210 protein-coding genes, 1 pseudogene and 1 riboswitch (2 of these 212 only partly in view) are annotated in these 224890 nt (G+C 73.6%); of the genes and pseudogenes, 111 read left to right on the top strand and 100 right to left on the bottom strand.

What is annotated here, in order from left to right; translation table 11 throughout:
- The 4 genes in view from EIZ62_RS31360 to EIZ62_RS31345 are tightly spaced (at most 1 nt apart) and all read left to right on the top strand, a layout consistent with a single transcriptional unit that may run on beyond the window.
- Nucleotides 1-996 carry the end of a non-ribosomal peptide synthetase gene (locus tag EIZ62_RS31360; RefSeq protein WP_156696038.1) on the top strand. 2289 nt of this gene lie to the left of the window's left edge, so 996 of the gene's 3285 nt are visible here — the last part of the coding sequence; its start codon lies beyond the left edge, outside the window; it ends in the stop codon at nt 994-996.
- A complete protein-coding gene (locus EIZ62_RS31355; RefSeq protein ID WP_156696037.1) occupies nt 996-3014 on the top strand; it encodes a non-ribosomal peptide synthetase in 2019 nt (672 codons plus the stop codon). The genes EIZ62_RS31360 and EIZ62_RS31355 overlap by 1 nt, the downstream gene beginning before the upstream one ends.
- A 1-nt stretch (nt 3015) precedes the next feature.
- Entirely contained in the window at nt 3016-4878 is a 1863-nt protein-coding gene (locus EIZ62_RS31350) for a non-ribosomal peptide synthetase (RefSeq protein ID WP_156696036.1), read from the top strand.
- The gene (locus EIZ62_RS31345; protein ID WP_156696035.1) at nt 4868-7948 is read left to right on the top strand and encodes a condensation domain-containing protein; all 3081 of its coding nucleotides are present in this window, start codon (nt 4868-4870) and stop codon (nt 7946-7948) included. The genes EIZ62_RS31350 and EIZ62_RS31345 overlap by 11 nt, the downstream gene beginning before the upstream one ends.
- 226 nt (nt 7949-8174) lie before the next feature.
- On the opposite strand, the gene EIZ62_RS31340 is transcribed toward EIZ62_RS31345, so the two are convergent.
- Together EIZ62_RS31340 and EIZ62_RS31335 are read right to left on the bottom strand one after the other, a co-directional pair.
- Nucleotides 8175-8873: a DUF5701 family protein gene (locus EIZ62_RS31340; protein WP_156696034.1), complete on the bottom strand. Its 699-nt coding sequence runs from the start codon at nt 8871-8873 to the stop codon at nt 8175-8177.
- Between the two features lie 138 nt (nt 8874-9011).
- A complete protein-coding gene (locus EIZ62_RS31335) occupies nt 9012-9164 on the bottom strand; it encodes a hypothetical protein (RefSeq protein WP_156696033.1) in 153 nt (50 codons plus the stop codon).
- On the opposite strand from EIZ62_RS31335, the gene EIZ62_RS31330 reads away from it, so the two are divergent.
- Nucleotides 9163-9990 carry a DUF817 domain-containing protein gene (locus EIZ62_RS31330; protein ID WP_156696032.1) on the top strand — a complete coding sequence of 276 codons (828 nt, stop codon included), beginning with the start codon at nt 9163-9165 and terminating at the stop codon, nt 9988-9990. The two genes, EIZ62_RS31335 and EIZ62_RS31330, sit on opposite strands and share 2 nt — an antisense overlap.
- Here the strand turns inward: EIZ62_RS31330 and EIZ62_RS31325 are convergent.
- Nucleotides 9878-10510, bottom strand: coding sequence for a hypothetical protein (locus EIZ62_RS31325; RefSeq protein WP_156696031.1), 633 nt, complete (start codon nt 10508-10510; stop codon nt 9878-9880). The two genes, EIZ62_RS31330 and EIZ62_RS31325, sit on opposite strands and share 113 nt — an antisense overlap.
- Nucleotides 10511-10701: 191 nt before the next feature.
- On the opposite strand from EIZ62_RS31325, the gene EIZ62_RS31320 reads away from it, so the two are divergent.
- Nucleotides 10702-11199, top strand: a complete 498-nt coding sequence (locus EIZ62_RS31320; protein WP_156696030.1) for a DUF2975 domain-containing protein — start codon at nt 10702-10704, stop codon at nt 11197-11199.
- Between the two features lie 96 nt (nt 11200-11295).
- Here EIZ62_RS31320 and EIZ62_RS31315 read toward each other — a convergent pair whose 3' ends face one another.
- From EIZ62_RS31315 to EIZ62_RS31300, 4 genes are all read right to left on the bottom strand, one after another.
- Nucleotides 11296-11499: a hypothetical protein gene (locus EIZ62_RS31315; protein ID WP_156696029.1), complete on the bottom strand. Its 204-nt coding sequence runs from the start codon at nt 11497-11499 to the stop codon at nt 11296-11298.
- Between the two features lie 227 nt (nt 11500-11726).
- Complete coding sequence (locus EIZ62_RS31310; RefSeq protein WP_167536452.1) at nt 11727-13097, bottom strand: MFS transporter; 1371 nt, start codon at nt 13095-13097, stop codon at nt 11727-11729.
- Between the two features lie 145 nt (nt 13098-13242).
- The gene (locus EIZ62_RS31305; RefSeq protein WP_156696027.1) at nt 13243-13560 is read right to left on the bottom strand and encodes a hypothetical protein; all 318 of its coding nucleotides are present in this window, start codon (nt 13558-13560) and stop codon (nt 13243-13245) included.
- A 124-nt stretch (nt 13561-13684) separates the two neighbouring features.
- On the bottom strand, nt 13685-14629 hold the full coding sequence (locus EIZ62_RS31300) for a TauD/TfdA family dioxygenase (RefSeq protein ID WP_156696026.1): 945 nt from the start codon (nt 14627-14629) through the stop codon (nt 13685-13687).
- Nucleotides 14630-14825: 196 nt separating this feature from the next.
- Here EIZ62_RS31300 and EIZ62_RS31295 point away from each other — a divergent pair, with 196 nt between their 5' ends.
- From EIZ62_RS31295 to EIZ62_RS31285, 3 genes are all read left to right on the top strand, one after another.
- Nucleotides 14826-15356 carry an SRPBCC family protein gene (locus EIZ62_RS31295; protein ID WP_156696025.1) on the top strand — a complete coding sequence of 177 codons (531 nt, stop codon included), beginning with the start codon at nt 14826-14828 and terminating at the stop codon, nt 15354-15356.
- A gap of 303 nt (nt 15357-15659) precedes the next feature.
- Nucleotides 15660-16661, top strand: a complete 1002-nt coding sequence (locus EIZ62_RS31290) for a ScbA/BarX family gamma-butyrolactone biosynthesis protein (protein WP_156696024.1) — start codon at nt 15660-15662, stop codon at nt 16659-16661.
- 270 nt (nt 16662-16931) lie between these two features.
- Nucleotides 16932-17639, top strand: a complete 708-nt coding sequence (locus EIZ62_RS31285; RefSeq protein WP_156696023.1) for a ScbR family autoregulator-binding transcription factor — start codon at nt 16932-16934, stop codon at nt 17637-17639.
- A gap of 37 nt (nt 17640-17676) precedes the next feature.
- Here the strand turns inward: EIZ62_RS31285 and EIZ62_RS31280 are convergent, their stop codons facing one another.
- Entirely contained in the window at nt 17677-19305 is a 1629-nt protein-coding gene (locus EIZ62_RS31280) for an FAD-dependent monooxygenase (RefSeq protein ID WP_156696022.1), read from the bottom strand.
- Between the two features lie 225 nt (nt 19306-19530).
- Between EIZ62_RS31280 and EIZ62_RS31275 the strand changes: the two genes are divergently transcribed.
- Nucleotides 19531-19674, top strand: a complete 144-nt coding sequence (locus tag EIZ62_RS31275; protein WP_156696021.1) for a hypothetical protein — start codon at nt 19531-19533, stop codon at nt 19672-19674.
- A gap of 99 nt (nt 19675-19773) precedes the next feature.
- Entirely contained in the window at nt 19774-20646 is an 873-nt protein-coding gene (locus tag EIZ62_RS31270; protein WP_156696020.1) for an ATP-grasp domain-containing protein, read from the top strand.
- On the opposite strand, the gene EIZ62_RS31265 is transcribed toward EIZ62_RS31270, so the two are convergent.
- Entirely contained in the window at nt 20624-21628 is a 1005-nt protein-coding gene (locus EIZ62_RS31265) for a saccharopine dehydrogenase family protein (RefSeq protein ID WP_156696698.1), read from the bottom strand. The genes EIZ62_RS31270 and EIZ62_RS31265 overlap by 23 nt on opposite strands.
- 241 nt (nt 21629-21869) lie before the next feature.
- On the opposite strand from EIZ62_RS31265, the gene EIZ62_RS31260 reads away from it, so the two are divergent.
- Entirely contained in the window at nt 21870-22829 is a 960-nt protein-coding gene (locus EIZ62_RS31260) for a helix-turn-helix domain-containing protein (RefSeq protein WP_156696019.1), read from the top strand.
- A 46-nt stretch (nt 22830-22875) separates the two neighbouring features.
- Here the strand turns inward: EIZ62_RS31260 and EIZ62_RS31255 are convergent, their stop codons facing one another.
- Together EIZ62_RS31255 and tpg are read right to left on the bottom strand one after the other, a co-directional pair.
- Nucleotides 22876-24276, bottom strand: a complete 1401-nt coding sequence (locus EIZ62_RS31255; RefSeq protein ID WP_167536451.1) for a Fic family protein — start codon at nt 24274-24276, stop codon at nt 22876-22878.
- Between the two features lie 89 nt (nt 24277-24365).
- Nucleotides 24366-24920, bottom strand: coding sequence for a telomere-protecting terminal protein Tpg (tpg, locus tag EIZ62_RS31250; protein WP_156696018.1), 555 nt, complete (start codon nt 24918-24920; stop codon nt 24366-24368).
- A 186-nt stretch (nt 24921-25106) separates the two neighbouring features.
- Between tpg and EIZ62_RS31245 the strand changes: the two genes are divergently transcribed.
- The 3 genes from EIZ62_RS31245 to EIZ62_RS31235 all read left to right on the top strand — a co-directional run bounded on the left by EIZ62_RS31245 (nt 25107) and on the right by EIZ62_RS31235 (nt 27061).
- Complete coding sequence (locus EIZ62_RS31245) at nt 25107-25628, top strand: hypothetical protein (RefSeq protein WP_156696017.1); 522 nt, start codon at nt 25107-25109, stop codon at nt 25626-25628.
- Between the two features lie 187 nt (nt 25629-25815).
- On the top strand, nt 25816-26157 hold the full coding sequence (locus tag EIZ62_RS31240) for a peptidase inhibitor family I36 protein (protein WP_244376062.1): 342 nt from the start codon (nt 25816-25818) through the stop codon (nt 26155-26157).
- Between the two features lie 4 nt (nt 26158-26161).
- Nucleotides 26162-27061 (top strand): hypothetical protein, encoded by a 900-nt coding sequence (locus EIZ62_RS31235; RefSeq protein WP_156696015.1) that lies wholly within the window; start codon nt 26162-26164, stop codon nt 27059-27061.
- 43 nt (nt 27062-27104) lie between these two features.
- On the opposite strand, the gene EIZ62_RS31230 is transcribed toward EIZ62_RS31235, so the two are convergent.
- Entirely contained in the window at nt 27105-27935 is an 831-nt protein-coding gene (locus tag EIZ62_RS31230; protein WP_156696014.1) for an SDR family NAD(P)-dependent oxidoreductase, read from the bottom strand.
- A 221-nt stretch (nt 27936-28156) separates the two neighbouring features.
- Between EIZ62_RS31230 and EIZ62_RS31225 the strand changes: the two genes are divergently transcribed.
- From EIZ62_RS31225 to EIZ62_RS31200, 6 genes are all read left to right on the top strand, one after another.
- Nucleotides 28157-28639 carry a GNAT family N-acetyltransferase gene (locus EIZ62_RS31225; RefSeq protein ID WP_156696013.1) on the top strand — a complete coding sequence of 161 codons (483 nt, stop codon included), beginning with the start codon at nt 28157-28159 and terminating at the stop codon, nt 28637-28639.
- Between the two features lie 125 nt (nt 28640-28764).
- On the top strand, nt 28765-29751 hold the full coding sequence (locus EIZ62_RS31220) for an NAD-dependent epimerase/dehydratase family protein (RefSeq protein ID WP_156696012.1): 987 nt from the start codon (nt 28765-28767) through the stop codon (nt 29749-29751).
- 114 nt (nt 29752-29865) lie between these two features.
- Nucleotides 29866-31134 (top strand): LmeA family phospholipid-binding protein, encoded by a 1269-nt coding sequence (locus EIZ62_RS31215; protein WP_156696011.1) that lies wholly within the window; start codon nt 29866-29868, stop codon nt 31132-31134.
- A 261-nt stretch (nt 31135-31395) separates the two neighbouring features.
- Complete coding sequence (locus EIZ62_RS31210) at nt 31396-33450, top strand: transglycosylase domain-containing protein (protein WP_156696010.1); 2055 nt, start codon at nt 31396-31398, stop codon at nt 33448-33450.
- On the top strand, nt 33447-34757 hold the full coding sequence (locus EIZ62_RS31205) for a polysaccharide deacetylase family protein (RefSeq protein WP_156696009.1): 1311 nt from the start codon (nt 33447-33449) through the stop codon (nt 34755-34757). The genes EIZ62_RS31210 and EIZ62_RS31205 overlap by 4 nt, the downstream gene beginning before the upstream one ends.
- A 78-nt stretch (nt 34758-34835) precedes the next feature.
- Nucleotides 34836-36224 (top strand): diacylglycerol/lipid kinase family protein, encoded by a 1389-nt coding sequence (locus tag EIZ62_RS31200; protein WP_156696008.1) that lies wholly within the window; start codon nt 34836-34838, stop codon nt 36222-36224.
- On the opposite strand, the gene EIZ62_RS31195 is transcribed toward EIZ62_RS31200, so the two are convergent.
- Complete coding sequence (locus EIZ62_RS31195) at nt 36215-37243, bottom strand: GlxA family transcriptional regulator (protein WP_167536450.1); 1029 nt, start codon at nt 37241-37243, stop codon at nt 36215-36217. The two genes, EIZ62_RS31200 and EIZ62_RS31195, sit on opposite strands and share 10 nt — an antisense overlap.
- Nucleotides 37244-37391: 148 nt before the next feature.
- Between EIZ62_RS31195 and EIZ62_RS31190 the strand changes: the two genes are divergently transcribed.
- From EIZ62_RS31190 to EIZ62_RS31180, 3 genes are all read left to right on the top strand, one after another.
- Nucleotides 37392-37982 (top strand): cysteine hydrolase family protein, encoded by a 591-nt coding sequence (locus tag EIZ62_RS31190; protein ID WP_156696006.1) that lies wholly within the window; start codon nt 37392-37394, stop codon nt 37980-37982.
- 82 nt (nt 37983-38064) lie between these two features.
- Entirely contained in the window at nt 38065-39471 is a 1407-nt protein-coding gene (locus EIZ62_RS31185; RefSeq protein ID WP_156696005.1) for an amidohydrolase family protein, read from the top strand.
- A 202-nt stretch (nt 39472-39673) separates the two neighbouring features.
- Nucleotides 39674-40501, top strand: a complete 828-nt coding sequence (locus EIZ62_RS31180; protein ID WP_244376060.1) for a hypothetical protein — start codon at nt 39674-39676, stop codon at nt 40499-40501.
- Between the two features lie 104 nt (nt 40502-40605).
- Here the strand turns inward: EIZ62_RS31180 and EIZ62_RS31175 are convergent, their stop codons facing one another.
- Complete coding sequence (locus EIZ62_RS31175; RefSeq protein WP_156696004.1) at nt 40606-41070, bottom strand: nuclear transport factor 2 family protein; 465 nt, start codon at nt 41068-41070, stop codon at nt 40606-40608.
- Nucleotides 41071-41180: 110 nt separating this feature from the next.
- On the opposite strand from EIZ62_RS31175, the gene EIZ62_RS31170 reads away from it, so the two are divergent.
- From EIZ62_RS31170 to EIZ62_RS31160, 3 genes are all read left to right on the top strand, one after another.
- A complete protein-coding gene (locus tag EIZ62_RS31170; protein WP_156696003.1) occupies nt 41181-41753 on the top strand; it encodes a PadR family transcriptional regulator in 573 nt (190 codons plus the stop codon).
- Nucleotides 41740-42528 carry an SGNH/GDSL hydrolase family protein gene (locus EIZ62_RS31165; RefSeq protein WP_156696002.1) on the top strand — a complete coding sequence of 263 codons (789 nt, stop codon included), beginning with the start codon at nt 41740-41742 and terminating at the stop codon, nt 42526-42528. Before EIZ62_RS31170 ends, EIZ62_RS31165 begins: the two co-directional genes overlap by 14 nt.
- Nucleotides 42529-42619: 91 nt before the next feature.
- On the top strand, nt 42620-43240 hold the full coding sequence (locus EIZ62_RS31160; RefSeq protein ID WP_156696001.1) for an L-threonylcarbamoyladenylate synthase: 621 nt from the start codon (nt 42620-42622) through the stop codon (nt 43238-43240).
- Nucleotides 43241-43288: 48 nt separating this feature from the next.
- Here EIZ62_RS31160 and EIZ62_RS31155 read toward each other — a convergent pair whose 3' ends face one another.
- Together EIZ62_RS31155 and EIZ62_RS31150 are read right to left on the bottom strand one after the other, a co-directional pair.
- A complete protein-coding gene (locus EIZ62_RS31155; protein ID WP_156696000.1) occupies nt 43289-43579 on the bottom strand; it encodes a hypothetical protein in 291 nt (96 codons plus the stop codon).
- A gap of 100 nt (nt 43580-43679) precedes the next feature.
- On the bottom strand, nt 43680-45785 hold the full coding sequence (locus EIZ62_RS31150) for a SpoIIE family protein phosphatase (protein WP_156695999.1): 2106 nt from the start codon (nt 45783-45785) through the stop codon (nt 43680-43682).
- A gap of 311 nt (nt 45786-46096) precedes the next feature.
- Between EIZ62_RS31150 and EIZ62_RS31145 the strand changes: the two genes are divergently transcribed.
- The 5 genes from EIZ62_RS31145 to EIZ62_RS31125 all read left to right on the top strand — a co-directional run bounded on the left by EIZ62_RS31145 (nt 46097) and on the right by EIZ62_RS31125 (nt 50932).
- Nucleotides 46097-46969, top strand: a complete 873-nt coding sequence (locus EIZ62_RS31145) for an MBL fold metallo-hydrolase (protein WP_156695998.1) — start codon at nt 46097-46099, stop codon at nt 46967-46969.
- A 120-nt stretch (nt 46970-47089) separates the two neighbouring features.
- Nucleotides 47090-48490 carry a phytase gene (locus EIZ62_RS31140; protein WP_156695997.1) on the top strand — a complete coding sequence of 467 codons (1401 nt, stop codon included), beginning with the start codon at nt 47090-47092 and terminating at the stop codon, nt 48488-48490.
- 122 nt (nt 48491-48612) lie between these two features.
- Nucleotides 48613-48828, top strand: a complete 216-nt coding sequence (locus EIZ62_RS31135) for a hypothetical protein (RefSeq protein WP_156695996.1) — start codon at nt 48613-48615, stop codon at nt 48826-48828.
- Between the two features lie 327 nt (nt 48829-49155).
- Nucleotides 49156-49545 (top strand): hypothetical protein, encoded by a 390-nt coding sequence (locus EIZ62_RS31130; RefSeq protein WP_156695995.1) that lies wholly within the window; start codon nt 49156-49158, stop codon nt 49543-49545.
- 172 nt (nt 49546-49717) lie between these two features.
- Entirely contained in the window at nt 49718-50932 is a 1215-nt protein-coding gene (locus EIZ62_RS31125; protein WP_156696695.1) for a PP2C family protein-serine/threonine phosphatase, read from the top strand.
- 44 nt (nt 50933-50976) lie between these two features.
- Here the strand turns inward: EIZ62_RS31125 and EIZ62_RS31120 are convergent, their stop codons facing one another.
- From EIZ62_RS31120 to EIZ62_RS31110, 3 genes are all read right to left on the bottom strand, one after another.
- Nucleotides 50977-51513: a hypothetical protein gene (locus EIZ62_RS31120; protein WP_156695994.1), complete on the bottom strand. Its 537-nt coding sequence runs from the start codon at nt 51511-51513 to the stop codon at nt 50977-50979.
- A 140-nt stretch (nt 51514-51653) separates the two neighbouring features.
- Nucleotides 51654-53306 carry an amidohydrolase gene (locus EIZ62_RS31115; protein WP_156695993.1) on the bottom strand — a complete coding sequence of 551 codons (1653 nt, stop codon included), beginning with the start codon at nt 53304-53306 and terminating at the stop codon, nt 51654-51656.
- A gap of 35 nt (nt 53307-53341) precedes the next feature.
- The gene (locus tag EIZ62_RS31110) at nt 53342-54754 is read right to left on the bottom strand and encodes a purine-cytosine permease family protein (protein WP_156695992.1); all 1413 of its coding nucleotides are present in this window, start codon (nt 54752-54754) and stop codon (nt 53342-53344) included.
- Between the two features lie 361 nt (nt 54755-55115).
- On the opposite strand from EIZ62_RS31110, the gene EIZ62_RS31105 reads away from it, so the two are divergent.
- The 3 genes from EIZ62_RS31105 to EIZ62_RS31095 all read left to right on the top strand — a co-directional run bounded on the left by EIZ62_RS31105 (nt 55116) and on the right by EIZ62_RS31095 (nt 58429).
- Complete coding sequence (locus EIZ62_RS31105; RefSeq protein ID WP_280117775.1) at nt 55116-55673, top strand: TetR/AcrR family transcriptional regulator; 558 nt, start codon at nt 55116-55118, stop codon at nt 55671-55673.
- Nucleotides 55674-56031: 358 nt separating this feature from the next.
- Nucleotides 56032-57477, top strand: coding sequence for a glutamate decarboxylase (gene gad / locus EIZ62_RS31100; protein ID WP_156695990.1), 1446 nt, complete (start codon nt 56032-56034; stop codon nt 57475-57477).
- Between the two features lie 82 nt (nt 57478-57559).
- Nucleotides 57560-58429: a class II glutamine amidotransferase gene (locus EIZ62_RS31095; protein ID WP_156695989.1), complete on the top strand. Its 870-nt coding sequence runs from the start codon at nt 57560-57562 to the stop codon at nt 58427-58429.
- A 93-nt stretch (nt 58430-58522) separates the two neighbouring features.
- On the opposite strand, the gene EIZ62_RS31090 is transcribed toward EIZ62_RS31095, so the two are convergent.
- Nucleotides 58523-58711 (bottom strand): hypothetical protein, encoded by a 189-nt coding sequence (locus EIZ62_RS31090; protein ID WP_156695988.1) that lies wholly within the window; start codon nt 58709-58711, stop codon nt 58523-58525.
- Between the two features lie 987 nt (nt 58712-59698).
- Here EIZ62_RS31090 and EIZ62_RS31085 point away from each other — a divergent pair.
- From EIZ62_RS31085 to EIZ62_RS31065, 5 genes are all read left to right on the top strand, one after another.
- A complete protein-coding gene (locus tag EIZ62_RS31085) occupies nt 59699-60139 on the top strand; it encodes an ALF repeat-containing protein (RefSeq protein ID WP_156695987.1) in 441 nt (146 codons plus the stop codon).
- 226 nt (nt 60140-60365) lie between these two features.
- Nucleotides 60366-61142 carry a hypothetical protein gene (locus EIZ62_RS31080; protein WP_156695986.1) on the top strand — a complete coding sequence of 259 codons (777 nt, stop codon included), beginning with the start codon at nt 60366-60368 and terminating at the stop codon, nt 61140-61142.
- Between the two features lie 346 nt (nt 61143-61488).
- Nucleotides 61489-61935: a VOC family protein gene (locus tag EIZ62_RS31075; RefSeq protein WP_156695985.1), complete on the top strand. Its 447-nt coding sequence runs from the start codon at nt 61489-61491 to the stop codon at nt 61933-61935.
- A 754-nt stretch (nt 61936-62689) separates the two neighbouring features.
- Nucleotides 62690-63607 (top strand): S1 family peptidase, encoded by a 918-nt coding sequence (locus EIZ62_RS31070; protein WP_156696694.1) that lies wholly within the window; start codon nt 62690-62692, stop codon nt 63605-63607.
- A 142-nt stretch (nt 63608-63749) separates the two neighbouring features.
- Nucleotides 63750-64100: a hypothetical protein gene (locus tag EIZ62_RS31065; RefSeq protein WP_208828112.1), complete on the top strand. Its 351-nt coding sequence runs from the start codon at nt 63750-63752 to the stop codon at nt 64098-64100.
- A 39-nt stretch (nt 64101-64139) separates the two neighbouring features.
- Here EIZ62_RS31065 and EIZ62_RS31060 read toward each other — a convergent pair whose 3' ends face one another.
- Nucleotides 64140-64331, bottom strand: coding sequence for a hypothetical protein (locus EIZ62_RS31060; protein WP_156695984.1), 192 nt, complete (start codon nt 64329-64331; stop codon nt 64140-64142).
- A 629-nt stretch (nt 64332-64960) separates the two neighbouring features.
- Between EIZ62_RS31060 and EIZ62_RS32645 the strand changes: the two are divergent.
- Nucleotides 64961-66310 (top strand): annotated as a pseudogene (locus EIZ62_RS32645) (extracellular catalytic domain type 1 short-chain-length polyhydroxyalkanoate depolymerase); the annotation flags it as partial.
- Between the two features lie 3 nt (nt 66311-66313).
- Nucleotides 66314-67618: a 3-hydroxybutyrate oligomer hydrolase family protein gene (locus EIZ62_RS32640; RefSeq protein WP_244376346.1), complete on the top strand. Its 1305-nt coding sequence runs from the start codon at nt 66314-66316 to the stop codon at nt 67616-67618.
- Nucleotides 67619-67691: 73 nt separating this feature from the next.
- Here the strand turns inward: EIZ62_RS32640 and EIZ62_RS31050 are convergent, their stop codons facing one another.
- Nucleotides 67692-68639, bottom strand: coding sequence for a GNAT family N-acetyltransferase (locus EIZ62_RS31050; RefSeq protein ID WP_156695982.1), 948 nt, complete (start codon nt 68637-68639; stop codon nt 67692-67694).
- 162 nt (nt 68640-68801) lie between these two features.
- On the opposite strand from EIZ62_RS31050, the gene EIZ62_RS31045 reads away from it, so the two are divergent.
- The 4 genes from EIZ62_RS31045 (at nt 68802) to EIZ62_RS31030 (ending at nt 72668) form a co-directional block, all read left to right on the top strand.
- Entirely contained in the window at nt 68802-69476 is a 675-nt protein-coding gene (locus EIZ62_RS31045) for an HAD family acid phosphatase (RefSeq protein WP_156695981.1), read from the top strand.
- A 108-nt stretch (nt 69477-69584) separates the two neighbouring features.
- The gene (locus EIZ62_RS31040) at nt 69585-70466 is read left to right on the top strand and encodes a YihY/virulence factor BrkB family protein (RefSeq protein ID WP_156695980.1); all 882 of its coding nucleotides are present in this window, start codon (nt 69585-69587) and stop codon (nt 70464-70466) included.
- Between the two features lie 130 nt (nt 70467-70596).
- Nucleotides 70597-71400, top strand: a complete 804-nt coding sequence (locus tag EIZ62_RS31035; RefSeq protein ID WP_156695979.1) for a VOC family protein — start codon at nt 70597-70599, stop codon at nt 71398-71400.
- Nucleotides 71397-72668, top strand: a complete 1272-nt coding sequence (locus EIZ62_RS31030) for a cation:proton antiporter (protein WP_156695978.1) — start codon at nt 71397-71399, stop codon at nt 72666-72668. Before EIZ62_RS31035 ends, EIZ62_RS31030 begins: the two co-directional genes overlap by 4 nt.
- A 37-nt stretch (nt 72669-72705) precedes the next feature.
- On the opposite strand, the gene EIZ62_RS31025 is transcribed toward EIZ62_RS31030, so the two are convergent.
- Both EIZ62_RS31025 and EIZ62_RS31020 read right to left on the bottom strand, forming a co-directional pair.
- Nucleotides 72706-73584 (bottom strand): hypothetical protein, encoded by an 879-nt coding sequence (locus EIZ62_RS31025; protein ID WP_156695977.1) that lies wholly within the window; start codon nt 73582-73584, stop codon nt 72706-72708.
- Nucleotides 73585-73709: 125 nt separating this feature from the next.
- Nucleotides 73710-74729 (bottom strand): SDR family oxidoreductase, encoded by a 1020-nt coding sequence (locus EIZ62_RS31020; RefSeq protein ID WP_425281864.1) that lies wholly within the window; start codon nt 74727-74729, stop codon nt 73710-73712.
- Between the two features lie 189 nt (nt 74730-74918).
- On the opposite strand from EIZ62_RS31020, the gene EIZ62_RS31015 reads away from it, so the two are divergent.
- Together EIZ62_RS31015 and EIZ62_RS31010 are read left to right on the top strand one after the other, a co-directional pair.
- Nucleotides 74919-75713 carry an SDR family NAD(P)-dependent oxidoreductase gene (locus tag EIZ62_RS31015; protein WP_156695975.1) on the top strand — a complete coding sequence of 265 codons (795 nt, stop codon included), beginning with the start codon at nt 74919-74921 and terminating at the stop codon, nt 75711-75713.
- A 215-nt stretch (nt 75714-75928) separates the two neighbouring features.
- On the top strand, nt 75929-77365 hold the full coding sequence (locus tag EIZ62_RS31010; protein ID WP_156695974.1) for a PP2C family protein-serine/threonine phosphatase: 1437 nt from the start codon (nt 75929-75931) through the stop codon (nt 77363-77365).
- 128 nt (nt 77366-77493) lie between these two features.
- On the opposite strand, the gene EIZ62_RS31005 is transcribed toward EIZ62_RS31010, so the two are convergent.
- Nucleotides 77494-78987: a DNA-binding protein NsdB gene (locus EIZ62_RS31005; protein ID WP_156695973.1), complete on the bottom strand. Its 1494-nt coding sequence runs from the start codon at nt 78985-78987 to the stop codon at nt 77494-77496.
- A gap of 234 nt (nt 78988-79221) precedes the next feature.
- Here EIZ62_RS31005 and EIZ62_RS31000 point away from each other — a divergent pair, with 234 nt between their 5' ends.
- The 3 genes from EIZ62_RS31000 (at nt 79222) to EIZ62_RS30990 (ending at nt 81619) form a co-directional block, all read left to right on the top strand.
- On the top strand, nt 79222-80340 hold the full coding sequence (locus EIZ62_RS31000) for an aminoglycoside phosphotransferase family protein (RefSeq protein WP_156695972.1): 1119 nt from the start codon (nt 79222-79224) through the stop codon (nt 80338-80340).
- A 161-nt stretch (nt 80341-80501) separates the two neighbouring features.
- Nucleotides 80502-81206: a DNA alkylation repair protein gene (locus EIZ62_RS30995; protein ID WP_167536449.1), complete on the top strand. Its 705-nt coding sequence runs from the start codon at nt 80502-80504 to the stop codon at nt 81204-81206.
- A 230-nt stretch (nt 81207-81436) separates the two neighbouring features.
- Nucleotides 81437-81619, top strand: coding sequence for a hypothetical protein (locus tag EIZ62_RS30990; protein WP_156695970.1), 183 nt, complete (start codon nt 81437-81439; stop codon nt 81617-81619).
- On the opposite strand, the gene EIZ62_RS30985 is transcribed toward EIZ62_RS30990, so the two are convergent.
- Nucleotides 81591-81980: an ANTAR domain-containing protein gene (locus EIZ62_RS30985; RefSeq protein WP_156696692.1), complete on the bottom strand. Its 390-nt coding sequence runs from the start codon at nt 81978-81980 to the stop codon at nt 81591-81593. The two genes, EIZ62_RS30990 and EIZ62_RS30985, sit on opposite strands and share 29 nt — an antisense overlap.
- Before the next feature lie 40 nt (nt 81981-82020).
- On the bottom strand, nt 82021-82410 hold the full coding sequence (locus tag EIZ62_RS30980; RefSeq protein ID WP_156695969.1) for a hypothetical protein: 390 nt from the start codon (nt 82408-82410) through the stop codon (nt 82021-82023).
- 290 nt (nt 82411-82700) lie between these two features.
- On the opposite strand from EIZ62_RS30980, the gene EIZ62_RS30975 reads away from it, so the two are divergent.
- From EIZ62_RS30975 to EIZ62_RS30955, 5 genes are all read left to right on the top strand, one after another.
- A complete protein-coding gene (locus tag EIZ62_RS30975) occupies nt 82701-82985 on the top strand; it encodes a GlsB/YeaQ/YmgE family stress response membrane protein (RefSeq protein WP_156695968.1) in 285 nt (94 codons plus the stop codon).
- A gap of 141 nt (nt 82986-83126) precedes the next feature.
- The gene (locus EIZ62_RS30970; RefSeq protein WP_156695967.1) at nt 83127-84884 is read left to right on the top strand and encodes a PP2C family protein-serine/threonine phosphatase; all 1758 of its coding nucleotides are present in this window, start codon (nt 83127-83129) and stop codon (nt 84882-84884) included.
- A gap of 249 nt (nt 84885-85133) precedes the next feature.
- A complete protein-coding gene (locus EIZ62_RS30965; RefSeq protein WP_156696691.1) occupies nt 85134-86981 on the top strand; it encodes an N-acetylmuramoyl-L-alanine amidase in 1848 nt (615 codons plus the stop codon).
- Nucleotides 86982-87208: 227 nt separating this feature from the next.
- Nucleotides 87209-87604: a hypothetical protein gene (locus tag EIZ62_RS30960; protein WP_156695966.1), complete on the top strand. Its 396-nt coding sequence runs from the start codon at nt 87209-87211 to the stop codon at nt 87602-87604.
- A 116-nt stretch (nt 87605-87720) separates the two neighbouring features.
- On the top strand, nt 87721-89970 hold the full coding sequence (locus EIZ62_RS30955; RefSeq protein ID WP_156695965.1) for a terpene synthase family protein: 2250 nt from the start codon (nt 87721-87723) through the stop codon (nt 89968-89970).
- A gap of 20 nt (nt 89971-89990) precedes the next feature.
- Here EIZ62_RS30955 and EIZ62_RS30950 read toward each other — a convergent pair whose 3' ends face one another.
- The 3 genes from EIZ62_RS30950 to EIZ62_RS30940 all read right to left on the bottom strand — a co-directional run bounded on the left by EIZ62_RS30950 (nt 89991) and on the right by EIZ62_RS30940 (nt 91521).
- Nucleotides 89991-90380: an RNA-binding S4 domain-containing protein gene (locus tag EIZ62_RS30950; protein ID WP_156695964.1), complete on the bottom strand. Its 390-nt coding sequence runs from the start codon at nt 90378-90380 to the stop codon at nt 89991-89993.
- Nucleotides 90381-90424: 44 nt separating this feature from the next.
- On the bottom strand, nt 90425-90925 hold the full coding sequence (locus EIZ62_RS30945; RefSeq protein ID WP_156695963.1) for a hypothetical protein: 501 nt from the start codon (nt 90923-90925) through the stop codon (nt 90425-90427).
- 194 nt (nt 90926-91119) lie between these two features.
- Entirely contained in the window at nt 91120-91521 is a 402-nt protein-coding gene (locus EIZ62_RS30940; RefSeq protein ID WP_156695962.1) for an ACT domain-containing protein, read from the bottom strand.
- Between the two features lie 116 nt (nt 91522-91637).
- On the opposite strand from EIZ62_RS30940, the gene EIZ62_RS30935 reads away from it, so the two are divergent.
- On the top strand, nt 91638-92027 hold the full coding sequence (locus tag EIZ62_RS30935; RefSeq protein WP_244376058.1) for a PadR family transcriptional regulator: 390 nt from the start codon (nt 91638-91640) through the stop codon (nt 92025-92027).
- On the top strand, nt 92014-92589 hold the full coding sequence (locus EIZ62_RS30930; RefSeq protein WP_156695960.1) for a hypothetical protein: 576 nt from the start codon (nt 92014-92016) through the stop codon (nt 92587-92589). Before EIZ62_RS30935 ends, EIZ62_RS30930 begins: the two co-directional genes overlap by 14 nt.
- Here EIZ62_RS30930 and EIZ62_RS30925 read toward each other — a convergent pair.
- The 5 genes from EIZ62_RS30925 to EIZ62_RS30905 all read right to left on the bottom strand — a co-directional run bounded on the left by EIZ62_RS30925 (nt 92582) and on the right by EIZ62_RS30905 (nt 97096).
- Nucleotides 92582-92824, bottom strand: coding sequence for a DUF397 domain-containing protein (locus EIZ62_RS30925; RefSeq protein WP_156695959.1), 243 nt, complete (start codon nt 92822-92824; stop codon nt 92582-92584). The genes EIZ62_RS30930 and EIZ62_RS30925 overlap by 8 nt on opposite strands.
- Nucleotides 92825-92925: 101 nt before the next feature.
- The gene (locus EIZ62_RS30920; protein ID WP_156695958.1) at nt 92926-94095 is read right to left on the bottom strand and encodes a thiolase domain-containing protein; all 1170 of its coding nucleotides are present in this window, start codon (nt 94093-94095) and stop codon (nt 92926-92928) included.
- Entirely contained in the window at nt 94085-95152 is a 1068-nt protein-coding gene (locus tag EIZ62_RS30915) for a thiolase domain-containing protein (RefSeq protein ID WP_156695957.1), read from the bottom strand. Before EIZ62_RS30915 ends, EIZ62_RS30920 begins: the two co-directional genes overlap by 11 nt.
- Nucleotides 95149-96111, bottom strand: a complete 963-nt coding sequence (locus tag EIZ62_RS30910) for a Zn-ribbon domain-containing OB-fold protein (protein ID WP_156695956.1) — start codon at nt 96109-96111, stop codon at nt 95149-95151. The genes EIZ62_RS30915 and EIZ62_RS30910 overlap by 4 nt, the downstream gene beginning before the upstream one ends.
- Before the next feature lie 184 nt (nt 96112-96295).
- Entirely contained in the window at nt 96296-97096 is an 801-nt protein-coding gene (locus EIZ62_RS30905; protein ID WP_156695955.1) for a crotonase/enoyl-CoA hydratase family protein, read from the bottom strand.
- A gap of 164 nt (nt 97097-97260) precedes the next feature.
- Here EIZ62_RS30905 and EIZ62_RS30900 point away from each other — a divergent pair, with 164 nt between their 5' ends.
- The 3 genes from EIZ62_RS30900 to paaK all read left to right on the top strand — a co-directional run bounded on the left by EIZ62_RS30900 (nt 97261) and on the right by paaK (nt 101002).
- The gene (locus EIZ62_RS30900; protein ID WP_156695954.1) at nt 97261-98931 is read left to right on the top strand and encodes an acyl-CoA synthetase; all 1671 of its coding nucleotides are present in this window, start codon (nt 97261-97263) and stop codon (nt 98929-98931) included.
- 84 nt (nt 98932-99015) lie between these two features.
- The gene (locus EIZ62_RS30895; protein ID WP_156695953.1) at nt 99016-99522 is read left to right on the top strand and encodes a GNAT family N-acetyltransferase; all 507 of its coding nucleotides are present in this window, start codon (nt 99016-99018) and stop codon (nt 99520-99522) included.
- A gap of 187 nt (nt 99523-99709) precedes the next feature.
- On the top strand, nt 99710-101002 hold the full coding sequence (gene paaK / locus EIZ62_RS30890; protein ID WP_156695952.1) for a phenylacetate--CoA ligase PaaK: 1293 nt from the start codon (nt 99710-99712) through the stop codon (nt 101000-101002).
- Nucleotides 101003-101123: 121 nt separating this feature from the next.
- Here paaK and EIZ62_RS30885 read toward each other — a convergent pair whose 3' ends face one another.
- Nucleotides 101124-101825, bottom strand: a complete 702-nt coding sequence (locus EIZ62_RS30885) for a restriction endonuclease (RefSeq protein ID WP_156695951.1) — start codon at nt 101823-101825, stop codon at nt 101124-101126.
- Nucleotides 101826-101984: 159 nt separating this feature from the next.
- Between EIZ62_RS30885 and EIZ62_RS30880 the strand changes: the two genes are divergently transcribed.
- The gene (locus EIZ62_RS30880) at nt 101985-103079 is read left to right on the top strand and encodes a glutamate--cysteine ligase 2 (protein ID WP_167536448.1); all 1095 of its coding nucleotides are present in this window, start codon (nt 101985-101987) and stop codon (nt 103077-103079) included.
- A gap of 96 nt (nt 103080-103175) precedes the next feature.
- Here the strand turns inward: EIZ62_RS30880 and EIZ62_RS30875 are convergent, their stop codons facing one another.
- From EIZ62_RS30875 to EIZ62_RS30845, 7 genes are all read right to left on the bottom strand, one after another.
- On the bottom strand, nt 103176-103793 hold the full coding sequence (locus tag EIZ62_RS30875; protein ID WP_156695950.1) for a LysE family translocator: 618 nt from the start codon (nt 103791-103793) through the stop codon (nt 103176-103178).
- A complete protein-coding gene (locus EIZ62_RS30870) occupies nt 103787-104572 on the bottom strand; it encodes a thioesterase II family protein (protein ID WP_208828110.1) in 786 nt (261 codons plus the stop codon). Before EIZ62_RS30870 ends, EIZ62_RS30875 begins: the two co-directional genes overlap by 7 nt.
- Nucleotides 104573-104579: 7 nt before the next feature.
- On the bottom strand, nt 104580-104909 hold the full coding sequence (locus EIZ62_RS30865; RefSeq protein ID WP_156695949.1) for an acyl carrier protein: 330 nt from the start codon (nt 104907-104909) through the stop codon (nt 104580-104582).
- Nucleotides 104909-109324, bottom strand: a complete 4416-nt coding sequence (locus tag EIZ62_RS30860; protein ID WP_156695948.1) for a non-ribosomal peptide synthetase — start codon at nt 109322-109324, stop codon at nt 104909-104911. Before EIZ62_RS30860 ends, EIZ62_RS30865 begins: the two co-directional genes overlap by 1 nt.
- A gap of 455 nt (nt 109325-109779) precedes the next feature.
- A complete protein-coding gene (locus EIZ62_RS30855; protein WP_156696688.1) occupies nt 109780-110865 on the bottom strand; it encodes a calcium:cation antiporter in 1086 nt (361 codons plus the stop codon).
- A 326-nt stretch (nt 110866-111191) separates the two neighbouring features.
- Complete coding sequence (locus EIZ62_RS30850; protein WP_156695947.1) at nt 111192-112817, bottom strand: acyl-CoA synthetase; 1626 nt, start codon at nt 112815-112817, stop codon at nt 111192-111194.
- Complete coding sequence (locus EIZ62_RS30845; protein WP_156695946.1) at nt 112814-113923, bottom strand: NAD(P)H-dependent flavin oxidoreductase; 1110 nt, start codon at nt 113921-113923, stop codon at nt 112814-112816. Before EIZ62_RS30845 ends, EIZ62_RS30850 begins: the two co-directional genes overlap by 4 nt.
- A gap of 188 nt (nt 113924-114111) precedes the next feature.
- On the opposite strand from EIZ62_RS30845, the gene EIZ62_RS30840 reads away from it, so the two are divergent.
- From EIZ62_RS30840 to EIZ62_RS30830, 3 genes are all read left to right on the top strand, one after another.
- Entirely contained in the window at nt 114112-115899 is a 1788-nt protein-coding gene (locus tag EIZ62_RS30840; RefSeq protein WP_244376056.1) for a serine hydrolase domain-containing protein, read from the top strand.
- A 106-nt stretch (nt 115900-116005) separates the two neighbouring features.
- Complete coding sequence (locus tag EIZ62_RS30835) at nt 116006-116203, top strand: antitoxin (protein ID WP_156695945.1); 198 nt, start codon at nt 116006-116008, stop codon at nt 116201-116203.
- A gap of 217 nt (nt 116204-116420) precedes the next feature.
- Entirely contained in the window at nt 116421-116597 is a 177-nt protein-coding gene (locus EIZ62_RS30830; RefSeq protein ID WP_156695944.1) for a hypothetical protein, read from the top strand.
- 98 nt (nt 116598-116695) lie between these two features.
- Here EIZ62_RS30830 and EIZ62_RS30825 read toward each other — a convergent pair whose 3' ends face one another.
- From EIZ62_RS30825 to EIZ62_RS30790, 8 genes are all read right to left on the bottom strand, one after another.
- Complete coding sequence (locus EIZ62_RS30825; RefSeq protein WP_156695943.1) at nt 116696-118258, bottom strand: phytoene desaturase family protein; 1563 nt, start codon at nt 118256-118258, stop codon at nt 116696-116698.
- Complete coding sequence (locus EIZ62_RS30820; RefSeq protein ID WP_156695942.1) at nt 118255-120513, bottom strand: serine/threonine-protein kinase; 2259 nt, start codon at nt 120511-120513, stop codon at nt 118255-118257. Before EIZ62_RS30820 ends, EIZ62_RS30825 begins: the two co-directional genes overlap by 4 nt.
- Before the next feature lie 50 nt (nt 120514-120563).
- Nucleotides 120564-121430 carry an oxygenase MpaB family protein gene (locus EIZ62_RS30815; RefSeq protein ID WP_156695941.1) on the bottom strand — a complete coding sequence of 289 codons (867 nt, stop codon included), beginning with the start codon at nt 121428-121430 and terminating at the stop codon, nt 120564-120566.
- Between the two features lie 9 nt (nt 121431-121439).
- Nucleotides 121440-122618, bottom strand: a complete 1179-nt coding sequence (locus EIZ62_RS30810) for an acyl-CoA dehydrogenase family protein (protein WP_156695940.1) — start codon at nt 122616-122618, stop codon at nt 121440-121442.
- Nucleotides 122619-122786: 168 nt separating this feature from the next.
- Nucleotides 122787-123203 carry a CBS domain-containing protein gene (locus EIZ62_RS30805; protein WP_156695939.1) on the bottom strand — a complete coding sequence of 139 codons (417 nt, stop codon included), beginning with the start codon at nt 123201-123203 and terminating at the stop codon, nt 122787-122789.
- Between the two features lie 14 nt (nt 123204-123217).
- Nucleotides 123218-123469, bottom strand: a complete 252-nt coding sequence (locus EIZ62_RS30800; protein ID WP_156695938.1) for a DUF6480 family protein — start codon at nt 123467-123469, stop codon at nt 123218-123220.
- Nucleotides 123470-123497: 28 nt separating this feature from the next.
- Complete coding sequence (locus EIZ62_RS30795) at nt 123498-123740, bottom strand: CDGSH iron-sulfur domain-containing protein (RefSeq protein WP_425281863.1); 243 nt, start codon at nt 123738-123740, stop codon at nt 123498-123500.
- Complete coding sequence (locus EIZ62_RS30790) at nt 123724-124383, bottom strand: HemK2/MTQ2 family protein methyltransferase (protein WP_156695937.1); 660 nt, start codon at nt 124381-124383, stop codon at nt 123724-123726. The genes EIZ62_RS30795 and EIZ62_RS30790 overlap by 17 nt, the downstream gene beginning before the upstream one ends.
- Before the next feature lie 63 nt (nt 124384-124446).
- Here EIZ62_RS30790 and EIZ62_RS30785 point away from each other — a divergent pair, with 63 nt between their 5' ends.
- Together EIZ62_RS30785 and EIZ62_RS30780 are read left to right on the top strand one after the other, a co-directional pair.
- A complete protein-coding gene (locus tag EIZ62_RS30785; protein WP_156695936.1) occupies nt 124447-126000 on the top strand; it encodes an FAD-dependent oxidoreductase in 1554 nt (517 codons plus the stop codon).
- Nucleotides 125997-126989 carry an iron-containing redox enzyme family protein gene (locus EIZ62_RS30780; RefSeq protein WP_156695935.1) on the top strand — a complete coding sequence of 331 codons (993 nt, stop codon included), beginning with the start codon at nt 125997-125999 and terminating at the stop codon, nt 126987-126989. The genes EIZ62_RS30785 and EIZ62_RS30780 overlap by 4 nt, the downstream gene beginning before the upstream one ends.
- A gap of 52 nt (nt 126990-127041) precedes the next feature.
- Here the strand turns inward: EIZ62_RS30780 and EIZ62_RS30775 are convergent, their stop codons facing one another.
- Nucleotides 127042-127785 (bottom strand): AraC family transcriptional regulator, encoded by a 744-nt coding sequence (locus tag EIZ62_RS30775; RefSeq protein ID WP_167536491.1) that lies wholly within the window; start codon nt 127783-127785, stop codon nt 127042-127044.
- A 53-nt stretch (nt 127786-127838) separates the two neighbouring features.
- On the opposite strand from EIZ62_RS30775, the gene EIZ62_RS30770 reads away from it, so the two are divergent.
- Nucleotides 127839-129026 (top strand): MFS transporter, encoded by a 1188-nt coding sequence (locus tag EIZ62_RS30770; RefSeq protein WP_156695933.1) that lies wholly within the window; start codon nt 127839-127841, stop codon nt 129024-129026.
- A 116-nt stretch (nt 129027-129142) separates the two neighbouring features.
- Here the strand turns inward: EIZ62_RS30770 and EIZ62_RS30765 are convergent, their stop codons facing one another.
- The 6 genes from EIZ62_RS30765 to EIZ62_RS30740 all read right to left on the bottom strand — a co-directional run bounded on the left by EIZ62_RS30765 (nt 129143) and on the right by EIZ62_RS30740 (nt 134665).
- Nucleotides 129143-129343 carry a hypothetical protein gene (locus EIZ62_RS30765; RefSeq protein WP_156695932.1) on the bottom strand — a complete coding sequence of 67 codons (201 nt, stop codon included), beginning with the start codon at nt 129341-129343 and terminating at the stop codon, nt 129143-129145.
- Nucleotides 129344-129401: 58 nt separating this feature from the next.
- A complete protein-coding gene (locus tag EIZ62_RS30760; RefSeq protein ID WP_156695931.1) occupies nt 129402-130700 on the bottom strand; it encodes an AfsR/SARP family transcriptional regulator in 1299 nt (432 codons plus the stop codon).
- Between the two features lie 36 nt (nt 130701-130736).
- Nucleotides 130737-131651: an arginase family protein gene (locus EIZ62_RS30755; protein ID WP_167536447.1), complete on the bottom strand. Its 915-nt coding sequence runs from the start codon at nt 131649-131651 to the stop codon at nt 130737-130739.
- Between the two features lie 89 nt (nt 131652-131740).
- The gene (locus EIZ62_RS30750) at nt 131741-132088 is read right to left on the bottom strand and encodes a DUF6233 domain-containing protein (protein WP_156695930.1); all 348 of its coding nucleotides are present in this window, start codon (nt 132086-132088) and stop codon (nt 131741-131743) included.
- Nucleotides 132089-132130: 42 nt separating this feature from the next.
- On the bottom strand, nt 132131-132496 hold the full coding sequence (locus tag EIZ62_RS30745; protein WP_156695929.1) for a hypothetical protein: 366 nt from the start codon (nt 132494-132496) through the stop codon (nt 132131-132133).
- A gap of 99 nt (nt 132497-132595) precedes the next feature.
- Entirely contained in the window at nt 132596-134665 is a 2070-nt protein-coding gene (locus tag EIZ62_RS30740; protein ID WP_156696684.1) for a SpoIIE family protein phosphatase, read from the bottom strand.
- 190 nt (nt 134666-134855) lie between these two features.
- Between EIZ62_RS30740 and EIZ62_RS30735 the strand changes: the two genes are divergently transcribed.
- On the top strand, nt 134856-136913 hold the full coding sequence (locus EIZ62_RS30735) for a SpoIIE family protein phosphatase (RefSeq protein ID WP_156695928.1): 2058 nt from the start codon (nt 134856-134858) through the stop codon (nt 136911-136913).
- A 14-nt stretch (nt 136914-136927) separates the two neighbouring features.
- Nucleotides 136928-137950: a PHP domain-containing protein gene (locus EIZ62_RS30730; RefSeq protein WP_156695927.1), complete on the top strand. Its 1023-nt coding sequence runs from the start codon at nt 136928-136930 to the stop codon at nt 137948-137950.
- Nucleotides 137951-138311: 361 nt separating this feature from the next.
- Here EIZ62_RS30730 and EIZ62_RS30725 read toward each other — a convergent pair whose 3' ends face one another.
- A complete protein-coding gene (locus EIZ62_RS30725) occupies nt 138312-139436 on the bottom strand; it encodes a phospholipase D-like domain-containing protein (protein WP_156695926.1) in 1125 nt (374 codons plus the stop codon).
- 191 nt (nt 139437-139627) lie between these two features.
- Here EIZ62_RS30725 and EIZ62_RS30720 point away from each other — a divergent pair, with 191 nt between their 5' ends.
- Nucleotides 139628-140458 carry an MmyB family transcriptional regulator gene (locus EIZ62_RS30720; protein ID WP_156695925.1) on the top strand — a complete coding sequence of 277 codons (831 nt, stop codon included), beginning with the start codon at nt 139628-139630 and terminating at the stop codon, nt 140456-140458.
- Between the two features lie 90 nt (nt 140459-140548).
- Complete coding sequence (locus EIZ62_RS30715) at nt 140549-141532, top strand: glutathione S-transferase family protein (RefSeq protein ID WP_244376052.1); 984 nt, start codon at nt 140549-140551, stop codon at nt 141530-141532.
- Nucleotides 141533-141549: 17 nt separating this feature from the next.
- On the opposite strand, the gene EIZ62_RS30710 is transcribed toward EIZ62_RS30715, so the two are convergent.
- Entirely contained in the window at nt 141550-142953 is a 1404-nt protein-coding gene (locus EIZ62_RS30710) for an NADP-dependent succinic semialdehyde dehydrogenase (RefSeq protein WP_156695923.1), read from the bottom strand.
- 122 nt (nt 142954-143075) lie between these two features.
- Here EIZ62_RS30710 and EIZ62_RS30705 point away from each other — a divergent pair, with 122 nt between their 5' ends.
- Entirely contained in the window at nt 143076-144125 is a 1050-nt protein-coding gene (locus EIZ62_RS30705; protein ID WP_156695922.1) for a YihY/virulence factor BrkB family protein, read from the top strand.
- Nucleotides 144126-144128: 3 nt separating this feature from the next.
- On the opposite strand, the gene EIZ62_RS30700 is transcribed toward EIZ62_RS30705, so the two are convergent.
- From EIZ62_RS30700 to EIZ62_RS30690, 3 genes are all read right to left on the bottom strand, one after another.
- Nucleotides 144129-145328, bottom strand: coding sequence for an FUSC family protein (locus tag EIZ62_RS30700; protein ID WP_156695921.1), 1200 nt, complete (start codon nt 145326-145328; stop codon nt 144129-144131).
- Nucleotides 145325-146212: an SDR family oxidoreductase gene (locus EIZ62_RS30695; protein ID WP_156695920.1), complete on the bottom strand. Its 888-nt coding sequence runs from the start codon at nt 146210-146212 to the stop codon at nt 145325-145327. Before EIZ62_RS30695 ends, EIZ62_RS30700 begins: the two co-directional genes overlap by 4 nt.
- A 94-nt stretch (nt 146213-146306) precedes the next feature.
- Nucleotides 146307-146717 (bottom strand): nuclear transport factor 2 family protein, encoded by a 411-nt coding sequence (locus EIZ62_RS30690; protein ID WP_156695919.1) that lies wholly within the window; start codon nt 146715-146717, stop codon nt 146307-146309.
- Between the two features lie 90 nt (nt 146718-146807).
- Between EIZ62_RS30690 and EIZ62_RS30685 the strand changes: the two genes are divergently transcribed.
- Both EIZ62_RS30685 and EIZ62_RS30680 read left to right on the top strand, forming a co-directional pair.
- Nucleotides 146808-147371: a TetR/AcrR family transcriptional regulator gene (locus EIZ62_RS30685; RefSeq protein ID WP_156695918.1), complete on the top strand. Its 564-nt coding sequence runs from the start codon at nt 146808-146810 to the stop codon at nt 147369-147371.
- Between the two features lie 164 nt (nt 147372-147535).
- Nucleotides 147536-148471, top strand: coding sequence for a zinc-dependent metalloprotease family protein (locus tag EIZ62_RS30680; RefSeq protein ID WP_156695917.1), 936 nt, complete (start codon nt 147536-147538; stop codon nt 148469-148471).
- A 194-nt stretch (nt 148472-148665) separates the two neighbouring features.
- On the opposite strand, the gene EIZ62_RS30675 is transcribed toward EIZ62_RS30680, so the two are convergent.
- From EIZ62_RS30675 to EIZ62_RS30665, 3 genes are read right to left on the bottom strand one after another with little or no spacing between them, the layout of a single operon-like run.
- Nucleotides 148666-149979, bottom strand: coding sequence for a streptophobe family protein (locus tag EIZ62_RS30675; RefSeq protein ID WP_341873991.1), 1314 nt, complete (start codon nt 149977-149979; stop codon nt 148666-148668).
- 49 nt (nt 149980-150028) lie between these two features.
- Complete coding sequence (locus EIZ62_RS30670) at nt 150029-150967, bottom strand: sensor histidine kinase (RefSeq protein WP_156695916.1); 939 nt, start codon at nt 150965-150967, stop codon at nt 150029-150031.
- On the bottom strand, nt 150964-151221 hold the full coding sequence (locus EIZ62_RS30665; protein WP_244376050.1) for an STAS domain-containing protein: 258 nt from the start codon (nt 151219-151221) through the stop codon (nt 150964-150966). The genes EIZ62_RS30670 and EIZ62_RS30665 overlap by 4 nt, the downstream gene beginning before the upstream one ends.
- 228 nt (nt 151222-151449) lie before the next feature.
- On the opposite strand from EIZ62_RS30665, the gene EIZ62_RS30660 reads away from it, so the two are divergent.
- The gene (locus tag EIZ62_RS30660) at nt 151450-152538 is read left to right on the top strand and encodes an ABC-2 transporter permease (RefSeq protein ID WP_156695914.1); all 1089 of its coding nucleotides are present in this window, start codon (nt 151450-151452) and stop codon (nt 152536-152538) included.
- 491 nt (nt 152539-153029) lie between these two features.
- Here EIZ62_RS30660 and EIZ62_RS30655 read toward each other — a convergent pair whose 3' ends face one another.
- The 4 genes from EIZ62_RS30655 to EIZ62_RS30640 form a co-directional block, all read right to left on the bottom strand.
- Nucleotides 153030-153707 carry a DUF305 domain-containing protein gene (locus EIZ62_RS30655; RefSeq protein WP_156695913.1) on the bottom strand — a complete coding sequence of 226 codons (678 nt, stop codon included), beginning with the start codon at nt 153705-153707 and terminating at the stop codon, nt 153030-153032.
- A gap of 117 nt (nt 153708-153824) precedes the next feature.
- Nucleotides 153825-154223, bottom strand: coding sequence for a DUF6153 family protein (locus tag EIZ62_RS30650; RefSeq protein ID WP_156695912.1), 399 nt, complete (start codon nt 154221-154223; stop codon nt 153825-153827).
- 248 nt (nt 154224-154471) lie between these two features.
- Nucleotides 154472-154921, bottom strand: a complete 450-nt coding sequence (locus EIZ62_RS30645; protein WP_156695911.1) for an SRPBCC family protein — start codon at nt 154919-154921, stop codon at nt 154472-154474.
- A gap of 176 nt (nt 154922-155097) precedes the next feature.
- The gene (locus tag EIZ62_RS30640) at nt 155098-155373 is read right to left on the bottom strand and encodes a DUF1876 domain-containing protein (RefSeq protein ID WP_156695910.1); all 276 of its coding nucleotides are present in this window, start codon (nt 155371-155373) and stop codon (nt 155098-155100) included.
- Between the two features lie 217 nt (nt 155374-155590).
- On the opposite strand from EIZ62_RS30640, the gene EIZ62_RS30635 reads away from it, so the two are divergent.
- Entirely contained in the window at nt 155591-155950 is a 360-nt protein-coding gene (locus EIZ62_RS30635; RefSeq protein ID WP_156695909.1) for a hypothetical protein, read from the top strand.
- Between the two features lie 53 nt (nt 155951-156003).
- On the opposite strand, the gene EIZ62_RS30630 is transcribed toward EIZ62_RS30635, so the two are convergent.
- The 7 genes from EIZ62_RS30630 to EIZ62_RS30605 all read right to left on the bottom strand — a co-directional run bounded on the left by EIZ62_RS30630 (nt 156004) and on the right by EIZ62_RS30605 (nt 163422).
- Complete coding sequence (locus EIZ62_RS30630; RefSeq protein ID WP_156695908.1) at nt 156004-157281, bottom strand: sugar ABC transporter permease; 1278 nt, start codon at nt 157279-157281, stop codon at nt 156004-156006.
- On the bottom strand, nt 157281-158057 hold the full coding sequence (locus EIZ62_RS30625; protein WP_156695907.1) for an ATP-binding cassette domain-containing protein: 777 nt from the start codon (nt 158055-158057) through the stop codon (nt 157281-157283). Before EIZ62_RS30625 ends, EIZ62_RS30630 begins: the two co-directional genes overlap by 1 nt.
- A 49-nt stretch (nt 158058-158106) precedes the next feature.
- The gene (locus tag EIZ62_RS30620) at nt 158107-159291 is read right to left on the bottom strand and encodes a sugar ABC transporter substrate-binding protein (protein WP_156695906.1); all 1185 of its coding nucleotides are present in this window, start codon (nt 159289-159291) and stop codon (nt 158107-158109) included.
- Nucleotides 159288-161726 (bottom strand): SpoIIE family protein phosphatase, encoded by a 2439-nt coding sequence (locus EIZ62_RS30615; protein WP_156695905.1) that lies wholly within the window; start codon nt 161724-161726, stop codon nt 159288-159290. Before EIZ62_RS30615 ends, EIZ62_RS30620 begins: the two co-directional genes overlap by 4 nt.
- A gap of 104 nt (nt 161727-161830) precedes the next feature.
- On the bottom strand, nt 161831-162238 hold the full coding sequence (locus EIZ62_RS30610) for a DUF3662 domain-containing protein (protein WP_156695904.1): 408 nt from the start codon (nt 162236-162238) through the stop codon (nt 161831-161833).
- A gap of 131 nt (nt 162239-162369) precedes the next feature.
- On the bottom strand, nt 162370-162516 hold the full coding sequence (locus EIZ62_RS32075) for a hypothetical protein (protein ID WP_167536446.1): 147 nt from the start codon (nt 162514-162516) through the stop codon (nt 162370-162372).
- Between the two features lie 30 nt (nt 162517-162546).
- The gene (locus tag EIZ62_RS30605) at nt 162547-163422 is read right to left on the bottom strand and encodes a DUF72 domain-containing protein (protein WP_156695903.1); all 876 of its coding nucleotides are present in this window, start codon (nt 163420-163422) and stop codon (nt 162547-162549) included.
- Nucleotides 163423-163476: 54 nt separating this feature from the next.
- Here EIZ62_RS30605 and EIZ62_RS30600 point away from each other — a divergent pair, with 54 nt between their 5' ends.
- The 14 genes from EIZ62_RS30600 to EIZ62_RS30535 all read left to right on the top strand — a co-directional run bounded on the left by EIZ62_RS30600 (nt 163477) and on the right by EIZ62_RS30535 (nt 181352).
- A complete protein-coding gene (locus EIZ62_RS30600) occupies nt 163477-164286 on the top strand; it encodes an N-formylglutamate amidohydrolase (protein WP_156695902.1) in 810 nt (269 codons plus the stop codon).
- Between the two features lie 218 nt (nt 164287-164504).
- Nucleotides 164505-164789 (top strand): antibiotic biosynthesis monooxygenase family protein, encoded by a 285-nt coding sequence (locus EIZ62_RS30595; protein ID WP_156695901.1) that lies wholly within the window; start codon nt 164505-164507, stop codon nt 164787-164789.
- An 854-nt stretch (nt 164790-165643) separates the two neighbouring features.
- The gene (gene dhaK / locus EIZ62_RS30590; protein ID WP_156695900.1) at nt 165644-166636 is read left to right on the top strand and encodes a dihydroxyacetone kinase subunit DhaK; all 993 of its coding nucleotides are present in this window, start codon (nt 165644-165646) and stop codon (nt 166634-166636) included.
- An 8-nt stretch (nt 166637-166644) separates the two neighbouring features.
- Nucleotides 166645-167259, top strand: a complete 615-nt coding sequence (dhaL, locus tag EIZ62_RS30585; RefSeq protein WP_156696682.1) for a dihydroxyacetone kinase subunit DhaL — start codon at nt 166645-166647, stop codon at nt 167257-167259.
- Nucleotides 167256-167660: a dihydroxyacetone kinase phosphoryl donor subunit DhaM gene (gene dhaM / locus EIZ62_RS30580; protein WP_156695899.1), complete on the top strand. Its 405-nt coding sequence runs from the start codon at nt 167256-167258 to the stop codon at nt 167658-167660. Before dhaL ends, dhaM begins: the two co-directional genes overlap by 4 nt.
- Before the next feature lie 158 nt (nt 167661-167818).
- Nucleotides 167819-168019, top strand: a riboswitch (cobalamin riboswitch).
- 30 nt (nt 168020-168049) lie between these two features.
- On the top strand, nt 168050-168748 hold the full coding sequence (locus tag EIZ62_RS30575) for an energy-coupling factor ABC transporter permease (protein ID WP_156695898.1): 699 nt from the start codon (nt 168050-168052) through the stop codon (nt 168746-168748).
- A complete protein-coding gene (locus EIZ62_RS30570; protein WP_156695897.1) occupies nt 168745-169122 on the top strand; it encodes an energy-coupling factor ABC transporter substrate-binding protein in 378 nt (125 codons plus the stop codon). Before EIZ62_RS30575 ends, EIZ62_RS30570 begins: the two co-directional genes overlap by 4 nt.
- A gap of 7 nt (nt 169123-169129) precedes the next feature.
- Entirely contained in the window at nt 169130-169879 is a 750-nt protein-coding gene (cbiQ, locus tag EIZ62_RS30565; RefSeq protein ID WP_156695896.1) for a cobalt ECF transporter T component CbiQ, read from the top strand.
- Entirely contained in the window at nt 169876-170721 is an 846-nt protein-coding gene (locus EIZ62_RS30560; RefSeq protein ID WP_156695895.1) for an energy-coupling factor ABC transporter ATP-binding protein, read from the top strand. Before cbiQ ends, EIZ62_RS30560 begins: the two co-directional genes overlap by 4 nt.
- Nucleotides 170722-170854: 133 nt before the next feature.
- Complete coding sequence (locus EIZ62_RS30555) at nt 170855-172894, top strand: NADPH-dependent 2,4-dienoyl-CoA reductase (RefSeq protein ID WP_156695894.1); 2040 nt, start codon at nt 170855-170857, stop codon at nt 172892-172894.
- A 56-nt stretch (nt 172895-172950) separates the two neighbouring features.
- Entirely contained in the window at nt 172951-173490 is a 540-nt protein-coding gene (locus EIZ62_RS30550; protein ID WP_156695893.1) for a PadR family transcriptional regulator, read from the top strand.
- Nucleotides 173491-174176: 686 nt separating this feature from the next.
- A complete protein-coding gene (locus EIZ62_RS30545; RefSeq protein WP_156695892.1) occupies nt 174177-174509 on the top strand; it encodes a hypothetical protein in 333 nt (110 codons plus the stop codon).
- Between the two features lie 82 nt (nt 174510-174591).
- Nucleotides 174592-179421: a hypothetical protein gene (locus tag EIZ62_RS30540; protein WP_156695891.1), complete on the top strand. Its 4830-nt coding sequence runs from the start codon at nt 174592-174594 to the stop codon at nt 179419-179421.
- A gap of 479 nt (nt 179422-179900) precedes the next feature.
- Entirely contained in the window at nt 179901-181352 is a 1452-nt protein-coding gene (locus EIZ62_RS30535; protein WP_156695890.1) for an NAD(P)/FAD-dependent oxidoreductase, read from the top strand.
- Here the strand turns inward: EIZ62_RS30535 and EIZ62_RS30530 are convergent.
- Nucleotides 181330-182520, bottom strand: a complete 1191-nt coding sequence (locus EIZ62_RS30530; RefSeq protein ID WP_156695889.1) for a zinc-dependent alcohol dehydrogenase — start codon at nt 182518-182520, stop codon at nt 181330-181332. The genes EIZ62_RS30535 and EIZ62_RS30530 overlap by 23 nt on opposite strands.
- A 192-nt stretch (nt 182521-182712) precedes the next feature.
- Here EIZ62_RS30530 and EIZ62_RS30525 point away from each other — a divergent pair, with 192 nt between their 5' ends.
- Nucleotides 182713-183444: a GntR family transcriptional regulator gene (locus tag EIZ62_RS30525; RefSeq protein WP_156695888.1), complete on the top strand. Its 732-nt coding sequence runs from the start codon at nt 182713-182715 to the stop codon at nt 183442-183444.
- 36 nt (nt 183445-183480) lie between these two features.
- Here EIZ62_RS30525 and EIZ62_RS30520 read toward each other — a convergent pair whose 3' ends face one another.
- Together EIZ62_RS30520 and EIZ62_RS30515 are read right to left on the bottom strand one after the other, a co-directional pair.
- A complete protein-coding gene (locus EIZ62_RS30520; RefSeq protein WP_156695887.1) occupies nt 183481-185007 on the bottom strand; it encodes an amino acid permease in 1527 nt (508 codons plus the stop codon).
- A 132-nt stretch (nt 185008-185139) separates the two neighbouring features.
- Nucleotides 185140-186135 (bottom strand): hypothetical protein, encoded by a 996-nt coding sequence (locus tag EIZ62_RS30515; protein ID WP_156695886.1) that lies wholly within the window; start codon nt 186133-186135, stop codon nt 185140-185142.
- Between the two features lie 381 nt (nt 186136-186516).
- Here EIZ62_RS30515 and EIZ62_RS30510 point away from each other — a divergent pair, with 381 nt between their 5' ends.
- The 3 genes from EIZ62_RS30510 to EIZ62_RS30500 all read left to right on the top strand — a co-directional run bounded on the left by EIZ62_RS30510 (nt 186517) and on the right by EIZ62_RS30500 (nt 190744).
- The gene (locus EIZ62_RS30510; protein ID WP_156695885.1) at nt 186517-187953 is read left to right on the top strand and encodes an FGGY family carbohydrate kinase; all 1437 of its coding nucleotides are present in this window, start codon (nt 186517-186519) and stop codon (nt 187951-187953) included.
- 128 nt (nt 187954-188081) lie between these two features.
- On the top strand, nt 188082-189473 hold the full coding sequence (locus EIZ62_RS30505) for an NAD(P)/FAD-dependent oxidoreductase (protein WP_156696681.1): 1392 nt from the start codon (nt 188082-188084) through the stop codon (nt 189471-189473).
- A complete protein-coding gene (locus EIZ62_RS30500) occupies nt 189470-190744 on the top strand; it encodes an NAD(P)/FAD-dependent oxidoreductase (RefSeq protein ID WP_156695884.1) in 1275 nt (424 codons plus the stop codon). The genes EIZ62_RS30505 and EIZ62_RS30500 overlap by 4 nt, the downstream gene beginning before the upstream one ends.
- On the opposite strand, the gene EIZ62_RS30495 is transcribed toward EIZ62_RS30500, so the two are convergent.
- Complete coding sequence (locus tag EIZ62_RS30495) at nt 190731-191510, bottom strand: uracil-DNA glycosylase (protein ID WP_156695883.1); 780 nt, start codon at nt 191508-191510, stop codon at nt 190731-190733. The two genes, EIZ62_RS30500 and EIZ62_RS30495, sit on opposite strands and share 14 nt — an antisense overlap.
- An 80-nt stretch (nt 191511-191590) precedes the next feature.
- On the opposite strand from EIZ62_RS30495, the gene EIZ62_RS30490 reads away from it, so the two are divergent.
- On the top strand, nt 191591-192070 hold the full coding sequence (locus tag EIZ62_RS30490) for an NUDIX hydrolase (RefSeq protein WP_156695882.1): 480 nt from the start codon (nt 191591-191593) through the stop codon (nt 192068-192070).
- Between the two features lie 65 nt (nt 192071-192135).
- A complete protein-coding gene (locus EIZ62_RS30485; protein WP_156695881.1) occupies nt 192136-192375 on the top strand; it encodes a hypothetical protein in 240 nt (79 codons plus the stop codon).
- On the opposite strand, the gene EIZ62_RS30480 is transcribed toward EIZ62_RS30485, so the two are convergent.
- The 3 genes from EIZ62_RS30480 to EIZ62_RS30470 all read right to left on the bottom strand — a co-directional run bounded on the left by EIZ62_RS30480 (nt 192349) and on the right by EIZ62_RS30470 (nt 194846).
- The gene (locus EIZ62_RS30480; protein ID WP_156696680.1) at nt 192349-193581 is read right to left on the bottom strand and encodes a cytochrome P450 family protein; all 1233 of its coding nucleotides are present in this window, start codon (nt 193579-193581) and stop codon (nt 192349-192351) included. The genes EIZ62_RS30485 and EIZ62_RS30480 overlap by 27 nt on opposite strands.
- 332 nt (nt 193582-193913) lie before the next feature.
- The gene (locus tag EIZ62_RS30475; RefSeq protein WP_156695880.1) at nt 193914-194348 is read right to left on the bottom strand and encodes a cold shock domain-containing protein; all 435 of its coding nucleotides are present in this window, start codon (nt 194346-194348) and stop codon (nt 193914-193916) included.
- An 81-nt stretch (nt 194349-194429) separates the two neighbouring features.
- Nucleotides 194430-194846 (bottom strand): DUF4345 domain-containing protein, encoded by a 417-nt coding sequence (locus EIZ62_RS30470; RefSeq protein ID WP_156695879.1) that lies wholly within the window; start codon nt 194844-194846, stop codon nt 194430-194432.
- Between the two features lie 119 nt (nt 194847-194965).
- Between EIZ62_RS30470 and EIZ62_RS30465 the strand changes: the two genes are divergently transcribed.
- Complete coding sequence (locus EIZ62_RS30465; RefSeq protein WP_244376048.1) at nt 194966-195940, top strand: LysR family transcriptional regulator; 975 nt, start codon at nt 194966-194968, stop codon at nt 195938-195940.
- Between the two features lies 1 nt (nt 195941).
- Nucleotides 195942-196451, top strand: a complete 510-nt coding sequence (locus tag EIZ62_RS30460) for a GNAT family N-acetyltransferase (RefSeq protein WP_156695878.1) — start codon at nt 195942-195944, stop codon at nt 196449-196451.
- Between the two features lie 249 nt (nt 196452-196700).
- On the opposite strand, the gene EIZ62_RS30455 is transcribed toward EIZ62_RS30460, so the two are convergent.
- From EIZ62_RS30455 to EIZ62_RS30410, 10 genes are all read right to left on the bottom strand, one after another.
- Nucleotides 196701-196859 (bottom strand): hypothetical protein, encoded by a 159-nt coding sequence (locus EIZ62_RS30455; RefSeq protein WP_156695877.1) that lies wholly within the window; start codon nt 196857-196859, stop codon nt 196701-196703.
- Nucleotides 196860-196916: 57 nt separating this feature from the next.
- Complete coding sequence (locus tag EIZ62_RS30450; RefSeq protein ID WP_156695876.1) at nt 196917-199043, bottom strand: sensor histidine kinase; 2127 nt, start codon at nt 199041-199043, stop codon at nt 196917-196919.
- A gap of 159 nt (nt 199044-199202) precedes the next feature.
- Complete coding sequence (locus tag EIZ62_RS30445; RefSeq protein ID WP_156696678.1) at nt 199203-199862, bottom strand: response regulator transcription factor; 660 nt, start codon at nt 199860-199862, stop codon at nt 199203-199205.
- A 106-nt stretch (nt 199863-199968) separates the two neighbouring features.
- Nucleotides 199969-201126: an NAD(P)-dependent alcohol dehydrogenase gene (locus EIZ62_RS30440; protein WP_156695875.1), complete on the bottom strand. Its 1158-nt coding sequence runs from the start codon at nt 201124-201126 to the stop codon at nt 199969-199971.
- A 19-nt stretch (nt 201127-201145) separates the two neighbouring features.
- Nucleotides 201146-202681 (bottom strand): GMC family oxidoreductase N-terminal domain-containing protein, encoded by a 1536-nt coding sequence (locus EIZ62_RS30435; protein WP_156695874.1) that lies wholly within the window; start codon nt 202679-202681, stop codon nt 201146-201148.
- On the bottom strand, nt 202678-203259 hold the full coding sequence (locus EIZ62_RS30430; RefSeq protein ID WP_156695873.1) for a VOC family protein: 582 nt from the start codon (nt 203257-203259) through the stop codon (nt 202678-202680). The genes EIZ62_RS30435 and EIZ62_RS30430 overlap by 4 nt, the downstream gene beginning before the upstream one ends.
- Entirely contained in the window at nt 203256-203645 is a 390-nt protein-coding gene (locus EIZ62_RS30425) for a pirin family protein (protein ID WP_156695872.1), read from the bottom strand. Before EIZ62_RS30425 ends, EIZ62_RS30430 begins: the two co-directional genes overlap by 4 nt.
- Entirely contained in the window at nt 203642-204346 is a 705-nt protein-coding gene (locus tag EIZ62_RS30420; protein WP_156695871.1) for a cupin domain-containing protein, read from the bottom strand. The genes EIZ62_RS30425 and EIZ62_RS30420 overlap by 4 nt, the downstream gene beginning before the upstream one ends.
- Nucleotides 204339-205535: a sedoheptulose 7-phosphate cyclase gene (locus EIZ62_RS30415; RefSeq protein WP_156695870.1), complete on the bottom strand. Its 1197-nt coding sequence runs from the start codon at nt 205533-205535 to the stop codon at nt 204339-204341. The genes EIZ62_RS30420 and EIZ62_RS30415 overlap by 8 nt, the downstream gene beginning before the upstream one ends.
- Nucleotides 205536-205550: 15 nt before the next feature.
- Nucleotides 205551-206696 carry a 3-dehydroquinate synthase family protein gene (locus EIZ62_RS30410; RefSeq protein WP_156695869.1) on the bottom strand — a complete coding sequence of 382 codons (1146 nt, stop codon included), beginning with the start codon at nt 206694-206696 and terminating at the stop codon, nt 205551-205553.
- 429 nt (nt 206697-207125) lie between these two features.
- Here EIZ62_RS30410 and EIZ62_RS30405 point away from each other — a divergent pair, with 429 nt between their 5' ends.
- From EIZ62_RS30405 to EIZ62_RS30395, 3 genes are read left to right on the top strand one after another with little or no spacing between them, the layout of a single operon-like run.
- Nucleotides 207126-207974: an ABC transporter substrate-binding protein gene (locus tag EIZ62_RS30405; RefSeq protein ID WP_156695868.1), complete on the top strand. Its 849-nt coding sequence runs from the start codon at nt 207126-207128 to the stop codon at nt 207972-207974.
- Complete coding sequence (locus EIZ62_RS30400; protein ID WP_156695867.1) at nt 207971-208771, top strand: amino acid ABC transporter permease; 801 nt, start codon at nt 207971-207973, stop codon at nt 208769-208771. The genes EIZ62_RS30405 and EIZ62_RS30400 overlap by 4 nt, the downstream gene beginning before the upstream one ends.
- Nucleotides 208772-208779: 8 nt before the next feature.
- Entirely contained in the window at nt 208780-209589 is an 810-nt protein-coding gene (locus tag EIZ62_RS30395) for an amino acid ABC transporter ATP-binding protein (RefSeq protein WP_156695866.1), read from the top strand.
- A 185-nt stretch (nt 209590-209774) separates the two neighbouring features.
- Here EIZ62_RS30395 and EIZ62_RS30390 read toward each other — a convergent pair whose 3' ends face one another.
- Nucleotides 209775-210146: a winged helix-turn-helix transcriptional regulator gene (locus EIZ62_RS30390; protein ID WP_156695865.1), complete on the bottom strand. Its 372-nt coding sequence runs from the start codon at nt 210144-210146 to the stop codon at nt 209775-209777.
- Nucleotides 210147-210269: 123 nt separating this feature from the next.
- On the opposite strand from EIZ62_RS30390, the gene EIZ62_RS30385 reads away from it, so the two are divergent.
- Nucleotides 210270-211148 carry an NAD(P)-dependent oxidoreductase gene (locus tag EIZ62_RS30385; RefSeq protein ID WP_156695864.1) on the top strand — a complete coding sequence of 293 codons (879 nt, stop codon included), beginning with the start codon at nt 210270-210272 and terminating at the stop codon, nt 211146-211148.
- 49 nt (nt 211149-211197) lie between these two features.
- Here EIZ62_RS30385 and EIZ62_RS30380 read toward each other — a convergent pair whose 3' ends face one another.
- Nucleotides 211198-211806 carry a DUF6629 family protein gene (locus EIZ62_RS30380; protein ID WP_156695863.1) on the bottom strand — a complete coding sequence of 203 codons (609 nt, stop codon included), beginning with the start codon at nt 211804-211806 and terminating at the stop codon, nt 211198-211200.
- Between the two features lie 49 nt (nt 211807-211855).
- Here EIZ62_RS30380 and EIZ62_RS32070 point away from each other — a divergent pair, with 49 nt between their 5' ends.
- Nucleotides 211856-212707 (top strand): GNAT family N-acetyltransferase, encoded by an 852-nt coding sequence (locus tag EIZ62_RS32070; protein ID WP_244376045.1) that lies wholly within the window; start codon nt 211856-211858, stop codon nt 212705-212707.
- 1 nt (nt 212708) lies between these two features.
- On the opposite strand, the gene EIZ62_RS30375 is transcribed toward EIZ62_RS32070, so the two are convergent.
- Nucleotides 212709-214649, bottom strand: a complete 1941-nt coding sequence (locus EIZ62_RS30375; RefSeq protein ID WP_244376043.1) for an ABC transporter ATP-binding protein — start codon at nt 214647-214649, stop codon at nt 212709-212711.
- A gap of 134 nt (nt 214650-214783) precedes the next feature.
- Here EIZ62_RS30375 and EIZ62_RS32795 point away from each other — a divergent pair, with 134 nt between their 5' ends.
- From EIZ62_RS32795 to EIZ62_RS30350, 5 genes are all read left to right on the top strand, one after another.
- Complete coding sequence (locus tag EIZ62_RS32795) at nt 214784-216382, top strand: collagen-binding domain-containing protein (RefSeq protein ID WP_156695862.1); 1599 nt, start codon at nt 214784-214786, stop codon at nt 216380-216382.
- A gap of 143 nt (nt 216383-216525) precedes the next feature.
- Complete coding sequence (locus EIZ62_RS30365; RefSeq protein WP_244376041.1) at nt 216526-217371, top strand: nucleotidyltransferase family protein; 846 nt, start codon at nt 216526-216528, stop codon at nt 217369-217371.
- A complete protein-coding gene (locus EIZ62_RS30360; RefSeq protein WP_156695861.1) occupies nt 217368-217622 on the top strand; it encodes a hypothetical protein in 255 nt (84 codons plus the stop codon). The genes EIZ62_RS30365 and EIZ62_RS30360 overlap by 4 nt, the downstream gene beginning before the upstream one ends.
- Nucleotides 217619-218404, top strand: coding sequence for a metallophosphoesterase family protein (locus EIZ62_RS30355; protein WP_156695860.1), 786 nt, complete (start codon nt 217619-217621; stop codon nt 218402-218404). Before EIZ62_RS30360 ends, EIZ62_RS30355 begins: the two co-directional genes overlap by 4 nt.
- A gap of 78 nt (nt 218405-218482) precedes the next feature.
- Nucleotides 218483-220141, top strand: a complete 1659-nt coding sequence (locus tag EIZ62_RS30350; protein WP_156695859.1) for a catalase — start codon at nt 218483-218485, stop codon at nt 220139-220141.
- A 56-nt stretch (nt 220142-220197) separates the two neighbouring features.
- Here the strand turns inward: EIZ62_RS30350 and EIZ62_RS30345 are convergent, their stop codons facing one another.
- A complete protein-coding gene (locus tag EIZ62_RS30345) occupies nt 220198-220731 on the bottom strand; it encodes a 2'-5' RNA ligase family protein (protein ID WP_156695858.1) in 534 nt (177 codons plus the stop codon).
- Nucleotides 220732-220787: 56 nt separating this feature from the next.
- Entirely contained in the window at nt 220788-221597 is an 810-nt protein-coding gene (locus EIZ62_RS30340; RefSeq protein ID WP_156695857.1) for an SDR family oxidoreductase, read from the bottom strand.
- Nucleotides 221598-221743: 146 nt separating this feature from the next.
- Here EIZ62_RS30340 and EIZ62_RS30335 point away from each other — a divergent pair, with 146 nt between their 5' ends.
- Together EIZ62_RS30335 and EIZ62_RS30330 are read left to right on the top strand one after the other, a co-directional pair.
- Nucleotides 221744-222982, top strand: a complete 1239-nt coding sequence (locus EIZ62_RS30335; protein ID WP_156696676.1) for an FUSC family protein — start codon at nt 221744-221746, stop codon at nt 222980-222982.
- Between the two features lie 69 nt (nt 222983-223051).
- Entirely contained in the window at nt 223052-224275 is a 1224-nt protein-coding gene (locus EIZ62_RS30330) for an amidohydrolase (RefSeq protein ID WP_425281862.1), read from the top strand.
- A gap of 116 nt (nt 224276-224391) precedes the next feature.
- On the opposite strand, the gene EIZ62_RS30325 is transcribed toward EIZ62_RS30330, so the two are convergent.
- Nucleotides 224392-224890, bottom strand: the final stretch of a protein-coding gene (locus EIZ62_RS30325) for an aminotransferase class I/II-fold pyridoxal phosphate-dependent enzyme (RefSeq protein WP_156695856.1). The gene runs 968 nt beyond the window's last position; only the last 499 of its 1467 coding nucleotides appear in the window; its start codon lies off the right edge, out of view; it ends in the stop codon at nt 224392-224394.

Raw genomic sequence — 224890 nt, 5'->3', positions numbered from 1 at the left:
GCGGCCATCAGCTCGACCGTCCACCGCATCGTGCCGGAGGCCCTGGCCGACGGGGCTGAGGTGCCGCTCGGGAGCGAGCTGCCCGGCGAGCGGGTCCACGTCCTGGACGAGCACCACCGGCCGCTGCCGGCCGGTGCCGTGGGTGAACTGGCGATCGCCGGTGCCGGGCTCGCCGAGGGGTACGTCGGCAACCCGGAGACCACGGCCGCCCGGTTCGTACGCCTCGACGCCCTCGGCGGCGAACGGGTCTACCTCACCGGTGACCTGGGCTACCGGGGCCTGGACGGACTGCTGTACTTCCTCGGCCGCCGCGACAACCAGGTCAAGCTGCGCGGCTACCGGATCGAGCTGGAGGAGATCGAGGCGACCGCCTCCGCGGTGCTCGGCGGACGGTCCTGTGCCGTGGTCCTGGACCGCGAGGCCGCCGGCGGGCCCCGGCTGGTCGGCTTCCTGGAAGGCCCGGACGAGCCCGGGGCGTGGGACGAGCGTGCGTTCCACACGGAGCTCGGGCGGCGCCTGCCGGCCGCCCTCGTCCCGGGTCGCTGGGTACGCCTCGACTCGGTGCCCGTGCTCGCCGGCGGCAAGCCGGACCGTACCGCCCTGCTGCGGAAGGCGACGGAACTCGGCGCGGCCCCGGCCGGGACGGCCGTCGGCGCGGAGAGCGCCCCCGGCGCCGCGGACACGGGCGAGGTGACGGCGGGACCGTCGGGCGACGCGGGCGGCCTGCCGGACGACCCGATGAGCGTGCTGCTGGCCGAGGGCTGGCGCACGGTGCTGGAGCACGACCGCTTCGGTGGAACGACCGACTTCTTCCAGGCCGGCGGACACTCGCTGCTCGCCGCGCAGTTGGCGGCATGGCTGGAGCCGCGGCTCGGGCACCGCCCGCCGATGCGGCTCTTCTTCCGCAACCCGGTGCTCGCCGACCAGGCCGGCGCGCTCGCCGCCACCGCCACCCCTGCCACTGCCACTGCCACCGCCACTTCGACGGAGTCGTGATGACCCAGCCGACAACCCTCTCTCCCGCCCGGCCGACGGACCCGCTGGAGACGCCCGGGCAGCCCGAGCGGACCGAGCTGCTGAGCATCGCTCACGGCGCCGAGCCCTCCGGTGGCGCAACGGCCGGCGTGCTCGCGCTGTTCGAGGAGCGGGTACGACTCGCCCCGCACGCTCCTGCCGTGATCGACGGTGCCCACACCTGGACGTACGGGCAGATCGACGCGGCCGCCGACGACGTCGCGACCGCCCTGCGCGACCGGGTCGGCACGGGTGACCTGGTCGGAGTGTGCCTGGACCGCTCCGCCGCGCTCGTCGTGGCGGCCGTGGCGATCGCCAGGCTCGGCGCGGTGTACCTGCCCCTGGGCCCGCGCCCCGGTGAACGACGCCTGGCCGCCGTCACCGAGGACCTGGACGTCGCCTGCCTGGTCGGTGACCCCGCTCTCCTCCCCGCCCGGCACCGGGAGGCCGAGCACATCGAGTTGGGTCTGCCGCGGGAAGGCGTCAACGCGACCGGCGCCGTGGTGGCGGCCCTCACCCCGGCGCGTACCGACAGCGGTCTGCGCGCACCCGGCGGGGCGTTCTACGCCGTGCTGACGTCCGGTTCCACGGGCAGGCCCAAGGCGCTCGCCGTGGCCGAGCCGGCCCTCGCCACGCTGCTCGACTGGTACCGCGCCGAGACCGGCCTCGCGCCGGGCGACCGGCAGTCCCTGCTCATCGGCGTCGCGTTCGACCCGCACCTGATGGAGTTGTGGGCCGGGCTGACGTCGGGGGCGGCCCTCGTCCCCGCGCCCGACGACGTCCGCTGGGACACCGCCCTGCTCACCGGCTGGTGGCGCGACAGCGCGATATCCGTGGCGGTCGCCGCCACCCCGATGGTCGAACCGCTCCTGGAGCAGCCCTGGCCGCGGAGCCTGACCGGCCTGCGCCACCTGATCGTCGGTGGCGACCGGATGCGCCGCCGTCCGGGCGCCGATGTGACCACGACGGTGCACAACGCCTACGGGCCCGCCGAGGCCACCGTCGTCACCACCGTTCACACCATGCGCGCCGCCGGCGCCGAGGCGGAAGGGTCCGGCGCCCCGCCGATCGGCACCCCCGTGCCGGGCGTGACCGTCGTGGTCACCGACGCCGAGGGCCGGCCCGTGGCACGCGGCGAGGAGGGCGAACTGCGCATCGGCGGCGATGGTCTCGCGATCGGGTACCTGGATCCCGCGCTGACCGCCCGGCGCTTCACCACCCGCGCGGACGCGACCACGAGCACGAGCACGGGCGCGACCACAGACACGGACGCGAGCACGGGCACGAACGCGGCCGCGCACGTGACCGGGTTCGAACTGGCGGGTACGGACCGGCTGTACCGCACCGGCGACCGCGTCCGGATGCGGGCGGACGGCGTGCTGGAGTTCCTCGGCCGCCTCGACGAGCAGGTCAAGGTCAGCGGGGTGCGGATCGAGCCCGCCGAGGTCGAGGCCGCGCTGGAGCAGGACCCGGCGGTACTGCACGCCGTCGTCACCGCTCCGCGCACCCCCGACGGCCGCACGCGCCTGGTGGCGTACGTACGGCTCGCCGCGGACCACGCCGCCACCTCCGGCGACGCGCTTCTGACGGCGGTACGGGCCTGGCTCCCCGAGCAGGCGGTGCCCTCGGCCGTACGGGTCGTCGACACGTTCCCGCTCGACGCCAACGGCAAGGTGGACCGGGCGGAGCTGACCCGGCAGGCGGCCGGCCCCGACCCGGAGGGCGCCCCGGCCTCCGGCGCGCCCGCCCCCTCCACCCCGGGCGAGCGCATCGTCCTCGACGCCGTACGCGACCTCCTCGGGCGGCCCGGGACGACGCTCGCCGACAACTTCACCGAGGCGGGCGGCACGTCGATCGTCGCCGCCCGGCTGCTGACCATCATCGAGCGGGAGAGCGGGGTGCGCCTGCGCGCGCCGCAGCTCCTGCGCCAGCCGGACCTGCGGGCCGTCGCCGCGCTCGTCGACAGCCGCAGGGAAGCCGCGCGAGAGGCCGGAGCCTGACATGACCACCCTGACCGCTGAGCACGTCCCGTCCTCCGCCTCCACCGGTCCGCGGCCCGACGCCGGGGCCGGACTGCCCGCCCTCGTGGCCTGGCACGCGGAGCGGACCCCCGAGGCCCTGGCCGTGGCCGACGGCGACACCACGCTCACCTACGGGCGGCTCGTCACCTGGGCCCGGGCCCTCGCGGCCCACCTGCACGAGCACGGTGTCCGCCCGGGTGACCGGGTGGCGCTGCTGATGCCGCGCTCGGCGCGCACCGTCGTCGCCCAGCTCGCCCTGTGGTGGGCCGGCGCCACCTGCGTACCGCTCGATCCGGCGCATCCGCGCCCCCGTTCCGAGTCGATGGCCGCCGACGCGGGCGTCACCCTGACCGTCGGTGACGGCAAGCTCCTCGAGACGGCGGCGTTCACGGGCCGGGTCCTCGCGCTCCCGGCGGAGGAGCCGATGTCGGCCCCGTCCCCGTCCGCGTCCCCGTGCGCGAGCGGCCCCGACGCGGCGGCGTTCATCATGTTCACCTCCGGTTCGACCGGGCGTCCCAAGGGCGTCCTCATACCGCACCGGGCGGTGGCGGAGCTGTTGTCCGCGCCGGACTACGTCACCCTCACACCCCGCGACCGGGTGCTCTTCCACTCCCCCATGACCTTCGACGCGTCGACGTTCGAGGTGTGGGGGGCCCTCGCCAACGGTGCCGCCGTGGTGGTGTGCACCGTCGAACGGCCTTCGCTGGAGGACCTGGCGCAGCACGTGGAGCGGCACGGCGCGACCGTCGCCTTCTTCACCACCGCCCTGTTCCACCAGCTCGCCGCCCGGCGCTCCCGGGTGTTCTCCGTGCTGCGGACGGTCGTGGTGGGCGGGGAGGCGCTGTCCGCCCAGCACGCCCGGCGGGTCCTGCGGGCGTTCCCGTGGCTGGAACTGGTCAACGGGTACGGGCCCACCGAGACGACCACGTTCGCCACCGCGCAGCGGGTCACCGACGCGGACTGCGACGGCCAGGTGCCGATCGGCCGGCCGGTCGCGGGCGCGACCGCGCACGTCCTGGACGACACCGGGGCGCCCGTCCCGGTGGGCGCGCGGGGCGAGTTGTGGATCGGCGGCAGCCGGGTGGCGTCCGGGTACACCGGCCGTCCCGCGCTGACCGCGGAGCGGTTCGTGGACCGCCCGGGGACGGGCCGGCTGTACCGCACCGGCGACCTCGTCTCCGTACGGCCCGACGGTGTCCTGGACTTCCACGGCAGGACCGACGACCAGGTGAAGGTGCGTGGTTTCCGCATCGAGCCCGGCGAGGTCGAGCACGTGCTGCGCGACCAGCCGGACGTGGACGACGCGGCGGTGGGCGTGCACCGGCCGACGCCGGACGAGGCCCGCCTCGTCGCCTTCGTGGTGGCGGCGCCCGGCCCCGTGCCCCGGCCCGGGGTGCTGCGCGACCGCCTCGCCGCGACGCTGCCCGCCCACCTCGTTCCCGACGAGGTGACGATCGTCGACCGGCTGCCGCTCACCTCGTCGGGGAAGGTCGACCGCCGCGGTCTCGCGGACCTCGCCGCCGGGAACGGGGCCGGTTCGCCGGTCGCCGTGCCGCAGACGCCCCTGACGCCGCTCCAGCAGGCGGTCGCCGAGGTGTGGAGCCGGGCGCTGGGCCGTGAGGTCACCCGGCCCGACGCCGACTTCCTGTCCCTGGGCGGGCACTCCCTGCTCGCCCTCGTCGTCACGGACGACCTGCGCGAGGAACTCGGTGTCGAGCTGGCGCTCGCCGACTTCTTCGCCGAGCCCACGGTGGCCGGCCAGGCCGCCCTGGTCGAGCGGGCCCTGCTCGCCGACCACGCCGATCTGCGCCCGAGCGCCGAGGAGGACCACGATGTCCGCTGACACCCCGACGGCCTCCGCCCTGGCGCTCCAGGAGGAACTGCTGCGGCGGGCGCGCCGCCGGGCAGGTGGCCGTTCCGCCGGGACACCCACCGAGGCGCCCGCCGCTACGCCGGCCGACGAGACGGAGGCCGACGAGACGGAGGCCGACGGGACGGACGCAGCGGGCGGGCGGGGCCCCGCGCCGCTGTCCCGGGCCCAGCGCCGGATGTGGCTGATGGACCGGCTCGGTCAGGGCGCGGCGTCCTACAACGTGCCCTTCGCCACCCGGCTGCGGGGCCCGCTGGACGTCGGCGCGCTGGGCACCGCGCTGACCGCGCTCGTACGGCGCCACGAGATCCTGCGCACCCGGTACGTGCAGCGCGACGGCGAGCCCTGCCAGGAAGTGCTGCCGGCGCCGGACGCGATCGGCGCACGTGTCGTCGAGGTGGCTCCCGACCGCGCCGCCGGCCTGCTGGCCGAGGAGGCACGCCGGCCGTTCGACCTGTCCGCCGGGCCCCTGCCGCGGCTGCTGGTGCTGCGGCACGGCGAGGAGGACCACACGGTTCTGCTGACCTTCCATCACATCGCGGTCGACGGCGCCTCCTTGGAGGTCATCGCCTCAGAACTCACACGGTTGTACGCGTCCGCGCGCGACGGTGGGGCCGCCGAGCCGCTCACACCACCGTTGCGTTACGCGGACTTCGCCCGCCGTGAGCACGAGGCCGCCGACCGGTTCGAGGAGGGGCTGCGCCACTGGGCCCGTCGCCTCGAAGGCGCGGTGCCGCCGCCGCTCCCCGGCCCCGCGCTCCCGCCCGCCGACGCGCACGCCCAACCCGCGCAGGCGGTGTCGGTGCCGCTCGCCACGGGCGTGCCGGACGCCCTGCGGGCACTCGGCGCGGCGCACCGGGCGACCCTGTTCGCGGTGGCGCTGGCCGCGGCGTTCGCCACCCTGCACCGCATGACCGGCGAGGACGACCTGCTCATCGGTGTGGCGGGAACGCACCGCAGGGGCACGGACATGCGCGAGCTGGTCGGCCTGTGCGTCAACACGCTGCCCGTACGCGTCGACACGTCCGGCGACCCGGCGTTCACCGTCCTCGTGGAACGGGTACGGGACGCGCTCCTGGAGGCCCAGCACCACCGCGATGTGCCGTTCGACCTCGTGGTGGAGCGCCTCGGCGCGGCCGCGCGGGACGCCGGCGGTACGGCGCTGGTGCGGGTGACGGCGGACGTCCTGGGGGAGCCGACGGCGCTGCGGCTGCCCGGCGCGGAGGGCACGTACGTGGACGTCGGTGTCGGCGAGGCCAAGTTCGACCTGTCGTTCGGCCTGCTCGACACGGCCGGTCCCGCCGCCCTCGTCCAGTTCAGCCGTACGGCGGTGGACGAGGCGGCTGGGCGCGCGCTCGCCGAGGGCTTCGCCGCGCTCCTCACCGCGGTGGCCGCCGACCCGGGATCGGTGTTGTCCCGGCTGCCGGCGGTGGCGGTGACGGCGGCGAGCCCCGAACCGGCGTCGGCCGGCACCGGTGGCGGTGTTGCCGACCGTGGCTCCAACGGCGGGAAACCGCACCCGGCGGAGGAACTGCTGCGGGCGCATCCGGGGGTCTCCGAGGCGGTCGCCGTCACCGCCCCGCACGCCTCGGGCGGCGGGCAGTTGCTGGCCTACGCGGTCCTGGCGGACGTCACCGGGCCCTCGCGCGCCGAACTGCGGTCGGCTCTGCGAAGGGCCCTGGCGCCGGAGTTGGTGCCCGTCACGGTGACCCTGCTGGACGCCGTGCCCCGTACCGCCCAGGGCGCGCCGGATCTGTCCCGGCTGCCGGGTCTGCCGTCCGCGACCGCGACCGCGGGGCCGGTCGCCGAGGCCGTGACCGAGGCGTTCGCCCGGGAGCTGGGGTGCCCGGCGCCGGGTCCGGACGACGACTTCTTCGTCCTCGGCGGGCACTCGCTGAGCGCGGTACGGCTCGCCGAGGCGCTGCGCGGGACCGTTAAGCTCCCGCTGACCGGCCTGGACATCCTCCAGGCCCGCACCCCGCGGGCGGTGGTCGCCCTGCTGGCGGGCCGGGAGGCGGAGCGCGCCGCCACGGCGACGTCCCGGGACACTGCCTGTACCGGGGGCGCGGCCCGGTCCAGGGGCGCGGCACGCCCGCGGGGCGCGCGCGAGGGGACGGTCCTGGTCACCGGCGGTACCGGAGGCGTGGGAGCGTTCGTCCTGCGGGAACTGGCCGCCCGCGGCCGCCCGGTGCTCGCGCTGGCCCGGCCGGAGTCCGCGCACCTGGTCGCCGGGGAGGGGGTGGACGTCGTCGAGGGTGACCTCGCCGACCTGGACGGGCTGCGCGCCGCCGTCGCGGAGGCCGACGCCGTCATTCACGCGGCGTGCACGTTCACCCGTCCCGAGGTGGACGTGGCGGCCATGGAGGCGATGGTCGACGCCTGGCGGCGTGGTCCGTTCGTCTTCGTCAGCAGCGTGGACGCCTACGGGCATCCCGCGGACGACGACGTGGCGGAGGAGTCGCCGTCACGGCGGCCGCTGAGCCCGTACGGCCAGGCCAAGCTGGACTGCGAGCGGTTGCTGCTGGGCGCGGCCGGTACGGCGGGCCGGGGCGGGGCCAGCGCCGTACGCTCGCCGCTGGTCTGGGGCGCGCACGACCGGCTGCGCGACCAGCTGCGCTGGGGGGCGACCGGGCTGCTGTACCAGGCCGTGCGGGAGGGCAGGCCCCTCCGCCTGCCGCGGCCGGGCGCGCACGGTCACGCCTGGTACGGGGCGCCGTGGGTGCACGCGGCGGCGCTGGCGCGTGCCGTGACCTCGTGCCTGGACGCGCCCGTGCACGGGGTGGCGAACGCGGTCGGCGGTCATGTGTCGTGGCACGACCTCACGGCACGCCTGGCCGAACTGCTGCACGCCGACGGCCGCGAGGGCTTGCCCGCGGGCGGGGAGGGCGCGGTCCCAGACATCCATGAGACGGACGAGGTCCACCCGGATCTCGACCATCACTGGCGGTACCGGGCCGACCGTCTGGCCCCGTCCCTGAGGGAGCGGCCGGGCGAGGACTGGCGCACCGTGCTGGCGGAGATGACCGGCCCCGCCGGCACCTGAGGGCGACGGAGGGGGCCTGCGCGGCAACGCCACCGGATACGCGGACCACTCCGCGCGTCCGGTGGCGTTCGGCTTGCCGGAGGATCACCCGGCCGGCGCAGTGTGCCGCCCGCCGGGCCGGGCAGGCGCACGGCGTCGGGCCGGTCCACTCCTCCGTGCCCGGTGTGTGGGGAGTGCCGCAGCTGAACTCCCGGTCAGCTGCGGCACCGCCGTCCCGGGCGGTCGGTCAGGGCCGGCGGCCCGTGGCGGAGCCGAAGCCCAGCCAGGTGTGCCGGTTGCCCGCCCAGCACCAGCCGACCTTGGGGGCGTTGCGCCGCTCGCGGCCGTCGCGCCCGGTGCCGTTGCTGATCCAGATGGCGGGCGTACGGGCGTCCAGGGTGCCGTTGGCCTTGCGCAGGCGGGACCCGATGGTCATGAAGCAGTGGTTCCGCTCCAGCACCTCGGGCTGCTGGAGCACCCAGTGGATCCCCTCGGTGAGCAGCAGCGGGGTGCGCCCCTCCTCGGTGAGGGCGGGCAGGGCCTCGTCCGGGCTCCAGTTCGCCATGTGGTCGCCGCGGTCGAGGCCGGTGACGAGGTAGAACGGGGCATCGGGCAGCTCCAGCCCGTCGAGCGGCGCGAAGTCGTCGGCGTCGGGCATGTCGACGACCACGAACCCGGGCTTGTCGTCGCGGCGGAGCAGGGGCGCCAGGGCGCTGGCGGGCACCCGGTCCGGGTGCAGGGCGAGCAGCGTTCGGCCGCCGCTCCCGGCCTCCGTGGCGGCCCCGGCCTCGGCGGCGTCGGCGGTCTCGGCGGTCTCGGCGAAGGCGCGCAGGTCGGCGGCGGCGATCCCCGCCACCTCGTGCACCCCTCGTTCGATCAGGCGCTCGGCCTGGACGGTGAGCGACGGAAGGGCGGTCACGCCGGTGATGGGCGCGGTTTCGGGCACGGAACTCCCTCGGTTCTGGGCTACAGGCGTTCGGTGAACGCGGGGGCGGGCCGGATTGTTCCCGAGCGCCGCAGTGTGTTGGTCCCGGCCGGATGGGGGGCGGCATGTGCGGCCAACGCGCCTGTCACACCGAGCCGTTCAGTTCCGTGCCCCACCGGCAAGGAGCAGCTCCGCGAGGGGTGTGCGCGCGTGGTGGACCGAGTGGCCCGTGCGGGTGGTGGTGAGGAGGCCGGCGGCACGCAGCGCAGCAGCGGCGAACCATCGCGTGACCTGCGGCGTCCTTCCCGGCATGCACACATTCCTCAGCGGCGCGGGTCAGCTGGCCAGGTTCGCGGTCCTCCAGGCGCGGTGCTGCGCGTACGCGGTGGCGCTCCTCGGCGGTATCGCGGTGTCACGGGCGCTGCCGGAGCTCCCCATCGCGCGGTACGACCTGGTACTCGTCTACGGCCTGCTGCTGACGTGGGCCGCCCGCCGGCTGGGGTGGGAGAGCCGGCGGGACACGCTGGTGATCGCGGCGTGCCATGTCGTGGGGCTGCTGTTCGAGCTGGTCAAGGTGCGCCTGGGATCGTGGAGCTATCCCGAGGACGCGGTGACCAAGATCGCCGGTGTGCCCTTGTACGGCGGGTTCATGTACGCCGCGGTGGCCGGTTACGTCTGCCGGGCGTGGCACCTGTTCGAGTTGCGCTTCACCGGATACCGCGTGGCGGCGACCGCCGTCGTCGCCGCCGCGGTGTACGTCAACTTCTTCACCCATCACTGGCTGCCCGACCTGCGCTGGCCGCTGGCCGCCGCGATGGTCGCGGTGACCGCCGGGGCGTGGGTCGGGTTCACGGTGGGCCGGCGCCGCTACCGCATGCCGCTGGCCGTGTCGTTCGTCCTGATCGGCTTCTTCCTGTGGGTCGCCGAGAACGCGGCCACCTATGTGGGTGCCTGGAGCTACCCCCACCAGCTCGACGGGTGGGAGCCGGTGGCGCTCACCAAGTTCGGTGCCTGGGCGCTGCTCATCAGCGTGACGTTCGTCCTGGCCGAGCGGATGAGGGCGGCCCGGGGCGGGCAGCCGGACCGGCGAACTCCCGCAGAACCGATTCGTAGCGGCCACCGAAGTCGATCCGGGTGATGTCCTTGAAGCGGAACGTGGTCACGTCGTCCTGCCAACGCGCGTCGGGGTCCACCTCACGCACCCGCAGCGACGCGCGACGCACCGCCGTCAGGGCGCCGATCCAGCAGGCGTCCGGCCGGCGCCGCTCGGCGTGCACCGTGATCAGGCCGAACCCGTCGGCGGCGCTCTCCGCCAGTGCGGCCGGCCCGTCCAGCGGGACGGCGCGCCCGGGCATCCGGACCGGCCACTGGCCGCGGCGGCGGAGCGCCCGGACGGTGAGGCACGTGTCGTCGCCCCGTCGGCGCACCTTGACGATGTCGGGGGTACGGACGGCCGCCCATCCGTCGATCTGTACGTCCGAGCAGGGCGCGATCAGCGTCCAGGCGGGGCTCACACCGACGACGAAGCCCTCGATCCGGTCGGCGTGCGCGATCGAGCGGCGTATGCGCACGAGTTCTCCCGTGCGTACCGCCCGGTCGAGTTTCCGCAGGATGCCGGGGGCGATCTCTTCCTCCGACGCCTCAGCGTGCTTCACCATGTGCCCTCTCCCCACGGCTCCCGTTCTCGACGGCTCGGCGAGACCCCGCGATGGTGCCCGTCACCGGGCGTCGCGGTCACCTGGTTTTCCGTCCCGGCCTTGGACCGGGTGCCTCAGCGGAAAGACGTCAAAGCGTATGCAAATCGGCCAAGTTGGGTTGACTTGAGATCACACGTCTCGATAATCGACCCATGCAGCCACTCTTGATCGCGGTACTCCGGGCAGGCATCGCCGTAGCGATACTGGGCGGCCTGTTCGGCCAGTTCGTCGTCATTCCGACGGCGGCGGCCGACGAGGCCGACCGCTTCCCCGCCTACGCCCCCTTCACCGCGCCCTACGTGGCGGTGGCGATCGTCGGCGTCGTCTGTGTCCAGGTGGCGCTCGTCGCGCTCTGGAGGCTGCTCACGATGGTCCAGCGCGGCTCGATCTTCACGCCCGGGGCCTTCCGGTGGGTCGACACCATCATCGGGTCCTCCCTCGCCGCGACGCTGCTGGCGCTCGGGGTCTCCGGTCACCTGGCCCTGGCCGACATCCCCTCCCCCGACGACGGCATGGACGTGCTGGGCGCCCTGGCCGCCGCACTCGTGGCCGTCGGTGTCGGCGCCTCGTTCGCGATGCTGATGGTCATCGCGAGGGGACTCCTGCGCAAGGCGACCGCCCTGCAGACACGGGTCTCCCCGGCGGCCTGAGCCCGCCGGACCGTAACAACGGCACCCCGTCCACGGCCCGTTCGTACGCACCACCCCACCGCCCCGCTGTCGGGGCCGGTGGGGTCCGGCATGCGCTCAGGCCGTGCCCGCGCCCGTGGCCGGATCCGGGTAGTCGGGGTCCTGCGCCGCGGTGGGCAGCGCGCTGTGGCCCTCGGACCAGGCGTTGACCCACCCGCACACGCCGCAGGCGTACCTCCCGTTCAGACCGGACACCTGCGCGCCGCACGCCCGGCACTCGGTCGTCGTGATCTCAGGTGTCTCCGTCGTGTGCACGGTCATGGCCGGCTCCTCTTCCGGCGGCCATCCCTCAGCCACCGCACGAGCCCGTCCGCGCCCGTCCCGAGTGTCGCCGTAACACGGCCCGGCCGCCCCTCCGACACCGCATGCCGCTCTCCCCTCGCCCTTGGCACCTCGCCCCTCTCGCCTGCCGGCATTGCTACCCAGCGCGAGGCGGAGATAGCCGGAGGGCGCGCGGCGAACCGTTCGAAGCACCCCGCCCCCTGGGGTCACCCCCCAAAGTGGCTTCCCGCGGCCTCCTGACCGCCGGGCGGTAGGACGCCGCGGGCGGCGAGCCACCGGCGGACGAGCAGCACCAGGACGGAGGCGACCAGGATGACGACGCCGCCGACCCTCAGGATGGTGTCGTAGGCGGCTTCCGGACCCGTACGGGGGACGAGTTCGGTGATGGCGGCGGCAGCGGCGGCGAGGGCGATGGCCCCCAGGGTCACCAGGCTCGTCAGGACGACGCCCGAGGCCTCGCCCGCGCGGGCCGGTGTCACGACCTGCTGGGTGGCCACGCTGGAGAAGGTCCAGCCGAGGCCGAGGCCGAGGGCGCACCAGGTGAAGACCGGCAGGTAGAGCCACCAGGCCCAGACGAGACTCAGGCCGATCATGCCGGTGCCCGCGACCGCCCCGGCGAGGGCCATCACGGTGGTGGGCGGCAGGCGGAGGGACAGCCATGCGCCGAGCGGTCCGGAGAGGGCGACCATGAGGGCGGGCGCCAGGAACACGGTGCCGGCCAGCAGCGCGGACAGCCCCCGTACCTGCTGCAGCTGGAGGGTGGCGAGGAAGACCGTCACCGCGTACCCCATGTTGCACACCGACCCCATGACGGTGACCAGGTCGAAGCGGACGTTGCGGAAGAGCCGGAAGTCGACGAGCGGGTGCCGGCAGGTGCGCTCCCGCCACGCGAAGAGGCAGCCGGCGGCGACGGCGACACCGAGCAGCAGGAGGGTGCGCGCGTGGTCCCAGCCCCAGGCGCTGCCGCGCTCGACGGCGAGCGTCAGGGCGGCCAGGCTGATCACGACGGCCAGGCAGCCGGGCAGGTCGACCTGGCGGGGGGCGGACTCGTCGCGCGAGTCGGGGACATAACGGAGGGCGATCAGGAGGGCGAGGGCGCTCAGCGGAGCCAGCAGCCAGAAGATCCACCGCCAGCCGGGGCCGTCGGTGAACCCGCCGCCGACGAACGGCCCGAGCGCCGTACCGACGTTGGCGAGCGCGAACATCGCGCCGAGCGCCCGGGCGCGCCGCTCCTCGGGGAAGGTGTTGGTGATGACGGAGACGGACACGGGGAACACCAGCGCCGCGCCCGCGCCCTGGACCACGCGGGCGATCACGAGCAGTTCCAGGGTGGGCGCGAGGGCGCAGCCCACGGAGGCGGCGGCGAACAGGGCGGTGCCGCTCAGAAGCACCGGGCGGCGGCCGAGGAGGTCGCCCAGTCGGCCGCCCACGATGAAGAGGCAGCCGACGGCCAGCATGTAGGCGGACAGGGCCCACTGGGCGGCCGAGACCGTCACGTCCAGCTCTTCGGCGATCCCGGGGATGGCGAGGTTCAGCGCGAAGAAGTCGAGCTGGATGGCGAACAGGGCGATCGACACCGCGACGAACGCCCCGGCCCGCCTTCCTAAGAAAGCCGCTGGTGCCCGAGAAGCCGTCGATCCCATGCCATCAGCACAACCCGCCCATGGTCGGTGCGCCAGTGGAAGGCAGTCCGTCCGGTGGCGCGCCGCGGGTCGGCGGTGATCAGGCCTGGTTGTCGATGCCGGTGACCACCGCCGGCCCGAGGGGCGCCTGCTCGGGGGTGTAGCCGGCCTCCCGCAGTGCGCCCGCGGCGGTTTCCCGTGCGCGCCGTTCGGCCGTGCGGCTGTCGTCCGCCTCCACCTCGACGTGGATGCTGAACGTGCCGTTGTCGTTGACGGTGAGCACGTCCAGGTCCTCCTGCTTCCCCAGAGCCGTCCGGTGCGGATCCGCCGAGCGCAGCCGCTGTTCGACGGCGACTCGTGCGCTGTCCGTCAGATCGCTGAGGAAGGTGCCCGGAACAGTGATGACGTACGTGGACATGCGTTCTCCTCGTCAGGGGTGAGCAGGGCTCAGGTCCTTCCGAACCAGTACCAGATGCGTTGCCTCCTACGCTGTAACCGGCTTCCCTCGTGTTGGTCCGGTACTCCCCCGGCGGCGCGGCCACTCAGTCCACCCACACCCGGACCAGGCACCGTCGGCGCTGTGGGTCCAAAGCGTCCACGAAGGCGGTTCTGCCGTGCAGGACGGCCGTGTTGTCCAGCAGCAGGAAGTCCCCGGGACGGAGACGGATCCGGACGGCGGTACCCGGATCGGCCAGGACGTCGTCGAAGGCGTCGAGCGCGGCCAGGTCCGCGGGCGACAGGGGCGCGGCGGCCTCCCGGTGGCCGCGCCCGATCCAGTGCCGGTTGTACCGCACCCGGAGACGGTGGTGGTCCCGGCGGAAGACGGGATAGACGCGGTCGAAGCCGTCGCCGCGGCCGAAGTGGAAGTCCTGGTGGAGGCGCGGCAGCGCGGTGGGGTTGCGGACGAGCAGCCGGTCGTGGACGGTGTGTCCGCTGGCGAGCAGGGACTCGCCGCCGTGCGCCGCCTGACGCACGCACAGCAGCCCGAGGAGCCGTGGTGGGCCGGGTGGGCCGGCGCGATCGGTGTGGAACGCCAGCTCGCGGTCGTCCGCCGGCCCGTGGGCCGCGTCGGGGTGGCCGGCCGGCAGGCGGGCGGTGACGATGACGTGCCCCTGGGCCGTGTCCGACGGTCGCGGAGTGCCCAGGTGGCCGCAGAACCATCTGGCCAGGGCGGAGCACTCCGCCTCGCTCCGGCCGTCCAGCGGCCATCCGCGCAGCACCACGACCCCGGGGCCGTCGCGCAGCCGGCTCGCCACTCGGGCCGGCAGAGCGCTCGGCAGGGGTGGCGGAACGGCTCCGGGTGCGGTTCCGGCTCCGGATGCGGGTGCGGCCCCGGTGCCGGTGCCGGGTGCGGTTCCGGCCGGCGTCAAGGCCCGGAGGGACTCCGCCCACTCAACGGGCAGGCGGATCAGCCAGTCGTCTCCACGCGCCGTGTCCCGGCTCCAGGCCTTGGGGCCACCGAAGGCGACGGGTTCGGCTGTGACCATGCCCACCTCCACGACGCGCCCCGCGGCCGGGCACCGCGAGCGCCACGAGCCTTCCCCCTGCCCGGTGCCGACAACCGCCGGGCCGGCCGGGGGCGAGCCGCGTCGTCTCCGTACCGCCCCTGCCGCACCTCCTTACTGATGAGTAGGGTGTGGGGTCCGCGCTGTACGGGACAGCCGGCGACGAGGAGGCACAGCCATGCCCCGCACCATGTCCGTGTCGGACAGCATCGTGATCAACGCCGACCCCATGACCGTGTACGAGAAGGTCGGCGACCCGACGGCCATGGGCCGCTGGAGCCCCGAGAACCGTGGTGCCACGGTCCGCGGGCCGATTCCCGGGGAACGCGGCGGCACGTACGTGGGCATGGTCTTCGAAGGGCACAACAAGCGCGGCGCCTTCAGCTGGACGACGCGGTGCACGGTGACGGCGGCCGACGCCGGTGAGCGCTTCGCGTTCCGGGTGCACGCCATCGGGGTACGGCGGCCCCGGCTGCCGGGAGCGATCGCCACCTGGGAGTACCGCTTCGAGCCCGTGGAGGGCGGTACGCGGGTGACCGAGACCTGGACCGACGACCGGCGGGCGTGGCCCGACGCGCTCGCCCACGCCTTCGACCGGATCGCGACCCGGGGACACACGTTCGCGGACTTCCAGCGGCGCAACATCCGCACCACGCTGGAGCGCCTGAAAGCGGCGCTGGAGTCGGACGCCGAACACGTCGGCCATTGAACCTGTTGGGCGAGGCCGCACGGCGTCCGGCACCCGGCGTCCCGGGTTTCGGACCGCCCCCGACGCCCTTGACGCCGACTGACGGTGACGGAGCCGCCCCCCGTACCGTCGACTGACGCCACCTCAGGCGTGCGCACAGCACCGGGAAATGCCCGATAACGGACCAGCGCCGCTTACACACCGTACTCACGTCATATGCCCATTGCGAAGGACCGGGTAGCAACTAAACCGGTTGGTATGTATCTTCGGGGCCGGAGCGACAGGCGCGTCGCCCGTCGTACACCGTGCGTCCTGGGGGGATACATGACTACGAGCGCATTTCGGACGGAGGGCCCTCTGAGTTCCGTACCGGCCGACGACAGCGGGACCGGTACGACCCCTTGCCCGCCCGCCCACCGCTTCCCCACCCTCACCACCACGGTGCCCATGGAGTTCGTCCACCGGGCCGCCGTCGCCGAGGTGATGCTCACGGACTGGCGGCGAAGAGGCGACACCCACTTCGAGGTCACGGCGCAGTGGCCCCGCGGTCACAGCTTCTACAGCCCGATAGGCGCCCACCACGACCCGCTGCTCGCGGCGGAAACGATCCGCCAGGCCGGTAGCCTCCTCGCCCACACGGAGTTCGGCGTCCCCCTCGGCCACCAGTTCCTGATGTGGGACCTGCAGTACGCCGTCGAGCCGGAGCACCTGCTGATCGGCGGCACGCCCGCGTCGCTCGACATCGACGTCGTCTGCAGCGACGTCAAGCGGCGCGGGGGCAGCCTGACCGGTCTGCGCTACTCGGCGGTGATCCGGCGGGAAGGGCATGTCGCCGCCACCGGAACCGCCTCGTACACCTGCGTCCCCCCGGCCGTCTACCGGCGGCTGCGCACGGGACGCGGACTCCAGGACGGCCGGCCGCGCATACCCCTGGGCCCGCCCGTGCCGCCGCGGAGCGTCGGGCGCGTCTCGCCCCGGGACGTGGTCCTCTCCCCCACCGGTGAGCCGGGGCGCTGGCAACTGCGCACCGACGACCGCCATCACGTGCTCTTCGACCACCCGGTCGACCACGTCCCGGGCATGGCCCTGATCGAGTCCGCCCGCCAGGCGGCGGCCGTGGTCCTGGGTGACTCCGCCCTGCTGCCCATGGCCATTACCAGCCACTTCACCCGCTACGCGGAGCTGAACGCGCCGTGCCTGGTGGAGGCCACGGTCCTCTCCGCGACGGAGGCCGGGGCCGGCCGGCGCGGAGTCCGCGTGACCGGCCACCAGGAGGGCGAGCCCGTTTTCACCTCCACGGTGACGTCTCCTCCCCGGTCGCTCTGAGCGGGGCCGGCCGAACCCGTACCGCCCGGCGGCACCCTCGTACCCGTCCGTGGCCATGGTCCGCCGACGAGCGGGCAGGTGGCCGGTAGCTGCGAGGATGGTCGACGGCGCCCCCTTTGCGCCGGGCGACGACTTCAAGCCACCCTGGCTGCCGGAGGGGTGCGCAGCCAGAAGCAGAAACCATCGAGGACTGTAAGATACAGACCCAGCGGTTTGTTATTGGGGCGGTGGTGATCCGCCCCCGTTCGAGAGCTCGTGGAGGAGGCGAGAGTGGCGAAGCAGGACCGAGCCATCCGTACGCGTCAGACGATCCTGTCCGCGGCGGCCAAGGTGTTCGAGCAGCGGGGGTACCAGGCGGCCACCATCTCCGAGATCCTCAGCGAGGCCGGAGTCACCAAGGGCGCCCTGTACTTCCACTTCGAGTCCAAGGACGACCTGGCTCAGGGCGTGCTCGCCGAACAGGACCAGCGGCTGGTCGTCCCTCGCCGGCCCTGCCGGACGCAGGAGCTGGTGGACGTCGTCATGCTGCACGCCCACCGCCTCCAGACCGACCCCATGGTGCGCGCCGGGGTCCGGCTGTCCCTGGACCAGCAGGCGCACGAGCTCGACCGTTCGGGGCCGTTCCTGCGCTGGGTGCAGGTGGTGGACCAGCTGCTGCACGACGCGCAGCAGCAGGGGGAGCTGCTCCCCCACGTCCTCCCGGCCGAGACCGCCGAGGTGCTGGTGGGCAGCTTCGCCGGGGTCCAGGCCATGTCGCAGGCCGTCAGCGACTACCAGGACCTGCCGGACCGGGTGTGCGCGCTGCTGCGTCACGTCCTCCCCACCGTGGTGCTCTCGTCCGTCCTCGCCTCGATCGACCTCTCCCGGACGAGAGGAGCCGCCGTCCTGGCGTCGCTGGACGCCGCCTCCGCCCAGCAGCCGCCCGTGCCCGAGCAGCCGCCCTCCTCCGAGCCGTTGGAGCGTCAGCCCGTCGGCTGACCGCTCCTCCCGCCCCGGCCGGGGCGCCCCTTTGGCGTCAAGCGTCCCGTCCCGCCGCCCGGCCGAAGGTGCGGGCGAGCACCGTGTCGAGCCCGTCGCCGTCCGGGGCCCACATGACGTACCCGTCGGGGCGCACGAGGAGCGCCGCGTACCCGATCTCTTGCGCGGGGGCGCACCGGACCACCCGCAGGTGCTTCCCCCAGGGCCGTGCCGCGCCGAGGTGGCGTTCGCCCTCCTCCCGGAAGAGCAGCAGCAGCGGCTTTCCCTCCCGCAGCAGGCCGATGACGTCGATGGGGCCGTCGGTCGTGCTCAGGACGGTGTTGGGGAGGAAGGTGCCTTCCCGGGAGGACGGTGACCGCGCCGGGAGCACGGTGTCCTGGGCGCTGATCATCGGGCCGAAGGTGTCACCGCCGCCGCCCGAGGCGAACATGCCGGCGAGGAGGTCGCGCAGCGGGTCCAGGGCGGGATCGGGGCGCATCAGGGCCACTTGGGCGCGGGTGTTGTCGATGACGCGCCGGGCGACGGGCCGGCGTTCCGCGTCGTACGAGTCGAGCAGGGCGTCCAGCTCTGCGCCGGCCCCGCCCGGGGCGGCCGCGTCCTCCGGGGCGCCGGCGTCCCCCCTGGCGCCGGCGATCCCGGTGGTCCGGGCCACCGCGAGGGAGAGCGTCCAGCCGAGGGCGACCGCGTCGAGCAGCCCGGTGGACAGCCCCTGGCCGCCCACGGGGAAGTGCACGTGCGCCGCGTCACCCGCGAGGAAGACCGCGCCGCGGCGGTAGCTGCGGACGAGCCGGGTGAAGTCGCTGAACCTGCTGAGCCATTGGCCCTCGGTCATGGCGATGTCGCGACCGGCGACGTAGGAGGCCTCCTCGCTGAGTTCCTCCAGGGTCAGGGGCGTTCCGCGGTCGGTGGGAGGCAGGCGGGGGCTGAGTGTGCGCAGGTGCGTGGTGCCGCCGGGGGCGCCCTTGACCACGAGCCAGCCGCGCGGGGTGCGGTGCCAGCCCGGGGGAAGCGCGTCCGCTTCGCGCAGTCGCACCTGGCCCATGAGCGCGGTGACGGTCGCCGGCCAGGTGTCGGCCTCGAAGCCCGCCAGGCGCCGGACCGTGCTGCGCGCGCCGTCGGCGCCGACCGCGTACCGCGCGTGAAGGACCACGGGACCGTCCGGTCCCTCGGCCTCTATCCGCACGCCGGCCGGCCCCTGCGGTGAACCGTCCGCCGCGCTCGGCTCCTGCACCAGGTCCACCACCTCGTGGCCGCGGAGGACGCGGGCTCCGGCCGCCCGCGCCCGCGCCTCGAAGAGCCGCTCGATGTCGGCCTGGGGCACCTTGAGGATGGGGGCGGGTTCGGTGGGCGGGGCGGTGATGTCCAGGCCGGATATGCCGGCGAAGTGGAAGGGCATGGTGTTGTCGTCGCCGTCCGTCCGGCGGGCCGGGTGCGGCAGGTAGCCCCGGCGGGTCAGGCACTGGACGGTCCGGGCGTGGAGCGTGGTCGCCTTCGGCCGCTCGGACGTCGTGGTGCGGTGTTCGAGGAGGACCACGTCGGTGCCGCGAACGGCGAGTTCGGCGGCGAGCAGCATGCCGACCGGCCCGCCCCCGACGACGACCACGTCCGCCCGCGCTCGCGCCTCCGCCCCCGCCCGCACCCCCGCCGGACGAACCGTCCTCGCCATCGCGGTACTCCCCCTTCGTCCACCACGCACACGTTCGATCAGATGATATGTACGTACCGACGGCCCAACCGGCGAAACAGGTCCCCGGTTCGACCATGGGCTGCGTCATGGGTTGCGTCATGGCGGCCCGCAGGAAAGGAAATCGATCGTGGCAAGCACCCGTGCGTTCCCGGAGCGCCTCGAAACACTGGCTTTGATGGCGACGCCCCGTCCGGGAGCCGGCCGGTGAGCCGATCCTGCTGCGGCGCGGCCGCCGCCGTACTCGCCGTATGGGTGCTCCTCGGGCTCCTCGTGTCCGAGAAGTTCTTCTTTCTTCCGCTCGTGGCCGTCGCGCTGGTCCGGATCCTGATCGAGGGCAAACACGGCTGAGGGGACGGGGAGCGGCTGGGGAGGCAGGTGGGGAGGGGACGAGGGCGCGCGCCCACCAGCTGGCACGATGGACGAACGCAACGATCGAGGAGTCGGCCCATGCCCGCCCGCCCCGCCCTGCTCTACGTGACCGACCTGGCCTATCCGGCGCGGGGGCGGCGCTATGGCGACGAGGACGTCTTCCTGTCCTCCCGGCTGCGTGCCGACTTCGACATCGCGCTGTGCCATCCGCGGGACGCCAGGGCCCTGATGGACCGGTTCGACGCCGTCGTCGTACGCAACAGCGGCCCCGTGCTGCACTACCAGGAGGAGTACGACGCCTTCCGTGATGCCGCCGCAGCGCGCGGCACCCGGGTGTACAACCCGCTGACCGGGCGGGCCGACATGGCCGGGAAGCAGTACCTGCTGGACCTGAGCGCGGCCGGACACCCGGTCATCCCCACCGTCGACCGACCGGAGGACCTGGGCCGTCTGCCCGAGGCCGACGCCTACGTCGTCAAGCCGAAGGCCGGAGCGGACAGCATCGGCCTGCGCCTCGTGTCACCGGGCAGGCTGCCGGACCTGGCGTACGACGGCATCCTGGTCCAGCCGCGCGTCGACTTCCGCTACGAGGTGTCCTTCGTCTTCGTCGACGACGCGTTCCAGTACGCCCTGCACGCCCCCGACCCCACCCGGCGCTGGGAACTGCGGCCCTACGAACCGACGCGGGCCGACCTCGCCTTCGCCCGGCGCTTCATCGACTGGAACACCCTGGACCACGGCGTCCAGCGCGTGGACGCCTGCCGCGCCCCGGACGGCAACCTGCTCCTGGTCGAGCTGGAGGACCTCAACCCCTACCTGTCGCTCGACCTGGTGGCCGAACCGGTGCGCGACACCTTCGTGGCCGCCCTGACGGCCTCGCTCCACCGGTTCCTCGGCGCCCCGGCCGTGCGGACGGACGCCGGAGGAGCTACGGGAGCGGTTCCAGGGTGATGTGCGGGGACAGGGCGCGCAGGAAGTCGGGGGCGTCGAAGATCGCGCCCGCGGCGGCGACACCGACCGTACGGGTGCGGCCCGTGAGGACGCGGTCGAGGGCCTCCACGACGAGCGGGGCCGTGACGGCGTAGATGTCCTGGCCGTGGGCCACGGCGCGGCGTTCGGCGCCGCCCGACCGCACGATCGCGTCGATGACGAAGGTCTGGTCGGACCGTCCGCTGCCGTCGGCCGCGGACGGGGCCGGCGTGTCCGGCGCCGCGATGTCCCGGACGGCCTCGGCCGTCATATAGGTGGTCACGTCCGGGATGGAGAGGTGGCTGGGCACGGTCACCACGTCGGCCATCGTGAACTCCCCGATGACGGACCGGAGTCCCGTCGGTTCGGGGAAGCGCCACTCGAGGACCGGCGGGGCGTCGGTACGGTACTCCCACCGCCCGTCCGTGAAGCGCATGCGCCGCTCGCCGCGCCGCTCCCGCGAGACGGTGCCCGAGAGCCGGGTCCCCGCGGTGGGGTGCCAGCTGCTCAGGCCGTAGGCGATGTGCGCCTCGTCGGCGCGGGTCCAGTCGCCCATGGCCGCGGTGGCCAGCAGGTCGCCCAGTCCCCCGAAGAAGGCCATCGCCGGGACGACCACCGCGCCCGCCTCCCGTGCCCGGTCGGTGAAGTGCGCGAAGGTGTCGAGGTTGGCCTCGAGCTCGGCCGCCACGTCCAGGTACGGGATCCCGGACCGCAGGGCCGCCTCGATCACGGGGGTGGTCGTCGAGGCGAACGGGCCCGCGCAGTTGATCACGGCCGCGGTGCCGGCCAGCGCCCGGTCGAGCGATCCGGGTGCGTCGACCGACGCCACGCGCGCCTCCAGCCCGGTCTCGCGGGCCAGCGCCTCCAGCTTTCCGGCAGCACGGCCGGACAGCACCGGGACGAATCCGCGCCGCACCAGCTCCGCCACCACGAACCGCCCGGTGTGCCCGTACGCGCCGAACACCGCCACCGTCCGGCCCGCCACCGTCCGGCCCGCCACTGTCTGACCCGCCACTGTCTTGTTCGCCGCCATCTGACCCGCCACCGTCTGACCCGATCCCATCGGCCAACTCCCCGCTCTCGTCCGCACGTGGGCGACCCTTGACCGGTCCCTGTCGACCTGCCGCGCCCGGCACGGAGATCCTGTCGCGGAGTGGCATCCCCGCACGAGTGTCCGCAACGACACGGCCCATACAATTCCGGACATGCCCACTGTCGCGTTGGCCATCACCGATGGCATGCTGCACTTCGAACTCTCGCTGGCGGTCGAGGTCTTCGGCGCCGACCTGACCCACATCGTGGACCCCTGGTACCACTTCTCGCTGTGCGGTCCGGACGCGGTACGGGTCGACCGCTTCACGCTCGAACCCGACCACGGGCTCGACCACCTCGCACGCGCCGACACCGTGATCGTCCCGGGGTGGGCCGACACCGACCAGGACCCTCCGGCCGAACTCGTCGACGCCGTACGCGCGGCCCATGACGCGGGCGCGCGGGTCGCCTCGCTGTGCACGGGCGCCTTCGTCCTGGCCGCCGCGGGCCTCCTCGACGGCAGACGCGCCACCACGCACTGGGCGCACACCCGGGAACTGGCCCGGCGCCACCCGGAGGTCACGGTGGATCCGGACGTCCTGTACGTCGACAACGGCCGTGTGCTCACCTCCGCCGGCAAGGCCGCCGCCATGGACCTGTGCCTGCACCTGGTCCGCCTGGACCACGGCTCGTCGATCGCCAACAAGATCGCCCGGCGCCTGGTCGTCCCGCCCCACCGGGACGGCGGCCAGGCCCAGTTCATCGCCACGCCCGTTCCCGAGCCGGGCAACCATCCGCTCGCCGACCTCTTCCCCTGGGTGCTAGGGCGGCTGGGCGAGCCGCTCACCGTGGAGGACCTGGCCCGTCAGGCACGGATGAGCTCGCGCCACCTGGGCCGCCACTTCAGGCAGGTGACCGGCACCACCCCGTTGCAATGGCTGCACACCCAGCGCATCCGCCATGCCCAGGAACTGCTGGAGACCACCGACGACACCGTCGACACCATCGCGACGGCCACCGGCATGGGCACCGCCACCACCCTGCGCCGCCACTTCGCCCGGACCGTGGGCGTCGCCCCGGACACCTACCGCCGCACGTTCCGCTCCCGGCCCCGCCCCGGCCCGGGCGCATGACCGACGGGGGCGCGCCGTGCACGAGCGGCCGGGCGGGCGCTCTGGATCACCGGGGGGAGGCGTTCTTGCGCCGGGTCTCCGCGAGGTGGACGTCGACGTACCGCGTGAGGATCAGCGCGTCCTGCGGCTCGTCGGCCTGGAAGGTGACGCGCCGCAGCAGGCTCACCCCGTCGAGCGCGACGCCCTCGCGGGCGAGGACGAAGACGAGCGTAAGGAAGGCGGACCGGGCGTTGCCGTCGTCGAAGGGGTGGAAGAAGCACACGTCGAGATAGGCGCGTGCGGCCCGGGCGGTGAGGGGAAGGGGCCGCTCACTGGGCCGATCCATGTGGAGCGCGTTCTCGGCGGGGCGCGCGCTCTCGGCGAGGCAGGCGTCGAGGCGGGCCCGTGTGTCCGGGCCGATGCCGTAGCGTTCCCGCCCGCCCTTGGCGAAGGCCGGCGCGTCGCGGAACGGCGGTGGCTGCGGTGTGCCCAGCACGTGCCGCTGCCAGCGCTGGATCAGCGCGAAGTCGAGCGGGGCGCCGCGCGCCGCGTCGGCTCGCAGCAACTCCAGTGCGGAGAGCAGGCCTTGGGCGCGGGCGGGGTCCAAGGCGCCGTCGAAGGCGCGTATGTCCTCCGCCGCGCCATCGCGCGCCGGGACCACCGGTTCGTCCCCGCCGCCGTCCGGGGCCTCGCACCAGGGCACGGTCGCGCGCACCGCGAGCCAGCGCTCGAGGTGGTCCCGCGTCGCGGGCCCGGCGGGGCGTGCGCGGTCGTCCGGCCGCAGCGACAGGGCGAGCCGCTCCGCGACGTCGTCGACCAGCCGCGGGCCGGGGCCGGTCCAGCTGGCGAACCTCCCGCCGATCGCCTCGTCGACCAGCTCCTGGGCGAGGCCGGGTTCGACGCCCCAGTGGCTGAGGAACCAGGTGAGCACCTGACGGCAGTGTCCGTACCAGCCGCTGCCGCATCCGGTGCGGTCGGTCACCTGCAGGATCAGGTTCCGCGCGGCGCGCTCCCAGAGGATCCGCTGGTCCTCGACGTCGGTGAGGTCCAACGGGTACGCGTCGAACCACCCGGCGAGGCTCTCCAGCCACTCGCGCCACTCGCACAGCGCCGCGACGACTCGGTCGAGCGTCTCCTCCGGGGTGGTGATGGAGTCGCGCGGGCAGCACCAGCTCCCGACGGGTCCTCCGTCGTAGTCGCCCTCGTCGTGCGCCCAGCGCCAGCCCACGGTCCAGCGGCCGTAGTACTCGGCGAGGGCGTGCGACATGGCGTCGGCCCACGGCCTCCCCTCGTCCCAGCTCCAGGCGCACATCGCCGTGTCACCCAAGGGGATGTCGGGGCGGCTGGGCACGTTCCGGGCGGGCCCGAGCGACCGGACCACCCGCGGCACCGACGCGCTGTCGAAGGGATACCGCGCGGGGTTCACATCGGCCCAGGCCAGGGTGGGCGGGGCCAGCTCGACGATCACCGCGCAAGCCTGCCCGTCCACCCGACCGGAGTTCAACCCGATTGCCGCTGGACGGGATTTTCGTAAGGGCAGTTCGTAGGGGCAGGGCGTCAGAGCTCGAAGTCGACGTAGTCGATGTCGGTGAACTCCACCAGCAGGCCGGACGCGCGGCGGCCACGGTCCCTGAAGTACATCTCCTGGAGGCCCTCCGCCGCGATGTCACGCAGCTGCCGCTCGGAGGCGCCCCGGTCCCTGGCCTCGAAGAGCCGGGCGGCGTACTGCGGCGGAAGGGCCTGCGTGAGGTGGCGGAGCCGGGCGTCGTCCGTGGAGCCCGGGGCGGCGGTGAAACCGAAACGGGCCCTGGTGTCGATGACGATGCCGTCGGTGGTGGCGGCCTGCTTCTTCGCCTTCGCCCGGATCTGGGGCTGCCAGCGCCGCCTCACCTCGCGCTCCAGGCGGTCGGCGAGGTCCTTGCGCGGGTGCTTGATCTGGTTCCTGACGTACCGCTCCACGGTGCGCTGGGAGATCCCCAGGAGGTCGGCGACCGGCCTGGTGCCCTTGAGCTGCTTGACCAGGTAGCGCATCCGCGCCGGGGCCGACTTCGGGACGGGGCGGGTGAACACGCCTTCCACCGCCTTGTCGAGGCTCTCCCCGAGCTTGCCCATCGCGCTTTCCGCTCCCCGTCGTTCTCGGTGGTGACCCGGACCAGCAGCATAAGGGCCGCTCGCCGGTGCGCGGCCCGTGCGGCCCGGCAGGTCGTGGGGTCGGACGTCGGGGTCGGACGTCACTCGTGACGGTGGTCGGCGCGCGCGTACCGGTGCGGAGCCGTGCGCACGAGGCACCGTGGGGGGATGCGCCTTCGCCGGATCGCCCCGCCCGTCCTCGCCGCCCTCCTGGCCCTCTCCGCGTGCACCACCGTGAGGGGCGGGCCGCCCGCCCCGCCGCGTCCCGGTCTCGCGCCGGCGGGCGAACTGTCCTCCCCCGTATCCCCCGTACCGCCGGCTCGCGTCCCGAGCCCGGCGCCCGCCCGCGAGGAGCTCGCCGAAACCGGACCCGGGACCGAAACCGGAACCGGTCTCGGCACCGCTCCCCCGCCGGCCGCGAAGAAGCCGGCGGGCCGGGCGGCGGCAGGGGCGCCGTACCGCCGGTCGCCGGCCCGTGAACGCACGGCGGGCCGGGTACGGGACACCGCCAGGGAACACACGTCCGAGCGGGACCGGCGGCCCGCCGGGACACCGCGGAAGAAGCGGACCGGGCCGGCGGTCACCAGGCCCCTGCCCCGCCAGTCCGTCAGCATGCGGGACCTGTGCCGCGCTTCCCACGGCGTGGCCGACCCCGCCATCGTCAGCCTCTGCCACCGTGCGTACGGCTGACGCGGCGGCCCGGGCGTGAACCGGGCTGCGTCAAGGGGCCCGTTCCGGTCGGCCGTGGGTGCGAAACCGGGCAGAGGGCACCGAAACGCCTGCGGCCGGGCGGCTGGAGGAGCAGGCTGAGTCCCGGCCCGTGCCGCCCGGCACGGGAGGAAATGGGAGGGGAACGACAATGCTGCGAAGGCTGTTAGTGAGCGGTGCCGCTCTCACCGCGGTCGGTCTGGGCCTGACCATGGCCTCGGCCACGACGGCGAGTGCGGCGCCCTGCCCGTCGGGGGCCCTGTGCGCCTACCTGAGCACCAACTACTCGGGCGACCCGGGGACGGTGTACGGCAACAACGACAACCTGCTCCAGTACAACAAGTTCAACAACGCCGTGTCGGTGTCCAACTCCGGCACGCAGTGCAGCGTCCGCATCTACAGCGGCAGGGGCGCCACCGGCAGCTCCATGAACATTCCGCGCGGCTACGGCGTGGGCAACCTGGCCGGCTCCGCGTTCTACAAGAACATCGCGTCGAACCGCTGGTGCTGATCCGTTGCGGCGACGACGACCGGCGGTGGTGATCGCCCTGATCCTGCTGGCCCTGGGCGGGTGCGCCGACGCACCTGCCCGCGGCGGTGGCGACGGCGGTCCGTTGCCCGTGCCGTTGCGGGGTGCCGGCACCGTCTCCCCGGAGCAAACCCGGGCGCTCCACGAGGCGGAGGAGCGGGCCGTGACGTCGTGCATGCTGCGGCGCGGCCTCCCCTACCGGCCCGTTCCCGCCCGCCGGCCCACCGGGGGCACGGACAACCCGTACGGGCTGCTGACCGGGCGAGACGCCGCCGCGCACGGCTACGGCATCTCCGCCACCGCCCTGGCGGGCGCCGCCGAGGACCCCAACGAGCCGCTGCCCGCCACGTGGGACGCGGAGCGCCGCGCCGCCTGGCACCGTGCGCTCACCGGCAGCGGCCGGCACCACAGGACGCTCACCGCGCCGGGAGCCGCTTCGCTGCGCATCAACACCGACGGCTGTGTGTACGCCGCGCGCACAGCGCTCTACGGGAGCGCGTGGGAGCAGGCCGAACTCACCGTCGCGGGGCTCGCCGCCCAGGTGGTCGCCCGGGTCACCGCCGACCGTGCGTTCCTCGCCGCGCAGCAGGACTGGGCGGCCTGCATGCGCGACGCGGGCGAGCGGGTCTCCACGCTCCAGCAGGCGCGAGGTGTGATCCAGGACGCCGTGGAGCGTGCCGCGCCCCGCGCCCCGCTGCGGGCGGTCGGCCGTCGTGAGGTGGAGATCGCCCGCCGGGATGCCAGGTGCCAGAGCGAGAGCGGCCTCGCGGGCGCCACCCGCACGGCCCAGGAGCGCGTCGAGGCCGCGCTCCCGGACTCGGCCCGGCAGGCCACCGCCACATTGCTGTCCCTCCGCGCCGCCGCCCTGGACCGCGCGAGCCGCTGATTGCCGCCGTGCCGCCGGACCCCTGCCGGGTCGGTCACTGTTGTTACCCACGTGGCGGGCGCAGGCCCAGGAGACGGTGTGTCAGCTCCATCAGACGTGTGCGGGCCTCGGGGTCGTACGCCTGCTCGTGGGCGCGCGCGTCGGTGAACTGGTCGAAGTAGCGCCCGGTGGTGCCCGCGAGGTCCGGGTCCAGAACCAGCCGCACGGTGGGGCGTACGCCCTCCTCGACGCCGGTGACCGGTGTCAGGCCGTAGTCCCGCACTCCCGCGGTGTCCATCAGGTGCGCCGGGTGCAGGGTGTTGACCGTGACGCCGGTCCCTTCCAGCTCGGCGGCCAGCTCGAACGTCGCCGTGATCATCGCGAGCTTGCTGCGGCAGTAGGCGCGCAGGCCCTCGTAGTCCCGCTCCAGCATCACGTTGTCGAAGTCGACGGCTTCCTGCCCTATCGAGGCGACGTTGACGACGCGGGCGGGCGCGGAGGCGGTGAGCAGGGGCAGCAGGTCGCGGGTGAGGGCGTACGGGGCGAGGTGGTTGACGGCGAACCGCAGTTCGTGTCCCTGCCGGCTGAGCTCCCGGCGGAGGGGCTCCGCGCCACCGCCCGCGACGGCGTTGTTGACGAGTGCGTCGAGGCGGGGCTCGGCGGCGCGGATCCGGGCGGCCATGTCGTGCACCTGGTCGAGGTCGGCCAGGTCGGCGAGGTAGGTGCGTACGGAGGCGTCGGCGACGGTGTCCCTCACCTCGGCGGTCACCGCCTCGATACGGGTGCGGTCGCGGCCGTGCAGCAGGACGGTGTGGCCCCGCTCGGCGAGTTCGAAGGCGATGCCACGGCCCAGGCCCTGGCTCGCGCCGGTGATCAGAATGGTGCGTCGGCTCATGTGGATCATCCTGGCCGGGGGGCCGGTGGTACGGGGAGAGCGTGACGAGCCTGGTGTCAGCACCACCAGGCACGCCAAACGCAACGGCAACGGCAACGGCAACGGCAACGGCAACGGCAAGCCGATCATGGACAGCGGGTGCGCCGGCGGACCTCGCCCGTGTCGCCGGGTGCCGGCGAATCCCATTGCGCCGACCGGGTGCGGTCGGCGAAGGTGTCCCGGTGAACGAGCAGACCTATGACCGGAGCGGGCGCGCCATCCGCCTCGTACCGGTGGACGACGACAACTGGCGGGCCGTGGCGGACGTGGCCCCTCGTGACGACCAGCGCGGCTTCGTCGCCGCGCTCGCCGCCCGGTATCTGCTGCTCTCGATGCGCGGTGGGGTGTGGACGTCGCTGGGCATCACGGCGGACGACCGGGTGGTCGGCCACATCATGTGGGCGTACGACGACGAGGGCGACGCGTACTGGATCGGCGGCATGGTCGTCGACGCGGCCGAGCAGGGCCGGGGCGTGGGCGGTCCGGCGGTCCGGGCGCTGGTCCGGCTGCTGGAGGACCGCCCCGACTGCCGGCGGATATGCCTGTCGTACCACCCGGACAACACGGCCGCCGCGCGGCTGTACGAGCGGCTCGGCTTCGAGTTGACGGGGGAACGCGAGGATGACGAGGTGGTCGCCGCGTTGCCCGGCTCGGGGGCGGCGTGAGGCGGAGGCCTGCGGCGTGACGCGGAGGTCTGCGGCGTGAGGCGGAGGCCTGCGGCGTGACGCGGTGGTCTGCTGTCGGCGAATAGTCCTGGGCGGGTGCCAGGGGCGCGTGATGGGGTGCCCGCATGGAGACACTGGTTCTGGGCGGTACGGCGTGGCTGGGGCGGGAGTTGTCGCGGCAGGCGGTGGAGCGCGGTCACCGGGTGACGTGCCTGGCGCGCGGCGAGAGCGGCGAGGTGGCGGCCGGGGCGCGGCTGGTGGCCGCCGACCGGCGCGATCCCAGCGCGTACGCGTCGCTGCTCGACCGCGACTGGGACGTGGTCGTCGAGGTGTCGTGGCAGCCCGGGTTCGTCCGGGAGGCGCTTCGGGCGCTCGGCGGGAGGGCCGGGCACTGGACGTACGTGTCCTCGATCAGCGCCTACGCCTCCCACGCCGTGCTGGGCGCGGACGAGTCGGCGGCCCTGCTCACCCCCACCGCTCGCGCCGAGGTGGACCGCGCCCTCTACGGGGAGGCGAAGGTCGCCTGTGAGGAGGCGTCGGCGCGGGCGGTGGGCGACCGTCTGCTGGTCGCGCGCGCCGGTCTCATCGGTGGGCCGGGCGATCACAGCGGGCGTTCCGGCTACTGGGTGGCCCGTGCCGCACGCGACCCGCGCGGGCCGATGCTGGTTCCCGACACGCCCGGCCTGCCGACGCAGGCGGTCGACGTGCGGGACCTCGCCTCCTGGTTGCTGGACGCGGCGGAAGCGGGGACGACCGGGACGTACGACGCCGTCGGTCCGGCCGTCGCGTTCTCGCAGTGGCTGGAGTTGTCCCGCACCGTCGGCGGGCACACCGGTCCGGTGGTGGCCGCCGGTTCCGCGTGGCTGCTCGCGAACGGCGTGGCCGAGTACATGGGGGCCGAGTCGCTGCCGATGTGGCTGGTGCGGCCGGGGTCGGAGGGGTGGTCGGCGCGGAGCGGGGCGGCGGCGTACACCGCGGGGCTCCGGCACCGGTCGCGGGCCGCGATGCTGGCCGACACCCTGGCCTGGGAGCGCGAGCAGGGTCTGGACCGGGAGCGTCGTGCCGGCCTCGGCGCCCGGCGTGAGCGGGAGTTGCTGGACGCGCTGGGCTGACGGCGAGGAAAAGTGTCCCCGCCGGTTGAACGCGCCCGTGACGTGTCGTATGTCTCGTCGCACGCGGCCCGGCGGACTTGCGTGGACCGGTGGGGGCCGTGATGGGATGAGTTGATGCGCCCCCCCACACGCATAGCGTCGCATCCCCATAATCCGTACGAGGAGTTGGCCGAACTCGCCGACCCCGAGCCCGACTTCACCCAGCCGGCGGCTTCCGCGCGGCGGGGCTCGAAGGGCCTCGGCATCCGTTCGGACGACGACGAGGAGGAGTGGTCGCCGCCCAACCACCGCGGCAGGAGCCGCTTCGCGGCCGTCTCGGTGGTGTTCAAGCTCGGTGTCACCGCCGTCGTCGGTGCCGTCCTCCTGGTCACCGGTGACCGGCTGGCCGTGGCGTACGCCGAGGAGAAGGCGGAGGACAAGATCCAGCAGTCCCTGCACCTCGCCGCCAGGCCCCAGGTCGACATCGCCGGGTTCCCCTTCCTCACCCAGGTGCTGGACAAGCGGATCCGTTCGGTGGACGTGACCGTGCCCGACGTCGCCGCGGACAAGGTGTCCCTGGCCGAGGTGCACGCGACGGCCGACGACATACGCATCGTCGGCGACCTGCCCTCCTCCGTCGAGGGAGCCGTCGTCGACCGGATGAACGGCGACGTGCTGCTCTCCTTCGACGACCTGAACCGTGAACTGGGCGCGTCCCACGTCCGGTTCAGCAGCGCGGGCGGCGACGGCATCCGCATCCTCGGGAGCCTGCCGGTGGCCGGCCGGGAGGTGAGCGTGCGCGCCGAGGCGCACGTCCGGCGGGACGGTGACCGGGCGGTGTCGACGACCGTCGAGAACATGAGCCTGGACGTTCCCGGCCTCTTCACCTACCGGCCGGGCGACGATCCCGCGCGGTCGGGCCTGCGCCTGCACCCGGAGGCCGCGCGGCGCATCAGTCGCGAGGCGGCCGACCTCAAGGCGCTGCTCGGCGTGCCGGCCATCGCCGAGCGCCTGGGGCTGCCCCGGTCCGAGATCGACCGTGCGCTGCGCGGCGAGAAGGAGCTGAGCCGGCTGACCGGTTCGCCGGTGTTCCTCCAGCGGCTGGCGAAGGTGAACCTGGTCGACCTGGTGATCGACCACCCGTGGCTGCTGGAGAAGGCGGGGATCGATCCCGCGCTGGTCGGCGCGCTGCTCAAGCTGCGCCCGCCGCAGCTGGCCGACCGCTTCTCGCTCTCCTTCGAGCTGCCCAGGTCGGCCGGGGACCTGCGGCTGCGGGACGTGACCGTGGACGGGGCGGGCATCCGCGTCGGCCTGACCGGCTCGGGGCTGGCCTTCGGCAACGCGAAGGGCTCGGCGGACGCTTCCGCGGAAGGCTCCGGGAAGACTCGGCGGGCGGCTTCGTGAAGGGATCGCCGTTCCGGTCCACGCCCTGACGCCCTCCGCCCGCCCGACTGCCTGTCCGTCTGTCCGCCGCCCGCCGGCGGACCGTCTCCGTAGGATTGTCCTACCGGCCTGTTATCTTTACGTGACCTCGCGAGCGCCACTCTCAGTCAGGACCTGGGGGGCGCTCGCGTGTTGCTTCATCGCGCCGGTAATCGGATGCCGGGCCGGACAGCCGCGGACGTCAGTCCGCGGGGCCGGGCCAAGAGTCATGGCTGGACGGGGATGACCAAGCACGTCAACTACAGAACCATCGCGGAAGCCCTGCGCGCCGCGGCGGCCGGGCCCGTGGCCAGGGCCCGCGGCAGGCGGACGAGGTCCGGCTCCTCCCGCGGCCTGCGCCGCCCCGACTATCCGAGATCCGGCAGGAGCGGCTGGCGCCGGTGGGTCCCGTCCTGGCGGCAGTCACTCGCCGCGTTCGTGATGGCCGTGGCGGCCCTCACGGGAGTCGTGACCGTCGCCTACGTCCGCACCGAGATACCCGACGACCTGAACGGCTTCGCCACCCAGCAGGACAACGTCTACTACTGGTCCGACGGTTCGCCGATGGCCCGCACGGGCTGGGTCAGGCGCCAGGAGATGCCCCTGGAGAAGATCCCCGAGCACGTCCGGTGGGCGGTGCTCGCCGCGGAGAACGCCAACTTCTACTCCGACCCCGGCGTCTCCGCGAGCGGTGTCACCCGCGCCCTGTGGCGGACGATCGGCGACGGGGACACCCAGGGCGGGTCGACCATCACCCAGCAGTATGTCAAGAACGTGTACCTGAGCCAGGACCAGTCGTTCTCCCGCAAGTTCACCGAGGTGCTCCTCGCCGTCAAACTGGACCGGCACCACAGCAAGGACCGGATCCTGGAGGACTACCTCAACACCAGCTGGTTCGGACGCGGTACGTACGGCCTCCAGCGCGCCTCCCAGGCGTACTACGGCAAGGACGTCACCCAGCTCAACGCCAGTGAGGGCGCCTTCCTCGCGGCCCTCCTCAAGGGCGCGTCGCTCTACGACCCCGCCCTCTCGGCCGCCAACCGCGAACGGGCCGTCGAGCGCTGGTCCTGGACGCTGGACCGCATGGTCGAGGTGGGCCGGCTGTCCCGCGAGGAGCGCGCCCGCTACACCGTGTTCCCCGAACCCAGGCTTCCCACCACGCCCAGTACCGTCGGCGGCCAGAACGGCTACCTCGTCGAGCTGGCCGAGACGTACGCCAAGCGGGCGGGACGCATCTCCGACGCCCGATTCGACCTCGGGGGCTACCAGGTCTACACGACCTTCGACAGACGCCGTACGAACGCCCTCACCAAGGCCGTCGGCGACGCGCGGGCGACCCTCGACCCCGAGAAGCGCCCCGCGGACCGGTACGCCCGGTTCGGAGCCGCCTCCCTCGCCCCGGACGGACGGATCCTGGCCGTCCACGGCGGACCGGACTACCAGAAGCAGGCGTTCAACGAGTCCAACGCCGCCACCGTCCCGGCCGGCACCGTCTTCACGCCGCTCGTCTACGCCGCCGCCCTGGAACACGGCGTCCGGCGCGAACGCGGCGGCCCCCGCGCCCCCGTGACCCCCGCCACGGTGTACGACGCGAACGACGGCGTACCGCTGAGGACGCCCGAGGGGCCCTACTGGGACCGCGCCGGCAGGATGCTCAAGGGCACCAACCTCGACGGCCGCTCACACGGCAGCATCAGCCTGCGCCGGGCGATGGCCGAGTCGGCCGACGCGCCGTTCCTCCAGCTCGGCATGGACGTCGGGCTCGACCGGGTCCGCGGCACCGCCCAGGCGGCCGGGCTGCTCAGCTCCAGCCTCGGCCCCCCGGTGCCCGACTTCGCCCTCGGCAACTCCACGCCGAGCGCCATCCGCGTGGCCGGCGCCTACAGCATGTTCGCGGCCGGGGGCACGCACACCGAGCCGTACTCGGTGCGGCGCGTCACCCACGAGGGAGACCCGGTCCCGCTGGCCGCACCGCGCAAGAAGCGCGCCGTGGGCCCCGGGGTGGCCGCCCAGGTCACCGACGCCCTCACGGTGGACGCGAGCCGCAAGGCGGGGAAGCCGGGCGGCACCCGGGACGACACGGCACGGTGGTACGCCGGTTACACCGCGACCGAGGCCACGGCCGTCGTCGTGTACCGCATGGACCTCACCAAGAGTCTGGCGCCCCTGCCCCTCAAGGGCCTGGGCGGCGACCCGACGGCCGGGGCCGACCGCCCCGCCCGCATCTGGAACCAGTACACGGACGCGGTGGAGGGCGCACCGCGCCGGGCCGCGAGCGAGGGGGAGAAGATCCGATGATCCGCAACAACCCGGCCGTGCGCCGGCTGCGGGAACGCGCGACCACCCGCGGTGTCGCCCTGGGCGCGGCCGCGGTCCTCCTGGCGACCGGTGCGAGCCTGGTGCCCCTGCTGACGGACGGCGGCGACGACACGGGCCCCACCGCGTCGGCCGACCGTACGTCCGCCCCCGCGCCGCGGCCCGCGGCCGGCCAGAAGAACGGCGGCGGCGACAAGGACGCGGAGGACGAGGAGTGGGACGGCCGGGTGAAGGTCCTGGGCGACGGCTCCACCTCGTACACCGGACCGCAGCCGGGGCAGTTGAAGGCCGAGAAGCTCAAACCGGGGCAGCGCCCTCCCCAGTTCGTCGTCTTCTCCTGGGACGGCGCCCTGGAGGGCGACGACCGTCTCTTCTCCCGCTTCCGCCAGGTGGCCAAGGACAGCAACGCGCACATGACGTTCTTCCTCACCGGCATCTACCTGCTGCCGAAGGACAAGCAGAACCTGTACCGGCCGCCCCAGCACGGCCAGGGAGCGGCCGCGATCGCGTACCCCACGCGCGAGCACATCCGCACCACGCTCGACCAGCTCGGCAAGGCGTGGAAGGAGGGCCACGAGATCGGTTCCCACTTCAACGGCCACTTCTGCGGCGCCAAGGGCGGCGGGGACTGGAGCGAGGCGGAGTGGACCAGCGAGATCGACCAGTTCTACTCCTTCGTACAGAACTGGAAGACGAACACCGGCTTCACCGACCTCGACCCGCTGCCCTTCGACCCGACCCGTGAGGTCGTCGGCGGGCGGGCGCCGTGCCTGGAGGGGCAGAAGACGCTCATACCGGCGTCCAAGCCGTTCGGCTGGCGCTACGACGCCAGCTCGTCCGGCGACTTCCAGATCTGGCCGTCGAAGAAGAACGGCGTCTGGGACCTGCCGCTGCAGATGCTGCCGTTCCCCGGCAAGGACTTCCAGGTGCTGTCCATGGACTTCAACTACCTGTACAACCAGTCCAAGGGGCTCACCGACGGCGATCCGGCGATGTACGACACCTGGCGCGAGCAGACCCGCGACTCCTACCTCGCCGGCTTCGAGCGCGTCTACCACGGCAGCCGTGCGCCCATGTTCGTCGGCAACCACTTCGAGCAGTGGAACGGCGGCATCTACATGGACGCGGTGGAGGACGTGATGAAGAACGTCTGCCGGCGCAAGGAAGTGCGCTGCGTCTCGTTCCGCGAGCTGACCGACTGGCTCGACGCCCAGGACCCGAAGGTCCTGGCGCAGTGGCGCACGCTCGACCCCGCGCAGCCCGCGGGCTGGTCGGCGCTGAAGGAGTGAACCGGCTGGTTCGCCCCGGCTCCGGTGGGCCGGGCCCGCCCCGGGCTCCTACGATGTCCGCGGACGAGGGGAGGACCCATGGGGGTCGAGTGGTACGCCGGCGAGCGGGCCCACCGCAAGCAGCGGTGGTCGGCCAGGGCGTCCCTGGCGGCGGTGACGCTGGCCGTGCTGCTGCCCCTGCTGTACGGGGGCCTCGGGGGCGTGCTGCTGCTCCTGACCGGTGCGGCGGGCCTGGCCGTGACGGTGGCGGGCCTGTGGTGGACGCTGACCCGGCGCGGTGCGCCCCGGGCGGCGGCCGTGCTGCTCGCCGTGACGGCGCCCCTGGCCGTCATCGCGATGTTCGACGCCGCGAACCTGCTGTGGGTGGTCCTGCTCTCCCTCACGCTGTGGGTGCTGGCCGTCTGGAGCGGGCGTTACGCGCTGCGCAGCACCGGTCTGCGGCCGGTACGGGTCAAGGAGCACCGCACCCCGCCCCCGCTGCGGCCGTTCCTCGTGATGAACCCCCGCTCGGGCGGTGCCAAGGTGGAGCGGTTCGGGCTCCGGGAGAAGGCGGAGCGGCTCGGGGCGCGGGTGGTGCTGCTCGACGCGGACGAGCGGCGTGACGTCACGCAGCTGGCCCGGGAGGCGGTCGCGGACGGCGCGGACCTGCTGGGGGTCGCGGGTGGTGACGGTACGCAGGCGCTGGTGGCCGCGGTCGCCGCCGAGCACGGGCTGCCGTTCCTGGTCGTCTCCGCGGGCACCCGCAACCACTTCGCCATGGACCTGGGCCTGGACCGCGAGGACCCGGCCGCCTGCCTGGACGCGCTCACCGACGGGGTCGAACTGCATGTGGACCTCGGTTTCGCCGGCGGTCACCCGTTCGTCAACAACGTCTCGTTCGGTGTGTACGGGACGGTCGTGCAGGACCCGGCGTACCGGGACGACAAGGTGGGCACGGCGCTGGGTCTGCTGCCCGAGCTGCTCACCGGCCAGAGCGGGCCGCGGCTGACCGCCCGCGCGGCGGGCCGGACGCTCACCGACCCGCAGGCGGTGCTGGTGAGCAACAACCCCTACCGCAGGGACGACCCGGCCGGGCTGGGCCGCCGTGAGCGTCTGGACTCCGGTGTGCTCGGTGTCCTGGGCATCCGGGTGGACAACGCGGCGGAGGCGGCCGGGCTCCTGCTGGACCCGGAGGCGAGCGGGCTGACGGTGCTGACGGCCCACGAGGTGGTCGTCGAGGCGGACCGTCCGGCCATCGACGTGGGCATCGACGGCGAGGCGTTCGTCCTGCCCGCTCCCGTCCACTGCCGCATCGCGCCCCGGGCGCTACGGGTCCGGGTGCCGCGCCTACGGCCCGGGGTCCCGCAGGCGCAGCCGCCGCTCGACTGGCGCCGGCTGCGCAAGCTCGCCGCGGCGGTGGGCCGCACGGCGGTCACCGGCCATGCGGTGGGCGGCTCCGGTCGGCGCGGCTGGACGCCTCACCGCTGACCGCGGCCGCCGGGCGGGTCCTGGCCCGCGTACCGGAAGCGTTTGCGGTACGCCGTCGGGGTCGTGTCGAGTTGCCGGCGGAACGCGCGGATGAGGGTGTCGGTGGTGGGGAACCCGGCGGCGGAGGCGACGCGGTCGAGTGTGTCGTCCGTGGATTCGAGGCGGTTGCGGGCCACTTCGACGCGGGCCGCCTCTATGTAGGCGGCCGGGGTCGTGCCGAGTTCGGACGTGAAGATCCGGGTGAGCTGTCGCTCGCTGATGTGGGCGTGCCGGGCGAGGTCGGGGACGGTGAGGGGTCCGGTGATGTTGCGGGTGATGTGGTGGCGGATGTCGTCCATGCGCCGGGTGGTGGAGACCGGCTCGATGGGCACGCTGAACTGGCTCTGCCCGCCGGGTCGTTTGAGGTACATCACGAGCTGGCGGGCGACCCGCAGGGCGATGTTCTCGCCGAAGTCCTCGGCGACGAGGGCGAGGGAGAGGTCGAGGCAGGCGGTGATGCCCGCGCCGGTCCACACGTCGTGGTCGCGGATGAAGATGGGGTCGGCGTCGACCTCGACGGCCGGGTGGTCGGCGGCGAGCTGCTGTGCCGTCGACCAGTGGGTGGTGGCGCGTTTGCCGTCCAGCAGGCCGGCGGCGGCGAGGAGGTGCGCCCCGACGCAGACGGACGCGACGCGCCGTGACCGGGCGGCGAGTGTCTTCACCCAGTGGACCACGGTGGGGTCGGCGAGGGCGCGGACCCGGCCCCGCTCGTCGACCTCCACCGAGCCGGGGACCATCAGCGTGTCGATGCTCCTGCCGGCCGCTTCGCCGAAGGTGAGATCGGGCAGGACACGGACCCCGGCGGCGGTGGTGACCGGGCCGGGCGTCTCGGCGGCGAGGACGACCCGGTAGCCGGCGGAGCCGTCCGCCCCGTCCGTCTCACGGCGCAGCAGTGAGAAGACCTCCGGCGGGCCGGTGACGTCCAGCAGATCGACGCCGTCGAAGAGGAGGACGACGATGAGCCGTTCCGTGTCGCTCACAGGAGTTCCGTCCGGTCGGTCGGGTCGGCGATGTCCGTATCTGCAAGTTACCCGACATTGCCGCCACGGTGAGCGGGTCGTAGCGTCGAACACGTCATCGCGCGATGGCACGACCGGCCATTCGACCCGACCACGCAAAGGTGCGGCCATGCCTGTGACAACTCTGCGGGACCTCAACGGCTTTGATCAGACTCCGGCGTCGCTCCCCGGTGCGACGCTGATCCTGGTCGACTACCAGAACACCTACACCCGCGGCGTGATGGAGCTCGCGGGATGGCGGTCCGCTCTCGCCTCGGCCGCCGGGCTGCTGGCGCACGCCAGGAGCGCGGGCGCGAACGTCGTCCACGTCGTCAACGACGGCGGCGAAGGCACCCCGTACGACATCCGGACGGAAATCGGCCAGGTTCACGACCGGGTGACGCCCGCCGAGGGCGAGCCGGTCGTCGTCAAGACGGTGCCCGACGCGTTCGCCGGCACGGACCTCGCCGCGCACCTGGACGCGGCCGGTCACCAGGACGTCGTCATCGCCGGGTTCATGACCCACATGTGCGTGGCCGCGACGGCCGCCAGCGCGTTCCTGCGCGGATACCGGCCCACGGTCGTCGCCGACGCCTGCGCGACCCGGCCGCTGCGGACGCCGGTCGCGGACGTACCGGCCGAACAACTGCACCACGGTGCGCTCGCGACGATCGCCGACCTGTACGGCGTCGTCGTCCCGTCGGCGGCGGCCCTGCGCTGAGCGGTAAATGAAAGTGGAATTCCATTACCGTTGGCCGGAATTCACGCTTGCCGCGAGGTGAGGCGCGCGGGATACCACTTGCATGACGGAGTCACGTGAACCGAGCCGCCGCAGCGTGCTGGCCGGCCTGGGCAGCGTCCCCCTCGCGGTGGGCGCTGCCCCGGCCGCGGGGCGCGGCCCACGGCCCGCCGACGGACCGGAACGGCCGGCCCCCACCCTGCTCCGCGGGGCCGAACTGCTCCTGACCATGGACCCGGAGGTGGGTGAGGGGCCCCTGGGCATCCTGCGGCACGCCGACCTCCTGCTGCGGCACGGGAGGATCGCCGCCGTGGGGCGGCGGCTGCCCGCCCGCCCCGGGGACCGCGTGCTGGACGTCGGCGGGCGGATCGTCCTGCCGGGCTTCGTGGACATCCACAACCACCTGTGGCAGTCCAGCATCCGCGGCGGCTGCGGCGACCGGGACCTGTACGGCTGGCTCGCCTCGTGCAACGGCCCGACCCTCGCCCGGATCGACGCCCCGGACATGTACCACTTCGTCCGCCTCGCCGCACTCGACGCCCTCCAGGCCGGGGTCACCACCGTCGTGGACTGGGTGCACCCGATTCCGTACGACACCAGCGAGCGGTACGTCAGGGCCCTGGACGCCTCCGGGCTGCGCTTCGTGTACGCGATGATGGAGACCGACGGTGGCGCGGGCCTCGTCACGCGGGTGAAGAAGGAACTGCTCGACCCGCTGCCGCTCGCCTCGGCGCAGGTGGCGACCCACGCCGGCATGGCCACCGTGAGCCGGCTGCGCCGCTGCGGCGAACTGGCCCGGGACCTCGGGGTGATGCTGAACTCCCACGTCCTGGAGCACCACAGCGACCGCGGGGACGACCCGGTCCGGGCGCTGCGCCTGGCGGGGGCGTTCGGCCCCGGCCTGCTGATGAACCACGCCATCCACCTGACGGACGACGAGATCGCGATGGCCGCCGAGCACGACGTCCGCGTGGCCCACTGTCCACTGAGCAACATGCGCCTGGCCTCGGGCATCATCCGGCTTCCGGCGTTGCACGAGCGCGGGGTGAAGGTGGGGCTCGGCCATGACGGGGGAACCAACGACACCTCCGACATGTTCGGCGTGATGAAGGCGGCCGTCGGGCTGCAACGGGCGCTGCACCGGGATGCCGGAGTGCATCCCACGATCCCCGCGGTGCTGCGCATGGCGACGCTCGGTGGTGCCGAGTGCGTCGGCATGGCCGACCGCATCGGTTCGCTCACCCCCGGGAAACGCGCGGATGTGGTCGTACTCGACCCGAGCACATTGAATTTCGCACCGCGTTTCGACTGGGTCGGTCAGATCGTGCTCAATGGACAGCCGCCCAACGTCAGTCATGTGTTCGTGGACGGCCGGATGCTCAAGTCCCGGGGTGAACTCCTGGGGGTCGACACCGACTCCGTCATCCGCGAAGCGGAACGGGCGGCGGCTCGCGTACGGAACACCACCTGATCCCGTCGCGGTTCGTCGTTCCTCCCCAACGCCCGTACATGGCACAACAGTTGGCCTGGCCGGGCGTAAGGGCAGGTGCCGGCGCTCGCGTTGGCCCGCAAGGCAACGGTCACCGCTTGTTTGCTTGACACAACGCCGCGGCCGTACTCTTCGGCACAGTTCCCGTCCTGCACGAACGCCGTGCACCCCCGTAGGAGGACACGTGCCCATTCCGGCCAGCGCAGCAGGCAACATCGAGGCAACCACCGCCCTGCTGAAGGAAGAACTCCCCCAACTCGAACAACACCAGCAGGCGCTGGAGAAGGACCTCGCCGCCGTCACCGAGCGGCTCGAGTCCATTCGCAGCGCGCTGACCGCGCTCCAGGCCCTGTCCACCTCCGCCGTCCCGGCCCCGCGGGCCGAAGCGCCGGCCGCCACCGAGGACGTGCCGGCCACCACCGTGGCCGACGACGCACCGGCCGACGCCCCCGAGCAGGAGCAGACCCCCCCGGACGAGGTCCCGGCGGCCGACGAGGAGCCGGCGAAGGCACCGGAGGCGGAGGCCGAGGCCCAGGTCACCGCGGCGGACGTGCCGGCACAGCGCACGTCCCGCTCCGCGGCCACGGGCCGCCGGACCACCGCCAGGAAGTCCGCCAAGCCGGCGTCCAAGTCGGCCGCGAAGCCCGCCGGCAAGTCCGCCGCCAAGGCCCGCCCGGCCAAGAAGGCCGCTCCCGCCAAACCCGCGCAGGCGGCGAAGGCCAAGCAGGCCGCCACGGCCGCGAAGGTTGCGAAGACCGCGAAGGCCAAGAAGCCGGTGGTCAAGGAGACCACCCCGGCGGCCGACAGCACCGGCGGCCTCACCGAGCAGGTCGCCGCCATCCTCGCCCGCAGCGGTGACACTCCCGTGCGCGCCCGGGACGTCGCGAAGGAACTCGGCCGCGACGACACCTCCGGCGCCATCAACACCGTGCGCAGCACCCTCGACCGGCTCGTCGCCACCTCCCGCGCACGCCGTGCCGGCCGTGGCCTCTACCAGGCGCCGGCCAAGTGAACCACGACGCCTGAACCACCACGCCTCACCGTGCGGCCCGTCCCGGCAGCCTCCCGCCGCCGGGACGCCCGCCGCCCCCACTCCCCCGCGTCCCGGACCGCTGGTCAGGGTGACGCCGGGGCGAGGCCGTCGGCGACCAGGCCGGCGAGGACCGCCTCTCCCAGCGCGTGCACCGCTGACTGCGGACGGACCATCACGGTGAACTCCTTGACCCGGCCCGCCCCGTCGAAGTGCAGCAGGTCGATGCCGTGGATCCGCTTGCCACCGACGGTGGCACGGAAGAGCAACACCATCGCCGGCGCCTCCCCGTCGTCACCGCTGGTCTCGGCGGCCCCCGCGAAGTGCCCGACGTAACGGAAGTCCTCGAAGGTGCGCAGCAGGACGCCGAACAGCCCCGTCACCATGGCCTTGCCCTCGAAGGGCGTGAACTTGACCGGGCTGTAGAGGCGGATGTCCTCGGTGAACAGCTCGTCCAGTACGGCGAGGTCACGCTCCTCCACCGCGTCGCGGAAGCGCTCGACCGTCTTCTCCGTGGCCTCCGTGGCCTCCGTGGCTGCTGTGACGTCCATGACCGCTTCCCCTCGTCCTCGCACCGACTCTCGACTACTCAACAATGTGACTAGTCACTTTTTTGAGTATGATGCAGTGGCGGGCAACGAAAGGGAAGGGGGCCGTCCCGATGGCTTTGCGGCATGCCGTGCTGGCGGCGCTGCTCGACGGCGAGTACAGCGGTTACCAACTGGCGAAGGTGTTCGACATCGGCGTGGCGAACTTCTGGCACGCCCTGCCGCAGCAGCTGTACACCGAGCTGGCCAGGCTGGAGAAGGAAGGCCTGGTCGCCGGGCGTCAGGTGGTGCAGGAAACGCGGCCCAACAAGCGCCTGTTCCGGGTCACCGACGCGGGTCGGGCGGAGCTGGAGGCGTTCGCGGCCGCCACCGCGAAGCCCTCGTTCATCCGCGACGACCTGCTCGTCAAGGTCCAGAGCGCGGACCGCATCGGCACCGGGGTCGTGATCGAACAGCTCCGGGAGCGGGCGGCGATGGCCGAGGCGAAGATCGACGTCCTGGGCGCGTTGTTGCGGCAGTTGCGCGGGAATGCGGACGAGGAGGAGTTCCTGCTGCACGGGGAGCGGATCGGGCCGTACCTGACGTGTCTGCGCGGTCTGGCCTTCGAGCGGGAGCACCGCGACTGGTGCGTGCGGATCGCGGACGTACTGCGGGAGAGGCAGCGGACCGCGCATGCCGAACGGTGAGTACCTGCGCTACGTCGCCCTCGGCGACAGCATGACCGAGGGGGTGGGTGACGGGGACGACGCGCTGGGCCTGCGGGGCTGGGCGGACCGGTTCGCCGAGCGCCTCTCGGCCGTCAACCCCGGTCTGCAGTACGCCAATCTGGCGATACGGGGCCGCCTCGCGGGCCAGGTCCGGGCCGCACAGCTGGAGCCGGCCCTGGCGCTGCGCCCCGACATCGTCACCGTGGTCGCCGGGGTCAACGACATCCTCCGGCCGCGCTTCGACGCCGGTGAGGTGGCCGGGCACCTGGAGGAGATGTTCGCCGCGCTGTCGGCCTCCGGGGCGCACGTGGTGACGTTGACCTTTCCCGACATGGGGCGGATCGCGCCTCTCGCCCGGCCGCTCAGGCCCCGTGTGCTCGACCTGAACGACCGCATCCGCGCCGCGGCCGCCCGGCACGGTGTCACGGTCGCCGACACCGCCCGGCAGCCCGTCGCCACCGACCCGCGGTTGTGGACCCCGGACCGTCTCCACGCCTGTCCCCTCGGCCACGACCGGATCGCCGCGGCGGTCGCCCACGCGGTCCGGCTGCCCGGCGCCGACGACGCCTGGGCGCTCCCGCTGCCCCCGCGGGCGTCGTCGACGGCCCTGGGCGCCGCGGGTGCCGAACTGCGCTGGGTGGCCTCGTTCCTCGGCCCCTGGCTCGGGCGGCGCCTGCGCGGCCGGTCCTCCGGCGACGGCCGCACCGCGAAACGGCCCGAGTTGCTGCCGGTGGGCGAGGTGTTCCTCGGGTGAGCCCCGTACGCGGCGCGCTCATCCGGTGACCCGGCGGCGGGGCGGTCCCGGGTGGGCCGGTGCGGGTGGCCGGATCGCGTAGGCTCGGTGGATGGCGAAGTACTTCGACGTGCACCCCGAGAACCCCCAGCGGCGCACGATCAGCAACGTGGTCGACATCATCCGCTCAGGCGCGCTCGTGGCCTACCCGACGGATTCCTGTTTCGCCCTGGGCTGCCAGCTCGGCAACCGTGACGGCATCGGCCGGATCAAGTCGATCCGCGACCTCGACGACCGTCACCACTTCACCCTCGTGTGCGAGAACTTCGCGCAGCTGGGCCAGTTCGTGCACGTCGACAACGATGTGTTCCGCGCGGTCAAGGCGGCGACGCCCGGCAGCTACACCTTCATCCTCCCGGCGACGAAGGAGGTGCCGCGTCAGCTGATGCATCCCAAGAAGAAGACCGTGGGCGTCCGGATCCCGGACCACGTGGTGACGCAGGCGCTGCTCGCCGAACTCGGTGAGCCGTTGCTGTCGAGCACGCTGCTCCTGCCGGACGAGGACGAGCCGCTGACGCAGGGCTGGGAGATCAAGGAGCGTCTCGACCACGTGGTGGACGCGGTGGTCGACTCGGGCGACTGCGGCACCGAGCCGACCACGGTCATCGACTTCTCCGGCGGCGAGGCCGAGATCGTACGCCGGGGCGCGGGCGACACGGCCCGGTTCGAGTAACCGGACCGAGTCACCCGGCTCCCCGCGGCGGGTGGGGAGCGCCGGTGGTCAGCTCACCGGGAGGAATCCCATGACCGGCGCGACCGGCTCGATCAGCTGACGTGCCTCACCGAGGCGCTGGAGCCCGTCGAGCCCGCCGAACTGCTCCGTCACGGTCGGAACCTTCGAGCGGTGCTCGGGAGCGACGGCGATCGACGCGAGGTCGTCGACCCGGTCGAGGACGGACGGCCCCTGGGGCCCCGGAGCGGGCACGATGGCCGCCCCCGCGGTGGGCGCCGACAGGACGGAAGCACCGGCGGCCACGGCAAGGGCGGCGAGAATACGCTGAGACTTGGTCATAGCCAGACCAACGCCGCGAACCGCCATCAGTAACGGCCCGTCCCACCGACCCGTCCCACGGGCCCCCGCGAGGTTCCCCTCATGGGTTCCTCGCAACGGTTCACGCCGGGCCGGAGGTGGAGAGTCGGTCGTTGGGGGAGCGGACGCGGGCGACGAGGAGGGCGACGTCGTCCTGGTTGCCGCCGTTGCGCAGTTCGCGCAGGAGGCGGTCGCAGGTGTCCTCCAGCGTCGGGTCCGGGGTGCGGAGGAGGTCGAGGAGCCGGTACAGGCGGGTGTCGATGTCCTGGTCGCGGGTCTCGACCAGTCCGTCCGTGTAGAACACCAGCCGGTCGCCCGGGGCGAGTTCGGTGGTGACGTCGCGGAAGGGGACGCCGCCGACGCCGAGGGGCGCGCCGGTGGGGAGGTCGAGCAGCCGGGGGCCCTCGCCGGCGCGGATCAGGACGGGCGGCGGGTGGCCGGCGGTGCACAGGCAGCACTGGGCGCGGTGCGGGTCGTAGACGGCGTACACACAGGTGGCCAGGGAGGGTTCGAGGCCGGCGGTGATCTCGTCGAGGTGGCGGAGCACCTCCGCGGGGTCGAGGGTGAGGCGGGAGAGCGTCTGGGTGGCGGTGCGCAGGCGGCCCATGGTGGTGGCGGAGTTGATGCCGCTGCCCATCACGTCCCCCACGACGAGGGCGGTGCGTCCGTCGTCCATGGGGATGATGTCGAACCAGTCGCCGCCCACTTCGCTGCCCGCGCCGGCCGGCTGGTAGCGCGACGCCACCTCCAGCCCGACGAGGTGGCCGGGGGTTTCGGGGAGGAGGCTGCGCTGGAGGGTCAGCGCGGTCTCCCGCTGTCTGCGGAACAGGCGGGCGTTGTCGATGCACACGGCCGCCCGGGCGGCGAGTTCGCTCGCGAGCAGGGCGTCGTCCTCGGTGAAGGGGTACGGGTTGCGGGCGCGTTTGAGGTCGAGGGCGCCCAGCACCTCGCCCCGGGCGATCAGGGGCACCGCGAGGTACGAGTGGAGACCCGACTCGGCCAGCAGTTCGGCTGAGTGCCGGTCCCTGGCGATGCACGACAGGGCGGCGTCGTCGACCTCGGCCACCATGACCGGGCGGGCGGTCCGCACGCAGCGGGTGACGAGCCGGTCGGCGCTGTAGTGGGCCGGTTCGCCGGGCGGGTCGGCGGCCCGGACCGCGACCGTCGGGTACGCGGCGGCCACCGCCAGCGCCCGGATGACGGCCGGCCCGTCGGCGGCGATGCGGGCCGGGCGTCCTTCGAGCACCGTGTCCAGGAGGTCCACCGCGGCGACGTCCGCGAGCTCGGGCACGGCGACGTCGGCCAGCTCGCGGGCGGTCTGCTCCAGGTCGAGCGTCGTTCCGATGCGTACCGACGCGTCGGCGACCAGCGCCAGGCGGTCGCGGGCCCGTTCGGCCTCGGTGGCCGCGCGGTGCCGGTCGGTCACGTCGATCACGGAGATGGCGAGCCCCAGGACCCGGCCGCCCACGTCCTCCAGCCGGTGCAACGACACCGACCAGGCGTGATCGGTGTCCGGATCCGCCGGGGTCCGCCCCACGAGCTGGCGGTCGAGCAGGGGTACGCCGCTGTCCAGGACGGTCCGCATCGCCTCCTCGACCGCTTCCGCGTCGGCGAACGAGAGGACCTCGGCGACCCGCCGCCCCTTGTGCTGGCCGGCGCTCAGCCCGTCGAGCCGCTCCAGGGCCGCGTTGACGCCCACGTACCGCAGATCCGTGCCCACGACGGCCAGGCCGATCGGCGACTGGTCCACGAGCCGTACCGACAGCGCCAGGTCCCGCTCCACCCTGCGCAGCGTGGCCTGGTCGGTGGCGAGGCCCAGGGCGTAGTAGTCACCGCGGTCGTCCAGGAGCCGCATGTTGCGGAACTCCAGGACGCGCCGGCTGCCGTCCTTGTGCCGTACGGGGAACTCGCCCGACCAGGCGCCGGTGCTCATCACCCGTTCGAAGAGGTCGACGACCCAGCCGAAGTTCTCCTCCGCGACGAGGAGGTGCGCGGCGTACTGGCCGAGGGCCTCCTCGGCGGTGTAGCCGAGCAGCTTCTCGGCCTGCGGGCTCCACAGCACGATGCGCCCGTCCGCGTCCAGGACGACGGCCGCCACGCCCAGGACGTCGAGCAGCCCCTCCGCCGACGACGGCTGCGGCCCGCCCGCCGCGCCACCGCGGGCCGGGGTCCCCTCTGCGCCGCCCATCACCGCTCCTCTCCGTCCTGCCACCGTGCCTCCTTACCGGCCGGGGCGCACGCCGGTGGGCGAAACGGCTGATCGCCCGCGTACCTGCTCGGGTCTCGCGGGGGTACGCTCGCGGCCCCGGAGGCCCGGACCCGGGGCCGCGACGCCGGTGCGTGACGCCGGTGAGCCACCGGTTGTGACCCCGGTGCGCGACCCGGGTGCGGGTGGGGTCCGGCGGGCACACCATGGAAGGTGGGGAGCCCGGAGGGGGTTCGCGCCTCCCCGTCGCCGGCCGCGAGCCTGTTCACCGCTGGGGGCACGGGAGATCCACCATGACCATGCACAGAGTCGGCCGTGACATCACCGTCCTCGCGGACTCCCTGGAGGTACCCGGCATCGGATTCCTCTGCGTCAACGCGTTCGTCCTGCACGCCACGGAACCGGTGGTCGTCGACACGGGGCTGAGTCTGCCCGACCGGAACTTCCTGGACGCGGTCGGCTCGGCGATCGACCCGGCCGACGTGCGGTGGATCTGGCTGACCCACCCCGACCGCGACCACACGGGAGGGATCTTCGCCCTGCTGGACGCGGCTCCGCAGGCGCGGGTCGTCACCACGTTCCTCGGTGCGGGGATCATGTCCACCGAGCGGCCGCTGCCCCAGGAGCGGGTGTTCCTGCTGAACCCGGGCCAGTCGCTGGACGTGGGTGACCGCACGCTCAGGGCGTTCCGGCCGCCGCTCTTCGACAACCCGGCGACCGTCGGCTTCTACGACGACCGGGCGCGCGCCTGCTTCAGTTCGGACTGCTTCGGCGCTCCCGTGCCGAGCGCGGAGCTTGCCGAGGGCGACGACGCGGGCGCGCTCGTCCCGGAACAGCTGCGGGCCGCGCAGCTGCTGTGGGCCAGCGTCGACAGCCCGTGGGTGCACACCGTCGACGTCGGCAAGTACCTCGCCACCGTGCAGCCGCTGCGGGAGATGGACCCGGAGGTGGTCCTGAGCACGCACCTGCCGGTGGCCGGCGGCCTCACGTCCCGGATGCTCGACACGATCAGTTCCGCGCCGGGGACGGATCCCTTCGTGGGCCCGGACCAGCGGGAGCTGGAGCGGATGCTGGCCGGGTTCGAGCCCGGCGGGCCGGCGCCCGGGCCCGTGCGGGTGCCGGAGGAGGCACCCGCCGAGACGCCCGCGCGGGGCGTCCCCACCTGAGCGGCGGCGGGCCGCGACGCGAGGAGTTCACGGGAGCCACACCCGGCGTAGGCCGACCGGTCACCGGGTGACCCCAGGATCGGCACCGCATTGCCATGCTCCCGACAACAAGGGGTCCTCGTGTTCAGGTACCGTCCCGTCCGGTCGGCCACCCTCGTGCTCGGTACCGCCCTCGCGGCGCTCACCGCCACCGTCCCCGCGCACCCCGCCGCCGCGCACCGGGCCGGCGCCCTCCCGGCCGGCGCCCAAGCCGCTGGTACCGGCGCCGAAGCGGGTCACCCCGGGGGCGCCCACTCCACCCGTTCCGGCAGGCCGCTGCCCGGCGTCGAGCCGCGCGCCGAGACCGCCCCGCTGTACGACGACGCCGAGGGCGGCAACGCCGACGCCGACGACCCGGCGATCTGGCGCGACGCCGCCCACCCCGGCCGCAGCCTGGTCATCGCCACCGCCAAGGAGGGCGGCCTGCGGGTCTACGACCTGGACGCGCGGCTGGTCCAGTCGCTGCCCGCTCCCCCGCCCGCCGGGCCCGGCGACGCCCCCGGCCGCTTCAACAACGTCGACCTCGTCCACCGCCTGCGGCTGCCCTCCGGCCGGGCGGACGTGGCCGTCACGACCGACCGCGGCCACGACCGGCTGCGCTTCCACCGCATCACACCCGGCCGCGCCACCGGCCCGCTCACCGACATCACCGACCCGGCCGCCCCGCCGGTCTTCTCCGCGGACCAGGACGACATCAACGACCAGCACACCGCGTACGGGCTCGCCACCTGGACCGACACCGCGACCGGCCGTTCGTACGCCCTGGTGAGCCGCCGCGGCCGCACCACCGTCGCGCTGCTGGAGCTCCTGCCGACCCCGGCCGGCACGGTCACCTACCGGAAGGTGCGCAGCCTGGACCTCCCCTCCTCCTTCCGGCTGCCCGACGGCACGTCCTGGACGCCGTGCGGCGAACCGGACGAACTCCCCCAGGTCGAGGGCATGGTCGTCGACCCGGCCGACGGCACGCTGTACGCGGGGCAGGAGGACGTCGGCATCTGGCGCGTGCGCGCCGACCTGACGGGCGCCGCTCCCGTACTCGTCGACCGGGTCCGCGAGTACGGCGTACCGGGCGTGTACGACGAGGAGAGCGACGAGTGCGCCCCGGGCGCCGACCCGGGCTTCGGCGGCTCCCGCCTGTCCGCCGACGTCGAGGGCCTCGCGCTGCTCACCGAGGCGGACGGCGACGGGCTGCTCCTGGCCTCCAGCCAGGGTGACGACACCTTCGCCCTCTACGACCGCGAGCCGTCGGACGACAACGCGTACGAGGGCGGCTTCCGGGTCACCGCGGCAGCCGGTGGTGGCGTCGACGGCTCGGAGGAGTGCGACGGCGCCGCCGTCCTCAACGCCCCGCTCGGCCGGAAGTACCCGCACGGGCTGCTGGTGGTGCAGGACGGCCACAACGCGCCGGTCACCGGCGGACGGGAGGGCACCGACTTCACGTTCGTCGACCTCGGCGAGGTCCTGAAGCGCGTCGACGACTGAGGCGCCCGGCCCGCCGACGGCGCGACCGGCCCGCCCGGCAAACGGGTGAATGCGGCATACGTCCGCCGCCGCCCGGCCGTTACCAGGCCGGACCCCGGTCGCTTCGACGTAAGGAACGAACCATGATCAAGAAGGTGCTGGCCACCGCCGGTCTCGCCGCCGCCGTCCTCGGTGCCGCCGCCCCCCTGGCCGGTGCGACCGGCGACCGCGCGGTGAGCACGCAGAACGGCAACTTCTCGACGCAGTCGTACGGCAACACCGGCAGCCCGGAGCCCCAGGGCGAGGGGCGCGCCCTCGGCGACGACGACCTGCGTCCGCTGGATGGACTGCGGCGCTAGGGCTCTCCCCCGCCCCGGCTCCCCCGGCCGGCGGCGCGCCTCGCACACCCCTTGTGCGGGCGCGTGCCGCCGGCCGTCCGGCTTCGCGGCCGGTGTTCGGCGCCGCGCGGCCGGTGTTCGTCGCGCAGCCGGTGTTCGGCGCCGCGCGGTCTCCGGCACCCGCGCGGTCGGCGCCCGCGGTCGGTGCCCCGGAGTCGGCACCCCGCCGTCGGCGCCCGGCAGCCGGTGTGCGGATTCTCCCGCGCCACGTGCTTCGCGCCGGGCGTGGGCGCGTCGTTACGCTGGAGAGACGGACCCACGGCCTCTCTCGCGGCCCGGGAGGCGCACATGGCCCTCGGCCCCCGTTTCCACGTCGACCAGGACGGTCACTCCGTCACGGTCCAGTTCCTGGGCGCGTCCGGCGGGTTCGAGGTGCTGGTGGACGGCAAGGCCGTGGCGTACGGGCCGGACCGGTCGGGGGCCGGAACGGTGACCGCGGAGTTCCCCGGCGACCCGCCGCGCCCGCTGCGCGTCATCGTGAGCCGGCCACGCGAGATGGGCGGCGAACCGTTCTGCGTGCTGGAGACCGGCCGGATGCGGTACTTGCTGCCGCGGGTGCCGCTGGGCGGTGCCGGGAAGCGGGCGCTGCCCGCCGGGAGGCCGGTGCGCCGGGGTGTGCGCCGGTCCTTGCGTCGCTTCGCACGCGGGTTCCTCACGCGGCGCGCGGGGCGCCGGTAGGCGTGGGCGGACGGCGTGCGCCGGGACGGTGGGCACCGGGGCGCCGTCCGGCGGGTTTGCCGCCACACTGGAGGGACCGGCTCCTGTCGTCGAGGTGGTGCCGTTGAGCAGGGGCAGTGAGCCCGCGATCCCGCCGGGCGGCCCGGACTTCCCGGTCGCGGCCCGGCTCGGGATGTGGGAACAGGCCGTCGAGACCATCGGCAGCAGCCTCGACGAGCGGACCACGTGCGCGGAACTGGCCGCCTTCGTGTGCGGCCGGTTGTGCGAGGCCGCGGCGGTGGACCTGCTGGCGGAGGACGTTCCCGTGCTCCGGCCCGGCACGAGACCCGCATGGGTCCGCGCGGCGACGGCCGGCCGGGCGGATCTGCTCGCGCCGGACGGTGCCCCGCGCGGCGACGGACGGGCCCGGGCGCTCCGCGCGCTCCAGGAGGAGCGGCCCGTCGCGGACACCGCCCCGGCGTACGACCCGTACGGCCCACGCGGCCCACGCGGAACGGTGGCCGTCCCGGTGACGGCCTGGGGTCACCCGTACGGCGTGCTGCTCGCCGTGCGCGCCAGTGGCGCGTTCACCGACGACGAGACGGCGGCCCTGCAGGGCGCGGCCCGTCTCGCGGCCGTACACCTCGGGCACGCGCGGCGGCACGCGGCGACGTACGGCACCGCGCTCAACCTCCAGCGCGCCCTGCTGGCGGAGCCCGGCCGGCCGCACCCGAACCTGGACCTCGCCACCCGGTACCTGCCCGCCGGCGGCGGCGCCCTGGTGGGCGGCGACTGGTTCGAGACGGTGCGCCTGCACTACGGGCGCACCCTGCTGGTCATGGGCGACGTCATGGGGCACGGGCTGGACGCCGCCGTCGACATGAACGCCTACCGGTCGATGCTGCGGTACGTCGCCTCGACGGACCTTCCCCCGCACCGGGTGCTGCGCCAGCTGGACGCCGCGGTCACCGGGGACGGCAACCGCCGGCCCGCGACCTGCCTGCTCGTCCGGGTGGACCCGGCGCGCGGCAGGGCGGCGTTCGCCGGCGCGGGCCACCTCCCGCCGGCGCTGTTCGGCGCGGACGGCACCGGGGAGCTGGTGGACCTGCCGGTCGGGCCGCCGCTGGGTACGGGCGTGGGGGGGTACGAGCTGGTCACCCGCGACCTCGCACCGTCCCAGACGCTGCTGCTGTTCACGGACGGTCTGGTGGAGCGGCGCGGCGAGGACATCGACGTGTCGCTGGACCGGCTGGCGGGACTGCGCCTGCCGGCCGGGGCCGGGGTGGAGGAGCTGCTCGACGAGGTCGTCGCCCGGCTGGAGGCCGAGGGGGCGGAGGACGACGTGGCGGCCCTGGCCGCCCGCATCCGCCACCGCCCCGGGCGCCACCTCGCCGGCCCCGCGGTCTAGGGAGTGTCCTTCCGGTCGGGGGGCGCGTCGTGTCGAAGAAGTCGCTATGACGCGCCCGCCCGGGCGGTGATCCTGGAGAGCAGTTGTTTGTCCAGCAGGAGCAGGGCGGTCAGCGCGTGCCGGGACGCGACCGCGAGGAGGTCGGGGTCCTGGCCGTCGCCGGTGCCGGGGGCGCCGCGCAGTGCTTCCTCCAGCTCCGACAGCGCGCGGTCGAAGCCGGCGCACATGACGGCGGCCGAGCGCAGTGCCTGGACCAGGTCGGTGTCGAGGTCCTGGTCGGCGCTGGTCTCCAGCAGCGCGGGTATGAGATGACTGATGTGGAGCAGGCTGTGCAGTCTGCCCACGAGCTGCGGCCAGTTGCCGTCGGTGGTCTCGGGCGCGTTCCAGGCGACGCGGGCCGCCTGGATGTCCTGGTGCAGTTCGCGGGCGATCCGGACCTCGGCGCGGCGGGGCGCCTGGGCCTTGAGGGCCCAGGAGATGCCGGCGTCCGCGGCCGCGTCGTAGGCGGCGAGCCTGAGTCGTACGAACTGGTCGGGTCGCGCGCATGCGTCGATGCCCTTGGTCAACTCGAAGTCGTCCATGGGCGGACCGTACCGGCACGACGGGGGCGGCGCACCGGTCCGCGCGAAACCCGTTGCCCGCGGTGGCTCATTGCGGCCGCCGCCGTCGCGTTGGGTGCCCGGGCGGGTACGGAGACGCACGACCGGCGCCCCGGCCCGCCTCACGCGGTGTGCACGACCTCCCCTCCGACGACCACCGTCTCGGCCACGGTGCCGGGGATGTCGTGGGGCGGGGCGTCGAGGATGTCGCGGGAGAGGACGACGAAGTCGGCCAGCTTCCCGACGGTCAGTGATCCGAGGTCGTGTTCGAGGAAGTTGGCGTACGCGGAACCCATCGTGTAGCCGTACACGGCGGTGGCGATGTCGACGGTCTCCTCCGGGCGCCACGGCTCGCCCCCGGCGAGGGGGCGCCGGGTGACGGCGGTGTAGAGCCCCACCATGGGGTCCATCTCGGCGACGTTCCAGTCGCTGGAGAACGCCAGGGCCGCGTCCGCGCGGTGGAGGCTGCGCATGGGCCACGCCTTGTGCCAGCGGGACGCCCCGACGTTCTCCGCCCAGTCCTGGCCGGGGCCGGCGATCTCGGGCGCGCAGTGGCGCGGCTGCATGCAGGCCACGACGCCCAGTTCGGCGAAGCGCGGCACGTCGTCGGGGTCGAGGCACTCGACGTGGACGATCTGGTGGCGTGCGTCGCGCGGGCCGTTGACCTCGCGGGCGTGGGCGACGGCGTCGAGGACGGTGCGGATGCCGCGGTCGCCGGTGGCGTGCACGAAGCACTGGAAGCCCCGGGCGTCGAGGCGGGCCAGGAGGTCCGCGAACTCCTCGGGCGGGTAGTAGGTGTCGCCGCGGTGGTGGCGGCAGCCGGCGTACGGTTCGAGGAGGGCGGCGGTGCGCGGTTCGACGACGTCGTCGATGTACAGCTTGAGCGGCCCGACGCGCATGCGGTCGTCGTCGAAGCGCCGTGCGGCGGCCTCGAAGGCGTCGAGGTCGGCGTCGGTGGTGCCGCGCGGGTGGAAGAGGGCGGCGACGAGGCGGGAGGCGAGGCGCCCCTCGGCGCGGGCGCGGGTGAACAGGGCGAGGTCGTCGAGGGAGTTCTGGGGTTCGACGACGGTGGTGATGCCGAAGCGGATGGCGTCGTCGAGGCTGCTGAGGAGCCGCCCGTACTGCCGGTTCGGGGACGCCCAGGGCACACCGAGGTCCCGGAGCGCGCGGTGGCCGTCGCGGGAGAGGCCCTTGACGGCGAAGTTGCGGACGAATCCGGTGGGTTCGCCGGTGACGGGATCGGTGTCGGCGTCGCCGAAGGGCAGGTTCGTACGGTGGCGGTCGATGCCGAGCCGGCGGAGGGCGGCGGTGTTGAGCCATGCGGTGTGGACGTCGTAGCTGAGGACGATCGCCGGGCGGTCGCCGGTGACGGGGTCGAGGTCGTGCGCGTGCGGCATGCGGCCGCCGGGGATGGCGGAGTAGTCGAAGGCCTCGGCCTCGATCCAGTCGGCCCCGGGGTGGTCGGCGAGCCAGGCGGTGACCCGCCGGTGGATCTCGGTGAGGCCGGTCGCGCCAGCGAGCTGGACGCAGGCGTCGTCGGAGCCGAGGCGCACATGGTTGTGGGCGTCGATGAAACCGGGCACGACCAGCCGTCCGCGGGCCTCGATCACCCGCGTTCCGGGGCCGGTCCACGCGGCGGTGTCCGCGTCCGTACCCACGTGGACGATGCGGCCGTTCCGTACCGCCAGGGCTTCGGCCTCGGGGAGGCGGGGGTCGACGGTGTGGACGCGGGCGCCGAGCACGACCAGGTCGGCGGGGGTGGTGGGGGTGGGCATGGGGCGGGGTGCTCCTGTCGGGGTGGGTGGTGTGGTCAGTACGGGAGGGGGGCCGGTTGGGGCCGGTGCGGGGTGCGGCGGGTGAGGGCCCAGTACGCGAGTCCGGCGACCACGGCGCCGAGCGGGGTCAGGTCGGCGCCGCCGAGGGGTTCGACGAGCGGCCCGGTCCACAGCTCCGAGTCGCAGGTGAGAGCGGCGAAGACGAGGCCGGTGAGGAGGGCGGCCATTCCGGCGGGGTGGTAGCCGGAGCGGTATCCGTACGCGCCGGACCGGCCGGCGCACAGGGCCTCGGTGTCGTACGTGCAGCGGCGCAGCAGCATGTCGGTGAGGAAGACGCCGCTCCAGGGGGCGAACACGATGATCAGGAGGGACAGGAAGCCGAGGAGGGACTCGGTGAAGTCGGCGAGGAACAGGGCGCCCAGCGAACCGGCGGCGGTGACGGCCGCGCTGATGAGCAGCGCCTTCGCGCGGTGCCACGGGATGCCGAGGACCTGGAGGTTGAGGCCGGAGGAGTACAGCGTGATGATCGAGTTGGTGACGGATCCGCCGAGGACGAGGATCAGGAACAGCGGCTGGAACCAGCCCGGCAGCAGACCCGCGGCGCCCGCCACCGCGTCGGTCATGTCGGTGCCGGTCGCGGCGGCCACACCGCCGACGCCGAGCGCCACGGAGGAGACGAACCCGCCGAGCGCACCGGTCCAGGTGAGGGCGCGCAGCGAGGTGTCCCGGGGCAGGTAGCGGGTGTAGTCGGCGGGCATCGGGAGGTACGAGAAGGGACCGGCGAGCGCGACGACGAGCGCCCAGCTCCAGGCGGACGCGCCGGCGCCGGCGGCCGCGGGGGCGGCGAGGTCGGCGGCGGGGAGGGTGAAGAGGAGGAAGACGGCGAAGCCGGCGGCCAGGACGTAGGCCAGCCAGCGCTCGGCGAGCTGGACCGTGGCGTGGCCCCACATGGCCACCGCGAAGGTCAGGGTCAGGGTGATGAGCAGGGCCAGGGCGCGGCCCGTGTCGCCCGGGGCCGTCCACCCGAGCGCGGTGAAGAACGACTCCAGTGCGAGGGTGCCCACCACCGTGTTGACGATGGTGTAGCCGATGCTGACGACCCAGTTGAGGAAGCCGGCGGGGATGTTGCCGGTGTGGCCGAAGGCGGCACGTGAGATGACCAGGGTCGCGGTCCCGGTGCGTACACCGCTGAGTCCGGCGGCGCTGACGACGAAGAAGGCGAGGCCGCCGATGACGACGACGGCGGTGGCCTGCCAGAAGGACAGGCCGAACGCGACGGCGAGAGCGCCGTTGATGACGTAGGTGAAGGTCAGGTTCGACCCGAACCACAGCCAGAACAGGTCCTTGGGGCTGCCGTGCCGGTCGCTGTCGGGGATCGGGTCGATCCCGTGCGTCTCGACGTGGAAGACCTCGTCGTTCGCGACTCCTGTGCCGAGTCCGGTCACCATACGCCCCCTCCTCAAAGTTTGAATGCCGTTCTAGAAGTTAGAATGGCATTCAAGATGAGGCATGGCGGCAGACCCGTCAAGACCCCGCCACGATCCGGGCGCGAAGCGCATCCGCCTCCGGACGCGGCGGCACCCGTCGCCGAGCGGGATAGGGTCCTGCCGAGCGGGGGCACACTGGCAGGGCGGGCAGGACGGGCAGGACGGTGGAGGCCGGACAGTGGCAGGGACGGGGTCGGGCACGGGGTCGGGAACGGGAGCGGGGTCGGCGACCGGGCCGGGAAGGGGCGCCGGGACGGGGCCGGGCACGGGCCCGGGCAAGGGGACGGCTCGCCGGCGGGACGGCCGCGTCACCGAGGAACGGATCCTCGAAGGGGCGATGGCGGCCATCGCCGAGGACGGCCTGGCCGCCCTGACCATGGCGGCGCTCGCCGAACGCCTCGGCACCAGCGGCGGCCACATCCTGTACTACTTCGGCAGCAAGGACCGGCTGCTGCTGGAGGCGCTGCGCTGGAGCGAGGCGGCGCTCACCGAGGAGCGGCGCTCCCTGCTGGCCCGCCGCACGACCGCGGACCGGAAGCTCGACCAGTTCCTGGAGCTGTACCTGCCGCGCGGCCCGCGCGACCCGCGCTGGACCGTGTGGATCGAGCTGTGGGCGCGTACGACCGGGGAGGGACCCCTGCGGGCGGCCCAGGAGGAGCTGGACCGCGGGTGGCAGGCCGACCTGGTGACCCTGCTGGCCAGGGGCGCCGCCCAGGGGCGTTTCGCCGTGCCCGAGGCGGAGATCCCGGACCGCGCGGACATGCTGCTGGCGCTGCTGGACGGGTTGAGCACCCGGGTCGTGCTCAACCAGCACGGCACCGACCGCGCGGCGGCGTTGCGCACCGCCCGCACGGCCGCCCACCGGCTCGTCGGGGCGTAGCGCGTACCACCGTGTGGGGCCGGGTCAACTACGCGCGGGGGCAGCGGTGTTGCGCCGGGTGCAGGGCGGGCGCCGCGCGTCGGGCGAGACCGGCGTTGCGCCGGTACGGGGCGGGGACCTGACGCGCCACCGCCACGGCCACGGCCTCCCGCGGGGGCCGCGCGTCCGGTGACACCGGCCGATGGCGGCCGAGGCGGCTGTTCCCCGTCCAGGGTGGCGGCCTCCGCGCCGCGCCGCACCGGCGGCCGTCGGGGTTGGTCCATTCCGGGGGGAATGGCACCGGCCGGCGGGCCTGGTGCCGAACGGAGGGAATGCCGCATGAAGGCACGGGCCGATCCGTGTGGAAGGACGCCGAGCGATGCCCCTCAATCCTGTGAACCGTTCCCGGCACAACGTGCGGCGCAGCCGCGACCTCCAGCTCAACCCGCTCTTCAGCCGCGAGCCCGTCTCGGTGCCCCGCCACGCCCTGCCGGACGGGCCGATGGAGCCCGACACCGCCTACCAGCTGGTGCACGACGAGCTGATGCTGGACGGCAACGCCCGGCTGAACCTGGCGACCTTCGTCAGTACGTGGTCGGACCCGCAGGCCCAGCGCCTGATGGCCGAGTGCGCCGACAAGAACATGATCGACAAGGACGAGTACCCGCAGACGGCGGAGCTCGAGACGCGGTGCGTGCACATGCTGGCCCGCCTCTGGCACGCCGAGGAACCGGACCGGGCGGTCGGCTGCTCGACGACCGGTTCGAGCGAGGCGGCGATGCTGGCCGGGCTGGCGCTCAAACGGCGCTGGCAGCACGCGCGCCGCGCCGCCGGCAAACCCGCCGACCGGCCCAACCTGGTCATGGGCGTCAACGTGCAGATCTGCTGGGAGAAGTTCGCCGACTACTTCGAGGTGGAGCCGCGCTACGTGCCCATGGAGGGCGACCGGTACCACCTGACGCCGGAGGCGGCGGTCGAGCTGTGCGACGAGAACACCATCGGCGTCGTCGCCGTGCTGGGCTCGACGTTCGACGGCAGCTACGAGCCGGTCGCCGCCATCGCGGCCGCGCTGGACGATCTGGAGGCACGCACCGGAGTCGACGTGCCGGTGCACGTGGACGGTGCGTCCGGAGCCATGATCGCCCCGTTCATCGATCCTGGCCTGGAGTGGGACTTCCGGGTGCGGCGGGTGGCGTCCATCAACACCTCGGGCCACAAGTACGGGCTGGTGATGCCCGGCGTCGGCTGGGCGCTGTGGCGGGACGCCGACGCCCTGCCGGAGGACCTGGTCTTCCACGTCAACTACCTGGGCGGCGACATGCCGACCTTCGCGCTGAACTTCTCCCGGCCCGGCGCCCAGGTGGTCGCGCAGTACTACACCTTCCTCCGGCTGGGCTTCGACGGCTACCGCCGGGTGCAGCAGACGTCCCGCGACGTCGCGATGCGGCTGGCGGGGCGGATCGCCGAGCTGGGGCCGTTCGAACTCGTCACCGACGGCAGTCAGGCGCCGGTGTTCGCCTTCAGGGTCCGGGAGGGCGTCGACGCGTACAGCGTCTACGACGTGTCCGCGGCGCTGCGCGAGCGTGGGTGGCTGGTGCCGGCGTACACCTTCCCCGAGAACCGCTCGGACCTCGCGGTGCTGCGGATCGTCGTACGCAACGGCTTCGGGCACGACCTGGCCGACCTGCTCCTGGAGGACCTGCGCCGGGTGCTGGCCCGGCTCGAGCGCCAGCCCTGTCCGCAGCGGGACGCCGGCGACGCCGGCGGGTTCGCCCACGGCACCGAGACCAAGGAGCCCCGGCGGCCGGGCCCCACTGAGCCGTAGGCGGGCCTTCAACCAGTCCGTCAGACCATCCGTCAGTACGTGTGTCCGTCCGTCAGCCCGTCCGTCCGAATGGAGTCCCGCCATGTGCCGGTTGTTCGGGATGAGCAGCGCCCCTCGGCGTACCCGTGCCACGTTCTGGCTGCTCGACGCGCCGGACAGCCTCCGGGACCAGAGCCGGCGCGACCCGGACGGCACGGGCCTCGGCCATTACGACGACGACGGCACCCCACGGGTCGACAAGGCGCCGATCGCCGCTTACCAGGACCGGGCCTTCGCCGAGGAGGCCCGGGCGGTGCGTTCCGCCACGTTCCTCGCCCATGTGCGCTTCGCGTCCACCGGCGACCTGTCGGCCAGGAACACGCACCCGTTCCTCCAGGAGGGGCGGCTGTTCGCCCACAACGGAGTCGTCGAGGACCTGGAGGCGCTCGACGCGCAGCTCGGCGAGGACCGGGCCCTGGTGACCGGTGACACCGACTCGGAGCGCTTCTTCGCGCTGGTCACCCGGAGCATCCGGGCCCACGGCGGCGACGTCGGCGCCGGGATCGGGCACGCCGCCCGCTGGATCGCCCGCCATCTGCCGCTGTACGCCCTCAACCTGGTCCTGGTCACCCGGGACGAGCTGTGGGCCCTGCGCTATCCCGACACCCACCGCCTGTACGTCCTGAACCGCCCGCCCGGCGGCCACCACGGCGACCGGCACCTCGACCACAGCGGCGCCGAGGGGAGGATGCGCGTCCACTCCACCGACCTGACCGGCTGCCCGGCGGTCGTCGTCGCCAGCGAGCGCATGGACGACAACCCGCACTGGAGGCTGATGGCCCCCGGCGAGCTGCTCCACGTGGGCGCCGACCTGCGCGTCACCAGCCGCATCGCGGTACCGGACCCGCCGGAACACCTCCTCGGCCTGTCGGACCTGCGCCCCGAGGCGGCCGCGTCGCAGTCGGCCGGCTAGCCGCTCCAGAGGCGCGGCGGACGGACACCACCGGGCGGCGCGCCGAGGAACGCCGACCCCGGCGGGACGAGTGCCCGCCCGTGGGCCTGCGTCTCAGCGCCCGCGACGGTCGTCCTTCCGCACCGACTCCTGGGCCGTCTCGCTCGGTGTCAGGGTGTCCGCCGCTTCCTTGTCGTGCTCGTCGGGGCCGCCGTCGTCGAGCCGCAGCTCGGCCTCCTCGAACTCGTCCAGGACCTCGTCGGCGGCGGTCTCGGGCTGGTGGTCGCGGTCGCGGTCCTTCATGTCTCTCCTTCTCCCGGTTTCACTCGTCTCTCCCGACTTCCTCGCAGCCCGCCGCTTTACACCCCCCGGTGGGCGCCCCTGGCCACATCGCCGGGCGTGGAGGGTGCTGTGCGGCGGCACGCCGGCACCGGGGCCTTCGCGAAGGCGGAGGACCTCATCTCGGCTGTGCTGTCCACCCCCCGGGGCGCAAGTGGCGCGGGAGGCGCGGGACCGGGTGGAGGCGGTGGAGACGGAGCTCGGCACGGAGCTGTGCGCCCTTCTCCGGCCGTTCCAGGACCGCTACGACCAGGTTGCGGCGGACGGCAATGCGGCCCGGCCCACCGGGGCCTCGTCGGGCAGGCACCGCCGCTGGGGCGGCTCCCGTCCTGCCCGACGGGCACGAGACCTCGATGGCGGAACCGCACTGGGGCCGCACCAGCGGGGGCCGGCCGATCGCGTGAGGTGGGCAGCGCACCTGACAACCTGGTGACAGCAGTGAGACCGGCGACACGGCCCCGCGGGTGGGTGCGGCGAGGCGGTCCAGCCGCTCGTAGAAGGCTCGTACGAGGCGGGCGGGGTTCTGCCCGCAGCATGCGGTGGCTGCTTGTCCGGTATCGGGTCGCCGATCCAGGCCCGCGAAGCCACCACCTCCCGCTCAGCCGCATGACCGGCCAAGCCGTGCAGCGGCACGACCGGCTCCCGCAGGCCCGCCCCGGTTCCGGCAGACAAGCCGAGCCCCGTCGCGCACCACCACACCCTGGGACCGCACCACGATCGCCCCCGGGAATCGTCTCGCCCCGATCATGGCCCGGCAGCCACCAGCCGTGCTCGCGGCCGCCCTTCTCGACGGCGCGTCGCCATGAAGCAGCGGCCACGTCCGCGGCGACGGTGCCCCGCGACCGCAGCGGGGAGACTGCCACTGTCAGACCCAGGTGGCAGCATCACCGAAGTGAACGCCCTGAGGCGTCCTCAACTCATGTCCGTAGCGTACGAAGAGGAGCATTCCCCTTGCGACTGCATCGCGTAGCGCCCGGCATCGCCGCGGGCGTCCTTGCCCCGGGCCTCCTGCTCGCCACCCCGTCCTTCGCGGCCACGGTGGCACCGACCGCGGTGTCGGTGCCCGCGGTGTCCTCGTCCGCGGACGAGCCGGACGTCGACGACCTGAGGGTGGCCATAGTCCGGATCCTCGCCGACCCGGACAGCGGCCGACGTGTGACGCGAGAAGCCAACGCCCTCCTGGACGCCGACGACCCCGTGGCGATGCGCGCCTGGCTGGAGACCGGCTACCGCATGGCCCAGGCCGAGGACGACCGCGTCGCCATCGTCCGTATCCTCGCCGATTCGTCCATCAGCCCGGCCCTGCGCGCGGCAGCCAACGCCGCCCTGGACGACAACACCCCCGAAGTACCACGCCACTTCCTGGAAGTCGGCAGGTACCAGGTCGCCTGACCGGCACGGCGCCGCACCACAGCGCGTCGCCCGGTGGCACCCCCTGCCGCATGCCCGGTGTCGCCGGAACGCCAAGAATCCGGGCGGGGCGCCTGCACCTCTGTGTGCCGGCGTCCCCGCCCGGCAGGCCCTGTGTCGGCTCGGCGCCCTCCGCAGAGCTCTGTGGTACGCCGCCCGGTGACGCAGGGGCCACCAACACCTCCGACAACAGAAGGCACGTTCTTCGATGACCGCACAACCCCGACGCACCGAGCGCAGCGGCCCGCAGATCGCTTCCGTCGTGACCGAGCTGCCGTTCACGCCGCAGCTCGTCAGAGCAGTGTTCAGGGACGTGACCTCGTTGCACGTCTCCCGGTCGGCCGCATGGGCCGCCGCGTCGGTGACGCGGACCGTGCTGACGGAGATCATCGAGGGCGCGAGAAGCGCGGCGGCCGAGGAGGTCAGGAAGAGACTGACTCCCCAGGACCTCATCTCGGCGATCGACCGGAACATCGAGGTGGAGGTGGGATCGGCGTGGTACCTGCACAGTCCGACCTTCCACGGCCTGATGGGCGAACTGCGCAACGCCGATGGTGTGCTCGTGTCTCTTCGCGAGCGTCGCGGGACGCGTACGCCGAGTGGTGTGGCTGGCGCCCACCGGTTCGAGACCGGGGTGAGAAGGCTGCTGAAGAGCCGGGGGGTGAGGGCGGTCCCGGCGATGGTCCGCGACCTGGACGGCATCGCGAGCGTGTTCCTGACGGCCCTGGCCCGGGACGCGGCCATGGTCGTCCGCGAGGGCGGGGTCAAGCGGTTCGGGACGGTCCATCTGACGGTGCCGGGCGAGCCAGCCCCCGCTCCGCCGCTCAAGGACCCCGTCTTCGCCCTGTCCACCCGCCGTGGGGATGGGCGGACTGTTGGCGGGGACGACATCCTGGCCGCGGTCACGATGCAACTGTTCGGCGACATCAGACAGCGCGCCATCACCGAGGCAGCCGATATGACACGGAACACGTCGGCCAACTGATCTGGCCCGCTTTTGGCGCGCTGCGCACCATGCACGGTTCCCACGTGCACGGTTCCCACGTGCGGGCGGCCCCCGGGATCTGCCGGCCGCATGCGGCTCCCGGCCCGCCGAGTCGGCACGTTCTCGGCGCGGTGCAAGAAGGCCACCGGACTCTCCCCCAGCGAGTACCGCGCCCGGCACGTCGGCCGGGGGGCCCGCCCTGGTACCCGGGTGTGACGCGATGCTGGGGCCGGCGGGTTTCCGAACGCGCTCCCCGCGCCGGGTGAACACCGCAATTCCGGAGAAGCGGGCTGAGGCGGCCGCCGCCTACGGTGACAGGGCAAGCCCGACCGCGGAGGAGCACGACATGATCAAGGGTCTCGCCATTTCGACCGTCTGGGTTCTGGACCAGGACCGGGCGAAGGAGTTCTACACCGAGAAGCTGGGGTTCGAGGTGCGTACGGACATGACGATGGGTGAGGGCGGCATGCGCTGGCTGACCGTCGGGGCGAAGGACCAGCCCGACGTGCAGCTGACGCTGATGGTTCCCGGCGCCCCCGCGATGGACCCCGAGTCCGCCGAGGCGATGAGGCGGCTGGTGTCGAAGGGCGTCCTCGGGGCGGGGGTGCTGGCCACCGACGACATCCACGGGGACTACGAGAAGCTGAAGGCACGCGGCGTGGAGTTCCTCCAGGAGCCGCAGGAGCGTCCGTACGGAACGGAGGCGATCTTCCGGGACGACTCGGGGAACTGGTTCTCCTTCACCCAGGCGCGGGAGGGGGGCCTCGACCCGGACAAGGACTGGGCCTGCTGAGGACGAGGACCGGGCCCCTGGGGCGGGCCCCGCGCGCCGCAAGGGCGGGATTCGGACACGGCCGTGCGCCGGGCGAACGGGCGTGATCGAGGCATAACGCGTGACGGGCGGGCCCGGCGTGTCCGTGCCGGCCGGCCGGGCGGTGACTCGGTGGGGGGCAGTGGTGCGCGCCCGTCCCGCCGAGGCGCGTGCGCGCTCCCAGGGTGCCAGTGGGAATCCCGCGTTGCGGAAGCCACTGCAACGGCGGCTCGCGCCGGCCGAAGCCGACGACCCTGAAGCGGACGTTCCGGGTCCGGTCCCCGGGCACCCCTCCCCGCCCTTTCCGTTGAACGCTGAACCGCCTGGACCAGCGCGTTCCGCTACCGGGCCGGGCGCCCGGCGGCCCGGCGGCCCGCACCGCGCCCTCCCGGGCCACTGGGTGACCTGACGGACAATCAGCAAACGGGTGACCATCTTTGCTCGACACCCCTCGCCACCCGACCGCGCCACCGCCGTACCGCACCACCTCCACCCGCCGGCCGGGCGCACGGGAGGCCGCGCCCCGGGCCCGCCACCGGGGGCGCGGGGGGCGGCCGTGACCCCGGCCGGGCACGCGGCCAAAAGGCGATCTTGTCCAGGCGTCCGACCGGAGCCCAGGATTCCTACCGCGCCACTTGTCAGGCACATGGCGGCACCCAACCGTCGTGCACCGGCTCGTCCGGCGCTGTCGAGCCCGCCCACCCAGCGGGCCATGGATCCCCCACCGGAGGACGCAGTGAAACTCAAGCGCTTCACCCCCCTCAGCGGCATCGCGAGAGGCGCGCGGCTGACCGCCGTCGCCGCAGCTCTCCTGGCCGCGTCCGCGCTTGCCGCCCCGAGCGCCGGCGCCGCGCCGCTCGACGGCGCACCGGCCACCACCGCCCAGCTGGCCCGGGCGAGCGAAGCCGTCCTGAGCGCCGACGTCCCGGGCACCGCCTGGTACACGGACGCCAGGACCGGCCGGCTCGTCGTCACGGCCGACGCCACGGTCTCCGCCGCCGAGATCGCCGAGATCAAGCAGGCCGCCGGCAGCCGCGCGGGCGCCCTGGAGATCAAGCGCACCCCGGGCACGTTCAACAAGCTCATCGCGGGCGGCCAGGCCATCTACGCGGGCGGCGGGCGCTGCTCGCTCGGTTTCAACGTCCGCAGCGGCAGCACGTACTACGCCCTGACGGCCGGTCACTGCACCAACATCGGCAGCACCTGGTACACCAACTCGGCCAACACCACGCTGCTCGGCACCCGCACGGGCTCCAGCTTCCCCGGCAACGACTACGGCATCATCCGCCACTCCAACGCCTCCGCGGCGGACGGCCGGGTGTACCTGTACAACGGCGGCTACCGTGACATCACGGGCGCGGGCAACGCGTACGTCGGCCAGTCGGTCCAGCGCAGCGGCAGCACGACCGGCCTGCGGGGCGGCACGGTCACCGGGCTCAACGCGACGGTCAACTACGGCAACGGTGACATCGTCTCCGGCCTCATCCAGACCAACGTGTGCGCCGAGCCCGGCGACAGCGGCGGCGCGCTCTTCTCCGGGAGCACCGCGCTCGGCCTGACGTCCGGCGGCAGCGGCAACTGCTCCAGCGGGGGCACCACGTTCTTCCAGCCCGTCACCGAGGCCCTCAGCGCCTACGGCGTGAGCGTCTTCTAGCGGCTCCGCACACCCGCGCAGGCAGGCGGCCCGCTTCTCCCGGCGGGCCGCCTGCCCTGTGTCCGAAATGGACCCTGGCGTAGCAATTTCGCATTTCGGGGCATCGCATCGGCCGCCGGCGGTGAGACGTACAGGTATGGCAGTGGATTCTGAACGAAACCAGGACGTACTGGTCGGCATCAGGCAGCGGGCCCAGGTCGAGGCGGCGTACCAGCGGCTGGAGCACAAGGCCGCGGCGCCCGGTCTGGGCACGCCGTTCTCGCTGGGCGCCGTGACGGCCTACCAATGGGCGCTCGGCCGGTCGGCGGCCGCCCCGGTGACGGGGGCCGCGGGCACCGGGCGCGTACCGTCCAGCCATGCGCTGACGGCGGAGCTGGACGCGGCGGTGGTGCAGCTGGGTGACCCGACGGAGACCGCCGAGCAGGCGGCCCACGTCCGTGGTGTGCACGATGTGCTCGCGTGGGTCTGCGGTCTCATCGACGAACAGCCGTGAGGCCGGGGGCGGGAATCCCCCTCCGCTCACCCGCACGCCTCATATGGATGCGGGGGGCGGGAAGCCCATGCCCGGATACCCGGACGACCGGCCCACCGCGCCGAAGTCCAGCGCCCGGGTCAGCTGCCTGACGGTCTCCTCCGCCACGCGGCGGACGTCGGCGGGGACGTCGCCGCGCTCCTCGATGAGGCGGTCGTAGATCGGCGCGTCGCCTCGCACGGCGGAATCCATGTCGAAATACCTTTCCGAAGAAGTCTGTTGGTCGCTCACCGCCGCTGCGGGCAGCGGTGGACGAGTGTACGGGGCACAGGCGGGCGCGATGCGCGCGGCCCGCGACCCCCGCCCGGACGCCTGCCGGGGCCGCCCGGGGCCCGGGGCGTGGGTTTCGCAACGCCCGCCCCAGGGCGTGTGCGAAAGTCCCACCTGGCCGGGAACGCGTGGCACGCACCCTCGCTGCGTCGCCGGCCGCCGGCCCAGCCCGCTGCGCTCTGCCTTGCGCCCGGCGGAGCAGCGCACCGGACGCCCCCGGACCCGCCGAGACACGCCTTAGCAGGCGGGCGGGAAGGGCGCAATCCTCCTGGCTCCGCCCGGGGGTCGGGCGACTGTGGTGCGCTTCGCCATACCGGCCGGTATCCGGCCGCCCTACGGTGCGGGAATCCGTCACCGGAAGGCCATGAGGAGCCGCCATGCCCCCCTCGTTCCCGCCCCGCACCCCACCGGCCCGGGGCACAGCCGTGCGCCGCGCTCCGGTCGGGGGTGCCGCCCCGCGTCCCGGACGGCTGGTCGCCGCCCTGCTGGTGCTCCTCCTGGCGTTCGGCGCCGTGCTCACCGCGCCCGCGCCCGCCGCCCGGGCCGCCGCCATGGGCCTCACCCGAGTGACCGCCTTCGGGGCGAACCCCGGCGCGCTGGCCATGTACGTGTACCGGCCCGCGTCCTTGCCGGCCGGGGCGCCGGTGGTGGTGGCACTGCACGGCTGCACGCAGAGCGCCCAGGCCTACGCGGACCACTCGGGGCTGGCGGAGTTCGCGGACCGGCATGGGTTCCTGCTGGTCCTGGCCGAGCAGCCGGCGGCGAACAACGCCAACCGCTGTTTCAACTGGTTCCAGCCGTCGGACAGCCGTCGCGGTCAGGGCGAGGCGGCGTCGATCCGCCAGATGGCCGCGCACGCCGTGTCCGCCTACGGCGCGGACGCGCGGCGGGTCCATGTGACCGGCCTGTCCGCAGGGGGCGCGATGACGTCGGTGATGCTCGCAGCCTACCCGGACGTCTTCGCCTCGGGAGCGGTGGTCGCCGGGCTGCCGTACGACTGCGCCAGGGACGTCGCCGCCGCGTACACGTGCATGAACCCCGGGGTGGACCTGACGCCCGCCCAGTGGGCGCAGCGGGTGCGTGACGCGTACCCGTCGTGGGCGGGGCCGTGGCCGAGGGTGGCGATCTGGCACGGCGACCGGGACACCACGGTCGTGCCGCGCAACGCCGACGAGTTGCGCGACCAGTGGACCGCGCTGCACCGTCTGCCGCAGACCCCGTCCCGTACCGCCCTCATCGGTGCCAACGCGACACGGCAGGAGCAGTACGTGGCCCCGGACGGGTCCGTCGCCGTGGAGGTGGACCGGGTGCCGGGCATGGGCCACGGCACTCCCGTGGACCCCGGGACCGGGCCCGGGCAGTGCGGTGCGACCGCCGCGTACTTCCTCGACTCGATCTGCTCCAGCCGCTGGATCGTGGGGTTCTTCGGCCTGGACGGCGGCGAGGACCCGGAGCCCGGCACGCTGCCCGCGCCGACGGGCCTGGTCGCCACCGGCGTGACCGGGTCGACGGTCACCCTGGACTGGGCGGCGGTCGGCGGCGCCGCCGGCTACACGGTGCACCGCGACGGTACGGCGGTCGCGACGCCCGCCGCTCCCCCGTTCACCGACACGGGGCTCGCGCCCGGGTCCACGTACACCTACGCGGTGGCGGCACGCGACGGGGACGGCCGGCCGGGCGCGCTGTCGGCCGCGGTCACCGCACGGACGCCGAGCGACGTCCCGGTCGCCTGCTGGACCGGCAGCAACTACGCGCACGTGCGGGCGGGACGGGCGACGACGAGCGGCGGCCTCACCTACGCCAAGGGCTCGAACCAGGCGATGGGCCTGTACAACGCGTTCGTCACGCACACGCTGAGGGAGTCGCCGGCGGGCCACTTCACGCTCGCCGGCGACGGCTGCACGGTGTCCGCGGCCGCCACACCCGCCACGGCCGCCACGGCCGCCGCCTCCGTACCGCGGCCGGGGGACGACTGCCGCCGGCCGCCGCGGGTTCCCGGCGCCGCGCACCAGGAGGTGACGTGCCTGGAGGAGCTGACCACCGCCGGGACCGTGGCCTCCGGCCACACCGACCCGGCCGACTGGGCGGGCCTCACCCCCAAGGACCTGCCCACGCCCCGCGGCGTGCCGGGTGTCCAGATCGACGGGTACTTTCCCGACACGTCCACCACCAACACCAACCACGGCTGGCGGCACGACGCCCAGTTCGTCATCCGCCTGCCCGACCGGTGGAACGGCGGCCTGGTCGTCTCCGGGACGCCGGGCAACCGTGAGCAGTACGCCAACGACCGGGCCATCGGCGACTGGGTGCTGTCGCGGGGATACGCGTTCGCCGCCACCGACAAGGGCAACACGGGCACGTCCTTCCAGAGCGACGGACGCGTCCCCGGTGACGCCGTCGCCGAGTGGAACAGCCGTCTCACGCAGCTCACCCGTGCCGCCCGCGCGGTCGTGGCCCAGCACTACCACCGGCCACCGGCGCGCACCCTCGCCACCGGGATGTCCAACGGTGGTTACCTGGTGCGCTGGCAGCTGGAGAACCATCCGGAGCTGTACGACGGCGGTGTGGACTGGGAGGGCACGCTGTGGCGCGGCGAGGGCCCCCACCTGCTCACGTTCCTGCCCCCGGCCCTGCGTCACTACCCGGTGTACGAGGCGGGCGGCCCGGGCGCCGGCGCGGCGCGCGCCGCGATGCACGCCGCCGGCTACCCGGCCGGGTCGGAGTTCCTGTGGCCCTACCACCACACGTACTACTGGGGCCTGACGCAGCGCGTCTACCGCGAGGAGCTGGACCCGGGCTACGCCGGGGCGGACGCGGACTACGACTACGCCGCCCGCCCGGCCCCGGTGCGCGCGGCCGTCGACCGCATCGCCCTGACGGGCCGTATCGGCAAGCCGCTGATCACCGTGCACGGCACGCTGGACGTGCTGCTGCCCGCCGCCCGCAGCTCGGACGTGTACGCGCGCATGGTGCGGGAAGCGGGGCGCGGCGGGCTGCACCGCTACTTCCGCATCGAGGGCGGCACGCACACCGACGCGCTGGTGGACGCCTTCCCGGGCCGGCTGCGGCCACTGGTGCCGTGTCACCGCTCGGCGTTCACCGCGCTGGAGCGCTGGGTGGAGCGGGGGCAGCGCCCTCCGGCGGGCCGTACCGTGCCCGTGCCGCCCGGGGCCGACGCGGCGGCGCTGCTCTCCGGCTGCCGGCTCTGACGCCGCGTCGGGGCGCGAGGTGCCGCCGCCCCGGCCGCTCACCACGGGCGGCCGGTGCGGGGCGTCCGGCGTGTCAGCCGGTCACGGGCAGGGTGACCTCCCAGGTGTCCACGGCGTAGTGGAGCCGCATGCCGTGGGCCTCGTAGAGCCGCAGGGCGCCGCTCTCGTTGAGCACGTCGACGCCCAGGCCCAGCGTGTCGCGGCCCAGCGCGGCGTACACCCCGAAGGCGTGGCGCAGCAGGTGGCCGCCGATGCCCTGCCCGCGGGCGGCCTTGCGGACGCCGAGGTTGCGCACCCAGCCCATGCCGGTGCGGTCGTTGCGGGTGACGAGGACGGCGGCGTCACCGAGGCCGTCGACGGTGGCGATCCAGACGAGCGACCAGTCGGCGCGGGCGGCGTCGATGTCGTCGAGCCACTGCTCGTAGGTGCGGGCCTGGTGGTCGAAGTGTTCGGCGAAGGTCTCCTCGAGCAGGGCGTGGGCGCGCCGCCGGTCGGCCTCGTCGGTGCAGGCGCGCAGGGTCACCCCGGCCGGGGGCTCCGGCACGGGGTCCGCTTCCGGAGAGAGGTCGCGGACCAGGACCTGGTAGCGGCGGACGGTGTGCCAGCCGCGCCGGGTGAGGATCGCGGTGTCGGTGGTGGGCCGCTGGTTGAGGTGGAGGTGGACGACGGCCTGCGCCGCCCCGTTCTGGCGCGCCTTGTCGCGGGCCCGTTCCTCGGCGAGCTCCAGGAGGCGTTCGCCGGCCGCCTGGTGGTCGGGCAGGACGTAGTGGTCGATGTCGATGCGCTCGGCGCCCGAGTCGTCCCACAGCAGCGCGTACGCGACGAGCCGGTCGTGGTCGAAGGCGAGCCACGAGTTGTGCGGGAGGTCCGCCTCCGGGTGGACCAGGTCGGCCTCGACGGTGTGCAGGTCCGTTTCGGGTGCTCCGATCTCGATGGTGTCGATGGTGTTGAGCAGCTCGCAGATCTGCGGTGCGTCCTCGGTCCGGGCGGCCCGGACGGTCTCTGTGGGTCCCGTCTGCATGCCGTCACTGTCGGTGCGGGGCCGCGGTGCGCGCAAACAATTTTCACGAGCGCACCAAATGACTACCGACCGGTAGATGGAACGCCTCATTCCGTCCATCATTGAGCGCGAGCATGCCAAAGCAATTCCACCACTCCCTACCCTCACAGGAGTTGACCCCCCATGCGTGCAGCTCTGTGGAGACACCGCGCGGCCCTCACCCTGGCCGCCCTCGCCGTCACCACCGCCACCGCCGTCCCGGCCGCGGCCGCCCCAGCCGCCGCCCCCGTCCCCGCTCCCGCTGCCCGTGCCGCCGGAGCGACGGCCGCCGCCTCCGGCCTGACCGCCGCCGACCTCGCCGGGGTCGACTACGCCACCTGGAAGCGCGACGTCGACACCGCGCTCAGCCAGGCCCGGCCCTACATAGAGCAGCGCACCGCGAACGCCTCCGGCCAAAAGCTCGCGATCGTCCTCGACGTCGACAACACCTCGCTGGAGACGGACTTCCACTACTTCTGGGAGTTCCCGACGCCCGCCGTCCGGCCCGCCCTCGACGTGGCCCGCTACGCGGACTCCCGCGGCGTCGACGTCTTCTTCGTCACCGCCCGGCCCGGCATCATCCACGCGCCCACCGCGTACAACCTCAAGGCGGTCGGCTTCCCCGTCGACGGCGTGTACGTGCGCGACCTGCCCGACCTGTTCGACGAGGTGAGCAGGTACAAGACGGCCAAGCGCACCGAGATCGAGGCGAAGGGTTACACGATCATCGCCAACATCGGCAACCGGCCCACCGACCTCGCCGGCGGCCACGCGGAGAGGACGTTCAAGCTGCCCGACTACGACGGCAAGCTGTCGTAACGGCGACCCGTCCGGGGGCGCGGGCGGGGGTGCGGGCGGAGGCGTCCATTCGGGGCCTCCCCCGCACCGACCCGCGCCCCGCGCGCCCCAGCCGGGTATGCGAGGTGCATGTCCGAGAAGTCTCCCGGCGCCGAGGGCGGTGCCCGCGCCCGGTGGTTCGGGCGGATGCACGGCGCCTTCCACGGCTCGGCCGCCGGGCGCGGCTGGCGGACCGGCACCGACCTGGAGCTGATGCACCGGTCGATGGGGTTCGCCGCCCTCGGCCTGCTCACCCTGGTCCCGCTGCTGATCGTGGTCGCGGCGGCCGACCCGGCGGGCGGCTCGGGCTTCGCGCAGTGGCTCTCGGACGGCCTCGGGGTCGCCGCGGCCTCCACCGACGAGGTGGAGCGGCTGTTCGCCCCGCCGGGCGCGGCCCTGGAGTCGACCACCGGCTTCGGTATCGCCGCGCTGGCCGTGTTCGGCCTGACATTCGGCGGCGTGGTCCAGACGGGCTACGAGAAGGTGTGGGAGCTGCCCGCCGCCCGCTGGCACACCATGTGGCGCCACGCCGTGTGGCTCGCCATGCTCATCGGCTACCTGCTGCTGTCGGCGGACGTGGCCTCCCACCCGGCGGCCGGGGCGGACCTCGCCTGGCGCGTGGTGCTCGCCGTCGGCAGTGCCGTGCTGTTCTTCTGGTGGTCGCAGCGCCTGCTGCTCGGCGGGCGGCTGCCGTGGCGCGCCCTGCTGCCGGGCGCGGTGTGCACCGTCATCGGGCTGGCCGGGCTGAGGGTCTTCTCCCGTCTGGTCTTCTCGCCCCTGATCGCCTCCAACGCGGTGACCTACGGGCCGGTCGGCACCATGCTGGTCGTCCAGTCCTGGCTGGTCGGCGTGGGTTTCGTCGTCTTCGGGGGCGCGCTGGTGGGGCGGCTGCTCTACGAGGAGCGCTGGCACCTGTCGCGCGGGCTCCAGCGCCTGGGCGACCGGCTGCGCCGTTCGCGGCGGCGCGGCTGAGCCGTAGCCGCACGAGAAAAGCCATCCCCCACAAAGAGTGCAAGTATGGACACCGGGCAGAGGCAGAAGTGAGAGCAGGGACACCTGCGGCACATCCGCACCACTGGTGACACCGGGACGGTTTTTGCACATGAACACGAAGCCGACAGCGACCGCCTCAGGGGTGACTTCCAGCAGCTCCGTGTTCGGCGCCCCCTGCTGGGTCAGCCTCATGACCCGCGACCTGCGCGCCGCCCAGGACTTCTACGGCGCGGCGATGGGCTGGGAATTCCGTCGCGCGCGGCTGGGTGAGCAGTTCAGCGTCGCCCTGGAGGACGGCAGGCCCGTCGCCGGAATCGGTGCCCTGGCCTCCGCGCTCCAGGTCGCGGTCGCCTGGACGCCGTACTTCGCCGTCCAGGACGCCGACCGGACGACCGCCCGGATCAGGGAGCGCAGCGGCACCGTGGCGGTCGGGCCGGTGGGGTTCGTCGTCGGGCGCGGGGCGCTCGCGGCCGACCGGGACGGCGCCGTGTTCGGCATCTGGGAGGGCCAGCTGCTGTCCGGCTGGGAGATGTGGCGCGCCGCCGCGCCCGCCTGGCTGCGGCTGCGGACCCGTGACGCCTTCGAGGCGGCGATCTTCTACGGCGAGGTGTTCGACTGGGCCACGGACCGGCCCGGCAGCTGCGACGTCGAGTACGAGGCCGACGAGGTCGTCCTGCGCAGCGAGGGCCATGTCGTCGCCCGCCTGAGCTCCGGCGCCCTCGAAGCCGCGCCCGATCCGGCGATCCGGCCCCGGTGGGAGGTCCACTTCCCGGTGCGGGACGTCGACGGCCGCGCGGCCGCCGCCCAGCGGCACGGCGGCACCCTGGTGCACCACGAGCCGGGCGCCCAGGCCACGCTGCGGGACCCCGACGGGGGTTTGTTCACGATCACCGCGCGCACAGTGACTGAATGACCCTTTCCGATCTGGTGTACGCCGGTCTCGGCGTCGGCGCGCTGGCGGCCGCGGTCCTGCCGCGCGTGGTGTTCTCCCGCCCGTTCTCGATGCCCATGGTGTTCCTGGCCGTGGGCGCCGCCGTGCAGCTGCTGCCCCTGCCGGTGCCGGTGGTCGACCCGGTGGCCGACCGGGCGTGGGTGGAGCACCTCACCGAGCTGTGCGTGATCGTCTCGCTGATGGGCGCGGGCCTCGCCATCAACCGGCCGGTCGGGCTCCGCGCCTGGGCGGGCACCTGGCGGCTGCTGGGCATCACGATGCCGCTGACGGTGGCGGTGACCGCCCTGTGCGCGTGGGCCCTGCTGGACTGGCCGCCCGCGGTCGCCCTACTGCTGGGGGCCGTGCTGGCGCCCACCGATCCGGTGCTGGCGGCGGAGGTGCGGGTGGGCGAGCCGACCGACGCGGAGCAGGACGAGGACGAGGTGCGGTTCATCCTCACCAGCGAGGCGGGCCTGAACGACGGGCTCGCCTTCCCCTTCGTCTACGCGGCGGTCGCGCTGGCCGTGGCGGCGGGCACCGGCTGGTCGGCCGGGTGGATCGGCGGCTGGGCGCTCACCGACGTGCTGGGCAAGATCGCGATCGGGGTCGCCGCGGGCGTGGTGGTGGGCCGCGTGCTCGGCTGGATGTTCTTCCGCGCCAGGGCCTCGGCGCTGCGGCTGTCGGAGCACATGGAGGGGTTCGTCGCCCTGGGAGCGACCTTCCTGACGTACGGGCTGACGGAGCTGGCGCAGGGCTACGGCTTCCTGGCGGTGTTCGTCGCGGCCTGCACACTGCGCGCCGCGGAGCGCAGCCACGGCTACCACAAGGTGCTCCACGAGTTCACCGAGCAGATCGAGCGCCTGCTCACCGCCGTCCTGCTGTTCCTGCTCGGCGGGTACGTCGCCGGGGGCGGGCTCGCCGCGCTGACCTGGCAGGCGGCCCTGGTCGCGGGGCTGCTGGTGCTGGTCGTCCGGCCGGTCACCGGGTGGGTGGCGCAGCTCGGCTCGGACGCGGGGCCGCGCGAGCGGATCGTCGCGGCGGTGTTCGGGCTGCGCGGCATCGGCTCGCTGTACTACCTGGCCTACGCCCTCGGCCAGAACGACTTCGGTGGTCTGGCGCAGCAGCTGTGGGCGGCGGTGGCCTTCACGGTGCTCGCCTCGGTCGTCCTGCACGGCGTCACGGCGACGCCGGCGATCAGCCGGCTCGACCGCCTGCGCGGCACCACGGCACCGGGCGGCCCCCTGCCGTGAGCGGGCCGCCACGAGGAGCCGTCACCCCAGGAGGCCGTCACCACGGGAAGCCGTCCAGCAGGGCGCGGCGCTGGATCTCCTCGCGTTCCAGGACGTCGGCCAGCACCTCGGTGTCGCGGCTCCCGCTGATCGCCTCCCGTACCAGCGCCGCCAGCGCGTCGGGCGGCAGCGCCTCGGCCTGGGTGGTGGACGTGCCGGGGAAGGACCGCCGTTCGCCGGCCTTCACGGGGGCCGTGGGCAGGCGGAACTCGGCGATCTGGCTCTCGGTGACGGCGAGCCGGTCGAAGCGCACGGTCACGTCCGGGGCGTCGATCGCGGCGAAGGCGGTGACGTCCTCGGCGAGTGCCGCGAACAGGTGCACCCCGGTGGGGTCCCAGTCGCCGACGACCATGATCCGTAAGGTGGCGTGGCCGCCGGCGGCCGCCCGCTGGGCGGCGGCGCGCTTGCCGGACAGCCCGGTCGCGGACACGTAGACGGGGACGCCCCAGGGGTCGGTGACCGTGGCCAGCTGGGGCACCAGGCCCGCGGTGTCGCACCAGACCTCCAGCCTGGCCTCCTGGCCGGCCTGGCGGTCGAGCCGGAAGCCCCGGGCGGCCGCCAGGCGCGCCGCGCGGAACCCGTCGGGGCCGTCGTAGGCGACGGGCTCCACCGCGGTGTCCGTGTTGTCGCCGATGGCCAGCCAGGAGATGCGGCCGGAGCGGCGGGCCATCCCGAGGACGTCGACCAGGCGCTTGTAGGTACGTTCCTGCCGGACGAGGACACCGTTGGAGACGGCCGCGTACCAGATCTGACGGATGGTCAGCGGCAGTTGTGCGGCGTACCTTCCGAGGATCAACTCGACGGCGGCGAGCAACTCCTGGGTGGCAGGGCGCGGTTGCCAGTCGGGCTGGTATCCGCGAGGACGTCTGTCCGGCATCGCTGCCCCCCTTGGCCGGCCGAGTGGATGAGCGCGCGGGGACGCCGGGGCGTCCTGCTCCTCTTAGTCGGTCTGCCCGCTGCGGGCGCCGGATCCACCTGCGGCCGGGGACGGTCCGGGGGCGGTCAGCTCGCCTTGCGGCCGGCGAGGGGCGCGGTGTCCATGCCGGCGCCGTTGCGCATCCCCTCCAGCATCTCCTCGACGGCTTCCAGGGAGGTGCGCCGGGGGCGCCAGCCCAGCTCCTGGTGGGCGCGCGTGCAGTCCAGCAGCGGCAGGTGCAGCACGGCGTCGAAGAGCTGCGGGGAGGCCGGGATCAGCCGCAGTCCCCACCCGGCCGCCAGCGCGGCCCGGATCGCCGGGCGCGGCAGGCGGACCACCCGCGCGTCGAGCAGCTCGGCGAGCCGGCGGGCGTCGAGAGCGGGCTCGGCGGCCAGGTTGAAGGCGCCGCTCACGTCCTTGGCGATCGCGAGCCGGTAGGCCTCGGCGGCGTCGTCGGTGTGCAGGGCCTGGAAGCGCAGTCCGGGGATGTCCGGCACGACGGGGATGGTCCGGGGCCCGGCGAGCTGCCCGGGGACGAAGCGGCCCGCGAAGATCCGCCGCTGTTCGCTGCCCGACTCCTCCTTGAACAGGAAGGCCGGCCGCATCCGTACCACCCGCACCCCCGGGTTGCGGCCCTCGAAGGCGTCCAGTACGCGTTCGAGGTAGGCCTTCTCCCGGGTGTACGCGGCCTCCGGCCAGCCGTGCGTGGGCCAGGACTCGTCGACCGTGCCGTCCTTCGGCCCGGGCGAGTACGCGCCGACCGACGAGGCGTGGACGAGCGCCGGCACGCCCGCGGCGGCGACGTCCCGGAACACCTGGAGGCTGCCGAGCACGTTGGTGCGCCAGGTGGCGCGCGGATCGTGCGTGGGCTGGAAGGCCCAGGCGAGGTGGATCACGGCGTCCGCGCCCTCGAAGTGCCGGACCAGGTCGGTCTCCTCGCGGAGGTCCACCCGGGCCCACTCGGTCTTCGGCGGCGACCAGCCGGGCACCCGGCGGGCGAGGCCCAGTACGGACGAGATCTGCGGGTCCTCCGCGAGGGCCGCCACCACACTGGTGCCGACATTTCCGGTGGCACCAGTGACGACGACCCGCTTGCCGGCGTTCATGTTCACGGCTCCTGCCCTCCGACGGCTACGGCTCGATCCGGTCCCGGCCCTGACCGGGGGCGGGGGCCGGGAGAGGTCCGGGTACCCGCTGAGCGGCGGTCCACGTCATCCTCGCGCCGGGCATGCGGAGGGGGACGGAAGGGCACCATGGGACGCGGGGGACCGCACACGAGAAGGGAAACCGGGCGGATGCAGGTGAACCTCACGGGCAGGACGGCGCTGGTCACCGGTTCGACGCAGGGCATCGGCGCGGCGATCGCCACGGCCCTGGCCCGCGCGGGGGCGACGGTCGCCGTCAACGGCCGCACGTCGGACAGCGTCACGGCGGCCGTGAAGCGGCTGCGGGCGGAGGTCCCCGACGCGGAGGTGGTCCCGGTCGCCGCGGACATCGCGACGGAGGAGGGCGCCGGGCTGGCGGTCGAGCTGCTGCCCGAGGTGGACGTCCTCGTCAACAACCTGGGCATCTTCGAGTCGCGGCCCGCCCTGGAGATCACCGACGACGAGTGGCGGCGCTACTTCGAGGTGAACGTGCTCGCGGCGGTACGGCTGACCCGGGCGTACCTGCCGGGCATGACGAGCCGCGGCTGGGGACGGGTGCAGTACATCGCGAGCGACTCGGCCGTCGTGACCCCCGCCGAGATGATCCACTACGGCATGTCGAAGACGGCGCTGCTGGCGGTGAGCCGCGGGTTCGCCAAGGAGGCCGCCGGGACGGGCGTCACCGTCAACTCGGTGATTGCCGGACCCACCCACACGGGTGGCGTCGAGGAGTTCGTGTACGAACTCGTGGACCGGGACCTGCCCTGGGAGGAGGCCCAGCGGGCCTTCATGCGCGAGCACCGGCCCCAGTCCCTGCTGCAACGGCTGATCGAGCCGGAGGAGATCGCGCACATGGTGGTCTACCTGAGTTCCCCGCAGGCCTCGGCCACGACCGGTGGGGCGCTGCGGGTGGACGGCGGTTACGTCGACGCGATCCTGCCGTGATGCGTCGGCCGGCCCTACTCCCGGGTAGACCATCTGGCGCGCCCCGGCGCACGCCCGGCGCACGTGACCGGCTCCCGTCAGGCCTTTGACATATGCCAGAAGCACCACCGTATCGAGTGTTGCCAAACCTCTTACAGGCCCTCTCCGCCTGTGCAACAGTCGTAACCGGTCCTCAGTTTCAGACCCTGGCCGCCGCGCCCGTATCGGAGTACGACATGCCGTCCCATCTGTTCGCGGACCGTCCCGCCCCCCAGCCGCCCGAGCGCGGCACGCTGGACGCCCTCATCTCGCAGACCCGCCGGTTGCGCGGAGACGTCGATGCCGTGCGCCGGGACGCCGTGGTGGACGAGGACGACCCGCAAGGACGCTGGCAGCGCGCGCTGTGCGACCTCGCCGTCCACCAACTGGACGACCTGGGCGCCCAGTTGGGCCAGCTGAAGGAGGGCGTGCCCGACGGCCCCGCGGAACCGGCGGAGGTGGACGGCGGTTCGGACCCCGACGGGGCGCCGGCCGGCCCGCCGCCCACCGGCTCCCTGCTCAGCCGGGTCGGCAGCGCGGAGTGGAACCTCCTGACCGACGAGGTGAGTTGGTCCGACGAGCTCTACGACATCTTCGGCCGCCCGCCCGAGACCGGTCCCCTGACCCTCGACGAGCTGCCCTCCATGGTGTTCGCCGAGGACCAGGCACTGCTGACCGCGATGGTGACCGGCTGCCTCATCGACGGCAAGCCCATCGACGGTGAGTTCCGGATCGTCCGGACGGACGGCCGGGTGCGCACCCTGCACATGATGGGCGAGCCGGTCCTCGACGTCGACGGGTGCACCGCGTCGATGTGGGCGGTCCTGCGGGACGTGAGCGAGCTGCGCCGCAGCGAGCGGGCCGTTCGGGAGACCCGGGACTCGCTCCAGCGCCGCCAGCACGTCGAACGGACCGAGCACCGGATCGCCGTGGAACTGCAGGAGGCCGTGCTGCCCCCGTGGCGCGGCACCTCCGGCTTCCCGCACGGCGGACCGGCCGGCCTCGACCTGGCGGGCCAGTACCTGCCGTCCGTGTCCAGCGCGACGATCGGCGGCGACTGGTACGACGCGCTCGAACTGCCCGACGGCGACGCCCTGCTGACCGTCGGCGACCTGACCGGCCACGGCGTCTCCGCGACGTCCACGATGGCGATGCTGCTGGGCGCGCTGCGCGGCATGGCGGTCGCCGGCATCCGCCCCGGCGCCCTGATGGGCCACCTCAACCAGGTGCTCGACTCGTCCTCGCAGCCCGCCCTGGGCTCCGCCGTGAGCTGCCGCTACGACCCCCGGACGCGGACGCTCGCCTGGGCGCAGGCCGGCCACCCCGCCCCGCTGCTGTTCCGCGGCGGGACGGGGCGCGCGCTGGCCCGCCCGGAGGGCGCCCTCCTCGGGGCGACGTCCGGGGCGACGTACGAGCAGGTCGAAGTCCGGCTGCTGCCGGGGGACGTGCTGGTGCTCCACACCGACGGGCTGACCCGTGGCACGGGGCTGGACAGGCTGCTCGAGCTGGCGCCGCTGTTCGCCGGAGCGCGCGACGCGCAGGAGTGTGTACGGGCGGTGGTGGAGGAGTTCGGCCGCTCGCCCCGCGAGGACGACGCGTGCGTGATGGTCGCCCGGGTCGACGCCCGGTCGTGAGTTCCGGCCCAGTGGTCTCGTGACCCAGTGACCCTGTGACGGGGCGGTGGTCGTGGGCCGGTGCGTCCGGCCCTTGCGTGGTTCCCGTGGACTCGTGGTGACGTGGGTGGCGGGAGTGCCGGCGCCCGTCAGGCCTGACCGCGTCTCGGCCTCTTCGTCGCGCCCTTCGGCATCGCCAGCTGGATCTCCTCGCGGAGGTCCTCGATCTTCGAGTAGCCCGCGTACTGCCCGGTGAGCCGGTACATCTCGCGCAGCCGGTCCCAGGTGCGCTGGGACGAGGTCTCACCCATCGACATCAGCGCCAGGCGGGCGTAACGGTCGGCCTGTTCGGGGTCGTCGGCGATGAAGCAGGCCGACGCCATCGACAGGTAGTCGAAGATCTTCGAGCGCTGCCGCCCGTCGTTGCGCAGCGCCAGGGCCTTCTGCGCGAAGTACTGCGCCTGCCGGGCCGCGGCGGGCTCGTGCTCGGCCAGCGTCCGGTAGGCGAGCGCCTGCATGCCGTACAGGTCCTCGCTCCTGAAGGTCTGCATCCAGCTCGGCAGGGGCACGTCGGCCTTGTCCGAGACGAACAGCTCCTCGGCCTCGCCCAGGGTGCGGCGCATCGCCTGGCCGCGACCCATCGACGCCTGCGCCCACGCCTCGATGGTGTGCAGCATGGCCTGCGTACGGGGCAGGATCTCCTCGCCCGAGCCGGACCGGGCGAGCTTCATCAGGTCCAGCGCCTCGTCGGGGCGCCCCAGGTGGACCATCTGGCGGGCGGCGCGGGACAGGGCCTCCCCGGCGCGAGGACGGTCGCCGCCCTCGCGCGCCGCGTGGGCCGCGATGACGAAGTACTTCTGGGCGGTGGGCTCCAGGCCCACGTCGTGGGACATCCAGCCGGCGAGGACCGCCAGGTTGGCGGCGACGCCCCACAGCCGGCGCTGGAGGTGGTCGGGGTGGCGGTAGGCGAGCATGCCGCCCACCTCGTTGAGCTGGCCGACGACGGCCTTGCGCTGGAGCCCTCCGCCGCGCGCGGCGTCCCAGGCCCGGAACACCTCCACGGAGCGTTCCAGCGCCTCGATCTCCTGCGACCCGATGGGGGCCGCCTCGTAGCGGTCGAACCCGGCCGGATCGGCGTGCAGGGGATCGCCCATGCGGGGGGCGTCGGCGGACAGGGCGGGGTCGGTGTGGAGCCAGTCGTGCATGGCGCTGGTGAGTGCGGAGCCTGCGGCGAGCGCGGCGCCCGCGCCCACCAAGCCGCGTCGGTTGAGCATGAGGTCCATTCCCGTGAATTCGGTGAGGACCGCAGCCGTACGCTCGGGCGCCCAGGGCAGCCCGTCAGGGTTGTCTGTGTTCCTGACGTCCCGCCGTTTCCCGGCGCGCCCGTGTCGTACGAACCCGAGGTCCTCGATGGTCACGACACGGCCGAGTCGCTCGGTGAACAGGGCTGCCAGCACCCGGGGGACGGGATCGCGCGGGGTCTCCCCCATGTCGATCCAGCGCCGGACCCGCGAGGTGTCGGTCGCCAGCTGGGGGTGGCCCATGGCCGCCGCCTGCCGGTTCACGAGTCTTGCGAGTTCCCCTTTCGACCAGCCGGCCAGGCCGAACAGGTCCGCCAGTCGGGTGTTGGGTTCTCCGGTCACGTCAAGCCCCCAGGTTCTCGGCTGAGTTGACACTAACCCGCTGTCATAGGGCTGGCGACTATTCGCCAGGGTTCGCCAGGGTGCGCCAGATGGTGTGCCACCCGCGCCCGGGTGTCAGGTAGGATAGCGCCACCCCGCTCCGGCAACCGGCCCTCATTCCCCAGGGTGTCGGCCGGTTGCCGGGACGGGGCAGCGTACGCAAATCGTCGGCGCACGAAGGGATCTGTCTCGCCCATGTACACAGCATCGTCCTCCGTGTCCGCCCCGCCCCGGCCGCAGCGCACCGTCCCGGCCGGCAGCGGACCGTATCTGGACCCCGCCCAGGCGGGCCGGGCGCGGCGCTGGCCGGGGACGGTGGCCGGGCCGCTCAGCGGACGACTCGACCTGTCGGGCACCCAGGGCGCGCAGCTGCGGAAGGTGATCGCGTCGGTGCACCGGATCTGCCCGGAGTTCAACCCGGTGCAGGTGCTGCGGCGCAGCGGCCGCTCGGTCCTGCTCGTCGGGACCACCGGACGCGCCACCGCGGTTGCCAAGTGTTTACTGGACCACTCCCCCGCGTGGGTCGAGCGGTTCCGTCACGAGATCGCCGCCTACCGGGCCTTCGTCCGCCACCGTCCCCCGGTGCGGGCGCCGCGGCTCATCGCGGCCGACCCCGACAACTGCGCCCTGGTGATCGAGCGGATGCCCGGCCGGGCCGCGGCCCTCACGCGGCACCCGCTGGAGGCACCGCCCCGGAGCGACCTGCGGACCGCGCTCGGCGCGATCACCCGCCTCAACGAATGGCGGCCGCCCGCCGGGACGTTCGACGCCCCGCTCGACTACGGTTCCCGGATCTCCCGCTACCACGAGCTGGGTCTGTTCACCGACCGGGACCGGGACGACCTCCAGAAGCTGCTGCACGGCCTGGCGCACGCCGGGGGGCGGCAGGGCATGGGGCAGTTCTGCCACGGGGACGCGCTGCTCTCCAACATCCTGCTGTCGCCCGCCGGCCCCGTGCTGGTCGACTGGGAGCACGCGGGCTGGTACCTGCCGGGGTACGACCTGGCCACACTGTGGGCGGTCCTGGGCGACGCCCCCGCGGCCCGGCGTCACATCAGCCAGCTCGCCCAGCGCGAGGGGCCGGCGTCGCGGGACGCGTTCCTGGTGAACCTGATGCTGGTGCTGACGCGGGAGATCCGCACGTACGAGACGGCCGTGCAGCGCACGATACGGGAGGCTCCGCCCGCCGGTTCGGTGCCGGCGGCACCCGGCGCGGTGTCGTTCGGGGAGGAACAGCGGCTGCTGCTGCGGCGGCTGCACGATGACTGCGCACTGGCACGGCGGGCCGTGCGCGCGGCGGTCGGCACGCGCTGACCGCCGGTGAGGGGGAAGCGCGAGGGGTGGCCGGTGCCGACACACCGGCCACCCCTCGCGCTGTGCACCGCCGGGGCGGTGGCCCTCGCGGCGGCGGGGCGGTGGTGGCCCGGGACGGCGGGCCGGGGGGGATGATGGTCCCCCTCGAGGAAGGGAAGGTCATGCCCCGAGCCGACGACGCCGCGGCCGTCATCAGGGAAGGACTCGGCCGGCTGGGCACCGCCGAGCGGGCGGAGCGGGACCGCGCGTACCTGCGCAGCGACCTCACGCACCTGGGCGTGCCGGTGCCCGACGTACGCCGGACGGTGACGGGCGCGCGGCGGGACCTGGGGCCGTTCACGCGCGAGGACACGCTGCGCCTGGCGGAGCTGCTGTGGCCCGGCGACGTGTACGAGCACCGGATGGCGGCGGTCGAGACGCTGACCGCGCGGGCGGCCGTCCTGCTCCTGCCCGAGGACCTCGCCGTCGTGGAACGGTACGTGCGCGCGTCGCGCACCTGGGCGCTGGTCGACGCCCTCGCCGTCCACGCGGTCGGCGCGGTGGTGGCCCGCGAGCCGGTGTCCTGCGGTGACACCCTGGACCGCTGGGCGCGGGACGAGGACTTCTGGCTCCGGCGGACGGCGCTGCTGGCCCTGATCCCCGGCATCCGCGCCGGCAGCCCGGACCTGCGGCGGCTGAGCCGCTACGCCGACGCCATGCTGGACGAGCGGGAGTTCTTCATCCGCAAGGCCATCGGCTGGGTGCTGCGCGAGCTGTCGGTCCGCGATCCCGGGTTCGTGGCCGGGTGGGTCCGGGAACGGCGTCCGCGTATGTCCGGCCTCACCTACCGCGAGGCCGTCCGCCGGCTCCCGGCCGACGCCGGGTGACCGGAGGCGTCCCGGCCGGGCGAGGCGGCCCGCGGCCATTCCTTCACGTTTGATTTCGGCCATACCCCTACCCCTGGTGGCCGGTTCGGGTGCATGCTGTGGCGGCGCCGCCCGCACCCCCGGCGGGTGGCCGTCACGGCTCGGCCCGGCGTCGTCGCACGGGCGGGGTCGCGCCACCTCCCGGCTCCCCACGGGAGGCCCGGCGCATGCTCCGAGTCACTGGAGGCCTGATGCCGCACGATCACCACGTCCGGGCCCTGCCCCTCTCCGACGGGCCCGCCCCCGCCTCCCGCCGGACGAAGGCGACGGAGTTGTCCCTGGCGGACGAGGAGCTGCTGGAGCGGTACCCGGCCGTCCGGGGGGTCGCCGAGCGCTGGATGGCGCTCAGGCAGGAGTCGGTGAACCCCGGCTGACCCCCGGCGCCCCGCGGCCGGTTCCGGGGTCCGTGTCCCCGGTCCGGCCCGGGCGCCGCGCCCGCTCCAGGGTCCGGGCGGGCTCCGGAGCCCGCGCGTGCTCCAGGGCCCGGGTGAACGGACCGCGCAGCGGGGGCGGCAGGTCGTCGCCGCGGGCGGTGGCCACCAGGGCGGTGGCGACGTCCCGCACCTTGGTGTTGCCGTGCTGGGAGGTGGTCACGAGGGCGTGCCAGGCCTCTTCGGCCGGGCACGCCGCGAGCGCCATGATCATGCCCTGGGCCTGGTCGATGACCGCCCGGCTGTCGAGCGCCCGGCGCAGCTGGGTCACCTCGGTGGTGAGGCGGGCGAGTTCGTTCTGCATCGACGTCACGCGGTCCTTCGGTGGAGGGGCGGGGGCGGGGTCAGTGGTGGCGGATCACCAGCGGCGGGCTGCACGCCGCGGCGGGCAGCTCCGGCGAGGTGATCCGGACGCGGTAGGGCCCCGTGGGCAGCTCGGGCACGACGACGGAGGTGCCGAGCGCGCGGGGGTCGACGTGGGCGGCGAGGAGCGCCGCGGTGGTCCAGCCCTGGTCGGTGCGCCGTTCGAGGAGCACGTCGCAGGGGTGCCAGAGTTCGCCGGTGTACTGCCAGTCGATCCGGTGCCGTTCGACACAGGTCCAGCAGGTCCCGGCGGTGGGGCTGCGGACGTGCAGCGATTCCGGTGTCGTCGGCGGCAGGGCGCGCCAGGGGTGGAAGAGGCCGGTCGCCTGCGCGAGCCGGTTCTTGGTGCGGTCCATCCACGTCATGTCCATGGGCGGTGTCTCGTCTCCTCGGCTGTACCGGTGGCCGGTGCCGGGCGCGGGGTGGCGCGGGGCTGCCGTCGGTATTGCCGGTGGAGGGACCGGGGAAGCTCGCCGTCCGACCTGTCCGATACGGGACTTTCGACCCTTTTTACCCGGGACCTACGACCCGCCCAGGACGGGTCGCCCGGCCCCGCGTGAGGCCGGTGGGGGCGGCGGGCGTTTACCGGCGGAGGCCGGGGCAAAGCGCTGTGATGTCCCGCCGCGTGGCGGAACGTGCGGAAGGCTACCGGAGGTCGAAAATGGGAATCATCGCGTGGATCTTCATCGGGCTGCTCGCCGGTGCGATCGCCAAGGCGCTGATGCCGGGACGTGACCCGGGCGGCATCCTGGTGACCATGCTGCTCGGCATCGTCGGCGGCCTGCTGGGCGGCTGGCTGGGCAAGGTCATCTTCGGTGTGGACTCGATCGACGGTTTCTTCGACCTGTCGACCTGGATAGCGGCGATCGTCGGTTCGGTGATCGTCCTCGCCCTCTACCGGCTCATCACCGGGCGAGGCCACCGTGGGCACGGCGTCCACGCCTGACCCCGCGCGACGGAACGACACGCCGATACGGACACGGACACGAGAAGTACGGACGAGGAAGGGCGCCGACATGAACGTTCCCGGCAGAAGACACGCGCCGTCCGACGGGACGGCCGGCGGCGCCGGGAGCGCGGCGTCCTCATGACCCGGTCGCTCACCTCCGACGTGGCGTCGCTGAAGGCGTACATCGAACGCGAGATCGCGACGCTGCGGGCGGAGGTGCGCCACCGGACGGAGACGGCCGGGGTGGCCGAACCGTCACCCGGCCGGTCCGCCGGCGGGGCCGGAGCACCCTCGCCCGAGAGGGGCGGGAGCGCCCGGACGGCCCAGTGCCCGTGCGGCCAGGGGTTCGGCGCTCCGCACTCGTGCGTGGACGCGGCCGAGGGCCACGACGCGTCGAGGTGCCTGTGTGCGGCGCTGCCCGCGGTGCCGGTGTCGGCGGCCCTGCTCAGCCCGGTGCGGGACGACTCCGGGGAGATCACGGACTTCGTCATCCGCGCGGGCAACCACATCCGTTCCGCCGAATGGCTGGTGTCACCCGACCAGCAGGCGGGACAGCTCTTCTTCGCCGAGGCCCGCCCGGGAGCGGCGGCCGGCGGGCTGCTGGCCGCGCTCAAAGACGTACTGGCCACCGGGCACGCCCTGAACGGTCTGGTCGTGGACTACACCGAGGAGCGGTACGGCAGGCTCAGGCGGGTCCAGCTGGTCCACTACGCCGCGTCGTGCGGCGATCAGGTGCTCACGACCTGGCGCCCGGTGCGCAGCCAGGCGGAGCTCCTCACCATCGACGCCCAGCACCTGGCGTCCATGGGATGGGGGCGCTGGGACCTGCTGTCGGGTTCGGTGTCGTGGTCCGAGGGCCTGCAGCGGATCTTCCGTACGGACCCGGCGCTGCCCTGGTCCCTGCTGGAGCTGTGCGACGCCCTGGTGGACGACGACGTGGGGGCGTTCGGCGAGTTCATCGCGTCGGTGCTGGCCGGTGAGGAGCCCGCGTGGACGCGCATCCGGTTCGTGGTGCTGGGCGAGGTCCGCACGGTCGATTTGCTGGGCCGGCCGGTGGCGGGCACGGACGGCCGGCCCTGGGCGCTGCAGATCGTGGCGCGTGATCTCACTCCGCAGATGCGCAGCCGCCGCCGGCTGGCGGAGAAGCAGGTGGAGACGGAGCAGCTGCGGCAGCAGGCCACCGCGGAGCGGCACGTGGCGTCGGCGCTGCGCGAGGCGTTGCTGCCGACGTACTCGGAGGGGCTGGCGGAGCTGGGGCTGACCGTCGCGGCGGCCTATCTGCCGGCGGAACCGGACGCCGCGGTGGGCGGCGACTGGTACAAGTGCCGGCCGCTGCCGGACGGCCGGGCGCTGATCGCGATCGGCGACGCGAGCGGGCACGGCCTGGCGGCGGTCGCCCGGATGGCCCAGCAGCGCCACGCGATGGCGGGCCTCGCGCAGACGGGCGCGTGTGCGGGTGACGTCACCACCTGGCTGAACGAACTGGTGTGCAGCGACCCCTCGTCGGCCACCGCCACGGTGGCGGTCGGGCACGTCGACGCGGAACGCGTCCTGCGGTGGACGTGCGCCGGGCACCCCGCCCCCCTGCTGCTGCGGGAGGGGCGCGCGTACGCGCTGCCGACGGAGCACCGCGGGCCGCTGCTGGGCGTCCTGCCGGGGCACCAGTACGACACGGCGGAGTTCCAGCTGGAACAGGGTGACGTACTGCTGCTGTACACCGACGGGGTGGTCGAGCGGCGCGGCCAGGACATCGCCGAGGGCATCCACGCGCTGACCGGGCTGCTCGCGGCGGGCGACGGACTGTCGCCGCAAGGGATGGTCGACCGGATCACCGACGTGTACGAGCGTGGCGTCCACGACGACGACGCGTGTCTGCTCGCGGTGCGGGTCGACTGATCCGGTCACGACCCGTCCGGGTTTCGGGTGAACTTCTGGCCGCGCAGGGCGCATTGACGGGTGGTGCGGCAGCCGCTACGCCTGTACGGGTCCGGCGCACATCACCCGTCCCAGGAGGCCGCCTTGTCCGCTCCGGCTCGACGACACGTACGGCAGGCGCGGCACGCGCGCGTGGCGGGCGCCGCGGTGGCGTCCGTGGCGCTGCTGTGGCCCCTGGTGTCGGCCGCCCCGCCGGCGACCGCGGAGCGAATGCCCTCCGCCGGGGCGCTGCAGCGTGACTTCGCGGCGGCCGCCGCCGCGTACGGGGTTCCGCAGAGCGTGCTCCTCGCCGTGTCGTATCTACAGTCCCGCTGGGACGGCCACGGTGGCGCGCCGAGCGTCACCGGCGGCTACGGGCCCATGCACCTCACCGACGCGCGGACCGCGCTCGCCTCGGCGCCGCACCACTCGCACGGCGCGGAGGACGCGCGGGGTGACACCTCCCGGACCGTGAAGCGGGTGGCGGACGCCGGGCTGCCCGAGCCGTCGGCGCTGCCGCCCCGGCTGCGGACGCTGGAGCGGGCGGCCGAGCTGTCCGGGCTCTCCCCCGAACGGCTGCGCACCGACCGGGCCGCGAACATCCGTGGCGGCGCGGCCATCCTGGCGGAGGCGCAGCGGGAGCTGGGCCACCCGGCGAGCGGCGACCCGGGCGACTGGTACGGGGCGGTGGCGCGCTATTCGGGCGCCGACGACACGGCGACCGCCACGACGTACGCGGACGACGTGTACCACATCATCCGTTCGGGTGAGCACAGGACGACGGACGACGGGCAGTCGGTGACGCTGGCGCCCGATCCGGACGTGACCCCGGAGACGGCACAGGCCGCCGGGCTCGGCCTGCGGACGGCCGCGACGGGCGGGACCGAGTGTCCGAGGACGGTGGCGTGCGAGTGGATCCCGGCGCCGTACGAGGAGCTCGGCGAGGGCGACTACGGGAACCACGACAAGGCGGACCGGCCCGCCTCCGCGTCCGTGGACTACATCGTCGTCCACGACACCGAGGCCACCTGGGACGTGACGCTGAAGCTGGTGCAGGACCCGGCGTACGTGTCCTGGCACTACTCGCTGCGCTCGTCCGACGGGCACATCGCCCAGCACGTCCCGCTCAAGGACGTCGGCTGGCACGCGGGCAACTGGTACGTGAACGCCAAGTCGGTGGGCCTGGAGCACGAGGGGTTCCTGGTGTCGCCGGACGCCTGGTACACGGAGGCGATGTACCGCACGTCGGCGCGGCTGGTGCGGTACCTGGCGAAGCGGTACGACGTGCCGCTGGACCGGCAGCACATCCTGGGCCACGACAACGTGCCGGGGCCCACCGGGGCGGCGGTGCGCGGCATGCACACGGACCCGGGCCCGTACTGGGACTGGGCGCACTACTTCGAACTGCTCGGGCGGCCTCTCACGCCGACCGCCGGTCCGTGGGCCGACGTGGTGACGATCCGCCCCCGGTACACCGCGCACCGGCCGCTCTACACGGGCTGTGCGAAGCCCGGTGAGGCGTGCGCGCCGCACGGCAGCGGCGCGGTCCGGCTCCACACGGAGCCCAGCGAGAACGCTCCCCTGGTGAAGGACGCCGGGCTGCGGCCGGGCGGCGAGGACTCGACCGTGGACGTCAACGACACGGGCGCACGGGCCTCGACGGGCCAGAGCTACGCCGTGGCCGGGCGGCGGGGGGCGTGGACCGCGATCTGGTACCTGGGGCAGACGGCCTGGTTCCACAATCCCGTGGCACGGCCGACGGCGGTGGGCGCGCGGGGCTGGGTCCTGACGCCGAAGCCGGGGCGGGCGGACGTCCCCGTGTACGGGCGGGCGTACCCGGAGGCGTCCGCGTACCCGGCGGACGTGCCGGTCCAGGCGCTGTCGCCGCTGCCGTACCGGCTCGGGGCGGGCCAGCGGTACGTGGTGGGCGACCGGGTGCCGGGCGAGTACTACTTCGCGCCGGCCTTCGACACCTCCGGGCACCGGGTGGTGCGCGGCGAGGAGGCGTACTACCAGATCCAGTTCGGCCACCGGGTGGCCTTCGTGAAGGCGTCCGACGTGACCGTCACCCGGGCCTGAGGGCGGCCGCCGCCCGCGACGGTGGTGACGGGGGTGGCGGGCGGGCCGGTGGGGGCTCGGGGGCCGGATGAGGCCACACCGCCGGGCATATGAGCTTCCCGGCCCGGGCAGGACGTGTACGCAGCTGTGTCACCCATTCGACGCGAGGGGGAACGGTGGCGGACTGCCCGGACGGGGAGATGGACGTCTGCTTTCGCATGAAGGGCATGAAGCCGGGAGGTCCCCTCGTGGGACTGCCCCGACCGCTGGGCGCGGCGGAGCTGGACCCGCGCCGCCATCACAGCACCACGGTGCTGGCGGGCCTGGCCGTGCTGTTCGTCCTCATCGCCTTCGACGGCGGTGTCGTGTGGAGCGCGCTGCTCCTCGGTGTGGTGCTGGCCTTCGCCGCTCTTCGCAGGCGGGGCGCCGTGCGGGCCGGGGACCGGCGGGCCGAGCGGGCGCGGCAGCGGTTCGAGAAGGACACCAAGTACTGCGGCGGGTGCGACCAGATACTCCTGCGCGACCGGGCGGGGGACGGGTCGTTCACGTTCCGGGGCCTCCCCCGGGAGAGGTTCCGGGCGGAGTTCACCCGCCGGGGCGCGGTGTTCCCCGAGGAGAAGAAGGAATCGGGCGCGGGGAGCTGACGCGAAGGACACCTTCGTGGCGTTCATATGACTTACCTGGCCCGCCGCGTGGGGCTCGTCGGGCAGGGGTAGGGGGTGGCGCGGTATGCCCGTCTCCACCGGAAGGCCCCCCTCGCATGGCACAGCCCTTCGTCCTGCCGGACTTCTACATGCCGTATCCGGCACGTCTCAATCCCCATGTCGAGGCGGCGCGTTCCCACACCAGGCAGTGGGCCCGCCGGATGGGGATGCTGGAAGGGTCGGGCGTCTGGGACGAGAACGACCTCGACTCCCACGACTACGCCCTGCTGTGCGCGTACACCCACCCCGACTGCGACGCCGACGCGCTGTCCCTGGTCACCGACTGGTACGTGTGGGTGTTCTTCTTCGACGACCACTTCCTGGAGGTCTTCAAACGCACCCAGGACCTCGCCGGTGGCAAGGCGTACCTGGACCGGTTGCCGGCGTTCATGCCGATGGACCAGTCGCTGGAGACGCCCGAGCCGGTGAACCCGGTGGAGGCGGGCCTCGCCGACCTGTGGAAGCGGACCGTGCCGAGCATGTCGTCCGCGTGGCGGTCCCGGTTCGCCCGGGCGACCGAGCACCTGCTGAACGAGTCCCTGTGGGAGCTGGCGAACATCAACGAGGGGCGCGTCGCCAACCCCCTCGAGTACATCGAGATGCGCCGCAAGGTGGGCGGCGCGCCCTGGTCGGCGGGGCTGGTGGAGTACGCGGCGGGCGCCGAGGTGCCGGAGAGGGTGGCGGACTCCCGGCCGCTGCGGGTCCTGCGGGACGCGTTCTCCGACGCCGTACACCTGCGCAACGACCTCTTCTCGTACCAGCGGGAGGTCGAGGACGAGGGCGAGAACAGTAACGGCGTCCTGGTGCTGGAGAGGTTCCTGGGCTGTACGACGCAGGAGGCCGCCGAGTCCGTCAACGACCTGCTCACCTCGCGGTTGCAGCAGTTCGAGAACACCGCGCTGACCGAGGTGCCCCAGCTGTGCCTGGACCAGGGCCTCGACCCCGGGGAGACCGCTGCGGTCGCCGCGTACACCAAGGGCCTCCAGGACTGGCAGTCCGGCGGCCACGAGTGGCACCTGCGGTCGAGCCGGTACATGAACGAGAACGCCAGGACCGGACCGTCCCTCTTCAGCGGGCTGCTCGGCACGTCCGCGCTCGACGTCACGACCCTCTTCGGCCGCCCCGCCGCCGCGCGAACGCGCGGCCTGAGCCATGAGCCGCACCAGCACGTCGGCCCCTCCCTGCTGCCGGACTTCGACCTCCCCTACCGCCTCGCGCTAAGCCCCCACCTGGACGAGGCACGGGCCCGGTCCCTGGAGTGGGCGGGCCGGATGGGGCTGCTCGACGACATCTGGGACAAGCGGCTGATGGAGGGTTTCGACCTCGCCCTGTGCGGCGCCGGACTCGACCCGGACGCCACCGCGGAGGAGCTGGAGCTCAGTGCCGAGTGGCTCACCTGGGGCACGTACGGCGACGACTACTACCCGATCGTCTTCGGGCGCCCCCGCGACCTCGCCGGGGCGAAGCTGTGCAACGAGCGGCTCACGGCGTGCATGCCCGTGGACGACCCGGAGGCCGGGGCCGCCGGGGCGGTCAGCCCGATGGAGCGGGCCCTCGCCGACCTGTGGGCACGCACCGCCGGGCCGATGCCCCCGGAGGCGCGGGCCACCCTGCGCGGGGCGGTGGACGTGATGCTGGAGAGCTGGCTGTGGGAGCTGCACAACCAGGCGCAGCACCGCGTGCCCGACCCCGTGGACTACGTGGAGATGCGGCGGCTGACCTTCGGCTCGGACCTCACGATGAGCCTCGCGCGGCTGCGCCACACCCACGACCTGCCGCGGGAGCTGCTGCGCAGTGGGACGGTGCGCAGCATGGAGAACGCGGTGATGGACTACGGCACCATGGTCAACGACCTCTTCTCGTACCAGAAGGAGATCGAGGTCGAGGGCGAGGTGCACAACGCGGTGCTGGTGGTGCAGAAGTTCTTCGACTGCGACTACCCGACGGGTGTGAGGATCGTCGACGACCTCATGCGTGGCCGGCTGCGCCAGTTCGAGCTCGTGAAGGAGCACGAACTCCCGGTGCTGTGCGAGCGGTTCGGTCTCGGTGAGGAAGGCCGGGCCGCGCTCGACGCGTACGTGCGGGAGATGGAGGACTGGCTCGCCGGCATCCTCCACTGGCACCGCAACGTACGCCGCTACGGGGCCGAGGACGTCCACTCGGGCGCCGGTACGGCCAGGCTGCCGGAACGTGAGGCGGCGCCGGTGGGTGGAGTGCCGCTCCCGGGCGGGGGGCCGCTCCCGGGCGGGGGGCCGACGGGGCTGGGGACCTCGGCCGCCCGGCTGGCGGAGACGTTCACGCCGTAGCCGCCGCCGGGCGCCTCGGGTCAGGACGGGCGCGTGCCGCGGAGCTGGTCCAGTTCGCGGCGCTCCCGCTTGGTGGGGCGCCCGGCGCCACGGTCGCGGACGCCCGCCAGGGCGACGTGTTCGCGGGGCGGCGGGGGCGGGCTGTTGTCGACGTACGCCTCGGCGGCCACGGGGGCGCCGACGCGCTTGGTGAGCACCTGCTTCACCTCGACGATGCGCTCACGGCCCGCGTGGAACAGCCGGACCTCGTCGCCCGCCTTCACCGGCTGGGCGGGCTTGGCGCGGTCGCCGTTGACGCGTACGTGCCCCGCGCGGCAGGCGGAGGCCGCCTGGGAGCGGGTCTTCGTGAGGCGCACGGCCCAGATCCAACTGTCGACGCGTGCGGTCGGGTTCCCTTCGTGTGCTGCCATGGTCCCGACTCTAGTCCTCCGGCCGGGCCCGGCGCCCGCCCCTGTCAGCCCTGCTGGAACAGCTCCGCGGGCAGGGGCTTGAGCAGCGCGTACAGGTCGTCGGTGATGGGGCGGTCCCAGCTGGCGATGGTGACCAGCACGTTGTCGCTGCGGTCGAACTGCACGCAGGAGATCCGGCTCTCGGAGAGCTTGAGGCGGCGGACGATGAGCAGGTTGTCGCCCTGCATCACCGGTACGTCCTCGGTCTCGACGACCTCGACCGGCTCGTCGTTCTCCAGCGCCGCGAGCAGCTGGGCGACCTCGAAGGGGATCTGGCCCTCCGCGAGCTCCCGGGCCGGGGAGCCCTCGGGGAGGTTGCCGATGATCATGGCGGGCCCACGGCCGCCGAACAGGTCGTACCGCAGGAACACGCCCTGGCAGGAGCCGTCGGGCGCGGGGAGGAGACCGGCGCCGAGATTGCCGGGCCAGTCCCCCGGGTCCATGGCCAGGACGTCGAAGTCCGGGCCCGCGGGTGTGGCGGCGCTGCGGCGGCGGAGGAAGGACATGCCGCCATGGTACGTGTCCGGGGCCCCGTACCGGCCCCCGGGCCCGCGCGGCCGGAGCCCCCGCGCCGACGGTCGCGGCGACCGCGTCACCGGCCGCCGGCGCGACCCGCCGTCGGGCCCGGGGCCGTCCGTGATTCACCGCTTCGGGCGATGTCCGGCACGGCGGCCGGCGCGGGTCGCGGGCGGGATGCCGGTCAGGCGGAGCGTTCCGCCAGGCGGCGCAGGGCGGTGAGGGCGTCGCCCGCACGGTCGTGCTCGACGAAGAGGTGGTCGTGGTGGAAGCCGGCCACGACGTTGCAGCTCAGTCCGGCGTCGGCGAGTTCCCGCGAGACGGCCGCCGTGAGCCCGACGGCGCCGAGCGCCGAGTGGACGCGCAGGGTGATCCAGCCGGCCACGTAGTCGTACGGGAGCGAGGCGGCGTCCGCCTCCTCCTGCGGCACGACGAGGGTGAGGCCCTCCGATTCGGCGACGGTGACGGCGGGGTGCAGCCCGGGTGGGACGGCGGGCCCGTCGACGGTCACGAAGACGAAGTGCCCGGCGTTGAGCTCGGGCCGCATCCCGGCGAGCAGCCGGGACAGATCACGCTCTCCACTCATGCCCCCACCCTAGGCCGGGCCGGCGCGGTCGGGCGCGGTGGCGGCCGACCCGACGGCATTACTCTGCGCCACCACAGCCTTGCGCCGCATGACAATCCGTGACTATCATGTGTCGCATGACAAAGGAGCTGCCGGCGACCGGTGACCAGCGGCGCAGCCAGCTTCTGCGCGGAGTGCTCGACCTGTGCCTGCTGTCGTTGATCGCCGAACGGCCCAGGTACGGCTACGAGTTCGTGGAGGCGCTCGACCACAGCGGGCTGGAGCTCGTCAGCGAGGGCAGTATCTATCCCCTGCTCGCGCGGATGGAGCGGGCCGGGGTCGTCGAGTCGTACCGGGCCCCGTCGTCCAGCGGCGGGGCACCGCGCAAGTACTACCGGCTGACCACGGCCGGCCGGGACGAGCTGACCCGGGGCCGTGCCGTGTGGGCGGGTTTCACCACCCAGGTCGGCCGGGTCCTGAACGACCAGCGGAAAGACCAGACGGGGGAATCAGATGATGACCGATGAGCGGGTACTGGCGGTCTGCCGGGCCAACTGGGAGTACCGCGGCATCGACGCCGCGTCCGTGCGGGAGATGCTCGCCGAGCTGGCCGCGCACCTGGAGGACGCCGCGGCGGCGGGAAGGAAGCCGGCGGACGTCGTCGGCGACGACGTCAAGGCGTTCGCCGCCTCCTGGGCCCGGGCGCGACAGCCTTTGCACCGGAGGGTGATGCGGCTGGCGGCCATACTGCCGGGTGTGGTGGGGACGCTGATGCTGTTCTCGCACCTGCTCTGGCGGACCACTCAGCTGCCCGTCACCGCCGGCCGCCTCGCGCTGATCGCCGCGATCGCCGCCGTCACGGTGACGGTGGAGCTGCGCCGGGGCAGTCTGGGGCTGGGCAGGAGCTGGCTGGTCGGTGCCGCCGTCGGCCTGCCGGTCGCGTTGGTGGCCGACCGGCTGGCCGGCGACGAACCACTGTTCACCCTGCCGCTGTGGGCCACGGCCCTGCTGATACTGCCGGGCGGCGTGTGCGCGGTGCTGGACGCACGGGCCCGGAAGCGCGCGGACCGGGACGTCACCGTCAGGTGAGGTCGAACTCCCCCTCCCTGGCGTTGACCACGAAAGCGCGCCACTCGGCGGGGGTGAAGATCAACGACGGGCTTTCCGGACGGCCGCCGTTGCGCATCGCGATGAAGCCCTCGACGAAGGCGATCTGGACGTCGCCCGCACCCTGACTGCCGGACTGCCAGTCCGCGTTGCTCAGATCGAGGTCCGGCTTCGCCCAGCCTGCGAGCTGCTGCTGGGTGGTGATGGTCTCCGCCACGTGCCTGCTCCTCCCGGTTCGTCGTCCGCGCTCAGACTAGCCATCAGGGCCGATCACGGACAGGGCGCGGCGCGCGGTCCGGGCGCCGGTCAGGTGGCCGGTCAGGTGGCCGGTGGTGCGGTGCCCACGAGCCACATGGCGAAGAACTGGGACCCGCCCCCATAGGCGTGGCCCAAAGCACGGCGGGCTCCGGGCACTTGGTGGGCGCCGGCCTGCCCGCGGACCTGGAGTGCCGCCTCGGCGAAACGGATCATGCCGGAGGCGCCGATGGGGTTCGTGGACAGGACGCCGCCGGAGGGGTTCACGGGCAGGTCGCCGTCGAGTTCGGTGACTCCCGACTCGGTGAGCTTCCACCCCTCCCCCTCCGCGGCGAAGCCCAGGTTCTCCAGCCACATCGGCTCGTACCAGGAGAACGGCACGTACATCTCCACCGCGTCGATCTCCCGGCGCGGGTCGGTGATCCCGGCCTGCCGGTAGACGTCGGCCGCGCAGTCCCGGCCCGCCCGTGGCGAGACGAAGTCCTTGCCCGCGAACATCGTCGGCTCACTGCGCATGGCACCTCCGTGCACCCAGGCGGCCGGTCTCGGCGAGCGGGCCGCACCGGCCCGGTCGGTGAGGACGAGAGCGCAGGCGCCGTCGGAGGACGGGCAGGTCTCGGAGTAGCGGACGGGGTCCCAGAGCATCGGGGACGCCTGGACCTTCTCCAGGGTGATGTCGTGCTCGTGGAGATGTGCGTACGGGTTCTTGAGCGCGTTGCGCCGGTCCTTGTACGCGACGAGGGAGCCGATCGTGTCGGGGGCTCCGGTGCGCCGCATGTAGGCCCGCACGTGCGGTGCGAAGAAGCCGCCCGCTCCGGCGAGCAGCGGCTGCTGGAAGGGGACGGGCAGCGACAGGCCCCACATGGCGTTGGACTCGGACTGTTTCTCGAAAGCGAGGGTGAGCACGGTGGAGTGGACCCGGGCGGCGACGAGGTTCGCCGCGACGAGCGCGGTGGAACCGCCGACCGAGCCCGCGGTGTGGACGCGGAGCATCGGCTTGCCGACCGCGCCGAGGGCGTCGGCCAGATACAGCTCGGGCATCATCACGCCCTCGAAGAAGTCGGGGGCCTTGCCGATGACGACGGCGTCGATGTCCGCCCAGGTCAGCTCGGCGTCGTGCAGGGCCCGGTGGGCGGCCTCCCGGACCAGTCCGGCGAGGGAGACGTCCCAGCGTGCGGCGACGTGCTTGGTCTGGCCGATACCGACGACGGCCACGGGCTCCTTATGCGGCACGGGGCTCTCCTTCCAGGACGGCGACCAGGTTCTGCTGGAGGCAGGGGCCGGAGGTGGCGTGGGCGAGCGCCCGGTCGGAGGTGCCCCGGTGGATGGCGGCCGCGGCTTCGCCGAGCCGGATGAGGCCGGCCGCCATGACGGGGTTGGCGGCGAGGGCGCCCCCGGAGGGGTTCACGCGGACCGTGTCGTCGAGCCGCAACGCCTTGCGCAGGACGACCTCCTGGGAGGTGAACGGGGCGTGCAGTTCGGCGGTGTCGGCGGGGCGTTCGAAGGCACCGGCACGCTGTGCGGCGAGGCGGGTGGAGGGCGAGTCGGTGAGGTCGCGCACGCCGAGGCCGTGCGCTTCGATGCGATGGTCGATGCCGCGGATCCAGGCGGGCCGGTCGCACAGCTCCCGTGCCCGGCGCCCGGCGGCGAGGACGACGGCCGCCGCGCCGTCGCCGACGGGCGGGCAGTCACCGGTGCGCAGCGGGTGGACCAGGTGGTCGCCGTGCGGGCGGACTCCGGTGAGCTGGGCGTGCGGGTTGTTCTCCGCGGCCGAGGACCGGCTGCGGGCGGCGATGGCGGCGAGCGCGGGCCCATCGGTCTCCCCCGCGTCGATCAGCGCCTGTGCCTGGAGCGCGGCGAGCGAGACGGAATCGGGCCAGAGGGGGGCGAGGTAATACGGGTCGAGCTGGCGGGTGAGCACGTCCCGGACCTCGCCGGCGGAGGACTTGCCGTAGGCGTAGACGAGGGCGGTGTCCGCCTCGCCGGTCAGCAGCTTCACCCAGGCCTCGTACAACGCCCAGGCGCCGTCCATTTCGACGTGGGACTCGGAGATGGGCGGCCAGGCCCCGACGCCGTCCAGTGCCATGGTGAAGGAGAAGGCGCGGCCCGCGAGGTAGTCCGAGGAGCCGGAGCAGGTGAAGCCGACGTCGCCGGCCTTCAGGCCCGTCCGCTCCAGCACCTCGTGCAGGACCGGCATGAGCATCTCGACCTCGGAGACGTCGTCCGTGCGCCGCCGGTGGTCGCTCTGGGCGAAGGCGACGATCGCGATGTCCCCGGCGGGCGGCGTCACAGCAGCTCCTTGTAGGTGTCGTAGTCGGCGTCCGGTTCACCAGTGGGCCGGTAGTGATCGGGATGGCGGCCCTCCCCCGTCCACACCGGTTCGACACGCAGGCCCATCCGCACCTGGTCGTAGGGGATGCCGCCGATGCGTCCGTGCAGGGCCAGGTCGGCGCCGTCGAGGGCGATGTGGGCGTAGACGTAGGGCACCTCGATGTCGAGGTTCTTGGCCTTGATGTTGACGATGCAGAAGGTGGTGACGGTGCCGCGGGGGCCGACCTCGACCCGTTCGGTGGTGGCGACGCCGCAGGTCGGGCAGGCGCCGCGGGGCGGTACGTACACCTTGTGGCAGGAGGGGCAGCGTTCACCGACGATCCGCCGGTCCGCGAGGGCGTCGAGGTGGGCGCTCTGGGCGCGGCCGGGAGTGTAGGTGTAGTCGAGGCGGGCGGGTGCGACGATGCCGGTGACGGGATCGGTGAACCGCCCGGTGTGGGGGCGCGGTTGGCGGGACTCCTCGCCGTCGTACGGTTCGAAGCAGGCGATGTCGGTGATGGCGCCGGCCCGGTCGGGCGCCCAGCGGATGCGGACGCGCATCCCGGTGCGCACGGCCCCGGGGCCACCGGGCGCGTCGAGCGCGTGCAGGAGGGAGGTGTCGGCGCCGTCCAGCCGGACCAGGACCCAGGCGAAGGGACGGTCCAGCGGCTGACCGCGCCGCGGGGCCGGGTTCCAGGCCCAGGTGGTGACGGTGCCGGTCGGGGCGACCTCGACCAGGTCGCGTATCCCCTCGGCGGTGACCGGGTCGTACTCGACAGGCGGCACCAGGACCGTGCCGGCGGTGGTGCGGACACCGAGGACGGTGCGTTCCCGCAGGCCGGTAAGGAAGGCCGACTGGACGGGACCGAGCGAGCGGGTGAAGGGGAACTCCACGACGAGTGGGGCGCGAAGGGTCTGTGGCGCGGGCGGGGAGGTCATGGTCGGGCTCCGATCGTGGCGACGGCGCGGATGGCCGGACGGCCCGGGCGGCCCGGGACGGGTTCCGGCCGGGCGACGGCTCCGGGACGGGTTCCGGCCGGGCGGCGGCCGGGAGGCGTGGTGGGCGCCCCGTCGGTGGGTGGGCGCGGGCCGTGGGGGGCGGGGGGGCGGGGCCCCGGGAGGGTCAGGTGCGGCGGTAGACGGGGGCGCGTTTCTCGGCGAAGGCGCGGGCGCCTTCTTTGGCGTCGGCGGTGTCGAAGACGGGCCAGCCGCGTTTGAGTTCGGCGGCGAGTCCGTCCGTTTCGGTGAGTTCGGCGGTCTCGTACACGGACGCTTTGACCGCCTCGACGGCGAGTGGGCCGCAGGCGTTGATCTGTTCGGCGATGGCGAGGGCCTTGTCCAGGGCGGTGCCGTCGGGGACGACGTGTCCGACGAGGCCGATGCGGGCGGCTTCCGCGGCCGGGTAGGGGCGGCCGGTGAGCAGCATTTCCAGGGCGTGGGTGCGGGGGATCTGGCGTGGGAGGCGCACGGTGGAGCCGCCGATCGGGAAGAGGCCGCGCCGGACTTCGAAGAGGCCGAAGGTCGCCGATTCCGCCGCCACCCGGATGTCGGTGCCCTGGAGGATTTCGGTGCCGCCGGCCACGCAGTGGCCCTCCACGGCGGCGATGACCGGTTTGCGGGGGCGGTGGTGGCGCAGCATGGCCTTCCAGTGCAGGTCGGGGTCGGCCTTGAGTCGTTCCCGGTGGTGCTGTCCTGCCATGCCGTCACCGGCGAGGGCTTTGAGGTCCATGCCGGCGCAGAAGGTGCCGCCGGCGCCGGTGAGCACGACGGAGCGGACGGAGTCGTCCTCGTCGGCCTCGATCCAGCCGTCGTACAGTCCGACGAGCATCGGCAGGGACAGTGCGTTCTTCGCCCCGGGTCTGTTCAGGGTGAGTACGAGTGTGGCGCCTTCGCGCCGCACGGTGAGGTGTTCCGTACCGCTCATGGCTGTCCTCCCGTATCGCGACCTAGAACAGGTTGCAGGAGCGGGGGTGCCAGTTCAATAGTTTCCTGACAGGTAGTCAGATTCTTCGGTGCGGTCCCTTCCCACTTGTGCGCGGCGACGCTCTAATGACCGCGAGCCAGTCCGGCCGGGGTGGAGGAGGAGCGGTGGAGTACAACCTTGCCGACCTGTTCGAGTCGGTCGTGGACGTGGTCCCGGACCGTGAGGCGCTCGTCCACATCGACCATCCCGGGACGGGTGCGGAGCGCCGGCTGACGTACGCGGAGCTGGACGCCGCCGCCAACCGGCTCGCGCACCACCTGCTCGGCGCCGGGCTGCGGCCGGGTGAGCACCTGGGGCTGCACCTGTACAACGGCGTCGAGTACGTCCAGACGGTGCTGGCCTGCCTGAAGGCGAGGATCGTGCCGGTGAACGTCAACTACCGGTACATGGAGGAGGAGCTGGTCTACCTCTACCGGGACGCGGACCTGGCGGCGCTGGTGTTCGACGCCGAGTTCACGGACCGGGTCGCGGCCGCGCTGCCCAGGACGGAGAAGCTGCGTCACCTGGTACGGGTGGGGACACCGCCCCGGGGCGCCCCGGACACCCGGTGCACCGCCTTCACGGAGGCGGTGGCGGCCGGTTCGCCGGAGCGGGGCTTCGGACCGCGTTCGGGAGACGACCTGTTCATCATCTACACCGGTGGCACCACGGGCATGCCCAAGGGGGTGATGTGGCGCCAGGAGGACCTGTTCTTCTCCGGGCTGGGCGGTGGTGCGCCGACCGGGGAGCCGGTGAAGTGCCCCGAGGAACTGGCCGAGCGGGTCGCGGCGGGTGGCGAGGGCATCGCCTTCTTCCCCACTCCCCCGCTGATGCACGGCACGTCGACGCTGACCGCGTTCATCGGCTTCAACTTCGGGCAGCGGGTGGTCCTGCACAGCAGGTTCGTTCCGCACGAGGTGCTGCGGACGATGGAGAAGGAGCGGGTGACCAGTGTGTCGCTGGTCGGCGACGCCATGCTGCGGCCGCTGATCGACGCGCTGAGCGGTCCGCTCCGGGGCGTCGACCTGTCGTCGCTGTTCAGTGTGTCGTCGTCGGGCGCGATCATGTCGGAGACGGTGCGTGAGCAGTTCCTGGCCCTGGTCCCGCACGTGATGCTGCTGAACAACTTCGGCTCGTCGGAGTCGGGTTTCAACGGCACGGCGACGGACGACTCGGGCCCGGAGAAGGGGTTCCGGCTGCGGGTCAACGGGCGTACGCAGGTGGTCGACCCGGCGACGTGCGCACCGGTGGCGCCGGGCGAGGTGGGGCGGATCGCCCAGCGCGGCCACGTCCCGCTCGGCTACTACAACGACCCCGTCAAGACGGCCGAGACGTTCTTCCGGCGCGGCGGCGAGCGGTGGGTGCTGCTCGGCGACATGGCGACGGTCGACGACGACGGCGTCGTGACCGTTCTCGGGCGCGGTTCGCAGTGCATCAACACGGGCGGCGAGAAGGTGTACCCGGAGGAGGTCGAGCAGGCGCTCAAAGCCCATCCGGACGTGTACGACGCGCTGGTCGCGGGCGTGCCGGATCCCCGGTGGGGCCACCATGTGGCGGCGGTGGTCGAGCTGCGGGCGGGCGCGCGGCCGCCTTCCCTGGACGACATCCGGCATCACTGCCGGGCCCGGCTGGCCGGGTACAAGGTGCCCCGTCAGCTGGTGATCACGCACCGGATCCAGCGCTCGCCCAGCGGCAAGGCGGACTACCGCTGGGCCCGGGCGGTGGCGGTCGAGGCGGTCGAGGCAGCGGAGGAAAGCGGAAGCGGCCGGGGAACGGCCCTGACCGAACGGTCCTGACCGAACGGTCCTGACCGCGCCGCGGCCCGTCGGCTTCCGGAACCGCGTTTCCGCCGGTCGCCCGGGGAGGGTCATACTCGTCGCATGACTTCGCGGGTGACAGGGCGCGGCGCCGCCGGCCGGCCGGACGGGCGGCCGGTGCGGATCAGGCGGGCGACGGCCCGGGACGCGAAGCGGCTGACCGCGCTGGTGCGGAGGTCCGGCGCCTACGAGGGCCCCTACGCGCCCATGGTGGCCGGGTACCGGGTGGGGCCGGACTACATCGAGGCCCATGAGGTCCATGTCGCGGTCGGCGAGGACGAGGAGGTCGAGCGGGTACTGGGGTTCTACGCGCTCGTCCTGGCCCCGCCCGAGCTGGACCTGATGTTCGTCGCCGATGCCGCGCAGGGGCTCGGCGTCGGTCGCGCCCTCGTCGCGCACATGACGGGGCGGGCGCGGGCGGCCGGGGTGAGCGACGTACGCGTCGTGTCCCATCCGCCCGCCGAGGGTTTCTACCGCAGTGTGGGCGCGCGACGCGTCGGGACGGTGTACGCGAACCCGCCCGCGGTGATGTGGGACCGCCCCGAGCTGGTCATCGCCGTCACGCCGTAGCGCCCCGGGGCAGCCGAGCGCACGGCCGGCGTCCCACGGGGCCTCCGGCGCGGCGTCCGGCGCGGGCAGAAAGTCGCCGCACACCCCTTGCGATCGGGCCGCCGGCTTGGATTACTGATCCCGAACGGATCGACCGAATGATCGGTCGTCCGGTTTGAGAGCGGTGCGAGAGGACGGAGTGCGGCGGATGACGGACTGGCTGGACGCCGGGGAGCGGATGGGCCGCGAGGAGCTGGAGGCGCTCCAGCTGGAGCGGCTGCGGGCCACCCTGCGCCACGCGTACGAGAACGTGGACTTCTACCGGCAGGCGTTCGACAAGGCGGGGCTGCGCCCGGAGGACTGCCGGACGCTCGCCGATCTCGGCCGCTTCCCGTTCACCGCCAAGACCGACCTGCGCGACCACTACCCCTTCGGGATGTTCGCGGTCGACCGGTCCCGGGTACGGCGGATCCACGCCTCCAGCGGCACGACCGGCCGTCCCACCGTCGTCGGGTACACCGACCGCGACCTGGAGACCTGGGCCGACGTGGTGGCGCGGTCGATCCGCGCGGCCGGGGGGCGGCCCGGCCACACGGTCCACGTGGCGTACGGGTACGGGCTGTTCACGGGCGGGCTCGGGGCGCACTACGGTGCCGAGCGGCTCGGCTGCACGGTCGTCCCGGCCTCCGGGGGCATGACGGCGCGTCAGGTCCAGCTGATCCAGGACTTCCGTCCCGAGATCATCATGGTGACGCCGTCGTACATGCTCACCCTGCTCGACGAGTTCGAGCGCCAGGGCGTCGACCCGCGGTCCACCTCCCTCGAGGTGGGGATATTCGGCGCCGAGCCGTGGACGGAGGAGATGCGGCGCGAGATCGAGGAACGGCTGGGGATCGACGCCGTCGACATCTACGGGCTGTCGGAGGTGATGGGCCCGGGTGTGGCGCAGGAGTGCGTGGAGTCCAAGGACGGGCTGCACATCTGGGAGGACCACTTCTATCCGGAGGTCGTGGACCCCTTCACGGGCGAGGTGCTCCCCGACGGGGAACCGGGCGAGCTGGTGTTCACCTCGCTGACGAAGGAGGCCATGCCGGTCGTCCGCTACCGGACCCGCGATCTGACGCGGCTGCTGCCCGGCACGGCCCGTCCGGCGTTCCGGCGGATGGAGAAGGTCACGGGTCGCAGTGACGACATGGTGATCCTGCGGGGCGTGAACCTCTTCCCGACCCAGGTCGAGGAGATCGTGCTGCGTACGCCGGGGCTCGCCCCGCACTTCCAGCTCAGGCTCGCCCGGGAGGGGCGGCTGGACACGCTGACCGTGCGTGCCGAGGCGCGGGCGGACGCGACCGGGGAGGAGCGTGCCGAGGCGGCGCGTGCGGTCGCGGCGGCGGTGAAGGACGGGATCGGGGTGTCCGTCGGGGTCGAGGTGGTCGATCCGGAGACGCTGGAGCGGTCGGTGGGGAAGATCAAGCGGATCGTGGACCTGCGCACCTCGGGCTGACCGGTACGGCGGGGCCGCGGTCGCCGGTGGCCGCGGTCACCGGTGGCCGCGGTCACCGGGGTCCTCGAACGGGCCGGTCGCACGCCGGGGGGCGGCCGGCGCGCGGCCGGCCGCAGGCGTGTCAGCAGCCGGCTTCCTGGAGGGGGACCTGGAGCCAGGGCGCCGGGCCGGTGCCGTCCGTCCAGGCGTCGAGGGCCTGGCGGTCGACGCAGAGGATGCCGCACTGGGCGGCGTAGTCGGCGGCCGGTTCGGTGAACTCGCTGGTGGTCACCACGGCGGCGACGTGCGCGTCGTGCACGGCGAAGCACGTCCCGCCGAAACGCTGTACGTCCTGGGAGCCGACCTTGTTGTCCGGTCCGTACGCCTTGCACTGGACGACGACGCGCCTGCCGTCCGGCGCGGTGGCGACCACGTCGGCGCCCAGGTCGCCCGCGCCGCCGACGACCTCGACGTCGGTGCAGCCGTCGCGTACGCAGAGGTCGGCGACGGCCTGTTCGAAGGCGTCCGCGTCCAGGGCCGTGTAGTCCACGTACACGGGCGGCTCCGGCTCCACCAGCGGGGCGGGGGGCTCCACGAGCGCGGCGACCGTGCCGCGGCGTCGGCGGGCGGCGCGTACCAGCGAGAGGGCCACCGCCAGGGTGCCTGCCACGGCCAGGACCGCGGCCGGTACGTCGGCGGAGTCCCCGACGGCCGCCCGCGCCATCACCCCCGTACCGCACAGGAGGATGGCGACCAGGCCGAAGCCGAACGTGGTCTCGCGCAGGCTGAAGCCCGCGCGGCGGTTGGGACGGTCCGTGCGTGACCTGCGGGCGGATATCGCCATCTGCCGGGCCCCTTCTCGTCTCTCGTACGCGGACGATCTTGCTCTGCCCATATGCCCCGCTCTTCCGCGATCGCACACCCCTCACGCGTCGGCGCGGGGCGAGGCGTGAGGGGCCGGATCGCGGGAAGACGTCGGGCACTGAACGAGAAAGGCGGGTCGATGGTGCGCAGTGTGGGCGTCGAAGAGGAGCTCCTCCTGGTGGACAGCCGGACCGGGGAGCCGCGGGCTTTGTCGGCCGCCGTCCTGGCGGCCGCGTCCCGGGATCCGCAGAGCGACGACGAGGTGTTCGAGAGCGAGTTGCAGCGGCAGCAGCTGGAGTTCGCCACCCGGCCGCAGACCGGGATGGGTGAGCTGGGCGACGAGATCCGGCGGTGGCGGAAGGAGGCGGCCCGGCACGCCGAGGGGCTGAACGCGTCGATCGCCGCGCTGGCGACCTCGCCGCTCCCGGTGTCCCCCACCATCGGGACCGGTGAGCGCCACCAGTGGCTGAAGGAGCACTTCGGGCTGACGGCGCAGGAGCAGCTGACGTGCGGCTGCCATGTGCACGTGTCGGTGGAGTCGGACGAGGAGGGTGTGGCGGTCCTCGACCGCATCCGGCCGTGGCTGCCGGTGCTGCTGGCCATGAGTACGAACTCGCCGTTCTGGCAGGGCGAGGAGAGCGGGTACAGCAGCTACCGCAACCGGGTGTGGGGGCGGTGGCCGTCCGCCGGTCCGGTGGAGATCTTCGGTTCCGCGGACCGCTACCACGAGCAGGTCGCGGAGATGGTGGCGAGCGGGGTGCTGCGGGACGAGGGGATGATCTACTTCGACGCCCGTCTCTCCCACTCGTACCCCACGGTGGAGATCCGGGTCGCGGACGTCTGTCTCGACCCGTCCACCACGGTGCTGCTGGCGACGCTGGCGCGCGGGCTGGTGGAGACGGCGGCGCGGCAGTGGCGGGACGGCGAGCCGCCGGCGCGGCACGGGGTGGCGCTGCTGCGGCTGGCCGCCTGGCGGGCCGCGCGTTCGGGCCTGGAGGACGAGCTGATCCACCCGGTGACGATGCGGCCGGCCCCGGCGGAGGCGGTGGTGCGGGCGCTGTTCGATCACGTCCGGGACGCGCTGGAGGAGAGCGGTGACGTGCTGCCCGCACAGGAGGCCCTCGCCGAGCTGCTGAAGAATGGCACGGGTTCCCGGGTCCAGCGGGACCTGTTCGCTCAGACGGGGAACCTGCGCGAGGTGGTCGCCGAGTGCGTGCGCCGCACCTGCGCCTGAGGTGACCGTCCGGCCCGCCCTCGGAGGGATGACCCCCGGGGGCGGGCCGGACCACGTCCACCCCGGGGCCGGACCAGGCCGGCCCGGGCGGGCCGGTCAGGAGGGCTGGAGGGCCAGCCGTACCGCGAAGCCGATCAGCAGCAGGCCGGTGACCTGCTCGATGCGGGCCCGCACGCGCGGGCGGCGCAGCACCCTGCCGAGCCGGTCCACCGTCACGACGTACAGGCTGAACCACAGCAGGTACAGCGCGGCGAACACCAGGGACAGGGCCATCGCCCGGGGCAGGACGTTGCCCGTGGTGGGCAGGAACTGCGGCAGGAACGTCACGAAGAACAGCGCGACCTTCGGGTTGAGGGCGTTGGAGAGGAAGCCGTACCGGACGTACCGGCCGACGGCGGGGTCGTCCGGCGGGGTCCCGTCCTCCTCGGTCTCCCGCAGGGTGCGGCGGGCGCCGCGCAGGGTGGCGATGCCCATCCACACCAGGTACACGGCGCCGACGACCTTCAGGACGGTGAAGGCGGTCGCCGAGGCGAGGAGCACCGCCGAGATGCCGAGGACGGCCGCCCCGACGTGGACGACCAGCCCGAGGGCGCCGCCCACCATGGTGAGCAGCCCGGCCCTGCGCCCGCCGGCGAGGGCGCTGCGGGTGATCAGCGCCTGGTCCGGCCCCGGGATCATGATCAGTACGAGTGAGGCGGCCGCGAAGGTCAGCACCGGGCGTCCCTCTCCCGGGCGTCCCTCTCCCGGGCGGTCACCGCGCCGAGCACGCCGGCCAGGGTCCGCAGGACGGGGGCGGGCCGGTCACGCAGGTAGAAGTGGCCGCCGGTGAACTGCCGTACGGTCACCTCGGCGTCCGTCAGTTCCCGCCAGGCGTCGAGCTGTTCGGGGGTGACCCGGTCCTCGGTGCCGCCCAGCACGGTGACCGGGACGGGGAGGGGTTCCTGCGGGCGGTGGGCGTAGGTTTCCAGGATCTGGTAGTCGGCCCGCAGGGCCCGCGCCGCGAGGGTGACGAGTTCCTCGCAGGCCATCACCTCCTCGGGGATGCCCCCGTGCAGCCCGGAGACGGCCTCCATCAGCTCGCGGTCCCCCAGCAGGTGCAGGCGTGAGGCGGCCCGCGGGAGGTGCGGGGCCGGGTAGCCCGAGACGACGAGGTGGGCGGGCAGGGGCTGTCCGGCCGTCCGCAGGGCGCGGGTGACCTCGAAGGCGAGGAGCGCGCCGAAGCTGTGGCCGAAGAACACGAACGGTTCCCGCAGCGGCGGTCCGGCGGCGAGGAAGGACTCGACGAGCGTGTCCATCGACGTGATCACCGGTTCGGCCGTCCGCGAGCCCCGGCCGGGCAGTTGTACGGCGTGGACCTCGGCGTTCCGCAGGTCGCGCGCCCAGCGCAGGTACTCGGCGGCCGAGCCGCCCCCGTGTGCGAAGCAGTGGAGCTGGGGGGCGGCCGGGCGGGGTGCCCCGCTGAGGGTCCAGCGGGGCGGCATGGCGTCGTTCACGGTGGTTTCACACTCCCGCGGGCAGCGGAGCGGACAGGTGCTCGCCCACGGCGTCCGCCGTGAAGTGGTCCAGGACGTCCCGGGGCCGTACCGGTATGCCGAACTCGGCGGCGAGTCCGGCGCACATGACGAGCACGGTGGCCGAGTCGACCCCCAGTTCGTCGAGGGGCGTGGCGGGGTCGATCTCGTCGGGTGAGACGTCGAGGAGTTCGGCGAGGAAGGCGAGGACCCATCCGGTGACGGCACCGGCGGTCGGGCGGCCGCCGGCCGGGTGTCCGCCGGCCGGGCCGTCCGTCCCGTCGGTGCGGCTGGGGCTCGGTTGCTGCGTCTGGTTCATCACTTCTCCCCGGGCATGAGCTCGGACGGTCCGAGGAGCTGCTCGAGGTAGCCGTCGAGCGCCTCCACCGTCGTGTACTGGAGGACCGTGCCGACCGGCACGGAGACGTCGAACGCGGTCTGGAGGTGGGCGACGAGCCGTGCGGCGAGCAGCGAGTCCCCGCCCGCGTCGAGGAAGTCGTCGTCCAGGTCCACCTGGCTCAGTCCGAGCACCTCGCGCCAGATCTCGACCAGCTTGCGCTGCCGGTCGGTGCGCGGCGGCTTCGCGGGCCGGCCGCGTGAGGCGCCGCGCGCGCCCGCCTTGGCGAGGGCGGCGCGGTCCACCTTGCCCGTGGTGTTGAGCGGCAGCTCGTCCAGGGCCAGGATCTGTGCGGGAACCATGTGGCGGGGCAGGCGTTCCGCGGCGAAGGCGCGCAGTGCCTCGGGTTCGAAGCGGCGGCGGGTGTCGGGTGCCTGGGCGACGATGACGTCGAAGCCGACGGAGGCCGGGCCGCCGCGGGTGGTGAGGATTTCGGCGCGGTCGTAGCCGGCGGCGGCGAGTTCGGCGCGCCACTGGTCGCGGGAGAGCAGGCAGTGGCGGTCGCGCAGTTCGGTGTCCTCGAAGTTGTCGAAGCCCTGCTGGAGGCCCATGACGAGGTCGAACCACGGGTGGAAGGTGGTCTGTTCGACCATCAGGAGGATGCCGCCGGGGGCGGTCATGGACCGCAGGTTCTTCAGTGTGGGGCGGATGCGCCGCATGTCGTGCAGCACGCTCGCGGCGACGAGGAGGTCGGCGGACTGGTCGCCGAACCCCTGCACGGCGGGCGGCTGGTCCAGGTCGAACAGGTCGTAGCGCAGGGCCGGGTGGTCGGCGAACTCGGTGCGGGCCCGGTCGGTGAAGTAGCGCGAGATGTCGGTGAAGAGGTACTCGGTGCGCTCGGGGGGCAGCAGCGGCAGCAGGTGGCGGGTCAGCGACCCGTATCCTGAGCCGACTTCCATGGCCTTCAGCGGGCGGTCCTGCGGCCACTGTCCGGCGAGCGCCGCCACGGCCTGGGCCGCGGCCGCGTAGGTGGGGCCGAAGAGCCGGTCGTAGACGCCGGGCGTGCGGTCCGAGGCGTACAGCTCGGCCGAGTGGACGCTCTGGGTGAGGACGTCGGCGAGGCCGCCGGCGAGGGTGAGCATCCAGTCGGTGACGTCCTCCTCGATACCGAGGACGTCCCCCAGCACCCGGCGGGCCCGGGCGTTGAGCTCGGGGGGCAGGGCGGCGGGCAGTTCGCGCGCCACGATCCGGCCGCCGGGGGTGGTGCGCAGGTACCCGGTGGCTTCGAGGCCGGCGACGGCGCGCGTCAGCCAGCGCTCGTAGCGGGGTGCGACGCCCGCGCCGCGCAGGGCCGCGGGGTCGAACGTGGCCCCGGGGGTGTGCGGCAGGCCGAAGGAGCGGAACGCCGCGGCGGTCGCGCTCGTGTACACCTCGTTCAGCACGTCCCAGGCGGAGCGCAGCGCGTCGGGCTCGGGTCCCTCGGCGGGCCGTTCGGCGGCCGAGCCGACGGCCCGCCACAGCTCCCTGCTCGCCGCGGGCTCCGCGCGCTCGGTCACGAACAGCGTCTCGTCGCGCGGTGAGGGGACGACGTATCCGTGGAGGCGGGCGGCGCCCGCGCCGTCGGCGGACTTCACCACCACCGAGGCGTCCACTCCCGGGTGCTGGGAGAGCGTCGTCTCGATCTCCCCGAGTTCGACACGGTGGCCGTTGATCTTCACCTGGCCGTCGCGGCGGCCGAGGAACTCGATGGTCCCGTCGGCGGTGTAGCGCCCGAAGTCGCCGGTGCGGTAGAGGCGTTCGCCGGTGCGCGGGTGGTGGACGAAACTGGCAGCGGTGCGTTCCTCGTCGCCCCAGTAGCCACGGGCGAGGCCGATGCCGCCGATGTACAGCTGGCCGGCGGTCCACACCGGACAGGGTTCCATGCGGTCGTCCAGCACGTGGAAGGTCTGGTTGCGCAGCGGGACGCCGTACGGGACGCTCTTGGCGCCCTGCGGGACCTCGTCGACGCGGTGGTGGATGGACCAGATGGACGCCTCGGTGGCGCCGCCCAGGCTGACGACCTCGGCGTCCGGCCACAGGTCGTGGATGCGGCGGGGCAGGTCGACGGGGATCCAGTCGCCGCTGAGCATCACGAGCCTGAGGCGTTCGGGGACTTCGCCGCCCGCTTCCAGGTGCTCCACCAGCATCTGCATCTGCGCGGGGACGGAGTTCCAGACGGTGACGCCGTGCTGCGTCATGACCTTCGCCCAGTGGGCGGGTTCGGAGCGCATGTCCGGGTCGGGCAGGACGAGCGCGGCACCGGCCGCGTGGGTGCCGAACAGGTCGTACACGGACAGGTCGAAGCCGAGGTCGGCGAGGCCGAAGACGCGGTCCGCGGGCCCGACGCCGAACCGCTCGTTGATGTCGTCGACGGTGTTCAGCACGGCGCCGTGCTCGATCATGACGCCCTTGGGGGTGCCCGTGGAGCCGGAGGTGTACAGGACGTAGGCGAGGTCGCCGGGCCGGGCGGGTCCCGAGGGACGGCGGCCGTCGCCGGGCTTGGCGGGCGGGTGCTCGGTGCGGTCGGCGAGGAGGCGGGGCACGTCGGCGGGCCATTCGAGGGCGGCGTCCAGGGCGCTGTCGGTGACGACGGCGGCCGCGGCGCCGTCGGCGAGGATCCGGGCCCGGCGCTGCGCCGGGAGGGTGGTGCCGACGGGGAGGTACGCGGCGCCCGCCATGGTGACGCCGTAGGCGGCGGCGACCTGCTCCGGCCCCTTGTCGAGGGTGATGCCCACGAGGCGGTCACGGAGTTCCCGGCCGGCGGCGGCGGTCTCGACCTGCTGCCGTACGGCGTCGGCGTGGGCGGCGAGTTCGCCGTAGGTGACCTCGCGGGTGGCGGTCAGGACGGCGGGCCGCTCGGGGTGGGCGGCGGCGCGGTCGAGGAACGGGTCGATCAGCAGTCCCCCGGGGCGCGGGCCGTCCGTCGCGTTGGCCTGCCGGCGGCCGGTCAGCTGGTGGCCGGGGAGGGTGAGGCCCAGTTCCTCGTCCCACGGCGCGTCCTGGCGCGCCAGCCGTTCGACGGTCGCGCAGTAGGTGGCGAACATGTCGTCCAGGAGGCCCTCGGGGAACAGCTCCTCGACGCAGTCCCAGGTGAGGTCGAGGGAGCCGGTGAAGTCGACGACCTGGTGGTCGAGCCACACCTGCGGGGTCTGGCTGACCCGGTAGGAGATGTCGCCGAAGTACGCCATGGCGTCGGAGACGTCCGCCGCGGTGCCGAGGCCGCTGGTGAAGACGACGGGCATCGTCTCGAAGCCGCTCTGGAGGCCGAGCCTGCGGCGTTCGCGCAGCGTCTGCAGGGCGCTGACCTGGCGGTGGCGCAGGTCGCGCTGGAGCTGGGTCTGGGTGGCGTCGGCGCGCTCGGTGAGCGAGCGTCCCGCCGAGGCGTCCATCTCCAGCAGGCAGATGGAGGTGAAGTCGCCGACCATGCGGCGCAGGTGCGGGTGGACGATCCGTTTGCCCGCCTCGTTCCGCTCCAGGAGCAGCGGCAGGCGGTTGAAGAGGGTGAGGTTGAGGGTGAAGCGCCGGGTGCCGCTCCAGACGGCGAGGACTTCGGAGAAGACCGCGGCGAGGACGGCGGTGGGGGTGAGGCCGCGTGCTTCGCAGCGGGCCTGGAGGCGCTTCCAGTCCTCCTCGGGCAGGTGGTACTCGCGGTGGGTGAAGCGCGGTTTGTGGACGCTGACGGGTGAGGTGGCCAGCGGCAGGTCCGGCGGCGGGGCGAGGGTCGTGGCGCGGGAGGTCCAGTAGTCGAGGGCGTTGCGGTGCCGGGGTGCCTGGGAGCCGCGCTCCAGGGCCAGGGCGTAGTCGCGGAACGTCACGTCCACCGGGGGCAGTTCGAGGGCGGAGTCCTGGCACAGGGCGCTCCACTCGCTGAACAGCAGGGTGAGGCTGGCCAGGTCGACCATGAGGAGGTCCACGCTGACGTGCAGCCGGTCGTGGCCCGGCAGGCGCGAGAGGCGGATGTCGAACAGCGGCCAGTCGGCGGCCGTGTAGACGTGGTGGGACATCTCGTCGCGTATGGCGGTCAGCGTCCGTTCCGCCTCGTCCGGCGGCGCCGACCGCAGGTCGGTACATCGCACCTCGAACTTCGGTACGGAGGCGAGGACGCGTTGCCGGCCGTCCTCGTCGACGATCGCGCGGAGCATGTCGTGGCGTTCGATCAGGGTGCGCCAGGAGCGTGAGAGGACGTCGGGGTCGAGGCGTCGTCCCTCGAGTTCGAAGTACGCGTGCGGTGCGACGTTGCCGAGCACGAAGTTGGATCCCCGGCCGACCCAGTACGCGTACTGGATCTCGGTCAGCGGGAACTTGTCGAACCGGTCGCCGCCTCCGGATGCCCGGTCCGTGCGGCTGCTGTCCGTCATTGCCATCCCTCTCGGTCGAGCTTCGCCGTATGCCGGGGCGCACGAGCGCCCCGGATACCGTTGGTTGAAGCAAGGAGAGTTGAACGAGGAAGTAAAATGGCCCCGCGTGCTGGGCGTCGCGGTGCGACGTGACCCTGGTTGGAGACGCGGCCTTTCGGTGTGGACCTCCTCGCAATCCCCCGTGGCACCCATCCGGATGGTGAGACCGCATGGGTCCGCCAATTGAAACCATCCCAGCCGGAGGGGTCCACCGTGACGCATGTCACGTTTGCTTCCGGTGACTGGAATTGATGTGCGCGGGGAGTGACGAAATCGCCCCGGGCACCGCCTTCGTCGCGGAACACGGGATTCCCCGCACGTGCCATATGGCGCGAACGCAACGGCCAGTGAGATTCTTTCGGCCGCAATACGGTCCAATTCGAGCACGCCTCGCGCGGCGTGGTCAGAACTGGCCGTCAGGGGCTGAAGGAGAGGAACACGAAGGCGGCGAACAGCACCAGGTGGACGCCGCCCTGGAGGACGTTGGCCCGGCCGGGCACCACGGTCAGGGCGCTCACGGCGGCGGTGAGGGCCAGCAGCGCCAGGTGCAGCGGGCCGAGGCCCAGCACCAGGGGTCCGGACAGCCAGACGGAGGCGAGCGCGATCGCCGGGACGGTCAGCCCGATGCTGGCGATGGCGGACCCGTACGCCAGGTTGAGGCTGGTCTGCACCCGGTCGCGGCGGGCGGCCCTGACCGCCGCCAGGGTCTCCGGCAGCAGCACCATCAGGGCGATGACCACACCGACGACCGCCTTGGGCAGGCCCGCCGACTCGACACCGTCCTCGATGGCCGGTGACACGAGCTTGGCGTTGCCGACGACGGCGAGGAGCGCCACGAACAGCAGCCCGAGGCTCCACCACGTCTCGCGGAGCGTGGGCGGTGAGGCCCGCCAGTCGTCGCCGGCGGCATCCGCCTCGGGAGCGATGGGCAGGAAGTACTCGCGGTGCCGGACGGTCTGTACGCCGACGAAGATCCCGTACAGGCACAGCGAGGCGACGGCGGCGAAGACCAGCTGCGCCCCGGTGAACTCGGGCCCCGGATGGCTGGTGGTGAAACTGGGCAGCACCAGTGTCATGGCGGCCAGCGTGATGACGGTGGCGAGGGCGCCGCCGGAGCCCTCCGCGTTGAAGACGGCGACCCGTCTGCGGAGGGCCGCGACGAGGAGCGACAGGCCGACGATGCCGTTGCAAGTGATCATGACGGCGGCGAACACGGTGTCCCGGGCGTAGGTGGACGCCTTGTCGCCTCCGCCGGCCATGAGCATGACGATGAGCCCGACCTCGATGACGGTCACGGCGACGGCCAGGACCAGCGACCCGAACGGCTCGCCCACCCGGTGGGCCACCACCTCGGCGTGGTGCACGGCCGACAGCACGGAGCCGATCAGGCAGGCCCCCACGAGCGCGACGAACGGCCCGGGCAGGTCGCGCCCCCACCCGAGGGCGAGGACGACCACGGCGACCACCGGTACCCAGGTCGTCCACTGACGCACGATCCGCACCCCGACGAGCCCGCCGCCCGCACCGCCCCCGTCGCCGGGCCCGGGCGCGACAGGCCCGGGCGCGCCCGGCCCGCCGGGTCCGTCCGCGCCGCCGGTGGCCGTACCGCTGTCCGGTCCCTCGCCCGTGCCCGCTCCCTCGCCCGAGCCCTTGCCGTTGTCCGCGTCTTCGCCCGAGCCCTTGCCGTTGCCCGTGTCTTCGCCCCTGCCCTCGCCCGTGCCGGTGCCCATGCCGCCACGCTGCCAGAGCGGGGGCCGCACCGCGCGGCGGGGGCGCCGAAACGGGTACGACGGCGGGCCGGCGCCCGCGAGGACCCGCCGGGCCCGGGTCACAGGGGGCGCTCGAGGCCCTCCCAGTACGGGGCGCGCAGATGGCGCTTGTAGAGCTTGCCGTTGGGGTCGCGGGGCATCGCGGCGACGAAGTCGACGCTCCTGGGGCGCTTGTAGCCGGCGAGCCGTTCGGCGCAGTGCCCGAGGATCGCGGCGGCCAGGGCGTCACCCGGCGCGTGACCGTCGGCGGGTTCGACGACCGCCTTGACCTCCTCGCCCCACTCCGGGTGCGGGACGCCGAACGCGGCGGCGTCGGCGACCGCGGGGTGGGTCAGCAGCGCCGCCTCGATCTCGGCCGGGTAGATGTTGACGCCCCCCGAGATGATCATGTCGATCTTGCGGTCGCGGAGGAAGAGGTAGCCGTCCTCGTCGAGGTGGCCGAGGTCGCCGACGGTGAAGTAGTCGCCGATGCGGTTCCTGGCGGTCTTGTCCTCGTCCTTGTGGTAGCGGAAGCCGCCGGTCGTCATCTTCATGTAGACGGTGCCGAGTTCCCCGGGAGGCAGGCGCTCGCCGTCGTCGTCGAAGACGGCGAGTTCGCTGATGGGCCACGCCTTGCCGACCGTTCCGGGCTTCTTCAGCCACTCCTGGGCGGTGGCGAACGCGCCGCCGCCCTCGCTCGCCGCGTAGTACTCCTCGACGCAGGTGCCCCACCAGTCGATCATCGCCCGTTTGACGTGGTCGGGGCAGGGGGCGGCGCCGTGGATGGCGTGGCGCATGGACGTCACGTCGTACCGGTCCCTGACCTCGGCGGGCAGGGCGAGGAGGCGGTGGAACTGCGTGGGGACCATGTGGGTGTGGGTGCACCGGTGGGTGTCGATGAGACGCAGCATCTCCTCGGGCGTCCACTTGTCCATGATCACCAGTGGGTGGCCTATGTGGAGGGCCGCGCCCGCGAACTGGAGGACGGCCGTGTGGTAGAGCGGCGAGCAGACCAGGTGGACGTTCCCGTTGTGCGGCGTGATGCCGAAGATGCCGAGGAAGCCGCCCAGGTGCGCCTCCTCCGGGGGCCGGCCGGGCAGGGGCCGGCGGATGCCGCGCGGGCGGCCGGTGGTTCCGGAGGTGTAGTTCATCACCCAGCCGAGGGTGCGTCCGGCGGGCGGCGAGCCGGGCCGCCCGTCGAGCAGGTCGGTGTACGGGCGGAACGTGCCGATGCCGCCGCCCACGGCGTAGCGGTGGCTCGGCGCGAGTCCGGCCTCGTCGGCGGCGGCCCGGGCGGCGTCGGCGAACCGTTCGTGGGCGATGAGCACCTTGGCGCCGGAGTCGGACACGATCCACGCGATCTCGGGTCCGACGAGGTGGTGGTTGACGGGAACGAGGTAGAGGCCCGCCTGGGAGGCGGCAAGGTAGGCGGTGAGGAACTCGGGGCCGTTGGGCAGGACGACGGCGAACGCGTCGCCGGTGGTGAGGCCGGCCGCGCGCAAACCGTGGACGAGGCGGTTGGCGTCGCCGTGCAGCCGCCCCGCGGTCCACTCCTCGCCGTCGGGTGCGGTCAGGACGGTACGGGCGGGATCGGCGGCGGCCTGCGCCCAGAAGCCGTTGGGCGGTGCGGTGGGGGGTCCGGTGGGCGCTGCGGCGGGCCCGGCGTCGGGCGGCCGGGTGGGCCCGGTGTTCGGCGGGGTGGTCATGACCGGCTCCTCTTCGCGATGCGGTCGAGGCGGGTGACGGCCCGTTCGAAGCCGCGGGTGAGGTCGTCGAAGACCTCCCGCACGGGGCGCTCGGCGGTCATGCGTCCGACGATCTGGCCGACGGGCGTGCCGAGCAGCGGCTCGGCCTCGTACTTCTGGATCCGGGAGACGGCGTCGGCGACCAGCAGGCCCTGGAGGGGCATGGGCAGGGCTCCGGGGCCCTCCGGGTCGTCCCAGGCGTCGGTCCACTCGGTGCGCAGCTGGCGGGCGGGTTTGCCGGTGAGGGCCCGGGAGCGGACGGTGTCGCCGGAGCCGGCGGCCAGCAGCTTGGCGGTGAGGGCGCGTGAGTGGAGGTCGGCCTCGGTGGTGGTGAGCCAGATCGAGCCGAGCCAGACGCCCTGTGCGCCGAGGGCGAGCCCGGCGGCGATCTGCTCGCCGCTGCCGATGCCGCCGGCGGCGAGGACGGGCAGGGGGGCGACGGCGTCGACGACCTCGGGCGTGAGGACCATGGACGCGATCTCCCCGGTGTGGCCGCCCGCCTCGTAGCCCTGTGCGACGACTATGTCGATCCCCGCCTCGGCGTGGCGGCGTGCGTGCCTGGCGCTGCCGGCGAGGGCGGCGACGAGGACGCCGTGCCGGTGGGCGCGGTCGACGACGTCGGCGGGGGGCGGGCCGAGGGCGTTGGCCAGGAGCTTGACGGGGTAGTCGAAGGCGACGTCGAGCTGGCCGCGGGCGACCTCCTCCATCCAGCCGGTGATGCGCCAGCCGGACGCTTCGCCGTCGGCGAGCGGGGGCACGCCGTGCTCGGCGAGGACCTTGGCGACGAAACGCCGGTGCCCGTCGGGGATCATCGCCTCGACGTCGGCCTCGGTCACCCCCTCCACTTTCTTGGCGGGCATGACGACGTCGAGGCCGTAGGGCAGGCCGTCGGTGTGGTCCTGCATCCAGTCGAGGTCGCGGGCCAGGTCGCCGGGGGCGGTGTAGCGGACGGCGCCGAGCACGCCGAACCCGCCCGCTCTGGTGATGGCGGCCGCCACGGCGGGGAAGGGTGTGAAGCCGAAGATGGCGTGCTCGACACCCAGGCGCTTGCTCAGCTCCGTCTCCATGGGCGGCAGGATGCCGCAGCGGGACGGCCGAGGGAAGAGACTTTCTGATACAGCGTCAGATTCTCGCGGAGGGCCGGTTCTTGACGGGACGGAGGGGTGGTAAGAAAGTTTCACCTGATGCGACGGGGACGAAGGATTCTTTCAGAACGCTTCGGGCGCCCGGCGGTGTCGCGGGGAGGGAGAGCGTGGTGGGGACGACGGAGGGGGTGGGCCGTCGCCGGTTCGGCGGCGGGGTGCTGGCCCTGGGAGGTGCGCTGGTGATCGGTTCGATTCCGTGGGCCGCGGCCGCCGCCGAGCGCGGCCCGGCGGGCGGTGGCGGTGGCCGGCCGACGCTCCGGCTCGGTTCCGCCGAACGGGCCGGCCTGCTGCCCGAGCACCTCGACCGGCTGGTCGACGACGCCGAACGGTTCCTGGAGCCCTCCCCCAAGCACCCGTGGTACGCCGGGGCGGTGCTGCTGGCGGGCCGCGGCGCGACGGTGGCCCTGCACCGGGCGATCGGGCACGCGGTGCGCTACGCGGCGTACGACGAGAAGACCGACACGGGCGTGGAGCTCCCGCCCGAGCGGCGGATCCCGATGGCCGACGACACGGTGTTCGACCTCGCCTCGGTCTCCAAGCTGTTCACCTCCATCCTGGCCGTGCAGCAGATCGAGCGCGGGGCGCTGGAGCTCGAGGAGCGGGTCACGGCGTACCTGCCGGAGTTCGGGGGCGGCGGTAAGCAGGACGTCACCGTGCGGCAGTTGCTCACCCACACCTCCGGTTTCCGGGCGTGGATCCCGCTCTACGGGGAGCCGACACGGGAGGGGAAGCTGCGCCTGCTGTGGCGGGAGAGCCCGGCGCACCCGCCGGGCAGCCGCTACCTCTACTCCGACCTCAACCTGATCTCGCTGCAGCTGATCCTGGAGGAGATCTCGGGCCACTCACTGGACGCCCTGCTCCGCAACGAGATCACCGCTCCGCTCGGGATGCACCGCACACGGTTCAACCCGCCCGCCTCCTGGCGACCGAAGATCGCCGCCACCGAGGACGCCCGCGCCCCCTGGTCGGGTCTGGAGCGCGGCATGGTGTGGGGCGAGGTCCACGACGAGAACGCGTACGGCTTCGGCGGCGTCGCGGGCCACGCCGGTGTCTTCTCCTGTGCCTGGGACCTGGCCGTCCTCGCCCGCACCCTGCTGAACGGCGGCGTGTACGGACGCGCCCGCATCCTCACCCCGAAGTCGGTGGAGCTGATGTTCACCGACTTCAACACCGCCTTCCCCGGCGACGAGCACGGTCTCGGCTTCGAGCTCTACCAGCACTGGTACATGGGTGCCATGGCCACGCCGTACACCGCGGGCCACACCGGTTTCACCGGCACCAGCCTGGTCATCGACCCCACCACCGACTCCTTCCTGGTGGTCCTCGGCAACTCGGTCCATCCGGTACGGCAGTGGCGTTCGGGCTCCGCGCCCCGCGTGGCCGCCGCCAACCACCTGGCGCGCGCCGTTCCCGTACGCCCGGAGCGTGGCCGCGCCGCCTGGTACGCGGGCATGGCGGCGGACACCTCGGCGACGCTCACCCTGCCGGAGCTCACCCCCGCGTCACCGCGCCCCCGGCTGCGCTGCGCGCTCTGGTGGGACATCGAGCCGGGCACCGACGGGCTGTTCCTGGAGGCGTCCGGCGACGGGGGCGCGACGTGGCGGCCGGTACCGTTCGTGACCGTGCGTCGCGGTCAGCAGCCACGCCCGCACCCGGCCGGGTCGGCCGGCGGCTGGTCGGGCCGGGCCTGGCACCGGCTGGAGGCGGACCTGGCGGCCTGGCGAGGCGTGCCGGTCCGGCTGCGCTGGCGGTACGCCACGGACCGGCTGTACGTCGGGCGCGGGGCGTACGTGGACGGCATCCGGGTGCAGGACGGCTCGCGGACCCTGTTCGACGAGGCACGGCCCGCCGACGGGTCCCGTATCGAGGCGCGGGGGTGGGCCGCCTCGGTGGACTGAGGGGCCGCGGGGGCCCCGCCCCGCCCGGGCCGCACGCCGCGGATGCGGGTTCCGCGAGGGCGGGCGAAACTGGGGGCGGGGGAGACTCGGCGAGGAGGATGACCCTATGTCCGTGATGGACAAGCTCAAGCAGATGCTCAAGGGCCACGAGGAGCAGGCCGGCAAGGGAGTCGACAGGGGCGGTGACTTCGTCGACGACAAGACCCAGGGCAAGTACAGCGGCCAGGTCGACACCGCGCAGGAGAAGATGCGGGAGCAGCTCGGCGGCGACCGCCCCCAGGACCCGCCGCCGCCCCGGCCGTGACCCGCTGACCCGGTCGTGATTCGCTGACCCGATCCACCGCAGTACGTTCGTCCGTCGTCCCCGCGGGGCCGTGCCCGTCACGGCCCCGCGGGGACGCGGCATGTCCGGGGTGCACCCGGATGGCGCGGGCGGCACCACCCGCCCGCGCGACTCGGCGTGCGGTTGGGCGGCGGCTGATGAACAGTCGAGTCGAGTCCCCAACTCGAAGGAGAAACTCATGCTTCGGCGCATCTCGCTCGTTCTGGCCGGTCTGCTGGCGGTCGGCTTCATGGCCGCCGCCCCCGCCGCCGCCCACTCCTCGGATGTCGAAGGCTGCTGGGGTTCCGGCGGCAAGGTGAAGGCCGGTGACGTCAAGGTCGCGCACATCGACGGCACCTGCTGGGAAATCGACTGACCTTCCCGGACGGCACATCGGATGGGCGCCCCGGTGGCGCCCATCCGGCGTTGTCGGGCCCGGCTCGTGACCCCCGGCCGCCCGGCCCCCGGCCCGCCTCAGCCGCCCAGGACCGCCATGGCGGCGTTGTGGCCCGGGATGCCGCTGACCCCGCCGCCCCGGGCCGCGCCGGCGCCGCACAGCAGCACGTTGGCGTGCGCGGTCTCCACGCCCCAGCGGCCGGTGCCGTCGGCGGCGTACGGCCAGGCGAGGTCGCCGTGGAAGATGTGGCCGCCCGGCAGCCGCAGGTCCCGCTCCAGGTCGAGCGGCGTCTTCGCCTCGATACAGGGGCGGCCCTCGGCGTCGGTGGCGAGGCAGTCCGCGAGCGGCTCGTCCAGGTGGGCGTCGAGTTCGGCGAGGGTGGCCTTGAGGAGCGCGGCGCGGGTGGCGTCGTTGTCGGCGGTGAACAGGCGCGCCGGGGTGTGCAGGCCGAAGAGCGTCAGGGTCTGGTAGCCCCGGGCGGCGAGGTCGGGGCCGAGGATCGACGGGTCGCTCAGCGAGTGGCAGTAGATCTCGGAGGGCGGGGCGCCCGGCAGCCGGCCGGCCGCCGCCTCCCGGTACGCGGTCGCCAACTGGCCGTACCCCTCGGCGATGTGGAACGTTCCGGCGAACGCGTCCCGCGGGTCGACGGAGCGGTCCCGCAGCCGGGGCAGCCGCTTCAGCAGCATGTTGACCTTCAGCTGGGCGCCCTCGGCGGGCGGCGGGGCGGGCGCGTCCAGCAGCGCGGCCAGCGCGTGCGGCGAGGCGCCGACGAGGACGTGCCGGGCGGCGACGGTGCCTTCACCCGCGACAGTGCCGTCGCCCGCGTCGGTGCGGTAGGCGACCTCGGCCTCCTGGCCGTCCGTGGTGATCCGGACCGCCTCGTGGCCGGTGCGGATCTCGGCGCCCGCCGCGCGCGCCGCGTCCGCGAGGGCGCCGGTCAGGGCGCCCATGCCGCCGACGGGCACGTTCCACTCCCCCGTCCCGCCGCCGATCACGTGGTAGAGGAAGCAGCGGTTCTGGGCGAGGGACACGTCGTGGGCGTCGGCGAAGGTGCCGATCAGCGCGTCGGTGAGGACGACCCCGCGGACGAGGTCGTCCTGGAAGGTCCGCTCGATCGCGACGCCGACGGGCTCCTCGAAGAGCATCCGCCACGCCTCGTCGTCGTCGACGCGGACGCGCAGCGCCTCGCGGCTGGGCAGTGGTTCGGTGAGGGTGGGGAAGACCCGTTGGGCGACGCGCCCGGTCTTCGCGTAGAACCGCCGCCACGCCTGGTACTCGGCGTCGGAGCCGGTGAGCGCGGCGAACGACTCCCGGGTACCCTCGCCGCCCACCAGCAGCCCCCCGGCCCGGCCCCCGCGCTCGACCGGGGTGTACGAGGAGACCGTGCGCCGGGCGACGGCGAACCGCAGGCCCAGATCGGCCACGATCTTCGGCGGCAGCAGGGACACCAGGTAGGAGTAGCGCGAGAGCCGGGCGTCGACGCCGGCGAAGGGCGTGGTGGAGACGGCGGCCCCGCCGGTGCCGGGCAGGCGCTCCAGGACGAGGACGGAGCGCCCGGCGCGGGCGAGGTAGGCGGCGGCGACCAGTCCGTTGTGGCCGCCGCCGACGATGACGGCGTCGTACGCGCGCTGTACGGTCATGCCCCTTCGTAGCACGCGCCGGCTTCGGTCTTCCAGGGGCCGCTGCCCAGGCGGCGCAGTTCGGCGACCCGGCGGTACAGGTCGACGGCCTCGGCCTGCCGGCCCAGTTGCTGGAGGCAGTGCGCCTCGTCGTTGCGGCTGGTGAGGGCGTCGGGGTGGGTGGTGCCCAGCACCCGGTCGCGTGCCTCGGCGACCCGCCGGTACGAGGAGAGGGCCTCCGCCCAGCGGCCGAGCCAGCCGAGCCCGACGGCGACCTCGCGGCGGCTGACCAGCGTGTCGGGATGGTCGGGGCCCAGCACGCGTTCGCGGATCGCGCACACGTCCCGGGCTTCGGCGAGCGCCTCCTGCCAGCGGCCGAGCCGGCCGAGGTTGACGCCCAGGCCGTGCCGGGCGCGCAGCGTCTCGGGGTGGTCGGGGCCGTGCGCCCGGGTGCGGGCGCCGACGAGGTCGCGGTACAGCTCCAGCGCCTCGTGGCTGCGGCCGAGCCTGCCGAGGCTTGTCCCCACCTCGTAGCGGGCGGCGAGGGTGTCGGGGTGGCCGGCGCCCAGCGCGCGGGCGCGGGCCTCGGCGACCTCGCGGTAGGTGTGCAGCGCGTCGGTCCAGCGGCCCAGCTGGCCGAGGGTGTACGCCACTTCGTACCGGGTGACCAGGGTGTCGGGGTGCTCCGGTCCCAGCAGGCGGGCGCGGGCGGCGGCCACGTCCTGCGCGGTGCGGCAGGACTCCTCCAGCCGCCCGAGCCGGCCGAGGGTGAACGCCAGGTTGTGGCGGCAGCGCAGCGTGTCGGGGTGGTCGGCGCCCACGGTGCGGGTGCGGGCGTCGAGGACGGAGGTGTACACCTGGTGGGCTTCGACGTGGCGGCCGAGCCGGCCGAGGACGTACGCCATCTCCTGGCGGGCGGTGAGGGTGTCGGGGTGGTCGGGGCCGAGGACCCGGGCCCGGCCCTCGGTGACGCGGCCGAACTCGCGCAGGGCGTCGGCGTCGCGGCCCGTGCGGTTGAGCGCGACGCCGACCTCGTAGCGGCTGGTGAGCGTGTCGGGGTGGTCGGGGCCGAGGGCGTGTTCCCGCTCGGCGGCGACCGCGCGGTGCACCTCGCCGGCCTCCTCCCAGCGGCCGAGCCTGCCGAGGCTGAGGCCGGCGCCGTGCCGGCCGGCGAGGTGGGCGAGGACCCCGGGCCGGGGGGCGGGGCGCTGCGGCGGGGTGTGCGGGGGCGGAAGGGCCGTGCCGCGCGGGCGGGAGGTGGTCCACTCGCCGGTGAGGCCGGCCGAGGGGTCGGGCGGGGCGGTGAGCGGCGGCGCGGTGCCGACGGCCTTGTGGCCGGTGGTCATGCCACGGGTCCACCAGGGCAGGTGGGGGTGCGCCGGGGCGGGCGCGCGGGACGCGTGGAGCAGTGTGGCGGCGCTCGGGCGGCGGGCGGCGCCGGTGATGCGGCGGAGGAGGTCGGTGGCGTCGGCGGGGCGTTGGTCGGGGGTCTTGGCGAGCAGGTCGAGGACGGCCCGCTCGAAGGACTCGGGTACGTCCGCCCGGTGGCTGCGCAGCGGTTGGGGCGGGGTGTCGCGGTGGCCCACGAGGACGGCCCAGGCGTCGTCGAGGTCGAAGGGCGGTGCGCCGGTGGCGATCTCGTACAGGACGCAGCCCAGCGAGTACAGGTCGCTGCGGTGGTCGACGTGCCCGCCGCTGATCTGCTCGGGTGACATGTAGTGCGGGGTGCCCATGGCGACGCCGGTGCCGGTGAGGCGGGCGGTGAAGCCGATGTCGGCGCCGAGGCGGGCGATGCCGAAGTCGCAGATCTTCACCGTGCCGTCGCCGAGCCGCATGATGTTGGCGGGTTTGAGGTCCCGGTGCACGATGCCCTGCCGGTGGGTGTGGGCGAGGGCGTCGGCGACCTGTTCGGCGATGTCGACGACGTCGTGGACGGGCAGCGGGTGCTGCTTGTTGTCCTCCAGGAGCTGGCTGAGGTTGCGGCCTTCGAGGAGTTCCATGACCAGGTAGAGCAGGCCGTCGGACTCGCCGAAGTCATGGACGACGGTGATGCCCCGGTGCTGGAGCGCGGCCGCGACGCGCGCCTCGCGGCGGAACCGTTCGCGCAGCACGGTGACGAAGGTGCGGTCCGCTTGCGGTCCCAGCGGTTTGAGGCACTTGACCGCCACGCGGCGGCCGAGCGACTCGTCGGTGGCGCGCCACACCTCGCCCATGCCGCCGCGTCCGATCAGCTCCTCGAGCCGGTAGCGGCCCTGGAGCAGCCTGGTGTCCCCCATCGCGTGCCATCGCCCCCGTCGCGTACCCGTCGGTCTGCCCGTCGTCCCCGTTACGCCCTCCCCGGCCCGTCCAGTATGGCGGCCCGTGTGCGGAGTGTGTACGGGGCCGGGCGTGTGTCGGGACCCAGTCTGGCCACGGCTTCCAGGATGTGCCGGGGCGGGAGTTGCCAGCGGATACGGGAGGGGACGGAGCGAAGCAGGTTGCCGGTTACCCGCAACCTGTGGGTGACGGTGGCGGGGCTCGGCGCGGGCCTGCCGTACAGGGTGTGGGCGTACGGCGGGAGGGAGTCGTAGGCGAGGGCCGCCACCTGGCGCCAGATCAGGGCGCGGGCGGGGACGAGTGGTGGCGGGACGGGCGGGCGGCGCAGGAAGGCGTCCACGGTGCGGGCGTCGGGGCCGACCGTCAGCGCGGGTCGCATCCGGTCGAAGTAGGCGGCCAGCGCGGTGGTGGTGCCGGGTACGCGGTCGGGGTCGAGGCCCACGAGCCGGGCGCTGACGCGCTGTTCGGTGAGGTAGCGGTCGGCCTGCCGGTCGTCGAGGGGGATGCCGGAGCGGCGCAGGACGTGCAGGTAGGAGTCGGTCTCGGCGCAGTGGACCCACAGCAGCAGCTCGGGGTCGTCGACGCCGAGCAGCCGGTGAATCCTGCGGACGCGGGCGCCGGCCTTCTCGGCGGCGTCGGTGGTGCCGTAGGTGCGGGTGCCGACGAATCCGGCGGTGCGCATCAGCCGGCCCCAGGCGTCGTCGAGGAAGCTGCTGTTGATCATGACTCCGCGGACGGCGTCCGGGTGCAGTGCCTGGAGGTACAGCGCGCGGATGCCGGCGATCCACATCATGGGGTCGCCGTGCAGCTGCCAGGTGACGGAGGCGGGCCCGAAGAGGCCCGGGTCCGCGCCGCTCGCGCCCGTGGGGGTGGCCATCGTCCGACGCTACCTCCGTACCCGGGGCATGCCCAGTCCGATCCAGGAGATGATCTCGCGCTGGATCTCGTTGTTGCCGCCGCCGAAGGTGAAGATGACGGCGGAGCGGTAGCCGCGTTCCAGGTCGCCGTGGAGGACGGCGCCGGCCGAGCCCTCCTTGAGGGGGGCGGCCGAGCCGACGACCTCCATGAGCCAGGCGTACGCGTCGCGGCGTGCCTCGGAGCCGTACACCTTGACGGCGGAGGCGTCCTGGGGGGTGAGAGTGCCGTGCTGGAGTGCGGTGACCATGCGCCAGTTGAGCAGCTTCAGCGCCTCCAGCCGGGTGTGGGTCCGCGCGAGGCGCGTCCTGACCCAGCCGAGGTCGATGACGCGCCGCCCGTCGGCCAGTTTCGTGCCGGCGGCCCAGCGTTGTACGTCGTGGAGGGCGCGGACGGCCATGGTGCCGTGGGCGGCGAGGGTGACGCGTTCGTGGTTGAGCTGGTTGGTGATCAGCCGCCAGCCGTGGTTCTCCTCGCCGATGCGGTGGGAGACGGGGACGCGGACGTTCTCGTAGTAGCCGGCGGTGGTGTCGTGACCGGCGAGGGTGTTGATGAGGGTGCAGGAGTAGCCGGGGTCGGTGGTGGGGACGAGGAGGATGGTGATGCCCTTGTGGGGCGGGGCGTCGGGGTCGGTGCGGACGGCGAGCCACACCCAGTCGGCGGTGTCGCCGTTGGTGGTCCAGATCTTCTGGCCGTTGATGACGTACTCGTCGCCCTCGCGGACGGCTTTGGTCCGGAGCGCGGCGAGGTCGGTGCCGGCGCCCGGCTCGCTGTAGCCGATGGCGACGTCGATCTCGCCGGAGAGGATGCGGGGCAGGAAGTACGCCTTCTGCTCGTCGCTGCCGTACCGCATGATCGTGGGGCCGACGGTGTTGAGCGCCATGAGCGGGAGCGGTACGCCGGCCTGGGCGGCCTCGTCGAAGAAGATGAACTGTTCCATGGGGGTCAGCCCCCGCCCGCCGTATTCGCGCGGCCATCCCACGCCGAGCCAGCCGTCGGCGCCGAGGCGGCGGACGGTGGTGCGGTAGAACCGCTTGCGGGCGGCCGGGTCGGCGTCTCCCGGGTGGGTGCCCTGCGGTACGAGTTCGGCGAAGTAGGCGCGCAGTTCGGCGCGCAGCCGGTGCTGCTCCGGCGTGTATTCGAGGTGCACGGCCCCTCCAGGCGTCGCGGCCAGTCCCTTCGGCGCCGCACAGAGTAGAACGCGTTCCAGTAATGCGGAAGGCCCGTGCGGTGCCGGGCGGCGGGCGGCGCGCACGGCGGAGCCCGCCGCCCCCGGGCGGGGACGGCGGGTGGGGGGGCCTGCGCGGTGGTGGCGGGGTCAGTCGCTGGAGAGGGCGTCCAGGAGGTCGCCCACCTGGGCGTCGGGGAGTCCCCGGGCGATGTCGGCCTGGGCGATCATGCCCACCAGGCGGTGGTCGTCGATCACCGGGAGCCGGCGCACCTTGTGGCGGGACATCTTGCGCAGCACCAGCTTCGCGTCGTCGTCCGCGTCCACGTACACCACCTCGCCCTGCGCCAGTTCGCCCGCCGTCGTCGTCGCCGGGTCCTTGCCGGCGCCGAGCGCCTTCACGACGATGTCGCGGTCGGTCAGCATGCCCTTGAGCCTGTCGTCCGCGCCGCAGATCGGCATCGCGCCGACCCCGAGCTGCCGCATCATCTCGGCCGCCTGGAGGACGGTGTCGCCCTCACCGACGCAGTCGACGCCCTTGGTCATCAGCTGACGGGCGGTTGTCATGCCGCTGACTCCCTTCAGAGTGCGATCACGATGGCCATCACGAGGAACAGTGCCGCCACGAGGCCGACGACCAGCAGGATCATCACCAGCGGGACCTTGGACCAGCCGGTCGGGGGGTTGTGCGTCTCCCGCGGTCCGGCCCCGGACATGCTCGATTCCGCGGGTGGCGTCTCGCCCGGCGGGACGCCACCACCGGGGTCGAGACCCGGGGTGCGCTCCGGATCGGGATCCGGGTCGGGGTTCGGGTTCGGGTTGGGGTGGTTCATGCCGTACGAGTGCGCAGCCCGGAACCTTTCAATCCTCCCCGTGCGTCCGGTCGGTCTCCCCGCGTGTCCGGCGCCGGTGGCTGGTGTCGCACCAGGGATAGCGGCGGCTGCGGCGACAGGTGCACACCGCGACCATGAACCGGTCGGAGTACGCCGTCGACCCGTCCGGCAGCCGGATCTCGACGGGCCCCTCCATCAGGAGCGGCCCCTCCGGGTCGATGACCACCCGTTCGGCGGCACGCCCGGGAACGTGTTCAGGTTCGCTGCGCACGGATCACCACCAGGTCCTCCTTGCGCTCCTCGGGCTCGATCAGCCCCTGCTCCTCCAGCCAGTCGGCGTGCCGGGCCATCACCGGCCCGAAGGGGATGGTCGTGCGCAGCTCGACCCGCGCCGTCAGGCCCCCGTCCTGCAGCCGCTCCAGGGTGGCGTCCACGCCGGACAGGGCCGACTGCACCAGCAGCAGCACCCCCGCGTCCGTCAGCATGCCGGGCGCCCGGTCGCACAGCCGGTCGATGACCTGCCGCCCGTCCACGCCCGCGTTCCAGGTGCGCACCGCCCCGCGCCGCAGCGGGCGCGGGGACAGCACGTACGGGGGGTTGGACAGGATCAGGTCGAAGCGCCGGCCCGAGACGGGCCCGGTCAGGTCGCCGTGGCGCACGACGACGGGCAGCCCGAGGCGCCAGGCGTTGTACCGCGCGGCGAGCACCGCACGCCAGGAGATGTCGACGGCGGTCACCCGGGCCGCTCCGCACTCGGCCGCCATGAGCGCCAGCGCGCCGGTCCCGGTTCCCACGTCGAGCACCTCGACACGGGGCTGCTCGCACAGGGCGCGCAGTTCGCTTCGGGCGGCCTGGGCGAGCAGTTCGGTGTCCTCCTGGGGCGCGTACACGCCGCGCGGTCTGAGTAGACGCATGCACAGCGGGTACCTCGGACTTTCCCGGCGAAACGCTGGTGAGAGCTGTGTGAGGAGTGAGCGATGAGTTTTGCGTCCGGTTCCGGTGCGGTCTCCGGTTCGCTGTGGATGGAGTACGCGCCCGGCCCCGCCCGGCCGGCCGTGGACGGTCCCGTCGAGACGGAGGTGGCCGTCGTGGGCGGCGGGATCGCCGGGCTCTGCACGGCGTGGGAGCTGGCCCGGGCCGGACACCAGGTGGTCCTCGTGGAGGCGGACCGCATCGCGTCGGGCGTCACCGGCCACACCACGGCCAAGCTGTCGGCGCTGCACGGCCTGGTGTACGCGGACATCGCCAGGATCCACGGCGCCCGGGCCGCCCGGCTGTACGCCCACTCGCAAGCGATCGCCGTCGACAAGGTGGCCGGGGTGAGCGAGGAGCTGGGCATCGACTGCGAGTGGGAGAGGCAGCCCGCCTACACGTACACCGGTGACCCGGCCAAGGCGGACCAGCTGCGCGAGGAGGCGGAGGCGGCACGGGCGGCGGGCCTGGACGCCTCCTACGTGACCGACGTACCGCTGCCGTTCCCGGTCGTCGGCGCGGTCAAGGTGGAGAACCAGGCGCAGTTCCACCCCCGCAAGTACCTGCTGGGGCTCGCCGCCGACCTGGAGGTGCTGGGCGGGCGGATCTTCGAACGGACGCGGGTGACCCAGCTCAAGGAGGGTTCGCCGTGCGAACTGACCACGAGCGCCGGGCACACGATCCGGGCGAAGGAGGTCGTCGTCGCCACCCACTACCCCGTCTTCGACCGGGCGCTGCTGTTCACCCGGCTGGAGCCCAAGCGGGAGCTGGTGGTGGCCGGTCCGCTCCCGGCCGGGCAGGACCCGGGCGGGATGTTCCTCACCTGGGAGGAGAACACGCGCTCGGTGCGCACCGCGCCGTACGGCGAGGACGGGCGCCGGATGCTGATCGTCACGGGTGAGAAGTTCACCCCCGGCACTGTCGACGAGGGCGAGGTCGGTGCGCGCTTCGACACGCTCGCCACCTGGGCGCGGGAACGGTTCGACGGCCTGGAGATCACCCATCGCTGGGCGACGCAGGACAACGTCACCACCGACAAGGTGCCCTATGTGGGGCGGCTGCACGCCGGGTCCCGGCACGTGTACGTGGCGACCGGTTTCGCCGGCTGGGGCATGAGCAACGGGGTGATGGCCGGCGACCTGATCGCGGCCCGCATCCGGGGACGGGAACCCGCCTGGACGAGCCTGTACGACCCGGTGCGGCTCCACCCGGTGCGGGAGGCGCCCGCCATGCTGCGGCTCCAGGCGCAGGTGGGCAAGCACTTCATCGGTGACCGGCTGCCGGGCGCCCACGCCGACTCGACCACCGACATCCCGCGCGGCGGCGGCGCCGTCGTACGGGTCGGAGGGCGGCGGCTGGCGGTGCACCGCGACGCGGCGGGCTCCCTGCACGCCGTGTCGGCGCGCTGTACCCACCTGGGGTGCCTGGTCCACTTCAACGACGATGAGCGCGCGTGGGAGTGCCCGTGCCACGGGTCGCGGTTCGACGTGGACGGCAAGGTGGTGCAGGGGCCGGCGGTGCGGCCCCTGGAGCAGATGGACGTGGAGGAGGACGAATGACGGCGGCCGCTCCCCTGCCCGAGGAACGGGGCCCCCTGTCGGCTGCCGTGCTGGAGGTCCTGCGGGACGGGACGGCGCCCGGGGTGGGCGTGGCGGGCGCCGACCCGCTGGGCGAGGACCTCCAGCTGGCGCTGTACCTGGCGTACGAGCCCCACTACCGGGCGCTGGAGGGCGTCGCCGACGACCGCGAGTGGGACCCGGCGCTGCTCGCCCTGCGCCGCCCCATGGAGGACGCGTTCCTGGCGGCGCTGCGCGAGGCGGTGCCCGGCGACGACGACGTGACCGCCGCGCTCGACCCGCTGTTGGTCGAGCCGGTCGACGGGCACGGCGTGTCGCACCGGCTGATGGCGGACGGCACCTGGGAGCTGATGCGCGAATACCTGGTGCACCGCTCGCTGTACCAGCTCAAGGAGTCCGACCCGCAGGCGTGGCTGATCCCCCGGCTGGAGGGACAGGCCAAGGCGTCGCTGGTCGCGGTGGCGTACGACGAGTTCGGCGCCGGACGCGGCGAACGGGTGCACGCCCGGCTGTTCGCGGACCTCATGGACGGCGCGGGGCTGGACTCCTCCTACGGCCGCTACCTGGACCTCGCCCCGGCCACGACGCTCGCCACGGTGAACGTGATGTCCCTGTTCGGGCTGCGCCGCTCGCTGCGGGGCGCGGCGGCCGGGAACTTCGCGGTCCTGGAGATCACCTCGCCGCCGGGCGCCCGGCGGATGGCGAAGGCACTGGAGCGGCTGGGGGCGGAGGAGCGGTGCGTCCGGTTCTTCACGGAGCACGTCGAGGCGGACGCGGTCCACGAGCAGGTGATGCGCCGGGACGTCCTGGGCGACCTGCTGGAGCGCGAACCCGCGCTCGCCCGGGACGTGGCGTTCGGGATCCGGGCCACGGTGTGGCTGGACGAGCGCTGGGAGAACCGGGTGCTCACCGCCTGGGACGAGGGCGGCTCGTCGCTGCGGACCCCGCTGCCCGCTCCGGAGCCGGCCTAGGACCGGTCTGACAAGGGATCTTGACGGCTCGTGCGCCGGCCGGGGCGCGTGGTCAGGTGGTGAGGCGGGTGCCGGGGGTGTGGCCGAAGGTGCGGCGGAAGACGTTGATGAAGGTGCTGGCGGATGACCAGCCGCAGTGGTGGGCGACGGTAGTGACGGGGGTGTGGTCGGCCAGGAGGATCAGGGCGTGGTGGAGTCTGATCTGGGTGCGCCACTGAGGGTAGGTGAGGCCGAGGTCGTCGCGGAGGCGGCGGGAGAGGGTGCGGGCGCTGGCGCCGATCTGGCGTCCGAGGTCGTCGAGGGAGCGGTTGTCGGACGGGTCGGTGCGCAGGATGTCGTGCAGTTCGCGGAGCAGGGGGTCGGTGGGGACCGCCAGGTGCAGGGGGCGTTCGGGGGAGAGGGCGAGCTGGTCGAGCATGACGGCGCGCAGGTTGTGGTGGGGTGGGGTGTCGTTGGAGGGGGCGCGGGTGTAGGCGACGATGAGTTCGCGCAGGAGGGGGCTGACGGCGAGGACGGCGGGTTTGTCCAGGCTGAGGGGGTTGTCGGTGGTGGGCAGGCCGACGAGGTGGAGGTCGAGTTCGCCGTGGGCCTGGTGCTGGTGCACGGTGCCGGCGGGGATCCAGAGCGCGCGGGTGGCGGGGGCGATCCAGGAGCCGGCGTCCGTGGTCACCGCGATGGTGCCGCGGCTGGCGTAGGCAATCTGGTGGTCGTCGTGGCGGTGCGCGTCGATCTCGCCGCCGGGGGCCAGGCGCTGGGTCCGGGTCGGCGCGACAGGAGTGTGGCGGATTTTCTGCATCATCTGTCAATTTATCGAAAGCGCGACACCGGTGGCCCTTCCAGCATGGGTGGGTGCGAAGGAATACATCGATCTTGCTGCTGGCCGTTGGGCATGCCTGCGTTGACATCTATCAGGGCGCCGTCGCGGCGCTGATCCCGTTCTTCGTCGCGGAACGCGACTACACCTACGCGGTCGCCTCCGGCCTCGTGCTCGCGGTCTCCTTGCTGTCGTCGGTGGCCCAGCCCGTGTTCGGGCTGCTCACCGACCGGCGGGCGATGCCGTGGCTGCTGCCGGTCAGCACCCTGCTGGGCGGGGTGGGCATCGCGCTCAGCGGCCTGAGCGGCTCCTACGGGCTCACCCTGTTCTTCGTCGCCGTCTCCGGCATCGGCGTAGCCGCCTACCACCCGGAATCCGCCCGCGCGGCCCGGCAGGCCAGCCAGGGCAGTCACAGCGCGATGGGCTGGTTCTCCCTCGGCGGCAACATCGGCTTCGCGCTCGCCCCGCTCATGGTGGCGGCCGCGATCGGACACGGCTCCCTGCACTGGACCCCCGTCCTCGTCCTGCCCGCGCTCGTCGGCGCCGCCCTGTGCGTGCCCGTCCTGCGGATGCTCGCCCGGCCCCAGACCGGAACGACCAAGACCCAGGCGCCCCCCGGTACGGACGATGTGGCCTCGTTCGTGAAGCTGTCCCTAGCGGTCGTCTTCCGCTCCATAGTCTTCACCGGCCTGAGCACCTTCATCTCCCTCTACGCCCAGCAGCGCATGCAAGGCAGCACCACCGCGGGCACCGTCGCCCTGTTCCTGCTGTTCCTGGGCGGCGCCGTCGGCTCGATCCTGGGCGGGTCCCTGGCCAGCCGCTACGACCGCGTCCGCGTCTCGCGCTGGTCCTACCTGCTCTCCATCGCCGCCGTCACCGGCGTCATCCACACACCAGGCCCCGCCATGTTCCTCTTCGTGGCCCTCACCTCCGCCGGCCTATACGTCCCCTTCTCCCTCCAGGTCACCCTCGGCCAGGACTACCTGCCCTCCCGCATCGGCACCGCCAGCGGCATCATCCTCGGCCTCACCGTCAGCATCGGCGGCCTCATCAGCCCCCTGCTGGGACACCTCGCCGACACCACCACCCTCCAGACCGCCCTCACCCCCCTGATCGCCATGCCCGCCCTGAGCTGGCTCCTCTTCCGCGCCCTGCCCGAACCCACCGCCCCCGGCACCCGGACCGTCACGCCCGCGCCCGCAACCGCACGACAGGACGCGTAGACTCGTTGGTCCGGCCGTGAGGGATGACGGACACGGCTCCCGGGCCGCGCGACGGAGCGTGTCGCGCGGCCCGGGAGCCGTGTCAGGGGGTCGCCGGGGTCGGGAGCCCGCCGGGGTCAGGGGAGCAATTCGTCGAGGGCGGCCTTGCCCTTCGCGGCCAGCCTGCGTTCCGCCCAGGCCAGGTTCTGGGGATTGACGTCACGTCCTGAAGCGAGGACCAGGTCTTCCGCGTTGAATTCGCCTTCGGCGCCGCTGTGCAGAAGCCGGTCGGGCGTGACGCCCTCCCGCTTGGAGGTCGAATCGGGCTCAGCGTTCATGCCGCCTCCTTGTTCGTCCTGCAGTCATTGTCGTCGCCGGGTACCCGGATCGCATCCCTTACACCCGCCCGGCCCGGCCGATGTCGCGGCTCACGTTCCGTGCGGGACCCCTCACCGCCTCCGGGGAGCGCCGGCGGGCGAGCGGGTCGCGCGACGGGCTGTCGGCGCCCCAGCGGGGCGTTTCGCGGACCCCGAGGGCGTGCAGGACGGCCTCGGGCACGCCGGCCTCGTCGCGTACGGGGGCGAGTTCGGCGACCCAGGTGCCGTCGGGCCGGGTGTCCCCCTCGGCCCGTGCCGCGGCGGCCGCCTCCAGGGCGAGCCGGGTCTTGCCGACGCCCCCGGGGCCGGTCAGGGTGACCAGGCGGCGCTCGCGCACCTGCCGGGCGAGCGCGGCGAGTTCGTCGGCGCGCCCGACGAAGGAGGTGAGGCGGGCCCCCAGGTTGCCGGCCCCGGGGCCGTCGGAGCGGAGGGGGCCGTGCGCGGGGGTTCCGGACGCGGGGGCGTCGCCGGGTCCGGGCGCGTCGCCCGTGAGCAGTTCGGCGTGCAGGGCCCTGAGGTCCGCTCCGGGGTCGGTGCCGAGCCGGGTGGCGAGGCGGGCGCGGACGTCCTCGTACGCCGCGAGTGCCTCGGCGGGGCGGCCGGCGGCCCGGAGGGCGCGGATGCGCAGGGCCGCCAGCGGCTCGTCCAGCGGCTGTTCGGCGGTCAGTTCGGCGAGCCCGGTCAGGGCGGCTTCGGCGCGGCCGAGCGCGACGTCGGCGGCCAGCCGGTCCCGGCGCGCCTCGGTGCGGCGGTGTTCGGCCCGTACGGTGAGGGGGTCGCCGTCCCGGCCGGGGAGGTCGGCCAGGGCGGGGCCGCGCCACAGGTCCAGGGCCTGATCGAGCAGCCGGGCGGCTGCGGCCGGGTCCCCGGCGCGGAGCGCGGCGGTGCCGTCGGCGGCGAGCCGCTCGAAGCGGAAGAGGTCGATGTCCTCGGGGCGGACGTCGAGCCGGTACCCGCCCGGTGCGGACACCACGGCGTCCCGCCCGAGTGCCCGGCGCAGCCGGCCCACGAGGGCCTGAAGGGCGGCGGGCCGGTCCGCCGGCGGTTCGCCGGTCCATACCTGGCCGGCCAGCCGCCCCACCGGGACGGTCCGTCCGCCCGCCGCGACGAGCGCGGTCAGCAGTGCCCTCAGCCGGGCGCCGGTGACCGGGGCCCGCGTACCGTCGGGACGCACGGCCCGGGCGGGGCCGAGGACCTGGAAGCGGGGTCCTCCCGAACCGGCCGGGTCCGAACCGCCCGCCCCCGGACCCCCCGTTCCCGTACCGCCCGTTCCCGTACCGCCCGCCTTCGCGCCGCCCGCCGTCGAACCGTCTGCCACTGGACCCCCTGTCACCGGGCCATTGTCACCCCGCGGTCAGGACGGTGCGCCGGGGCGGGCCGCCAGGCCCCGGGCGAGGGCCTCGGCGAGGCGGGTGGCGATGCGGCCGTCCGGGTCGAGGCGGGGGTTGAAGATCGTCACGTCGAGTCCCCTGGCGCCGTCGCCGGCCAGCGCCGTCCGGAGCACGGTTTCGAGTTCCGTCCAGCTGAGCCCGCCCGGCAGGCGGTAGTCGACGGCAGGCATGATCGCGTCGTCCAGGACGTCGGCGTCGAGGTGGATCCAGTAGCCGTCGCTGCCGCCACTGCCCAGCCGGTCGACCGCGCGGCGGGCCGCGGCGGCGGCGCCCTGCGCGCGTACGCCGTCGAGGTCGATCGCGCAGAGGGCCGGAGGGAGGGGCTGCATCCCCGCGGCGGCGGATTCCGCGGCGTCGCGGAATCCGAGGACGACGACGTCCTCGTCCCGCAGGAGCGGGCCGCGGCCCTCGAGGTCGGTGAGGCGGCGCGGTCCCCGGCCGGTGGCGAGGGCCAGCTCCATGGAGGCGGCCTCCCCCGCCGGTTCGGCGGCCGGCTGGTAGAAGTCGGTGTGGCCGTCCAGGAACAGGAGCCCGGGGCGGCCCCGGCGGCGCAGGGCGAGGAGGTTGCCGAGCAGGATGCTGCAGTCGCCGCCGAGCACCACCGGGAAGCGCCCGGAGTCGAGGACCTCGCCCACCGCGTCGGCCAGCTCGGTCGCGTACCGCGCGATGCCGCCCGGATTGAGCACCCCGGTCTCGCGGTCGCGCTCCGGTTCGTACGCGGGCGGCTCCACCCGTCCGGCCCGTACCGCGCCCAGCCGTTCGAGCAGGCCGGCCCCGAGGAGCGCGCCGGGCAGGTCCTGCACGCCCGTGGGGCGCAGACCCAGCACGGAGGGTGCCTCGATGACCGCCGGTTGCCGCAGAACGCCGGATTCCACCATGTACGGGACATTACCGCCGTGGTCGGGGGCACGGGCCGCTCCGGAGCGGGGCCGGTTCGGGGCGGGCCGGTTCGGGGCGGGCCGGTTCGTCAGCCCTCGATCATGCCGAGTTCGGTGTCGGGGCGGCACACCGCACAGGCCTCGACATGACCGGCCAGCGCCTGCCGCGCGGCCTCCGGGGACACACCCGCCGCGCCCCTGCCCGCCAGCACGCAGGTGCCGAGGTGGACCCGCACCGGCGTCCGCCCGGCGTCCAGGCTGCGCTGGATCCGGTACGGCGGCGGGGCCGGCGGGGCGGTCCGCTGCTGGATCTCGCGCTGGCGCGCCCGGCTGGCGCGCTGGCTGCGCACGTACATGAGCTGCACGGTCAGGTACGTCTCCAGATCAGCCAGCCGCTCGTCGTCCGGCGGGTACGGGGGCGGTAGCGACTCGGACACGGTGGGGTCCTTCGGGCGTCATGGGCGCGGGCGGGTCGGCGGTCAGGCGGCTTCGGCGGCCCCGGGGAACGCTTCGGACCGCGTGGCGTGCTTCAGCGCCGAGCGGGCCCGCACACGTTCCCCGGTCTCGACCTGCTGCCAGAAGGGATGACCGGCGACCTCCAGGGACAGCTCGGCGCACCGCGCCCGGAGCCGGTCGACCGCCTCCCTCTCCTCCTCGGTCCAGCCACGGCTGGGCGCCCGGCCCCCGGTGACGGCGCCGGTGTGCGGATGCTCCCGCCCCGGCCACCCGTCCAGGGGCTCCACGCTCCACGGCAGCGTCCGGCACAGGGCGGCGAGCTCGGCGGTCGCCTGGTGGAGGCGGGTCTGGGCGGCGCGCAGATCGTCGGGGAAAGCAGTTCCAGCCATGGCCCGAATCATACGCCTGTTCGATTCTCGAAAGCGATGCCCAGCACGCCGGCACGCGGAGTACCGGTGCTGTGCGGGGTGACTGGGTGCGCACCGGCGTCAGACCGGTGGGACCGTGCGGAGCAGGAGCAGCGCGATGTCGTCGTGGCGGGGTGCCGAGCCGCGGGCGTGGGCGACGAGGACGTCGGCGAGGGCGTCCATGGTGGGCGCGTCCGTTGCGCCGAGCAGGGCCGCCAGGTCGGTGGTCGCGTCGTCGAGGCTGATGCCCGGTGCCTCCACCAGGCCGTCGGTGTAGAGGACGAGCACGGTGCCGAGGGGCAGGGTGACCCCGCCGGTGGGGTAGTCGGCGGCCGGGTCGATGCCGAGGAGCAGTCCGGGCGGCAGGTCCAGCACGTCGGTGCGCCCGTCGGGGTGGCGCACCAGGGGTGGCGGGTGGCCGGCGGTGGCGAGGAGGGCGCGGTGGTGCTTGAGGTCGATGTGCGCGTACAGGCAGCTGGTGAACAGGCCCGGCTCCAGGTCGGTGAGGAGACGGTTGGCGCGGGCCAGGACCTCGCCCGGCGGCGCTCCGGCGCCGGCGTGGACCGCGGCGCGCACCTGGCCCATCAGGGCGGCGGCGGCGACGTCGTGGCCCTGTACGTCGCCGATGGTGGCGGCGGCGCTGCTGCCGCGGAGCCGGATCAGGTCGTAGAAGTCGCCGCCGACGCCCATGCCGCGACCGGCGGGGAGGTAGCGGGCGGCGACCTCCAGGCCGGGGACGTGGGGCAGGGTGTGCGGGAGGAGGCCGTCCTGGAGGCGGTGGGCGAGGTCGCGTTTGCTGTCGTAGAGCCGGGCCCGGTCCAGGGCCTGGGCGATCAGGCCGGCCAGGGAGGTGAGGATGGCGCGCTCGGCGGGGTGGAACGGGCGCGGCCGGTCGTAGGCAAGGATCAGGGAGCCGACCGGGCGGCCGGAGGCGATCAGGGGCAGGAACGCCCAGGCGTCGCCCACGGCGTCCAGGACGATCGCGGCGGGATAGGTGTTCTCCAGTTCCGCCCGGGTGCCGAAGAAGAGCGGCAGGCCGCTGGCCAGGACCCGGGCTGCGGGGGTGTGGGAGGAGAGCGGCGCGGAGTCGAAGCGGGCCATGACGCCGGGGGCGTAGCCGCGGTGGCCGACGACGTGCAGCCGCCCCTCCTCGGCGGTGAGCAGGGCGAGGGCGTGGGCACCGAGGGCGGGGACGATCTGGTCGGCGGCCTGGTCGGCGACGTCCCGTACGCCGGCGGCCTCGGTGAGCGTGGCGGCCAGGTGCATCAGGTGGTACAGGGCGGTGGCGCGGCTCGGCAGGGCCGACCGCGTGGTGTGTTCGGCCTCGGTGTCCGTGCCGTTCCGGGGCGTCTCCCCTTCCGGCTCGGCCGGGGTGACGCGGACGCTGATGCCGGTGGCGTCGGGGTGGAGTTCGAAGCGGAGCCAGTGGTCGGGCGGGCGCAGCGTGGTGAACGTGGTGACGCGGCGGCTGATGACGGCGGCCCGGTAGCGGTCCTCGACGGCGGGGTTGTCCATCCAGGGCAGCGCTTCCCAGGGCAGGCGGCCCATCAGCGTGTCGATGTCGGCGTCGAGCAGGGCGGCGGCCTCCTCGGTGACGAAGGTGATCCGGCCGCCCAGGTCCAGCGCGCAGCTCCCGCCGGGGAGGCGGTGGATGAACTCGACCGCCGCGACGGCCTCGACGGGCCCCGGGGTGTGCCGGGCGGGCCGGACGAGGCGCGGGGTGCGTCCGGGGAGCACGGGGCTGCCGTCGGCGGCGGCCCGGGCGAGGATCCCCGCCATGCGCGCGCGGCCGTCGTGCAGGGCCTCCTCCTCGGGCGCGGACAGTTCGGGCGGGTGGCCGCCCGGCCACATCAGCACCAGGCCGCCCCAGGTGGTGCCGTCCGCGGCGACCGGGGCCGCGGCCAGGGAGAAGGGGTACGGCAGGACGAGCCCGGGCCGGGGATAGCGGCGGGCCATGTCCTCCCGGTCGGCGATCCACACCAGGCGCCCTTCGGCCACGGCGTGCGCGACGGGCACCGGGTCGTGCGGCCCGACCCGCATCCAGGGGGCGGCGAACTCCAGCGAGACCCCGCTCAGCACCGCGAGCCGCAGGGCGTCGTCCCCGGGCGGGTACAGGTACCCCATGCCGATGGCCGCTCCGGTCCGCCTCATGGCGTCGGACAGGGCGGCGCCCAGGGTCCGCAGGCCCGAGCCCGTCTCCTCGGGGTTCGTCACGCTTCAAGCCTGCCCCGGGGTGCCCCCGGACGCAGTTCGAGTCGCCGTCCCCGGACGGCCACGCTCACCCCTACGGGGCACGCCGACACCTTGGCGTTCGCGCGTGACCGGCTCGACAATGAGGGGGATGACGGACAACCGGGCACACAGCGGCGAGATCGGGCCGACCGAGCGGCTCGCCATGAACCGCACGGGCAGCTTCGACTGGGACCTCGACGCGGGCACCATCGACATCGACGAGGCGGGGCTCCTGGTGTTCGGCCTGGCCCCCGGGACGTTCGACTCCCGGCCCGCTTCCCTGGTGCACCGCCTCGACCCCGAGGAACGGGCCCGGCTGGATGACGTGATCAAGGAGGCGCTGGTCAGCGGGCGGTCCTCGTACGCGGCGCGCTTCCAGGTGCCCCTCGACGACGGGTCGGTGCAGTGGACGCACGTGCAGGCCCGCATCCTGCGCGACCGGGACGGGCGGGCGCACCGGATCGTCGGGATCGTCCGCGACGCCACGTCGGAGATCACGCACTCCGCCTTCGTGATGGAGCTGGAGAAGCGCAGGCAGCGGCAGACGAACATGGTCGAGCGGACCACGCAGGCGCTGTCCCGGGCGGTGACCGTGGACGACGTGACGGCCGCGCTGACCGGGCCGGGGGGCCTGGCCCGGCTCGGGGCGGACGGCTTCGCGCTCGGTCTGGTCGAGAACGGCTCGCTGAACATCATCGCGCTCAGCGGCGAGTCCCTGGACGTCCTGGAGCACCTGCGGATGCGGCGGCTCGAGCCGGGGATGCCGCTCGCCGAGACGGTGCTGAGCGGGCGGCCGCTGTTCAGCAGCTCGTTCCAGGAGCTGATCAAGGACTATCCGGTGCTCGCGCCGTACGCCGGGCGGCTGCGGTTCCGGGCGGCCGCCTACCTGCCGCTGGTGGCCCAGGCGCGGACGCTGGGCGGGATGGCGCTGTTCTACCGGGGCCGCACCGCCTTCAGCGCCGACGAGCGGAACCTCTCGCTGGGCCTGGCGGCGATCGTCGCCCAGTCGCTCCAGCGGGCGACCCTCTTCGACGAGGAGCGGGAGCTGGCCACGGGCCTCCAGGCCACGATGCTGCCGCGCCGCATCCCGGCGGTCGAGGGCGGCGAGATCGCCGTGCGGTACCACTCGGCGTGGAGCGGCCGGCAGGTCGGCGGTGACTGGTACGACGTGATCCCGCTGCCGCGCGGGCGGGTCGGGATCGTGGTCGGGGACGTGCAGGGCCACGACACGCACGCCGCCGCGATCATGGGCCAGCTGCGGATCGCGCTGCGGGCGTACGCGGGCGAGGGGCACGCCCCGTCGACGGTGCTGGCCCGGGCGTCCCGCTTCCTCGCCGAGCTGGACACGGAGCGGTTCGCGACCTGTACGTACGCGCAGGTGGACCTGGACTCGGGCACGGTACGGGCGGTGCGGGCGGGCCATCTGGGGCCGCTGATCCGGCACACGGACGGGCGCGTGGGGCGGCCCAAGCTGCCGGGCGGCCTGCCGCTGGGCGTGGCGTCGGTGTTCGGGGACGAGGAGTTCCCCGAGACGCGGCTGGACCTGGTGCCGGGCGAGACGCTGGTGATGTGCACCGACGGGCTGGTCGAGCAGCCGGGCGCGGACATCGGTGAGGGCATCGACGCGCTGGAGGCGGCGGTGGGCAGCGGGCCGCCGGGGGCGGAGGCGCTGGCCGACCACCTCTCGCAGCGGTTCTGGGAGCGGTGGGGCGCGGGGGACGACGTGGCGCTGCTGGTGCTGCGGCGCAGCCCCGATCCGGGGACGCCGCGGGCGCCGCGCATTCACCAGTACATCCACCAGGCCGATCCGCAGGGCCTGTCGGAGGCGCGGGCGGTGGTGCGGCGGGCGCTGCGTGACTGGGACATGCGGGGCTTCGCGGACGACGCGGAGCTGGTCACCGGGGAGCTGCTGGGCAATGTGCTGCTGCACACCGAAGGGGGCGCGGTGCTGACCCTGGAGGTGCTGCCGGAGCCGGTGCGGCGGGTGCGCCTGACGGTGCAGGACCGTTCCAGCGCGTGGCCCCGGAGGCGTACGCCGGGTGAGGCGGCCACCTCGGGGCGGGGGTTGTTGTTGCTGGACGCGCTGGCGCTGCGCTGGGGCGTGGAGCCGCGCGGCGAGGGCAAGGCGGTGTGGTGCGAGATCGGCCCGTCGTCACGGCCCGGTTAGCCGAGGAGGAGCACATGGACCCCGTCGAGGCCCTGGACCGGATCGCCTACCTGCTGGAGCGGTCGCAGGCGCCGACGTACCGGGTGCGGGCGTTCCGCACCGCGTCGGCGGCGCTGTCGGCGCTCGGTGACGGGGAGGTGGCCGAGCGGGCGGCGGCCGGGACCCTGGAGCGGCTCAAGGGTGTGGGGCCGAAGACCGCGCAGGTGGTGCGGGAGGCGCTGGCGGGGGACGTTCCAGCGTACCTGGAGCGGCTGGAGGGCGAGGTGGGCGAGGCGCCGGAGCGGGGCGCGGCGCTGCGGGCGGCGTTGCGCGGCGACTGCCACCTGCACTCCGACTGGTCGGACGGCGGGAGCCCGATCGACGCCATGGGGCGGGCCGCGGCGGCGCTGGGGCACGAGTGGGCGGTGCTGACCGACCACTCCCCCCGGCTGACGGTGGCCCGCGGCCTGTCGGCGGAGCGGCTGCGGGAGCAGCTGGACGTGGTGGCGGAGCTGAACGAGCGGTGGGCGCCGTTCCGGCTGCTGACGGGCATCGAGTGCGACATCCTGCTGGACGGCTCGCTCGACCAGGAGGACGAACTGCTGGACCGGCTGGACGTGGTGGTGGCGTCCGTGCACTCCAAGCTGCGGATGGACGCCCCGGCGATGACGCGGCGCATGGTGCGGGCCGTGAGCAGTCCGCTGGTGGACGTGCTGGGGCACTGCACGGGCCGGCTGGTCGGCGGGAAGCGGCCGGAGTCGGAGTTCGACGCGGACAAGGTCTTCGCCGCGTGCGCCGAGTCGGGGACGGCGGTGGAGATCAACAGCCGCCCGGAGCGGCTGGACCCGCCGCGGCGGCTGCTGCGGCGGGCGGTGGACGCCGGGGTGTTCTTCGCGGTCGACACCGACGCGCACGCGCCGGGGCAGCTGGACTGGCAGGTCCTGGGCTGCGCGCGGGCCGAGGAGTGCGGCGTACCGGCCGGCCGGGTGATCAACACGTGGACGGTGGAGCAGTTGCTCACCTGGACGCGTACGCGCGAGGCGCCGGTGGGCGGGTGAGGCACCGGTGGGTGAAGGAGGCGTGGGGCTCCGGTACGCCCCGGGCACGCGGGGCCACCCTATCACGGGGGACGTACCGATGATCCGGTGTGGCGGCCCGGAAGGCCCTGGCTCGACCTTGCCCGGTATCCACGCGATGCCCGGCAGGACACGCTGCCCGTGCCCTGCGTTGCCCGTTTCTGGCATGAGGCGCGGACAACGCCCCCCGTAATAGCGGTTTCGCGGACCGGCCGGAGCCCGGAGGCGAGCCGATCAACTCGTCCAGCATGCAGCAATCCCCCGGGGATTTCTTCTGATGCTTCTTCGGTGAAAAACCTCGGCCAACGCCGGGCCGCCGGACGGCTCCTGGCTGGCCGGATCCTCACTGCCCGGGTCCCGCCGTCTCCGCCTTCCCGGCCGTCTCCGCCTTCCCGGCCGTCTCCGCCGTCTGCGATGTCTCGTCCGTCATCCGGTGCCGTTCGGCGGACAAGGCCCACCGGTAGGCGAGCGCGGCGAGGGTGGGGGCGCCCCAGCGGGCGCGCAGGACGCCGAGTTCCTTGGTCAGGGTGCGCAGCCCGATGCTCAGGCGCCGGGCGGTGATGCGCTGGTCGACACCGGCCGCCGTGTCGATGAGGATCTCGCGCTGGCGGTGGGTCAGTCCCGTCCCGCCGTCGGGCGCGGCCCGCCGGGGGTCGCCGTGCCAGATGTCGGCGCGGCGCCAGGCGTCCTCGAAGCCCTCGGCGATGAACGCCACCAGGGCCCGGTCCATGACGTGCCAGGCGGCGTGCGTGGGGCTGGAGCCGACGACGTGGTCGGGGATGAACGCCTGGCGCCGGTCGACGACGACGCAAGCCTGGAACGGGGCGGCCAGCGTACGGAACTGGGCGCCCCGCGCCGTCAGCCGTGTCACCCGGTCGCGGGTCGCCGGGTCGTCCCGCTCACCGTCGCGGCACAGGGTGCGCACGCTCACGCCGCGGGCCAGGGCGCGGGCGTCGCGGTCGAGCGCGGCCTCCACGGCGTCGGCGCCCGGCGGGCCGAGCGGCTGGGCGGTGAGGACCTCGGTGCCGGCCCGGCCGACCGCCTCGCCGATGCGGGCGCCGACCTGTTCGGGTTCGGCGAGGAACTCGCTGCCCGAGCCGGACCGCCACTTGGCGCGCTCGAAGTGCAGGGCGAGCTCGTCGGCGACGGCGGGGAGGGCCGCCATGCCGGCCGCGCGGGCGGCCAGTTCGCGCAGTCCCTCGTCGAGGTGGCGCCGGCCGGCCTCCTGGGGGTCGAGCGCGACGGGCGCCGCCGGGCGGTCGGGGTCGACGGCGACCAGGCGCCAGGCGAGCAGTTCCGCCAGGGCGGGCCCGTCCGCCGGGCGGGTGGTCCCGCCGCCCGTGATCCGGGCGTAGAGCGCCCTCGCGGCGGCGGACAGGGCGTCCCGCCCGCCGTCACCGGTACCGGCCCGGGCGCCCGTATCGGCCCGGGCACCCGATTCACCGCGCGCGGAATTGTCCTCGTCCATCGCTCTTGCCCCCGTATACGCCTGCGTGTGTGCGCCGTGCGCATGTACGCACCACGCGAACGCTTGATCGCTGACGCACGACGGGCCAGCGTACCGGTGTGGCCCTTCCGGCTGTCTTCCCGGAACGGCCCGTGGCACACCACGGCGGCCACGGCACCACCGGCGGCCGCCCCCTTGGGGAAGAAAGCGTCATGGACAAGCTTGCACTGCGTCTCCTGCTCAGCGAGCGCCGGGCGTCGATCACGCCGGAGAGCCAGGGCCTGTCGCGCCCCACGCGGCAGGGCAGGCGCGCCCGCGGACTGTCCCAGGCGCAGATCGACCAGATCCTGCACCGGGCCCCGGACACCTACGGTCGCCTGGAGTCCGGCCGTTACCCCAACCCGCCGGTCGACCTCCTCCAGGACGTGGCTCGGCTGTTCCGCATGAACGAGCAGGAGTGGATCGCGCTGTGGCGGTACGCGCTCGGCCAGGACCCGCCCCGCCCGCTGGACTTCCGCTCCGGCGAGGAGCTGCCCGGCGTGTGGCAGGAGATCCTCGCCGGTGTCTCCCACCCGGCGTACATCAACGACCGCTCGTGGAACGTGCTCGCCCACAACGCGCCCTTCGCGGCGCTCTTCCCACGGCGCCGGGTCCCGGCCAACGCGATGCGGTGGATGACCGTCGAACCCGCCGCCCGGACCCTCCTGACGGACTGGGAGACGGCGTGGGCGCCCCTGGTCCTGCCCCAGCTGCGCGTCGCGCTCGCCGCCGACCCGTCCGACAAGACGCTGTGCGCCATCGAGCAGGACGTCCTGGCCGACCCGGTGGCCGCGCGTCTCTACGAGTCGGCCAGCGCCTACAGCCACCTCGACGGCGACGAGCGGCCGCTGCGCCATCCGTCGCTGGGCGCGGGGTGGGTCACCATGTGCGCCGCGCAGCCGCTGGCCGCGCCGGGGTCCCGGCTGATCGTCCTGGTCTTCCACCCCGGGGCGCGCCGCCGCCGGGGCCGCGCCCCGAGCCTGCGCGCCCGGGCCGACGACTGAGCCGCGACGACCTGGCCGCGGGGCGTGAGGGCGGGTCCGGGGCGGGTACCCGGTCCGTGTCCTTCCCCGTCGTCAGAGAGGTCAGGCATCGTGCGCGACTCCGGTGTGTTCCAGCGGTCCGCGAGCCACTTCACGGACCGGATCACCGCCGACGGGCGGGACGGCTGGCCGGTCGAGGCCGGGCGCTACCGGCTCGTCGTCAGCCGGGCGTGCCCCTGGGCGAGCCGTTCCCTGGTGGTGCGGCGGCTGCTGGGCCTGGAGGAGGCCCTGTCCCTCGCGGTGGCCGACCCGGTGCAGGACGAGCGGAGCTGGCGCTTCACCCTCGACCCGGACGACCGGGACCCCGTGCTCGGCATCCGGTTCCTGAGCGAGGCGTACGAGGCGAGGGAGAAGGGCTACGACGGGGGCGTGAGCGTTCCGGCGGTGGTCGACGCCGCCACCGGCCGGCTGGTGACCAACGACTACCAGCGCCTCACCCTGGACCTGTCCACCGAGTGGGGGGCGCTGCACCGCGAGGGCGCGCCCGACCTCTATCCGGAGGCGCTGCGGGACGAGATCGACGAGCGGATGGAGGGCATCTACCGCGACGTCAACAACGGGGTCTACCAGGCCGGGTTCGCCAAGAGCCAGGAGGCCTACGACGCCGCGTACGCACGGCTGTTCGCCCGGCTGGACCAGGTGTCGGAGCACCTGGCGGGGCAGCGCTACCTGGTGGGTGACACCATCACCGAGGCGGACGTACGGCTGTTCACCACGCTCGTCCGGTTCGACGCGGTGTACCACGGCCACTTCAAGTGCAACCGCAACAAGCTCACCGAGGACCGGGTCCTGTGGGCGTACGCGCGTGACCTGTTCCAGACGCCGGGCTTCGGCGACACGGTGGACTTCGACCACATTAAGCGGCACTACTACGTGGTCCACGAGGACATCAACCCGACGCGGGTCGTGCCGCGCGGCCCCGACCTGCGCGGCTGGCGCACCCCCCACCACCGCCAGGAGCTGGGTGGGCGCCCGTTCGGTGACGGTACGCCGCCGCCCCCTCCCCCGTCGTCCGAGGTGGTCCAGCCGCTGTAGTCCCGGCGGAGCACCCCCTACGACGCCTGCCACACGGTGGTGGCGTTGCAGAACTCCTTGATGCCGTGCCCGGACAGCTCACGCCCGTAGCCCGAGCGCTTCACCCCGCCGAAGGGCAGGGCGGGGTGCGAGGCGGTCATGCCGTTGACGAACACGCCGCCCGCCTGGAGGTCCCGGACGAACCGGTCGACGTCCTCGTCGTCGCGGGTCCACACGTTGGAGCTGAGTCCGAAGTACGTGTCGTTGGCGACCCGCACCGCCTCCTCGATGCCGGACACCCGGTAGAGCGTGGCGACCGGTCCGAAGGTCTCCTCCTGGTGGATTCGCATGCCGGGGGTGATGCCGGCCAGGACGGTCGGCTCGTAGAACCAGCCGCGTTCCAGGCCGGGTGCCAGGTCCTGGGGGCGGCCGCCGCCGCACAGGACGCTCGCGCCCTGCCGTACGGCGTCGTCGACGAGTTCCGCGAGGCCGTCCCGGCCGCTCTCGCTGGCGAGCGGGCCCACGTCGGTGGACTCGTCCATCGGGTCGCCGACGGTCAGCGCGGCCATGCCGGCGGTGAACCGTTCGGCGAACGCGTCGTACACGTCCTCGTGGACGATGAACCGCTTGGCGGCGATGCAGGACTGGCCGTTGTTCTGGGCGCGGGCGGTGACGGCGACGGTGGCGGCCCGTTCGACGTCCGCGGAGGGCATGACGACATACGGGTCGCTGCCGCCGAGTTCCAGCACGGTCTTCTTGATCTCGTCGCCGGCGACGGCGGCCACCGACCGTCCGGCGGGTTCGCTGCCGGTGAGGGTGGCGGCGGCGACCCGGTCGTCGCGCAGGATGCCCTCGACGGCGCGGGAGCCGACGAGCAGGGTCTGGAAACAGCCGTCGGGGTAACCGGCCCGGCGGAAGAGGTCCTCCAGGTAGAGCGCGGTCTGCGGCACGTTCGAGGCGTGCTTGAGCAGCCCGACGTTGCCCGCCATGAGGGCGGGCGCGGCGAACCGGATCACCTGCCAGAGCGGGAAGTTCCACGGCATGACGGCCAGCACCAGGCCGAGGGGGCGGTAGTGCACGCGCGCGCGTGCCGCGCCGGAGTCCCGCACGTCGTCCTCGGGCGGGTGTTCGTCGGCGAGGAGCCGCTCGGCGTGGGCGGCGTACCAGCGCATGGCCTTCACGCATTTGGCCGCCTCCGCGCGGGCGGCCGTGAGGGGCTTGCCCATCTCGGTGGTCATGGTGCGCGCGATGTCGTCCTGGTCGGCCTCCAAGAGGTCGGCCGCGCGGCCGAGCAGCCGGGCCCGCTCGGCGAAGCCGGTGGCGCGGTGGCGCCGGAAGGCCGCGTCGGCGGTGGCGAGACACCGCTCGATCCCCTCGGGCGTCAGCTCGTCGAAGGTCTTGAGCGTCTCGCCGGTGGCGGGGTTGACGGTCGCGATGGGCATGGGCGGGTCCTCCTCGCAGTCGCTGCCTCGACCCTGCCGCCCCGGTACGGGCGCCGCAACGCGAGCGCCCGCGGCGCGACGGCGGCGGATTGAGCCTCGTATACCGGGTAACCCATGCCGGTATGGCACACACAGGTGAGGACAAGGAAAAGGGCGCGGGGACGCCACAGGAGCCGACGGACCTGTCCGCCGGATCGTGGCGGGCGGTGCTGAAGCGCACCGGCAAGGAGTTCATGGACGACGAGCTGCCCGACCGCGCCGCGGCACTGACGTACTACAGCGTCCTGTCGATCTTCCCGGCGCTGCTGGTCCTGGTCTCCGTGCTGGGCATGATCGGCGAGTCGGCGACGCGCACGGTCATGGACAACCTCCAGAAGCTGGCGCCGGGCCCGGTGCGGGACGTGCTCGGTGACGCGGTGCAGCAGTTGCAGGGCAGCCCGGGTGCGAGCGGTGTGGTGGCGGTCGTCAGCCTGCTGGGCGCGATCTGGTCGGCGTCCGGGTACGTCGGGGGCTTCATCCGTACCGCGAACGCGGTGTACGACCTGCCCGAGGGCCGGCCGGTGTGGAAGGTGACGCCGCTGCGGGTGGGCCTGACGCTGGTGCTGATGGTGCTCCTCGCGGTGAGCGCGGTGATCGTGGTGTTCACCGGGCCGCTGGCGCAGCGCGCGGGCCAGGCCATCGGGCTCGGCGACGCGGCGGTCACGGCGTGGAACATCGCCAAGTGGCCGGTGCTGGTCGTGCTGGTGATCGTGATGATCGCGCTGCTGTTCTGGCGGGCGCCGAACGTCCACGGCCAGGGCTTCCGCTGGCTGAGTCCGGGCAGTGTGCTGGCGGTGCTGCTGTGGCTGCTGGCGTCGGGCGGCTTCGCGCTGTACGTGGCGAACTTCGGCTCGTACAACAAGACGTACGGCACCCTCGCGGGCGTCATCACCTTCCTGATCTGGCTGTGGCTGTCGAACCTGGCGATTCTGCTGGGCCTGGAGCTGGACGCGGAGCTCGCGCGCCAGCGGGCGATCAGCTCCGGCATGCCGGAGTCGGAGGAGCCGTACGTGGAGCCGCGGGACACTCGCAAGTGGCCGCCGGAGCTCCGTGAGGAGGTCTCCGGCGACGACTCGCGGTCCGACGGCCCGCGGTCCGACGGCTCCCGGTCCGACGGCTCCCGGTCCGCGTAGGCGTCACGTCTGCCGGGGGGCGACGCGGGCGTCGTCCAGGTCGTGCAGCAGCCGCTGGATCTCCGCGGCGAGCCCGCCGACCGAGGTGGCGGTCTCGTGGTCCTGGTCGGCGAGCCGCGTCTTCAGACGCCGCTGCGCCGCCCAGGCCCGTTCCATGGCCTCGTCCCGCCCGCCGGCGGTCCCTCCCCCGGCGTCGCCCCGGTCGCCGCCGGCGGCTGGGGCCGGCGGGTTCAGGGCGGCGCAGTCGGCTTCGCAGACGTCCGCGAGGGCGTGCAGCAGCGGCGGTACGTCGGCGAGGACCGTGTCCGGCGGCGGCCTGAGCCGGGGCTCCTCGCCCGCCGCCTCCGCCAGCATTCCGGTGAGCGCGGTCAGGTGGTCGGCGACCCGTTCCCATGCCGCGTCCCACTGCGTGGACGGCAGCTCCTGCCCGGAACGGCGGATGCGGCCCGCCGGGTTGAAGCGGTAGCTCTCCCGGCTCCACATGCGCGCGTTGCGGAGGTCCGCGACGAGCTGCGGGAGCCTCCGGGCGCGGCTGTGCCACTCCTGCGCCTGCTGCCGGTCGTAGCCGCGTTCCATCTCCTCGGCCATCGACCGCAGCAGCGCCGCCCCGTCCCGGGGCAGCCGGTGCAGCGACTCGTGGGCGTGCCGCAGGTGGACGGGCGGCAGGACGAGCGCGTTGACGCCGATGCCGATGACCGCGCCGAGGAGCGTCTCCAGCAGCCGGTGCAGGATGTCGAAGCCGCCGAACGAGCCGTACACCAGGACGAAGAGGGCCGTGGTGGAGGCGTAGACGCCCTGGTTCTCGAAGCGGGAGTAGTTGCCGAGCAGGGCGGTGACGGGCAGCACGATCGCCATGGCCGCCATGGTGTTGCCGCCGGTGAGTCCCGCGGCGACGGCCGCGAGGACGGTACCGGCGGCGATGAGGACGACCTGCTGGACGCCGGTCCGTACGGACCGGTAGACGGTGCTCTGTACGAGGGCGATCGCCGTCCAGGGGGCCATCAGCGCCAGTGGGGCCTGCCACCACCAGCCGGCCACCGCCCAGGCGAGGATGGCGGCACCGGCCGCCTTGAACGCCTGGACGGCCAGATCGCGCTCCGGTCCGGGGCCGGTGAGGGCGCGGCGCACGGACGTGCCGACGGCCGCCGCCTCCCACCCGGCCCGGTGCCACCACTCCTGTACGCGGGTCGCTGCCTGGTTCACGGGAGCGGGGTGCCTCCGGTGGCGTTGACGATCTCCCCGGTGATGTAACTGGATCCCGGCGCGGCGAGGAAGACGTACGCCGGGGCCATCTCGGCCGGCTGGGCGGGGCGGCCGAGCGGCGACTGCTTGCCGAACTCGGCCGTGTCGGGCAGCGTCGCCGGGATGAGCGGGGTCCAGACCGGCCCGGGGGCGACCGCGTTGACCCGGATGCCGCGCTCGGCGACCATCTGCGCCAGGCCCTGCGTGAAGGTGACGATGGCGCCCTTGGTCATCGCGTAGTCGAGCAGCGGCGGACTGGGCTTGTAGGCCTGCACGGAGGTGGTGTTGATGACGGAGCCGCCCCGGGGGATGTGCGGCAGGGCCAGCTTGGTCAGCCAGAACATGCCGTACAGGTTGGTCTTCATCACCCGGTCGAACTGCTCGGTGGTGATCGCCTCGATGCCGTCGGGCTGGGCCATCTGGTAGGCGGCGTTGTTCACCAGGATGTCGATGCGCCCGAACTCGTCGGTGACGCGCCGGACGAGGGCGCGGCACTGCTCCTCGTCGCGGTTGTCGGCCGTCAGGGCGAGGGCCTTGCGCCCGGCCTCCTCGACGAGCCTCGTGGTCTCCCGCGCCTCGTTCTCCTCCTCGGGGAGGTGGGTGAAGACGATGTCGGCGCCTTCGCGCGCGTAGGCCAGGCACACCGCGCGCCCGATGCCGGAGTCGCCCCCGGTGACGACGGCGACGCGGTCCCGCAGCAGTCCGGTGCCCCGGTAGGAGTCCTCGCCGTGGTCCGGCGGGGGGTCCATCGGGCCGGTCCAGCCGGGGTGCCGCTGGTCCTGTTCGGGGAAGTCGGGCCGCGGGTGACGGGTGACGGGGTCCTGCGGCTGGTGTGGGTCGGTCATGGTCCGCCTTTCGGGTCGTCGGGCATGGACCTCTCGCGTTCCCAAGACTTGACGACCGAATCGCTCACCGCGAATCAGAAGTGGTGAAACGGTGTCAGACGGCGATCCGGCGTTCGGCGGGGCTGATGGGCACGTCGTTGATGCTCGCGTAGCGCTTGCGCATCAGGCCGTTGGCGTCGAATTCCCAGTTCTCGTTGCCATGGGCGCGGAACCACTGTCCGCCGGCGTCGTGGTACTCGTACGCGAAGCGCACCGCGATGCGGTCGCCGGTGAAGGCCCACAGCTCCTTGCGGAGCCGGTAGCCCAGCTCCCGCCGCCACTTGTCGGTGAGGAAGGCGACGATCTCGTCGCGGCCGCTGAGGAAGACGTCGCGATTGCGCCACTCGGAGTCCTCCGTGTAGGCGAGGGCGACCGTCTCCGGGTCGCGGGTGTTCCAGGCGTCCTCGGCGAGCCGCACCTTCTGGCGGGCGGTCTCCTCGGTGAACGGCGGCAGGGGCGGGCGCATGTCGGATCCTCTCGGCACGGCGAGAACGGTCGTTCTCGCCTGGTCGAGTACCCTAGGAGAACGTTGGTTCTCACGCAAGGAGCGGGCGCTTTGGAGAACGGGGAAGTCAGGACGCGCATCCTGGACGCGGCCGGGGAGCTGTTCTACGGGCAGGGCGTCCAGGCCGTCGGCATGGACGCCGTCCGCGCCGCGTCCGGCGTCACGCTGCGGCGGCTGTACCAGCTCTTCCCCTCCAAGGACACGCTGGTCGAGGCGTACCTGCTGCGGCGCGACAGCCGCTGGCGGGGTGCCCTCGCCTCGTACGTCGACGCGGTGGACGGGCCGCCGCGCGAACGGGTGCTGGCGGTCTTCGACTGGCTGCGCGACTGGTTCGAGGAGCCGGGCTTCCGCGGCTGCGCGTTCGTCAACTCCTTCGGGGAGCTCGGCGCCACGTCGCCCGAGGTGGCCGGGGTGGCGCGCCGGCACAAGGAGGAGTTCCGGCGGTACGTCGGCGACCTGGTGGCCGAGGCGGGCGCACCCGCCGCGACCGGCGCACAGCTGGCCCTGCTGGCGGAGGGCGCCATGACCACGGCCGCCCTCACCGGTTCGTCCGCGCCCGCGTGCGAGGCCCGCGAGGCGGCGGCGCTGCTGCTGGACGCGGCGGCCCGCCCCTGACGCGGCACCCCCGCACCACGCCGCGCCCCACCGCACCACGCCGCACCGCACCGCACCGCACCGCCGAACCGGTGAATCGGCGCCGCCGCGCGCATGCCGCACCGCCCTTCTCGCAAGGACACCTTCGGGTTCCGTTCCAGGTCCCGCCCTGCGAAAGGATGGAGATGCGCCTTGCCCATGCCTCATGGAGTGCCGCCGCGCTGGCCCTCGTGCTGAGCGCCACCGCCTGCGCGCCCGTCCAGGAGCGGTCGTCCGCCCGGTCCACCGCCCCCGCCGCCGCACCCGCACCGCCGGGGCACGAGGCGGGCGGGGCGTGCCGCCCCGCCACCGAGCAGAAACGTCACTGCACACGGGTGCCCCGGCCGCACTACGGCCAGCGGATCGTCACCATCGACATCCTGGCCGGGTTCACCGCCCGCGCGCTCGCGGAAGCCGGCGGCGAGCGCACCCTGCGGGCGAGGATCCGGCAGGCCGTCACCTCCGCCTCCCAGGCGTTCGCCGCCGGCGCCGTCCGCGCCCGCCTCCGGCTCACCGGCGTCGTCCGCGCCACGGTGCCCGCCCGCCTCGACCGGCCCTCGGACGCCCTGCTGAAGGCGGTCGCGCGGCCCGGCGACGGCGTGGCCGACGAGCTCGTGCACCTGCGCGACAGCACGGGCTCCGACCTGGTCACGCTGGTCACCGGAAGCGGTGGAGCCGCCGGGCTGGCCAACCGGCCCCGGCGCGTGACGTCCGGGACGAGCGCCCACAGCTACAGCCTCGTCGCGCAGAAGGCGCTCGCGCACCACTCGCTCGCCCACGAGGTCGGTCACAACCTGGGCGCGATGCACGACTACGTCACCGCGCCCCGCGGCGCGAACAGCGCCCGTGGCTACTTTCCGCCCTCGGGGCGGTGGTCGACGCTGGAGGCGTACGAGTCGAGCTGCCGCAAGGCGACCGGCGGCCCCTGCCGGCGCATCAACCGGTACTCCAACCCCCGGCAGACCTATCGGGGCGAGCGGCTCGGGACGGCTGCGGGAGAGCGGCGGCCGGCCGACAGCGCCCGCGCCTTCAACGCCGTCGTCGGCATCGTCGCCGACTACCGCCGCCGGCCGGCCGGTTGACGGTGGGGACGGTGGGGTCCGGGCGCCCTGTACGGTGCCGGGTCCCGCCCCGCCGCCGTACCCCCGTCGCGCGCGGCAACGGATGCACGGTGCCGGGGACGCGCTCGGCCGAGGCGCGCTCGACCGGGGGCGTGACCCAGGAGCGGGCTCCTGCCGGGCGGTGGTCCCGGGGCCGCGGGTCCCGCCCGCGCGGCTCAGGGCGCCGGGGGCGGGGCCTGCCGGGTGGGGGTCTCGCCCCGCCGGCGTACGCGCGAGGCCAGGAGCGCGCCGAGGGGCCCTATGACCAGCCCCCACAGGAGGGCGAGCCCGACGGTCCTCCAGACGTGCGGATGGAGGACCACCTGACCGCCGAGGTTGTCGATCTCCATGATGCCCAGCACCGACAGGGCCAGGCGGGCGACGATCTCGCTGACCGGGGTGACCACGAGCAGGGTGAGCGCGAAAGCGATCCCGAGGTGCAGGGCGTACTGCCAGAGCCGGGTGCCGGCCGGGGAGCGCATCGCCGTGACGAAGGCGGCGGCCAGTAGCAGCACGGCGGCGACGGGGACGAGCCACCAGGCCCGGCCGTCCTGCTCGGCGAGGGACGACACGTCCAGCGTGGTGTTCTGGGAGCCGCGCAGCGCCGCGTCCAGGATGTGCGGCATCGGCAGGCCGAACGGGCCCTCCACCCTGCCCTCCCAGGAGCCGCCGATGCCGAGGCCCAGGGCGAGCCACGCGATGTTGGGCAGGCCCAGGAGGATCACGGCGAACGTCTCGGCGGGGTGCCCCCGGGTCGCCGCCACGACCAGCCCGACGACCAGGGCGATGACGACGTACGCGAGGAGCAGGAGCAGCATCGCGGAGGCGGCGGGACGGGCCGCTCGCTGGGGGCGGAGCAGCCCGGCGGGGAGCGGTGCCCGGTGGGAGACGAGGAGTGCCATGGCGAGGACGCCGAGGATCCAGATCAGGCCGAACAGCAGGGTGGGGCCGGTCTCGGCGGCGAACCCGACGGTGGGCGTGGCGCCGAGGAGGCCGGTGATGAAGTCGATGGCCGAGTCGGGCGGGACGAGGGTGAAGGTGTGGCGGGCCAGCGCGATGAGGGCGCCGAGCCCGGCCAGCCACAGGACGACCGTGCGGGCGACGCGGCCGAGGAGTGCGCCGGTGCCGGCGACGGGGCGGTGCCGCAGCGGCCGCAGGAAGCAGGCGCCGGCGACGAGCGCCCCGACGAGGGTGACGCTCAGCGGCATCAGGGTGAGCTGCCCGCTGGTGTCGGCGAGCCCTCCGGCCCGGCCCGAGATGTCGACCGAGCCGCCCGCGGCGATGACGACGACGGCCGCGACGACGTGGAGGAACGCGCCCTCCGGCAGGTCCGCCGCACCCGCCGCCCACAGGCCGAGGGTGGCGGTCACCGCCATGGCGACCAGCGCGGCGAGCACGGCCAGCAGGGCGTCGGCCCACTCGCGCACTTCGCCGTGCGCGCCGCTCGTGGCGGGGTTCTTGTCCGGTGTGCGGGGTCCCTGACGGATCACGGTGCCACGTTAAGCGCGCAGGCGGCCGGCCGCCTGCTCATCGCACGCCCTAGAGGTGCAACCGGAAGTAGCACCGGATGGTGGTGCCGGCGTCCGTGGTGTGGATGCGTACGAGGTCGGAGAGGTAGTGCACCAGCAGCAGGCCGCGGCCGCCGAGCTGGCCGGGTGCGGCGGGGCGGCGGCCGGCGAGCGGGTCGTCCAGTCTGCCGCCGTCCCGCACCTCGCACACCACGTGACCGTCCTCGGTCCACACCCGCAGCGTTCCCGTGCCGCCGCCGTGGATGACGCTGTTGGTGGTCAGCTCCGACACCGCGAGGGCCACGTCGTCGTGCCGGTCCGCGGGCAGGCCCAGCCGGTCCACCCGCTCCAGGGCGTGGCCGCGCGCCTCGGGCAGCAGGTCGGCGTCGTAGACCAGCCCGCGGACGCCGGGCGGCAGGGTGAGGGGCAGGTTGTAGCCGCTCACCACCCGGTCGGGCGCGTACGCGACGCTGGCGCGCTCGACGCCGTCCTCGATGAGCACGGGATGGGTGATCCGGGCGTCGGCGAGCGCGACGTCGTCCAGCCGCGAGGTGTCGTACGGACAGAGGATGGTGGCCTCGCGGCCGGTGAACGCGTGGTTGATCAGCGCCTCGTGCTGCGCGCAGGCCGGGTACTCGCTGTCGCTGCGGCCCTGCCAGATCGGTTCCCCGATGATCCGGACGCGCCGGGTGGGGTGGGCGTCGGCGAATCCGCGCAGCACCCGCGGGATGATCCGCCCGGGGTTGCGCCCCTCCTGCTCCATGTCCAGCAGGCGTACGCGGTCGGCGTCGCCGCCCAGCGCCTTGCGCAGCAGGGCGAGGTTGGCGCCGGGCACGGCGACGGCGACGGGCTCCCCGGCCGCCAGGCCCGCTTCGACGAACGGCACGGTGCCCGCCAGGTAGGCGGTCTCGTCCGCGTAGAACAGGGCCGGGTGCGTGAACGGATCGGCCGTCGTCGCCACGTCGTTCACTCCACCACCTCGATCGCCACCAGTTCCGGCCAGAACAGCTCCAGCACCCGCCTCAGCGACGCCGGCGGCCTGCGGACCATGATCCGCCGGTCGCCGGGAAGGCGCTGCGCCGTCCGGGCCAGCGAGGTCGCCCCCGCCACGTCGACGAAGGTGAGCCCCGAGAGGTCCATCCGGATGTCCCCGTCGCTCCGGAGCAGGCCGTCCAGGATCCGCTCCCACTCCGTGAGCGTGTCCAGATAGACCTGCCCTGCCACGTGGACGCAGCCTCCCTGTCCGCAATCGTCCGACACGAGGGGACGGGGAGATCCGGGTACGGGCCCGTTCTCGGTGTGCGGCACCCCCATGGCCCCCCTGTGATCTCCGTCCGGCCCCCTGACGGTACCTCCGACGCCGCCCAGGGCGAAGCCGGTTCCCTGTCGCGGGACGGTTCCCCGTGCGCGTGGCCCCCTTTTGCGGGGATACGTTCGCTTTAGCCTGACGGCATGTCCGATGCGCACGAAGCCGGGGAAGCCCGGAGCACGCCTCACGGGGCACACGGCCGTCCGCCGACGCGGGGCGACAGGTGGGCGGCGCTCAAGGCGTCACCGTTCCTGCCCGCCGCCGTGCTGGTGCTGATCCTCGCCGCCGCGGCCGCGCTGTTCGCCGGCTCGTACACGTACACCATGGCCAATCCCACGCCCCGGCACATCCCGGCCGCGGTGGTCGGCGCCACGGACACGGCGGAGGGCAGGAAGGTCGTGGCCGGCATGGAGCGGGAGCTGAACGCCTCCCTGGAGCTGCGTCGGTACGACAGTGTGGCGGCCGCGCGCCACGCGGTGGACGAGCAGGAGGTCTTCGCCGTGCTCACCGCCGGCCCGGACGGCACCGGCGTCCTGCTGGACGTGGTGGGGGCCGCGGGGGCGTCGGTGGCGCAGGTGCTGGCCGAGGCGGGGGTGGCGGTGGGCCGGGCGACGGGGGTGCCGGTCGGGGTGCGGGACATCAAGCCGCTCCAGAAGGGTGATCCGCGCGGGCTGGCGCTGTTCTACATCTCGCTCGCGGCGGTGATCATCGGCTTCGTGGGGGCGATCCAGCTGAGCGTGCACGCCCGCGCGCTCCTTCCCGCCGAGCGGATCGCGTTCACGGCGGCGTACGCACTGCTCGGTGGTTTCGCGATCGCGGCGACCGTCGACCTGCTGCTGGGCGCCCTCGATCTGCCCTTCGTGGAGTCCTGGCTGATCCTCGCGCTGACGTTGTTCGCGTCCGGGATGGTGTTCACGATGTTCAACACCCTGATGGGGCGGTGGGCGATGCTGCCGACCTGGGGTCTGATGGTGCTATTGGGCAACCCGTCGTCGGGCGGCGCCGTCTCCTGGCCGCTGCTGCCGTCGGCGCTCGGGCACATCGGGCGCTGGCTGCCGCCCGGCGCGTCGGTGAACGCGCAGCACACGGCTGTCTACTTCGGCGGCCACCAGCACCTCTTCCCGTTTCTCGTCCTCGGCGGGTGGGCGCTGGTGTCCTGCGGCGTCTTCTGGTTCTGGCGCCACCGCCACCCCGGCGGCCGCGACCGGGCCCCGGCGCACGCGGCGGACTGACGGCCAAGCGGGGGGTCGGCGCGGCTTTACGGCGTACGGGTTCGGGGGCGACGGGGACGCCGTCCGCGACGCCCTGACGGCCGAGCTGGACGCGGTGGGCGACGCGCCGCTGATCGTCGTCGGACACGGCCTCGGCTCCGTCGTGGCCGACGAGGTGCTGGCGGACACGGGCCGGGAGGCCGAGCTCCTCGTGACCGTCGGCTCCCCGCTGGGCGTCGCGGAGACCGAGGACCACCTGGCCGCCCCGCCCGCGGTGCCGCCCGGCGTGCGCGCCTGGCTCGACGCGTCGGACCTGCGAGACCTGGTGGCCCTCGACCACACGCTGCGCCCGGAGTACTCCCCCGCCGACCGGGTCACGGACCTGCTGGTGACCAACGACAGCGCCCACCCTCACGGCGCCGCCGCGTACCTGGCGGACGCGGGTTCGCCTGGCCCGGGGCGTGTCCCGGGCGTCGCGTCGTCCGCCCGCAGGACGCGGGGCGGTGGCGGGGTCAGTCCGTGGCGAGCAGCCCGTTCATCGTGGCGATCTCGGCGGACTGTGAGGCGACGATGTCGCCGGCCATGGCCTTGGCGGGCCGGTGGGAGCCCTCGGCCCGCTCGGTCTTCGCCATGGCCACCGCTCCCTCGTGATGCTTGATCATCAGCTTCAGGAACGCCGTGTCGAAGGCCTTGCCGGAGGACGTGCGCAGCCCGTCCAGCTCCTGTCCGGTCATCATCCCGGCCGTACCGGCCCCGTGCCCGGCGTGGCCGGCCGCGGGCTCGTCGGCGGGGACCGGCTCGCCCCAGGTGGTCAGCCAGCCGGACAGGGTGCGGATCTCGGGGGCCTGCGCCTTCTTGATCGCGGCCGCCAGGTCCTTCACCTCCTTGGAGGAGGCGCGGTCCTCGGCCATGCCGGCCATGTCCACGGCCTGGCGGTGGTGCGGGATCATCCCCTGCGCGAACGCCACGTCGGCGGCGTTGTGACCGCCCTGCTCGGCGGAGGCCGATCCGGAGGCCGATCCTGAGGCGGAGGGTGACGCGGTGGACGCGCTGCCGTGGTCCGCGTGGCGGGCGGAGTCCTGGTCGCCGGCGCCGCAGGCGGTCAGGAGGAGAGCGGCGGCGGTGACCCCTGCGGCGACGGCGGAGGCGGCGGTCGCCCGGCGGGCGTGGGAAGGGCGTCGTGCGGTCATGGTGGTGCAACTCCTTGCGTACATGGGGTTCCTCGGGGACGGGCGTGCGGGCACGGCGTCGTGCGTCCTCGCGCGGGAAGCGGGAGGACGGCAGGACGGTGCGCCGCGCGGGCGCCCCTATATGAGGAGGAGTTGCAGCTGCGCCAGATCGGGCGGAGCCCGGTCGGTGGCTCCCGCGCCCCGGGCGTGGACGCGCGGGACGTCGTCGGCGGCCGCCGAGACGGCGCCGGCGAGCAGGGGCGCCTGTGCGGGTGCGGTGGAGACACCTCCGGCCGCGCACATGGCGTCCGCGTGCTCGACGTGGCCCGCCCCGCCGCCGGGCTCGTGCAGGTGCTCGCAGGCGTCACCGGTCGCATGGGCGGCCGGCCGGGCGTGCCCGTGGCCCGCCGTGGCGGGGGCGGGCGTGCCGGGCGCCAGCCCGTGCATGGCGAAGACACCGGCGAGCAGAGCCAGGACCAGCAGCAGCCTGCGGTACGCCGGGGGGCGTAGGCGGCTGCGCTGCTGACGGGGGCTCATGGCCCCATCGTAGAGGCCCGTCCGCGAGGCGCCCCGGCGGGTGGCCCCGCCTGTGGACAGACCAGGGCCCCCGGACGGTCGGACCCGTCCGGGGGCCTGGCCCAGCAACCCCTTGGGGGCGCTTGGAGTTAACGAGCCCACCTTGCCCGCGCGTCACGTGCCACCGCCGCAGACACGGCCCGGCACGTCGATCGGATCACCCGTCCGGCCCGCCGCCCGGACCGCGGGCCGGGCGGTCACGCCGGGTGTCAGACCTCGCCGCGCCAGGAGCCGGTGGCCGTGCCGCGCGACTCGATGAAGGACTTGAACCGCTTGAGGTCGCCGGTGACCTGACGCTTGACGAAGCCGAGCTTGTCCCCGACGGTCTCGGTGAGCCCGTCGGGCTCGAAGTCCATCTGGAGCATCACCTTGGTGGTCGTGTCGTCGATGCGGTGGAACGTCACCACACCCGCCTGCCGGGCCTCACCGCCGACGGTGGTCCACGCGACCCGCTCGTCCGGGATCTGCTCGGTGATCTCTGCGTCGAACTCACGGGCCGCGCCGTTCACCTGCGTCACCCAGTGGGTGAGGGTGTCGCTGCGCTGCTCGATCCGCTCCACGCCCTCCATGAACTCGGGAAAGCTCTCGAACTGCGTCCACTGGTTGTAGGCGGTGCGCACCGGCACGCTGACCTCGACGGACTCCTCGACCTGCGACATGTGCTGTTGCGTCCTTCCCGGGCCCCGACAGCCCCGGCCGTACGCCGGGCTCGACCCCATCGGTTCCCTCGGGCCCTCGTGTGCCCCCTCCTCACGCGCTCATGGCTCCCGTTTCCCAACGGTTCGCCGCGGGTGCCTCCGCCGGCCCGTCGCGGGCCCGGCCGCAGGGTCCCGCGTCACATGGCCAGGTGCGCCGGGATGTGCGTCACCTCCTCGATCTCACCCCCGGCCTTCTTCATGAGGTTCCGGGAGAGTTCGTTGAGGCAGCGGGCGGCGGCGATCTCCTCGCCGACGCGCTGCTGCTCCCTGTCGTCGGGGTGCCGCTTGGCGTGGCCGTGCGCCCGCAGTTCGGTGCCGTCCGGGAGCCTGACCATGCAGGCCGCACGCGTCTTGCCCGCGACCTCGTCCTCGGTGAACTCGATGTCCACGTGCCATCCGACGATCGTCTTCATCACACACCTCCGGGGGCTCGCTCCGTCACTCCTCCAGCGTGCACCCGCGGATGCCCGTGCGCCCGTTCGAGGGACCCGGGGCACGCGGGAAGGCGGGGAACAGGCGGGAAACCGGTGAGGACAGGTGGGAACACCGTTTCGAGCAGCGCTGAACGGGGTGCGGGCACCGTCCGTACTGATCCGGTGAGACATCACTGCGGCGACGACAGGAGCGGCGATGAACGAGCGCGACGAGCCGGCGATGCGAGGGCTCCCGGACGGTGGTGCGGAGGTGGCCGTGGTCCTGCGGTTGCGGTGGGACGACATCGCGGCGCTCGGCCGGGAGGCGAGCCGGCTGGCGGAGCAGCGCGGGGCGCCGGTGAGTTTGGACGACGCGGCGAGCCACCGGCTGCGCACCTGGTCGTCGGTGGCGGCGGGCGCGCCGGAGGACCGGGGCAAGGGCGCGGCGGCCGCCCCGGCGACGGCGGCCATCACCGGGACGCCCGCGCCGGCCGACCGGGCGCGGCACCAGGTGGGGCACCTGAGCGAGACGGCCCCGGTCGCGTCCATCGCGGCGCACCCGGCCCGCCAGGCGTAGGGCGGGGCCGGTACGCGAGGGGCGAGGCCGCTACGAGGGGGCGGCCCGCCCGGTCAGACCCGGCCGTGGGCCTTCTGGGCGCGCCGTGACAGCGAGTCGATGACCACGGCGACGAGCAGCACCCCGCCCGTGATCATGTACTGGACGGCGCCCTGGATGCCCAGCAGGGCGACGCCGGAGGCGATCGACTGGATGACCAGGACGCCCAGCAGCGCGGACCACACCCCGCCGCGCCCGCCGAACAGGCTGGTGCCGCCGATCACGGCCGCGGCGATGGCGTTCATCATGAGGTTGCCGCCGCCGGAGGCCTGGCTCGCGGAGGTGACCCTCGACGCCAGGAAGAGGCCGCCCACCGCCGCCATGGTGCCCGACATCATGAACACCGAGATCCGCACGCCCGCCACTGCGAGGCCGGCCCGCCGGGCGGCCTCGACGCCGCCGCCGATCGCGAAGACCATGCGCCCGTACGCGGTGCGGCGCAGCACCTGGTCCAGGCCGACGAGGACCACCAGGAAGATCAGCAGGGCGAGGGGGAGGCCCTGGAACCGGTTGAGCACGAACGCGGCGGCGAAGGCGACGACGGCCAGGGCTCCGGTGCGTACCGCGATCCCGCCGAGGCTCCGGGACGGCACACCGGCGGCGGCGCGGCGCCGGGCGTCCAGGTAGGAGACGAGGAAGAAGCCGGCCGTGCCGAGCGCCGCCACCCCGTAGGCGACCGCGACGTCGGTGAAGTAGTGGCTGGTGAGCCTGGCGACCAGGCCCCGGTCGTCGAGGTTGATGGTGCCGCTGGACCCGAGGACGTACAGCATCAGGCCGTTCCAGCCGAGGAGTCCGGCGAGGGTGACCACGAAGGCGGGCACACCGACCCGCGCGAAGAAGAAGCCCTGTGCGGCCCCGATCGCCGTTCCCATGACCACGGCGACGAGGACGGCGAGGCCCTCCGGCATGCCCTGCTGGATGTTGAGGACGGCGAAGGCGGCCGCCGCGAGGCCGCTCACCGATCCCACCGACAGGTCGATCTCGCCCAGGAGCAGGACGAAGACGACGCCGACGGCGATCATCCCGGTGCCGACGATGTCGACGCCGAGGTTGGAGAGGTTGCGCGGCGAGAGGAAGTTCCCGTCCAGGACGAAGAAGACGAGCCAGATGGACGCCAGGCTCAGCAGGACGGGGAGGGAGCCGAGCTCGCCGCTGCGGAGGCCCTCCCGGAAGGCCTCCCACCGGTGCGGACCGGGGGTGTCCTTGCCGGCCGTGCTCCTGGCCCCCCGGCCGCCCGCGCCGCCTCCGCCGCCTCTTGTGCCCCTGCCGTCCGCACCGCGTCCGCCGCTCATCAGCCGGCCTCCCACTCGCGGGTCGCGCGACGGGTGACGGCGTTGTCGGTGGCGCCGGTGATGGAGGAGATGATCTGCTCGTGGGAGGTCGTCGTCACGTCGAAGAAGCCGTTGTTGCGGCCGAGGCGCAGGACCGCGATCCAGTCGGCGACGGCCTTGACGTCTCCCATGTTGTGGCTGATGAGGAGCACCCCGAGGCCGCGTTCCCGCAGCCGGTCGACCAGGTCGAGGACCTGGGCGGTCTGCTCGATGCCGAGCGCGGCGGTGGGCTCGTCGAGCAGCACCAGCCGTGGCTCGCCCAGCAGCGAGCGGGAGATGGCGACGGTCTGCCGCTGGCCGCCGGACAGCGAGGCGACCGGCACCCGGACGCTGGGCATCCGGAGGGAGAAGGTGTCGAGGAGGTCGAGGGTGCGGCGCTCCATCTCGACCTCGTCGAGGACGCCGATCCGGTGGATCTCCCGGCCGAGGAACAGGTTGCCGACGACGTCGAGGTTGTCGCACAGCGCCAGGTCCTGGTAGACGGTCGCGATGCCGAGGGCCTGCGCGTCGTGCGGCCGGGTGATGTGGACGGGCCGGCCGTCCCACTCGACGACGCCGTGGTCGGCGGGGTCCACACCCGCGATGATCTTCACGAGGGTCGACTTGCCGGCGCCGTTGTCACCCACCAGGGCGACGACCTCACCGGCGCGGATCTCCAGGTCGATGCCGGCGAGCGCCTGCACGGCGCCGAACCGCTTGGAGATGTCCTTCAGCGCCAGCAGGGGTGGTGCTGACATGGGAACCCCTTCCTCGCCGTGCGACCCGCCCGCGCCCGCCGCTCCCCTCCTAGGGAGCCGGGCTCGGCGGAGTCAGCCCCGCCCGCTCGCAGGCGTCCGCGTACCGGGGGGTGCAGATCTGGTCGACCGTGTACACGCCGTCCTTGACGACGGTCTCCTCGATGGTGTCGGCCGTCACGGCTATCGGCGTGAGCAGGACGGAGGGAATGTCCGGCGTGGTGGGGCTGTCGACGGTGCCCGTCGCGATGCCGTACGGCGTCCCTCCCCGTACGAGCGCGACGGCCATCTCGGCGGCGGCGTTCGCCTCCAGCCGGAACGGTTTGTAGACGGTCATGTACTGGTCCCCCGCGACGATCCGCTGGATTCCGGCGAGTTCCGCGTCCTGGCCCGTGACGGGTGGCAGGGGGTGGATCTTGGCCGCCTTCAGGGCGGAGATGATCCCGGCGGCGAGGCCGTCGTTGGCCGAGTACACGCCGTCGATCTCGTCGGCGCCCAGGGACGCGATGGCTCCCGCCATGTTGACGTGGGCGTTCACCGGCCGCCACTCCGCGGTGTCGTACGCCTTCCCGATCGTGACCTTCCCTTCGAGGGCGGCGAGGGCACCCTCCTTGAACCAGGCCGAGTTGGGGTCGGTGGCCGCACCGTTCATCATCACGATCTGCCCGTCGCGCGCCTCGTCGCCGAGGGCCCGGAGGAGCGCCTCGCCCTGGAGCCGCCCGACCCGTTCGCCGTCGAAGGAGACGTACGCCGAGACGGGGCCCTCCACGAGCCGATCGTAGGCGATGACCTCGATGCCCGCCCGCCGTGCCCGGTCGACCGAGGAGCTCAGCGACTTGGAGTCGACGGCGTCCAGGATGATCACCCGGACCCCCTTGGTGATCATGGCGTCGAGCTGCCGCTGCTGGGTCGCCACGTCCGCCTGGGCGCTGGCGAACTCGACGTCGCACTCGGGGCACAGCTCCGCGACCCGCCGTTCGATCAGCGGCCGGTCGAACTCGGCGAAGCGGTTGGTGCTGTCCGGGAGCAGCAGGCCGACCGTACGGCTGTCGCGGGCGGTGCGGGTCTGCGGGTCGCGCACCTCGGCGGCCTCGCCGCAGGCCGCGAGGCCGGAGGTCAGCGCGAGCCCGGCCGCCAGCAGGAGCGCGGGCACGGTCCGGCGGCGGTGCGCCTTCCCCTCGGCCACCTCGTCCACCTCGTCCACCTCCTCCGTCTCTGTCGTCCGGTGCCGGTTCATCGGTGCGCCCCGGCCCTCCCGGCCGGAGCCGTCCCGGCCGGAGCGGTCACCTCGCCGGTGTCCTCACGCGGGGTCAGGGCAACCTCGCACCACACCTGCTTGCCCCCGCTGAGCGGCACCGAGCCCCAGGTCGTGGACATCGCCTCGACAAGCAGGAGCCCCCGGCCCCCGGTCGCCTCCCAGTCCACGCTCGTCGACTTCACCGGGGCGCGCGGCGAGGCGTCGTTCACGGCGACGCGCAGCCGGTCCCCCGCCAGGGTCAGATCGAGCCGCACCTCGCCCTGGGTGTGCGCGATGGCGTTGGTGACCAGCTCGGACACCACCAGCTGGACCATGTCGACCTCCTCCGACACGCCCCAGCCGCGCAGGGTGCGGCCGGTGAAGCGACGGGCGTGCATGACGGCGTCCGGCAGGCGCCACACCGCCCAGCGGGCGCGGATCGGCCGGACCCGCATCCCGTCGTAGCGCAGCAGCAGCACCGCCACGTCGTCGTCCCGCCGGCGCGTGCCCGCGACGAGGTCGTCCGCGACGCGCCCCGGGTCGGCGGGGTCGGCCCGGCCGAGCGCCTCGCACACCGCGCGCATCCCGTCCTCCAGGCGCAGGCTGGCCGACTCCACCAGGCCGTCGGTGAGCAGGGCGATAAGGGTGCCGGGCAGGAGCCCGATCTCGGTCAGCGGGTACTCCGCCTCGGCCATGACGCCGAGCGGGGGGCCGCCCTCGATCTCCGGCACGTCGGTGGTGCCGTCGGGAAGGCGCAGCAAGGGCGGCAGGTGTCCGGCCCGGACCACCCAGGCCAGCCCTTCCTCCATGTCGAGGTCGACGTAGGTGCAGGTGGCGAACAGGTCGGTCTCCATGCCGACGAGGAGGCGGTTGGCGTGGGCGACGACGACGTCCGGCGGGTGGCCCTCCACGGCGTACGCGCGGATCGCGGTGCGCATCTGCCCCATGATCGTGGCGGCTCCGGCGCTGTGGCCCTGGACGTCTCCGATGACGAGGGCCACGTGCCCGTTGGAGAGCGGGATGACGTCGTACCAGTCGCCGCCCACCTCGAGGCCGACGGTGGCGGGCAGGTACCGTGCGACGGCCTCCCCGCCCGGGAGGGCCGGGAGCTTGCGGGGCAGGAGGCTGCGCTGGAGCATCGTGGCGAGTTCGTGGCCCGCGTTCAGGGCGTGGGCGCGGGTGAGGGCCTGGCCCACCAGACCGGCCGTCGCCGTCAGCAGGGAGCGCTCGTCCGGACCGAAGCGGTGTTCGCCGTCCCAGCCGACGAGGCACACCCCGACCATCCGGCCGTCCGCCGGCAGCGGGAGGACGGCGAGCCCGCCGGGGCCGATGCCCGCGAGCCCCGGTTCGAGGCCGGCGCCGGGCGGCCAGAGCGCGACGTGGCCCTCCCGTACGGCGCCCTCCAGGGTCGGCAGGCTGTGCAGGGAGGCGTCCGGCCACTCCGAGCGCCATTCCGAGCGCCACGCCCCGGGCCAGGCGTCGGGGCGTGGTGGGTCCAAGAGGGTCACCACCAGCCGGTCACCCTCCAGTTCCGCGACGGCGACCCGGTCGGCCGCCAGCGGGGCGCGCAGCGACTCGACGACGACCCTGCTCACGTCGCGGATCGTGGCGGCGCCGGCGAGCGCGGCCGACAGCCGCTGCACCAGGGACACCTCGTCGGGGGTGGGGCGCAGGTAGGAGGCGTCGCCCACCACGCCGAGGATGCGCTCGGGCCGGCCGTGCGGCCCGGGCAGGACCCGGCAGCGCAGGCCCAGCCAGCGCAGCTCGCCGCCGGGCCGGCGGACGCGGAAGGCGAGCTGCTGGTGGGTGGTGGACCGGTCGGGTTCGACGATCGACATCAGGGCCGGGACGTCGTCGGGGACGGCGCACTCCAGCAGGGTGGACACGTGCCCGTCGTAGTCGTCCGGAGCCACCCCGAGCAGCTGGAGCACCTGGCCGTCGACCGCCATGTGGCCGCTCCGGAGGGTCAGGACGAAGGTGCCGCCGCGTGACGGCAGCAGTTCCGGGCCCGCGGACGCGCCGACGTCGACGGGCACGGCGACCCGGGCGGCGGCCGCCTCGAGGCCGGCCGCCGTCTGGTCGGCGTACAGCTCCAGGAAGGCGCGCTGGTCGTCGTCGAAGCCGTCGGTGCCCTTGCGGACGACGAGGAGGCAGCCCAGGAGCCGCGGGTCCCCGCCGAGCGGCAGCGCGCCCAGCGACACGGGGCCGCCGGCACCCTCGGGCCCGGCGCCGTCCGCGGTGATCCACTGGGGCCGGCCCGCGCGGCAGGCGTCGGCCACCGGTGAGCGCCCGGACAGCATGTGGACGCGCGCCGGTTCGTAGGCACCGTGCAGGTCACCGGAGGCCTCGGCGAGGCGCAGCTCGTCGATGTTGTCGGAGGGCACGTAGACAGCGGCCAGCTCCACCCCGCAGGTCGCAAAGATCTGCCCGGTCAACGCGTGCACCGCCTCCGGACGGGGGAAGCCACCAGCGTGCGCCGCTGTCCATCGTCCTCACCCCATGCTGCGCCCTCCCCGGCGCCGGCAGCCAGTCAGGCGGGTCAGCCGGCCGCTGGGAACGCGTCGGCGCGGACGTGCGGCATGGGGCTGCTGCTGACCCGGTAGGGGTCGGCGGACGGGCCGGCGGCCGGGACGATCCGGACGGCCAGCGGCCCGGCCCACTCGTAGCCGTGCCGTTCCCCGTGCCGGGCCAGGGCGTCGGTCAGCTCCTGCCCCACGTCGCCGCAGCCGTGGCGCAGGAGCTCCTCGTGGACGGCGGCGTCCAGTTCCACTTCGTAGGCGTTGGGCACGACGACCCTGTTCTCGCTGCATACCACGGCGTGGTCGTCGCACTCGCGCCGCAGCGCGTCGAGCAGCTCGACGGGTTCGCGGTGGACGGCTCTGGAGACCAGGGCGCTCTGCCAGCGTTCCAGGGCTCGTTCCCACCGCGTCAGCGTTCCCTTGGCCATGTGCCCGCTCGCCCTCCTCGGTCCGTCGTTCACCGGCGCCGCGTCGTCACCGGTCGTCCGTCACCGGCCGTCCGGCCTCCACCGGTCGTCCGCCGTTCGCCGTCCGTCCGTCGTCACCGGTCGTGGTTCGGTCACCGGCGTCCGCGCAGCCGGCCCAGCAGCGAGCGGGCCTGGGCGCGCTTGCGCGGGTCGGCGGCGGCGCGGCGCGCCGACGCGATGGCCCGCTGTCCCTGCGGGCTTCGGGTGAACTGCTTGATACGCGTCATCAGTCCGGACACGGGTCCTCCTCAGGGGTGTGTACCACCCGTTTACCCGGTCGGCCCGCGACGATGTGTGGCGGGTACGAGGAGGTCCCGCATGGTCTCGGCGGCGCGTACGGCGGCGTCGGCGCAGCAGTTGTTGAACAGGACGTGCAGGTGCGCGACCCGGTCGGCCAGGGCGTGGAGGCGGGGCCGCCACTCCGCCAGCTCGCCGGGCGTGTAGTGGTGGCGGAAGCGGTCCTCCTTGCTGCCGGTGCCCCACGCGGCGCTGCGCCCGTGGAAGCGGACGACGGCGAGGTCCTCGGAGGCGACGGGGGTGAGCGGCGGTATGGAGGTGGGCAGGTCCTGCGCCATGTCCACGGCCACGGCGGCGGTGTCGAGGTCCTTCAGCAGGGCGGTGGTGCGGGCGCGGTGGTCGTCGCGCCACCAGCCGGGATGCCGGAACTCGACGGCGACCGGCCAGCCGGCCGCGCGCTCCCGGGTCCGCCGGAGGACGGTCTCGGCGCCGGGGCCGGGGGCGAACCGGGGCGGGAACTGGTACAGCAGGGTGCCGAGGCGGCCGGTGTCCCGCAGGGGGCGCAGGGCGCCGCTGAAACGGTGCCACACCTCGTCCAGGAGCCCGGGGTCGCGCGGGTCGCGGTCGCGGAGGTCGGCGGGCAGGGCGGCCGTCCGGGTGGGGTGGCCGGTGAGGAGGGAGAACGCCTTGACGTCGAAGCGGAAGCCCGGCGGGGTGCGCTCGGCCCACAGGAGGCTGTTGCGCTCGCTGGGGAGCCCGTAGTACGTGGCGTCGACCTCGACGACGGGGAAGCGGTCGGCGTAGTGCCGCAGCCGGCCCTCCGCGTCGCGCCGCCCCGGCGGGTACCACCCGCTGCCCACAAGTGCCTTGTCCGTCCAGGAACATGTGCCGATCATGATCTCACCCATGCCGTCCGCCTACCCCGGTCCGGACGGCCGCCACGGCCCACAGCGAGGAACCACGTGACCGAACCGTCCGCCGACCGCCCCGCCGCCTTCCGGCTCCACCCGGGCGCGCCCGGCTCCCCCGTCGTCCTCCATGTCCCGCACTCCTCCCGGGTGGTGCCCGGCGACGTGCGGGCCGGGATCGTGCTCGACGACCGGGCGCTCGCCGAGGAGTTGGACCACATCACCGACGCGTACACGGAGCGGATCGCCGCCACGGCGGCCGGGGCCGCGCGGGTGGCGCCCTGGCGGTTCGTCAACGGGCTGTCCCGGCTGGTGGTCGACCCGGAGCGGTTCCCGGACGAGCGGGAGGAGATGCTGGCGGTGGGCATGGGCGCGGTCTACACCCGCACCACGCACCGCGAGGTGCTGCGTCCGGACGACACCGACGCACGGCCACTGATCGACCGTTACTTCCGGCCGTACGCCGAGGCGATGGAGGCGGCCGTGGCGGAGCGGCTGGCGGCGGTGGGGCGTGTCGTGGTCGTCGACGTCCACTCGTACCCGGCGAAGGTGCTGCCGTACGAGCTGCACGGCGACGGGCCGCGTCCGCCGGTGTGCCTCGGCACCGATTCCTTCCACACGCCGGACGGGCTGCTCGACGCGGCCCGGCGGGCGTTCGGCGGCTTCGGCGGCACCGGGCTGAACAGCCCGTTCGGCGGAACGTACATGCCGTTGCGGTACTACGGGCGGGAGCCGCGGGTCAGCGCCCTGATGGTGGAGATCCGGCGGGACCTGTACCTGGACGAGCGGGGGGCGCCCCGGGACGAGGGCGTCGCCGCGCTGGCGCGGGCGCTGGCCGGGCTCGTCGAGGAGATCTCCGGCTGACGGCGGGCCGCCGGGGCGTGGCCTCGTCCGACCGGTCCCGCAATCCGGCTTGCGGTACCGACCGGTCAGCTGGACTGGCGACGGACCCGGCTGGTCTCCGGATCGGACAGCCGGTACGCCCATCCAGGTCACCTCCGAAGGTCCACCGAGCGGGAGACGCCCGGCGAGGGTACGTCTCTTCGCACAAGGTGCCCTGGGGATCGACGAGGAGATCAGCCATGTACGCAGTGATCCGGCGTTACGAGGGAGTGACTGACTCGGCCGAGGCCGGACGTCGAGTGGACGAGGGATTCGTGCCTGTCCTGCGGCGAGTCCCCGGCTTCGTGGCGTACTACTGGGTGGACGCCGGGGACGGAGTGATGGTCTCCACCAGCGTCTTCGAAGACCGCTCCGGGGCCGAAGACTCGATCAGGCAGGCGGCGGACTTCGTCAGGGACAACCTCGCGCCGCTGCTCCCCAACAGTCCTCAGGTCACGGCCGGCCCGGTCGTGGCTGCCGGGTAGCGAGGGACGTCGTGGGGCGCTGAGCCGACCGGGCGCGGCACCGCCGGTGGTGCCCTGCCGGTCGAAGCGTTCGGGCTCAGGCTGTCGGGACCGTTCCCACGGTGAGTCCCACGGTGAGTGCGTCGCGCACCGACGCTTCGGTCGGCTCCCCCTCGGGGAATCCCGCCGCTCGTGCGCCGCCAAGAGCACCTTGATGTTCGGCGCAACCGAGAGTTGAGCGAGAACACTTCAACGGTCTCGACGGCATCCGCCGTGCGACCGCTGTACGGACTGACAGCGTCCAGGTGGGCGATGGCGAGCAACCCAGGTCTTTCCGTCGGCGACTTCGGGCAGCGGGGTTCCGGGCGCGCGGTCCACCGGTCCTCGTACCGGATACCCGCTGTGTCCGCCGCCCCGCCCGACATCCCCATCGCGCATCGCTTCCCCAGGACGCCGCAACGGACTCCTCACCGGAAGTCCACAGCCACGGACCGTATTCCCTGCGGGCTCATCCGTGGCTCGCCTTTCGAGCACGCATCCCCGCACGGCACTCGCCGTTCAGTCGGTCGCCGCCGAGCGCGCAGGCATGACCTGAAGCCTGTCGGCATGGAGTCGGCCGTTTCCGGCCACGACGCACCGGTGCGCGAACGCATCCCCACGCCGATAATCGCTCCATCATGCACAAACGCAAAGAGGACGCAGCGCAGGCCCATCCTGACGGATAGTCAGGAACGACGCCAACGGGTCGGTCTCGGTACCACGCGGAGCCGCCCCCGGGCGCCGCGAACCGCCAAGATCAATCGTCTCTCTCACCCATCCTGGCCCGCGAAAAGCCTGCTCGGTCCCATGCCTGCCAGACTCACCAGGAGGTATCCATGAGGATGCTGATCAACGTACCCGAGACCGTCGTCGCCGACGCGCTGCGCGGGATCGCCGCCGCGCACCCCGAACTCACCGTGGACGTGGAGAGGCGGGTCGTCGTACGGAGGGACGCGCCCGTGGCGGGGAAGGTGGCCCTGGTGTCGGGCGGCGGGTCGGGGCACGAGCCGCTGCACGCCGGGTTCGTGGGGCCGGGGATGCTGGCGGCGGCCTGCCCCGGTGAGGTGTTCACGTCGCCCGTTCCGGAGCAGATGGTGCGGGCGGCCGCCGCCGTGGACAGCGGGCACGGCGTGCTGTTCGTCGTCAAGAACTACACGGGCGACGTGCTGAACTTCGAGATGGCCGCCGAACTCGCCGAGGACGAGGGCGTGCAGGTCGCCAGGGTCCTCGTCGACGACGACGTGGCCGTGTCGGACAGCACGTTCACGGCGGGGCGGCGCGGGACCGGCGCGACGCTCTTCGTGGAGAAGATCGCCGGTGCGGCCGCCGAGGAGGGCGCGCCCCTGGAGCGGGTGGAGGCGATCGCCCGGCGGGTGAACGCGAGTTCGCGGAGTTTCGGGGTGGCGCTGAGCGCCTGCACCACCCCCTCGAAGGGCAGCCCGACGTTCGACCTGCCGCCGGGCGAGCTGGAGCTGGGCATCGGCATCCACGGCGAGCCGGGCCGGGAGCGGCGGCCCATGATGACGTCGCGGGAGATCGCCGACGTCGCGGTGGACGCCGTCCTGGAGGACCTGAGGCCGAGCGGGCCGGTGCTGGTGCTGGTCAACGGCATGGGCGCGACACCGCTGCTGGAGCTGTACGGGTTCAACGCCGAGGTGCAGCGGGTGCTGGGCGAGCGGGGCGTGACCGTGGCCCGTACGCTCGTCGGGAACTACGTGACCTCGCTCGACATGGCGGGGTGCTCGGTGACCGTGTGCCAGGCGGACGAGGAACTGCTGCGGCTGTGGGACGCACCGGTGCGGACGGCCGCCCTGCGATGGGGAGTGTGAGGCGCGTGATGCTCGACGCGGACTTCTTCCGGCGCTGGATGACCGGCGCGGCCGCCGCCGTGGACCGGGAGGCCGGGCGGCTCACCGACCTCGACTCGGCGATCGGGGACGCCGACCACGGGGCCAACCTCCAGCGGGGATTCGCCGCGGTGGTCAAGGCCCTGGAGGGTGACCCGGCCGGGACGCCGGGCGCGGTGCTGGTGCTCGCGGGGCGGGAGCTGATCTCGACGGTCGGCGGTGCTTCGGGGCCCTTGTACGGCACGCTGCTGCGGCGCACCGGGAAGGCCCTGGGGGACGCCGCCGAGGTGGCGCCCGTGCAGCTGGCCGAGGCGCTGCGGGTGGGCGTGGCCGCGGTGGCGCAGCTCGGCGGGGCGAAGGCCGGGGACAAGACGATGCTGGACGCGCTGGAGCCGGCCGTGGAGGCGCTGGCCGAGTCGCTCGGCGCGTCGTTCGCGGCGGCGGCCGAGGCGGCGGACCGGGGCGCCCTGGCGACCGTTCCGATGCGGGCGCGCAAGGGCAGGGCCAGCTACCTCGGTGAGCGCAGCGTCGGGCACCAGGATCCGGGGGCCACGTCGTCCGCCCTGCTGATCGGCGCCCTCGCCGGGGCGGAGGCGGCGCGGTGACCGCGCGGGTGGGCATCGTGCTGGTGTCGCACAGCGCCCGGGTCGCGTCCTCGGTGGCGGACCTGGCCCGGGGTCTCGCCGGTGGCGGGGAGACCGCGCCGGTGGCGGCGGCGGGCGGCACTCCGGACGGCGGGCTCGGCACCAGCGCGGAGCTGATCACGCAGGCGGCGACGGCGGTCGACGGCGGTGCGGGCGTGGCCGTCCTGGTGGACCTGGGCAGCGCGGTCCTGACGGTGAAGGCCCTGCTGGCGGAGGGCGACGAGCTCCCCCCGGGCACCCGGCTGGTGGACGCGCCGTTCGTGGAGGGCGCGGTGGCCGCGGTGGTCACCGCCTCGGCGGGCGGCGACCTGGACGCGGTGGCGACGGCGGCCGCGGAGGCGTACGGCTACCGCAAGGGCTGACGACGAGGGCGCGACCGGGAGCGCGGCCGGAGGCGCGGGGTGGTGCGGGCGGTGACGCCCGGTGGCGGCCCCGGCCGCGGTCCCGGCCCCGGCCCGGTCCCGTTTCGGGTGTGACGTTCCCGGTCGCCGCGCGGGTTGTGATGTACCTGGTCAACGCACTACTGTCGCAGGGCCTTGGTGTTCGGGAAACCGGTGCGGTACCGGTGCGGCCCTCGCCACTGTGATCGGGAAGTCCGGCTCCACCCCTCCGGGAAGCCACTGGAACACCGCGGGAGACCGCGGGTCCGGGAAGGCGGGGCCGCGGCGGCATCCTCTGTCATCCCGTCAGCCAGGAGACCGGCCGGGGCGCGTTGTCCATCCACGAGGTGCTGGAGAGGGTCTCCCACATCATGCATATCGCCGAGGGGTACCTACCCCCTGCGCACGCGGTCGCCTGGACCGTCGCCGCCGCTCCGTTCGTCGCCCATGGCGTCCGCGCCCTGACCCGTGAGGTCAGGGCCAATCCCGAGTCGACCCTCCTCCTCGGCGCCTCCGGTGCCTTCACGTTCGTCCTCTCCGCGCTGAAGATCCCCTCGGTGACGGGCAGTTGCTCGCACCCGACCGGCACGGGGCTCGGGGCCATCCTGTTCCGGCCGCCGATCATGGCGGTGCTGGGCACCATCACGCTCCTCTTCCAGGCCCTGCTGCTGGCCCACGGCGGCCTGACCACCCTGGGCGCCAACGCCTTCTCCATGGCGATAGCCGGGCCGTGGGCGGGCTTCGCCACGTACTGGCTGCTGCGCCGCTTCGGCGCGCCGCTGATGGTGAGCGTGTTCTTCGGGGCGTTCGTCGCCGACCTGTCCACGTACTGCGTCACCAGCGTGCAGCTCGCGCTGGCGTTCCCCGACCCGGGCAGCGGTTTCGCCGGCGCGCTGGCGAAGTTCGGCGGCATCTTCGCGGTCACACAGATCCCGCTGGCGGTCAGCGAGGGCCTGCTCACCGTGCTGGTGATGCGCCTGCTGACGCAGTCGAGCAAGGGGGACCTGCTCCGGCTCGGCGTCCTGTCGGCGAAGCCGGCGAAGAACTCGAAGGAGGCCGTGGCCCGATGAGCCGTAACGCCAGGATCAACACGCTGCTGCTGCTCGTCGTGGTCGCACTGGCCGTCCTCCCGCTCGCGCTGGGCATGGGCGACCACAAGGAGGAGCCGTTCGCGGGCGCCGACGCGCAGGCGGAGACGGCCATCACCGAGCTGGAGCCGGACTACGAGCCGTGGTTCAGCCCGCTGTACGAGCCGCCGTCCGGCGAGGTCGAGTCGGCCCTGTTCGCGCTCCAGGCCGCCATCGGCGCGGGTGTGCTCGCGTACTACTTCGGGCTGCGGCGCGGACGCCGGCAGGGCGAGACCCGGGCCCGGGAGCAGGCCGGGGACGACCAGGCGCACGGCGCGGACGCCCCGGGCGCCGGCGACCGGCAGCCCTCCGCCTAGCCGCCCGGTGCTGCCGATCGACGCGGCGGCGCACAGCAGTCGCTGGCGCCGCCGTCATCCGTGCGAGAAGGCCGCTCTGGGGTTCGGCCTGACGGTACTGGCCGTGTGCCTGCCGCCCTGGCCGGGCGCCGTGCTGGTCGCCGCCGCGGCCCTGGTGGTGCTGCTCGGCCCGGCCGGGGTCGCCGCGCGGCAGCTGTGGCGGGCGTGGCGCGTCCCGCTGGGCTTCTGTGTGACGGGGGCGGTTCCGCTGCTGTTCCAGGTGGGCGGGGCGGGCGGTTTCGTCTCGCTCGCGCCCGACGGACCGCTGCACGCCGGGCAGTTGCTGCTGCGTACGTCCGCGGCCTCGCTGGGCGTGCTGCTGTTCGCGTTCACCACACCGGTCTCCGACGTGCTGCCGCGGCTGGCGCGGGCGGGGGTGCCGGCGCCGGTCGTCGACGTGGCGCTCGTGATGTACCGGATCGCCTTCCTCCTGCTGGACGCGGTCCGGCGGGTCCGGCAGGCGCAGGCGGCGCGCCTGGGGCTGACGAGCAGGGCGGCCGCCTGGCGGTCCCTCGCTGGTCTCGGCGCGACGGCCTTCGTCCGGGCCTTCGACCGTGCCGCGCGGCTCCAGACGGGGCTGGCCGGCCGCGGCTACGACGGCACCCTGCGGGTGCTGGTGCCGCGGACCGCGGTCTCCGGGCGGTTCCTGGCCGCGACGGGCGCCCTGCTCGCGGGGCTCGTCGCCCTCACCTTCGTCCTGAAGAGGTTCCTGTCATGAACGCTTCCGCCGTGGTGGAACTCGTCGGCGCCGGTTACGCCTACGAGGACGGCCCCGCCGTGCTGCGGGACATCGGCTTCGCCGTGCCCGCGGGGCGGTCCGTCGCGCTGCTCGGCCGCAACGGCAGCGGCAAGACGACGCTGCTGCGGCTGCTGAGCGGCGGGCTGCGGCCGGTGAGCGGGCGGCTGCGCCTGGAGGGGCGGGACGTGTCGTACGACCGGGCCGGGCTGACCCGGCTGCGGACGACGGTGCAGCTGGTCGTCCAGGACCCGGACGACCAGTTGTTCGCCGCGTCCGTGGGCCAGGACGTGTCGTTCGGGCCGATGAACCTGGGGCTCACGGAGCGCGAGGTGCGGGAGCGGGTGAGCGAGGCGCTGGAGGCGCTGGACATCGCGGCGCTGGAGGACCGGCCGACGCACCTGCTGTCGTACGGCCAGCGCAAGCGGGCCGCGATCGCGGGAGCGGTCGCCATGCATCCCCGGGTGCTCGTCCTCGACGAGCCGACCGCGGGGCTCGATCCGCACGGCCAGGAGCGGCTGCTGGCCGTGTTGGACGGGCTGCGCGCCTCCGGAACGACGGTCGTCATGGCCACCCACGACGTGGACCTCGCGCTGCGCTGGGCCGACGACGCGGCGGTCCTCACCTCCGAGGGCCTGCGCACCGGCCCGGTGGCCGGGCTCCTCGCCGACCAGGCGCTCCTGGACGCCGCCCGGCTGCGCCGCCCCTGGGGAATGGCGGTGGCCCGGGTGCTCCGCGACCGGGGCCTGCTGGGCCCCGGGGAGGCGGGCCCGCGCACCCCGGAGGAGCTGGAGGAGTGGGCGGCGGCGGTCACGGACCGCTAGGACGCGTCACCGCCAGGGCGGGTCTGCCGTGCGCGTTGTGCAGGTCACGTGCCGAACCTTATGCAACTTGTTGCACAAGGCCTCCGTGGTCGTCTACAACTGGGGCGACGACATCGCGCGAGGAGGCGCCCCCATGACTGCGACCCAGGCCCAGGCCCCGGCCCCGTACCCGCACCTGCTCGAACCCCTGGACCTCGGGTTCACCACGCTGCCCAACCGGGTGCTCATGGGCTCCATGCACGTGGGGCTGGAGGAGGCCGAGAACGGCTTCGCGCGCATGGCCGCCTTCTACGCCGAGCGGGCCCGCGGCGGCGTCGGGCTGATCGTCACCGGCGGCATCGCGCCCAACGACGCCGGGCGGCCCTACGAGGGCGGGGCCAAGCTGACCACCGAGGAGGAGGCCGCCGCGCACCGCGTCGTGACGGACGCGGTGCACGCGGCGGGCGGGCGCATCGCGATGCAGCTCCTGCACTTCGGGCGGTACGCCTACCACCCCGACCTGGTCGCGCCCAGCGCGCTCCAGGCGCCGATCAGCCCCTTCGTACCCAACGAGCTGACCGACGCGCAGATCGAGCAGACGATCGAGGACTACGCGCGCGCCGCCGAGCTGGCGAAGTCCGCCGGGTACGACGGCGTCGAGATCATGGGCTCCGAGGGCTACCTGATCAACGAGTTCATCGCCGCCGGGACGAACCGGCGCGAGGACCGGTGGGGCGGCTCCTACGAGAACCGGGTGCGCTTCCCGCTGGAGATCGTGCGCCGGACCCGGGAGCGGGTGGGCCCGGACTTCATCCTCATCTACCGGCTCTCGATGCTGGACCTCGTGCCGGGCGGCTCGTCCCTGGAGGAGGTCGTGGCGCTCGCCCGGGAGATCGAGGCGGCCGGAGCCACGATGATCAACACGGGTATCGGCTGGCACGAGGCCCGCATCCCCACCATCGCCACCTCGGTGCCGCGCGGCGCGTACACCTGGGTCACCAAGAGGCTGATGGGCTCGGTGTCCATCCCGCTGATCACCAGCAACCGCGTCAACACCCCCGAGGTCGCCGAGCGGATCCTGGCCGAGGGGCGTGCGGACATGATCTCGATGGCCCGGCCGTTCCTCGCCGACCCCGACTTCGTCGCGAAGGCGGCGGACGGCAGGCCGGAGACCATCAACACCTGCATCGGCTGCAACCAGGCCTGCCTCGACCACACCTTCAGCGGGAAGATCACCTCCTGCCTGGTCAACCCGCGCGCCTGCCACGAGACGGAGCTGGTCCTCTCCCCCACCCGGCTGCGCAAGCGGATCGCGGTCGTCGGCGCGGGCCCGGCCGGCCTCGCCTGCGCCGTCTCGGCCGCCGAGCGCGGGCACGACGTCACCCTGTTCGACGCGGCGGACGAGATCGGCGGCCAGCTGAACATCGCCAAGCGGGTGCCCGGCAAGGAGGAGTTCGACGAGACGCTGCGCTACTTCCGCACCCAGCTGACGCTGCGCGGCGTGGACGTGAAGCTGGGCACGCACGCCACGCCCGAGCTGCTGAGCGACTACGACGAGGTGGTCGTCGCCACCGGCGTCACCCCGCGCACCCCCGTCATCGAGGGCGTCGACCACCCGTGTGTGGTCAGCTACCTGGACGTACTGCGCGACGGCGCCCCGGTCGGCGAGCGGGTCGCGATCATCGGGGCGGGCGGCATCGGCTTCGACGTGGCGGAGTTCCTCACGGACGGCGGCGAGGGCGCGAGCCAGGACGCCGAGACCTACTTCCGCCAGTGGGGCGTGGACATGTCCTACACCGAGCGGGGCGGGCTGCGCGCACCCGAGCGGCCGCGGCCGCCGCGCACCGTGCACCTGCTCCAGCGCAAGGCGTCCAAGGTCGGCGCCGGACTCGGCAAGACCACGGGCTGGATCCACCGCACCGAGCTGAAGCACCGGGGCGTCACCATGATCGCGGGCGCGTCGTACGAGCGGATCGACGACGACGGCCTGCACATCACGGTCGACGGCCACGCGCGCACCCTGCCCGTCGACACGGTGGTGCTGTGCACGGGCCAGGAGCCGCGGCGCGACCTGTACGAGGAGCTAGTGGCGGCCGGGGCGCCGGTGCACCTGATCGGCGGCGCGGACGTGGCGGCCGAGCTGGACGCCAAGCGGGCCATCGACCAGGGGACGCGGCTGGCGGCGACCCTGTGACGCTCCCGCGTCCGGGCGGACGACGCTACTTTCCGGACACTCCCTAGGATGCGGTCATGTCACTGCCGCACGCGATCCTCACCGCCCTGCTCGAGAAGCCGTCCTCCGGCCTGGAGCTGACCCGCCGCTTCGACCGCTCGATCGGCTACTTCTGGTCGGCCACGCACCAGCAGATCTACCGCGAGCTGGGCAAACTCGAGCAGGCGGGGCAGATCCGGGCGCTGCCCTGTGAGGTCCCGTCCCGCGGGCAGAAGAAGGAGTACGAGGTCCTGCCCGCGGGCCGTGCGGCGCTGGCGGACTGGGTACGGCACAGCGAGGACCCCAAGCCCATCCGGGACGCCCTCCTGCTGCGGCTGCGCGCGGCGGCCGTGGTGGGAACGGAGGGCCTCGCGGACGAGCTGCGCCGCCACCTCGGGCTCCACCAGGCGCAGTTGGCGGAGTACCGGGGCATGGAGGAACGCCAGTTCCCGCCCGAGCGCCGCACCGCCGAGGCCGACCGCCTGCGGCACCTGGTGCTGCGCGGGGGCATCGAGCTGGAGCGGTTCTGGACGGCGTGGCTGACGGAGGCGCTGGCGGAGTTCGACGGGGAGGGCTGAGGCGCCGGAAGTGGCGCCTCAGCGCCGGTGGCCCGTCATCCCACCATGACGTGCGGGTGGCGGTGCCGTACAGGGGCGGGGCGAATTGGTCGTGGACCTGCACGGTGGCTTCGTAACCTCCCGAGCCCGAGCTTGCCGATGCGATTCCCGTTCGCACAGGTGACATTCGCACCCGCCGGAACCGTGATTACGGTCCATTCCTCCAGCGAACCGTTCATGGCGTTGTTCGCGCCGCCATAGGTCAAGGCCTGCGTGAAGTCGGCGTTCGCCGGCACCGTGAAGGTTTCCTCCGTGATCCAGAGTTCATTCGCCACCGCAGTGCTCGCGGCGGCTCCTGGAAGTAAGCCTGCGCAGCGCCCTGACCGCCCCACCCGTCCGGCAGTGCCCGACCGCGGGGACGTCCCCCTGGGATGCACCCATCGCCCATCCGGCGTAATGTGAAGTGGAAACTTTCTTCATTGCTCCGGCATCTCCGCAAACGGATGCCGTCCCACGACTCGCGCAACCTCCGCACTGGGTGCCCGCGTTCATGGGACAGAGGAGGAAAAGGCCTTCGGTCCGTGGCTTGAGGGCTAGTCAGAATTTCGTGGGCGACGTGCGCACTCCGGGAAGCGGACCACTCTCCACTGTAAGGCCATGCCCTGATTCCCCTAACTGCGCCATCGCGTAGTTCACTGGGGTTTTTCATGAGCATCGAGACCTTCCGCAACACCCCGCGCAGCGAGGATGAGAGTAACGCCAACCCGATCACACCGGGCTCCTTCTCCGTGTCGACGGAGATGATGCAGGACGCCGTGCGCGCCATCGGCGTTGCGGCCGGTGACGGAGTCAACCAGGAAGCCCTGTTCGCGAATCCTTTCAAGGACGGTCGCGAGGAAGCGTTGGTGATCAGAACTGCACCCCAAGGGCAGTTGACGTACTTGGAGCGCACTGAATCGTCCGACACAGGCTGGTTGCAGCAGCCGATCTCCGGCATCCCTCAGGTCCGAGGTCCTGGTCGTGACACACCCCTCGGGTGATCTTTGGGCCATATGCAGTCCCAAGGACACGACAGGCGATGTCTTCGGACTCCTGTTGACTCAGGTGGGGGAGTCCAACGGCGTGGCACAGTGCTCGTGGAAGAAGGCGGCCGACTTCCACATCCAGGGGCACTACGCCCGTTCACTCTGCGTGACGTATTCCCCGAACAGCGGGCCGCTCGTGCTGGGTTCCACACTGAGCGACGCCGGCGGGTCGGACTTCCTTGTGCTCGTCCCGCGGCTCCCTGACACCAGTGGCAGCGGGCAGCCCTGGGTCCTCCGTGCAAGTCCCCTCTTCGCCCCCGGCATGCCCGTCGTGGGGGGCGGATTTTTGCCCTACTACCCGGCGACGGGGCAGAAGAACGTATACGTCTACTACTTCCTGGAGGGGAAGAGGCTTCTGCGCTACGAAGAGTGGGGCGGACAGTACCAAGGCCCGTACGAGGTCAGCACGACAGTGGACCAATTCTGCGGGACCTACTATGTGCCGAACCTGAACCAGGACAACCCGCAAGGGGACGTGGGGTTCGCCTACCTCGAAGGACAGCACCTGGTGACGGGTTCGTACATGACACCCGGGCACCACCTGATTCTTGATCCGGTCATGGGCGCCGGGTTCACCGCCCAGGCGCGAGCGCAGGTCTGGCAGGACGCGAACGGCCTCCTGCACGTCTTCGGCACGTCCTCCAACCAGGGGCAGACGGCTGGCAACCTCCAGGTTCTCCACCAGCGAAGCTGGCAGACCCGGGAAGCGGGTCTGGGGCCCGACACGGCACGGGTGGTACAGCCGGCGTGGACCTCGGCGAACGTCGCGGCCGCCCCGGTCGGCATTGGGGGTTACGACCTGGCACGCCCACAGGACCGCCTCGTCGCCTTCGACTACACCGGTCAGGGCTCGTCCGACCACCTGCTGGCATACCGCCCGGGGGAGAAGGTCGTGTGGGTGATCAAGCGTACGCCGGAACCCGGCGGGTTCACCCACGCGTACCAGTCGGCCGCGGGACTCCCGGACTACGACTTCGCGTCCTACGCGGACCAGGCCGTGGCCTATGACTACACCGGTTCGGGGAGTGCGCGATACGTACTCGCCTACCGGCCGGGGGCCGGAAAGTTCGCCATCCTCCAAAAGAACCCCGGCGCTGAGGGGTTCACCGCGGCGGTCTCCGTGACGTCAGGGGGGATCGGTGAACCCGGACGGAAATACGATCTCGCCAGCACCGCCGACCGGCTGGTGCCCTTCGACTACTCGGGATCGGGGAAGAACACTCACCTTCTGGCTTATAGACCGGGCACCGGAACGGCTTGGGTGCTGGCTCCGAACGGTGACGGGACTTTCCACCCCGTGGTGACCTCCAGTACCGGTTTGGGCGGCTTCAACCTGAACAATCCCTCGGACATCGTCATCGGCCTCGACTACGGCAGCACAGGCAGCAATACGCACCTGCTGGCATACCGCCCCGGCACGGGGATCGTCTACATCGTCCAGCCCGACAAAAGTGGCGGGTTCACAACCGTGATGAAGAGCGACGGTAAGGGCATCGGTGACTACGACCTCATCAGGCCCAACGACCGCCTTGTGCCCTTCGACTACACGGGGCTGGGGAAGAACGACCACATCATCGCCTACCGGCCCGGAGACGTCACCAAGTACGGCGACCAGACGGTGTGGATCCTCAAGAGGGACGACGCCGCACCCACACGGTACGCACCCGCTGTGCAAAGCCGCTACGGCATCGGGGGATACGATTTCACCTCGTCGGCCGACACGGTGTCCCCCTACGACTACAGCGGCACCGGCAGCTCTCAGTACCTGGTGGCCTACCGCCCAGGAAGCCGCAAGGTTTCCGTCATGGGGCAGCGCGGCGGCAGGATGGCACCCGTCTATCAGGCTCCACCGGGTCCCTCGACGCTCGTCACGGTCGGCCTGCATGCCGACATCATCGGGTTCCAGCTCGACCCGTATCCGGATTTCAAGCCGTCCGAGCTGATCAAGATGAGCGGGATGAGCGCCGCGGAGGCGTACTGTCTCTGCACGCAGGACATCACGACGTCGCAATGGCAGACGGACAAGGTGCGGGTTCCGCCTCCCAAGGAGGAGGAAGCACCCTTCATCGTCTCCCACTACGTGGCCGAGGCGACGCTGTTGTCCAAGCAGGGCAGCCCCATGGAAGCGCACAGCGTGAGCGTCTCCGCGGACTCGCTGGTCGAGGTACAGATCGACGAGGTGTCCTATCAGGTCGGACCGGGCCGGACCATCGCCGTCATGACCAACCAGTCGGGCAAGCTGGTCATCTCCATCGCGGCCCGTGGGCTCAACCCTCCTGTGGTCCACCTGAATGCCGACGGCCTCCGGGAAGGAGCCGCCATCGACTTCGCCGCGAAGGCGAATTCCTTCCTGGCCGGCGAAGGCACGCTGCCCTCGCAGAAGGGCACCTTCACTCCCGAACTCCTGAAGGACGCGAAAGCCGTCCCCAACGACCCGTCGGTCAAGCTTGAGGACGCGCCCCCACTCGCGAACTGGGACGCTCTGGAGGAACGCGGGCTCACCCCGAAGGTCGTCGTCGACCACTGCAGCAACATGTACGCCCAAGCCGCCGGCGGTGAGGAACTCAAGCTCACCTTCGACGGGCGGACGGCCGAGCCGGTCGTGGGGTACGTGATCCAGCTCTGGGACGAGGACAGACCGGCCTTCCAGGCCTTCCGGAGTCAGGAGGAGCTCGAGGCCTACCGCGCCTACCGCAACAACCACCCGTCCTACGGGGGCTGGTGGGACGACTTCACCAGCTGGGCGTCGGACGTGTGGGAGGGCATCAAGACGGGCGCGACCCGGGTCGCCGAAGTCATCGTCTCCACCGTCGTCGAGATCGCCATCTGGATCGGCGATGCCGTCGTCTCTCTCGGCGAAATGATCATCGAGGCCATCGAGCAGGCGATCCAGGCGGTCGAGGCGGTCTTCCAGATGATCGCCGACGCGATCATGCGGGTGATCGACTGGCTCAAGTCCCTCTTCGCCCTCGACGACATCTGGGACACGAAGGAAGCGCTGGAAACCATTTTCCTGAGCACGAGTACGAAAATGACCGCGTGCCTGACTTCCGTGGCTGGGCTCACCGAGGACTGGTTCGAGGCGCAGAAGGAGAAGATCAACCACACCTTCGACGAAATGATCAATCGTTACGAGGGTGCGCGAATGGGCGACTTCGGGAACAAGGTCGATCCGGCTCCCTCTCCCACCGGAGGAGATCTCGAACAGAAGGACATGTCCTCCCCGCAGGGAACATGGTTCCTGAACAAGACGCTGGGCGCCCCGGCGGCAACGGACGCGCAGCCCTTCAGCCTCGTCGATCCGCCCCTGGTGTCGGAACTGGACACGCTGGTGCAGAAGCTGACGTCCAGTGCGAGCTTCGGCACCCTGGTCGACTTCAGCGCCACTCTGCAGAACTTCGTAGAGAGCTTTGTCTCGAACAGTGACGACCAGACGGGCCGCTCGACCTACGCCAGCCTCCTCGACGGAGTCCGGAACTTCATCATCAAGGCGCTGGATGCCGCGCACGACGTCGTCCAGGCTCTCCTCGAATTCGCCGAGGCGGGAGTGGCGAAACTGACCGATCTGGTGAAGTACCCGATTTCCCTCCCCCTGGTCGACACTCTCTACGAGTGGGTCCAGACGGTGGCCTATCCGCTCAGGAAGCCCGAACCGCTCACCATCGGCGGATTCGTCTTCCTTGTCGCCGGGTTCTTCGTGACCACCATCCACAAACTGATCTTCGGCGTCGATAACCCGCCGTTCCCCAAGGAACAGTTCACGACTCTCGACGGCCCCATGGAGGAACCGGATCCACCCCCCGAACATCCTGGCGACCCGGTCAAGAACCAACACATGGTCGGCCTCCAGGCCACCGGTGTCCCCTGGGCCTTCCTGCAGGCATTCGGTGTCGGGCTCACGGACATCATGGAACCCATCCTCCTCAAGAACAACAGCATGGGTGAAGGAATCTCCAAGCTGATCAATGCGTCGGTCGCCATTATCAACGGCTACCAAGGGCTCGTACTGGGTAGTCCGGAGATCATGGGGGCCAAGCAGTGGTCCGATCTGTCCAAGGGCGCCTACGCGCTCAGCATCGCGAATTTCTTCGGGGACATAGTCCTCGCGCTCGGCGGTGACAAGATGGACAAGGAGCTCGCCTATCCGAGGAGCACGCTCACCAAGAACCTCGGCACCACCTGGCTCGAGAAGGCGGACAACATCACGGTCGGCTCCCTCCTGCAGACCGCCATCGGAATCGCTTCCATGGTGGTGCAGTGCGTGGATCTGGCCGCGGGACCGCCGAACACGGACGCAAGCAAGGCCGCTGCCTGGGTGAACGCCGCATGCGGTCACACGCACAACATCTTCCAGATCGTGCGGATGATCGCGCTGAGGTTCGTCAAGAACGAGGCGTGGCGGAAAGGCCTTTACATCGGGGCCACCGTGGCCGACGCAGCCGTCATCGCCACCGGCGACCTGGCTGTAGGTGTCCCCGCCTGCATAGCCCTCGACCACGCACCCCGTATCACCAACGGTGGAGAGACCCGTGAGAAGGAGGTGCTCGTGCCTGCCGGAACGAAGGACACGCCGTACACGGACACCTTCACCGTCGAGGGTGCAGGCGCCGACGTACCGCTGAACAGCCCGCTCAACTACTGGGAGATCGTCGATGGCCCGCCCGGCCTGCAGATCACGCCCAAGCCGGACGACGCGACCAAGGCAACCTTCACGGGTACACCCACGGTGCAAGGCACCTACCACTTCACCGTACGAGTCTGGGACACCTTCACCCCGAAGTTGTGCTCCTACTCGGGACCCATTGAACGGGTCCTGCGCGTGAGGACCAAGCCGTACTTCACGATCACGATCAACCCAGGCCCCTGAACGGGCCGGTACCGAGGCCGTGCTCCTGGCTCACCAGCCCCGGACAACGAGCACCCTCACGAATTCGACCGGGTGGCGCGCGGTTCACCAGCCGCCACCCGGTCGAACAGTCTCCGTCGGGGGTCCTGTGGGCGACGAGGGTGGACCGGCATGCAGAAGGCCCAGACGGTTGTTCGGATGATTCGGATGAACCGTAACCACCACCTCGGTGAGCGTGTTCCCCGACGGCTGCCTGCAAGAGCTCCTGTCGTCAGCCCGAGTCCGAGGGATCGGTGCGAACCCGACAAGTCGGCTGGTTCTCCTCGTTGATGACCAGGGACTCCTCGCGCCCGTCCTTGTACGGATTGCTGAAGAGCGCCTCCCCCCGGTACGGGCACGCCCGTTCCTCGCTCGGACATCCGCCAGTCGTCGGGGCCCGGCGAGTACGGACGACCGGGGATACTGGCCCCGCCGGAGACCGACGACGCTAAGGGGCGGGAATGGCGGACCAGTTAAGGAACGGGCGCGGGGCGCGGCACGCGGTGGTGGTCGGCGGGAGCCTCGCGGGGCTGCTCGCCGCCCGGGTGCTCGCGGAGCACGCGGAGCGGGTCACGGTCGTCGAGCGCGACCGGTACCCCGACGAGCCGGAGGCCCGGCCCGGCGTGCCGCAGGGGCGGCACACGCACGTTCTGCTGGAGGGTGGTCAACTGGCCCTGGAGCAGCTGCTCCCCGGGGTGGTGGACGAGCTGCGGGAGCAGGGGTCGCCGCGGGTGGCGATGCCGCGCGACCTGGTGCAGTGGCAGGGCGGCCGGTGGTTCCGGCGCACCGCCGGCACCTCGCCGCTGTTCACCGGCGCCCGGCCGCGGCTCGAACACCTCGTCCGGCACCGGGTGCTGGCCGACCCGCGGGTGCACGCGGTGCAGGGTGCCGAGGCCGTCGGGCTGCTCGGGGACGCCACCCGGGTCCGGGGCGTGCGCCTGCGGGAACGCGGGTCCGGCGAGACCCGCGTGCTGGAGGCGGACCTGGTGGTGGACGCCTCCGGCCGCGCCACGCAGGCGCCCCGGTGGCTGGCGGAGATCGGTGCCGAGCCGCCGCACGAAGAGAACATCGAGACCGGCCTCGCCTACGCGACCCGCCTGTACCGCGAGGAGACCCCGGGCGGCGTCGCGGACTGCCTCGGCATCTACGTCATCCCCGGCCCCGGGCAGACGTACGGCGGCGGGGCGATCCCCATCGAGGGCGGCGCACATATGGTCACCCTCTCGGGGCTGCGCGGCGACGAGCCGCCCACGGACGGGGACGCCTTCGAGGAGTACGCCAAACGGCTCCCGCACCCCCTCCTGCACGACTGGCTCACGAAGGCACGCGCCGAGTCGGCCGTGCGCGGCTTCCGCGGGACGGCCAACGTGCGCCGGCGGTACGACCGTCCCGGCCGCCGTCCGGCCGGGTTCCTCGCCACCGGTGACGCCCTGTGCACCTTCAACCCGATCTACGGGCAGGGCATGGCGGTCGCCGCGATCAGCGCGGTGGCGCTGCGGGACGCGCTGGCGGACCGCCGGCGCACCCCGACGACCCGGCGGGTGCAGCGGGCCCTGCTCGGCGCCTCCGAGCAGGCCTGGTCGATCTCCTCGGGGTCCGACAAGAACATGCCGGGCGCCACCGGCAACGCCGTCGGGTCCCGTCTCCTCGACCGGCCCGCCGCCTGGTACCTGAAGCGGGTGGAGGCCCGCTACACCGGTGATCCGGTGGTGGGTGAGGCGTTCCGGTCGGTGCTCGCGCTGGTCGAGCCGGTGAGCGTGCTGCTCGCGCCGAGCATCGCCCGCGCGGTGCTGTTCGGGCCGGTGCCCCCGACCCCGCCGGAGCCGCCCCTGCGGCCCGAGGACGGAGACGCGGGCTCCCCGCCTGGGCGTGAGGGGAGCCCGGGCGCGGTCAGGGGCGCATCACGACCTTGACCGCCCCGTCCCGCTTCTCCTGGAACATCTTGTACGCGTGCGGGGCGTCGGACAGCGGCACGTGGTGGGTGGCGAAGTCGTCCACGCCGAGCGGGTCGGCGTCGGTGAGGAGCGGGAGGATGTCGTCGACCCAGCGGCGGACGTTGGCCTGGCCCATGCGCAGCTGGAGCTGCTTGTCGAACATCGTCAGCATCGGCATCGGGTCGGCCGCTCCGCCGTAGACGCCGCTCAGCGAGATGGTGCCGCCGCGCCGCACCAGGGCGATGGCCAGGTAGAGGGCGGCCAGCCGGTCGGCGCCCACCTTCTGGTGCAGCTTGGCCGCCCACGCCTTGGGCAGCAGTCCGGCCGCGTTCTGCTGGGTGCGGGCGACCGGGCTGCCGTGGGCCTCGGTGCCGACCGCGTCGATGACCGCGTCGGGGCCGCGGCCCGCGGTGCGGTCCTTGACGGCCTCGACGAGGTCGTCGTCCTTGTCGAAGGCGTTCAGGTCGAACACCTCGACGCCGCGCTCGCGGGCGCGCTGGAGGCGTTCGGGTACGAGGTCGACGCCGATGACCTGGGCGGCGCCCTGGTGGAGGGCGATACGGCAGCACATGTCGCCGATGGGGCCGAGCCCGAGGACGGCGACCGAGCCGCCCGGGGGGACGTCGGCGTACTGGACGGCCTGCCAGGCGGTGGGCAGGACGTCGGACAGGTACAGGAAACGGTCGTCGGCCGGGCCCTCGGGGACCTTGACAGGGCCGAAGTGGGCCTGCGGGACGCGCAGGTATTCGGCCTGGCCGCCGGGCACGGCACCGTACAGCCTGGTGTAGCCGAAGAGCGCGGCGCCCATGCCCTCCTCGGTCACCTGGGTGGTCTCGCACTGGGTCGGCAGCCCCGAGGTGCACATCCAGCAGCGCCCGCAGGCGATCTGGAACGGGACGACCACACGGTCGCCCGGCTTGAGGCCCGGTACCTCGGGGCCGGCCTCCTCCACGATGCCCATCGGCTCGTGGCCGAGGATGTCACCGGGGGTCATGAAGGGGGTGAGGACCTCGTACAGGTGGAGGTCCGAGCCGCACAGCCCGGTGGACGTGACCTTGATGATCGCATCGGTCGGCTCTTCGATCTTCGGGTCGGGCACCGTCTCGACCCGTACGTCGCGCTTTCCCTGCCATGTCACGGCCCTCATCGTGCGTTTCCCTTCGCCGGCTCCTGCGGGGGCGCGGCCCGGGTACCCGGGCGCCGGACGGTGAATCCGATTCGGCCAGAGTGGGCGGGAAGGCCCGGCACCCCCTTCCCTAGAGGTTTAGACCAATGATAGGGATTGCTCACCCGAACGGCACGCTCGACTACTGTGAGCGAAGGAAATTGAGGGTTGAACATGGCTGAGCCCCAGACCCCCGCGGCACTTCCGCTCTACCTCCGGGTGGCCGCCGCGCTGCGCGACGACCTCACCCAGCGGCGGATCGCCCCCGGCAACCGGCTGCCGTCCGAGCGGTCCCTGGTGCACCGCTTCCGGGTCAACCGGCACACGGTGCGCGCCGCCCTGCAACTGCTGCGCGACGAGGGGCTGGTGGTGACCGAGCGGCGGGGCACGTTCGCCGCGTCGGCCGCCCCCGGCGAGGCGGGTCCGGTCCTCGCCCCCGGCCTGCTGCGCTTCCCGTGCGGCACCGGCACCTCCGACGCGTCGGCCGTGACCCGGCTCGCCTGGGAGCCCACGCCCACCGGGCTCGCCGAGCGGCTGGGCCTGCTGCCCGGCGAGCCCTCGCTCGTGCACCGCCACCACGTCCCGGGCGCCGGGACACCCTCCGTCCAGGAGGCGCTGTCCCGGTTCTCCCCGCACGCGCTCGCCGAGGTGCCCGAACTCGGCCGTTTCCGGCGGCAGGAGGACTGGCCCGCGCGGCCCGACCTGCGGTTGCTGTACCACTGGATGCACCGCGCGGGGCTGCGGCTGACGCGCCGCGAGTCGATCGGCGTGGGCCACGGCCCCGTCGCCACCACCTGCCTGACCGTGCACCGGGTCGTGAGCGACCAGCACGGGCACGTGCTGGAGGTCACCGACATCCGGTTCGCGCCCGAAGCGGCCTCCTGGACGTACGAGTTCACCGGGTAGGCCGCCTCCGCACGCCGCCCCGGGACGGGGGCCGCGTCAGACGATGCCCTCGGATATCTCCGCCTGCTCGCGCGCGTTGCCATAGGCGGCGGGGGTGCCGTAGGAGCGGCGGGCCACGTACCACCACGCGGTGGCCAGCACCAGCACCGTCGCGAGCGCGATCACGGCGTAGTTCATCGAGTCGATGGTGACCGGGGACTTCTGCGGCAGGCAGAACAGGACCGTCACCAGCGCCACCCACACGACCGCCGTCCAGCCGATCGGCCTGCTCCACCGGCCCAGGGACCAGGGGCCGGGCCGGAAGCGGTTGCCCGCACGCAGGCGCAGGTAGATGGGGATGGCGTACGCGGGGGTGATCCCGATGACGTTGATGGCGGTGACCGCGCCGTAGGCGGTGGCCGAGTACAGCGACGGCACGGCGAGCAGGGCCGCCACGGCGACCGACAGCCAGACGGCGGGCACCGGGGTCTGGGTGCGTGCGCTGACCTTGCGCCAGAGCGCCGAGCCGGGCAGCGCGTTGTCGCGGCTGAACGCGAACACCATGCGGCTGGCGGCGGCCACCTCGGCGTTGCCGCAGAACAACTGCGCCACGATCACGACCAGGAGCAGCGCCGTGGCGCCGCCGGAGCCGAGCGCGTCGAGCAGGATCTGCGCGGGAGGTACTCCGGTCGCGCTGTTCTGTGTGCCGGCGTAGTCCTGGATGGCGAAGGTCAGCCCGGCGAGCAGCGCGAAGCCGGCGAGCCAGGAGACCCAGATGGCCCGGACAATGCCCTTGGCCGCCGTGACCGACGCGTTGGAGGTCTCCTCGGAGAGGTGGGCGGAGGCGTCGTACCCGGAGAAGGTGTACTGGGCGAGCAGCAGGCCGACCGCGGCCACGTAGAACGGGTTGGCCCAGCCGGTGTCGTTGACGAACTCGGTGAACACGAACTCGGCCGACTGGTGGTGGTCGGGGACGATCGCCAGGGCGCCGACGATCACGGCGACGCCGGTCAGGTGCCACCACACGCTGATGGAGTTGAGGATGCTGACCAGCCGGACGCCGAAGAGGTTCAGCACGGCGTGCAACAGCAGGATGCACAGGAAGATGACGAAGGTGGAGCCGGGTGTCGGCTCGAAACCGAAGCGCAGGTTGAGGAAGGCGCCGGTGAACAGCGCGGCGCCGTAGTCGATACCGGCGATCGCCCCGAGCAGACCGAGCAGATTCAGCCAGCCGGTGTACCAGCCCCAGCGGCGGCCGCCGAGCCGGTCGGCCATGTAGTAGAGGGCGCCGGAGGTGGGGTAGGCGCTGGTCACCTCGGCGAGCGCCAGGCCGACGCAGAGCACGAACAGGCCGACGCCCGCCCAGCCCCACATCATCACGGCCGGGCCACCGGTGCCGAGGCCGAATCCGTACAGGGTCATGCAGCCGGACAGGACGGAGATGACGGAGAAGCTGATGGCGAAGTTGCCGAAGCCTCCCATCCGACGGGCGAGGACCGGCTGGTAGCCGAGTTCCCTCAGCCGCTCCTCCTCGTCCGTCGGCGGGGACGGCCGCTCCGGACCGGCCCATAGGGTGCGGGACATGGCGCTACCTCCTGGTGGTGGGTGGGGCGTGTGCGGTCAGCGGTTCACGCGGTCGGCGGGTGACCTGGTGCACGGTCGCCGGGTGTCGGGTGTCGGGTGTCGGGTGCCGGGTGCCGGCCGACGGGTGAACGGTCAGCGGGGCGTGTGCAGGCACCGGCTCCGGGCGCGGAGGAACAGCTCCTCGGCCAGGGCCTGGTCGCCGGGGTCGCGAGTGCGGTACGCCCAGGGCTGCGGGGTGTGGTACGGGCCCAGTACCGTGAAGACCCCGGCGGCGTCGTCGAACCGCAGGGCTCCCCACAGGGCGTGCGCCAGGTAGTTGAGGTCGAGGATCGACTCGGCGGCGGGATCGGTCCGTTCGAACCAGTTGCGCAGGGCCCGGTCGGCGTCGCGGTCGGCGTCCTCGGCCACCCAGTGCAGGTCCAGGGCGCGCTCCTGGCCCCGTTCGCGCCGGTACCGCTCGACCCTCGCGTACAGCGGCAGGACGTGCAGGGCGGAGCCGGGCGGAGCCGAGGCGGCGGCCCACTGCACGAAGTTGACCGCCTCGGAGAGGGATCCGCTTCCCGAGTGGCGGGCGTACAGGAACTGGAGCATCCGGTGGTACGCCTCGCGGTTGTGCGGGTCGCGTTTGTCCGCCTCCGCCAGCAGGCCCCAGGGGCCAGGCGGCAGCATGGGCCCGGGCGGCCGCACCCGGTGCTCGTCCATCCGCTGTTCGTCGTCCAGTACGGCGAGGGCCAGCAGGCCCACCCAGGGCACCGGGTCGGCGGGTGCCACCTGCGCGGCGGCCCGGCACGCCTCCCAGGCGAGCGTCCACAGCTCGCCGGTCCGGGAGTGCCCCTCGCGGTGGGCGCGCAGGGCGCGTTCGACGGAGACCCGGGCGTGCATGACGGCGGCCGCGATGCTGTGGGGTTGCTCGGCGCGCCACGCCTGGACGACGTCGGACCCTGCGGCCACCGCGGCGAGCACCTGGGTGCGCCGGGTCCACAGGGAGCGGTCGGCGGTGCGGGCGGTGTCCGTCAGGAGCTGGGCCATCGACAGCCAGCGCCCGGTCCGCAGGTCCTGGAGGACTCCGCGCAGCGCGGAGTCGTGGCCCGCCGGGTGGTACACCGGCCGGAAGTCCTGGCCGGGCATCACCCCGTCCCCGTCGGTGGGCAGGCCGGTATCGGTGTGACGGTCATGGGTCCTCGTGAGCGCGCGTGGGGGTGTGGCCGGTACGTCGGGGAGAGCGGTCGGACTGCTCCCTGACTACCGGCCGTTGATCGGCGATCACTATAGGGCTCGTTGAACGAAGTCGGTCCATTTTTGCGCGAGAAGCGCAACAAACCGAAAAACAAAGCTCATTGATGACGCGTCAGTACGCTACGCCCGGCTCCGCTCGCGGCCGGTCGCCCCCGCTCCGTGTCCGTATGATCACGGACGGACCTTGACGCCGAAGCCGGTCTGGACCACGCTTCCGTTCGACGATCTTTCGCATCCGCAGCGGATGCGGACCCGAGCGGACGGGAGTGGCCGATGACGGGCCCCGTACTGGCCGTCGACCAGGGCACGTCGGGCACCAAGGCCCTGGTGATCTGCCCCGACCGCGGAGTGATCGGCTCCGGTGCGGCGCCGGTACGCCCGCGCCACCTAACGGGCGGCCGGGTCGAGGCCGACCCGCACGAGCTGCTCTCCTCGGTCGTCGACGCCGGGCACCGCGCCCTGGCCGACGCCGGCGAACCGGTCACCGCCGTGGGCCTCGCCAACCAGGGCGAGACCGTCCTCGCCTGGGACCGGGCCACCGGTGCGCCCCTGACCGACGCAATCGTCTGGCAGGACAAGCGGGCGGCGGGGATCTGCGCGGAACTCGCCCCGCACGCCGAGCGGTTGCGCCACACGACCGGCCTGCCGCTCGACCCGTACTTCGCGGCGCCCAAGATGGCGTGGATACGCCGCCACCTGACCCGCGAGGGCGTGGTGACGACCAGCGATGCCTGGCTGGTGCACCGGCTGACCGGCGAGTTCGTCACGGACGCCGCCACGGCGGGACGCACCCAGCTCATGGACCTGGAGGCGACCGACTGGTCGCCGGAGGCGCTGGAGGCGTACGGGCTGACCGGTGAACGGCTGCCACGGATCGTGGACGCCGCCGGGCCCGTCGGCAGGACGGGCGCCTTCGGCGGCGACCTGCCGCTCACCGGGCTGCTGGTGGACCAGCAGGCGGCGCTGCTCGCCCAGGGCGCCACCACGCCGGGCACGGCCAAGTGCACCTACGGCACCGGGGCGTTCCTGCTCGCCCAGACCGGCGCCCGCCCCCGGCGCGGCGCCTCCGGGCTGGTCGCCTGCGTGGCGTGGCGCCTCGCCGGGCGGACCAGCTACTGCCTGGACGGGCAGGTGTACACGGCCGCCTCCGCCGTGCGCTGGCTCACCGACCTCGGCGTGATCGGCGGGGCCGCCGACCTCGACCCGGTGGGCGCCTCCGTACCGGACGCGGGCGGCGTGACGTTCGTACCCTCGCTGGCCGGGCTCGCCGCGCCGTGGTGGCGCGGGGACGTCCGCGGATCGCTCACCGGACTGGGGCTGGACACCACCGCCGGGCACCTGGTGCGCGCGCTGTGCGAGGGCGTCGCCGCGCAGGTGGTGGAGCTGGCCGAGGCGGCCGCGACGGACCTGGGCGCACCGCTCGCGTCGCTCCGCGTGGACGGCGGGCTGACCCGCTCCGCGCTGCTGATGCAGACGCAGGCCGACCTCCTCCAGCGGCCCGTCGAGGTCTCGGCGCTGCCCGACGCCACCGCCCTGGGCGCCGGAGCCCTCGCCCGGCTCGGCCTCGATCCGCGGCTGCCGCTCGATGAGGCCCTCCCGCGCCGGGCGCCGTCGGCCGTGTACGAGCCACGCGTCACCGCCACCGAGGCGGCCGAGCGGATGGGGGCGTTCCGTTCGGCGGTGGCGGCGGTGCTGGAGCGCACGCCGTGACGCCCGTACCGTCGCTGCCATCCCTGTTGTCGCTGCTGTCCCGGCAGTCCCGGCTGCACCAGCTGCACCGGCGCCGGGGAGGGTCGCCGGCGGGTGTGCCGACCGGGACCGGGCCGGCCGGGGAGGCCGTGCCCGGGGCGTCGCTTCCTGGCGAGACGTACGACGTGGTGGTGGTCGGTGCCGGGGTGGTGGGCTCGGCCATCGCCCGTGAGCTGGCGCGCTTCCCGCTGCGCACCGCCCTGGTGGAGGCCGCGGACGATGTCGGCGAGGGCACCTCGAAGGCCAACACCGCGATCCTGCACACCGGTTTCGACGCCGTTCCCGGGTCGCTGGAGGCCAGGCTGGTGCGGGAGGGGCAGCGGCGGCTCGTCGCGTACGCGGCCGAGGTGGGCATCCCGGTGGAGCCGCTGGGCGCGCTGCTCGTCGCGTGGGACGACGAACAGCTCGCCGCGCTGCCGGGGCTGGCGCGCAAGGCGGAGCGCAACGGCTGTCCCGGGACGCGGATCATCGGCGCCGACGAGCTGCGGGCGCGTGAACCGCACCTCGGGCCGGGCGCGCTCGGCGCGCTGGACGTGCCGGGCGAGAGCGTGATCTGCCCGTGGACGACCACCCTCGCCTACGCGACCCAGGCCGTGGGCGCCGGGGTGGACCTGCACCTCGGCTGCCGGGTGCGGGACGTGCGGCCCGGCGGACGCTCCGGGCACGAGCTGGTGACGACCCGGGGCGTCCTGCGCACCCGGTACCTGGTCAACGCCGCCGGGCTGTACGCGGACGAGCTGGACCGGATGCTGGGGATCCGCGACTTTACGGTGACGCCCCGGCGCGGCCAGCTGATGGTGTTCGACGCCTTCGCCCGGGATCTGGTGCGGCACATCCTGCTGCCGGTGCCGACCGCGCTGGGCAAGGGCGTACTGGTCTGCCCCACCGTGTACGGCAAGGTGCTGCTGGGCCCCACGGCCGAGGACCTCGACGACAAGGCGGCGACCGGCTCGACCGCCGAGGGCCTGGCGTTCCTGCGGGAGAAGGGGCGGCGGATCCTGCCGGCCCTGCTGGAGGAGGAGGTCACGGCGGTGTACGCGGGGCTCCGGGCGGCGACCGGGGAGGACGACTACCGGATCGCCTGTCACCCGGAACTGCGGTACGTCACGGCCGGAGGGATCCGCTCGACGGGCCTGACCGCGTCGATGGCGATCGCCGCGCACGTGGTGGAGCTCTTGGCGGAGGCGGGGCTGGAGCCGGGCGCCGTACGCCCGTTGCCGACGGTGCGCATGCCGAATCTGGGCGAGGCGTTCCCCCGCCCCTACGCGGACGCGCAGCTGATCGCCGAGGATCCCGCGTACGGCGAGATCGTGTGTTTCTGTGAGCGGGTCACCCGCGGCGAGGTCCGCGACGCGCTCGCCTCGCCGGTCCCGCCCGTCTCCCCCGCCGGTCTGCGGCGCCGGACGCGGGCGGGGAGCGGGCGGTGCCAGGGGTACTTCTGCGGGGCGGAGCTCCGGGAGCTGTTCGAGGGGGCGCGGTGACGGTCACGCGGACGGTCGACGTGCTGGTCGTCGGGGCGGGACCGGCCGGGCTCGCCGCGGCCGGCCGGCTGGCGGCCCTCGGCGCGGGCACGGTCGAGGTGCTGGAGCGGGAGCGGTCCCCCGGAACCAGGCGGGGCGGGTACGGGCGAGGCACCCGGGCCGGACGGGACACGGGAGCCGGGCGGGGCGCCCGGGCCGGGTGGGGCGCCCGGGCCGGGTGGGGCGCCGCGCACGACCGGGCCTGGCGCGCGGCGGTACGGGCCGGGGCGGTGGTCCGGACCGGTGTCACCGTCACGGGCTGGTCCGGCCCGCTCACGCTGGACGTCACGGGCGCGTCCGGCCGGGAGCGGATCGCCGCGCGGGCGGTCGTCCTGGCGACCGGCGCCCGGGAGCGCCCGCGCAGTGCCCGCCTGGTGCCGGGGACACGGCCCGCCGGGGTGCTGACCACGGGCGAACTGCTGCGGTCGGTGGACGCGTACGGGCACGCCGTCGGCACCCGCGCGCTCGTCGTCGGGGCGGAGCCGGTCTCGTGGGAGGCGGTGCGGGCGCTGCGCTCGGCGGGCGTGGAGGTGGCCGCGCTGGTCACGGAGCGGCCGTGGCACCGGCCCGGGGCGTTCACCGGGCGGGTGCCCGTGATGGGCGGGACGACGGTGGCCGAACTCCTCGGGCGGGGGCGCCTGTCGGGGGTGCGGCTGCGGCACCGCGACGGTCGGGAGGCGACGGTGGCGTGCGACACGGTGGTGTTCACCGGGGACTGGCTGCCGGAGCAGGAGCTCGCCCGGCTCGGCGGTGTCGCCCTGGACCCCGGGACGCGGGGGCCGGCGGTGGACGGCGCGTTCCGCACGTCGGTGCCGGGGGTGTTCGCGGTGGGCGACGTGCTGCACGGGGGTGAGCCGGCCGGTACGGCGGTCGTGGAGGGCCGTGCGGTGGCGGGGCCGGTGCTGGCGTTCCTGTCGAATCCCGCGGGCGGGTGCGGGGCGGGGGTGCCGGTGGTGGTGGACGCGCCGCTGCGGTGGGTGACGCCGAACCGGCTCGACGCCCCGGGGGTGCCCGGTGGCGCCGGGTGGCGCGGTGCCGGCGGGGGACGGTTCCTGGTGCGCGCGGCGCGGCGGTTGGTGCGTCCGGTGGTGGTGGTCAGTCAGGACGGGGTCCTGTTGTACCGGAGACGGATGTGGCGCACGGTCGGCCCGGACAGGTCGGCTCCGCTGCCGGCCGGCTGGGCGGGGCGGGTCGATCCGGCCGGGGGGCCGGTGCGGATCAGGGTGATGTGAGCCCGGCCGCCTCCGCCGCTCGGCCGAGGACGTCGTGCAGCATGGCGGGTGTGAGGCGGCCGGTGAAGGTGTTGCGCTGGCTGACGTGGTAGCAGCCGAACACCTCCAGGTCCGCTCCCCCGTCGGTGGCCGCCAGCGTGACGTGCGCGCCGTGCGCGAACGCGGGCCGGGGCCTGGGCACCGACCAGCCGCCTGCGGCGAGTGCGGGCAGGGCGGCCTGCCAGCCGAAGGCGCCGAGCACGACGACGGCCCGCACCGTGGGGCGCAGCAGGCGCAGTTCGGCGGCCAGCCAGGGGCGGCATGTGTCGCGCTCCTCGGGGGTGGGCTTGTTGGCGGGCGGGGCGCAGTGGACCGGGGCGGTGACCCGTACCCCGTACAGGCGCAGCCCGTCGTGGAGGTCGGTGGCCTCCGGCTGGTTGGCGAGCCCGACGTGGTGCAGGGCGGCGTAGAGGACGTCGCCGGAGCGGTCACCGGTGAACATGCGGCCGGTGCGGTTGCCTCCGTGGGCGGCGGGGGCGAGGCCGATGACCAGGAGCCTGGCGTCGTCGGGGCCGAAGCCGGGAACGGGCCGGGCCCAGTAGTCCCAGCCGGTGTAGGCGCGGCGGCCCTCCCGGGCGACCTGTTCCCGCCAGGCGACCAGGCGCGGGCAGGCCCGGCAGTGGGTGACGCGCTCGTCCAGCGCGGGCACCGACCGGGCGAGGGGTGCCTCGCGCGGGGGCAGGACGGGGTCGTGGTCGGGGTCGCCGGACCCTTCGGACACGGACATGTGGTCTCGCGCTCCCTCGGTCGGGGTGATCGTGCCGTCCGTCGACGCTAACCCCGTCGGCCCTGGGCAAACTCTCCGGCATGACGGTGAAGCGAAGCGCGGGTCTGCTGCTGTTCCGCACCTCGGGCGGAACCCTGGAAGTGCTCATCGCCCACATGGGCGGTCCCGCCTGGGCGGCGCGGGACGCGGGGGCGTGGTCGGTCCCGAAGGGCGAGTACGAGGCCGACGAGACGCCCGAGGCGGCGGCGCGGCGGGAGTTCGTGGAGGAGCTGGGCCTGCCGGTTCCGGACGGGGAGCCGGTGCCGCTCGGTGAGACGCGCCAGGCGAGCGGGAAGATCGTGACGGTGTGGGCGGTGGAGGCCGACCTGGACCCGGCGGCGGTGGTGCCGGGCACGTTCACGATGGAGTGGCCGCGTGGTTCGGGCCGGACACGGGAGTTCCCCGAGGTCGACCGGGTGGCGTGGATGACGCCCGAGGAGGCGGCGCCGCGGCTGGTGTCGGGTCAGCAGGTGTTCCTGGAGCGGCTGTCGGAGTACGTGCGCGGGCGCGACGGGAGCTGATTGTCAGTGCCGTGGTGGAGAGTGGAGCGCGGGGAACACACCGACCGGTCGACAGGGAGCGAGAGATGACCACCACCCTGACATCACGTGAGCGCGCGGCGGCCCAGGCCTACATACGGTTGATGGAGACGGCCCGGGCGGTGCTCACCGACCCGGCGCTCGCTCCGATGGCGGTCGTCCACCTGTCGTCGCCGATGGCGGAGGCGGACGAGGCGTTGCGCCGGGCGGGCCTGTCGGGCAACGAGGCGCGTCTGCTGCGGCTGGTGTCCGCGCTGCGCTCACCGGACGGCACGGTCCGCCCGTAGCCGTACGGGCAGGGTGCGCACGCTGTTGCCCACGAAGCTCGGCACCCGGGGCAGCCGGGCTTCGGGGACGGCGAGGTCGAGCCGGGGGAAGCGGGTGAAGAGCCGTTCGAGCGCGGTGGTGGCCTCCAGCCGGGCGAGGGGGGCGCCCAGACAGTAGTGGGGGCCGTGGCCGAGTGAGAGGTGACGGGCCGTGGGGCGGCCCCGGCCGGCGCGGGTGACGTCGAAGCGGTCGGCGTCGGGGCCGTGGGCCGCTTCGTCGCGGCCCGCCGCGGAGTAGCCGGCGAGCACGGGCGTCCCCCGGGGGATGACCGTGCCGTCGACGGTGAGGTCGCGGGTGGGGTAGCGGAAGGGGAAGTGGCTGACGGGGCTGTCCCAGCGGAGGGTCTCCTCGACGACGTCGGCCCACCCGGCCCGGCCGTCGAGGACCAGCCGGAGCTGCTCGCGGTGGGCGCACAGCGCGCGGACGGCGTTGGTGATGAGGTTCAGGGTGGTCTCGTGGCCGGCGACGATCATCAGCAGGAGGGTGCCGATGAGTTCGGGTTCGGCGAGCCGGTCGCCGTCCTCCTCGCGGGCGGCGATCAGGGCGCTGGTCAGGTCGTCGCCGGGGGCGGCGCGGCGCGCCGCGACGACGGCGCGCAGTGCGTCCGCCATCTCGCGGTTGGCGGCCACCGCCTCCTCGGGCGAGCTGTCGGTGGCGACGATCCTGCTGGAGAGGTGGTGCAGGTGGTCGTGGTGTCCGGCGTCCACGCCGAGCAGTTCGCAGATGACGCCCATGGGCAGGGGCAGGGCGAAGTGGCGCCGCAGGTCGGCGACTCCGTCGCCGTCCCGGGCCGCCGCCTCGAGTCCGTCGAGGAGTTCGGCGGTCAGTTCCTCGACGCGGGGCCGCAGCCGTTCGACGCGCCGTGCGGTGAACGCCTGGCCGACGAGGTCGCGCAGCCGCCGGTGCTCGGCGCCGTCGGCGGTGGTCATGCCCGGGACCGTGGCGAAGGTCCGCAGGGGCCAGCCGTCGGGTATCCGCCCGTCCTGGAGGGCGGCGAAGTGCTCGGCGCCCTTGGCGACGTCCGGGTGGGTGAGGAAGCCCTTGAGCGCCTCGTGGCCCAGGACCGTCATCGCGGGCACGCCGCCCGGCAGGACGACGGGTGCGACGGCGCCCCGGGCGAGGAGTCGCGCGTTGTCCCGGTGCGGGCACCCCCCGGAGGGGTCCATACGGTGGGGCTCCGGGCCGTCGGGGTGGGTGCCACCGTCGAGACGGGTGCCGTCCAGGCGGGTGCCACCGTCGGGCAGGCTGCCGTCGGGCTCATTGCCATCGGGGCGGGTGCCGCCGGGCTCCCGGCCGTCGGGCTCATTGCCGCCGGGGCGAGTGCCGCCGGGGCGAGTGCCACCGCCGGGGCGGGTGCCGTCGGGCGGGGTGCCGTCAGGCGGGGTGCCGTCGGGTCGCGTGCCGTGGGCCGGCTGCGGGGTCATGGCGGACTCCTGTCTCCGTGGGCGGGTGGCCTGTGCGGAGGCGGCGGGCCTCGGGGGCGCGGCGCGCGGGTGCGTCAGCCCTCCACCCAGCCGTGCGAGCGCGCCAGTTCGGCGACGCGGATGCGGACGCGCTTCAGCTGGGCCGTGGTGAGCGTGGCGTCAGCCTCGATGAGGGCCTCCGTCAGCTCCGTGCGGAACTCGCCGTCGGTCAGCACGTCGAGCGTGTCGTCGTCCGGGTCGCCGAGGTCGCCGATGCCGTCGCGCGGAGCCTTCGGCGACGGGTGGGCCGGCTCGTCCGCCGGCCGCCGGACGAGCCGGATGGCGGAGGCCTTGGGCCCCTTGTCCCCCATCTCCAGCCGGAATTCGACCTCGCGGCCCGCCTGGTACAGACACTTGTCGTTCACCAGGTCGTTCGCGTGCATGAAGACGTCCTCGCCCCCGTCGCTGGGGACGATGAACCCGTAACCGCGGACCTCGTCGAACCGGAGGATCCTGCCCACCGACAACACAGCCGTCCTACCTCCGCACACCACACCACTGCTCCGGCGTCCGGGGTGTCCCGGTGGGACGCGCCCGGCTCGGCGGCGAATCTACCGCTCCTGGCCCGCGCTCCGCACCCCTCGGGAGGCGGCGTACAGGCGGCCGTACCAGAGCAGCAGCAGCGGGGGCAGGAGCAGTTCGACACCGATGAAGGCCGTGTGCAGCGCGTGCGGCGCGCCCACGTCGAGGTAGGAGACGCCGCGGGCGATGCCACCGAGGAACACGGCGCCGAAGACGGCCCGGAGGGGCGTGGCGTGGCCGCCGGGGTCGCGGGCGGCGACCGCCAGGACGATGCCGAGGCTGCACCAAATGCCGGCGAAGAAGCGGTAGTTGCTGTCGACGGTGGTGTCGACGTCCGGGCCGCCGGGCAGCAGCGACGGCCCGACGGCGATCTCCAGCACCCCGGTGACCAGGACGAACAGCGCGAGCAGCGCCAGGACACAACGAAAGGCGTGACGTGATGACATGACGGCTCCTCACCCGCCCACCGACGGCACGGTGTGCGGACTCCATCGTCGGCCGGGGCGCCCCCGCCGGGGAAGCCGTCACTGATGCGCCGTACGGCCGCATTGATACCGTCCACGGTATGGATGGCGAGCCGGCCGGCGGTGTTGACCCGAGCGTGCACCAGCTGCGGCTGCTGCTCGTACTGGCGGAGGAGCTGCACTTCGGCCGGGCCGCCGGCCGGCTGTACATCAGCCAGCCGGCGCTCAGCCGCCAGATCCGCAGGCTGGAGGAGCTGATGGGCGTCGCCCTGCTGGAGCGCTCCACCCGGCGCGTGGAACTCACCGCCGCCGGTGAGGCGCTGCTTCCCCGCGTCCGGGCCGTGGTGGAGGCCACCGACCGGCTGCGCGAGGCGGTGCGGGAGCGGTCGAGGACGCTGACCGGGCGGGTGGTGCTCGGCTGCTACGTCACCGCCCTGCCCGTGCTCACCGCCCTGGGCGAGCGGCTGAGGGAGCACCACCCGGGGCTGGAGCTCGACCTGCGGGAGGTGGACTTCGTGGAGCAGACGGACGCGCTGTTCGACGGCCGGGTGGACGCCGTCCTGGCGTACGCGCCCATGCCTCCCGGGATCCAGACGCTGCCGCTGGCGACGGAGCGTCAGGTGGTGTGCCTCTGGGAGGGTCACCCGCTGGCGGGGCGGCCGTCCGTGTCGTACGGGGAGCTGGCGGGCCTGCCGGTCGTCGGGTCCTCACCGCGGGTGGCCCGGGTGTGGCGGGACTTCTGGGCGGCGGATCCCCGCCCGGACGGGGCGCCGGTCGGGTACACCGCGCACCGGGCGACGACGTTCGAGGCGGGGATCTCGGCGGTCGCACAGGGGCTCGGGGTGCGTTTCGTCTCGGCCAGTTGCCGCGCCCTGTTCCCCCGGCCGGGCATCGCCTACGTCGACGTGTCGGACGCGCCGCCGTGCACCGCGGTGCTCGCCTGGTCATCCGCACGCCGCGACACACCGGAGGTCGCCGTGCTGCGGCGCGCGGTGGGCGGCATGGTGGGGGTGGGAGGGACCGACCCGAACCCTCACTGGTGGCACACCGGGCACACCGAGTCCAAAGGGGATTGACATGCCGATGATGCGCCGGGCGCGCGTGTCCGACCACCGCGCCCTCGTCGAGTCCGCGCAGAGGTGGCGCAGGGAATCGCGTTCGCCCGCCGGGGCCCGGGAGCCGTCCCTGCTGCTGCCGAGGCTGTTCCTGCACTCCTTCGCGGGGACCAGCCTGGTGGCCGAGGACAGCACCGGCATCAAGGCGTTCCTGATCGGGCTGCACGCGGCCGACAACGAGGAGGACGCCCACATCCACTTCGTGGGGGTCGACCCCGCGCTGCGGGGCCGGGGGCTGGCCCGCGGCCTGTACTCGGCGTTCTTCGAGCGGGCCGCCGAGGCGGGGCGGCGCGAGGTGCGGGCGGTGACGACCCCGTGGAACACCGGGTCCATCGCCTTCCACCGGGCGCTGGGGTTCGACCCGGTGGGAGGGGACGTCGAGGTCGGGGGCCTGCCGGTGCACCGTGACTACGACGGGCCGGGGAAGGACCGGGTCTGCTTCCGCCGGAGGATCGGTTCGCCGACGGCATGACAGCGGGCCCGGACGGTTCCGGGCCCGCTGCTCGGGGTGCGTGTTCCGGTGGATCCCTCCGGATCCCTGGCCCTTCCTAGGGAGTGTCCAGTAGTATCGGCGTCCGCCCGGAGGGCGGGGGCCGTGGCGTCCGGTGCGTGCTGTCGCAAGGCGGAGGAGGGAGACATGGCGGAGCCATGGCGACCGACGACAACGCGGCGACAGTGCGTGCAGGGCGTCACGGGCCAGGCGAGACCTGACGGACACGACCTAGCCCTTGCAGATCGGTATGCAGCCGGGCGTCTTGGTGACGCCCTCGTGCTTGCGCATGCGGCGCACGGCCCAGGGGATGATCGCGGCTGCCGCCGCGACGGCTGCCGCGCCTGCCGCCTTGGCCTTCGTGGAACGTGAGCGGCTGGTGGAGGCCATGAGGGAGTCTCCTTCAAGATGCCGGGTTTCTTAGGTCTGCCGGGTATGTCCCGACCCTCATGAGTCTGAGCGGTCCCGTGTCTCGGGCGCATGGGACTCAGGTCCCGACGATGTCCCTGTCCCGGCCGGGCGGGCCGGTGGGGCGGAGCCCGGGCGGGACGGGAACACGGCCCGCACGACCGTGCCGTCGGCGGTGCTGGTGAGGGTGAAGCGGCCGCCGAGCTCCTCCGAACGCTCCGCCATGGACCGCAGCCCCACCCCGGCGTGCCGCTGGTGGTCCGGGAACCCGTCGCCGTTGTCGTGGACGTGGACGCCGACCTGCCCGTCGGCGACGGTGACCGTGGCGTGGGCGTGGTCGGCGCGGGAGTGGCGTACCGCGTTGTTCAGCGCCTCGGCGGTGATGCGGTAGACCGCCACTTCGAGGGCGGCGGACAGCCGGGGCAGCGGGTCGGGCCGAACCGTCACGGAGATGCACAGGCTGCGGCTGCTGAGGTGCTCGGCGAGCTGGCGCAGGGCGCGGGACAGGTCCGCGCCGTCCAGCGCGGCGGGTGCCAGGCCGTCCGTGATGTGCCGCAACTCGCGGATGGCGCGCCCGATGCCCTCGGAGACCTTGAGCAGCGGACGGGCCACGTCGGGCCGGGCGGTGCCGCGGACGGCGTCCACCTGGAGGCGGAGGCCGGACAGGGCGGGGCCGAGGCCGTCGTGGAGGTCGTGCCGCAGCCTGCGCCGTTCCTCCTCGCGGGCGAGGATGATCTGCTCGCGGCTGCTCTGGAGGTCCTCGTAGAGCCGCATCGACGCGATCGCCGGGGCGGCGTGGTCGGCGAGCACCTGGACGGCCTCCCGGTCCTGCGGGTCGAGCGCCAGTTCACCGGGGCGCGGGGGCACGGTGAGCCGGCCTATGTCCTCGCCCCGGTAGCAGAGCGGGAAGTGTTCGGGGGCCGGTCCCGGTTCGCCCAGGGCGACCAGTTCGCGCGGGCCGTGGTGGGTGTCCACGGTCAGCGCGGCGGCGCTCAGGCCGAGGGTGTGGACGACCGTCGCGCACAGCAGCCTCGGCGCCTCGCCCGGGTCGGGTGCCTTGCTGAGGCGGTCGGCGAGGTCCCGGACCACCTGGTACGGCTGGGCACGGGCGCCGTAGTAGTAACGGTCGACGACCCGGGACGCCCAGCGGGCGGTGGGGCGCAGCAGGGCGCCGATGACCAGGGCGACGGCGACGGCCAGCAGCAGCGGCCCCTCGGGCTCGCGGGCCCCGGCGTGCCACACAAGCAGCCCGGCGGTGCCGTACAGCAGGAACAGGACGAACGTCAGCAGGAGGGCCGTCAGGATGCGGCGGGCCGCACGATCGAGGTGCCAGGCCCGCTCGCGGAGGTCGATGAAGGCGAGGGCGGCGGGCCAGATGGCCGCGCCGGCGTACTGCACGGCGAAGACGACGGTCTGCGGGGCGTCGGCGTAGGCGCCGAAGTACATGACGGCCAGCCATGCGAGGTAGGGCAGGGCGAGGACGAAGTTCCGGCGCTCCGCGGCGGGCGTGCGCACCCGGCGGACGGCCAGCAGCACCAGGGGCAGGCCGGCGGCGATCGGCGGCACCCAGTCGATGGCCGGGAGCATCGCGGGCGTCGCCCACTGGCCGGCCCGGGCCCAGGCGCCCTCGGCGAGGGGGTTGTCGACGTACCAGGTGTCGAGCTGGGTGAACTCGTACACCTGCTGGGCGAGGCTCCACAGCGCCAGGACGATGACGTACGCCCGGGCCCAGCCGCGCGGCCAGCGGCCGTCGGGCAGCCACAGCGGGAGCGTGAAGACGACCGTCCCGAACAGGGCGTAGCCCACCACGTCGACGAGGACCAGGACGGTGGCGATGCCCGGCCCGACGCCGATGAGCCCGGCCGTCAGGGACAGGGCGGCGCCGCCGGCGAAGATGCCGCCGGTGGACAGCAGCAGCCATCCGAGGGGGCGGCCGGAACCGCGGGCGAGCAGGGCCATGCCCGAGAGGGCGAGCCCCATGGACAGCAGGACGGCGATCGCGGCGTAGTGGAGGTTGACGGCGTCCAGGACCGGGTGGTCGCGGTGGACGAGGACGAGCGTCACCCAGAGGAAGCCGGAGAGCATCGCCGCCACACAGACCACGTAGGCCGGAAGGTCGGCGGGCCCGGCTACCGGGGTCCCCCTGGTGGTCGGCGGTCGAGGCATCTCACGCTCCTCGCGGTCGGTGCTCCCGTGGACGTTCAAGGGTGGGCCGCCCGCTGTCCCGGTCGCATGAGGCCGTGGTCCCGGCCCGGTCCCGGCCGCGCCATGTGCGTTCCTGGCCGAGCCCGGCGCGGGGTGCAGACGGGCGGCGGCGGGGGCGGGTCAGGCGTCCTCGCCGAGGCCGGCGTCCCTGGCACGGGCGACGGCTTCGGCGCGGGTGGCGACGTGGAGCTTCTCGAAGATGTGCGTGATGTGGTTGCGCACGGTCTTCTCGGACAGCACCAGCTCGCGGGCGATGCGCCGGTTGTCGAAACCGCGCGCGATGTACTCCAGCACCTCGCACTCGCGCGCCGTCAGCGCCGGGAAGAGCTGCTCGGCGTCACGGCGCCGGCTGCCGGAGACCAGGCCCGTCAGGCGGGCGGCGACCCCGGCGCCGAACACGGCCCCGCCCGCCGCGACGGTACGCACGGCGTGCAGCACCTCCTCCGCGCTGGCGCCCTTGACGACGTACCCGCGCGCGCCCGCCTGGAGCGCGGCGAGCAGGTCGCCGTCGTCGTCCGACATGGTGAGGGTGAGGACGGGCAGGCCGGGGTGGAGCTCGGCCAGCCGGCGGATCGCCTCGATGCCGGAGCCGTCCGGGAGGGACAGGTCCATCACGACGACGTCCGGCCGGTGCCGGCCCACCGCGTCGGGCACTTCGGCCACGGTCTCGGCCTCACCGACCACCAGGACCTCGCCGAGGCTCTCCAGGGCGGACTTCAGACCGTTCCGGAACAGCGGGTGGTCCTCGACGATGAGCGTGCGGAGCACGGGGCGCTCCATGACTTCCGGGGTTTCGCCTTCTTCACTCACAGAACCGACGGTAGGTGATCTTCGTGACGGAGGCATATTTTCCGGGCATCCAGACCCGGGCATCCAGACCCGGGCATCAGGGCATGGTCAGGACCGGTTTGACGACCCTGCCGCCCGCCGCCGCTGCCGCGGCCTCCTCGATCGCGGCGAGCGGGAACGTCTCCACGATCGCGTCGACGGGCAGGCGCCCGGCCCGGTACAGCTCCACCAACGCCGGGATGAACGTGCGCGGCACGACACCGCCCTGGTTCACCCCGACGATCCGCGGGCCGCGGTCGAGCATCCGCGGTACGTCCAGGTGGACGTCCGTCCCGGCGGGCGGCGCGCCGACCACGCCGCACACGCCCCCGACGGCGAGTCCGTCCACCGCCTGGCGCAGTACGCCGGGGAGGCCGCTCGTCTCCAGTGCGCGGTCCGCCCCGTGACCACCGGTCAGGTCCCGCACCGCCGCCCGCGGGTCGGCCTCGCCCGGGTCGAATGCCTCGGTGGCGCCCAGCCGGAGGGCCAGGGCGCGGCGTCCCGGGTCGGGGTCGACCGCCACGACCCGGGTGGCGGCCGTGAGGCGGGCGGCCATGACGGCGGCCAGGCCCACCGAACCCGTGCCGTACACGACGAGGGTGTGGCCCGGTTCGGGGCGCAGCACGTTGAGCACGGCGCCCGCCCCGGTCTGGACGCCGCAGCCGAACGGGGCGAGGACGTGCGGCGGCAGGTCGGCGGGCACGGGCACCAGGGCACGGGCGGGGGCCAGGGCGAGCGTCGCGAACGACGACTGGCCGAAGAAGTGGCCGTGCAGGGGGGCGCCGGCGTGCCGGCCGGTCCCGCGCAGGGTGGGGCTGCCGTCGAGGCGGCTGCCGCCGAACAGGTTCAGCGCGGGCCAGTGGTCGCACCTGACCGGGTGACCCGTGAGGCACGCCGGGCAGGCCCCGCACGAGGCGAAGCTCATCACGACGGTGTCCCCGGGCGCGACGGAGGTGACGGCGTCGCCGACGGCTTCGACGGTGCCGGTGCCCTCGTGCCCGAGGACGGCGGGCAGTGGGAAGGGGGTGTGTCCGGCCCGGACACTCAGGTCGGTGTGGCAGATGCCGGCGGCGCGGACGCGGACGAGGACTTCGTCCGGGCGGGGCTTCTCGACCCGTACCTCCTCGAGGGTGAACGCGTGGCCGGGGCCGCGCACGACGGCGGCGGTGGCGGTGACGGTGGGGGCGGTGGGGGCGGTGGCGGTGGTGCGGGGCATGGGTGGCTCCTCCGGCCGGTCAGGGCAGTACGCCGCCCTCGCGGGCGGTGCGCAGGGCCTGGGCGGCGATGGTGAGGGTCGGGTTGACGGCGGCCGACGAGGGGAAGAAGCCGCCGTCGACGATGTACAGGTTGCGGACCTCGTGGCTGCGGCAGTGCGGGTCGAGGACGGAGCGCGTCTCGTCGAGTCCGGCGACCGTGGTACCGCACTGGTGTCCGGTGGCCGCGACGCCCATCCGCCGGGTGAACACCAGCGGGTGGCCCGCCCGGCGCATCATGCGGGCCGCGCAGCGCACGAGGTCCCGGTGAGCCCGGGTGTTGGTGGGCCGGCGGTGCAGCACGACACCGCCGTCCGGGCCCGGCAGGACGCGGTTGCCGGGGTCGGGCAGGTCCTCGGACATCACCCACCAGTCGACGCTGCGCGCGGCCACGGCGCCGAGCAGGCGGCGTGGCAGGCGCGGGTGGGCGGCGGCGAGGGCGGCCCCGTGGACCTTCCCCATCAGCTGGAGGTTGCCCAGCGGGTGGTAGAAGTCGTTGACGGCCAGGGTCTTCTGGAATGTCACGGGATTGCGGCGCCGCGGATCGACGGCCATGAGCACGCTGTTGTTGTGGACCATCAGGTTGCGTCCGACGAGCCCGCTGCCGTTGGCCAGCCCGTCCGGGTGGGCCGCCCCGCCGGACCGCAGCAGCAGTGCCGCGGAGTTGATCGCCCCGCACGACACGACGACGGTTCCCGCCCGGACCCGGATCCTGCGCCCGTTCCGTTCGGCTTCGACGGCCGTGACCCGGCGCCCGCCGGGGTTGGTGAGCAGCCGGTCGGCCCGGGTACGGGTCAGCAGCCGGACCGTCCCGGTGCGCAGCGCGGGCCGCAGCGCCCGGGTCTCGGCGTCGCTCTTGGCGCCGACGCGGCACGGGTACGCGTCGCAGGTGCCGCAGCGCAGGCAGGCGCCCCCGGCTCCCAGGTCGATGCCCAGCTCGATCGGGAACGGGTGCAGGCCCTGGTTTGTCAGTCTCGCCGCCAGTTCGCCGACGACCGGTTCGTGCGGGACGGCCGGGTGGGGGTACGGCCCGGAGCGCGGCGGCGCGGTGGGGTCGGCGCCGGCCTGGCCGTGGACGCGGTAGAGGCGTTCGGCCTCGGCGTAGTACGGCTCCAGGTCGGCGTAGCCGAACGGCCAGGCGGGCGAGGTGCCTTCGCGCTGCTCGCGGGCGTCGAAGTCGCTCTCCCGCAGCCGGGGCAGGGCGGCGCCGTAGACCTTGGTGGTGCCGCCCACGTAGTAGTGGTTGGCCGGGGTGAACGCCTCGCCGTCGGTCGTGCGCCAGGTGCCGGCGTTGTGGTAGCGGCCCTCGCCGAACACCGCGTCGGGCGACCAGTTGGCGGCCTCGCGCGGGAGGAAGCCGCCCCGTTCGACGACCAGGACGCGGGCCCCGGTGGAGGCGAGGGCCCAGGCGAGGGTGGCGCCTCCGGCGCCCGATCCGACGACGGCGACGTCGGCCTCGTAGGTGTCCTGCTCCGCTGCGACGACGGGCGGGGTGCCTCGTCCCCAGATGCCGGTCATGACGTGTCTCCCGTCAGGTCGGGGGTGGGGCTGGGGGTGGGGGTGAAGAGCCGGACCGCCGTCCCGTCGTGGTACGGCAGGCGGCCCGGGGCGTGGACGAGTTCGAGGTGCAGGCCGGGCGGGGTCGCCAGGTAGACGAAGCGGGTCCCGGCGATGGGCCCGTCGCCGACGGTCTGCGGCTCGCCCAGCGCGCGGACCCCGTCGTGGGCGGTGAGGTGGCGCAGCGACGCGTCGAAGTCGTCGGTCCACAGGGCGAGGTGGTGTCCGCCCCAGTCGCTGTTGCGGGGGTACACCCGGCGCTGGTCCGGGGCGGTGTACTCGAACAGCTCGACGTTGGTGACCGGCCCGAGGCGCAGCATGGCGATGTGGGCGACGGCGTCGGCGTGGACGCCCAGCTGGCGGGTCATCCACCGGCCGCCCGGGTCGGCCACGGGCCCGGTGCGGTAGGCGAGCCGGGCGCCGAGTACGCCGGTGAAGAAGCCGATCGCCTCGTCGAGGTCGGGCACCGTGTACGCGACGTGGTGGACGGCGGTGACGCCGGGGACGGAGGGCTGGGGGTCTGCGGGTTGTGCGGTCATGACGGGCGCTCCTCGGGCAGGGACGGTGTGCGGGGCGGAAGGGTGCGGGCCACGGCGGGCGGGGTGACGGTGAGGCACAGCAGGCGGGCGCCGTGCGGGCCGGCGGTGAACCGGACGTCCTGCCCGTCGCGGGCCAGGAGGAGGGCGCCCGCGGTGAGCGGGTCCGGCTCGCCGTCGGCGGTGACGGAGCCGGACAGGACGTACCAGGCGGCTTCGGTGCCGTCCCGGCCGGTGAGGTCCAGCCGGGTGCCGGGGCCGGGGCGGACCTCGTCGAACGCCTCGCACTCGCTGTGGAGCATGCCGCGCCGGGCGAGGCAGCGGACGGTGGTCCGTTCGCCCCCGGTCCCGAGGAGGACGCAGGCCGGGTCGCCGGAATGGATGATCACGACTGGTCCTCCGGTACGTCGAGGGCGGCGTGGAAGAACTCGATCCCCTCGGGGCCGGCGTTCAGCCACGCGGACGTCCCCAGCGGCAGGGTGAGCGAGGTCCCCCGGGCGACGGACACGTGGCTGCCGGTGGCGCGGGCGGTGCCGGTGCCTCCGGTGACGAACACGGTGTGCTCCTCGCCGTGCGCGTCGATCGCGGTGCCGCCGCCGGGCGGCAGTTGGGTGAGGCGGACCGTGCGCAGCGGGCCGGTGAGGACGGTGGAGGCGTCCAGGGGGCCGTGGCCGCGCAGATCGCGGACGACGGTGCTGCGGTGGCCGTTCACGGGCTGCTCCTTCGGTGCGGGGGTGGCGGTGAGTTCGACGACGAGCCAGGCCAGGGGCCTGCGCCCGGTGTTGCGCAGGCCGTGGCGGGTGCCGAGGCCCGTCAGGACGGTGTCGCCCGCCCTGACCGCGTGGGGGCGGCCGTCGAGGGTGATCTCGCCGCGTCCGGAGAGCAGGAAGTACAGCTCCTCGGTGCGGGAGTGGAGGTGCTCGCCGCTGACCCCGCCCGGCGGCAGCCAGGCCCATTCGACGGCTTCCCAGCCGCCGTACAGGCCGGTGCGGCGGGCGAGGCAGGTCCAGCGGGAGTGCCCCTTCGCGGCGTGCACGCCGTGGACGTCGGCAGGGGTGTGCACGTCGGCGACGACGACCGCGTCACGCATGGGAGGCCACCTCCCCCAGGGCGCTCAGGTCGCCGGCCGCGCGGGCCAGTTCGCCGGTGGTCAGGTCGTTGACGAACACGGAGCCCCCGATGCCGACCGGCAGCGGCAGCCGCTGCCTGCCGTCGCGGTGGCGGACGGTGTCGGCGAGCGCCTCCTTCAGCACGTCCGGTGCGCACAGGGGGTGGGTGACCGGGAGGCCGAGGGCGCGCATCACGTCCAGGACGCGGTCGCGCTGCTCGTCGGTGACCAGGCCGCGCCGGGCGGCGATGACGGTGGTGAGCGCCATGTCGAGGGCGACGGCCTCGCCGTGCAGGAGTGCGGGGAGGGCCCGCATCTCCAGCGTGGGGCTGAAGGAGTGCCCGTAGTCCACGACGCGTTCCAGCCGGTGCTCCCAGAGGTTGTCGTGGAGTTCTTCGAGCATGCCGTGCACGGCCCTGCCGAGGACTTCCTCCCCCGTCGCGCCGGCCGGCTGGAAGCGGTCGGCGACGAGGGCGGATCCGTGGTTCTCCAGCAGCTCGAACAGCTCGGCGTCCTTGATCAGGGCGATCTTGAGGATCTCCGCCATGCCGTTGCTGACGTGCCGTTCGTCCAGGGTGGCGAGGAAGCCGGGGTCGAGCAGGGTCTCGGCGGCGGGGTGGTAGGTGCCGAGCCGGTTCTTGCCGGCCCCGAAGTTGACGCCGGTCTTGGCGCCCACGCCCGCGTCGACCAGCCCGATCAGGGTGGTGGGCACGCGGACGTACGGGGTGCTGCGCCGGTACAGGCTGCACGCCAGCCCGACGATGTCGAGCAGGACTCCGCCGCCGACCGCGACGACCGGCTCCCGGCGGCGGTCCAGCCCGAACCGGTCCATGGCGGCGACCACGGAGAACACGGAGTCCATGGTCTTGAGCCGCTCGTGGGCGGGCAGGACGTGGATGGCGTACTCGTCCGTGCCGCGCGCGTCGCAGTAGGCGCGGATCAGGTCGCCGTACAGCATGTCGACGCGTTCCTCGACGACGAGGAGCCGCCGGGCCGGGGCGGGGCCGCCGTCGACGGCCCCGGCCCTGGCGAGGGCGCTGCTGGAGGGGTCGAACACGCCGGGTGAGAAGCCGACGCGGTAGCTGACGGGTTTGGCGGTGCTGACGGTCCAGCTGCGGGCCGGGCCGCCGTGGGTGAACAGTCCGTGCGGGGCGGTGTGGTGGGCGAACATGGTGCTCCTCGGCTTTCAGTGGGTGATGATCAGGTCGGGTGCGGGGGCGCGAGTGGCGATCGCGTCGAGCGCGGGGCGCAGGACGTCGTCGTCGACCTCGGTGAGCATCCGGCCGCGTACGACGTGGGGGGCGCCCAGTCCGTCGAGCAGCACCATCCGGGCCGGGCCGGCGTCCGGGGCCGGTACCGGGCCGGGTGCCGCGCCGCGCCGGACGACCGCCGCGACGGTGTCGGGGGTGAGCGGGGCGGGCAGCTCGCGCGGGGCTCCCCAGCGGGCGATCATCTCGTGGTGGGCCCGTTCGGCGGCCGGGTCGAGCAGTCCGAGCAGGACGGCGGCCCGGGCGGCCACGAGCATCCCGAGCGCTGCGGCGTCGCCCTCGCTCAGTCCCGCACCCGCCGCGAGCAGGGCGTCCGCGACGGTGCGGCCGTAGCTGAACGCCATGGCCGGGCCCTGCTCGCTCGGGTCGTAGTACATGAGCGTGGCGCGGATGTCGGCGTTGAGGGCGACGACGCGTGCCATGAGGCGGGTGTCGAAGCCGGTGACGTCGGGTCGCAGCAGGGCGGCGGCCGTGTCGTAGAAGGACGGGCTGACCGCCAGGACGTTCCGGACGGTGGCGGCGAGCCCGGTCCGCAGCTCGTCCGGCGGCAGGGTGCGCAGCAGGTCGAGCTGGGCCCAGACGAGGGTGGGCGCCAGGCCGTGGGTGGCCGGGTGTTCCAGGGTGAGGGCCGTGTCGGTCATGGCCCGTGGGGTGGTGGGCACGAGGATCAGCCGCGCCGGGCGCGCCGGGCGGGTCGCCAGGCGTGCGGCGGCCTCGATGACGCCGCTGCCGCCGACGGCGACGACCACCGTGTCCGGGGCCGGGGTGACGTCCCAGGCCGCGTCCGGCGCGGGGGCGCGCAGGACGCGCGTCGCGGCGGCGGGGCTGAGGGCGCCCAGTACCGCGGCGGTGTGCTCGCGGGGCAGGCCCTCGTCGGTGACCAGCCAGAAGGCGTCGGGTGCCAGGTCGGTGGCGATGCCCGTCAGTTCCGGCCAGGTGTCCTCCCCGCCCCGTACGAGGACGGGGAAGTGGAGGTTGCCCGCGAGGATGGCGCGGTTCATGCCGATGGTCGGTGGGGTGGTGCCTGGGGTGGTGCCGGTGGTGTTCATGAGGGGCTCGTTCACTCGTTCACTGGTACGTGGTGGAATGTCGCCCCTTCACCGTCGGGCGCCCGCTGTCCCATACGCCTGAGGATCCGGTCCTCTCACGGCCCCTGACCTGCCCGTTCCTCGCGGGGCACGCCGTGGGGCCGGGCGCCCGGCCCGGTCGGGACGCCCCTGGGGCCCGCCGCGGGACCGCGGTCCGGGCCGCCACCCGGCCGGGCGGGACACGGTCCCGGTCCGGCCCGGGACACCGGCCCCGGGCCGGCGCGGCGCCCCGCGGGGGACGGGCCGCGACCCGGTGGTCCGGGGTCGCGTCCGGGTGGCCGATCTCCGCGCCGGGGCGCGCGGGGTGTCATACGATCACCTGCGTACGCTCACGCCCGGCGGCCTCGTCACCCGGCGTCGCCCCGGCGCCGTCCGAGGCCGCGCACGCGCGCATGGAGGTCAACCGTGACGAGGAACGCCGGCGGCAAGCGACGCGCCCACCGCACCCGTACCGTCTTCACCGCGGCCGCCGCGGCGGCCGGGCTGGCGCTGGCCGCCACCGGGTGCGGGAACGGCGGTGAGGGGCCCGGCCAGGCGGCGGGCGGGGTGCCCGTGGTCGAGAAGGGCAAGCTCACCACCTGCACCCATCTGCCGTACCCGCCCTTCCAGTTCGAGCGGGACGGCAAGGTCGTCGGGTTCGACGTGGCGCTGGTCGACCTGGTGGCGAAGAACCTGAAGGTCGAGCAGGAGATCCTCGACACGCCGTTCGAGAACTTCAAGACCGGCGCGTTCCTCAACTCCGGCGAGTGTGACCTGGCGGCCGCCGGGATGACGATCACCGCGGACCGCAAGAAGAACGTCGACTTCTCCGTCCCGTACTTCGACGCCACCCAGGCCCTCCTGGCCACCAAGAAGAGCGGTGTCACCACCCTCGCCCAGGTGAAGGAGAAGAAGCTGAAGCTGGGCGCGCAGGCCGAGACGACCGGCGAGAGCTACGCCAAGGGCCAGGGTTTCGACCCGGTGGCGTTCGAGAGCTCCGACGCGGTGCTCAACGGGCTGCGCACCGGCCAGGTGGACGCCGTCGTCATCGACTACCCGGTCGTGAGCGGCTGGCTCAAGGACAAGGCCAACGCCGACGCGTTCACGCTCGGGCAGAACATCCAGACCGGTGAGCAGTACGGCTTCTCGGTGAAGAAGGGCAACACCAAGCTGCGCGCCGCCATCGACAAGGCGATCACCGACGCCAGGGCCGACGGCACGTACGACAAGATCTACCAACAGTGGATCGGGCCGCTGCCCCAGGGCCGGTCGTGACCTCACGGCTGACGAGGCGCCAGCGGCGCCGGGTCTCGCAGGGCATCCAGTACGCGGTGTTCGTCGCCGTGATCGTGGTGATCGCCGTTCTGGCCGACTGGGACCGGCTCCAGAACCAGTTCGCGCAGGCGGACCTGGCCGGGCAGCTCTTCCCCGACATCATCACCATCGCGCTGCGCAACACGGTGGTGTACACCGTGTCCGGCTTCGTCTTCGGCCTCGTCCTCGGGCTGGTCGTCGCCCTGATGCGGCTGTCGTCGGTGGCGCCGTACCGGTGGGCCGCGAGCGTCTACATCGAGATCTTCCGCGGCCTGCCCGCCCTGCTGATCTTCATCTTCGTCGGTGTGGCCGTGCCGCTCGCCTTCCCCGGTACGGAGATCCCCGGCGGTACGTACGGCAAGGTCGCCCTCGGCCTCGGGCTGGTGGCCGCGGCGTACATGGCGGAGACGATCCGGGCGGGCATCCAGGCGGTGCCGAAGGGCCAGATGGAGGCGGCGCGTTCGCTGGGCTTCTCGCACGCCCGCGCGATGGTGTCGGTGATTCTGCCGCAGGCGTACCGCATCATCATCCCGCCGCTCACCAACGAGCTGGTGCTGCTGTTCAAGGACTCCTCGCTGGTGCTGTTCCTCGGGGTGACCCTGGAGGAGCGGGAGCTGACCAAGTTCGGGCGGGATCTGGCCAGCCAGACCGCCAACTCCACGCCGATCCTCGTCGCCGGCCTGTGCTACCTGCTGGTGACGATTCCGCTGAGCTTCGTGGTGCGCCGCCTCGAAGCACGTGCCGCCAGGGCCAGGTGAGGATGACGATGCCCACGTCCACGCCCGCACCGGTGCCCGCGCCGGGACGCAGCGAGATCGAGATCCGGGGGCTGCACAAGTCCTTCGGCGACCACGAGGTGCTGCGGGGCATCGACCTGGACGTCGCCACCGGCGAGGTGGTGTGCGTGATCGGGCCGTCCGGCTCGGGCAAGTCGACGCTGCTGCGCTGTGTGAACCTGCTGGAGGAGCCCACCAGGGGCCAGGTCTTCGTGGGCGGTACGGAGGTCACCGACCTGGACGTCGACATCGACGCCGTGCGCCGCCGGATCGGCATGGTGTTCCAGCAGTTCAACCTGTTTCCGCACGTCACGGTGGTCGAGAACCTCACGCTGCCCCAGCGGCGGGTGCTGGGCCGGGCCAAGGCGCACGCGGCGCGGGTCGCCCGGGAGAACCTCGCGCGCGTCGGGCTGGCGGAGAAGGCGGACGCCTATCCGGCGCAGTTGTCGGGCGGCCAGCAGCAGCGGGTGGCGATCGCCCGGGCGCTGGCCATGGGCCCGGCGGTGATGCTGTTCGACGAGCCGACGTCGGCGCTCGACCCCGAGCTGGTGGGTGACGTCCTGGCGGTGATGCGGATGCTGGCGGCGGAGGGCATGACGATGATGGTCGTCACGCATGAGATGAGCTTCGCCCGCGAGGTGGCCGACCGGGTGGTGTTCATGGACGAGGGACGGATCGTGGAGGAGGGCCCGGCCGCCCGTGTGGTCGGCGATCCGCGGCACGAGCGGACGCGGCACTTCCTGAACCGCATCCTCGACCCGGCCGCCGCCGAACAGCCGGGACCGGAGAAGAGCCTCTAGCGTTTCGCCGGCTGGGGAGTGTCCGGAAAGTAGCGGCGTCCGCCCGGAGGGCGGGGGTCGTGGCGTCCGGTGCGTGCTGTCGCAAGGCGGAGGAGGGAGACATGGCGGAGCCATGGCGACCGACGACAACGCGGCGACAGTGCGTGCAGGGCGTCACGGGCCAGGCGAGACTTGACGGACACGACCTAGCGCCGGGCCGGCACGGACCCGTCGTAGGAGACCTTCTCGGCGCCGATCCGCCGCATGCGTGCGGCGCCCCACTCCCCCAGGGACGCCAGGGCCGCGTTGAGCGAGACGCCGTGCTCGGTCAGGGAGTACTCGACCTTCGGCGGCACCTCGCGGTAGACCTCGCGGTGCACGAGGCCGTCCTCCTCCATCTCCCGCAGGTGCTGGACCAGCATCTTCTCGCTGACGCCGGGCAGGCCGCGCCGGAGCTCGGCGAAGCGGCGGGTGCCGTGGTGGTGCAGCTCCCAGAGGATCAGCGACTTCCACTTGCCGGTGACCACGTCCATCGCCGCGTCGATGCCACAGAAGTACGGTCCGCGCCGCGCTGCCATCCTGCCTCCCCCGGGGTCACTTACCCACAGGTGAGTACCCCACTATTTAGTCCGTACTGGTCAACTCTACAGCGGCCGGAGAGGATCTGACTGAAGGTCACGAACAAGAGGGAGACAGCGGAGATGACAACGACCGACAGCGGCGTCCGGGTGAGCGTGCTGGGCCTCGGGGCGATGGGCAGCGCTCTCGCGGGCGCCCTGCTCAAGGCCGGATACCCGACCACGTGCTGGAACCGCTCGCCGGGGAAGGCGGACGGCCTCGTCGCGCGGGGGGCCGAGGCCGCCGGCACGGCGGGTGACGCGGTCCGGGCCGGCCAGGTGGTGATCGCGTGCCTGCTGGACCACGCGTCCGTCCACGAGGTGCTCGACCCGCTCGCCGGCGAACTGGCCGGGCGGACCCTGGTCAATGTGACGACGACGTCACCCGAGCAGTCACGGGAACTGGCCGACTGGGCCGCCCGGGCCGGGATCACCTATCTCGACGGCGGCATCATGGCCGTACCGCACATGATCGGCGGGCCCGGGGCGTCGGTCCTCTACAGCGGGTCGGCCGACGCCTTCCACCAGTACCGGCCGCTGCTCGACCTCTGGGGAACCAGCACCTACCTCGGTGAGGACGCCGGACTGGCGCCCCTGTACGACCTCGCCCTGCTCGCCGCCATGTACGTCATGTTCGCCGGTTTCCTGCACGGCGCCGCCATGGTCGCGCCGGCCGGGGTGACGGCGAGCGCGTTCGCCGCCCTGGCCGCGCCGTGGCTGACCGCCATGACCGGCGGGTTCGAAGGGTTCGGCGCGGTCGTCGACGGCGGGGACTACACCGTGGAGGGGCAGCAGAGCCTCCACTTCTCCAGCCTCGACGACATCCTGGCCGCCAGCTCCGGCCAGGGCGTCAGCACCGAGGTGGTGGACATGGTCCAGCGGCTCATCCAGCGCCAGATCGACGCGGGCCACGGGGACGAGGGCTTCGCCCGCATCATCGAGAGCATCAGGCACCCGGCCTGAGGGGCCGCGGGGACGGGGGGGGCCGCGGGGACGGGGGGGCCGCGGGCCCTCAGGCGGCCCGCCGGGTCCGGGCGAGCAGGACCAGGGACGCCACGGCGGCGAAGGCGCACCAGGTGGAGACGAACTCGGTGCGCCACAGCACGACGCACAGCGCCGCACCGGCCGCGATCACCGCGCCGAGCAGCCGCAGCGTCCGGTCCGCCGCGAGGAGCAGGGCGCCGACGGTGGCCAGGAGGTAGCCGGCGATGAGCAGCGGCGCGTACGGCAGGTCGAGTACGTAGCCGATGGTGCGGCCCCGGATGTCGGCCGTGACGGGCCGGGTGGCGAGGCAGTACGCGAGCGCGGCGGCTGTGAGCGTCCCGGCGACGGCGGGGGCGGCGAGGCGGGCGCGCCGCCCGGGCGGGGTGACGAGCAGGACGCCGAGCGGCACCCACAGCGGCAGCAGCGGCAGGGCGATGACCGCCCAGGCCAGGGTCGCGGGGCCGCTGCCGCCGCCGGCGTTCCAGACGGCCGCCTCGACGATCTGGTGGGCGCCCAGCAGCAGCGGCAGCGCGGCGATCGGCAGTTCGCGCACCTCCCGGGCGCGGGCCACGCAGACGGCGCCGACCGCGGTGATGACGGTGCCCGCCGCGAGATCGGCCGTGGCGCTCCAGCACATGCTGGGTAGCGTACGGGGGCAACCGTTCGGCGGCCGGGAGGAGATCGTCTTGTCAGGGCTTGAGGTGTCGCGGGCGACGCAGCGGGAGTGGTCGCTGGTGCGGGAGTGGGCCGCCGCGGAGGGCTGGAACCCGGGGCTGCGGGACGGGCCGTGCTTCTTCGCGCAGGACCCCGACGGGTTCTTCCTCGGGCGCCTGGCGGACGAGCGGGAGCCGGTGTCGGCCATCTCGGTCGTCAACTACGGCGATACGTACGCGTTCCTGGGCTTCTACCTGGTGCGCCCCGACCGGCGCGGCCTCGGACACGGCCTGGCCACCTGGAACGCGGCGCTGGCGCACGCCGGGGACCGCACGGTCGGCCTGGACGGGGTACCCGCGCAGCAGGACAACTACCGCCGCTCGGGTTTCGTCCTGGCGCACCGCTCGGCGCGGTACGCCGGGCCGGTGGCGGGAGGGGCACCGGGTATGGGCCCGGGGGTGGTGCCGGCCGCCGAGGTGGGGTTCGCCGCCCTGGCCGCGTACGACGGCGCCTGCTGTCCGGCGGAGCGGCCCCGGTTCCTGGAGCGGTGGCTGGGCGCGCCGGGCCACCGGGCCCTCGCGCGGGTCGTGGACGGCCGGGTGACGGGGTACGGGGTGATCCGCCCGGCCGAGGCGGAGGCCCGGGTCGGGCCGCTGTTCGCCGACACTCCGGACGACGCGGAGGTGCTGCTCGACGCGCTCGTTGCCGCCTCCGGGGCGGACCGGATCGCCGTCGACGTCCCCGAGTCGAACGCGGCGGCGGTGCGGCTGGCGCTGGCGCGGGGCCTGGTGCCGACGTTCGCGACGGCCCGGATGTACACCGGGCCGGTGCGGCCGTTCGCCCAGGAGCGCGTCTTCGGCATCACCACCCTGGAGCTGGGGTGAGTCACCCGTTTCTGCCGTACTGGTCGGCCTGGAGGAGGTACATGCGCCGGTAGCGGGAGCCGGGCAGGTCCATCAGCTCCTGGTGCGAACCCGATTCGACGAGCCGGCCCTCGTGGAGGACGTGGATGACGTCGGCGGACTGGATGCCGGCCATGCGGTGGCTGACCAGGACGACGGTCCGGCCCTCGCCGGTGAGGGCGCGGATGCGGTGGAAGGACTCGATCTCCGCCTCCGGGTCGAGGGCTGAGGTCGGCTCGTCGGCGATGACGAGGGTGGCGTCGCGGTAGCGGAAGCGGGCCTGGCCGACGGTCTGCCACTGGCCGCCGGAGAGTTCGGAGCCGTGCCGGAACTGGCGGGCGAGCAGGGTGTCGTAGCCGCGCGGCAGGCTGGTGCCGAGCCGGTCGGCGCCGGAGTACGCGGCGGCGCGTTCGACGCGGCCGGGCTCGGGTGCGGAGCCGGGCTGTCCGATGCGGATGTTGGTGTGGAGGGTGAAGGGCCAGCGCTGGAAGTCCTGGTCGAGGACGGCGACATGGCGGAAGACGTCCAGCCGGTCCGCCTCGGAGAGGTCGGTGTCGCCCCACAGGACACGGCCGTCGCCCGGCCGGTGGAGACCGGCGAGGATCTTGACGAGGGTGGACTTGCCCGAGCCGTTCGCACCGACCAGCGCGACGACGGAACCGGCGGCGATGGTCAGGGACACACCGCGCAGCGCGGGCTCGTCGCGGTCGGGGTAGCGGAAGGTGACGTTCTCGAAGGTGATCTTCTCGGGGAAGTCCGGGACGGGGGTGCCGCCGGCGGGGATGGCGCGGATCTCGGCCGCCGCCGTGAAGCGGTCGAGGTCGCGCACGTAGAGGGACTCCTCGTGCAGGTTGTTGATGTGCGTGATCAGCGCGCTGAGGCTGGCGGACCCGGTGCGTACGGCGAGGGCGGCGGTGCCCGCCATGGCGATGTCCATGCTGCCGGTGACCAGCAGGACGCCGAGGGCGGCGTACGTGAGGAGGGCGGCGGCGCCGGAGAACGCGGCGGCCAGCAGCTCGGTGGCGGCGCGTCCGTCGGCGAGGCGGGTCTGTTCGGCCTCGGAGGTCTCGGCCATGTCGTGGAACTTGTCGAGGAGGTAGCGGCCGACCTGGTGGACGCGGACCTCCTGGGCCGATTCCCGGCTGGTGATGAGGTTGTTGACGAGCCGGGCGGCCCGTTCGTGCTCGATCCAGCTCATGCGGGAGGCGTAGCGGCGCTGCGCCACATGCATGGCGCCCCAGCCGCGCGGAAGGGCGATCAGCACCAGCAGCGGCAGGAGCGCCGGGTGCAGCACGGTGAGGACACCGGCCGCGGCGACGATGGTGAAGACGCCGTTGAGCGCGCCGACGCAGGCGCCGATCATGTTGCGGGCGGCCACGGCGCCGAACTGGGCGGAGTCCAGGAGCTTGCGGAAGGCGCCGTCCTCGATGGCCTCGAGTTCCACGCCCGCCGCCCGGTGGAGGTACTTCTCGGTGGCGAGGCGTTCCACCTTCGGTTCCAGGCGGCCGGTGCCGGCGGTGGACAGGGAGGCGAGCACGGCGTTGACGACGGCGAGCCCGCCGGCGGCGACGAGCGCGGGCAGGGCGGCACGCAGGCGGTCGGCGGTGGTGCCGGCGGCGAAGAGGGCGTGCAGGACCTGGTTCGTCAGCAGCAGGCCCACGGCCTGGGCGATGCCCTGGCCGATCTCGGCGACGCCGACGGTGAGCAGTGCGCGCCGGTCGGACTCCCGGGCGAGGCGCAGGGTGCCGCCGACGAGGTGGGGCAGGGCGCGTACGGCGGCGAGGGGCTTCAGGTCGAGCAGGGCGTACTCGTGCTTGACCCAGCCGACGTCGTAGCGCAGGGCGCCGCCGAAGAGTTCGCGTTCGCTGTCGGAGACGGGCGGCTCGGTCCTCCAGGTCCGCCGGAACAGCTTGTTCGCACGCACGATCCCCACCCCCGCCGGCCGCGGCGCCATTGCCGTCGCAGCAACCGCTCCCCCACCGCCAACCGGGTGAAACGTCACCCCCGGGGACGGGCGTGTCGCCACCCCCACCCGTCCGATGATCCTATTTTTCCGCTATGCGACTGACTGGACGTGCCCTGGCTCCGGCGGTGATCCCCGCCGTGGTGTGCGGGCTGTGCGCGGCCGGCCCCCACCCGGCCGGAGCGGCGACCGGACCGGCGGCCGGACCCGCGGTCGCGGCGGCGCACCCGGCGGCGCACCGGGCACCGCCCCTGACCGGCGACCCGGCGGCGGGCGGCCTCGCGGCCGGCAACCCGATGGCCGCGAACCACAGCTTCGGGGTCGTGACACGGCGCGACGCGCTGCTGGCCGGCACCGGGGCCGGGAGCGCCGTCGCCGTGGGCGGCGACCTGTCCATCGGCTCGCGGTACACCGTGACGACGCCCGCCACGGGCGGCTTCGTGGCCCCCGGCGACGCCCGGCCCACCGCGCTCCTGGTCGACGGCGCCGTCGACCTCGCCTCCAGTGCCGCCGACGGGGTCCTGCGGGTGGCCGGCGACGGCTATGTCAAGGTCGGCGACCCGGCCGGCAGTGCCACCCGGGCCACCGGCATGGACGGCTCGCCCGTGAAGACCCGAGTGGTGGCCGCCGGGGCCGGCTACGACACGGCGCCGCGCGTCGAGCTGACCACCGCGCAGCCGTCCTCGTCGGTCGCCCCCGCGCGGGGCCTCGTCGACTTCGGCACCCTGTTCGCGGGCCACCGTCGGCGCGCCGACGCCCTCGCCCGGTGCCCCGGCACGGTACGGCCTGCCGATCCGTCCGGACCGGGCGCCACGGCACGGATCCGGCTGGCCGACGCGCGTACGAACGTGCTGCGGCTGACCGGCACGCGGCTCGTGGACCTCCGGACGCTGGACTTCGGGAACCGGCCGACCGCGACGCGGCCGCTCGTGATCGTGGTCGACACGACCGCGGAGAACGGCGAGCTGTCCTGGCGCACGCCCGCCATGACCGGTGTCACCGCCGCGGACGCGCCGTACATCCTGTGGGCCTTCGCCGACGCCACGGACCTGACGCTCACGGCGGGCGGCGCCACCCTGCGGGGATCCCTCTACGCGCCACGGGCGGACCTCACCGACCGGAACCCGGCCAACATCGAGGGCGACGTCGTGGTCCGCTCACTGAAGGCCGACCCCCACGCGGGCGCCCTCCACCACGCCCCGTTCGCGGCGGAACCGCGCTGCGGCACGCGCCCGGCGCCGCGCCCCGCGCCCTTGCCGGACGCGGGCCCTGCTGGGGCGGCCGAACCGGCACGGGCACCCGAGGCCGGGCTGCGGCACGCACCGGGCCCCGAGGCCGAACCGCCCAAGGCGTCCGAAGGCGAACCGCCATCAGCCCCGGAGGCCGCGGACCCCGAGGCCGCGGACCCCGAGGCCGGACCCGCCGCCCCGGACCCCGTCGTACCGCCGGCCGTCACCGAAGCCCGCCCGGCCCCCGACGCCCCGGCCCCCGGGACTCCCGACGCCCCCGCGGCCCCCGCGGCCCCCGCCGCGCCGTCCGTCACCGATCCCTCCCCCGACGCGGCCACCGGGATGGCGGAGACCGGGTCCCGCGCCCGCCTCTGGCTCCTGGGCGCCGGCGCCGCGCTGCTCGTCGCCACCGGGACCGTCCTCACCAGGGCGTCCCGCCGCCACCGCCAGGACCCCGGCGAGTGAGCCGGGGGCGACGGGACGGCCGGGCCGGGTGGCGCCGCCGTACCACCCGGTCATCCGCGCGTACCGGCGAACGAGCCATAAAGGCGGGGGCCCCGGGTACCCGAACCGCCTCCCACAGGGCCGACGAGGAGGGCTGAGCACCCGTGAGGAACCAACCGCAAGACGCCACCCAGCCCGGCGGGCTCCCCGAGCCGCCGAGGGGCGCGGCCGAGCGCACCGGACCCGCCGGGCCGACCGGGACCACCGGATTGCGGCTGGCCGGAGGCAGAGCCGTGGAGGGCGAGCCCGACGGCGCGCTCCTCGGTGCGCCCTCGGGCGGCGGTTCGCCGGCCGGCGGCACCGGCGGAACCGAGGGCGCCGGAGGCCCCGGCACCCCGGGCGGAGACGCCGGGACCGGCGGGAACCCCGGCAGCAGCCATCCTCCGGACCGTACACAGGCCATCCTGGAGGCCACCAAGCAGGTGGCGGCGCTGCTGAAGAGCGCCGGGCTCCCCTTCGCCCTGGCGGGCAGCGTTGCGGCGTACGCGCACGGGGTGCCGCAGAGCCTCCAGCACGACACCGACTTCGCCATCCTGCGCGAGGACGCCGCGGCGGTCACCGAGGCCCTGGAGGCCGCCGGGATCCCGGTGCGGGTGCCGCCGGAGGACTGGCTGATCAAGGCGCGGAGCCACGGCGAGGAGATCGACCTGATCTTCGAGCTCGCCCGGCACCCGGTGACGCACGAGCTGCTGGACCGGGCGCACACCCTGCCGGTGGACTCGGTGCGGATGCCGGTGCTGGCACCGACCGACCTGGTGGGCAGTCTGCTGGCCGCCTTCTCCGAGCACCACTGCGACTTCGGTGCGGTCCTCCCGATCGCGCGCACGCTGCGGGAGAAGATCGACTGGGAGCTGCTGCGCCGGGAGAGCGAGGGCTCTCCCATGCCTGAGGCGTTCCTCTATCTGCTGGAGCGCCTGAACGTGATCGAGCCACCGGAGGCCACGCCATGAGCGCCGCCGACACCGCCGAGTACCGCATCGCCCACCTGCGGGACCGGCTGGCATCCGAGGACATCGCCGAGCTGGGCATCCGCATCGAGCAGCGGGGCGCGGGCATCGTGCTGTACGGCACGGTCGCCAGCGCCGACTGCCGGGCCGAGATCCTGCGCATCGCGCGGGAGGAGCTGGCCGGGCTGCCCCTGCACGAGGACCTGGTCGTCGTACGCGCGGACGCCCCCGACCACCCCGAGGAGCTGTCGTGATCCGAGTAGCGGCGGTCGGTGACATCCATCTGGGCCCGGCGAGCGCGGGCACCCTGCGACCGGCCTTCGAGAAGATCCACGAGCAGGCGGACCTGCTGCTGCTCGCCGGCGACCTCACCCGCCACGGCACGGCCGAGGAGGGCGAGGTCGTGGCCCGGGAGGTGGCCGGGCTGGGGGTGCCGGTCGTCGCCGTGCTGGGCAACCACGACTACCAGAGCGACCAGGAGGCGGAGGTGACGGCCGCGCTGGACCGGGCGGGCGTCACCGTGCTGGAGGGCGAGGGCACGGTGGTGAACGTCGGCGGCGTGCGGGTCGGCGTCGCCGGGACCAAGGGGTTCGGCGGTGGTTTCGCCGGACGCAGCGGCGGTGAGTTCGGCGAGCCGGAGATGAAGGACTTCATCCGCTACACCCGGCGCTGCGCGGAGGGGCTGCGGAAGTCCCTGACCATGCTGAGCGACGCCGACTGCGCCGTACGGATCGCGCTGACGCACTACGCGCCGGTGCCGGACACGCTCGCGGGCGAGCCGCTGGAGATCTATCCGTTCCTGGGCAGCTACCTGCTGGCCGAGGCGATCGACGAGGGCGGAGCCGACCTGGCCGTGCACGGTCACGCGCACATGGGCACGGAGCACGGGATGACCGGCGACGGGGTGCGGGTGCGCAACGTGGCCCAGCCGGTGATCGGCCGCGCGTTCGCCGTGTACCACCTGCCCGTGCACGCCGGTGACGGCGGCGGCGACGGTGACGTGACGGCGGGGGCCGACAGGGTGGCGGCCCACTAAGCGAATAAGGGGCATACTGCGACATAGAGGACACACCACGACGCATCCCCCACCACAGCAACAGAGGAGCCGAGGATCGTGACCGACGTTTCGAGCCGGGGTCCCGCACCCGGCGACGACCGGAAGGTACTCACCAACCGGCAGGGCCACCCTGTCTACGACAACCAGAACCAGCGCACCGTCGGCGCCCGGGGCCCGGCGACGCTGGAGAACTACCAGTTCCTGGAGAAGATCAGCCACTTCGACCGGGAGCGCATCCCCGAGCGCGTCGTCCACGCCCGCGGGGTGACGGCCTACGGCTACTTCGAGGCGTACGGCGCGTGGGGCGACGAACCGATCAGCCGCTACACCCGCGCCAAGATCTTCCAGGAGCGGGGCAAGCGCACCGACCTGGCCGTGCGGTTCTCCACCGTGATCGGAGGCCGTGACTCCTCCGAGGCGGCCCGCGACCCGCGCGGTTTCGCGGTGAAGTTCTACACCGAGGACGGCAACTGGGACCTCGTCGGGAACAACCTGGGCGTCTTCTTCATCCGGGACGCGATCAAGTTCCCCGACGTGATCCACGCGCTCAAACCGAACCCGGTCACCTTCGAGCAGCAGCCGCGCCGGATCTTCGACTTCATGTCGCAGACGCCGGAGTCGATGCACATGCTGGTCAACCTGTTCAGCCCGCGCGGCATCCCGGCCGACTACCGCCACATGCAGGGATTCGGCGTCAACACCTACAAGTGGGTGAACGCCGAGGGCAACACGGTGCTGGTCAAGTACCACTGGATGCCCAAGCAGGGCGTGCGCAGCATGACCGAGGAGGACGCGGCGAACGTCCAGGCCGAGGGCCTGGGGCACGCCACGAAGGACCTGTACGAGGCGGTGGAGCGCGGCGACCACCCCGAGTGGGAGCTGCTGGTCCAGATGATGGAGGACCACGACCACCCGGAGCTGGACTTCGACCCGCTGGACGACACCAAGACCTGGCCGGAGCAGGACTTCCCGCCGAAGGCGGTCGGCCGGATGGTGCTGGACCGGATGCCGGAGAACTTCTTCGCCGAGAACGAGCAGATCTCCTTCGGCACCGGTGTGCTGGTGGACGGCCTGGACTTCTCGGACGACAAGATGCTGGTCGGCCGGACCTTCTCGTACAGCGACACCCAGCGCTACCGGGTGGGCCCGAACTACCTCCAGCTCCCGGTCAACCAGGCCAAGAACGCGGACGTGCGCACCAACCAGCGCGACGGGCTGATGACGTATCAGGTGGACGGTCAGGGTGAGAACCCGGACGTCAACTACGAGCCGTCGATCCGGGGCGGGCTGCGCGAGGGCCAGTACCCCACGCACGACGAGCAGGGCCCGGAGGTCCGGGGCCGGCTCACCCGCAAGCGCATCCCGCGCACCAACGACTACATGCAGGCCGGCCAGCGCTACCTGCTGATGGAGCAGTGGGAGCGGGACGACCTGGTGAACAACTTCGTCACCCTGCTGGGGCAGTGCGACCGGCCGGTGCAGGAGCGGATGGTCTGGCACTTCCTGCTGGTCGAGAACGAGCTGGGCCTGCGCGTCGGCGAGGGCCTCGGCATCGCCCCGCGCGACGTGGCCCACCTCGAACCCCTGGCGAGCCAGGACCTCACCGAGGAGGACCGCAAGCGGCTGGACAACCTCGGCGAGAACCCGCCACGGGACGTCGAGGGGCTGACGATGACCCACTGCGTGCCCAACGAACGGCACGTCGTGAACCGCTGACACCCCCCTCCCACCCCGAGGGCCCCGCCGACCCGGCGGGGCCCTCGGCCGTGCCGCTACGGGCGGGGGGACAGAATTTCCAGTGCTCCGCTCTCCGTGTCGTAGCTGCGCAGGGTGACGAGCCGGGCGAGGAGCGGGGGTTCCGGCAGCAGCTCGGCGATCCGCCGGCCGGCGAACGCGCCGGCGCGGCGCGTCCGGCCGAGCGTGACGTGCGGGCGCCAGCGTCCCGGCTCGTGGAGGGGGTTGCGGGAGTCGGGCGGGCCGTCGGAGGCGACCGCCTGCCACACCTGCCGGTGCAGGGCGGTCAGCGCAGCGTCGGGCTCCAGCGCCCACGCCAGCACCGAGACGGGCCTCTCGAAGCGGATCACGCCGCTGAACCGCACGGGCAGCGGCAGGGCGGCGGCCACCGCGGCGAGCTCCCAGCGGATCGGGGCGGTCAGCTCGGGGCAGGTGGCGAGGGTCAGGTGCGGACTGTTGGTCGGGCTGCGGTGACGCGCCTGGCTGGGCAGCCCCGCGTCCGCGAGCCGCCGCCATGCCTCCCGGACCACCAGGTCCGCCGCCTCGTCCAGCAGGAGTTCGACCGTACGCATCGCCGCAGCCTACGGGGCGCCGCCCGCCGTCACACGACACACGGCGTCGTGGCCGGTCAGGGGCGGCGCCAGGTGTCGCTATCGAGGTGGGAGCCGGCCATCGGGCCCATGCGGAGCATGCCGCCGTCCACGGCCCAGGACGCGCCGGTGACGTACGAGGCGTCCTCGCTCGCCAGGAACGCGATGACGGCCGCGACCTCGCGGGCGTCGCCCGGCCGTCCCAGGGGCACGCCGGGGCGGGTCTGCCGGCGTACGTCCTCGTCGTCCTGGCCCGTCATCGGGGTGGCGATCTCACCGGGCGCGACGGCGTTGACGGTGATGCCGTACTCGGCCAGTTCCAGCGCCATGACCTGGGTCAGCAGCCCGAGACCGCCCTTGGCCGCGCAGTAGGGGGCGGCTCCGACGCGCGGCTGGTGCTCGTGCACCGACGTCACGTTGACGATCCGTCCGCCGTCGCCCTGTTCGATCATGCGGCGCGCCGCGGCCTGCGAGCAGAGGAACGGGCCCATCAGGTCGACGTCGAGCACGTCCCGCACGGTGTCGTACGTGATGTCCAGGAAGGGCGTCGCCGTGCCGGTGCCGGCGTTGTTCACCAGGACGTCGAGGCGCCCCAGTTCGCGGGCGAGGTCGTCGACGACTCCGGCGGCCCCGGGCAGCCGGGTCAGGTCCAGGTGCGCGACGGCGGCGCGGCGCCCGTGGCCGCGCACCTCCTCGGCGGTCCGCCGGGCTCCCTCCTCGTCGGTGTGCCAGGTGATGCCGACGTCCATGCCCGCGGCGGCGAGCCGGACCGCGGTCGCGCGGCCGATGCCGGAGTCGGATCCGGTGACGATCGCGACGGGGGTGCCCCGGTGCGCGGGCGGGTTCATCGTGCCTCCTCGGCGGGCGGATCGGGACGGGGGGCGTGCCCTGGGCCGTACCACCCGTACCACGTCACGGGTGAGGCAAAACGGCGTACGAGGGGTTCCTGTGGCTGGAGTGTGGTGAGTGGCTCATGATCGGGCACGTGAAGGGGATGCCGGACGTATCAGCACCCGTGATCAAACTGGTGCGGCGGACCACCGAACCCGTCGCGGCCCAGACGCTGCGCTCCACCGCCGCCGCCGTCATCTCCTATGTCGTGGCCCTGACGGTCCTGCCCGCGCAACCCGCGCCGCTGACGGCGCCGCTGACCGCGCTCCTGGTCGTCCAGGTCACCCTGTACTCGACGCTCACCACCGGTATCCGGCGCGTCAACTCCGTCGTCGTCGGAGTGCTGATCGCCATCGGCTTCACGGCGCTGGTCGGGCTGACCTGGTGGAGCCTCGGGCTGACGATCTTCACCGCGCTGATCATCGGCCGTTACGTACGGGTCAACGAGTTCGTGCCCGAGGTGGCGATCAGCGCCATGCTCGTCCTCGGTGTCTCCCAGGCGACGTCGGCCGCCTGGCACCGGGTGCTGGAGACGCTGATCGGCGCCGGGGTGGGGCTGCTGTTCAACCTGCTGTTCGCTCCCCCGGTGTGGGTGCAGACGGCCGGGGCGTCCATCGACGGGCTGGCGCGCGGGATGGGCAACATGTTCCGCGACATGGGCGCGGAGATCGCCGAGGGCCACATCCCCTTCCCGCACGCCGCCGCCCGGCTGCACGAGGCGCGCCGGCTGGACCACGACATCGTGGAGGTCGACGCCTCGCTGCGGCAGGCGGAGGAGAGCCTGCGGATGAACCCGCGGGTCCGGGAGGGACTCCTGTCCCGGGTCGTCCTGCGGACCGGACTGGACACGCTGGAGATCTGCGCGGTGGTGCTGCGGGTGCTGACGCGCAGCCTGACCGACCTGGCGAAGTTCCGTACGGAGGAGTCACTGCTCCCGCCGGACGTGTCGGAGGGGCTGCGGGAGCTGTTCGGGCACATGGCGGACGCCATCGAGAGCTTCGCCTCGCTCATCACCACCCAGGTGGCCGCGAACGCCGAGGAGGCCGAGGAGCGGCTGACGGCCGCTCTGGCGGCCAGCCGGGTCACCCGCGACCGGGTGGCCGACCTGCTGCTGGAGGACGTGCAGGAGCATCCCCGGCAGTGGCAGCTGCATGGCGCGCTGCTCGCCGAGATCGACCGCATCCTGGACGAGCTGGACCTCGACAAGCGCAGCGAGCGCCTCATGCAGGAACTGGACCGCCGCTCGGCGGAACTGAGCGAGCGCCACCCGAGGCTCGCGGCGCTGCGCCGCCGGCTGCGCGACGAGGACGGCGCCGAACGCCGCCCCGGCGTGGAGACCTGACCCGTCCTTTCTCTCGTACCCACGTGCCCGCCCGGCGCATCGGGCGCCCGGGACGTGGAACACGTGCGAGTGTCCGCAACCCCGACGGAGGAGGCCCTCGTGCCGCAGGACGCGCAGCTCGTGTACGACCGGATCAGGCAGGAGGTCGGCGCGCGCGCCGGGCGGCTGTGGGACGTGAGTCTCGCGCTGCACCGCGCGCCGGAGACGGCGTTCGAGGAGCGGGAGGCGGCGCGGCTGCTCTCCGGGGAGCTGGAGCGGGAGGGCTTCGGCGTGGAGCGGGGCGTGGCGGGTCTGCCGACCGCGTTCACCGGCCGCGCCGGGAACGGCGACGGGCCGTGCGTGGCCCTGCTGATGGAGTACGACGCGCTGCCGCGGCTGGGCCACGCGTGCGGGCACAACCTGATCGCCGCCGCCGGGCTGGGCGCGGCGCTCGCGGTGCGCGGAGCGCTCGGTGAGGTGCCGGGCTCGCTGCTGGCGGTCGGTACTCCGGCGGAGGAGCGCGGCGGCGGCAAGGTGGTGCAGGTGGACGCGGGCCTGTTCGAAGGGGTGGACGCGGCGCTGATGTTCCACCCGGGCGTCCACAGCTGGTCGTGGGCGCCGCTGACGGCCAGCGCGCAGATCCGCGTCGCGTTCCACGGGCGGGCCGCGCACCCGACGGGCAACCCCACGGAGGGCGTCGACGCCCTGGGCGCGCTGATCCAGCTGTTCAACACCCTGGGCGTGCTGGACCGGCGGCTGCCGGCCGGTTCGCACGTCCAGGGCATCGTCACGGACGGCGGCCGGGCCACCAACATCGTCCCCGAGTACGCGGAGGGCCTGTTCGGGCTGCGCGGGGCGACGACGGCCGCGCTGGAGGACCTGGTGGAGGAGCTGCGCCGGTGCGCGGAGGGCGTGGCGCTCGCCACCCGGACCCGGGTGGAGGTGACCGGCGTGGGCGGGCGCTACGAGCACTTCCGTGCCAGCGACGTGCTGTCGGAGCTGTTCGCCGGCCATCTGGAGCGGGCGGGTGTCGCGCTGTCGGAGCCGGTGCCGGGCGTGTACCTGGGGTCCTCGGACATCGGCAACGTGAGCACGAGGGTGCCGGCGATCCACCCCTTCGTCGCCATCATGGGCTCGGAGGCGTCGGATCACACGCCGGAGTTCGCCGAGGCGGCGGCGGGGCCGGAGGGGCGCCGGGTGATGCTGGCGGCGGCGGAGGCGCTGGCCTGCACGGCGGCCGATGTGCTGCTGCGCCGTGATGTGTCCGAGCGGGCGTGGGCGGGCCACCGGGAGAAGGCCGCGGCGGGCCTGTGAGGCCCCGTCACCGTCGGGCGGGACGAACCGCCTCGCGGTGACCGCCGGGGGCGTGCGGGTGAGCGGCCCCGCACGGCGGGCCGCGCCAATGACCGGCCCTCCGGTCCCTCGGCCCGTCAGTCCTCGACGCTCACCCGGATCGTCTTGACCTGGGTGTCGGCCGCGTCGGGGACGACCATGCCGGCCTCGACGCCGCTGCGGAGGTAGTGCAGGACCGCCGAGTTGAGCCTCTCCCCCGGCAGGGCGGCGGGGATGCCGGGCGGGTAGGGGGTGAGCATCTCGGCGGTGACACGGCCTGCGGCCTCCTCCCACGGCACCTGCTCGACCCGCCCGAAGAACGCGTCGCGCGGCAGCACGACCTGCTCCAGGCGCAGGTCGGCCGGGTCGGGGATCCCGACGGGGGTGGCCGGGCGCAGTTCGCCCGCGTGGGCGGCGGCGTCGCGCAGCGCGGTGATCAGCACGTCGGCGGTGCGCTCGTCGTCGGCGTGGGTGAGCTGGGCGCTGGTGCGGCGGTGGTCGGACAGGTGCAGGTTGACGTGATGGTGCTCGCGGATCCAGTCGGCGATCCGGTAGCCGGTCGTACCGAGTCGGGAGATGTCGACGATGACCTGGAGC

Source organism: Streptomyces ficellus (assembly GCF_009739905.1).
Taxonomy (GTDB): domain Bacteria; phylum Actinomycetota; class Actinomycetes; order Streptomycetales; family Streptomycetaceae; genus Streptomyces; species Streptomyces ficellus_A.
This window is presented reverse-complemented; position numbering and strand designations above follow the sequence as displayed.

Excerpts from the sequence above, each read along its gene's own strand:
- EIZ62_RS31355 (WP_156696037.1), top strand. The coding sequence starts at position 996 with ATGACCCAGCCGACAACCCTCTCTCCCGCCCGGCCGACGGACCCGCTG.
- EIZ62_RS31350 (WP_156696036.1), top strand. The coding sequence starts at position 3,016 with ATGACCACCCTGACCGCTGAGCACGTCCCGTCCTCCGCCTCCACCGGT.
- EIZ62_RS31345 (WP_156696035.1), top strand. The coding sequence starts at position 4,868 with ATGTCCGCTGACACCCCGACGGCCTCCGCCCTGGCGCTCCAGGAGGAA.
- EIZ62_RS31330 (WP_156696032.1), top strand. The coding sequence starts at position 9,163 with ATGCACACATTCCTCAGCGGCGCGGGTCAGCTGGCCAGGTTCGCGGTC.
- EIZ62_RS31335 (WP_156696033.1), bottom strand. The coding sequence starts at position 9,164 with ATGCCGGGAAGGACGCCGCAGGTCACGCGATGGTTCGCCGCTGCTGCG.
- EIZ62_RS31325 (WP_156696031.1), bottom strand. The coding sequence starts at position 10,510 with ATGGTGAAGCACGCTGAGGCGTCGGAGGAAGAGATCGCCCCCGGCATC.
- EIZ62_RS31320 (WP_156696030.1), top strand. The coding sequence starts at position 10,702 with ATGCAGCCACTCTTGATCGCGGTACTCCGGGCAGGCATCGCCGTAGCG.
- EIZ62_RS31315 (WP_156696029.1), bottom strand. The coding sequence starts at position 11,499 with ATGACCGTGCACACGACGGAGACACCTGAGATCACGACGACCGAGTGC.
- EIZ62_RS31305 (WP_156696027.1), bottom strand. The coding sequence starts at position 13,560 with ATGTCCACGTACGTCATCACTGTTCCGGGCACCTTCCTCAGCGATCTG.
- EIZ62_RS31300 (WP_156696026.1), bottom strand. The coding sequence starts at position 14,629 with ATGGTCACAGCCGAACCCGTCGCCTTCGGTGGCCCCAAGGCCTGGAGC.
- EIZ62_RS31295 (WP_156696025.1), top strand. The coding sequence starts at position 14,826 with ATGCCCCGCACCATGTCCGTGTCGGACAGCATCGTGATCAACGCCGAC.
- EIZ62_RS31290 (WP_156696024.1), top strand. The coding sequence starts at position 15,660 with ATGACTACGAGCGCATTTCGGACGGAGGGCCCTCTGAGTTCCGTACCG.
- EIZ62_RS31280 (WP_156696022.1), bottom strand. The coding sequence starts at position 19,305 with ATGGCGAGGACGGTTCGTCCGGCGGGGGTGCGGGCGGGGGCGGAGGCG.
- EIZ62_RS31270 (WP_156696020.1), top strand. The coding sequence starts at position 19,774 with ATGCCCGCCCGCCCCGCCCTGCTCTACGTGACCGACCTGGCCTATCCG.
- EIZ62_RS31260 (WP_156696019.1), top strand. The coding sequence starts at position 21,870 with ATGCCCACTGTCGCGTTGGCCATCACCGATGGCATGCTGCACTTCGAA.
- tpg (WP_156696018.1), bottom strand. The coding sequence starts at position 24,920 with ATGGGCAAGCTCGGGGAGAGCCTCGACAAGGCGGTGGAAGGCGTGTTC.
- EIZ62_RS31245 (WP_156696017.1), top strand. The coding sequence starts at position 25,107 with ATGCGCCTTCGCCGGATCGCCCCGCCCGTCCTCGCCGCCCTCCTGGCC.
- EIZ62_RS31230 (WP_156696014.1), bottom strand. The coding sequence starts at position 27,935 with ATGAGCCGACGCACCATTCTGATCACCGGCGCGAGCCAGGGCCTGGGC.
- EIZ62_RS31220 (WP_156696012.1), top strand. The coding sequence starts at position 28,765 with ATGGAGACACTGGTTCTGGGCGGTACGGCGTGGCTGGGGCGGGAGTTG.
- EIZ62_RS31215 (WP_156696011.1), top strand. The coding sequence starts at position 29,866 with ATGCGCCCCCCCACACGCATAGCGTCGCATCCCCATAATCCGTACGAG.
- EIZ62_RS31210 (WP_156696010.1), top strand. The coding sequence starts at position 31,396 with ATGACCAAGCACGTCAACTACAGAACCATCGCGGAAGCCCTGCGCGCC.
- EIZ62_RS31205 (WP_156696009.1), top strand. The coding sequence starts at position 33,447 with ATGATCCGCAACAACCCGGCCGTGCGCCGGCTGCGGGAACGCGCGACC.
- EIZ62_RS31200 (WP_156696008.1), top strand. The coding sequence starts at position 34,836 with ATGGGGGTCGAGTGGTACGCCGGCGAGCGGGCCCACCGCAAGCAGCGG.
- EIZ62_RS31190 (WP_156696006.1), top strand. The coding sequence starts at position 37,392 with ATGCCTGTGACAACTCTGCGGGACCTCAACGGCTTTGATCAGACTCCG.
- EIZ62_RS31185 (WP_156696005.1), top strand. The coding sequence starts at position 38,065 with ATGACGGAGTCACGTGAACCGAGCCGCCGCAGCGTGCTGGCCGGCCTG.
- EIZ62_RS31175 (WP_156696004.1), bottom strand. The coding sequence starts at position 41,070 with ATGGACGTCACAGCAGCCACGGAGGCCACGGAGGCCACGGAGAAGACG.
- EIZ62_RS31170 (WP_156696003.1), top strand. The coding sequence starts at position 41,181 with ATGGCTTTGCGGCATGCCGTGCTGGCGGCGCTGCTCGACGGCGAGTAC.
- EIZ62_RS31165 (WP_156696002.1), top strand. The coding sequence starts at position 41,740 with ATGCCGAACGGTGAGTACCTGCGCTACGTCGCCCTCGGCGACAGCATG.
- EIZ62_RS31160 (WP_156696001.1), top strand. The coding sequence starts at position 42,620 with ATGGCGAAGTACTTCGACGTGCACCCCGAGAACCCCCAGCGGCGCACG.
- EIZ62_RS31155 (WP_156696000.1), bottom strand. The coding sequence starts at position 43,579 with ATGACCAAGTCTCAGCGTATTCTCGCCGCCCTTGCCGTGGCCGCCGGT.
- EIZ62_RS31150 (WP_156695999.1), bottom strand. The coding sequence starts at position 45,785 with ATGGGCGGCGCAGAGGGGACCCCGGCCCGCGGTGGCGCGGCGGGCGGG.
- EIZ62_RS31145 (WP_156695998.1), top strand. The coding sequence starts at position 46,097 with ATGACCATGCACAGAGTCGGCCGTGACATCACCGTCCTCGCGGACTCC.
- EIZ62_RS31135 (WP_156695996.1), top strand. The coding sequence starts at position 48,613 with ATGATCAAGAAGGTGCTGGCCACCGCCGGTCTCGCCGCCGCCGTCCTC.
- EIZ62_RS31130 (WP_156695995.1), top strand. The coding sequence starts at position 49,156 with ATGGCCCTCGGCCCCCGTTTCCACGTCGACCAGGACGGTCACTCCGTC.
- EIZ62_RS31125 (WP_156696695.1), top strand. The coding sequence starts at position 49,718 with ATGTGGGAACAGGCCGTCGAGACCATCGGCAGCAGCCTCGACGAGCGG.
- EIZ62_RS31120 (WP_156695994.1), bottom strand. The coding sequence starts at position 51,513 with ATGGACGACTTCGAGTTGACCAAGGGCATCGACGCATGCGCGCGACCC.
- EIZ62_RS31115 (WP_156695993.1), bottom strand. The coding sequence starts at position 53,306 with ATGCCCACCCCCACCACCCCCGCCGACCTGGTCGTGCTCGGCGCCCGC.
- EIZ62_RS31110 (WP_156695992.1), bottom strand. The coding sequence starts at position 54,754 with ATGGTGACCGGACTCGGCACAGGAGTCGCGAACGACGAGGTCTTCCAC.
- gad (WP_156695990.1), top strand. The coding sequence starts at position 56,032 with ATGCCCCTCAATCCTGTGAACCGTTCCCGGCACAACGTGCGGCGCAGC.
- EIZ62_RS31095 (WP_156695989.1), top strand. The coding sequence starts at position 57,560 with ATGTGCCGGTTGTTCGGGATGAGCAGCGCCCCTCGGCGTACCCGTGCC.
- EIZ62_RS31090 (WP_156695988.1), bottom strand. The coding sequence starts at position 58,711 with ATGAAGGACCGCGACCGCGACCACCAGCCCGAGACCGCCGCCGACGAG.
- EIZ62_RS31080 (WP_156695986.1), top strand. The coding sequence starts at position 60,366 with ATGACCGCACAACCCCGACGCACCGAGCGCAGCGGCCCGCAGATCGCT.
- EIZ62_RS31075 (WP_156695985.1), top strand. The coding sequence starts at position 61,489 with ATGATCAAGGGTCTCGCCATTTCGACCGTCTGGGTTCTGGACCAGGAC.
- EIZ62_RS31060 (WP_156695984.1), bottom strand. The coding sequence starts at position 64,331 with ATGGATTCCGCCGTGCGAGGCGACGCGCCGATCTACGACCGCCTCATC.
- EIZ62_RS31050 (WP_156695982.1), bottom strand. The coding sequence starts at position 68,639 with ATGCAGACGGGACCCACAGAGACCGTCCGGGCCGCCCGGACCGAGGAC.
- EIZ62_RS31045 (WP_156695981.1), top strand. The coding sequence starts at position 68,802 with ATGCGTGCAGCTCTGTGGAGACACCGCGCGGCCCTCACCCTGGCCGCC.
- EIZ62_RS31040 (WP_156695980.1), top strand. The coding sequence starts at position 69,585 with ATGTCCGAGAAGTCTCCCGGCGCCGAGGGCGGTGCCCGCGCCCGGTGG.
- EIZ62_RS31035 (WP_156695979.1), top strand. The coding sequence starts at position 70,597 with ATGAACACGAAGCCGACAGCGACCGCCTCAGGGGTGACTTCCAGCAGC.
- EIZ62_RS31030 (WP_156695978.1), top strand. The coding sequence starts at position 71,397 with ATGACCCTTTCCGATCTGGTGTACGCCGGTCTCGGCGTCGGCGCGCTG.
- EIZ62_RS31025 (WP_156695977.1), bottom strand. The coding sequence starts at position 73,584 with ATGCCGGACAGACGTCCTCGCGGATACCAGCCCGACTGGCAACCGCGC.
- EIZ62_RS31020 (WP_425281864.1), bottom strand. The coding sequence starts at position 74,729 with ATGAACGCCGGCAAGCGGGTCGTCGTCACTGGTGCCACCGGAAATGTC.
- EIZ62_RS31015 (WP_156695975.1), top strand. The coding sequence starts at position 74,919 with ATGCAGGTGAACCTCACGGGCAGGACGGCGCTGGTCACCGGTTCGACG.
- EIZ62_RS31010 (WP_156695974.1), top strand. The coding sequence starts at position 75,929 with ATGCCGTCCCATCTGTTCGCGGACCGTCCCGCCCCCCAGCCGCCCGAG.
- EIZ62_RS31000 (WP_156695972.1), top strand. The coding sequence starts at position 79,222 with ATGTACACAGCATCGTCCTCCGTGTCCGCCCCGCCCCGGCCGCAGCGC.
- EIZ62_RS30995 (WP_167536449.1), top strand. The coding sequence starts at position 80,502 with ATGCCCCGAGCCGACGACGCCGCGGCCGTCATCAGGGAAGGACTCGGC.
- EIZ62_RS30990 (WP_156695970.1), top strand. The coding sequence starts at position 81,437 with ATGCCGCACGATCACCACGTCCGGGCCCTGCCCCTCTCCGACGGGCCC.
- EIZ62_RS30985 (WP_156696692.1), bottom strand. The coding sequence starts at position 81,980 with ATGCAGAACGAACTCGCCCGCCTCACCACCGAGGTGACCCAGCTGCGC.
- EIZ62_RS30980 (WP_156695969.1), bottom strand. The coding sequence starts at position 82,410 with ATGGACATGACGTGGATGGACCGCACCAAGAACCGGCTCGCGCAGGCG.
- EIZ62_RS30975 (WP_156695968.1), top strand. The coding sequence starts at position 82,701 with ATGGGAATCATCGCGTGGATCTTCATCGGGCTGCTCGCCGGTGCGATC.
- EIZ62_RS30970 (WP_156695967.1), top strand. The coding sequence starts at position 83,127 with ATGACCCGGTCGCTCACCTCCGACGTGGCGTCGCTGAAGGCGTACATC.
- EIZ62_RS30965 (WP_156696691.1), top strand. The coding sequence starts at position 85,134 with ATGCCCTCCGCCGGGGCGCTGCAGCGTGACTTCGCGGCGGCCGCCGCC.
- EIZ62_RS30955 (WP_156695965.1), top strand. The coding sequence starts at position 87,721 with ATGGCACAGCCCTTCGTCCTGCCGGACTTCTACATGCCGTATCCGGCA.
- EIZ62_RS30950 (WP_156695964.1), bottom strand. The coding sequence starts at position 90,380 with ATGGCAGCACACGAAGGGAACCCGACCGCACGCGTCGACAGTTGGATC.
- EIZ62_RS30945 (WP_156695963.1), bottom strand. The coding sequence starts at position 90,925 with ATGTCCTTCCTCCGCCGCCGCAGCGCCGCCACACCCGCGGGCCCGGAC.
- EIZ62_RS30940 (WP_156695962.1), bottom strand. The coding sequence starts at position 91,521 with ATGAGTGGAGAGCGTGATCTGTCCCGGCTGCTCGCCGGGATGCGGCCC.
- EIZ62_RS30935 (WP_244376058.1), top strand. The coding sequence starts at position 91,638 with ATGACAAAGGAGCTGCCGGCGACCGGTGACCAGCGGCGCAGCCAGCTT.
- EIZ62_RS30930 (WP_156695960.1), top strand. The coding sequence starts at position 92,014 with ATGATGACCGATGAGCGGGTACTGGCGGTCTGCCGGGCCAACTGGGAG.
- EIZ62_RS30910 (WP_156695956.1), bottom strand. The coding sequence starts at position 96,111 with ATGACCTCCCCGCCCGCGCCACAGACCCTTCGCGCCCCACTCGTCGTG.
- EIZ62_RS30905 (WP_156695955.1), bottom strand. The coding sequence starts at position 97,096 with ATGAGCGGTACGGAACACCTCACCGTGCGGCGCGAAGGCGCCACACTC.
- EIZ62_RS30895 (WP_156695953.1), top strand. The coding sequence starts at position 99,016 with ATGACTTCGCGGGTGACAGGGCGCGGCGCCGCCGGCCGGCCGGACGGG.
- paaK (WP_156695952.1), top strand. The coding sequence starts at position 99,710 with ATGACGGACTGGCTGGACGCCGGGGAGCGGATGGGCCGCGAGGAGCTG.
- EIZ62_RS30885 (WP_156695951.1), bottom strand. The coding sequence starts at position 101,825 with ATGGCGATATCCGCCCGCAGGTCACGCACGGACCGTCCCAACCGCCGC.
- EIZ62_RS30880 (WP_167536448.1), top strand. The coding sequence starts at position 101,985 with ATGGTGCGCAGTGTGGGCGTCGAAGAGGAGCTCCTCCTGGTGGACAGC.
- EIZ62_RS30865 (WP_156695949.1), bottom strand. The coding sequence starts at position 104,909 with ATGAACCAGACGCAGCAACCGAGCCCCAGCCGCACCGACGGGACGGAC.
- EIZ62_RS30860 (WP_156695948.1), bottom strand. The coding sequence starts at position 109,324 with ATGACGGACAGCAGCCGCACGGACCGGGCATCCGGAGGCGGCGACCGG.
- EIZ62_RS30850 (WP_156695947.1), bottom strand. The coding sequence starts at position 112,817 with ATGACCACCCCGCCGAACACCGGGCCCACCCGGCCGCCCGACGCCGGG.
- EIZ62_RS30845 (WP_156695946.1), bottom strand. The coding sequence starts at position 113,923 with ATGGAGACGGAGCTGAGCAAGCGCCTGGGTGTCGAGCACGCCATCTTC.
- EIZ62_RS30835 (WP_156695945.1), top strand. The coding sequence starts at position 116,006 with ATGTCCGTGATGGACAAGCTCAAGCAGATGCTCAAGGGCCACGAGGAG.
- EIZ62_RS30830 (WP_156695944.1), top strand. The coding sequence starts at position 116,421 with ATGCTTCGGCGCATCTCGCTCGTTCTGGCCGGTCTGCTGGCGGTCGGC.
- EIZ62_RS30825 (WP_156695943.1), bottom strand. The coding sequence starts at position 118,258 with ATGACCGTACAGCGCGCGTACGACGCCGTCATCGTCGGCGGCGGCCAC.
- EIZ62_RS30820 (WP_156695942.1), bottom strand. The coding sequence starts at position 120,513 with ATGGGGGACACCAGGCTGCTCCAGGGCCGCTACCGGCTCGAGGAGCTG.
- EIZ62_RS30815 (WP_156695941.1), bottom strand. The coding sequence starts at position 121,430 with ATGGCCACCCCCACGGGCGCGAGCGGCGCGGACCCGGGCCTCTTCGGG.
- EIZ62_RS30805 (WP_156695939.1), bottom strand. The coding sequence starts at position 123,203 with ATGACAACCGCCCGTCAGCTGATGACCAAGGGCGTCGACTGCGTCGGT.
- EIZ62_RS30800 (WP_156695938.1), bottom strand. The coding sequence starts at position 123,469 with ATGAACCACCCCAACCCGAACCCGAACCCCGACCCGGATCCCGATCCG.
- EIZ62_RS30790 (WP_156695937.1), bottom strand. The coding sequence starts at position 124,383 with ATGCGTCTACTCAGACCGCGCGGCGTGTACGCGCCCCAGGAGGACACC.
- EIZ62_RS30785 (WP_156695936.1), top strand. The coding sequence starts at position 124,447 with ATGAGTTTTGCGTCCGGTTCCGGTGCGGTCTCCGGTTCGCTGTGGATG.
- EIZ62_RS30780 (WP_156695935.1), top strand. The coding sequence starts at position 125,997 with ATGACGGCGGCCGCTCCCCTGCCCGAGGAACGGGGCCCCCTGTCGGCT.
- EIZ62_RS30775 (WP_167536491.1), bottom strand. The coding sequence starts at position 127,785 with ATGCAGAAAATCCGCCACACTCCTGTCGCGCCGACCCGGACCCAGCGC.
- EIZ62_RS30765 (WP_156695932.1), bottom strand. The coding sequence starts at position 129,343 with ATGAACGCTGAGCCCGATTCGACCTCCAAGCGGGAGGGCGTCACGCCC.
- EIZ62_RS30755 (WP_167536447.1), bottom strand. The coding sequence starts at position 131,651 with ATGGTGGAATCCGGCGTTCTGCGGCAACCGGCGGTCATCGAGGCACCC.
- EIZ62_RS30745 (WP_156695929.1), bottom strand. The coding sequence starts at position 132,496 with ATGGCTGGAACTGCTTTCCCCGACGATCTGCGCGCCGCCCAGACCCGC.
- EIZ62_RS30740 (WP_156696684.1), bottom strand. The coding sequence starts at position 134,665 with ATGAGGCGGACCGGAGCGGCCATCGGCATGGGGTACCTGTACCCGCCC.
- EIZ62_RS30735 (WP_156695928.1), top strand. The coding sequence starts at position 134,856 with ATGACGGACAACCGGGCACACAGCGGCGAGATCGGGCCGACCGAGCGG.
- EIZ62_RS30730 (WP_156695927.1), top strand. The coding sequence starts at position 136,928 with ATGGACCCCGTCGAGGCCCTGGACCGGATCGCCTACCTGCTGGAGCGG.
- EIZ62_RS30725 (WP_156695926.1), bottom strand. The coding sequence starts at position 139,436 with ATGGACGAGGACAATTCCGCGCGCGGTGAATCGGGTGCCCGGGCCGAT.
- EIZ62_RS30720 (WP_156695925.1), top strand. The coding sequence starts at position 139,628 with ATGGACAAGCTTGCACTGCGTCTCCTGCTCAGCGAGCGCCGGGCGTCG.
- EIZ62_RS30710 (WP_156695923.1), bottom strand. The coding sequence starts at position 142,953 with ATGCCCATCGCGACCGTCAACCCCGCCACCGGCGAGACGCTCAAGACC.
- EIZ62_RS30705 (WP_156695922.1), top strand. The coding sequence starts at position 143,076 with ATGGCACACACAGGTGAGGACAAGGAAAAGGGCGCGGGGACGCCACAG.
- EIZ62_RS30695 (WP_156695920.1), bottom strand. The coding sequence starts at position 146,212 with ATGACCGACCCACACCAGCCGCAGGACCCCGTCACCCGTCACCCGCGG.
- EIZ62_RS30690 (WP_156695919.1), bottom strand. The coding sequence starts at position 146,717 with ATGCGCCCGCCCCTGCCGCCGTTCACCGAGGAGACCGCCCGCCAGAAG.
- EIZ62_RS30680 (WP_156695917.1), top strand. The coding sequence starts at position 147,536 with ATGCGCCTTGCCCATGCCTCATGGAGTGCCGCCGCGCTGGCCCTCGTG.
- EIZ62_RS30660 (WP_156695914.1), top strand. The coding sequence starts at position 151,450 with ATGTCCGATGCGCACGAAGCCGGGGAAGCCCGGAGCACGCCTCACGGG.
- EIZ62_RS30655 (WP_156695913.1), bottom strand. The coding sequence starts at position 153,707 with ATGACCGCACGACGCCCTTCCCACGCCCGCCGGGCGACCGCCGCCTCC.
- EIZ62_RS30650 (WP_156695912.1), bottom strand. The coding sequence starts at position 154,223 with ATGAGCCCCCGTCAGCAGCGCAGCCGCCTACGCCCCCCGGCGTACCGC.
- EIZ62_RS30645 (WP_156695911.1), bottom strand. The coding sequence starts at position 154,921 with ATGTCGCAGGTCGAGGAGTCCGTCGAGGTCAGCGTGCCGGTGCGCACC.
- EIZ62_RS30640 (WP_156695910.1), bottom strand. The coding sequence starts at position 155,373 with ATGAAGACGATCGTCGGATGGCACGTGGACATCGAGTTCACCGAGGAC.
- EIZ62_RS30635 (WP_156695909.1), top strand. The coding sequence starts at position 155,591 with ATGAACGAGCGCGACGAGCCGGCGATGCGAGGGCTCCCGGACGGTGGT.
- EIZ62_RS30630 (WP_156695908.1), bottom strand. The coding sequence starts at position 157,281 with ATGAGCGGCGGACGCGGTGCGGACGGCAGGGGCACAAGAGGCGGCGGA.
- EIZ62_RS30625 (WP_156695907.1), bottom strand. The coding sequence starts at position 158,057 with ATGTCAGCACCACCCCTGCTGGCGCTGAAGGACATCTCCAAGCGGTTC.
- EIZ62_RS30620 (WP_156695906.1), bottom strand. The coding sequence starts at position 159,291 with ATGAACCGGCACCGGACGACAGAGACGGAGGAGGTGGACGAGGTGGAC.
- EIZ62_RS30610 (WP_156695904.1), bottom strand. The coding sequence starts at position 162,238 with ATGGCCAAGGGAACGCTGACGCGGTGGGAACGAGCCCTGGAACGCTGG.
- EIZ62_RS30605 (WP_156695903.1), bottom strand. The coding sequence starts at position 163,422 with ATGGGTGAGATCATGATCGGCACATGTTCCTGGACGGACAAGGCACTT.
- EIZ62_RS30595 (WP_156695901.1), top strand. The coding sequence starts at position 164,505 with ATGTACGCAGTGATCCGGCGTTACGAGGGAGTGACTGACTCGGCCGAG.
- dhaK (WP_156695900.1), top strand. The coding sequence starts at position 165,644 with ATGAGGATGCTGATCAACGTACCCGAGACCGTCGTCGCCGACGCGCTG.
- dhaL (WP_156696682.1), top strand. The coding sequence starts at position 166,645 with ATGCTCGACGCGGACTTCTTCCGGCGCTGGATGACCGGCGCGGCCGCC.
- EIZ62_RS30575 (WP_156695898.1), top strand. The coding sequence starts at position 168,050 with ATGCATATCGCCGAGGGGTACCTACCCCCTGCGCACGCGGTCGCCTGG.
- EIZ62_RS30570 (WP_156695897.1), top strand. The coding sequence starts at position 168,745 with ATGAGCCGTAACGCCAGGATCAACACGCTGCTGCTGCTCGTCGTGGTC.
- EIZ62_RS30560 (WP_156695895.1), top strand. The coding sequence starts at position 169,876 with ATGAACGCTTCCGCCGTGGTGGAACTCGTCGGCGCCGGTTACGCCTAC.
- EIZ62_RS30555 (WP_156695894.1), top strand. The coding sequence starts at position 170,855 with ATGACTGCGACCCAGGCCCAGGCCCCGGCCCCGTACCCGCACCTGCTC.
- EIZ62_RS30550 (WP_156695893.1), top strand. The coding sequence starts at position 172,951 with ATGTCACTGCCGCACGCGATCCTCACCGCCCTGCTCGAGAAGCCGTCC.
- EIZ62_RS30545 (WP_156695892.1), top strand. The coding sequence starts at position 174,177 with ATGAGCATCGAGACCTTCCGCAACACCCCGCGCAGCGAGGATGAGAGT.
- EIZ62_RS30535 (WP_156695890.1), top strand. The coding sequence starts at position 179,901 with ATGGCGGACCAGTTAAGGAACGGGCGCGGGGCGCGGCACGCGGTGGTG.
- EIZ62_RS30530 (WP_156695889.1), bottom strand. The coding sequence starts at position 182,520 with ATGAGGGCCGTGACATGGCAGGGAAAGCGCGACGTACGGGTCGAGACG.
- EIZ62_RS30525 (WP_156695888.1), top strand. The coding sequence starts at position 182,713 with ATGGCTGAGCCCCAGACCCCCGCGGCACTTCCGCTCTACCTCCGGGTG.
- EIZ62_RS30520 (WP_156695887.1), bottom strand. The coding sequence starts at position 185,007 with ATGTCCCGCACCCTATGGGCCGGTCCGGAGCGGCCGTCCCCGCCGACG.
- EIZ62_RS30515 (WP_156695886.1), bottom strand. The coding sequence starts at position 186,135 with ATGCCCGGCCAGGACTTCCGGCCGGTGTACCACCCGGCGGGCCACGAC.
- EIZ62_RS30510 (WP_156695885.1), top strand. The coding sequence starts at position 186,517 with ATGACGGGCCCCGTACTGGCCGTCGACCAGGGCACGTCGGGCACCAAG.
- EIZ62_RS30495 (WP_156695883.1), bottom strand. The coding sequence starts at position 191,510 with ATGTCCGTGTCCGAAGGGTCCGGCGACCCCGACCACGACCCCGTCCTG.
- EIZ62_RS30490 (WP_156695882.1), top strand. The coding sequence starts at position 191,591 with ATGACGGTGAAGCGAAGCGCGGGTCTGCTGCTGTTCCGCACCTCGGGC.
- EIZ62_RS30485 (WP_156695881.1), top strand. The coding sequence starts at position 192,136 with ATGACCACCACCCTGACATCACGTGAGCGCGCGGCGGCCCAGGCCTAC.
- EIZ62_RS30480 (WP_156696680.1), bottom strand. The coding sequence starts at position 193,581 with ATGGACCCCTCCGGGGGGTGCCCGCACCGGGACAACGCGCGACTCCTC.
- EIZ62_RS30470 (WP_156695879.1), bottom strand. The coding sequence starts at position 194,846 with ATGTCATCACGTCACGCCTTTCGTTGTGTCCTGGCGCTGCTCGCGCTG.
- EIZ62_RS30465 (WP_244376048.1), top strand. The coding sequence starts at position 194,966 with ATGGATGGCGAGCCGGCCGGCGGTGTTGACCCGAGCGTGCACCAGCTG.
- EIZ62_RS30460 (WP_156695878.1), top strand. The coding sequence starts at position 195,942 with ATGCCGATGATGCGCCGGGCGCGCGTGTCCGACCACCGCGCCCTCGTC.
- EIZ62_RS30455 (WP_156695877.1), bottom strand. The coding sequence starts at position 196,859 with ATGGCCTCCACCAGCCGCTCACGTTCCACGAAGGCCAAGGCGGCAGGC.
- EIZ62_RS30450 (WP_156695876.1), bottom strand. The coding sequence starts at position 199,043 with ATGCCTCGACCGCCGACCACCAGGGGGACCCCGGTAGCCGGGCCCGCC.
- EIZ62_RS30445 (WP_156696678.1), bottom strand. The coding sequence starts at position 199,862 with ATGGAGCGCCCCGTGCTCCGCACGCTCATCGTCGAGGACCACCCGCTG.
- EIZ62_RS30440 (WP_156695875.1), bottom strand. The coding sequence starts at position 201,126 with ATGCCCCGCACCACCGCCACCGCCCCCACCGCCCCCACCGTCACCGCC.
- EIZ62_RS30435 (WP_156695874.1), bottom strand. The coding sequence starts at position 202,681 with ATGACCGGCATCTGGGGACGAGGCACCCCGCCCGTCGTCGCAGCGGAG.
- EIZ62_RS30430 (WP_156695873.1), bottom strand. The coding sequence starts at position 203,259 with ATGACCGCACAACCCGCAGACCCCCAGCCCTCCGTCCCCGGCGTCACC.
- EIZ62_RS30420 (WP_156695871.1), bottom strand. The coding sequence starts at position 204,346 with ATGCGTGACGCGGTCGTCGTCGCCGACGTGCACACCCCTGCCGACGTC.
- EIZ62_RS30415 (WP_156695870.1), bottom strand. The coding sequence starts at position 205,535 with ATGTTCGCCCACCACACCGCCCCGCACGGACTGTTCACCCACGGCGGC.
- EIZ62_RS30395 (WP_156695866.1), top strand. The coding sequence starts at position 208,780 with ATGCCCACGTCCACGCCCGCACCGGTGCCCGCGCCGGGACGCAGCGAG.
- EIZ62_RS30390 (WP_156695865.1), bottom strand. The coding sequence starts at position 210,146 with ATGGCAGCGCGGCGCGGACCGTACTTCTGTGGCATCGACGCGGCGATG.
- EIZ62_RS30385 (WP_156695864.1), top strand. The coding sequence starts at position 210,270 with ATGACAACGACCGACAGCGGCGTCCGGGTGAGCGTGCTGGGCCTCGGG.
- EIZ62_RS30380 (WP_156695863.1), bottom strand. The coding sequence starts at position 211,806 with ATGTGCTGGAGCGCCACGGCCGATCTCGCGGCGGGCACCGTCATCACC.
- EIZ62_RS32795 (WP_156695862.1), top strand. The coding sequence starts at position 214,784 with ATGCGACTGACTGGACGTGCCCTGGCTCCGGCGGTGATCCCCGCCGTG.
- EIZ62_RS30360 (WP_156695861.1), top strand. The coding sequence starts at position 217,368 with ATGAGCGCCGCCGACACCGCCGAGTACCGCATCGCCCACCTGCGGGAC.
- EIZ62_RS30345 (WP_156695858.1), bottom strand. The coding sequence starts at position 220,731 with ATGCGTACGGTCGAACTCCTGCTGGACGAGGCGGCGGACCTGGTGGTC.
- EIZ62_RS30340 (WP_156695857.1), bottom strand. The coding sequence starts at position 221,597 with ATGAACCCGCCCGCGCACCGGGGCACCCCCGTCGCGATCGTCACCGGA.
- EIZ62_RS30335 (WP_156696676.1), top strand. The coding sequence starts at position 221,744 with ATGCCGGACGTATCAGCACCCGTGATCAAACTGGTGCGGCGGACCACC.